Origin of the sequence: Amycolatopsis sp. NPDC057786, from assembly GCF_042797905.1 — a bacterium.
Classification (GTDB): Bacteria; Actinomycetota; Actinomycetes; order Mycobacteriales; family Pseudonocardiaceae; genus Amycolatopsis.
Genome location: NZ_JBHVKW010000003.1, coordinates 1 through 227904 on the forward strand (window position 1 = coordinate 1; position 227904 = coordinate 227904).

The following is a 227904-nucleotide window of genomic DNA, read 5'->3' on the forward strand; positions in this document are numbered from 1 at the left end:
AGCGCAACCTTCAACGTTGCGAAAGTGGCTTTCGCAACCTGCCACCTTTGCCCCTGCCCGCGTTTAGTCCTCTAAATGCGGGCGTCGAGGGTCGCGGCGGCCTCCAGGAGCATCCACGCGCTCACCTGAACGGACAGGTCACGTTCGGGAGCGTCGGCGGCGAGGGGCAGCGAAGGCGCCGGAGTCGCCCAGTCGGCGCTGAAGAGCGGCCCGTGCGGCGTCTCGGTGGCACCGGACCAGCAGGCGTCAGCCGACCGGATGACCAGCTCGCGCGCGATCCCGCTCGGCAGCAGCGGTGCCGCGAGCGCGAGATAGCGCGCCAGGATCCCGCCGAACAGACCGCCGTCACCGCCTTCCTGCCCCCGGATCACCCCGTTCGGGGCGACATGTTCCGAGACCGCGCGGATCGTCCGCTCCACTCTGCCCATTTCGGACAGTTCTAGGCAGGCGCCGAGGTAAACACCTTGGCAGTAGGTAAAAATATGCTTGACGAGTTCACCGCTGCCGACCCGCAGGCCGTCCCACACCAGTCCGGAATCCGGGTCGACGAGCCGCTCGGTCATCCAGTCGGTCAACCCGCGAGCGGGTTGTGCGGCGCCTTCGCGGGCGTGGAAGATCGCGGCCGGACCGTTCGCGGGCGCGTTCTTGAAGTCGTCGCCGACACGCCACCAGATCCCGCCGCCCGCGTCGTCGGTCCAGCCTTCGCGCAGCCGTGAACTGATCGCCTCCAGCCCGCCGCGAACGTCCAGCCCGAGATGCCCGACGCGTTGCAGCGCGAGGCCGAGCCAGGCGATGTCGTCGTAATAGTCGTTGATCCACTTGCCGAAGTTGCGCAGCCGCACGGACACCACGAACCGATCGATCAGCTTCAGCCGATCCGGTGAAGGGTTCCGCAGCTGGGCGTCGACGAGGGTGTCCAGCAGATGCGCCTGCCACCAGTAGTTCCAGTGCCAATGGACGCGCTGACCCGCCGACGGCGGCCAGCCGCTGCGGCCGAGCACGGTCCCGGGCAGCCCCCACACGCGGCGCAGATGCCGGTCGCGGATCGCGCGCTCGGCGATCGCGGCCCGGTCGGCGAGAGCAGTCATCGCGCCATCATCCCTTGCCCGCTGACATACCGCTCAGTATGTTGGGAGGACTCCCGAACCCGCGAGGTGCTTCATGACCACGGCGCATGTGACCTGCCCGCTCTGCGAAGCCACCTGCGGGCTGGAGGTGACGATCGACGACAAGAGCCTGGTCACCCGCGTACAGGGTGACCGCGAGGATGTCTTCTCGCAGGGCTACATCTGCCCGAAGGGCGCCTCGCTCGGCGCGCTGCACCACGACCCGGACAGGCTCACCGCGCCGCTGGTGAAACGCGACGGCGAGTTCGTCGAGGTCACCTGGGACGAGGCGTTCGCCGAGGTCGACCGGCGGCTCCGGCCGATCATCGACGAGCACGGGAAGAACGCCGTCGCCGTCTACTCCGGCAACCCGACGGTGCACAACGCGGCACTGGTGCTTTACGGCCGTGTGTTCTTCAAAGCCTTGGGCACCAGGAACTTCTACACCGCGACAACCGTCGACCAGATGCCGAAGCACTTCTCCTCCGGCTATCTCTTCGGCGACCCGCAGGCCATTCCCGTCGCCGACCTCGACCGCACCGAACACCTGCTCATCCTGGGCGCGAACCCGTTGGTGTCCAACGGAAGCCTGATGACCGCCCCGGATACCCGAGGGAAGCTGCGCGGGATCCGGAAGCGCGGCGGGAAGATCGTCGTCGTCGATCCGCGCCGCACCCGGACCGCGCAGTTCGCCGACGAGCACCACGCGATCCGGCCCGGTACCGACGCGTTGTTCCTGTTCGCGCTGGTCAACGTCCTGTTCGCGGAGAACCGGGTCACTCCGGGAGAGCATGTCGACGGTGTCGACGAGGTCCGCGTGCTCGCGGAGCCGTTCACCCCGGAGGCGGTCGCGCCCGCGACCGGGATCGACGCCGCCGAGATCCGCCGCATCGCGCTCGAACTCGCGGACGCCGATCGCGCCGCGGTGTACGGCCGGATGGGGACGACGACGCAGTCGTTCGGCACCGTCGCGAGCTGGCTGGTCGACGTCGTCAACACGCTGACCGGCAACCTCGATCGCGAAGGCGGCGTGATGTTCCCGCTGCCCGCGCTCTGGCGGCCGCGCCGGTCCTCGCCGTTCACCAGCGGCCGCTGGACGAGCCGGGTGCGCGGGTATCCCGAGGTGCTCGGCGAACTGCCGGTGGCCACGCTCGCCGACGAGATCGAGACACCCGGCGAAGGCCAGGTGCGGGCGCTGGTGACCATCAGCGGCAACCCGGCGCTGAGCACACCCAACTCCGCACGGCTCACGGAAGCGTTGCGGCAGCTGGACTTCATGGTCTCGCTGGACGTGTACCTCAACGAGACCACGCGGCACGCCGACGTCATCCTGCCCGGGCCGTCGCCGCTGGAGCGGCCGCATTACGACGTCGCGCTGTACGCGCTCGCCGTCCGCAACGTCGCGAACTGGACGCCGCAGCCGCTCGAAACCGAGATGCCGCAGGAGTGGGTGACGCTGCTGCGGCTGGCGGGGATCGCCGCCGGCCAGGGCCCGGACGTCGACGTCGCCGCGTTCGACACGATGGTCGCGGGCGAGACGGCGCGGCGCACCGGCGTCGACCTGGCACTCGCCGAAGGCCGCACGGGACCGGAGCGGATGATCGACCTGATGCTGCGCGGCGGACCGTACGACCTGAGCCTGGCCGACCTCGAAGCCGCCCCGCACGGTATCGACCTCGGGGCGCTGAAACCGCGGCTCGCGGAGGCGCTCGCCACCGCGAGCGGGAAGGTCGAGCTGGCGCCGGACGCGATCACGAAGGACGTCCTCCGCCTGCGCGCGGAGCTGGACAAGGCGCCGGACGGCGGTCTGCTGCTGATCGGACGGCGGCACCTGAGCTCGAACAACTCGTGGATGCACAACCTGGCGCCGCTGGTCCGCGGCGGGAACCGGTGCACCGTCCAGGTTCACCCGGACGACGCTTCCCGCCTCGGGCTGACCGACGGCGGGCTCGCGGCGGTGACGTCGCGGGCGGGGAAGCTCGAAGCGCCGGTGGAGGTCACGGCCGACGTCCGGCCCGGCGTGGTGAGCATGCCGCACGGCTGGGGCCACGACCTCGACGGCACGCGCGCGCGGGTCGCTGCCGCGCACCCCGGGGTCAACTCGAACCTGGTCGCCGACGAGACCCTGCTCGACGTCCCGTCTGGGAACGCCGTGCTGAACGGCATCCCCGTCGAGGTCGCTCCCGTCTAGCCGCAGGTCACCAGGCTTGGGACAGGTCGGCGTGCTGCCGGACCCAGGCGTGCATGACGATCCCGGCGGCGACACCGGCGTTGATCGAGCGGGTCGTGCCGAACTGCGCGATCGAGACGACCAGCGCCGCCGTCTTCTGCGCCTCGGCCGACAGGCCCGGCCCTTCCTGGCCGAACAGCAGGACACACTCGCGCGGCAGCTCGGCGGTCTCGACGGGCTGCGATCCGGGAGTGTTGTCGACGGCGACCACGGCGAGCCCTTCCGTGGCGGCGAAGGTCAGCAGCCCGTCGACGTCCTCATGGTGGAGCAGGTGCTGGTAACGGTCGGTCACCATCGCGCCGCGCCGGTTCCAGCGCCGCCGCCCGACGATGTGCACCGCGGCGGCCGCGAAGGCGTTCGCCGTCCGGACCACGGTGCCGATGTTGTGGTCGTGCTGGAAGTTCTCGATCGCCACGTGGAACGGGTGCCGTCGGCTGTCCACATCGGACACGATGGCCTCGCGCCGCCAGTAGCGGTACGGGTCGACGACGTTGCGGCGGTCGCCGTTGGCCAGGAGTTCGGGGTCGTAGCGTTCGTCCGAGGGCCACTCGCCCTCCCACGGACCGACGCCGACCTCTTCCTTCGCCACCCATTCGGTGGGACCGGCTTCATCCGAGTTCACCCGAGGATTGTCACTCAGCCCATGCTGACGCGGTGCGCCGGTGCGTCGCCGTCGTGGTGGCGGTGACGCCAGCGCTGGTACGCGCCGATGTAGGAGATGATCACCGTCGCCATCGCGATCACGACGACGACCGGCAGCGACGAGCGCGGGAACACGGTGTCGTAGAGGTAGTAGGCGTTGAAGCCGCCGGGCAGGTCGCCGAGCCCCTGCTGGTGCCGGAAGTAGTTCTCCGCCGCCGTCAGCGGGCAGGGCCACGGGAAGACGTTGACGAGGACCCCCCATGCGGCGAAGAACACATGCACGAAGATCACCTTCGGCCACCGCCACGCGAGGAAACCACCGAATCCGATGAACAACAGCGCGAAAATATGCACCGCGACTGTCACGTTCGCCAGGAAACCCGCCACCTCAAGCCCCCTTTCACACCCCTACCAGGGACGTTACCCCTCTCGGATTGAGAAACGCTCACGAAAAAAGGGCATCCTCCGTTCGCACACGGAGGATGCCCCCTTGGGGACGCTTTAGTCAGGACAGACCGAGATCGTCCTTGTTCAGAATGTAACGGTATTCGAGGCCTTCCTTCTCGATGGCCTCGCGCGCTCCGGTGTCCCTGTCGACGACGGTCGCGACGCCGACCACGTTCGCTCCGGCCTCGCGCAGCGCCTCGACGGCGGTGAGCACGCTGCCGCCGGTGGTCGAGGTGTCCTCGACGGCCAGCACGCGCTGCCCCAGCACCTCGACGCCTTCGATCCGGCGCTGCATGCCGTGTTCCTTGACGGCCTTCCGGACGACGAACGCGTCGAGCACGACACCGTCGGTCGCCGCGGAGTGCAGCATCGCCAGCGCCACCGGGTCCGCGCCGAGGGTCAGGCCGCCGGCGGCGACGTAGTCCCAGTCGTGCGTGAGCTGGCGGAGCAGCTTCCCGATGAGCGGGGCGGCCGCGTGATGCAGCGTCGCCCGCCGGAGGTCGATGTAGTAGTCGGCTTCCTTGCCCGAGGACAAGGTCACCTTGCCGTGCACGACGGCGAGTTCGCCGACCAGTCTCGCCAGTTCGAGTTTCGCCGCTTGATCAACACCGGGGTACGCCACGGCCGAGAGTCTTACACACGGCCCGGCCGGTCCTTCGACGGTAGCTCTAGTCATTGCCGGCCGTCGCCGCGTCGACGGGCTGGCCTCGGGTCGCCGCCCAGGCCGGGACCAGGGTCGCCGCCAGTGCGAGCGCCGCGGCGAGCCCGATGATGGTCAGGTAGATCAGCGGGGAGCCCATCGGCAGCAGGGAATCGGCCGCCACCAGGCAGAACGGGACGATCGAGCCCGCCGCGACGATGGTGCCGAGCACGATCCCGACCAGCGCGACGAGCCCGCCTTCGAAACCGGCCATCCGCAGCACCTGCGCCCTGGTCGAGCCGGTGAGCCGCTGGAGGCCGAACTCGCGGCGCCGCCGCACGGTCGCCATCACGAGCGTGTTCGCGACCGAAATCACCGTGTACGCGATGATCATCCCGACCAGCAGGTAGTTCACCCACGCGCCGACGGCCTGGTCCTTGTCATGCGCCGCGACGAGCGCCGCGCGGTCGCCGACGGACACCGGCAGCCCGGCGGTCGCCTCGCGAAGCCGGTCGGTGAGCGCCGCCGGATCGAGGTCCGGAGCGGCGCGGACCAGCATCTGCGGGGCGAGCCCGGCGGTGGTGTGCGGGGCCAGCAGACCGGCCGGGAGCAGCAGGCTCTCGAACCCGGGGCGCTGGCTGGTCACCGCGACAACCTTGACGTCGACCGGCGTGCCGTCCCCGAGCCTCAGGCCCACGGTGTCGCCGATACCGCGGCCGAAGTCCTTCGCGAAGACCTCGGGGAGCGCGACGGTCATGCCGGTCAGCGCTTCGAGGTCGCCCTGGACCACCTTGGTGTCGGTCGTCGCGCCCGCGCCGGAGGCCGTGAGGCCGACCGCCGGGCGTCCCTCGTCGGAGGAGTCGTACGGGTTTTCGAGGAACACGCTGCTGGTGACGTATTCGGACGCGCCGGCGACTCCGGGCACACCCTGGATCCGCTGGACGAGGTCCGGGGACAGCCCGCCCGCCGCGGAGGCGATCACGGCGTCGGCGCGGACGTCTTCGGTGAAGGCCTGGTTCGCCAGCTCCTGCTGGGTGGTCTGGAGGTAGATGTTCGCGGTCGCGATCCCGACGGCGAGCATGATCGGGGTGACCGCGCCCGCCGCCCGGACGATGCCCGCCCGGGTGTTGAGCACGGCGAGCCGGGCGTCGATGCCGCCGAGCAGGCGCATCGGCCACTGCAGGATCGCCGTCATCACCTTCGCGACGCCGGGGGTGATCATCGCGACGCCGAGCGCCCAGAGGATCACCGCGGGTCCGGCGGTGCTGGCCGCGATCGGGCCGGTCATCACCGCGACGGTCACGATGGCCAGCGCGGTGCCGCCGCCGAAGCAGAGCGCGGCGACGATGACGCGCGTCGGGGTCAGCCAGCGACGGGTGACCGCCGCTTCGGCAAGCGCCTCGGTCGGCCGGATCTTCCCGGCGCGGCGGCCCGCGAAGAAGGCGGCGATGAACACCGCGAGCATCGCGGCGCCCGCGCCGACGACGGCGGGCAACCAGCCCTGGTAGAACCGCAGTACCGCGGGCACCACACCGTTCTCGACGAGCTGCCCGAACAGCCACTCGCCCAGGAACGGGCCGAGTACCGCGGCGAGCGCGGTGGCGAGCAGGCCGACGGCCAGCGCTTCACCGAGCACCATGCGCCGGAGCTGGCGCGGGGTCGTGCCGATCGCCCGCATCAACGCGAGTTCGCGCGAACGCTGCTGGGTGGACAGGCTCAGTGTGCTGGCGACGACGAACATCGCGACCATCACCGAGAGCCCGCCGGACACCGCGGCGATGACGATCAGGTTGGAGCCGCTCGAATCGGCCTCGGGGAATTCCGCGACACCGCGGTCGATGCCGGTCAGGACGTTCGCCCCGGTCGCGACCTCGGCGACCTTCGCCCGCACCGCTTCGACGTCGGCACCCGGATCGGTGAAGACGCCGATGACGTCGGCCTTGCCGGGGTACCCGGAGAGCCGGGCGGCGTCGGCGGCGGAGAAGAACACGGCGGCCTGCGTGATCGAACGCGGCGCGCCTGCCACGCCGGAGACGCGGAACGTTTCGGTCATGCCGCGCGCGGCGACCTCGACAAGGTCACCGGCCTTCGCTCCCGACGTGGCTTCGACGACCACCTCGCCCACCGCCGGCGGGGAACCCGCGGCCAGCGCGTACGGGGTCAGGACGGCGGAGTCCCAAGCGTGGCCGAGGCCGGGCTCGCCGCCCGCCGCGAGCGGGAAGCTCACTTCACCGACGACGTTCGAGACGCCGGGAACGGAACGCAGCCGGGAGACCAGCCCGTTGTCGAGCCGGACGCGCTCGGGGAGCCGCGCGTCCTCGAACTTGCGCTTGTCGTCGGCTTCGAGGGAGGCCGGATCCTCCTTGGGCAGCGCGAAGGTCTGGCCGCCGGTGACGAGGATCGGCGCGGCGGCGAGGCGCTGGGGTTCCGCGTTGCTGCGGATCCCGGTCTCCATCAGGCCGCCGCAGGAGGCGACGATCAGCGCGCCGAAGAAGACGGCGATGAAGGTGCCGATGAAGCCACCCTTGCGCAGGCGCAAGGTTCGGAAGGCGAGTCGCAGCATCACGCACCCGCCCTGACCGAGCCGCCCCAGGCACCCAGGTGGGTCATGCGCTCGGCTACGACGTCCGCGGTCGGCGCGTGCAGCTCGTCCGCGATCCGGCCGTCGGCCAGGAAGATGACGCGGTCGGCGTACGAGGCGGCCATCGGGTCGTGGGTCACCATGATCACCGTCTGGCCGGTCGTCCGGACGGAATCGCGCAGCAGCGCGAGGACTTCGGCGGCGGTGCGGGTGTCGAGCGCGCCGGTCGGCTCGTCGGCGAAGACCACCGCGGGCCGGGTGACCAGCGCCCGCGCGATCGCGACGCGCTGCGCCTGCCCGCCGGACAGTTCGCCGGGAAGGTGCTTGCGGCGGCCGGAAAGCCCTACGCGGGCGAGCATCTCCTCGACGACACGACGGTCCGGCTTGGCGCCTGCGAGCTGCTGCGGGAGCGTGACGTTCTGCTCGACGGTCAGCGCCGGAAGCAGGTTGAAGGCCTGGAAGATGAAGCCGACCCGGTCGCGGCGCAGCTTCGTCAGCTTCGTCTCGCTCATCCCGGCCAGCTCCTGACCATCGAGCACGACGGACCCCGACGTCGGCCGGTCCAGCCCGGCCGCGCAATGCAGGAAGGTGCTTTTACCCGAGCCCGAAGGACCCATCACCGCGGTGAACCCACCGCGCGGGAACGCCAGCGTCACCCCGTCCAGAGCGACGACGCCCTTGCCGTATTCCTTGCGGACGCCGTCGAGCCGGACCGCGTCACCGTTCCACCCAGTGTTCATGGGGAAAACACTAGGAATCCCAGGTCGGAAGCACCCTGGGGCAAGCGTGCGTCTCCTGGGTAGGGCGGGCCCTACCGCACCGCACCGGTCCTGGCATCGACGTCGACGTCGTGCTCGACGCCCTTGCCGTCGCGGAGCCCGACCTCCCAGACGAGGGTGCCGTCGGCGGCGTAGTCGACCTCCATCTCGTCGAGCGCACCCGGCTGGCGTTGCTGCGCGGACTGGAGTGCCTTCACCGCGTCGACACCCGCCTGCTCGACCTTCGCCAGGTCGTCGCTCGGCTTGGCGGTCTGCTGCTTGCCGAGGACCTGGCCGCCGTCCGGGCTCACGCGCACCTTGTGTTCCTGCCCGTGTGACGCGACCTTGATCTCCCACCCGTCGTTGGCGGGCTCCACGTCGAACACCCGCCCGTCGGGCAAAGCGCCTGCCGCCGTCTGGATCGCCTTCACCGGCTGGGCTTCGATCGGTCCCGGTGCCGCCGGGGCGGGCGCCTGTTCGGTGGAACAGGCGGCCAGCGTCAACGCCACCGCGATGACAAGAAGTGTTGACTTCATGATCCGCGCGTACCCGCCCGGCAGGGGCTCGAACCGTCGTCCGGCCGATGGCACTGTGGGGTGATGGTCTCGAACGGACAGGGCTGGCTCCAGATCGGTGAGCTGACGACGGCGTTCGCGCTGTCGGCGGCGATCGGGCTGGAACGGCAGCTCAGGGGCAAGAGCGCCGGACTGCGGACCCAGACCATCGTGGGCACGGCGTCCGCACTGATCCTTTTGGTCAGTAAGTACGGTTTCGGCGATATCCTCGCGACCGGGCAGGTCGTGCTCGACCCGTCCCGGATCGCGGCACAGATCGTCTCCGGTGTCGGCTTCCTCGGCGCCGGGCTGATCATCACCAGGCAGGGCGCGATCCGCGGGCTCACCACGGCCGCCGCCGTCTGGGAGACCGCGGCCATCGGCATGGCGGCGGGTGCCGGCCTGCTGGTGCTGGCGGTCGTGGTGACGGCCCTGCATTTCGTGGTGGTCCTCGGTTTCACCTGGCTGAGCGCGCATCTGCCCGGCGGCACCGGCACGACCAGGCTTCGCGTGAGTTACGTGGACGGACAAGGCGTCCTGCGCGACCTGCTGACGCTGTGCACGAGCCACCGATGGTCGATCACGTCCCTGCGGATCGCCGACGACCGCGACGGCGAGGTGACGGTGACGCTCGACCTCACCGGTCCCGATGCCACCGCCGCCCCCACCGTGCTCGCCGGGGCCGACGGCGTGCGGTCGATCGAAACCGCCGACTACGACTAGGCCGTGGCCGGTAAGTATCGCCTGGCGTGCTGACCTGCGAAAAGACAGCGGGGGACCTTTGGTGTCGCTGGAGGACCGTCTGGATTTTGGTGCGTTGGATGACCAGAAATCCACACGGTCACCGCGCGGGCGAACATGACTTGCAGGACACGCCCTAGGCGCTGTCGTGTCCGAGCCTCTGCGATAAAGGACTTCTTCGCTGGCGGATGTCCACAAAGGACAGACAGCACCCGGCTTGATGCCCACTTGATGCCTATATATGCGGTTTCACGTGGAGGTCGGGAGTGATAGGGCAAAGGTGGCAGGTTGCGAAAGCCACTTTCGCAACCTTCAACGTTGCGAAAGTGGCTTTCGCAACGTCCGCTTTCTAAGTGCGGCCCTTGCCGCCGAACCCGCCGCCGAGCTTCCGCAGCACCGCCCTCGGCAGCAGCCCGCCGACCGCGACGAGCACCTTGTACTGCAGGCTCGGCACCGAGATCACCTTGCCGCGGCGCAGATCCGCGAGCGCCTCGTCCACGACCTGCTCGACGCCGAGCCAGAAGGCCTTCGGGCCGGGCTTGTCCAGTCCGGCCCGCTCGTGGAACTCCGTGGTGGTGAACCCGGGGCAGAGCGCCATCATGCGGATGTTCTCCGGCAGCGAGGCGGCGATGCCTTCGGTGAACGAGGTGACCCAGTTCTTGCTGGCCGTGTACGTCGAACCGCGGCCGCTGAAGAAGCCCGCGACGGAGCTGACGTTGATGATCGCGCCCTCGCCGCGGTCGATCATCCCCGGCAGCGCCGCGCGGGTCAGCCGCAGGACGGCGGTGACGTTGACGTCCAGCTGACGCTGCAGCGCGTCCGGCGGGATGGTCCAGAAATCGCCGTTGAGCCCGAAGCCCGCGTTGTTCACCAGGAGCTCCACCGGCGCTTCGGCCAGGCGTTCCTCGACCAGTGCCCGTCCGTCCACTTCGGACAGATCGGCGGACAGGACCACGACGTCGACGCCGTGCGCCTCGACCAGCTCCGCGGCGAAGTTCTCCAACCGGTCGACATCGCGGGCGACGAGCACGAGGTCGTACCCCTCGGCGGCGAGCCTGCGCGCGAACTGCGCGCCGATGCCGGCGGTGGCGCCGGTGATCAGGGCGGTCTGTGTCATATCGGGAACCTACTCCTCGGTCGGGTTCCGGGGACACGCTCGGCTGGGGCAGGCGTGGGGGTCACCCACGGTGGGGATTTGACGTGCAACGGCCGGAGTCGGGAAGTATCGTCCGCCCCCATGGGGAAGCACAGCAGGCGCAAGCCGAGCTACCTGCCCAAAGTCGCGGTCGGCGCGGCGCCGCTGGCGCTGTTGCTCGCCGGTCCGGCCACCGCGCTCGCCACCCAGACCGGCCCGTCGATCCCGCTCCCACTCGATCACCAGCGCGAAGGCAGCCTCGATCGCGGAGCCGCCTTCACCAGCGAAGACGACACGACCGTCTTTCGCGGCTTCTTGACCAACACCGAACGGAACGTCTTCAGCAAGGACGTCGGCGACGCGAAGGCCATCGTGGACGTCCGTCGCTCGGTGAGCGAGACCGTCGAGACCCGCGACGGGGTCACGGCCCGTCCGGACAAGGTCGGCGCGCTCGCCGCGGCGAAGACGTCCGAGGCCGTCAAGCAGGGCCAGCGGGAAGCGGTGAAGGTCGATGGCCACGGCAGCGTCGTCGCCGGGAACGAGACCGAACTCGAACGGACCGGCGAACGGCTGACCGAGGTCGCGCTCGACCCGCGCACCGGCGCCCCCACCTTCGTCTCCGAGGACAGCCGCGGGCTCCGCGCCGCCGAGGGGACCTATCACGCCGTCCGCCCGCTGCCCGGGGTCGGCGTCATCAACGAGACGGACCAGCAGGCCGGCGGAACCCTTGACAGGACCCTCCGGCTCGACGGCGGTTTCTCCGGCGACCTCGGCGGCGTGCTGGAGGGCGGGCGGTCGTCCGGGCACGCGGTCGACGTCGGTGACCTCGCCGCCATCGGGGCGACCTCGGGGCAGCACGGCAACGGCCGGTTCAGCGGCGTCCTGCCACTCGACGCCGGCTCGGGCGCGGGTTACGGCCAGGAGCACGTGCTCGGCGGCACCATCGGCCCGTCGACCGGGCTGGTCACCACCGGCCAGGAGGTGAATCTGGCGCAGCCCGGCGCCGGGTTCACCGGATCCGGTTCGCACACGATCAGTGGCGACCTCGGCATCGGGGAGGTCGCGTCCGTCCGCGGCACCTCGACGTCGTCCGTGCGCGGGGTCCTGCCGTCCACCGATCCCGCACAGGCAGGGCGTGTGACGCAGTCCGGGACGCTCGATCTGACCCTGCTCGGTCAGCCGTCGCACACCGGCTTCATCGCCGGGGCGCTCCCACTTGAGCTCGAACCGGCCTAACCCTGCGGCTCGATGTCATCGGCGGCCTCGGCCTGCCAGTGACGGCCAGGGGTCGAGGCGTTGTCGTACTCCTCGTCGAACGGGTCCACGATGTCGGCGATCTCGCCGAGGTCGCGCAGCAGCCGCTCGAGGCGCGACGGCCCGGCGTTCGGGGCGACGCTCGCCAGCACCCACTCGTTTTCCAGCCACGCCACGCCGACGTCGCCGCCGAGCGAGTCCGCCGCGTCGACGAGGTCTTGTGTGATCACCTTGCGGGCGCCCTCCGAGTCGTCCGCGAAGGCGTAGCGCTGGCCGATCGGGCCGAGCATCTCGGGCATGTCCTGGCGCTGGAACGGCACGCTGGACAGCCACATCTCCAGCGGCACCTCGTGCACGCGGTTGCACCGTACGGCGACCACGACCGCCGGGATCTGACCCTCGGTCTCGATGTCGAAGATGAAGACGGGACGCCGCCCGTCGGAGGTGAAGGTGGACCCGGCGACGACGTTGACCGCCAGCTGGGCACCGAAGTACCCGATCGCGCCGTTGGACCACTGCCTCGGCAACCGTTCGTCCTCTTCGACGAACTGCCAGCCGCGCAGCTCGGCCCAGCGCATGCGCTCGCGATTGCGCGAGCCCTCCTTCGCCCGGTCGGCCGCGAGCAGCGCCAGCCCCGCCACCAAGGCGACGGCGGCGATGACGAACCAGATCCACGCCGGAATACCCACGCCGGTCAGGGTATCCCCCTGCCCTCACCGGATGTGACCGCCGGGCGCCGTGTCGCGCCACCCCTTTCGGTGCCGCGCCCTGGAAAGACCACGAAAGACGCGGCGAAAGGTCGACAAATCGCCGTGTCGCCAACGCTGGCAACGGTCCGTTCCTCCCCGCACGCGTGACTGGACGGACGACACGCGTGCGGGGATGGACGACACGCGTGATCGGGCGGACGACTCGCGGCTGGAAACCTGACCGCGGTGTGTCGTCCATCCGTTCTTGCTCACCCGAGTACATGAAGGCCCCCTTCTTTGCGCCTGGCGCAAGGAAGGGGGCCTTCATGTACTGCGGGGTCCTGCTGGGCGACGCGCCCCGGGCCTGGTGATTCCGGGCCCGCCCACGAGGCGTCAGTCCACCCGGGTGACCGTCAGCGCCTCCGACGCCTCCTGGGCCGGGATGTCCACCCGCACCGTGTCGCCGTCCCGGATCTCACCGGCCAGCAGCTGTTTCGCCAGCTTGTCGCCGATCGCCGACTGCACCAGCCGCCGCAGCGGCCGCGCGCCGTAGATCGGGTCGAAGCCGTTCAGCGCGAGCCACTCGCGGGCCCCGTCGGTGACCTCCAGCGTCAAGCGGCGGCGCGACAGCCGCGTGGCGAGCCGCTCGATCTGGATGTCCACAATGGACGTCAGCTCGTCGGTGCCCAGCGCGTGGAAGACCACGATGTCGTCCAGCCGGTTCAGGAACTCCGGTTTGAACTGCCGCTGCACCACCGACATCACCGCGTCGGTGCGCTGACGCTCGTCGAGCGACGGGTCGGCGATGGCCTGCGAGCCGAGGTTCGACGTCAGCACCAGGATCGTGTTGCGGAAGTCCACCGTGCGGCCCTGGCCGTCGGTGAGGCGTCCGTCGTCGAGCACCTGCAGGAGCACGTCGAACACGTCCGGGTGCGCCTTCTCGACCTCGTCGAGCAGCACGACCGAATACGGCCGCCTGCGCACCGACTCGGTCAGCTGGCCGCCCTGGTCGTAGCCGACGTAGCCCGGAGGCGCCCCGACCAGGCGCGCCACCGAATGCTTCTCGGCGTACTCGCTCATGTCGATCCGCAGCATCGCGCGCTCGTCGTCGAACAGGAATTCGGCGAGGGCCTTCGCCAGCTCGGTCTTGCCGACACCGGTCGGGCCGAGGAACAGGAACGAACCGGTCGGCCGGTCGGGGTCGGCGACGCCCGCCCTGGTGCGGCGCACCGCGTCCGAGACGACCTGCACGGCCTCCTTCTGCCCGACGACCCGCTTGCCGAGCTCCTCCTCCATCCGGAGCAGCTTGCCCGTCTCGCCCTCCAGCAGCCGCCCGGCCGGGATACCGGTCCACGCGCTGACCACGTCGGCGACGTCGTCCGCGCTGACCTCTTCCTTGAGCATGACGTTCTGCTGGCTGACCTCACTGGCCGCGGTCGCGGCCTCGAATTCCTTCTCCAGCGCGGGAATCCGGCCGTAGCGGAGCTCGGCGGCCTTGCCGAGGTCGCCGTCGCGTTCGGCGCGTTCGGACTCGCCGCGCAGCTGCTCCAGCTGCTCCTTGAGTTCGCGGACGCGTTCGATCGAGCCCTTCTCGTTCTGCCAGCGCGCGGTCAGCGCGGTCAGCGTCTCCCGCTTCTCGGCCAGTTCCGAGCGCAGCGCGGCGAGCCGTTCCTTGGAGGGGGCGTCGTCCTCTTTGGACAGCGCCATCTCCTCGATCTCCATCCGCCGCACGGCGCGTTCGACCTCGTCGATCTCGACGGGCCGCGAGTCGATCTCCATGCGGAGCTTCGACGCGGCCTCGTCGACCAGGTCGATCGCCTTGTCCGGCAGGAACCGGGCGGTGATGTAGCGGTCGGACAGGGTCGCGGCGGCGACCAGCGCGGCGTCGGTGATGCGCACACCGTGGTGCACCTCGTACCGCTCCTTGAGCCCGCGCAGAATGCCGATGGTGTCCTCAGTGGACGGTTCGCCGACCAGCACCTGCTGGAAGCGCCGCTCCAGCGCGGCGTCCTTCTCGATGTGCTGGCGGTACTCGTCGAGCGTGGTCGCGCCGACCATCCGCAGCTCACCGCGGGCGAGCATCGGCTTGATCATGTTGCCCGCGTCCATCGCGCCCTCGCCGGTCGCGCCGGCGCCGACGATGGTGTGCAGCTCGTCGATGAAGGTGACGACCTCGCCCGCGGAGTCGGTGATCTCCTTGAGCACGGCCTTCAGCCGCTCTTCGAACTCACCGCGGAACTTGGCGCCCGCGACCATCGAGCCGAGGTCCAGCGCCACCACGCGCTTGCCGCGCAGCGACTCCGGCACGTCACCGGCGACGATGCGCTGGGCGAGCCCTTCGACGATGGCCGTCTTGCCGACGCCGGGTTCACCGATCAGCACCGGGTTGTTCTTGGTGCGGCGCGAGAGCACCTGCACCACGCGGCGGATCTCGGTGTCGCGGCCGATCACCGGGTCCAGCTCGCCGGCGCGGGCGCGTTCGGTCAGGTCGACGCCGTACTTCTCCAGCGCCTTGAACGTGCTTTCCGGGTCCGCGCTGGTGATCCGCGCGGAGCCGCGCACCTTGGCGAACGCCTCGCGCAGCGCGTCCGGGGTGGCGCCGTGCCGCTTGAGCAGCTCGGCCACCGGCCCGCCTTCGGTGGCGAGGCCGACGAGGAGGTGCTCGGTCGAGACGTACTCGTCGCCGAGTTCGGTCGCGAGCTTCTGCGCGTGCGTCAGCGCCTTGACCGCGTGCGCGTCGAACTGCGGGCTCGACACGGTGGCACCGGTCGCCGACGGCAGCGCCGCGATCAGCGGCTCCAGCTCCTTGTGCACCTGCGCCGGATCGGCCCCGACCGCGGTCAGCAGCGGTGCGGTGAGCCCCTCACCCTGCGCCAGCAGGGCGCCGAGCAGGTGCGCGGCCGCCACGTGCGGGTTCCCCGCCATCGTGGCCGCCTGCGCCGCCGACGAGATCGCCTGCTGGGTCTTCGTGGTCGGGTTGAAAGCGTCCATCCCTCACCTCGTACTAGGTCCTGCGAAGTTCTTGTCGACAGGTACAACGTCAGCAAAGTTGAGTCTGTTCCGCTCAACTCTGAAAACTTTCAGCTCCTGGTCGGGGAGACGGCCTCCGCGGGCAGACGCGGCCCCACCCGCCCGAGGCCGACGACCGCCGCACAGGCGCACGCGGCCACGAGCACCCACGGGATCCAGACTGCCACGGAGAACAGCGCCACGACGGCCGGAGCGATCACCGCCGCGAGCGTGAACGCGTACTGGAAGGCCGCCAGATACCGGCCCCGCGCCTCCGGCGGCGCCGCGGCTTCGGCCAGCGCACCGGATCGCGGGCCGAACGCGAGATCGCCCGCGGCCAGCACGAGGGTCGCGCCGAGCAGGTAAACCGGCTGGAAGACCTTCGGCACGAACACCACCACGAGGCACGCCAGGCACCACACCGCGAACAGCGCCGAGCCCGCGCGCATGGCGGCGATCCGGGTCAGCTTCCGGGTGAGCCGCAAGCCGACGACTCCACCCAGACTGGTGACGACGGTGAGCAACGCGATGATCGCGCCGGGAAGCCACCGCGGGCCGTGCAAGGTGTTGAAGACGTACACCGGCATCCCGATGAGGAAGAAGTCCATCGTGAGCGCGAACAGCCCGCTGAAGACGATGAGCGCCAGGTAGGGGCGGTTCCGCCAGACCCGCGCGGGCCCCGAGCAGCGCCGCGGGTGCCGCGGGGCTGGGGTGACCAGAGTCGACAGGATCGCCGCGGCGACGACGAAGGTCGCGACGTCGACCATGACGGCGACGTACAGGCCTTCGCGGCCGATCCACACCAGCAGCCCCGCCGCCGCGAGCCCGCCCAGCCCGAAGCCCGCGGAGCGGACCATCGCGGCTTCGGCGAACGGCCGATCCTTGGGCCCTTCGCCCGCGACGTCGGCGATGAGCGAGAACTGCGAGCTGTAGAACAGCTGCTGCCCGGCCGCGAGCATGACGGACGCGCAGACGACGCCGGCGAATCCGTCGGCCAGCAGGAAAGCGCTCGCCCCGGCGGCCTGAAGAACGTGAGAGCAGATCATCACCGTCCGCGGGCCGATCAGGTCGACAAGGCGGCCGGCGAGCGCCGGGACGAGCAGACCGGCGAACGCACCGAGAGTGACCGCACCCCCCGCCTGGGCGAGCGGCAAACCCACCACACGGATGACGAAGACCAGCCCGAGCGGGAGGAAAAGCCCCGAGCCGAAGTTGTCGATTCCCAAGGCGACCAGCAATGCGACCCGGTTACGCACTGATACGACGCTACCGGCGTCACGGCGCTACGAAAGGTCCGTTCAGTCAAGACCGGCGGGTAGGAACGGCCGCCGTCAAACGTCGCACGCGCGGACGGAAAGGGCCGCTCGGACGTCCGCGTTCATCTCCGCGAGCCGCGTGGTCAGCTCGAGGACCTTTTCGTCGTCCCAGTCACCGAGCGCGCGCTCCATGAACTCCAGATACCCGGCCCGCCTGCGGCCCAGTTCCGCCCGCCCGCGCTCGGAGATGCTGATGATCGACGCGCGGCCGTCCTCGGGCGCTGGACGACGGTCCACCATGCCCGCCGCGGACAGCTGGGAGATTTGACGACTTATGACCGAAAGGTCCACAAAGCGTCGTTTGGCCAATTCCGAAGGGCGCGCCTCGCCGTGCTTCGCCAGATCCGACAGCAGCATCGCGGCCGCCGGGTGCAGGCCGGGGTCGTCCTGCCAGGCCTGCATTATCCAGGCGTGCTGCAACTGGGAGGCGGCCTTCAACTCACGCATCAGTTCGACCCTGGCGTCGTCGGCGGAGCTCATCGGTGCCTCCTGGCTACTTGTACAGTACAACTTTATTCGGCGACACTTGCGTAAGACAACTATTTACCTCGTGAGATCCCCCACTGCCGACCGGTTTCGAGTACACCCGTCCGGAGCAACGATGCGGGCAAAAGGCCTCTCGGCAGCTAGTCTCGCGAGCGAGCCGGAACCAGCCGACCGGCCCGACAGCCACTGACCGGAGAGGTGAATGATCCGTGAATTCTTCTCCAGTGGACCCGCGTTCGTGAACCTGGGGAACCGTCTTCCGGCATGCGCTACCCGATCAGCGACTCCCAGCCCGTGACGGCCGACGCGGTCAGCCCGCTCCCGCGGTCCTCGGCGCCGCGCGAAGCCCCGCCCGCGGTCACCGCGATGGTGCGGCTCATCCGGGACACCTGGGCGAAGTCGGAACCCTTCATCCCGGAGATCTCCCAGTTCTTCTACGGGATGCTGTTCACCCTCGCGCCGGCGACCCGTGACTTCTTCCCGATCAACATGGAGGTCCAGCGCGGGAGGCTGGTCCGCGCGCTGGTCCACATCGTGCAGATGGTCGACCGGCCCGACGACCTCGTGCCGTTCCTGACCCAGCTCGGCCGCGACCACCGCAAGTTCGGCGTCATCCCGCGGCATTACGAGGCCGTCGGCACCGCGCTGCTCGCCTCGCTGAAGAACCACCTCGGCCCGGACTGGACACCGGAGGTTGAGCGGGCCTGGGCGGAGGCGTTCACCATCGTCGCCCGCGCGATGCAGGAGGCGGCCGCGGCCGACGTCAACCCGGCGTCGTGGTCGGCCACCGTGCTCGAACACCGGCGGCTGACCTGGGATCTCGCCCTGGTCCGCGTCCAGCCCGAATTCCCGGTGCCGTACCAGCCCGGTCAGTACATGAGCGTCGAAGTACCGCAGCGGCCACGACTCTGGCGCTACCTGTCGCCGGCGAACGCGCCGCGCGAGGACGGCGGCATCGAGTTCCACGTGCGCGCCGTCGACGGCGGCTGGGTGTCGCGCGCCATCGTCAGCCACACGCAGCCCGGCGACGTCTGGCGGCTGGGACCGCCGCTCGGCAGGCTGTCCGTCGACCGGAGCGACGGCCGCGGCGTCCTGATGATCGCCGGTGGTACCGGTATCGCGCCGCTGCGCGCCATCCTGGACGACCTCGCGCAGTGGGGCGAGAACCCGAAGGTCCAGCTGTTCTACGGCGGACCGTCGCGTGAGGACCTTTACGACCTCGACGAGTTGCGCGCCCTCGCGGCCACGAACCCGTGGCTCACCGTGACGCCGGTGGTCGAGCGCGGTGAAGAGGCCCCCGGCTGCGTGCAGGGCACGCTCGCGGAAGCCGTTACACAGCAAGGATCCTGGCCGGGCCACCGGATCCTCGTCGCCGGTTCGCCCGCGATGATCCGTGCGACGGTGTCCCGGATGCTGGTCGCGGGCAGCGCGCTGGACCAGATCGCGTACGACCCCTTCACCATCGACTAGCAATTCGATTCCACAATGGTGGTCAGCCGCGTTACGTGATCTGGTAATCACGGAGAAAAACCCACCCGATCGGCGGATCACGCTTTCCTTTACTTAGTGCCAGACGGTGCTGACGGCGCGTATATCGTTTGCTCCGTTCGAGCGGGAAACAACCATTCATGGATCCTTTCACGACGTTCGGGCATACAGTCGGGAACCTTCGGGGGGAACACGAGCACGATGACATCGGGTCTGGAGAATATGCCCGATCCAACTGGAGAAAATCGTTCACCCATGACTGCCGAAACAGTGAAGTACAAGCATCCACCGAGTCCGTCGAGATCTTCACCGGTTCCCGTTCCGCCCTTGATCGAAACACCGTCGGCGGACAAGACCGTCGAGATGGCCAAGCTCATCAGGAAGAGTTTCGCCGCCGTCGAAACGAAGGCCGAAGAGCTGTCACAGTACTTCTACGGTGTGCTCTTCTCCGTTTCGCCGGACGCCAGGGCGTTGTTCCCGATCAACATGGCCACGCAGCGAAATCGTTTGCTGCGCGCGCTCGTCTACGTCGTCCAGATGGTGGACCGGCCCGACGAACTGGCCACGTTCCTCGGGCAGCTTGGCAGGGACCATCGGAAGTTCGACGTCCTCGGCCGCCATTACGACGCCGTCGGCGTCGCGCTGATCGCCGCGTTGAAAAGGTTCCTGAAGGAGGACTGGACACCGGAACTGGAAGACGCCTGGGTCACCGCGTACGGCGTCATTTCGAAGAACATGCGTGAGGCCGCGGGCAAGGAGATCGGGCCGGCGTGGTGGAAGGCGACCGTCGTCGAACACCGGCTCGCCACCCGCGACGTCGCCGTGATCAAGGTGCGCACCGATCAGCCGCTCCCGTACCGGGCGGGCGGCTACGTCAGCGTCGAAGTCCCGCAGCGGCCGCGGATGTGGCGGTACTTCTCGCCTGCCACCGCGCCGCGCGACGACGGGACGATGGAGTTCCACGTGCACGCCGTGCGCGGCGGCTGGGTCTCGCGCGCGATCGTCCACCACACGCGGCCCGGCGACGTCTGGCGGCTCGGCCCGTCACTCGGCGCGCTTTCGGTGCACCACACGGAAAGCCGTCCGCTGCTGATGATCGGTGGCGGTACCGGCGTCGCGCCGCTCCTCGCCCTGCTCGACGACCTGTCGCGCTGGAAGAACAACCCGCCGGTGCACCTGTTCTTCGGCGGCCGCCGCCCCGAAGACCTCTACGCCCTCGACGAGCTCCGCGGGCTGACCGTCACCTGCCCTTGGCTGACGGTGACCCCGGTGACCGAGGAAGGCACCATCGCCGGCGGCGACCGCGGCACGCTGGCCACGGCCGTCACCCAGCGCGGCGACTGGAAGGAGCGCGACGTGTACGTCGCCGGGTCGCCGTCGATGATCCGGGCGACGATCGCGAAACTGCTCGCGGCGGGCACTGACCTGGCGCGGATCAAGTACGACCCGTTCACGCTGGACTGAGCCGATGCGTCCTTCGTATTAGGCCGATCGGCTGTTCCACCTGGGCTCGACGCAGCAGTAGGTCAGTGAATCATTGACCGGGATCACCGGCGGATTTATGGTCTAGACCACATTGCTCCCCCTCGCGGGAACACCGTCGTTCCATCCCCAGGAGCCGGCATGACCGTCAAACGCAAGCTCGTGGCAGCCGCCGCCGGTGCGATCCTCGCCCCGATCGCCATCGTCGCCGTCCCGCAGGTGGCCAGCGCCCATGGCTACGTGCTGTCCCCGCCCAGCCGCCAGGCGAACTGCGCCCAAGGCAAGGTGTCCGGCTGCGGTGCCATCGTCTACGAACCGCAGAGTGTCGAAGGCCCCAAGGGGCTCCGCAGCTGCAACGGCGGCGTTCCCGGTTTCGCCGAGCTCAACGACGAATCGAAGCCGTGGCCCGCAGCGTCCGTCGGCAACAGCGTGACCTTCAACTGGAAGTTCACCGCCTACCACCGGACCACGAACTACGAGTACTACATCGGCGGCACCAAGATCGCCGACATCAGCGGGAACAACTCCGCGCCGAAGGACCCGACGTCGCACACGGTGAGCCTGAACGGCTTCAGCGGCCGTCAGAAGGTGCTCGCCATCTGGAACATCGCGGATACGCCGATGGCGTTCTACAGCTGCATCGACCTGCAGATCGGCGGCGGCAACCCGCCCACGACCAGCAACCCGCCGACCACGAGCAACCCGCCCACGACGTCGAACCCGCCGACCAGCACCACCAACCCGCCCACCGGCGGCACCTGGGCGGCCGGGACGTCCTACTCGGTCGGCAACACGGTGACCTACGGCGGCGTCACGTACCGGTGCCAGATGGCGCATACGGCGATCCAAGGCTGGGAACCGCCGAACACCCCCGCCCTGTGGACGCGCCAGTGAAGCTGGCCCTCGTTCTCGTCGCCGGTCTCGTGGCCCTCGCGGGCTGCGGGTCCGGCGACGGCTCACCCCCGAACGCCGGCGCCCCGATCTCCCCGGTTCCCCAGTCGGCGGGCGCGTCCGCGGTGTACAACGACGCCGACGTGATGTTCCTGCAGATGATGATCGCCCACAACGACCAGGGCGTGGAGATCGTCAAACTGGTGAAGGCCAAGCAGGGGCAGAAGCAGGAGCTGACGAATCTCGCGGCCGCCATCGAGGCGACGCAGCAGACCGAGACCTCCGACATGCGGAACTGGCTGAGGTCCTGGGGCAAACCCGAGACGGGCTCGGCGGATCCGCACGCGCACCACCATCACGGTGGCGACGGGCTGACCGACAAGGGACTGCTCGAAGCACTGTCCAAAAAGGATGGTGCGGAGTTCAGCCTCGACTTCGCCGACATCTTCGTCGCGCACCAGCACAACGGGGTCGCGCTGGCGAGGACCGAGCTGAAGGACGGCAAGAACCCGGAGGCGAAGGCGCTGGCCCAGCGGATCATGGACTCGCGCACCGGCGAGGTCCAGCAGATCCGGACCCTGGTGCCCGGCCAATAACGCATTCAGTCCGCTGAATGCGTGTGCTCGAAGCCGTAACTCGCGTGTTTGAAGGCGTCACAAGCGTGATTGAGGCCGTAACTCGTGAGTTACGGCCTCAATCACGCGAGTTCCGTGCTCAAGCACGTGAATGACGTGTTCGAGCACGCGAGACTACGTGCGTTTTTTGGGCTTCCAGACCACGAGCGCCGTCTGCTGCCGCAGCGGGACGAGATCCTTGCGGTAGGAGGCGTGCACGGCCGCGGCCGTCTGTTCGGCGGCGACGTACGCCGCGGTGAGCTCTTCGGTCAGTTCGGCGATCCGCGCGCGGAGCGCGTCGACCTGGTTCTCCAGCTCGATGATCCGCTTGATGCCCGCGAGGTTGACACCGTCCTCTTGGGACAGTCGCTGCACTTCGCGCAGCAACGCGATGTCCCGCATCGAGTAACGCCGTCCACCGCCGGACGTCCGGCCCGGCGACACGAGACCCTGGCGGTCGTAGGACCGCAGGGTCTGCGCGTGCAGGCCGGAAAGCTGCGCCGCCACCGAAATGACGAACACCGGGGTGTCCTCGTCCGCACCGTGCGGCAGCCCGCCGAACATCGTGCTCACCTGCCTTCGAGAAGTTCGGTGATCTCCGGTCGCGGATCGTGATCGGCCATGGCCTCCGCGTAGGCCTCCAGCGCTTCACGGGCCTTGTCGTCCAGTTTGGCCGGGATGGCCGCCTGCAGGGTGACCAGCAGATCGCCCTGCGAGCCGTCGCGTTTCGCGATTCCCTTGCCGCGCACCCGAAGGACGCGACCGCTCGCCGTGCCTTGCGGCACCTTCAGCGAGACCTTGCCCTCGAGCGTCGGCACGGTGATCGTGCCGCCGAGGGCCAGTTCCGTGAAGGACACCGGCACGGTGATCGTCAGGTCGAGGTCCTTGCGCCCGAACACGGCGTGCGGAGCGACGTGCACGCGGACGTACAGGTCGCCCGGCTGCGCGCCGCCACGGCCCGGTTCGCCCTGGCCCGCCAGCCGGATCCGCTGGTCGTCGGCGACGCCCGGCGGGATCCGCACGGTCAGCGTGCGGGTGCGGGTACTGATGCCCTCGCCGGCGCATTCCGGGCAGGGGTCGTCGATGATCGTGCCGCGGCCGCGGCAGTCACGGCACGGCTCCGAGAACGCGAACGCGCCCTGGCTCCGGCTGACCAGCCCGCTGCCCTGGCAGGTCGCACACGTCCGCGGGGAGGTCCCCGGTTTCGCGCCGTTGCCGCCGCAGGTGGAACAGGTCGCCGGGCTCGACAGCCGCAGCGGCAGGGTCGCGCCCTTGACCGCCTCGGCGAAGTCGATCCGGACGTCGGTCTCCACGTCCGAGCCGCGCTGCGGCCGGTTCGCCGTGGCACCGGCCGCGCCGCCGCGGCGGCCGAAGAGACCGCCGAGGATGTCGCCGAGGCCGCCGAAACCGCCCTGCTGCTGACCCGCCTGGCCGAAGATGTCGCCGACGTCGAAACCGCCGCCGCCACCGCCGGCCCCCGGGAAGCCGAAGCCGCCGGGACCGCCGGAGCCGAAGAGGCGGCGAGCCTCGTCGTACTCCTTGCGCTTGGACGTGTCGGAAAGAACGCCGTACGCCTCGGAGACCGCCTTGAACTTCTTCTCGGCCTCCGCGTTGCCCGCGTTGGCGTCGGGGTGGTTCTCCTTGGCCAGCTTGCGATAGGCCTTCTTGATCTCGTCCGCGGTGGCGTCGGAGGAGACGCCCAGCTCACGGTAGAAGTCCTTACCGATCCATTCCCGTGCACTCACCGAACGTCTCCTCCTTTCACGCCGTATCGCCGATCAGCGGTCGTTCTCATCGAAAAGTTCGCCCTTGAGCGGCAGTTCGCCACCCACGGGCGGGTCCACCGGCGCGTCCTGCGCCGCCGGAGCGGCGCCGGGCTCGTGGTCGGTGACGCCGACCATCGCCGGGCGCAGCACGCGCTCGCCGAAGCGGTAACCACGGCGCATGACCATGGTGACCGTCGGCTCGCTGACGTCCGGCGACGTGCTGTGCTGCACGGCCTCGTGGACGCTCGGGTCGAAGGGCTCGCCCTCGGCGCCGAACGACTCGAGGCCCGACCGCTGCAGGCTCCCGACCAGCTTCTCGCCGACCGCCTTGAAGGCACCGGTCAGATCGCCGTGCTGCTCCGCGCGCTCGAGGTCGTCGAGCAGCGGGAGCAGGTCGTTGACGACCGACGCCTTCGCGCCGACGACGACCTGCTCGCGGTCGCGATCCACGCGCTTGCGGTAGTTGGCGTACTCGGCCTGGAGCCGCTGGAGGTCGGCGGTGCGTTCCGCCAGCTCCTTCTCCAGTCCGGTGGCCACCGACACCGAGTCGTCCACAATGGACTCCCCGAGGCCGGGGCCCGCGTGGGCCGCGGGCTCCGGCTCGGTCTGCGCGGCGGACTCCGCCGGGGCCACGGTGTCCTCGGCCGGAGCGGCGTGCTTCGGGCCGTCCTTGGGCTCGGTCGCCGGGGCGGCCGATCGGACCTCACCGGTCAGCGGGTCGATCCGCCTACGGTCCCGCACGACCACCGGTTCGTCCGGGCCCCGGCCCTCGGTTTCGTCGTAGCGTCCGGTCACTTCTTGTCCTTCTCGTCCTCTTCGACGATCTCGGCGTCGACGACGTCGTCCGCCTTGGCCTGCGAACCGGCACCCGCGCCGGCCGCACCGGCGGCGCCCTCACCGGCGGCACCTTCGGCGCCAGGGGTGGCGTTCGCGTAGAGCGCGGTGCCCAGCTCCTGCGAAGCGGTGTTCAGCTTCTCGATGGACTCGCGGATCTTCGCCGAGTCGGTGCCCTTGAGCGCCTCGTTGGCCTCGTCGATCGCGGTCTTGACCTTGCCCTTGAGCTCGTCGGGCAGCTTGTCCTCGTTGTCCTTGACGAACTTCTCGGTCTGGTAGACCAGCGTCTCCGCCTGGTTGCGGGTCTCCGCCTCCTCGCGGCGCTGCTTGTCCTCCTCGGCGTGGGCCTCGGCGTCCTTGACCATGCGCTCGATGTCATCCTTCGGCAGCGCGGAGCCACCGGTGATCGTCATCGACTGCTCCTTGTTCGTGCCGAGGTCCTTCGCGAGGACGTGCACGATGCCGTTGGCGTCGATGTCGAAGGTGACCTCGATCTGCGGCACGCCACGCGGGGCGGGCGGGAGACCGGTCAGCTCGAACATGCCGAGCTTCTTGTTGTGCGCCGCGATCTCGCGCTCACCCTGGAACACCTGGATCTGCACCGAGGGCTGGTTGTCGTCCGCGGTGGAGAAGATCTCCGAACGCTTGGTCGGGATCGTGGTGTTGCGCTCGATGAGCTTGGTGAACACGCCGCCCTTGGTCTCGATACCCAGCGAAAGCGGGGTCACGTCGAGCAGGAGGACGTCCTTGACCTCACCCTTGAGCACACCGGCCTGCAGCGCCGCGCCGACGGCGACGACCTCGTCCGGGTTCACGCCCTTGTTCGGCTCGCGGCCGCCGGTCAGCTCCTTGACCAGCTCGGACACGGCGGGCATGCGGGTGGAACCACCCACGAGCACCACGTGGTCGATGTCGCCGACCGCGACACCCGCGTCACGGATGACGTTGTTGAACGGCTTGCGGGTGCGCTCGAGCAGGTCCGAGGTGATCTTCTGGAACTCGGCGCGGGAGAGCTGCTCGTCGAGGAACAGCGGGTTCTTGTCCGCGTCCACCGTGATGTACGGCAGGTTGATGCTGGCCGAGTTCGAGCTGGACAGCTCGATCTTCGCCTTCTCGGCGGCCTCACGGATGCGCTGGAGCGCCATCTTGTCCTTGGTGAGGTCGATGCCGTTGGACGACTTGAACTTGTCGACCAGCCAGGTGACGATGCGCTCGTCCCAGTCGTCACCGCCGAGGTGGTTGTCACCGGAGGTCGCGCGGACCTCGACGACACCCTCGCCGATCTCCAGCAGCGAGACGTCGAACGTACCGCCACCGAGGTCGAAGACCAGGATGGTCTGTTCCTTCTCGCCCTTGTCGAGGCCGTACGCCAGCGCCGCCGCGGTGGGCTCGTTGACGATGCGGAGCACGTTCAGGCCGGCGATCTGCCCGGCCTCCTTGGTGGCCTGCCGCTGCGCGTCCTCGAAGTAGGCGGGGACGGTGATGACCGCGTCGGTGATGGTCTCGCCCAGGTACGCCTCGGCGTCGCGCTTGAGCTTCATCAGCACGCGGGCGCTGATCTCCTGCGAGGTGTAGGCCTTGCCGTCGATCTCGGTCTTCCAGTCGGTACCGATGTGCCGCTTGACCGACCGGATGGTCCGGTCGACGTTCGTCACGGCCTGGTTCTTCGCCGGCTGGCCGGTCAGCACTTCGCCGTTCTTGGCGAAGGCGACGATGGACGGGGTGGTGCGGGAACCTTCCGAGTTGGCGATGACCGTCGGCTCGCCGCCCTCAAGGACAGCGACGACCGAGTTGGTCGTGCCGAGGTCGATGCCGACCGCTCGCGCCATGGTGTGATCCTCCTGCTAGTTCGTGACCTGCACGTATCGGCCCACCTTGAGTGGGCTCAACGCAAGTTGTATCGGGATGGTGGGGCTTCCGTCAAGCCGGACTTGAGTCACCCTCACTCAACCTTGCATCCGGCTCAACGAGCGGCACGATCGTCTTGTTCCCGGACTACCGGCAGACCGTGCCCGGAGCGGGTGTGACACCGCTCACCAGGTATTTCACCTCTTCGGTGCGCACGCAGGCGGAGTTCAGCAGCCCCGTGTGCCCGTACCCGGCGTCGACCAGCAACGTCGAGTTCTCGATGTTCCTCGCGAGCCCCTTCGCCCAAACGAGCGGCGTCGCCGGATCGTGTTCGCCGCCGACCACGAGGATCGGCGCCGCGCCCTGGACCTTCTGCGGGCGTGGGAGGTACGCCGACGGCACCGGCCAGCCCGCGCACCCGCTCGCCATGTCCCAGAACTCCGAGTACCGCCAGCCGTGCGGAGAAAGGGTCTTCACCAGACCCTGCATCGCCCGCATGTCGGCGTAGGAGGTGAACGGCGAGCCGAAGTCGTGACAGCCGATCGCGCGATACGCGCCGTAGGACGGGTCGAGCTGGGAGTACGGAAGCAGTCCGTCCGCGTTGCCCGCCGTCGCGGCCTCGATCGCCTTCGCGAGGTCCGGCCAGAAGGCGGGGAGGATGAGGCTGCCGTAGACGCCGGCCGCCATCTCCTCGGCGGTCGCGTTCCGCCCGAGCTGCTTCGACGGCACGCCGCCGGGCGTCCGCATCAGCGCGTCGTAAGCGGCGAGGACGTCCTTACCGCGAAACGCGCAGTCGGCCGACGTCGAGCACCACCGTGCGAAGTCCTTGAGCGCGCTTTCGGTCGCGACGGCCTCTTCGAGGACCGCCTGCCTGGTAGGCCGCGAGTGGTCGACAGCGCCGTCGAGCACCATCGTCCGGACGCGCTTCGGGTACTTCTCCGCGTACACGGCACCGAGCTCGGAACCGTAGGAGACACCGAGCCAGTTCACCTTCGGCTCACCGAGGGCGACGCGGATCGCTTCGACGTCGTCCGCGGCGCGCCAAGTGTCCACAGAGGACAATCCGGGACCGGTCCTCTTCAGACATTCGCCGCCGGAAGCGCGGTTGTGCGCGAGGAGCTTGTCGTAGTCCGCGCGGCTCCGCGGGAATCGGCTGATCGCCGGATCGTGCAGATCCGGCCCGCAGGTGATTGCGGGCCCGCTGTCGCCGACGCCGCGCGGGTCGAACCCGATGACGTCGAAGCGCTGCCGCACTTCGGCCATTTCCGGCTGGTCCAGCGCGAAACCGCGGCCGCCGTACTTGAGCACGGTGACGCCGGAACCGCCCGGCCCGCCAGGATTGGTCAGCAGCGAACCGACACGGCGCGCGGGATCGGTCGCGGGCAGTTTCGCCAGCGCGATCGAAAAGCCGTCGCTCACCGGCAGGCTCGCACATTCCAGCGTCGGCGCGTACTCCGTCGCGCACGGCTTCCAGTCGATCCCGGACGCGGCGGACGCGGGCAGCGCGGAAAGCGGCAGCAGGGTCAGCGCGGTGATCGCGGCGAGCGTCTTCATACGGGCTTCACCGTGATGGAGCCGGTGCCGGACTGGAGATCCAGGACGTTCGCCGAAGCCTGGTCCTGCCGCACGCCGCCGGTCTCGACCTTGCCCGTCTCCGTTTTGGCACGCACCTGGTACGCGCCGTCGGGGACGGACACGACGACCTTGCCGACCTCCGCGTTCGCGGTGACCGCGCCGGGCTTCGCGAGCCCGACCTCGATGTCACCGGTGCCGGTGCGCAGGTTGACGGGTCCGGACGTGCTGAGCACCTTGAGATCGCCGACGTCACCCTTCAGGTCGACCGAAGCCGCGCGGGCGAGCGTGATCTTGCCGGTGCCGATGGTCCCGGAGATCGCCAGCTCGCGCGGCACCACGACGTCGTAGTCCACGCCGCACTGCTGACAGCCGCCGAGGACCAGCGTGCCGTTCTCGACGCTGTAGGTCTTGCCGGGATTCTTGCCGGTGTACGTCACTTCGCGGCGCAGCGAGACCGGCGCGCCGTCCTCGACCCGCAGCGTGACCGCGCCGACCGGGACGTCCACCCGGATCGAGGTGACCTGCTCGGTGACGGGCGCGCCGTCACTCAGCTTCTCGTGGCTTTCGCCCGTGCAGCCGACGATTCCGAACGCGGTCAGCGCGCCGAAAGCGAGCGCGCCGAGGACGCGCTTCTCCTTGTTCCCCATGAGAAAGTTGTTCCCCCGATAAAGTTCGTCAGGCCGCTTTGACCTTGACGCTTCCGCTGTCGGTGTTGAGATCGAGCTTGTGCTGCGCCGAACCGGACTGGTTCACGCCGATGTCGCGGTGACCGCTGCCGGTGTCGCCGGTGACGTTGTAGTCGCCCGCCGGGACGGTGACCTCGACCGAACCGCTGTCGGTCTGCGCGGTGACGTCGGCGCCCTTGACCAACTGGAGTTCGATGCGGCCGCTGTCGGTGCGGGCCTCGACGTTGCCGGCGAGCCGTTCCCCCTTGATGGCACCGGACGCCGCGTGCACGGTGACCGCCTGCCCGATGTTCGCCAGTTCGACGCGGCCCGCTTCGGACCGCACCTTCACGGTGCCCGGCACGTCGGTGACGGACACGGCGCCGGAATCGACCATGATGTCCACAGTGGACATCCCGGCGATGTCGATCGCCCCCGAGTCGAGCTTGCCCGAGACGGGGACCCCCGCCGGGACCACCACGTCGTAGCGGACCTCGCAGCTGGTGCCGCAATCGGCGAGGACCAGGGTGTCGCCTTCCACGCGGAACGCTTCGCCCGGTTTGTTCCCGCGGTACTGGAACTCCTGGTGGATCCGGACCGGCCCCTCGCCGGCGCGGATCTTGACCCGGCCCTCGTCGTTGTCGATCCGCACGCTGCGGATCGGCTGGGTGACCTCCGAGGTGGCCTCCGCGTCGGACGGCCACCACCAGCCGAGGCCGGTGAGGACACCGACGCCGATCAAGGCGATGCCTCCGATCGCGAGGAGTGGGCGCGCCATGGTGTTGAGTCCCTCCAGAGCAGTTTTCGTGTAGCTCGACGCTAAGGGCAGCGCGGCGGGTTGGACATAGGGGTAACCCCCGGATTCGTCCCTGATCCCGCACCGGGGTCCTCGGGGTCCTAGGCACTGTCCGGCAAGTCTTGTTCGCGGTCTTCGCGCCCAGGCGGCCCCTCACGGCACCGGGCGGACGCGGCCGAGTACGACCCGGTACGAGGCCGATCCGCCCGCACCGCCAGCAACCACCTTCATCACGAAGCCCATCGAACAGACTCACCGGACAGCGCCTAGCCTGGCTCCGTCATCTGTTCGACGATCAGGAGGACGCATGCCGCAGGCACCCGATCCGTACGACTTCCTGCCCGATCTGCCTGCCTTCACCTTGAGCAGCACCGACATCGAGGAAGGCGGCTTCCTGCCGACGCCCCAGCTTTCCGGGATCTTCGGCGCGGGCGGCGAGGACCGTTCCCCGCAACTGTCGTGGGAGGGGTTCCCCGAGGGGACCAAGAGCTTCGCCGTGACCTGCTTCGACCCGGACGCCCCGACGGCGAGCGGGTTCTGGCACTGGGCGGTCTTCAACATCCCCGCGTCGGTGACGGCGCTCGCCGCGAACGCGGGCGACGAAGCGGGCACCGGCCTGCCGGAGGGCGCTGTAACCCTGAAGGGGGACGGCGGCGTGAAGCGGTTCCTCGGCGCCGCACCGCCGCCCGGACACGGGCCGCACCGGTACATCTTCACGGTGCACGCCGTTGACGTCGAAAAGCTGGAAGTCGGCGAAGACGCTACGCCTGCTTTCCTTGGCTTCAACCTCTTCAGCCACGCCATCGCCCGGGCGTCGCTCACGGCCCTGCACGAGAACAAGGGCTGAAGGACGCTTTCCCCGCATGAGACGGGCTGAAAGCGTCCTTCACCGCGCGACATGCGGTGAAGGACGCTTTCAGCCCGCGCTAGACCTGCCCGTTCGCCCGGCTCCGCTCCATGTACTGCCCCTCGGGCGGGTCACCGAAGCCGAACCGCCGGTACAGCCCGTGCGCGTCGGCGGTGTGCAGCATCCACCGGAACTCCGCCCCCGGCCCGTTGTCGATCATCTCCCGGACCAGTTCCTTGCCGAGCCCCGCGCCGCGCGCCTCGTCGACGACGAAGACGTCCGCGAGGTACGCGCTCCCGACGGTGTCCGAGAACGCCCGCGCGAACCCGACCAGCCGTCCGCTCGAAGTCTCGTACGCGCCGACGACCCGCCACGCGTTCCGGAAGACCTTTTCGACCTGCTCGCGGTCTCGCCACTTCCCCCAGTAGACCTCGGTGGACAGGCACTTCCACACCACGTCGAGGTCCACCCGAGCCGGGTCGTCGTCCAGTTCGTATGCGCCGACAGTCCTCATGATCCGAACGCTACCCAGCAGGTCAACGAGGTTTCAGCAGGTAATCCACCACCGGCCGCAGCTCCTCCGCGGACGGCGGTTCGTCGTCGATGAGGCCCTGGATCAGCAGCCCGTCGATCCCGGCGAGGAACACCCGGAACGCGACCTCGTCGTCGTGCCGGACCATCGAGGTGAGCACGTCCAGCCAGCGCCGGGCGGCGGGCCGCAGCTCGGGTTTGCGCGCGGCGAGCAGGTACAGCTCGTACTCCGCCATCGTCCGCCCGCGGCGCGGGCCCAGCGCCTCCGCGAGCAGGCCGGCGACCTCCTCGGCGCCGCGGCTGCCCCGTGAGCGGGCGCGGTCGATCATCCAGTAGACCTCGGTCGCCATATCCCTCGCGCACGAGATGAGGGTGGCGATCAGCAGGTCGTCGAGACTCGAGAAGTGATAGGTGGTCGAAGCCGTCGGCACGCCCGCCTCCGCGGCGACCGTCCGGTGGGTGACGCCGGCGACGCCGTCGCGTTCGATCACCCGCAGCGCGGCCGCGATGATCTCCTCGCGCCGCTTCTCGCCCCTGGCCTTCCGGCCGTCGACCTGGATCTTCACTTAGTGCGCGCCCCCTGCCTCGATCAACACGACACCGCCGATCACCAGTACCAGCCCGGCGATCACGGACAGGTTGACCGGCTCCTTGAAGAACACGATGCCGACGGCCGCCACCAGCGCGACCCCGGCCGCGGCCCAGATCGCGTAGGCGATGCTCACCGGCACGCCCGCCTTCAGCACGTACGCGAGCGCGACGAACGCGACGGCGTATCCGACGACCACGACGATCGACGGACCCACCTTGCTGAAACCCTCGGAAAGTTTCAACGAGACCGTCGCGGATACCTCCGCGGCGATGGCCAAAGCGAGGAGAAGGTACGCACCCATGTCACAAAAACTACCTGGACGATCGTCTTAAAACCAAGAGAGGCGTACACCACATCGGTGGGACTTGGGCGCGGTCAGTGGGTTACCCATCAGTAAGAAGCATTAGTCTGCCCGAACCACCACACGCTTCATTCGGACGAAAGGCACCCGACGATGGGCGCTGTACAGCTGACGCTCGGCGGGATCGCGGTCCTGCTCGGCGTCGTCGCCTGGGGAATGTTCTTCGCGACCATCGCCCGCTTCGTGCGGGTGATCCGCCTCGGTCAGCCGGACGCGACCCGCAACGGCCCGTTCATCCCGCGCATGAAGACCCTGATCAAGGAATTCGCCGCGCATACCCGGATGAACAAGGTCAAGAGCGTCGGCCCGGCGCACTGGCTGGTCATGTGGGGCTTCCTGCTCGGATCCCTCACGGTGTTCGAAGCGTACGGCGAGGTCTTCGTCCCGACCTGGGGCTGGCCCATCCTCGACGACTGGTCGCTGTTCCACCTGCTCATGGAACTGCTCGGGATCGGCACGATCGTCGGCATCCTGGTGCTGATCGGGATCCGCCAGAAGAACCACCCGCGCCGGGCGGACCGGCAGTCCCGCTTCCAGGGCTCGAACTTCAAATGGGCGTACTTCGTCGAGGCCGTCGTGCTCATCGAGGGCATCGGCATCCTCGGCGTCCGCGCCGCGAAGTCCGCGCTGGGCGTCCACGAGATCCCGATCTGGGCCTCGTTCGTCTCACATCCGGTCGGCCTGCTGCTGCCGTCGAGCCTGAACCTCGTCACGGTGTTCGCGTTCGTCAAGCTGATGAGCGCCACCATCTGGCTGATCGTCGTCGCGCGCACGATGACGATGGGCGTCGCCTGGCACCGGTTCAGCGCCTTCTTCAACATCTACTTCAAGCGCGAGGCCGACGGCGGTGTCGCGCTGGGCGCGCTCAAGCCGATGATGAGCAACGGCAAGGTGCTCGACCTCGAAGAGGCGGACCCGGACGAGGACACCTTCGGCGTCGGCAAGATCGAGGACTTCAGCTGGAAGGGCTGGCTGGACTTCTCCACCTGCACCGAATGCGGCCGCTGCCAGTCGCAGTGCCCCGCGTGGAACACCGGCAAGCCGCTTTCGCCGAAGCTGCTCATCACGCAACTTCGCGACCACGCCTACGCGAAGGCGCCGTACCTGCTCGCGGGCGGGAAGCGCGACATGGCGGGCGACGAGGTCGGCCTGTCCGGCGACAACATGTACGCGGGCATCGACGTCCTCGCGATCGCGGAGTCCCAGAAGGCCCTCATCGGTGACGACGGCGGTGTGATCGACCCCGAGGTGCTGTGGTCCTGCACTTCCTGCGGCGCTTGCGTCGAGCAGTGCCCGGTGGACATCGAGCACGTCGACCACATCGTCGACATGCGCCGCTACCAGGTGATGATCGAATCCGCGTTCCCCAGCGAGCTCAACGGGATGTTCAAGAACCTGGAGAACAAGGGCAACCCGTGGGGCCAGAACGCCAAGGACCGGCTCGCCTGGACCGAGGACCTGGACTTCGAGGTGCCGGTGTTCGACGGCGACCTCGGCGACACCGAGTACCTCTTCTGGGTCGGCTGCGCCGGCGCGTTCGAGGACCGCGCGAAGAAGACCACGCGCGCCGTCGCGGAGCTGCTGCACATCGCCGGCGTCAAGTACACGGTGCTCGGCTCGGAGGAGTCCTGCACCGGTGACCCGGCCCGCCGCGCGGGCAACGAGTTCCTGTTCCAGATGCTGGCGCAGCAGAACGTCGAGATCCTGAACTCGGTGTTCGAGGGCCGCGAACGCAAGGCGCGCAAGGTGGTCGTCACCTGTGCCCACTGCTTCAACACCCTCGCGAACGAGTACCCGGAGCTGGGCGGCCAGTTCGACGTCGTGCACCACACGCAGCTGCTCAACCGCCTGGTGCGGGAGAAGCACCTGACCCCGGTGGCCCCGGTCGCCGAGGACGTCACCTACCACGACCCGTGCTACCTGGGCCGCCACAACAAGGTCTACGACGCTCCGCGTGAGCTCGTCGGCGCTTCGGGCGCGCAGCTGCGCGAAATGCCGCGGCACGGCGACCGCTCGATGTGCTGTGGCGCCGGTGGCGCGCGGATGTGGATGGAAGAGAAGATCGGCAAGCGGATCAACGTCGAGCGCGTCGACGAAGCGCTCGGCACCGCCCCGTCGAAGATCGCGACCGGCTGCCCGTTCTGCCGAGTGATGCTCACCGACGGTGTCACGGCGCGACAGAGCGACGGGCAGGCGAGCGAGAAGGTCGAGGTCGTCGACGTCGCCCAGCTGCTGCTGACCGCCGTCAAGCGGAAGCCGGAGCCGCAGCTCGTCCCGGCGGGAGCGCCCTCTTTGGACGCCGTCTCGGACGCCGAACTCGACGGAAAGGCCGACGTGCCCACCGACGAAACGGCCACCGGAACTCCGCTTCCGGAGGAAGACAAGTAGAACGTCACAACCGGAGGGGACATTCTCTCGCACATAATGCGAGAGAATGTCCCCTCTTGTTTTTATGGCGTCCGGACCATTCGGTCCGTTACCCGTTCGGCGGTACACCGTGGCGATAAGCTGCAGCGGATCCGAAAAAAGGGGCGAGGAATCGATGGGCAACCGGCACGAACTCCGCTCGGCCAAGGAACACCGGCTCGCGACGCCGGGATCGCCGACCGTTCGCCCGCCCGCCCGTGTCCCGTCGTCCGCGGCATTCGCCAGGATGGCGCAGGAAGCGACCATCCCCAGCATCCCGGCCGCCCGGCGGCCGCCGCGGCAGGAACGCCGTCGCACACGCGTCCGCCCGTACGTCCGCACGGGCGGACGCACGCAGTCCAAACGAAACTTCGCGATCGAAGCGATGATTTCCGTACGGAACGACGCGCCGTGGAACGCGCCGGGGTTCAGCGTCGAATTCCATTCCGTGAGATCGCTCTGCCGGCGTCCCACTTCCGTCGCCGAAGTAGCCGCGTCACTAAGCGTTCCGCTCGGCGTTGCAAAGGTCCTTTTGGGTGATATGGCCGAACTCGGTTTGGTCACCGTTCATGAAACGCAGGCTGAATTCGACGGTCATCCGGCACTCGCCTTGATGGAACGCGTCCTGCAGGGTTTGCGTCGCCTGTGAGATCACCCCACTCGCACTACGCTACGCGAGGTGAGTGAAGAATCCGGTGACGAAAGCACTCTGACCGTCGTGCTGGCGGGCGGGGTCAACCTCGCCATCGCCGTGCTGAAACTGATCGCCGGGATCATCACCGGATCCGGCGCGATGCTGTCGGAGGCCGCGCACTCGGTGGCCGACACGATCACCGAAGTCCTCCTGCTGACCGCACTGAAACGGTCGGACCGTCCCGCCGACCGCGTCCACCCGTTCGGCTACGGCAAGGAACGATACTTCTGGTCGCTGCTCGCGGCGGTGTCGATCTTCGCGTCGGGCGCGATGTTCGCGCTCTACGAAGGCTTCTCGACCGTCTTCGGTGAAGAGACCGAGCAGACCGATCCGATCGTCGGCTACGTCGTCCTCGCGATCGCGTTCGCGCTCGAATCCGTCTCGTGGTTCCAGGCCGTGCGGCAGGTGCGGCGCGACGCCGCAGAGTCGGGCCAGAAGGTCTCGGTCTATCTGCGGATGATCGACGACCCGGCGCCGAAGACCGTGCTGTTCGAGGACTCGGCCGCGTTGATCGGCCTGCTGCTCGCGTTCGCCGGTATCGGGCTGCACCAGCTCACCGGCTCGCATATCTGGGACGGCGCGGCTTCGATCGCGATCGGTGTCCTGCTCGCGCTGGTCGCCTACCTGCTCGGCCGCACCAACCGCGGCCTGCTGATCGGCAGGCAGGCCGATCCCAGGCTGGTACGCGGGGTGCGGGATCACCTGATGGGCGCACCCGAGATCGAGACCGTCGTCGACCTGCAGACCATGCTGATGGGCACCGATCAGGTGCTCGTCTGCGCCCGCGTCGACTTCGACGACGCGCTCGGCGCCGCGGAGGTCGAACGCGCCTGTGTCCGGATGGCGGCCGAACTCACGCGGGCCTTCGGCGACGTCACCGAGGTGTTCATCGAACCCGTCCCGCGCACGGACGCCGAACTGCGCGCCGCCGTGCTCGCCCGCTACGGCGACTGGGACAAGGGTCAGTAGCCGAAGTTCTGCGTCCAGTACATGCCCTTGGTGTTGACGCCGACACCGATCTTCTTCAGCTTGCAGTTGAGGATGTTCGCGCGGTGGCCCGCGGAGTTCATCCAGGCGTCCATCACCTTGGCGGCGTTCGACTGGCCCTTGGCGATGTTCTCGGCGCCGGGCTTGTCGTACCCGGCGGCGCGGATGCGCTGGTCGAACGTGACGCCTTCCGGTGTCGTGTGCGAGAAGTAGTTGCGGGCCGACATGTCGTCGCTGTGGCCCTGCGCGGCGGCGGCGAGATGCGACTCGTTGCTCACCGGTGCGCAGCCCGCGTCGGCGCGCTCGGCGTTGACCAGGTCGATGACCTGCCCGGCGAGCGAGCTGTCCTGCGAACGGGGCGGTTCCGGCGCCTTGCTCGGAGTGGGCTTGGGGGCCTCGGAGGACTGGGCGGGCGGCTCGGCCGCGGCGGAGGACGAACTCGGCGGGGCGGAGGAAGACGTGGGGGCCGCGGAAGACGACGTCGGCGCGGGCGAGCCGGACGCGGGGCCGTCAGGGGCCGGAGCGGACGTCTGGCCGAAGTAGGCGGGTGGTTTGGCGAGCGCGTCGCCGGGCCTGCCCTTGGTGTCGGGCACGCTCAACGAGAGGTTGCTCAGCGCGGTGCCCTGGAACCGATCGGTCACCATCAGGTAGCTCGCGCTGGCGATCACCCCGCCCAGCAGCACACTGAGCGTGACCAGCAGTAACCGGCTTCGTGTTCTATTGGGGGACACGGGGCCGAAATTTATCACGAACCGGTTACGGCAATACCCCCGAAAGTAGTAATACCGGTCAGCGGCTGAGGCGACCTGTGGAGTCGTGCGTGATCGCCGTCGCGTCGGCGAGGAACCTGATCACGGTCTCCAGCTCATCGTCCGTGTAGTTCTCGCAAACCTCGCGGACCGACTTCACCAGGTGGTCCCACAGCGGCGCGGCCGAGGCCATCATCGCGCCGTCGATCTCGATGAGGACCTTTCGGCGGTCCTCGGGATGCGGTTTTCGCACGACGACCCGCTTGCTCTCGAGCCTGTCGATGAGCGCGGTGATCGAGGCCGGCGCGAGCCCCGAGAGCTGCGAAAGCGCCTTCGGCGTCTGCGGCCCGAAGCGGGCGAGGTAGTCGGTCACCTTGCTTTCGACGGCCGAAAGACCGCGCTGCTCGGCGATCGCGGTGTGGAACATGACCGTCTCCGTCGACAACGCTCGCGCTCCACCGAGGACCCGTTCGATCAATTCCGCCCGTTCGCTTGACACGTCGACCAGCCTAGCGGAGTCTTTAGTTCGACAGAACGAATTAGTTTCTAAGATATTCGGTGGGGTGAACGACATGGCGAAGGTACTGGTCGCCGGCGGGGGTATCGCGGGCACGATCACGGCGATCGCACTGCACGAGACGGGTCACGAGCCGGTGATCCACGAGGCGTACGACCGGGCCGCCGAAGGGGTCGGCGCGTTCCTGACCCTTGCGGTGAACGGTCTCGACGCGCTGGGCCCGCTGAGACTGAAAAGCCTGATCAAGGGCCTGGGGTTCGACACACCGCGGATCAAGATGCGGCTGGGTGACGGCCGCGAACTGGCCGACCTCGCGCTCGGCGAACCGCTCGAAGACGGCACCGTGAGCCAGACCGTGCTGCGCTCAGACCTCTACATCGGGCTTCGCGACGAAGCCGTCGGACGCGGCATCGAGATCCGCTACGGCAAGCGTTTGGCTGAAGCGCGCGAGACCCCCTCAGGCGTTCTCGCGACCTTCGAGGACGGCTCGTCGGCCGAAGGCGACCTGCTGATCGGCGCGGACGGGCTCCGCTCGCGGGTACGGACGATCATCGACCCGCGGGCGCCGTCACCGCGCTACGTGCCGCTGCTGAACACCGGTGGGGTGGCCGAGGGCCTGCGGCTGGACGACGAACCCGGCGTCATGCACATGACGTTCGGCAAGCGGCTGTTCTTCGCCCACATCGTCCATCCGGACGGCGCCGTCTGGTGGTTCGCGAACGTGCCCCGGAAGCGTGAGCCGTCTCCGGCCGACCTCGCCGTGCCGCCCACCTGGCGAGAGGACCTGATCCGGCGACTGGCGGTGGACCGCACCCCGGCCGTCGAGATCGTGCGCGCGACGCGGGAGATCTACCGGCCGTGGGCGACGTACGACTTCCCGAGCGTGCCTGTTTGGCGGACGGACCGGATGGTCATCATCGGCGACGCCGCCCACGCGACCTCACCGGCGGCGGGGCAAGGCGCCGCGATGGCCATCGAGGACGCCGTCACGCTGGCGCGTTGCCTGCGCGACGTGCCCTCGATCCCGAAGGCGCTCGCCGTCTACGAAGGACTGCGACGCGAGCGCGTCGAAGCCGTCGTCGAGCGCGGCAAGCGCAACGGTGACGACAAGGCGGTCGGGCCCGTCGGGCGGGTGATCCGGGACTTCTTCCTCACGCGGGCGTTCAAGAACCTGCCAGAGGAGGATCCGAACGCCTTCATGTGGCGGCACCGGATCGATTGGGACACTCCGGTCGCTTCTTAGCGCCAGGTGTCGACGCGGTGGAAGTTCTTGTAGGCGCGGCTCGGGGTCGGCCCTCGCTGGCCCTGGTAGCGCGAACCGGCCTCGTTCGAGCCGTACGGGAACTCCGCCGCGCTGGACAGGCGGAAGATGCAGAGCTGGCCGATCTTCATGCCGGGCCAGAGCGTGATCGGCAGGTTCGCCACGTTCGACAGCTCGAGGGTGATGTGGCCGGAGAAGCCCGGGTCGATGAAGCCCGCCGTCGAGTGCGTGAGCAGGCCGAGGCGGCCGAGGGAGGACTTGCCCTCCAGGCGGCCGGCGAGGTCGTCGGCGAGCGTGACGGTCTCGTAGGTGGAGCCGAGGACGAACTCGCCCGGGTGGAGGACGAAGGGGTCTTCGCCCTCCTTCTCGACCAGCGAGGTCAGCTCGTCCTGCTGGAGCTGCGGGTCGATATGCGTGTACTTGCTGTTGTCGAACACGCGGAAGTAGCGGTCGAGTCGCACGTCGATGCTCGACGGCTGGACCATCGTCGGGTCGAACGGGTCGACGCCGAGACGGCCGGCATCGAGCTCTTTACGGAGGTCACGGTCGCTGAGGAGCACGCGATCAGCGTAGTCAAGCGGCCTTCATGTGCCTGCCGTAGGTCGGGTCGAGCCCGAACACCTTGGTGACCTGCCGCAGGTAGTGGCGCCGCCCGGCGGCCCCGAGCAGCTCCTGGAGCGCCGTCGCGCCGGGCACCACCCGCCGGACCGTCTCGGCGGCGAAGTTGACGCCCGCCACCGCGACCACGGCCGCCTGCGCGAGCGGATCGTCGGGCAGCTCCAGGAAGTCGGCGTTGGTCTTGCCCAGCAAGAGCCTGCTGATCGCTCCGTGCCCGGCGACCGACATCCGCGAAAGGACCTTGCCGACCGCGCCCCGGCCCTCGCCGATCGCGGCGTGGGATTTCATGAGCGCGGCGGCGAGCCGTTTCGAGTCGTCGTCGGGGATGAACTCGGTGGCGGCGAGCAGCCACAGCAGACGCCAGGCGTCGTCCTCGCCGGCGGGCAGGAGTTCCTCGTCGACGCCCATCAGCCAGCCGACGTAACGCCAAAGGTGCAGGATGTCGGCGCGCTCGCGGGCGCTGTAGCGGAGCCCGAGCAGTTGCGTGCCGAAGACGTAGACGAGCGAGAAGAGCAGGAGCGTGCCCGCGGTCTGGACCTGGTTGACCGGCTTGTCCCAAGCGGCGTAATCCCAGTCCTTGCGGCGGTTCATGGCCGCGCGGACGTGCGCGTGCACGATCCGCACCCGCAACGCGGACTCGTACCCGCGCCCGCCGGGCACCAGCGCGCCGGGCGTCGTCACGTGGATCCACCACGTCGCCGTCTCGACGAGCCGCCGCGCCGCCTTGTACTCGATCTCGCCGGTGCCGACGAGCGCCTTCGTGGCGCGCGACGCGAGGTAGCCGCCCATCAGCGAAACGTCGCCGAGCGGGAACAGGCCGAGCAACCCGGCGCGCGTGATCGCCCGCGCTCCGCTGTCGAGGCGGTCCGGGTCGACCCAGTACGGCGTCGCCTCGACGTCGCGGAAGAAGGCTTCGAGCTCCTCCGGCGGTCTCTCGACGCTGTCGATGCCTTGCCGCAGTGCCTGTTCGAACTGGCCTTGAGCGCCCTCACGCAACAGCGGCACCAACACGTCGGCCGCCGGATCCTCCCGCTGCGCGAACCGCCGCAACCGGGCCACCTGGCGCTCGTCGCCCCTGATGTCGCCCTCGATGAACAACCTCGACGCGACCCGGAACCCGCCTTGACGGAACAGTTCGGGATCAGGCAGCCGCTCGCCCATCCGGATCACCTCCGAGGTCGACAACAAGTGTTGTCACTTTGGCGGGCGACGTCAAGGATGGGGTGGGGCTTGGCAGGGGGAGATCCGGACCATGTATGCTGGCGGCGCACTGCGGATGTAGTTCAATGGTAGAACATCAGCTTCCCAAGCTGAATACGCGGGTTCGATTCCCGTCATCCGCTCTCACGCGAAAGCCCCAGGTCAGTGGATGTCCACTTAGGACCTGGGGCCTTCGCTTTGTCTGGCCGCCGATGCTCGCGTGCCATTAACGTGCCATTAGCCGACCGGGGCCGGTTGGCCGTCCTGATCTTCGTCGTCGTCTGGAGTCGTGCCCTTGCGGTGTCGGTCGACGAGCTTGGACAGCCGGTCCGCGATCTGCGCGTCGGCCTCACTCGTCGCCCGCTGGTAGATGAGCGCCGCCCGCATGTCGTCGTGGCCCATCCGCGCCATGAGGTCTTTGGTCGACGTGCCCGCCTTCGACGCCCAGATGTTCCCGGCATGCCGCAGGTCGTGGAAGTGCAGCCCCTTCAAGCCCATCTTCTCCACGACCTCGACCCACTTCGTCCGCTGACTGAAGTTCGGCCGACGCACCGCGTTCCCACCTCGCTCACCGGTGAAGAGGAGCGCGTCTTGCTCTGGCTTGACCCACGTCTCCAGATGACGCAGAAGGTCAGGCCGGACCGCCGCCGGAATGATCAGCGTCCGGACACCCGCCCTCGACTTGGGCGGCCCGACTACGAGCCCGCGCCCGGGAACCTCGACCATCGCGCGCGACACCCGTACCCAGCCCGCGTCCTCAGCGACGTCACATCGGCGCAACGCGGTCACCTCACCCCACCGCAGCGAACCGAACGCGGCGAGGAGCACCAGGGCGCGGAAGCGCTCCGGCATCCGGCTGGCCAGATCGAACACTTGGGCCACAGTGATCACCGGGCGTTCGTCCGGATTCTCGCGATCAGCCCCACGGACCCGACACGGGTTACGAGGCAGGATCTTGTCCTCCTCCACTGCTGTATTCAAGATCGCCCGCAGCAGCCGATAGGACTTGGCCGTCACAGACTCCGAGACACCAACCGTCAGCCGGTCAGCACGCCACTGTCGAATGATCGCCGTGGACAGCTTGCCCAACTCGACTCCGCCAAGGTCCGGCGCAATGTGCTTACGCAGCAACCATTTGTACAGCTCGACCGTACGTGGACGAAGTCCCGGTCGTTGGGTGATCCACTGGTCCGCGTAGTCGCCCAGCTTGCGCTTTGCCCGCTCCGGGTCGATCCACTCGCCTTGTGTGACCTGCGTTTCCGTCAACGACAGCCAGCGTTCAGCGGCCCGCTTCGTATCGAAGGTGTCCGGCGCTGGTCGCATGATTCCGTCAGGTCCGGGATAGCGAGCCTGCCAACGTTTGGACGGAAGTTGACGAACGGTCCCGAAACCACGATGCCCACGCTTGTTTGCCATCTCAGGCCGCCCTTCCCAGGTCACGGCGGACCGATGCGCGCGTGATCGGCTCTACCCGCCCTGCCTGCATGAAGCTCTCCAGATCCCCGAGAGCGACACGGACATGAACCCCCGCCTTGTGAAAGGCGATGCGTCGTTCCGCGATCAGCCGCCGCACGAACCGGACACCTGTGTTCAGGTAGGCAGCCGCCTCTTCGACCGTCAGATACTTGGCTTCCATGTGTCTCCCCCAGTTCCTAAGCAGCTACGCCTTGAGTTGCCGAAAGATCCGGCGGACTCTGCGCGGCGAGTAGCGCTCTGTCGTACTCGGCTTTCCAGGTGATCCGTTCAGAGATCGCGTGCATCACCAGGTGGTCCCGAGGAGGCACGTTCGCGTCGCTGGAGTCGACCTTGCGCCAGACCAGCCGGGCCGGGTCCGGTGCCGGTTTCTCGATCCCGACCGCCGCCGGCGCTTCGATCACGAACGCTTTCCGGTCGGCCTTATGGTCGACGAGCGTCTTCCCGGACCACTTCCGTGACACCAGCACCCGACGCCCCGGCAGGCCGAGGGTGGTTCGTCGATGAGCGCGCCCTTTGCAGTGCCCCGGTGTGGTCTTTCCGTTGGCTCCCTTGGGGTTGATCCCGTAGAGCAGCCACACCGCGCAGCGAGGCGAGCAGGGTGTCACCGCCAGTTCCGCGTGCAACCGGTCGTGGTGATCCTTCTGTCTCGCCGTGTCGGCTTCGACCACCTCACCCGTGGATTTGGTGAGGTACTTGGTCAGGTAGCCGATGTGCCGCCCGGCCTCTTCGGAGCCGCCGAGGATGCCCTTGGAGTGCACCTGACGGCCGAAGGTGACCACGTGCGCCGGGTCCTCCACGGCCTCTACCGCGTCGTCCCAATCGGTCAGCGGTTCGCGGGTGTCCGGGTCGACGAACACCCGGCGGTCGCCGTCCCACAGCGGCATCCGGTCGACGTAGACCACTTCGTCGTGGCGGGGCCACCAGACCTGGTGATAGGTCGCTTCGGTGACTTGCCGGATCACGTCATGGGGCACCGATCCCCGGATAGCCGCGTGCAAGTGAGGAGCCGCCCGCCGCTGGGGCTCGACGGTGGCGAAGTACTGGGCGTCCCAGCCCACGACCCGCCGCAGGTTCTGCCACCACCGATCGACGAGCGCGGAGAAGTGGACCGCGTCCCGAGCGGCCCGTCGGTAGTCGTAGGTCGATGGGTCGACCGGTGCGCCGTCGGAGCGGACGGGGCCGTAGGTGTCGCAGGTGAGCGTGACGAACATCGATGGCCGGAACCGCCCTGCGTACTCGCGGCCCACGGTGGTCTTGGTGACCTTGCGTCGAGGCAGGTTGGGCGCGTCCTGTCGCCGCTTCGTTGACCGCTTCACCGCCTTCTTCGTGGGCAGGTCGATCGAGGGGAGACGGCCCCTCATGCCGAGTTGCCGAAGTTCGTCGTCGACGCCCTGGATCTCCTCCCTCAGCTCCTCCGCTTCGGCCTGATCGCTCACTTCCCGGTAGGCGGCGACGAGATCAGCACGGAACGCCAACAGCTCCGTCTGAACCTCGGACGGTGGCTCAGAGGTGAAGTCGGGTTCTTCGGTCATGTGCCAGCCTTCGCGGCACTGGACTTGCCTGAGCGCCTTGGCCTTACGGGCACAGGGCAGGCAGACCGATTCGACCGTCGAGCCACAGGGGACGGGGACATACCGGAGTTCTCCGGTGTCGGTGTCGCCCACCTCCATCGTGAACGGCCGGACGCACACGCCGTGCTTCTCAGCGGTCGCTTTCACCACGTCGGAGGCCAGGGGTTCCCGCATCCGAGCGGCCCGAGAGTTGGCCGGCGGGGTCACCGCGGCTTCATTCGTACTCATCAGGCCGCCACCTCCCCCGGCGTGCTCCACTGCCGCAGCACGAACACCGGCATCTCCTGCCGCATCCCCGCAAGCAAGTCCGGGAACGCTGCTTCGTCGAACTGGACACCGCCGTAAACCGAGACCGGGATGCCGCAGGGAGTCCGGCCCTGGACTTCCAAGTGCACGCTCCCGCCTTGGGGCACGCGCCAAATCGAGGCGGTCACGTTCTCCAGGGAATCCGCCCAGACGACCAGGCTCCGCGCCACGTCCGTCAAACCATCGGTATCAAGCTGGACAGACACCGGATCCGGGCCGAACCCGACCCGCACGGACGCGACCGGCGGAAAAGCGTAGGAGTCGAGGTGATCGCGGATCGCGTCGAGAAACACCAGAACGCGGTTCACGCCGCCACCTCCTCTCCACCACGGCGGGCAGGAAGGTCGATCACGTGGGCACCGCCGTTGGTGACGTAGTTCTCCAAGGCTTTGACCGTCTCGTCCGGGACCCAGCCCGCGCGGACCCGCAGCGGTTCGCGGATGCCTTCGCCCCAGATGTAGCCGACTCCCGCAGCCGACTCCTCGATCCGGTTCGCCCACGCCCCGCGCTCATAGGCACCGTCACCGAGGACCATCCCGACGTGCGTCTTCGAGGTGACGCGCAGGCACACCCGGCGGGGGAACAGCTCACGAACCGGGACGGTGTCCTTGGTCGGCTCCTGTACGTAGCCGCGCACCGTGTAGCCGAGCGCCCGACCTTGAGTCGTCAGGATCGCGACTCGTTCGACGATGGCTTCGCGGGTCTTGCGGTCGTTGTACTTGGTCAGTGCGCCGATCTCGTCGAACTCCAGAACTTCCAACGGGTAGTCCGTGGAGATCGGGACGTTGCGGGTGCGCCCGGCGAACTCGCGCTTGCGGGACTCAAGCCCGTCAAGGAGGTCGTCCAGGACCTCGATCGCTTCCTTACCCGCAACCCCGTAGCGGGCAAAGATCCCACGCCCGTAGGCGAGTTCCATCCCCTTCGGATCGATCCCCGAGACCCGTACCGTCCCGGCCCGGATCGCCGACGCAGCCGACACCAGCGGACACCACATCACGGAGTTCTTTCCGGCTCCGGTGGCACCGGCGACGAGCATGTGCGCGCCCGGACCGGTCAGCGGCAGCCGCCAGTCCTTCCCGTACTCGGTGCGTCCGGCGAACACCCGCCGCAGATCCACGCCGTCGACGGCCGCCAACTCCGCACAATCCACAGGTGCTTTGAGGAGGTCCCGGCGCTGAAAGTCGAGGGAGACGACGTCGGGTTCCAGCTCCCGAACCTGACACCGCGTGACCTTGCGAGCCACAGCCAGCGCGCGGGCGGCGTCGTCGAAGTCCTCCGGCTTCTGCCCTGGCACGAGCCGGACACGGACCTCATCCCACGACGGCCCCGACCGCACCCCCAGCACCTTCGACACCTGCACCGCAGCACCACCGCCCGCAGTACGAGAGACAGCCTTCCGGCGACGACCGACGAGGTTGACCGTGACTTCCACGGGCATGGTGCCGTCGGAGATAGACAGGCCGCAGGCGTGCAGCCAGCCCGGCAGTTTCCGGGCGTAGGTGAACCAGCGCAGCCACCACGCCCGCAGGAACCGGCCACAGCACCGGTCGAACGACACCAGGTCGAGCAGCCGCCACACCATGAGGACCACCGCGACCGAACCCGTCGTGATCGCGAACGACGGCCAGCCGAGCCACTGCCACCAGGCCATCACGGCTAGGACACCGAGGCTGGTCCGCCAGTGCGTGAAGATCTGCTTTCCCAGCCACACCAACATTTTCACGGCAGACCACAGGGCGATGAAGACCACCGCAGTCGCAGCCAGGACTTCCGCGATCGTGGCGAGCGCGCGACCGAGCTTGTGCAGCAGCCACACCACCACACCCAGCACCCCACCGCCGACGAGGAGAAGACCGATCCCGTTCGCGTTCATCGGCGACCACCGCCGGTCAGATCCAGCGGAAGCATTCCCCGGCAGGGAGCGCATTCCGCCTCACCAGTCAGGAGCTTCGCGAACCGCTTACAGACTGTGCAGCGCGTTCGGGTGACCCCGTCTAGCGGCCGCTCGTTGCCATCGTTTAGCGTTGTCATTGTTCACTTCCAGAGGTTGTGGACAGCGCAGGACCGGCGAGGTTTCCTAGGCCAGTTACCGGTTCTGCGCCTTACGGGACTTGCACAGCGCGTGAGGACGTGTTTGTACGCCGCACGTCCCCACGCGCGTTTTTCGCTCTGTCATTCAGTTTCTAGCTGGCTTGCGACTTCCCCTTTTGGATCTGCGCGGCCACCTCCTCCGCCTTCCGCTCCTCATAGCCCACCCAGTAACGAAGTTCGTGGTGATGTCCTCGGTCCACATCGGATACAGCGCGGTACATGCGCGCGTTGGCCTGGTGGAACTTCAGCCACGCCTCCAGGTTCGACCCCGGCTTCGGCCTGCGGGCCGAGGCGACCGCGTGCGCGTCTCGGAGCGTTTGTGGCTCATTCCGGCCGGGTGTCGTCATCGCGCACCGCCTGGTGCTTGGTGAGGAAGACGGCCAGTTCGTCCGCGCTGTCGCGGATTTGGCGAAGGAGCCGGATGAACTCCGGCCACTCGGCCGGATCCGACGGCGGCAGGATCGCCAGACTGTCCGGATCGAGGTAGATCACTAGGGCCGGGTTCGCCGAACCATTGCCCTGCATCCCCGCGACCGCCTGCCGTCCCGGCTTCCACATCGCGTTGAACGCCACGGACCTGCCCTTCCTCGCTGTAAGCACGGATCTCCCACGACCGCGCGTTCTCCTCGAACCCCTCGGCAGCCGCCGACACCGCAGCCAGCACCCACCACGGCAACTGACCCTGAGTCGCCAGCTCCCGCCAAGCAGACGCCACCGCCCAGGAAGCAACGGCCATGTCATGCGCCGCCAAGGCATCCCCACCTTGTGCGGTCCGTTGCGTCATCCCGCTGTAGTGGCGATACGCCGTCTCCCAGCTCTGGACCAGGTGCGGTGGAACCACGGCCACGCCCTGACTGCCAGGCACCCGGCCCGTCATCACGCCGCCTTGGGGGCGGACTCGGCAGTGTTGGAGGCACGGCCCGACTTGGATGCGCCACCCGATGCGGCAGTCTTGAAACCGGTCGCGCGGAATACGTAGGACTGGTACTTGAACTCGCCCTGACCAGCCACCTTCGGCTCAGCCGTCAGGCCCTCCAGCTCGATCGGCCGCATACCCGGCAGCACCTCCGACGTGGTCGGCACTGGCTGCACATCGGCCAGGAACGTGACGTCGTAAGACGCGCGCTTGGAGTTGGTCTCGCTCGGGTCGGTGACCGTGGCCTTCCACTGCCGCTTGCCCGTCACTTCGTCGACCCGCTGACGAACAGGTCGGCCTGCGGAGCGGTCTTCCCGCGACTGGTACTCGTTGTCCGGCGCGACGTCTCCGACCATCACCAGCCCCAGCGGGAACGCGGCATCAAAGTCGATCTCAAAACGGTGTCCCTTGGCGATCGCCATGTCGTCTGTCTCCTGTCGTCTCTGGAGCCCTACCGGGCTTGCACCTGTTAGAGGTAGTTCTATTAAGCGCTTCGCCGCTCGCGTTGTCAATAGAACTATCTCTATCGGGCTCCGTAGACCATGATGGGGTGATACCGCTAGCGTTATCGACCGACGAAGGAGGACCAGGTGGGCACTGGCTACCGAGAGCTGGCCGCGATCCTGCGAGACGCGATCCAGCGGGGCGACTACGCCCCGGACACCACGCTGCCCAAGCAAGACGAGCTGGCCGACGAGTACGACGTCAACGTCAACACCGTTCGCAAGGCCGTTGGGGTCCTCGAAGCCGAAGGACTGGTCACGCCGATCAGACGACGCGGGACAGTCGTTCGTGCACGCCCGCCCATGAAGCGCCTGGGCAAGGATCGGTACGCGAAGAGCAAGTGGAAGTACGGCGATACCGTCGCCTTCGTCGCAGACCGTGAAGCGTCCGGCCGAGACTGGAAGCCGACCGACCAGACGCAGACCGTCGCCAAGATCGAAGCTGACCGAGAAGTCGCCGACGCCCTCGGGGTCATCGTCGGATCCCCGGTCTACGAGCGGGCACGGCTAGTCAAGGACGCCGGCCAGCCCACCCACATGCTCACTAGCTACTACCGGCCCGCCGACGTCGAAGGCACCCCCATCGTCGATCCGACACCTGGCCCGGCCGGACGAGGTGGCGGGTTCCTGGTCCTCACCTTGCAAGGTCTTGAGCCGGACACCATGACCGAGACCTTCTACGCCAGGATGCCGACGCCCGACGAGGCGGAACAGCTCGAACTCCCCGCAGGCGAGCCCGTCATGGTGCTGCAACGACGCACGTACACCGAGGACGGCCGCGTGGTCGAGTTCGCACGAGGCGTGCACGCCGCAAGCCGGTTCTCCTGGACCTACACTTTCAAGATCCCCGACTGACCCCGGAGACCCAGATGCCCGAGCGTTCGACCACCCTGCCGGACGACCTTCGCGCCGACGTCCAGACGCTCTGGGACTACCACGACATGCACCACGAACTCCGGCCCGCCGACGTCGGGATCGGACTTGGCAGTCACGATCTCGGGGTCGCGACCTTCACCGCGGAACTGTTCCACGCTGGAATGTTCCCGCTCATCGTCTTCACCGGGGCCAACGCGCCGACGACTGTCGAACGGTTTCCGCGCGGCGAGGCGGTGCACTACCGCGAACATGCGCTTGAGCTGGGCGTGCCGGACGAGTCCATCCTGGTTGAGCCCGAGGCGCGGAACACCGGGGACAACATCACGCTCACCCGGAAGCTGCTGGAGTCTCGCGGCATCGAGGTCGGGTCGGTCGTTCTCATCTCTCGGCCGTACCAGCAGCGACGCGCCTTCGCGACCTGCAAGAAGCTGTGGCCCGAGGTCGACGTCATCTGCGCTTCGCGGCCGCTCCCTCTGGACGAGTACATCGAGAGCATCGGCGACGTGGACCGCGTCATCAACATGCTCGTCGGCGACACCCAACGCATCACCGTCTACGCCGAACGCGGCTTCGCCATCCACCAAGAAATCGCGGACAATGTCGCGAGCGCCTACAACCAACTGATCCGAGCCGGGTATACAAATCGATTACTAGCCTGAACTCGATCGCATACGCACATCGCTCCACAGCTATCCATGTAGCATTTCGGCACCCATAGCTGATTGTCACGTAAAGTCGTCATCTAACCTCCACTGGACGCAAGACCAGATTCAATACTTCCTCATGACATCAGCCCAAGTCGTGCGCAACAGTTTCTCATAGTCGGCAGCTCGCAGACGTTCGCCCACATCATTGATAATGAGCTGCCCAATGTCAATTATCGCCTTGACAAACTTCTCTATTTCGGCGATCGAACGCCCCTTTTGCAAGGTTTCCAGTCGCGCACGGACATCTGCCTTTGGCTTAGTAATATCCAACTCATGTGCAATCTCATTTCGAGCCGAAAAAGCGTCCTTAAGCGTTGCGGAGTCTGCCTTGCCGGGCTTAATTCGACTACGCACACTACGATCGGTAACGCCTAACGCAATTGCGATCTCTTCCACCCTTTCGACAGACTGAGCGCTCGACGACTGGAGATGCTGTGACCACCTATTCAAAACGATCCCCTTAGGACTCTTGCCTTCACCCAGCAAGATCCTCACTAGCGACTTAGCATCAATGCCCCCCGAGCCAGAGGAAATATGATCCTCGGCGAACTTATGGAACGACTCAATACTCTTCGGTTCAAACTCTGCCAAGTATGGCATCGTGTCATCGACCAATTGCTTGAGAGATCGGTCGAGGCCGGCGCCAGCAAACAGAAGCGCCGAGCGCAACGAACTCTGCGCCGCATGCGTAAATCGTCCAGTTAACGCTTTCCCTGTTGAGATTTTCTCAACCTTGTTAATAATATGAGCAGACGATATCGCTTCCAGCGCAGTTATGCGAGCCACTCGAAGGGCGTTTTGCGCTTCTCGGCAGACTGGAACAGGCGGCTCCTTTGGCTGAACAAAAGACTTCTCAATCTCTTCTATGGAACCGGACGATACCAATTCCTTAGCCCAGTCACGGACAGTCTTCAATTCATTCTCGGACGTGGTACTCACCAGGCCTCAACCCTTCCATAGGATGACGGGGGCATATCCTCATGAGGAGTCTGGATCAACCTCAACGCTTGTTACGCCTCAGCGATAACGCAACCATCTCGGTACAAAACCGGTACAGGCGGCAACGATCAACGGCGACGAAAGGCCACCGCTGACGAACACAAACCCGCCGCTCGACCTCCTCAGCGCCCCATCCAACGAGGCTAGATGCAGCAAACCCGTAACTGAGACCCACGCCAACGCGACTACAAGCCATGAAGTACCTGAGCGCGTGGGTTGAATACGGTGAACCGCACCGGCCGGCCAGGCGAGTGCCGAGGCGCGTGGACCTTGAGACTCCTGGGCAACTTCATGCGATCACCGTCGATGACTTTGACAAGTTCCGGCACGGCGAGCCTATACACACTCTGTGTAACAGACCTGTCCTAGATAGCTACGGCGTTGAGTGGTCACCTGCGCGAAGCAGCGGGCGATGCGATCGTTGCTGGAATCTGGTCGCCGAGGCTCGCGCAGACAGGTAAGCGCTGCAAACCGAGTTTGCCTGCCGAACTTGGCTCTATGGGATCAAGGCGCCGCCAGCGGCGGCGCGCACGTCACCTCCCGTTCGTCGGCCCACCCGCTCGCGGGACGGACGGCCTGCCGCTCCGCTCCGGCCGCCGCCCGCCGGGTAGGCTCGCCGGACCGATAGACCGCACAGCGCGCCGCCGCTGACGGCGATCAGCTCATCGGCCTAGTTACGCAGCCCAGCGTCGCTGGCAGGGTCAACCTCATGCCAACTTCAGACCGCGCCGCAGCAGAAGCCCACGCCGCCGCAGCACGCGAAGCCCTCGAACAGGGCCGGAACAAAGCGGACCCGATCCAGCTGGCCGGCGTCGAGGGCATCTTGGCGGTGTATCACCAGCTGAAGCACATGCAAGACGACTCGATCACCCTCCGGGGCGCAGCCGACCTAGCTGGCGCCATGGACACACTCAGCCGCAAGCTTCCTGATCGCTAGGACTGCCACCCCGAAGCCGGATCATGACTACGGCCGGTAGCACCGCGTCAAGGCGGGAAAGCGTGCCTTGACCCGGCACCACCGGCCGCGTGCTGGCTTCGTATCGGGATGGCGGGGGAGGTGTGGGCGGAGCCCAGGTCATGCCATTAGCGTGCCATTAAGGCCGGTCAACCAAGGTCAACGGCGGACACGACGAGACAGGCTCCTCCGCAGGTCAGGGGCACTTTCCAGCATGATCACCCTGGTTCCCAAGCTGAATACGCGGGTTCGATTCCCGTCATCCGCTCAGCTGCGAAAGCCCCAGGTCAGTGGATGTCCACTGTGGACCTGGGGCTTTCGCTTTGCTTCGGAGTCCCTGATGCCCGAGACCTTGCCGGACGATCTCCGCGCCGACGTCCAGACGCTCTGGGACTACCACGATATGCGCCACGAACTCCGGCCCGCCGACGTCGGGATCGGACTCGGCAGCCACGACCTCGGCGTCGCGACCCGCGCGGCGAAGCCGTCCACTACCGCGAACACGCGCTGGAGCTGGGCGTTCCGGATGACGCGATCCTGGTCGAGACCGAGGCACTGAACACCGGCGACAACATCACGCTCACTCGCGCACTGCTGAAGTCTCGCGGCGTCGAGGCCGAGTCGGTCGTTCTCATCTCCCGGCCGTACCAGCAGCGGCGCGCCTACGCGACATGCACGAAACTGTGGCCCGAGGTCGACGTCATCTGCGCTTCCCGGTCGTTGCCGCTGGACGACTACGTCGAGAGCATCGGTGACGTCGACCGTGTCATCAACATGCTTGTCGGTGACACACAACGGATCACCGTCTACGCCGAGCGTGGTTTCGCTGTTCGGCAGGACATCCCGAGCCGCGTCGCCGAGGCGTACGGCAACCTGGTGAAGGCGGGGTTCAGGAAACGTCTTCTATGACGGATCGATCGCGACGACCTGGTGCACGGCAGCGGCCAACGCAGATAGGCCGGATACCTCCTCGCCCCTATGGCTTCGTCGGAACATCCGTTCCTCGTGCACACTGCGCATCTTTCCGTAAAGAACACGGCTCAGCGGTGGCAGTTCGCTCCATCGTGCGAGAACGGCCTCGTCACTCAACGACGGATGATTCCCGACCGATTCGGTGATACCCCGACTTTCGACATGTGTGAATCCTTCTTGGAGAAGACCCTTCAAGGCGAAGAAGTAACCTTCCGGCGGCCGGCCTCGTTCGAGGGTGTACCGATCGTGCTCGTGACGCCCGTCGATCCGACGATCGCAGTAGTAGCAGGTCGTCGTGCAGTCACACTTCGATCTTCCAGCGAGCCGACAGGCCTCCGCCGTGTCCATGCGGGCTTTCTCTCTGCTCAGAGAACTTGTTGAGAGATCGGTCGAGCATGATGGTTGTTACCGTGCCAGGTATGGAGATCCGGCAGTTCACCGAAGAGGACTGGGCGCAGGTCTGGTCGATCGTGCGTGAAGTCGTGCGGGCCGCGGACACGTACACCTACGACCCGGACCTCAGCGAGAACGACGCCCGCAAGACATGGATCGAGGCGCCGCCGGGCCGGACGGTGGTCGCGGTGGAGGACGGCCGCGTGTTCGGGACGGCCAAGATGGGGCCGAACCGCGGCGGACCCGGGTCGCATGTGGCGACGGCCAGTTTCATGGTGGACAAGGATGTTCGCGGCAAGGGCATCGGTGGTGCGCTGTGCGCGAACGCTCTGCAGTGGGCCAGGGAGCAGGGTTTCGCGGGGATGCAGTTCAACGCGGTCGCCGAATCGAACGCGGCCGGGATCCGGATCTACGAACGGCTCGGGTTCGAGATCGTCGGCACGGTGCCGGGCGCGTTCGAGCACCCGACGCTGGGGCGAATCGGGTTGCACGTCATGTACTGCGACTTCGGCTGAGGTCAGCCTTCGACGAGTTCCCAGGGGGCGTCGGCGCTCGGCCGGTCGTACACCTGGCCGGGCGCGGCGCTCAGCACCAGGGCGACGTCCGGGTACAGCGTGACGGCGTGCTCCATTTCGAGGGCTTCGACCTCGAAGTCCTCGTTCTCCGGCACCTGGAAGCCGACGAGCAGCCAGCTGCCGTCGGCCTCGCGGACGACCTGGCGCACGGCGCGGGCCGGGGCGGCGGGGTCGGTGGAGATCTCGGCGAGTTCGGTGCTCACCTGGACTTCTTCCAGCGGCGAGCCTGGATGCGTCCACGCGGCGAGGCGGGCGGCGCGCACCAGGAGGTCTTCCTCGTCGTCGTCCGAGTCGGCGACCGAACTCAGCAGCCACGAGCGCCGCTCCGGATCCCAGTCGGCGGCCATGCCGGTGGGGAGGCCGGCGAGCACGGCGAGTTCGGGGATGAGCTCCACCGCTTCCCGCAGCGGCAGCGCGCCGAACGCGTCCTTGTTCTCCTCCATGTCCTCGGAGAACTCGTTGCCGTCGCTGATGAACCAGTCACCGTCGTCGTCGAGTACGACGAACGCGAGGTTCGACGGGTCCTCCACCAGCGACCGGGAGATGATCACCGGAGACTCGGGATCCTGACTCAACGGCCAGTTCTCGCTCGACATGCTGGGCTCCCAACGGGGTTGTCCGGCTGTGGGGCACCATCCCACCATCTTCGGCGTTTCCACCGCGCACCGGACCGGCGGAAGCTCATTCGCTGAGGTCGTACTCGTCGACGTCGAGCGCGGCGGCGGCTTCGGTGAGGAAAGCGAGCACGGCGGGCGAGAGGTGCCAGCCGAACTCCTCGCCGCCGTCACGGTGATGGAAGTAGCGGACCACTTGCAGCACCGCGCTCGCGCCTTCGTCCACCAGCTTCCGGATTTCGGGGCGGACCGGGGCGAGCCTGCCGATCACGCTCTCGATCTGGTCGTCGACCGGCTCCGAACCGCGATGCGTCACCTTCCAGGCGTGCATCCGCGGCAACCGGTGCTCGGCGGACCGCGAACCCAGTACCAGGACCTCGTCGGGCTCCATGCCGAGCCGCGCGGTGATCTCCGCGGCGGACACGGTTTCGCTCTTCAAGGCGAAGTAGCAGTACTGGTGGACCTTCATACGCCCGGCACCCTAGCTTTCGGGCAGGCTGACCAGGTGAAACGTGATCAATCGCTTATCGAACGGCTCGCGCGGGAGCGCAACGCCTGGTTGTGCACGCTCCGAGCGGACGGATCGCCGCACGTCACGCCGGTGTGGTTCGTCTACCTCGACGACGTCTTCTGGATCGGCAGCGGCGAGCGGAACGTGAAGGTGCGCAACATCGGCAACGATCCGCGTGTCAGCATCGCGCTGGAAGACGGCGACGCGCCGGTGGTCGCCGAAGGCCTGGTACGTGTCCACCGCGGAACGCTCCGCGCGGACGTTCTCGAGGCGCTGGCGGCGAAGTACGACGGCTGGGCGGCAGGCGAGGAGATCGAGCCGTTCGGCGCCAGGGTGCTGCTGGAAGTCCCCGTTAAGCGGTGGCTGCTCGCGGGTGTCGCCCAATAGTCTGGAAAGTCCGATACCGATCTTGGGATGGACGATGCTGACCGGTGAACTGATCCGCTTGCGCCCGCTGGAACCCGAGGACGCGGACACGCTGTGGCGCTGGCACAACGACCCGGAGGTCACGCGCTGGCTGCCCGCGGACCACCCGGAATCCCTCGCCCAGACCCGCGAACGCTTCGCCAACCGGAAGCCCAACAGCTTCGGCCACGTGGACTTCGCGATCGAGAGCCTCGCCGTGGGCACGCTGATCGGCACCTGCACCCTGCGCGACGCCACGCCGGAAGGAGGCCGCGCGGAACTCGACATCTATCTCGGCGAGAAGGACCACTGGGGCGGCGGCTACGGCACCGACGCCATGCGCACGCTCTGCCGCTACGGCTTCGACATGATGCGGCTGCACATGATCGCGCTGTGGGTCGTGGTCGACAACGAGGCCGCGATCCACGTCTACAAGAAGCTCGGATTCCAGGTGGACGGCAGGCACCGGCAGTCGTTCCGCGGCCAGAACGGCGAGTGGCACGACGAGTACCTGATGAGCCTGCTCGAAGGGGAACTCCGCTAGTCGTTCAGTCCTTTCGTGAGCCTGGCGGGCGCCTTCATCCGCCAGGCCTCCTCGATGAGTTCGCGCAGCTGCGTCTTCTCGACCTTCTCCAGGTCGACGAGGATCGCGCCGTAGCCGTCGTAATGCGGTGTGGTGAAGTACGCGGGGTCGCCGGAGGCCAGCAGCGCCTCCTTCTCCGCGTGCTCGCACAGCAGCATCAGCCCGCCCTCGGCCTCGGTGCGCAGGCGGGCGAAGCTCTTGCCCGCGACCTTGAGCGACGGCGTGCGGTACGAAGTGGACTCCTCGACCTCGGGCAGCCTGCCCGCCAGTTCCACGACTTCTTCCCAGGTCGTCATGGCGGCCATTGTGCCCTGGGTCACTGACAAAACCACCCCACAGATGCAATGAAAGGTCCTTTCCTCGCAAATTTCGCAAGGAAAGGACCTTTCATGGCGCTCGCGAGGGCTACGGCAGCGCGGTGATCCGGTCCGCGGACGGCGGCGCGATACCCGGGTGCGCCCCGAAGTACGCGATCAGCGCGTCCAGGTCCACCGGACCACCCGACAGGTTGGTCCCCTTCGTGAACTCAGTGAAGCCGTCCCCGCCGGCGGCGAGGAAGTTGTTCACCGAAACGCGGTACGACGCCGCCGGATCGATCGGCGTGCCGTCGAGTGTCAGGTTCGAGACGCGTGACCCCTGGGCCGCCGACGCCGAGTACGAGTACTTCAGCGACTTCGAGATCTGCAGGATCCGCACCACGCCGTTGGCCTGCCACTGCTGTTCGAGCACGTTCTTCAGGTCGGCCCCGGTGAGCGTGATCGTCTGCATGATGTTCGCGAACGGCTGCACGGCGAACGCCTCGCCGTAGGTCACGACACCGTCGCCCTCGCCGGCGGGCGACGACGCGTAGGTGAAGTCCGTGCGGATACCGCCTGGGTTCGTCATGGCGATCTGCGCGCCGTTCGACTTCGTGGCTTCGAGCTGGGCGTCCGCGATGACGTCGCCGAGCGGCGATTCCCCGGAGGGGGCGCCCTTGGCGGTCAGGTCCGCGGTGATGGTGCCGACGGCCTTGTTCGCGATCGGCGCGGCCTTGGTCTTCGCCTCTTCGATCAGCTTGAGCACGTCGGCGTCCGGCGTGACGTCGCGGGTGACGATCTGGTTGTGCGCCTTGGTTTCGCCACGGACGACGTCGAGCGTGCGGCGGTCGATCTTCAGGTCGACGACCGACAGCAGACGCCCGAACGACGCACCCTGGATCACCGGGCGCGGCTTGCCGTCGGGATCGTTGATCACGCAGTTGTACTGCTGGTGGCTGTGCCCGGTGAAGATGGCGTCCACTGTGGACGTCACCTTCTGCGCGATCGCGGTCGCCGCCCCCGGTTTGACCTTGCATTCGTCCGGACCGGCGGTCTCGGAGTTGTCGCCCTGGTGAAGCAGCACGACCTGTGCCTTGACCCCGAACAGGTCGAGCAGCTTGGCGGTGCGGTCGATGGCCTGGACCTCTTCGCCGAACTTCAGGCCCTTGATCGCCTCCGGGGTGACGACCTGCGGCAGATCCTTCAGCGTCGCGCCGATGACGCCGATCGGGACGCCGCCGGAGAACTCGATGCTGAACGGCAGCAGCGCCGGGAAGCCGTTCTCGTAGTACACATTGGACCCGAGGAAGGGGAAGTTCGCGCCCTTGAAGGACTCGCGGAACTGGCAGCCGTCGGTCGGATGGCAGCCGCCGTGCTGCATCCGGCGGAGTTCCTTGAGGCCTTCGTCGAATTCGTGGTTGCCCACCACGGAAGCCTCGACCCCGAGCCGGTTCAGCAGTTCGACGGTCGGCTCGTCGTGGAACAGCGCCGAGATCACCGGCGACGCGCCGATGCTGTCACCTGCCGACAGGACGACAGAGTTACGCACTTCGCCGCGAAGCTTCTTCAGGTGCGTCGCGAGGTAGGCGGCACCGCCCGCATTGACGGTCTTGCCGTCGGGGAGCGTGACACGGCCGCTCGAACCGGACGGCGGTTCGAGGTTGCCGTGCAGGTCGTTGAACGTGATCAGCCGGACGTCGGTGGTCGACGACGTGGCGGACGCGGGCGCGGCGACGGCGGCCAGCGCGGTCAGCGCGGCACCGGCGACCACGGCCAGCCGGGTAGAGAGTTTCATGCTTCCTCCGATTCGCACGGCGGAGGAGTCTGCCTTGCGGATTTGCGCTTCACCAGGGCAGAAAGCAGGACGATAGGCAAACGTCACATGGTGACGGGCAGATAAAGACGTTCGCGCCGCCGGGTGACGTCGTTCGGCATCGGCTCCAGTTCCCCGGTCGCGATGAAGCCGAGTTTCAAATACAGCCGCCGCGCGTGGTCGTTGTCCTCCGCGACGTGCAGCCACACCTCGCGTGCGCCGTCGTCCTCGGCGGCCGATCGCACTTCATCCATCAGCCTGGTGCCCAATCCCCGGCGGCGGGCTTCGGGCGCGACCCACATCGAGTAGAGGATCCAGCCGTCGTCTCGCGCCCGTCCGGCGACGAGACCCACCGGACGCCCGTCGTCGAAGGCGGCGAACCAGACGTCCCCGGCCAGCTTCGCGAGCCACTCCTCGTCGGATTGCGCGCGTTCGGCCGCGGCGATCGAGCCGTAGTTCTCGGGCGTGTCCGTCAGGGCACGCAGGCGGATCTCACGGAAGACGTCGAGATCCGCGGGGACGAGCCGTCGCACGAGCACCATCCGGGCAGAATCCCACGTCCACCGGCGGAGCAGGGAACGAATATCGCCGATCGGCCAAGATCGGGGTCGGCCACTCGGCCGATCCGGCCCCGGCAGCGGCGGCCCTTCGACCGAAGTGGCCGCACCCGCCTGATCCATAACGTCGTGGTCATGACGAACGCACAGGTCACCGCCCTGCAGTACGGCTTGATCGGCTTCTTCGCGCTCTGGGCGACGGTACTGATCCCGCAGCTGATCGTCCTGCACGCGCGGCACGGCCGAGTGCGGCTTCGTCCCGTCCTGACCACGGCCGCCGTGCTGCTCTACGCCACCATGACCCTGGCGGTGACCTTCCTGCCGCTGCCCGGCCCCGGCGCCGGACGACTGAGCCAGACCGTGCAGCTGAACCCGTTCCAGTGGATCACCGACATCCACACCGAACTGCTCAAGCACGGGCTGCCGATGGCCGACTGGTTCACCACCCAGACCTTCCAGCAGGCCACCATGAACGTGCTGCTGTTCGTCCCGCTCGGCTTCTTCGCCAGGACACTGTGGAAGCGCGGCCTCATCGGCACGACGCTGATCGGGCTCGCCGCATCGCTGCTGATCGAGATCACGCAGCTGACCGCGAACTTCGGCACCGCGCCCTACGTCTACCGGATCTTCGACGTCGACGACCTGCTCAACAACACCGGTGGCGCGATGCTCGGCTGGATCGCCGGGGCGCTGCTGCTCAGCCTCGTGCGGAAGCCCGTGCCCTCAACGGTCGAGATGCAGCCGCTGCGTGGCGAGCGGGTCGACCTCGCCCAGGTCCGCTAGCCTCGCCCGCCGTCGCTGGGCCGCGCGCCGCGCGGCCCGCCGGTCTTCCGCGATCACCAGCACGGTGGCCACCACGAAGATCAACGCGACCAGGCCGAGGATGAGCGAGAGCTGCAAAACGCCTCCTCGAATACGACCTTTGTGTGCGAGATCACAAACAGTACGCATATCGTGGTGAGTTGACCACCCCTTGAGACGAAAGTGGGTGTCCCAGATCACGCGGGGGTCGCCGAGAACCAGGTGCGGTCGTCTGTGCACCAGCGCTCGAAGACCAGGCCTGCCCTGGTCAGGGCGGCGTCCAGTGCCGCTGCGTCCAGCCGGCGGCAGGTGAAGGGCTGGTTCCACGACCGGCCCGCCGCCGAGTACCGCACGACGGCCGACAGCAGGTCACCGTCACGGACGACACGGTCGAGCCGGACGTCGACCTCGCCGAGTCTGCCGCCCTGGGCGTCGCGGACCGACTCGAACCACTCCGGCGGATGCCATTCGACGAGCACCCGGCCGCCGGGCGCGACATGCGCGCAGGCGGTGGACAGGAAGGCCTCGCGATCGACCGCGGAGGCGGTGTTGACCAGGTGACTGCCCAGCAGTACCGCGTCGAAGAGCCGTTCGAGCCGCAGTTCCTCGATCTTCGAACACACCTTGTCCGCGCGGACGTGGGCGAGCATCTCCGGCGAGTCGTCCACCGCGACCACCGGATGCCCCAGATCCAGCAGCGCGTGCGTGATCCGCCCGACGCCGCTGCCGAGCTCCAGGATCGACGCGCCTTCCGGGATCGCCGCGTGCACAGTCCCCGGCTCGTCGCCGGGTGGCAGCAGCCGATAGACCTCGACCGGACAGCCGTCGGCCGTGAACGCCCCGTGCTCCATACCCGCCAGCGTGCCGGAAACTGGCGGGGTGAGGACCAAACCGACCAAGGACGAGCTGGCCGCCGCCTACGGCAAGACCATCGACGACGTCATCGCGCCCGACCTGGACGTGCTGTTCTGCGGGATCAACCCTGGCCTCTACTCGGGCGCGCTCGGCCTGCACTTCGCCCGGCCGGGGAACCGGTTCTGGCCCGCGCTCCACCGCGGCGGCTTCACCCCGCGCGTGCTCGACCCCAGCGAGCAGCACGAGCTGCTCGGCCTCGGCCTTGGCATCACGAACGTCGTCGCGCGGACGACGGCGCGGGCCGACGAGCTGACCCCGGACGAATTCCGGGAAGGCGGGCGCCTCCTCGCGGTGAGGGTCGCCGAATACCGGCCACGCTGGCTCGCCGTGGTCGGGATCACGGCCTTCCGGGCGGCGTTCGGCCTGCCGAAGGCGAAGATAGGCCCGCAGGACGGCGAGATCGGCGGGGCACGGGTCTGGGTCCTGCCCAATCCCAGCGGGCTGAACGCGCATTGGACGCCCGCGGCGCTCGGAGACGAGTTCGGCCGTCTTCACACTGAAGTCCACTCTGAGTAGCGAACTTGTCAACTTCCGCCCTCAGCGGGTTCATTTGCGCAAGAGATCCACGACCAGCTGATACGCAGAGTTTGCCGCGACGGGGCGATACATCTATGAGGGGGATATCGCGTCACGTGCTCCGACCTCCTGACTCGTAATAGTTACGAGGTGTCATCTCTGTCCGGTCCCGCAGGGGGGACCGGTTGACGAGGGTGACCACGCCGGGGGGCGGTGGTCACCGAATGGGCTTTCGAGTCCTCTCGTCCGGAGATGGCGGGCAGGAAAACGGAGGGGTCCGTGATGCGAAGCATCGAGCCGAACCGAACTCAGGCCGGCAGGCCTGGTGGACTGTCACCAGGCGGCCGCGGACTCGGCGTGGCCGCCGTCGATCCGATCCCGATCTTCTGCGAGGGCCTGAGCTCGCTGGTCCACCGCACGCCCGGCCTGCAGTGGCTCGGGCACGCGGCCAGCCATCACGCGGCGCTCCAGCTGTGCGAACAGCTCAAACCGGACGTCATCGTGCTGGATTCGGCGCTCGACCCGAACTGCCACCTGTCCCGCCTGCTCAGCGGCGGTGACCCGGCACTGGTCATCATCACGATGATCAGAGACACCAACCGCACTCAGCAGTACCTCGCCGCGGCGATCGCGGCAGGCGTGCACGCGATCGTGCCGCGGGCTACCGACGGGCGGCATCTGACCGAGGCGATCCGGCGCGCGCACAGCGACCGGCGCTACATCGACCCGACGCTGGCGGCGCTGACCGCGCGGCCGAAACGCCAGCCCGTGCTCCCGAAGCCGGGCGACGCCCCCAAGCCGGCGACCGCGCGCGGCCTGATGCCGCTGTCCCGCCGCGAGTACCAGGTCCTGCAGCTGGTGGCGGAGGGGCTGGAGAACTCCGGGATCGCGAAGATCCTGTTCCTCTCCGTGGAAACCGTGCGGACGCACGTCAAGAGCATCCTGCGCAAGCTTTCCGCCCGAGACCGGACACACGCGGTGACGATCGCGTTCCGTTCCGGCATCCTGGTCACGAACCCCGACGACGCGCACACCCCGGTCGAGACACCCACGGCCACTTCGATCGCGCCGTCATCCCGCTGAGACCCCCGTATTGCTGATTTACACATCACAACAGTGGCCATTCACTTGCCGCCGGTTACCCACAGGTAATATCCTGAAGTTACCGGCGAGTAGGGGACGTGTGCCCGGCCGGGGAGCCGAACACATTGGAGTGACGAAATGGGCCACTACAAGAGCAACGTCCGAGACCTGGAGTTCAACCTCTTCGAGGTACTCGGCGTGCAGGACCGCCTCGGCAAGGGCGTCCTCGCGGAATCCGACGAGGAGACCGCCCGCGGCGTGCTGACCGAGCTGAACAAGCTCGCTTCCGGTCCCCTCGCCGACTCGTACGCCGACGCGGACCGCAACCCGCCGGTGTACGACCCGAAGACCTTCTCGGTGAAGATCCCCGAGTCGTTCAAGAAGAGCTACCAGGCGCTGATGGACGGCGAATGGTGGCGGCTGGGCCTGCCGAACGAGCTGGGCGGCTTCGGCCTGCCCCCGACCGTGCAGTGGGCCGCGGCCGAGCTGATCCTCGGTGCCAACGCGCCGCTGTTCATGTACATGGCGGGCCCGAACTTCGCCGGCATCGTCGACAAGAACGGCACCGACGAGCAGAAGCGCTGGGCGCAGATCATGATCGACCGCGGCTGGGGCGCCACCATGGTGCTCACCGAGCCCGACGCCGGTTCCGACGTCGGCGCCGGCCGCGCCAAGGCCGTCAAGCAGGAGGACGGCTCCTGGCACATCGACGGCGTGAAGCGGTTCATCACCTCGGCCGAGAACGACATGGTCGAGAACATCATGCACCTGGTGCTGGCCCGTCCCGAGGGCCCCGGCATCGAGACCAGGCCCGGCACCAAGGGTCTTTCGCTCTTCCTCGTGCCGAAGTTCCACTTCGACGGCGAGACCGGTGAGCTGGGCGAGCGCAACGGCGCCTTCGTCACCAACGTCGAGCACAAGATGGGCATCAAGGCCTCCACCACCTGCGAGCTGACCTTCGGCCAGCACGGCACCCCCGCCAAGGGCTGGCTGCTCGGCGAGGTGCACGACGGCATCGCGCAGATGTTCCAGGTCATCGAGTACGCCCGCATGATGGTCGGCACGAAGGCCATCGCGACGCTGTCGACCGGTTACCTCAACGCGCTCGAGTACGCCAAGGAGCGCGTCCAGGGCGCCGACCTGCCGAACATGCTGAACAAGGCGGCGCCGCGCGTCACCATCACGCACCACCCGGACGTCCGCCGCTCGCTGATGCTGCAGAAGGCGTACGCCGAGGGCCTGCGCGCGGTGTACCTCTACACCGCGACCTTCCAGGACCAGGTGTGGACCGGCGAGGGTGACGAGGCGTCGCAGAAGATCGCGCACGGCGTCAACGACCTGCTGCTGCCGATCGTCAAGGGCGTCGGTTCCGAGCGCGCGACCGAGCAGCTCGTGCAGTCGCTCCAGACCCTCGGCGGGTCGGGCTTCCTGCAGGACTACCCGATCGAGCAGTACATCCGTGACGCGAAGATCGACTCGCTGTACGAAGGCACCACGGCCATCCAGTCGCTGGACTTCTTCTTCCGCAAGATCGTCCGCGACAAGGGTGCTTCGCTGGCCTACGTCGCCGGGGAGATCACGAAGACCATCGAGTCGGAGATCGGCAACGGGCGGCTCAAGAACGAGCGCGCCCTGCTCAAGCAGGCGCTGGAAGACACCCAGGGCATGCTCGGCTCGCTGATCGGCTACCTGACCTCGTCGCAGGAAGACCCGCAGAACATCAACAAGGTCGGCCAGCACACGGTCCGCCTGCTGATGTCGGTCGGCGACCTGCTCATCGGCTGGCAGCTCATCAAGCACGCCGAGGTCGCCATCGGCAAGCTCGACGCGGGCGCGTCCGCGAAGGACGTCCCGTTCTACGAGGGCAAGCTCGCGGTGGCGTCGTTCTTCGCGAAGAACGTGCTGCCGGAGCTGACGTCGCGCCGCGCGATCGTCGAGGCCGCGGACAACAGCCTCATGGACATCCCCGAAGCCGCGTTCTAAACGGTTTCGTGACGAAAGGCCCTCTCCCCCGCGGAGAGGGCCTTTCTGGTTTCGAGGGGGTTCCGGGCGGGCATCACCGTGCTGAGTCCGCCTCCGGGCGGAGACCTCGGCAAAGGAGTCTCAATGACAGTCACCGGCATCATCACGGCGATCGTGGTCGGTTTGATCCTCGGGGTGCTCGGCAGGTTCTTCGCCCCCGGCAAGCAGTCCATTCCGATCTGGCTGACCATCGTCGTCGGTATCGTCGCCGCCTTCATCGGTACGGCGATCGCCCGTGGACTCGGCTACGCGGACACGAAGGGCTTCGACTGGCTCGAACTCATCACCCAGATCGTCATCGCCGGTCTCGGGGTGACCCTGGCCGCGAACCTCTACGGACGCCGCAGTGTCACCCGGTAAGGGGTCTTGAGGCGCGATGAGCCCGAATCGGTGTCACCGTGGGCTCATCGATCTCCAGCGAAGGAGGAACCATGTTGGGTGGCCTTTGGGGCATCATCACCACGATCGTGGTCGGGTTGATCCTCGGCGTCATCGGCCGGATGATCGCGCCCGGCGATCAGAAGATCCCGATGTGGCTGACGATCGTCGTCGGCATCATCGCCGCCTTCATCGGCAACTGGCTTGCCGGTGTGTTCGGCGTCCGTGACACCGCGGGCATCGACTGGATCCGGCACGCCTTCCAGGTCGGCGCGGCCATCGTCGGCGTGATCGGCGCGGCCGCGATCTACGCGAAGGTCAAGGGCGGCGGGCACCGGACAGTCACCTGATCCCGTTACGGTCGGCCCTGTGACCACTCGACTCGATCTCAGTGGCCAGGGGCTGACCTCCCTGTCCGGCACCTCCCTTCCGGCCTCGCTCGAACACCTGGACCTGTACGACAACCGGCTGACGTCCGTTCCCGACGGGCTCTGGTCGCTGTCCGGGCTCCGCGTGCTGAATCTGGCCGCCAACCGGCTGACCACCGTGTCGCCTTCGATCGGCGCCCTGCGGAATCTGCACACCCTGGATCTGGGCCACAACGAGCTTTCCACCCTGCCGGACGAACTCGGCGAGCTCTCCGGGCTGACGGAATACCTCTACGTGAGCGACAACCGGCTCACCGAATTCCCCGCCGCGCTCTGCTCGCTCGGACGGCTGAAATACCTGGGTTGCACGGACAATCGCATCCCCACGCTTCCGAAAGACCTCTCCGGCCTGGCCTCGCTGCGCGAACTTCGCTTGTACGGCAACGGGTTGACCGAACTGCCGGAATCGATCGGAACGCTTTCCGCCTTACGCGAGCTGCATCTGCGGAAGAACCTGCTGACGTCCTTGCCGTCCTCCATCGGTGAGCTGGGCGAGTTGCGTCAGCTGGACCTGCGGGAGAACAAGCTGACCTCGCTGCCGCCGTCCATCGCCCGGCTGTCCAAATTGGACAAGCTGGATCTGCGCTGGAACAAGGAACTGCGGGAGCCGTCGTGGCTCGCGGACTTCGAGGCGCGTGGCTGCATGGTGCTGCGGTGAGCCTCAGGCGCAGATGATCGCGGCTCGCGGCGAGTAGGTCGCGTTGCGGGTCTCCCGGCGGACCTCCGTCCCGGTGACGACGTCGATCAGCACGCGGGTGTCCGACGTGCTGAACCCGGCCGCACCGGGATCGGGGACGCAGCCGGGGCCCGAGCCCATCTGCACCGGCTGGGGAACGTAGGAGTGCCGCTCGCCGCCGACGCTCTGCACCGAAAACCGTTTGGTACCCCAGATCCGCACGGTCACCGAACCATTGGCGGGGAGCACCTGGATCGCGATCCCGGTCGGGGCGTCGTTGACGATCTGCAGCTCGACCGGCGAGCCGTCGTTGTTGATCGCCTTGACGTCGCGCGCGACCGGATAGCGGTCGAGGTAGTGGTCGTGCTCCAGATGCCCGCCGTCCGCCAGCCCCGCCAGGTACGCGGCGTTGTAGAGCGTCGTCGCGAGCTGGGAGACGCCGCCGCCGACCACGACCGGCCCGGTGCCGTCTTCGTTCACCGGCGCGGGGACGTAGCCCGCGTCCGCCGTCCTCGCACCGGACCGCGCGCCGAGGCTGAACGTCTCGTTCGGCTTCACGATGGCGCCGGAAACCCGGCTGGCCAACGCCTGCACGTTCGTCATCGCGGGCCCGCTCAGGCCCGACGTGGTGAATTCGCCGATGATCTCGTTGATGCCGAGGACGTTCGCCGCGTCGGTGCTGACGGCCGGGCTGCTGGCGTCGTAGACCGCCCTCAGCTCCCGCTCCTCGCTCTTCGCGAGCACCGAGGTCAGCGACGAGAACGTGTGGTCCCAGTTGATCTTCCGCGCGTCCTTCGACGGCTGCACCGCCGGCCTGTCGCCGACGAAGACGATCTGCGCGTCCGCCCCGTCGGTCTCGGTCTCCTTGAGCTGTGGCTGCGCGACGGCGCGCAGTTTGCCCTGGTCGATGCGGACTTCGAGGTTGCCGTCGTCGCGTGCGGCGAACTGGAAGGACGCCGCGATCGTGGTCGGTTTCAGTATCGCGTCCTTGCCCTCGCCGCGGATGACGAGCGGTTTCGCGACCGCGGGGACGACGATTTTGACGAGCGCGGCGTGCACACCGGGCGAAGTCGCCTTCACGGGGGCGACGTTGACCTTCAACTCGACACCTTGGTCGCTCAGCCAGTGGTCGGTGACCGCGGTGACCGCCTCCTTGACGTCGGCGAGCGCCTGCCCGTTCCGCGGCTCGACCGCGGTGGCGACGACGCCGTCGGTGCCCGCGACGGGCTGGAACGTGATGTTCCCTTCGACCGGCGGGCGGTTCAGCTGCGTGGCGGCGAGGTCCGACACGGCTTTTTCGAGCTTCGGCGCGTCGGTCCAGGTGACGACGCCGACCTCACGGCTGCTGAAGAACGACATCAGCCGCGTGTACGGGCTCAGCGGCTGGTGACCGGCGCGCCCCAGCGTCTGCGGCCAGTCCAGGCCGAGACCGGACGACGTCGGGTACAGCACCGTCCGGACGTCGCCCGCCCGCACCCGCACCGGCTCGATCAGCCTGGGCTCCAGTTCGCGGCGGAGCTTCGACTCGGCTTCCTTGTGTGTGAGGCCGCCGACGTCGATCCCCGCGACCGTGACCCCGCGCGGGACGTCCCCGGCGCTGACGATGAGGTCGACCGCGTACGCGACCACGAACAGGCCCATGAGCACCCCGGTGACCATGAGGGCCTTGCCGAGTCCCCTGCGGAGCTTCGACGCGGGCGTGGGTGGCGGATGCACCACCCTGTCGCCTTCGAAGAGCTCGTCCACCAGGTCCTGGTCGGAGTCCGGGAGGAGGTCGTCGGTGAACAGGTCCTCTTGCTCATCGCGTGCCAACTCTCCCCACCCCTCCCGCAGCCGAGCTACAAGTACAACCCCGTGCCGTGTTCGGTCCGTTCGGTCGCCACGGCGTGGATGTCGCGCTCCCGCATCACCAGGTGCCCCTCGCCCTGGATCTCGACCTCGTGCTGGTCGTCAGGGTTGAACAGCACACGGTCACCGGTCTTGACGTTCCGCACACTGTTGCCCACGCCCAGTACATCACCCCACGCTAGGCGCCGCGCGACCTGCGCGGTGGCGGGGATGACGATGCCGCCCGAACTCCGGCGCTCGCCGTCCTCGGGGGACAGCTTTACGAGCACCCTGTCCTGCAGCATCTGAATCTCGAGTTTCGGCCGATCTGACACGAGTACGACTCTACTTACCCGGATCGCCCGCCATGACCAGGCTCAGCACGCTTTCTCCACCCTTTTCGAACCGTACCGGGACGCCCCAGTCCTGCCGGGTGATGCGGCAGGCGGGGTGCTCGCCGCCGTCGTCACAGCTGGCGGCCTGCGCGACGACCTGCAGGACGCCGCTGGTGACGCCCTCGGCGAAGCGGAGCTTGCGGAACAGGTCGGTGCCGACCCCGGCGCCGTCGGCGAGCAGTTCCGGCGGCGAGGCGCTGATCTCGAGCCGCGTCGACGGGCCGAACCGGTCGTCGAGCTTCTCCCCGGGCGGCGGCGTGAAGACGACGGAGAACTCCAGCTCACCCGGCGCCAGCACGGTCGGCGGACGGCGGACCGCGTGCGCGTCACCGGCCATCGCCTGCTCATCGAGCGGCACCGGCCCGATGCGGCTTCCCGCCGACTCGACGACCAGCAGTTCGCCGTCGTGCACGAGCAGTCCCGACGGCTCCGCGAGAGCGGTCGCGAGCGTGGTCACCTGCTGGGTAAGCGGGTCGTACCGGCGGATGGCGCCGTTGTAGGTGTCGGCGATCGCGATGGTTTCGCCGGGCAGCACGGCGAGACCGAGCGGATGCTGCAGGAGCGCCTTGTCGGCGGGCCCGTCGACGTGCCCGAAGGAGAACAGGTCGACGCCGACCGCGGTGTGCACGGTGAACGTCTCGCCCTCGGGCTGGATCCAGCGCAGCGCCGACGTCTCCGCGTCCGCGAGCCACAGCTTCCGCCCGTCGGGCGTGAGGCCGGACGTCTGCGCGAAGAACGCTTCGTGGACGTCGCCGTCACGCAGCCCTTCGACGGTCGTTCCTGCGAAGCGGCGGATGGAGCCCGAGACGGGCTCGAACACGCTCAGCGTGTGGTTGCCCGCCATGGCGACCACGACACCGCCCGCGGGCCCCCACCAGGCGACGTCCCAGGGACTGGTGAGGTCGATGTCGAGCGCCTTGCCGGTGTCGACGCCGTCTCGCCACTGGCGGCCCGTGCCGGCGACCGTGGAGACCTCGCCGGTGATCAGGTCGATACCGCGCAGCCGGTGACCGGCCGTGTCGGCGACGACGGCGTGGTAACCCGCGCGCTCGGCGACCTCGTACGGCAACAGGGTGATCCCGGACGGCTCGGTGAAGCTCGCCAGGTCGAACGGCCCGTCCTGCGCGCCACGCTCTCCGCTGCCGAAGCGGCGGATGATCGTCTCGCCGTCGGACGCGAACTCGACGATGGAGTGGTTGCCGGTGTCGGCGACCAGGATGCGGCCTTCGGCGGTGGTGACGGCCTTGCTCGGGAAGCGCAGCTCGGTGCGCTGCTCCTCGACCGGGACGTACGGGCTGCCGCCGCGGCGCAGCGTGCCCTTGGCCTCGTGGGTCGCGACGAGGTCGGCGATCACCCGGCGCAGCGCCTCGGCGTGCCCCTCGCCGGCGGCGACGTGGACGACGTAACCCTCGGGATCGACGACGACCAGCGTCGGCCACGCCTTGACCGCGTACTGCGACCAGGTGGCCATCTTCGGGTCGTTGAGCACCGGGTGGTGTACCTCGTAGCGCCGCACGGCGGCCTCGATCGCGGCCGCCTCGCCCTCGTGGAGGAACTTGGGCGAATGCACGCCGATGGTCACCAGGACGTCGGAGAACTCGGCCTCCAGCGGGCGCAGCTCGTCCAGCACGTGCAGGCAGTTGACGCAGCCACTGGTCCAGAAGTCCAGCAGGACGACGCGGCCGCGCAGCCCGGCGAGCGTGATCCGCTCGCCGCCGGTGTTGAGCCACCCGTCGCCGTCGAGCTCGGGCGCCCGGACGCGGGACTGCGTTCGTGGGGAAGTCACGACATGAGTGAACTACACGCGCGGCCGTGCTGTTCCGAGGTCCATGCGTCGAGAGGGCGAGCTCACCCCGAGGGAGGAGGCCCATGTGGGTGATGAGGGAGTGGTGTTAAAAGAGAAGGCGCCTTCGCGTTGGGCAATTTAGGCTCGAACACATGTCCACTGTTGAGCACGCCTTCACCATCGAGGAGGCACACGACCTCCAGGCGAGCTTGGCCGAACCCGTGCGTCCCGGGTTGAGCGAGGCCGAGCTCGACGACGTCGAAGCCCGCTTCGGCTTCCGGTTCGCCGCCGACCACCGCACCTTCCTGTCCGCCGGGGTGCCGATCGGCGACCGCTGGCCGGACTGGCGCTGCGGCAACCCCGACCAGCTGCGAAAACGCCTGGACTGGCCGGTCGACGGGGTGCTGTACGACGTCGAACACAACGGCTTCTGGCTGCCGGAGTGGGGCATGCGCCCGATAGACCTCGCCGACGCGCTTTCGCGGGCACGCTCGCATCTGGCGCGCGCCCCGCGGCTGGTGCCCGTTTGCGGGCACCGGTACCTGCCGGGGATCGCCGGGAGCACGGGATATCCGGTGCTGTCGGTGTATCAGACCGACATCGTCTACTACGGCTACGACCTGCGGGGATACCTGCGGCACGACTTCTGCGGCGAGCCCTTGGGCCCACCGCCGTCCGGCGGGCCGCGTCAGATCGAGTTCTGGTCGCGGTTCGTGGAGTGAGCGGATTCGGCGGCGTCCTTCAGCCGGGCCAGCGTCGCGGCGATGTTCGCGCGGTTGGCGTCGTCCCGCTTCCAGACCCCGGTGAACAGCGACGTCGGCCCGCGCAGCCAGCCCGGCCGCCGGTCCCACGCGCTTTCGACGGCCACGCAGCCGTCGCCCGAGGCCTCGATGTCGTACTGCCAGCGCGCGACGGGAAGGCCGGCGAACGTGGTCACCTCGAACGCGAACCGCTTGCCCTCGTCGGCGTCGGTGATCGTCGAGAGGGTGCTCCAGCGACGGATCCCGCGGCGGTTGCGGCCACGGAACTTGGCGCCGACGGCGGGCTCCTTCGCCGCACCGACCCAGCGATGCCCTTCGTACTCTTCGGCCATGTCCGCGAGTGCTCCCGGGTCGCTGACCAGGGCGTACACCTTCTCGGGCGGGGCGGCGATCGCGATCTTGCCGGTGGCGCTGGGCTGGGTCATCACATACCTCCGTACTGAGGGTATGTGAAATACCCTCAGTTGTCGCGGCGGAGCATCCGGCTTATGCCCGCCGCGACCGTCGTCGCCAGCACCCAGCCCGAGGCGGTGAACCCGGCGGCGACCCAGTTGTCCATACCGTGCATGTACCAGCGCGACTTGTTGCCGAAGTCGACGATCGGGACCAGCAGGTCGATCGTGTACAGCACCGGGTTCCACTGGAGCCCGGTGTCGTCCTGGTTGACCAGGCACCGCGGCCCGCTCACCGTCAGCTTGGGGTTGGTGACGCAGTCGTCGACGCCGAGCCCGAACCACAGGCTCCCCAGTACGAGCAGCGTCAGCAGCCAGCCGAGCGCGCGTACCGGACGGAAGCCGTAGCCGACCATCGACCGCTGCAACCAGCTCCACACGTGCACGCCGGGCCCGAAGAACTTGAAGCCCTTCGCGAGCGCCTCGTACCGGAACTGCTGTTTCTTCAGCAGCACCGTGGAGGCGTGCTCTTCATTACCGGACGCGCGCAGCGTCGCCGCCAGCTGGTCGTACGGTCCTGGGCGGTAGCCGTCCATCGCCTTGCGCAGCAACGCGATCCGATGGTCGATCGCCCGGTCGTCGTCGAGCGCGATGTCCTCTTGCAGTGCGTCGTAACGGAAATCCTCCAGCTCGATCCCGCTCGCCGACGCCCAGAACGCCTCGTTGTCGCCCAGCGTCCCGCAATGCGCGCGCCGCAACACGATCCGGCCGTCCGGCGGAACACCGGGCGTGAGCAGGAATTCGTCGGCCGAGACATCACTGCCGTCAAGCGCGATCCCGTGCTGTGGCAGGGAACCCAGCCGCGCGCCACGGAAGTCGACGCGCCGCGCGACCTGCGCGCCGTCGAGGTTGACCCCGCCCTGCGCGACGAACGGGCGTTCCTTGTTCTCGGTGAGGATCAGGTCCCGGCCGATCCGCGCCGTGCGGACGTCCAGCGAGTAACTGGTACGAGTGCGGGCGCCGGGCTCGGTCAGGCTCGTGCCGAAGAGGTTCACGCTGCCGCCGATCTCGGCGCCCTGCAGCCGCAGCGTTCCCTGGACCGTCGCGTCGGTGAGCTGGAAGTTGCCCGCGACCTTCGCGCGTCGCGCGGAAAAGACGTCGCGGCGCGGGTGGAGGAACATCGAGTTCCACGCCAGCACGTTGCCGCCGACGGTGATGTCGGCCATGCGCAACTGCCCGGACGGCACCCGCAGGCTCGTCGCCTCCAGATCGCCGCCGATGGTGGTCCCGTCGAGGTGGATCGCGCGGTCGTAGTAGGGAATGGTCTGCCCGCGGACGACCTGGACCTCGGCACCGGCCAGCCGCAGCGAACCGCCGATCCGGGCGTTGACCATCCGCAGCGTCCCGGTCGCCTGCATCCCGTCGCTCAGTTCGAGGTTTCCCTTGACCGTCGAGCGATCCGCGACCAGCGCCGGCCGCGGATCGATGTACGGATCGTTCGATTTCCACGCGTCGACAACGATCGGCCCGGACTGGTTCACCGAAAGCCTTGCCTCGCGGAAAATGATGTCACTGTCCACAGTGGCGCTCGGCAGGAACATGATCCCACTGGCGGAGAAGCGTTTCCGCTGCGCGGCGGGCCCGTAGTTGTCCACCTCGCACAACAGGCTGCCGCCGATGTGGATCCCGTTCCCGTTGAGCGCGAAGCCGTCCCGGTTGTTCAGCGTCGCGCCGGAGAAGTTGACGTTACCGCCGGCGCGCATCCCCGGGATGCGGACTTCCCCGTTGGCCACCAACCGATACGCCAGCAACGCGCCGACGATGTTGACCCGGTCGGCCTGGATCGCCTTGCCACGCGGATGCGTGATCACCGTGCGGGTGAGCACGACCGAGCCCTCGATGACCGCGTCGGTGAGATTGACCGCCGCGTTCGGCATCCCGCGCTCGCGATCGTCACCGCGCTGGACCGTGGTCTCCTCGAGCTCGTGCTCGGCGTCGACGTGCACGACACTGCGGATGAGGCGGACGTCGTTGCGGGTGCGGAGGTTGCGCGCCTTGAGCCCGGGCAGCCAGCACTTGCGGAACACGAGCCCGAGCAGATGCGCCTCGCGGACGTCCGGCGGATGCTCGAACCGGCACCGCTCGAACCGGAACAGATACTTGATGTCGGCCGCGCGCAGATCGAGCGTCCCGGTGATGTACGCGTCCTCGACCTGCACGATCGGCGCGTTGGTCGCCTGGCGACGCCAGCGGAGCAGCCCCGTCGTGCCCGGCTTCATCAGCTCGGACGCCGGGACCTCGTACCGCTTGTCGGGGTTCGGATCGAACGGGTCGAGCGGCGGCAGCGACGTGTCGCCGTTCTGGTCGCCTTCCCCCGGATCGCGCGGCCCGTTGTTGCGCCGAAAACCCGGCATCGTTGCGTTCCCTCCCCCGTCGTTCCTCGGGCACCAGCGAAGCCGATCACCCACGGGATTCGCAAGTGGCCCAGGACATCAGACCGGAAACTGCCATGGGAGCACGACGGCAGAACGGCCGTCCCGGGTTCCGGACCAGGCCGTTTCTCCCGGCGTTGGTGATCTTGGCCGGATTCGCCGCCGGTTCGACAGCTCACCGCCACGGTCACTCACCGCAGTCGGTGATGGACTACGGGTAGGTCGCGCCCTTCGCGGCCCGTGCGGGGAGGCACGACATGAAGAAAAACATTCTGCTCGGTTCGCACTGGCTTCAGTGCTGGCCGGCGGCTGTAGCTCAGAATCTGCGGGCGACGCGGTAGCGGCAGTTCCCTCTTCGAACAGCCTTCCGTTTGCCGGAGGCCCGGTCGTGGCCGAACCGATCACGGACACCGCGACTGTAGAGGTCGAGCCTTGCGGTGCTGTTTCCACAGCCGAGATCGAGGCCATCGGGGGGGTGGAGAGAACCGAGGTCGACGACGGAACTGCCGGCAAGAGGTGGCTTGAGCAGCCTTTACGCAAAGCATGCGCAGGGCGGACTCTCCACCTTCAAGCCGGTCGACTCGATCGAAGGCCACCCGACGTCATCTACGACAACGGCGGTGAAGGAAAGGGCCGGTGTGTGCTCGCGGTCGGCAGTCGGGACGACCTCACTCACACGGTTACGCCACTGCTGACCACAGGGAACCCGATGCTGTCCGATCCCTGCGGAATGGCCGTCAGGGTTGTGAGCGCGGCGATCAAGAACCTCAAGAAGTCCTGACACGAAACCGTCGATCAGGACAAATCGCGCCGACCACCCCACCTTTCGATGGTGATCTTCCTCGAAGTGGCTGATCAACGGTTTACCTGCTGCTATCGTCACCGGTTGGAGTCGGTAGGGAACTACGGGTAGGTCGCGCCCCATCGCGACCCGTGCGGGGAGGCACGTCAATGACAGGACCGGAACGCGGCCCTCAGGGGGTCTACGACCAGATCAACGGGCCAGGGCCGCAGGCACCGCCGCCGAACTCGGGGTTGATTCCGGGTGCCGCTGCTGCGCCGCCACCTCCCGGTCCGCCGCCGAACTACGGCGAGTTGGGCACCGGCCAGGCGAAGGCCGATTTCGCGGCCGCCTCCGCGAACAGTGGTTGGGAGTTCGACCCGGCCGCCATGGACCAGGTGATCAAGCAGCTTCAAGACTGCATTGAGCGCGACTTCAGCCGCGCTCGTGCCGAAGCGAACAACCTCACCGGTATCGACGCTATGGGCGCCGAGGTCGCGAGTGACGGCTACGTCGCCAAAGCAAACGAGTCCGGTGCGGCCTACCAGTCATTTCTCAATGGAGCTGCCGCCTACACGCAGGCATACATGCAGACGCTGATAGACATCAGGACGGCCTACCAGAACCAAGACCAGGCCGCACTCGACGCGATCCGCTCCATCGGAAAGGCTCTCTGAATGCGCTCCCGGTCCATGACGGTCCTTGCCGTCGCTGCTTCCGTCGCCCTGATCGCCGGATGCAACGGCGACAACCCCGGCAAGCCTTCTACAGGTCAGCCTGCGTCGTCTCCCGCGCAATCAGGCCTTCCCCGAGCAGGTGCTCCCAAGGTAGCGACGCCGCTGAAGACGACAGCCCTTGAAACGAACGCATGTGACGCGGCGAGCGAGTCAGAAGTCAACAGCGCCGGCGTCACTCTCAAGACAGCCGAACCGCAAGACATCGCCGGCGGTAAGGGGTGTCTGTGGATCTTCACCAACACTTCGGGAACAGTCACCGGAAATCTCAATGTCAGCCAGCCAGACGGCTTGAGTCACTTGTACGCGCTCAAAGCACAGGGCAGCGGGGTCACGACGTTTCAGCCGGTGGCCGACATCGCCGGTTACCCGGCGGTCGTTTACGCCAACGGCGGAGAAGGCCCAGGCGTGTGCAACCTGGCGGTCGGTGTTCGCGACGACATGATGTACGTCTTGACCACACAGCTTTTCAGTGGCAGCCCGAAGTACAACGATGCCTGTGGACTCCTCACGAAGTTTGGTCAGTTCGCCGTCCAGCATCTGAAGGCGGCCCAATGACGTACAGCGGCTGGGAGATCTTCGAGAAGCTCAACGCCAACCCCAACACGACCAAACGACTCGACGCCGCCCAGGTCTCCTCCCACAAACTTCTGGTCATTCACGAGGACATGAGCAGGACGTTGGAGTCCAGCCAAACCGCGCTGAGTTCCTTCTGGAAGGGCAAAGCCGCCGACAGCGGCGTAGCAGGCCTCGCCCCACTCATCGCGACGTCCAAGATCGCGGGCGAGAACATGGATCGCGCCCGGCAGTCGATGTTCGACCAGAACGCCTCTTTCCATTACACGCGCGGCAATGTGCGTCCGGTCGAGAAGGAGCGCGCGGGGGACAGCGGGCCCGAGGACGTCTTGTCGATCGGCGCGAGCGACGACGAGATCGCGGCGGCGAAGTTCGACGCGGACACCAAGCACAACGTCGAGATCTACGAGCCGTATTACCAGAGCACCCAGCCGCGGCAGCAGTCGCTCGCGCCGGCCTATCCGGCCGCACATGATCCGAACGTCTCGTCCGCGCCGATCACGCCGGATCCGATCGATCCCGGGCAGACCAAGGTCAGCGGGTTCAGTGGCGGGCCCGGCGACTCGGGGCGGCACAGTGGTCCCAGCGGGTACACCGGCGGGCCGAGTTCGTACAGCGCGCCTCCGGGTGCCGAGGGGTATCAGGCGCCGAGGCCGCCGCAAGCTCCGCAGCCGCCGAGGATTCCGCAGGTCCCGCGACCGGTGCCTTCGCCGCAGCCGGACGATCGGACCGATCTGTCCCGATGGGACCGCGGGACGCAGGTGCGGCCGGGCGACCACCGGCCGCCCGCGTTCGGTCCCGGCCCCAGTGGCGGACCTGGTGGCGGCAGCGGATTCGGGCCGGGATCGGGCGGGTTCAGCGGCGGTTTCGGGCCCGGTGGCGGGTTCGGGCCGGGTGGGTCGACCGGCGGGCCGGGGAGCATGGGGCCGGGTCGCGGCGTCGGCGCCGGTATGCCCGGTGAAGGCGCGATGCGCGGCACGCCGGCGGGAGGCCCAGCGGCGACGGGAAGGCCCGGCGCGCCCGGAATGGGTGGCGGCGGGATGGGCGCCGGTGCCGGCAAGGGCAAGGGCGGCGAGGACGAAGAGCACCAGCGCAAGATCACGCTGCAGGAAGAGGACGGCGACTCCCTCTTCGGCGGTTACGACGGGGACAAGCCGGTTCCGCCGGTGATCGGCGCGTAATCGTGCTGCGGAAACCCGTCGAGCTGACCCTCCAGACCTACGAAACCCTGCTGGACCACCACAATCTGGGCGACATCCACCCGACGCTCGTCCGCGGCGCGCAGTGGTATCTGCCCGAGGAACGTCGCGAGCTCGCGGCCGCCGCGCAGTCCGAATTGGACGGACAAGGGCTGCTCACCCGTGGCCGGATCGACGACGAATTCCTCGACACACTGCGTTTTCTGCAGCGGCCCGCGGTGGAGTACTACTCGTGGGTGAAATCCGAAGGGCGTGAGCGAACCGTTCGCGCCGCGGGAAGTGGCCGGGAAGCGGTCACGGTGGTCTTGGTCGACAAGGTCGTCTACCTGACGCCGACGCGGCCGGACACCTTGGCGCAGGATTTCACCGGCCTGCTCCCCGAAGCCCCTGCCGCGCGCACACCGTCCCTGAACTGCTCGGAAGACGATCTGCAGGTCCTGATGAAGGGCGAAATGCTGACCGGCAGCGGCCCCAGCATCCGTGACGCCAAGAAGATCCTCCAGTGGATCCGGTCGCCGCACACCTTCTTCGGCAGGCTGTACGTCGCAATCCGTGACGGTGGCGGCAACCGGAAACGCGTCGAAAGACCGCCGGGCTGGATGGACACCGAACAGGGCCGCGTCGTGTTCGGCCCGGACGCCAAGGGCTGGGTGAGCCTCATGGGCGCCGGGCCGCACGAAATCGTCGCGAAGGTCGTCCAGCTGGAGTCGCAGCTTCGCGGGCGCTAGCCCTGGTGGTTCGGGTTCAGGACCCGTGAGAGGAACGTCTTCGTGCGTTCCTCCTGCGGGTCCCCGATCACCTGGTCCGGCGAACCCTGCTCGACGACGACGCCGCCGTCCATGAACAGCACGATGTCGGCCACCTCGCGGGCGAACTGCATTTCGTGCGTGACGACGAGCATCGTCATGCCCTCCTGCGCGAGCTGCCGCATGACCGCGAGGACGTCGCCGACCAATTCGGGGTCCAGCGCCGATGTCGGCTCGTCGAACAGCATGACGTCGGGGTCCATCGACAGCGCCCTGGCGATCGCGACGCGCTGCTGCTGCCCGCCGGAAAGCTGCGTCGGCAGCGAAGACTCCTTCTCCGCCAGCCCGACCTTCGCGAGATTTTCCCGCGCGATGCGCTCCGCCTCCTCCTTGCCGCGCTTCAACACCTTGCGCTGCGCGACGGTGAGGTTGTCGAGCACGCTCAGGTGCGAGAAGAGATTGAACGACTGGAAGACCATGCCGATTTTCGTGCGGGCGCCGTCGATGTCGACGTCCGGATCGGTGATCTCGCTGCCGTTGACCACGATCTTGCCCTGCTGCGGTTCCTCGAGGAGGTTGACGCAGCGCAGCAGCGTCGACTTGCCAGAGCCCGACGGACCGATGATGCAGACGACCTGGCCGCGCTCGACGTGCAGGTCGATGCCCTTGAGCACTTCGAGTTCGCCGAACGCCTTGTGCAGTCCCGAAACCTCGACGATCGTCTGGGTGCTCATACCGTTCCTCCGCCGGGCACTCCGGCTCCGTATTTCTTCTCTAGCCGCTGCTGCAGGATCGACAGCGGGATGGTGATGACCAGGTAGCACAGACCGGCGACGACGATCGGGGTCAGGCCCTTGGCCTCCAGCAGCGCCTGACGGCTGAACTGCGCGAGTTCCTGCTGCGCCGGGGTGGTGCCGAGCAGGAACGCCAGCGACGAGTCCTTCGTCAGCATGATCAGCTCGTTGGCCAGCGGCGGCAGGATGATCCGGAACGCCTGCGGGATCACGACGGTGATCATCGTGCGGGCCGGCGACATGCCGAGCGAACGCGCCGCCTCGACCTGCCCGCGCGGCACCGCCTGGATACCGGCGCGGATGGTCTCAGCCATGTAGGCGGACGACACGATGCCCAGCGCCAGCATGATCGAAATATTCCGCGGCAGGAACACGTTCGGGAAGGCGATCGGCACCCCGACGCCGACCGCCAGGAAGATCAACAGTGCGGGCAGGCCGCGGAAGAATTCGATGTACCCACGCGCGAACCAGCGGTACGGGGCGACCGAAGACAGCCTCATCAGCGCGAGCAGGAGACCGAGTCCGAGGCCGAGCGCGAAGCCCAGCGCGGTGAAGACGATGGTGTTCTTCAGTGCGACGGTGATGACGTCCGGGAACTGCTTCGCGGCGACGTCGAGGTCGAAGAACGCCTTGCCCAGCCGTCCCCAGTCGGCCAGCAGCGCGAACACCACGACGATCACCAGCAGCAGACCGTACTGCGCCCACCGGAACGCCGATCGTCGCTGGCGGCGGCTCAGTGCCATTTCTCTCCTCAAACAGGTGGTGACAAGCCTGTGGCCGGTGCGCTGGGCACCGGCCACAGAGGACGGATTATCAACCGGCGGCCGGGCTGCCCGGCTGCCAGGTCGGCGCCTTGCCGAACCACTTCTGGTAGATCTGCGCGTACGAGCCGTCGGTGACCGAGGCCTTGAGGACCTCGTTGACCTGGTTGAGGAGGGCGGTGTTGCCCGTCTTCACGCCGATTCCGTAGAACTCGTTGGTCTTGAACTCGGTGACGACGGTGGTGTCCGGGTTCGTCTTCACGAAGTCGTAGAGCACGCCGTTGTCGTTGATCCCCGCGTCGACCTGGCCGCTCTTGACCGCCTGCTCCAGCAGCGCGAGGTCGTCGAAGGTGACGATCTCGGCGCCGGCGGCCTTCTCCTTGGCGTAGTCGGCACCGGTGGTGGCCGACTGGACGCCGATCTTCTTGCCGGCGACGTTGCTCAGGTCCTTGATCGGCGAACCGGTCTTGACCAGCAGCGCCTGCGACGCCTCGAAGTACGGGTCGGAGAAGGCGAACTTCGCCTTGCGCTTGTCGTTGATCGTCATACCGGCGGCGGCGAGGTCACACTGACCGGTGTTCATCGCCTCGCCGGACTCGATGTTCTCGAAGGCGATGTCGACGATGCTCTGCTCGACGCCGAGCTTCTTCGCCACGAGGTCGACCAGGTCGACGTCGAAGCCGACGATCTTGTCGCCCTGCTTGACCTGGAACGGCTGGTAGGGCAGGTGCGTGCAGGTGGTGAGCTTGCCGGAAGCGACGAGCTGGACGCCACCGGCGGCGGTGCCCTGCCCACCTTCTTCGCCACACGCGGTCAGCGCACCCGCGGCTAGGGCGAGCGCCGGGATCAGGGCGAGCGCTTTCAATCGGGCCACGTCGTCACTCCTTGTAGTTCCCATGTGTCGAGAGCACGCATATTGCCACTCATCCGGCGGCAATCACAGCACTGCGACGTTACAGCGCCGTTTCGGCCGTCACGGGCGTTGCATGAGGTATCGCGCCGACATGGCAGGGTGAGCGAGTATGGCGACCATGAACAACAACCCGGCGCCGCGGCTCCCACCTGCGGGCCGCCGCCCACGGACGACGACGTCGGCGCGGCGCGCGGCGAGGCCCGGGGCACAGTTCGACGGCTATCTCTCGCCGTCCCGGCCGCACGCCGGCGCGTACGACGAGATGTTCACCGCCGACGGGACGGTCCGCCAGCCGTACCGGGCGCTGTACGAATCGATCTCCGCGCTGACGTCGGCCGACCTCTCGTCCCGTTCGGCGGCGATCGACCGGGCCATGGTCGACCAGGGCATCACGTTCTCGCTGTCCGGCCAGGAACGCCCGTTCCCGCTCGACCTGGTGCCGCGCGTGATCACCTCTGCCGAATGGAGCAAACTCGAACGCGGTGTGGCACAACGGGTCCGCGCCCTCGAGGCCTTTCTCGCCGATGTGTACGGCGACCGGCAGATCCTGCGCGACGGCGTGCTCCCGCGACGGCTGATCACCTCGTGTGAGCATTTCCAGCGCGAGGCGTTCGGGATCAACCCGCCCAACGGCGTCCGCATCCACGTGTCCGGCGTGGACCTCGTGCGCGACGAGGAGGGCACCTTCCGGGTGCTGGAGGACAACCTCCGCAACCCGTCCGGCGTGTCGTACGTGATGGAGAACCGCCGCACGATGGCGCGCGTGTTCCCGGACCTGTTCGCGCAGCACCGGGTCCGGCCGGTCGGCGACTACGCCTCGCATCTGCTGCGTGCGCTGCGGGCGGCGGCCGCGGCGAACGTCGCCGACCCGATGGTCGTCGTGCTCACTCCCGGCGTGCACAACTCCGCGTACTTCGAGCATTCGCTGCTGGCCAGGCTGATGGGGGTCGAGCTGGTCGAAGGCCGCGACATGTTCTGCCGAGACAACGTCGTCTACCTGCGCACCACCGAGGGTGAGCGGCAGGTCGACGTCATCTACCGGCGGATCGACGACGAATTCCTCGATCCGGTGCACTACCGGCCGGATTCCGTGCTCGGCGTGGCCGGGATCCTGAACGCGGCGCGCGCGGGCAACGTGGTGATCGCGAACGCGGTCGGCAACGGCGTCGGCGACGACAAGCTCGTCTACACCTACGTGCCCGAGATGGTGAAGTACTACCTCAACGAGAAGCCATTGCTGCCCAACGTGGACACCTTCCGGTGCTGGCTGCCGGACGAGTTCGACCACGTCATGCAGCAAATGGACGAGCTGGTGATCAAACCGGTCGAAGGTTCGGGCGGCTACGGCATCGTGTTCGGCCCGGAGGCGACGCAGGCCGAGCTGACCGCGCTGAAGCGGAAGGTCCGGGCGAACAAACGCGGCTGGATCGCGCAGCCGGTGGTGCAGCTGTCCACCGTTCCGTCCAAAGTAGACGACCGGCTGGCACCGCGGCACGTCGACCTCCGCCCGTTCGCGGTCAACGACGGCAAGGAGATCTTCGTGCTGCCGGGCGGGCTGACCAGGGTCGCGCTCCCGGAGGGCAGCCTGGTGGTCAACTCGTCGCAGGGCGGCGGCTCCAAGGACACCTGGGTGCTGGCGACGCGGTCTTCGACGGCGGAGCGGGAACTGGAACGGCCCGCGCTCGGCGCACTGTCCCAAGTGGACGGCCTGGTCGCCGAGCAGGGCCCCGAGCTGACCACCACCCAGCAACAGCAGCAGCAACAGGCATAGGGAGGTTGATGTGCTCGCCCGCAACGCGGAATCGCTGTACTGGATCGGCCGGTACGTCGAACGCGCCGATGACACCTCCCGGATCCTCAACGTCTCCGTGCACCAGCTGCTCGAAGACGCGAGCGTCGACCCGGACCACGCGAGCCGTCAGCTGCTCGCCGTCCTCGGCATCTCGCCGGAGGGCATGGAGACCCTCGACGTGTGGAAGCTGACCGAGCTGGTCGCCTACGCCAAGGACAATCCCGCGTCGATCGTCGGTTCGATCAACTCCGCCCGCGAGAACACGCGCGGCGCCCGCGAGGTCGTTTCGACCGAGCTGTGGGAATGCCTGAACGCGACGTGGAACGCGGTGCCGGACCGGCAGCGGTACGCGCGCCGCGCCGGGCCGCACGCCTTCCTGTCCTTTGTGGAGGAACGGGCGGCGATGTTCGCCGGGCTCGCGGATTCGACGATGAGCCGCGACGACGGCTGGCTGTTCATGGTGCTCGGCCGGTCGGTGGAACGCGCGGACATGGTGGTGCGGCTGCTGCTCTCGCGGGTCCAGGACAGCGCGTCGTCACCCGGCTGGATCACGGTGCTCCGCTCGGCGGGCGCGCAGGACACCTACCTGCGGACCTATCGCGGCGCGCTCGACGCCGGCCGGGTCGTGCAGTTCCTGTTGCGGGACACGCTCTTCCCGCGTTCGGTGTTCCACGCGCTGCGGCAGGCCGAGGAATGCCTGGAGCGGCTGGACCCCGGCGTCAACTCGCGGGCCAACGAGAAGTCCGAGGCGCTGCGGCAGCTCGGCCGCGCGCGCAGCGAGCTGGAGTTCCTGCGGCCGTCGGATCTGCTGGAGGACCTGCCGAAACGGCTCGGCGCCCTGCAGACTTCGATCAAGGACATCGGCGACGCGGTTTCGGTGCAGTACTTCCACTCGTCGCCTTGGGTGGCCTGGAGCGGTGCGGAGGTTTCGCTGTGACCTGGCAGCTTCGGGTGGCCCATCGGACCGGATACCGGTACGCGACGCCGGCCACGCAGTCGTACAACGAGGCCCGGCTGACCCCGCGGTCCGACCGGCGCCAGACCACGGTCGTGAACCGGGTCGAGACGACGCCGGCGACCCGCGCCTACCGGTACACGGACTACTGGGGCACCGTCGTGACCTCGTTCGACCTGCACGCGCCGCATACCGAGTTCACCGTGCTCGCGACGTCGGTGGTCGAGACGGCCGACGAAGGCGAGCCGGTCCGCTCGGCGACGTGGAAGGACCTTCGGAGCGACACCGTCGTCGACCACCGCACCGAGTACCTGACGCCGACGCCGTACACGCCGCGCGATCCGGAGCTGTCGAAGGTCGCGCGCGAACTGCGCAAGGGGCTCGACCCGGCGGAGGCCGTGCTCGCGGTCTGCGAATGGGTCAACCAGCAGCTCAAGTACCAGCCGGGGACGACCGGCGTGCACAGCACGGCGACCGACGCGTGGCGTGCGCGCGAAGGGGTCTGCCAGGACTTCGCGCATGTCACGCTGGTGATGCTGCGCGCGATCGGCGTCCCGGCGCGGTACGTCTCCGGGTACCTGCACACGAAACCGGAGGCGAAACTCGGCGAGACGGTCGAAGGCGAGAGCCACGCCTGGGTCGACGTCTGGACCGGCGGCTGGTGGGCCTACGACCCGACGAACGCCATCCCGGTCGGACCGCGGCACGTCTGGGTCGCGTACGGCCGCGACTACGCCGACGTGCCGCCGCTCAAGGGCATCTTCACCGGCGGCGGTCAGTCCACTTTGGACGTCTCGGTGCAGCTGACGCGGCTGACCTGAGCCCTCGCGTGCAATGAAAGGTCCTTTCCTGGCGAAATTTGCCAGGAAAGGACCTTTCATTGCAGCGTGAGCGAGGGGAATCAGCTCCGCGCGTGCGCGTCCAGGATGTGCGCGACCGCCTCGGTGACCCGCTGCGCGAAGTCGATGTTCAGCCACTCGTCCGGCACGTGGATGTTCGAATCCGGCCCGCAGGCGCCGGTGACCACGAACTGCGCGTCCGGGTACTTCTCGCCGAGCAGCCCCATGAACGGGATCGACCCGCCCATACCGAAGCTCTTGTGCGGCGCGCCGAAGACCTCGCCGCTCACGTGGTGCAGGGCCTCGTCGAGCCACGGCGCGGTGTCCGGCGCGTTCCAGCCGTTCTCGGCCTGGAAGTCGCCGAGCTCCACCGAAGCGTCGTACGGCACGTCGGTGGTGAGCACGCGGCGGACCGCCTCCATCGCGGCCTGCGCATCGGCGGTCGGCGGCAGGCGGAAGCTGAGCGTGAGCGTGGTGCTGTCGCGCAGCACGTTGCCCGCCTCGGCCGGGAGCGGGAAGCCCTCCGCGCCGATCACCGAAAGCGTCGGCCGCCAGGAGTTGTTGAGCAGCAGTTCCAGATCGTCGTCGGACACCGTCCGGCCGACCACCGGGAAGAGCGTCTTCGCCGCGCCGGGGGCGATCTCGACGACACCGCGAGCGTCCTCGACGCGGTTCTCCGGGATGTCGACGCTCAGTTCGGCGAGCTTGATCTCGCCGGTCTCGGCGTTCTCGATCCGGTCGAGCAGGACACGCAGGACGCGGAACGAGCTCGCCACGATGCCGCTGGCCATGCCCGAGTGCTGCGCGGACTCGAGCACCTTCACGGTGACGTTGACGTGCAGCATGCCGCGCAGGCTGGTGGTCAGCCACAGGCGCTTGTAGTCGGTGCCGCCGGCGTCGAGGCAGACGACCAGCGAGACCTCGCCGAGCTTCTCCTTCAGGTGCTCGACGTAGGCGGGCAGGTCCGGGCTGCCGGACTCCTCACCGGTCTCCAGCAGCACGACCGCGCGGGAGTGCTCACCCCCGGCGGCGCGCACGGCCTCGATCGCCGTCGTCGCCGCGTAGCCGGAGTAGCCGTCGTCGACCGCGCCGCGACCGTACAGCCGCCCGTCGCGGATCACCGGCGTCCACGGGTCGAGCCCCTCGGACCAGCCACCGACCGGCGGCTGCTTGTCGAGGTGCCCGTACATGAGCACGGTGCCCTTTTCGGCCGCTTCGGACGTCGCGGGGATGTCGACGACCAGCAACGGGCTGCGACCTTCGAGCTCCACGACCTCGAGCGTCGCGCCGGGGATCTCCCGTGCGGCGATCCAGGAACGGACGTGCTCGACGGCGGCGGCCAGATGGCCGGTCTTCGCCCACTCGGAGTCGAACGCCGGCGACAAGGCGGGGATCGCCACCAGGCCGGACAGGCTGGGAAGGACGTCGTTCGTCCAGTTCGAAACCACGGTTTCGCGTACGGATTTCTGCTCCACGTCCGCCATCCTGCCACGGGCGGCGGGGAGTGGGATGGATCACAGTGGCGGGCACGGATCGTCATCGGTCAAGCCGGGCAGGACACCCGTCCGGACGAGTCGTCCGCTGGTCGGCCCGCGGGTGAATTCCCTACTTTCGGCGGCCCCACACTCGGGCTTCCTAGCATTTTCCCTGATCAGACACCCTTTCTCAGCAACAAATCAGCATCCGCCACTGACCAAAACGGCGTCCGGCATGCCAGGATGTCCGCACGAACCGTCAACGCCGACGGTGACCCAGCGCTTCAGATCCGACGCGCTGGTCCCCGCCGGCGCAGTCACTGTGGCCGCCACAAGTGGCCGCCAGAGGCGCCGACATCAAGGAGAGCAGCGCATGCCGTCCGAACACTGGACGCACCCGGAGCCTGGAGATGGGCCCGCCGCCGTAGCGGCGCAGCCTTCCCCCGAACAGGTGATCGCCGGTTTGCGAGCAACGAGCGAAGGTGGCGCTGAGCTGACTCAGCTGCTCACCCCCGAAGGCGAACGGATCTCTTCGCCGCAATTCGACCGCTACGTCGACGACATCGACGTCGAAGCCCTCAAGGGTCTTTACCGCGACATGGTCCTGGTCCGCCGCGCGGACCGCGAGGCCAACGCGATGCAGCGCCAGGGCCAGCTCGGCATCTGGGTCCCGCTGCTGGGGCAGGAGGCCGCGCAGATCGGCTCCGGCCGCGCGCTGCGGAAGTCGGACATGGCGTTCCCCAGCTACCGCGAGCACGGTGTCGCGTACGCCCGCGGCGTCGACCTCAAAGAGGTGCTCGGCATCTTCCGCTGCACCGACCACAGCGGCTGGGACTACAAGGCCCACGGCTTCCACCCGTACACCATCGTGATCGGCAACCAGGTGCTCAACGCCGCCGGTTACGCGATGGGCCAGAAGTTCGAAGGCAAGGTCGGCGACGACGACGGCGAAGCGACCATCTGTTACTTCGGTGACGGAGCGACTTCGCAGGGCGACGTGCACGAAGGCTTCGTCTGGGCCGCGGTCTACGACGCGCCGCTCGTGTTCTTCTGCCAGAACAACCAGTGGGCGATCTCGGAGCCCACCGAACGCCAGTCGCGGCTGCCGCTGTACCAGCGCGCCCGCGGTTACGGCTTCCCCGGCATCCGCGTCGACGGCAACGACGTCCTCGCCTGCCTCGCGGTCTCCCGCTGGGCGCTGGAAGAGTGCCGCCACGGCAACGGCCCGGTGCTGATCGAGGCGTTCACCTACCGGATGGACGCGCACACCACCACCGACGACCCGACCCGCTACCGGCTCTCCGACGAGCTGGAGGAGTGGAAGCTGAAGGACCCGATCGAGCGCGTCCGGGCGTACCTCGCCCGCGGTGGCGGCGCCGACCAGGCGTTCTTCGACCAGGTGCAGGCCGATTCGGACGCGTTCGCGGCCGAGCTGCGCGACTACTGCTTCAACATGCCCGAACCGCCACCCGAGCGGATCTTCTCCAACGTGTACGCGGAGTCCACTCCGCTGCTGGACGCGCAGCGTGAAGAGTTCCTGTCCTACTTGGACGGTTTCGTCGGGGCGGAGGGACACTGAAATGAGCGACCTCCAGAAACTCACCATCGGCAAGGCGATCAACCTCGGCCTCCGGCGCGCCATGGAAGAGGACCCGAAGGTCCTGGTCATGGGTGAAGACGTCGGCAAGCTCGGCGGCGTCTTCCGCATCACCGACGGCCTGCAGAAGGATTTCGGCGAGCAGCGCGTCCTGGACACGCCGCTGGCCGAATCGGGCATCATCGGCACCGCGGTCGGCCTCGCCGTCCGCGGTTTCCGCCCGGTGTGCGAGATCCAGTTCGAGGGCTTCATCTTCCCTGGCTTCGACCAGATCTCCAGCCAGGTCGCGAAGCTGCACTACCGGACGCAGGGCAAGATCAAGATGCCCATCGTGATCCGGGTGCCGTTCGGTGGCGGCATCGGCGCGGTCGAGCACCACTCGGAGTCGCCGGAATCGCTGTTCGCGCACATCCCCGGCCTGAAGGTCGTGTCGGTTTCGAACGCCGTCGACGCCTACTGGGGCATCCAGCAGGCGATCAAATCCGACGACCCGATCCTGTTCTTCGAGCCGAAGAAGCTGTACCACTCGGGCGCGATGAAGTCCGAGGTCGACACGGAGGGCACGCCGGACGAGCTGTTCAAGTCCCGCGTCGTCCGCGAAGGCACCACGGCCACCGTCGTCGCGTACGGCCCGTCGGTGAAGGTCGCGCTCGACGCGGCGGCCGCCGCCGAAGACGAGGGCAAGTCCCTGGAGGTCATCGACCTTCGGACGCTGTCCCCGCTCGATCTGGAGCCGGTGTTCGAGTCGGTGCGCAAGACCGGGCGGCTCATCGCGCTGAGCGAGGCGCCGTCCGAATCGTCGCTGACCTCGGAGATCGCCGCGCGCGTGCAGCAGGAATGCTTCTACTCGCTGGAAGCCCCCGTGCTGCGGGTGACCGGATTCGACACGCCGTACCCGCCGGCCAAACTCGAGGAGCACTACCTCCCCGACCTGGACCGGGTGCTGCACACCGTCGACCGTTCACTCGCCTGGTAAGGGGGAAGTTCCTGAAATGCCCGAGTACAAACAATTCCCCCTCGCCGACACGGCCGAAGGGCTGACCGAAGCCGACATCATCGCCTGGCAGGTCAAGCCGGGCGACAAGGTCACGGTGAACCAGATCGTCGTCGAGGTCGAGACCGCGAAGGCCGCCGTCGAACTGCCCATCCCGTGGGCGGGCGTGATCACCGAACTGCTCGTCGAACCGGGCCAGACGGTGGAGGTCGGCGCGCCGATCCTCACCATCGACGTCGACCCGGACGGCAAGGCGGCCCCGGCGCCCACCGCCGCGCCCGTGGCGGAGGAACCGGCGGAAGAGGAGATGAAGCCGCTGGTCGGCTACGGCTCCAAGGCCGTCGTCACGCAGCGGCGTGCGCGTAAGGGCGCCACTCCCGCCCCTGCTCCGGCGGCACCTGCTGTGGCTGTCGCGCCTTCGAAGCCGAAGGGCGGGTACGTGCCGCTGGCGAAGCCGCCGGTGCGCAAACTCGCCAAGGACCTCGGCGTCGACCTGCACGCGCTCACCGGCTCCGCCGACGGCGGCGTCATCACCCGTGACGACGTGCAGGCGGCCGCCAACGGTTCCGCCGCTCCGGCCGCTGCTGTGTCCAGTGTGGACAGTGGCTACGACCCCGCGACGCGGGAACGCCGGGTGCCGATCAAGGGCGTCCGCAAGGCCACCGCCGCCGCGATGGTGCAGAGCGCGTACACCGCCCCGCACGTCACGGAATTCCTCACCATCGACGTCACGCCGATGATGGAATTCCGGGAGAAGCTCAAGAAGTCGCGCGAGTTCGCCGGGGTCAAGGTCACCCCGCTGACCTTCGCGGCGAAGGCCGTCTGCCTGGCGGCCAAGCGCACTCCGGACGTCAACGCGGTGTGGGACGAGGCGGCGCAGGAGATCGTCTACAAGGACTACGTGCACCTCGGGATCGCCGCGGCCACCCCGCGCGGGCTCGTCGTGCCCAAGGTCCGCGACGCGGATTCGATGTCCCTCAAGGAACTCGCGATCGCGCTCACCGAGCTGACCGACGTCGCCCGTGAGGGCAAGACCACCCCGGCCGCCATGCTCGGCGGCACGATCACCATCACCAACGTCGGCGTCTTCGGCGTCGACACCGGCACGCCGATCATCAACCCCGGCGAGTCCGCGATCCTGTGCCTCGGCGCGATCAAGGACACCCCGTGGGTGGTCGACGGCGAGATCAAGGTGCGCAAGGTGCTCCAGCTTTCGCTGAGCTTCGACCACCGCGTGGTCGACGGGCAGCAGGGTTCGGAGTTCCTGGCCGACGTCGGCGCTCTGCTGGCCGACCCCGCGGTCGCGATCACCTACTGACGCACGGCGCTGAAGGACGCTTTCCCCGCAGGTGATGCGGGGAAAGCGTCCTTCCTTAACCGCTTGACGGAGTGAGCGCTCACTCCGCAGACTGGACGCATGACAGAAACCACCTCCCGGCGGAGAGCGCCGGGGATGAGCGCCGAAGAGCGGCGCCGGATGATCGTCCAGTCCGTGCTGCCGCTGCTGGTGGAGCACGGCGCCGGTGTCACGTCGAGCCAGATCGCGCGCGCCGCGGGTATCGGCGAGGGCACGGTCTTCCGCGTGTTCAAGGACAAGGACGAACTGTTCGCCACCTGCTTCGCCGAAGCGCTGAAACCCGACCAGGTGCTCGACGCGATCGCGGTCATCGACCTCGACCAATCCCTCGACGACAGGCTCATCGAGGCGGCCGACGCGCTCAGCGCGCACCTCCAGCGCATGGGCGCGCTGATGGCGATCATGCATGGCTCCGGAAAACGACCCGAGCATCGCAGGGACCGGCGCAAGGAGTCGATGAGCGCCATGCGCGACGCCATGGCCGAGCTGTTCGAACCGGAGAAGGACCGGCTCCGCCTGCCGCCGGCGCAGTCCGCGGCGCTTTTCCTGTCGTTGCTGTTCAGCGGCCGGATCCGGTTCAGCGAGACCGGTGACGAGCCCACCACGATGGAGCTCGTCGACGTGTTCCTCAACGGCGCCTTGGCGGCCGCGTGATCGGCCCGCCCGGTGGGAGCCTTGAACTGTTCATGGCTCGCGGTGGCAGGCGACGCCGCCCGCCGTCGACGGTGCCCGACAGCGGCCTGACCGGCCCGGTCGACATCCCGGAGCCCGAACCCGAAGCCCTCCCGAAAGACCTGAAGTCCCGGCTCAACCGCATGTGGGTCAACATCGCGGGCACGGTCCGCGGCCTGCCGAAGGTCGCGAAGCTGACCTGGCAGGCAAGCCCACCGCTGACCATCGTGATCACCCTGGTGACGCTGCTTTCCGGTCTCCTCCCGACGGCGACCGCGTACGTGGCGAAGCTGCTGATCGACTCGGTGGTCGCGGCGATCCAGGGACACGGGACGAAGAACGCGATCGTCGGTGTCGCCCTCTTCCAGTTCGGCATCCTCGTGCTCACCGCGATTTCGCAGGCGCTGACCACCTACGGCCAATCCCTGCTGCAGGAACGGATGACGCTGACCATCCGCCACCAGGTGATGGACCACGCGAGCAAGCTGCACCTCTCGTACTTCGAGGGTTCCGCGTCCTACGACATGCTGCGCCAAGCCGCGCAGGAAGCGCCGACGCGGCCGCTGTCGATGATGAACTCGGCGCTGGGCTTGATCCGGACGCTGATCACCTTCAGCAGCATGATCGCGCTGCTCGTCTCGATCAGTCCGCTGCTGGCGCTCGTCGCGCTCGTGGCGCCGATCCCCGCGTTCATCTCCCAGTCGAAGTACGGCGCCCGCGCGTTCTGGCTGACCCTGATGATGTCCCCGCTGAAACGGCGGATGGATTATCTGTCCTCTTTGGTCACCACGGACACGTACGCCAAGGAGACCAAGCTCTTCGGGCTCGGTCCGTACTTCGTCGACCGGTTCCAGCGCCTCGGCCAGGTCTTCTACGACCGGCAGCGCACACTGACCCGCAAGCGGAGTGTCAGCTCGACGTCATGGGGCTTGCTCAGCACCGCCGCCGGATCCGCGATCGCGCTGTACATCGCGCTGGAGGCCGTCGGCGGCAGGCTCACCCTCGGCGATCTCGCGCTGTACACGGCCGCCGCGGCGTCGGTGCAGACATCCGTCCAAGGGTTGTTCACCGCGTTTTCCGGGATGTACGAGAACAATCTCTACCTCGACACGCTGTACCGATTTCTCGGGACGAAACCGGAGATCGTCGCGCCACCGGAGCCCCGCCCTCTTCCGTCCACTGTGGAGGGTCACATTCGGTTCGAGGAAGTGTCGTTCACCTATCCCGGGGCGGCCGACCCCGCTCTCGACGGCGTGAGCTTCGAAATCCGGCCGGGCGAGACGGTCGCCGTCGTCGGCCGCAACGGCGCCGGGAAGTCGACACTGTTCAAACTGCTGTGCCGGCTGTACGACCCGACGGGCGGGCGGATCCTGCTCGACGACGTCGACATCCGCGAGTACGACCCGGTGGAACTGCGGCGGCGGATCAGCGCGATGTTCCAGGACTACGTGACGTATCAGGGCACCGCGGCCGAGAACATCGGGCTCGGCGACCTGACCCATCTCGTCGACCGGGAACGGATCGAGACGTCGGCGAAACGGGCCGGAGCCGACGAGCGGATCGAGCGCCTGCCCAGCGGCTACGACACCCCGCTCGGCCGCTGGTTCGACCAGGGCGTCAGCCTGTCCGGTGGTGAATGGCAGAAGATCGCGCTGTCCAGGGCGTTCCTGCGGGAAGCGCCGATCCTGATCCTCGACGAGCCCACCTCCGCCCTCGACGCGCAGGCCGAGCACGACCTCTTCTCGAGGCTTCGGGAGCTTTCGGAGGGGCGCACGACGCTGTACATCTCGCACCGGTTCTCCACCGTCCGGCAGGCGGAGCGGATTCTGTTGCTGGAACACGGAAAGGTCGCCGAATACGGGACACACGACGAGCTGATGGCCGCGAAGGCGGGCTATGCCGACCTGTTCACCTTGCAGGCCGCCGCGTATCTCGACGAAGCGTGACCATGCGGCGGATCATGGTCGTCGGGTGCAGCGGCGCCGGGAAGTCGACGTTCTCGCGACGGCTCGGCGCCGCGCTCGGCCTGCCGGTCACCCATCTCGACCGGCTCTACTGGCGGCCGGGATGGACGCCGGCGCCGGACGCCGAGTTCCACGCCGCGCAGCAGGAGATCATCGAATCCGATGCCTGGGTGATCGACGGCAACTACGGAGGGTCGATGCACCTCCGGCTCCCGCGAGCCGACACGATTATCTTTCTCGACTACCCGCGCCGCGTCTGCCTACGGCGAGTGCTCGTGCGGTGCCTGCGCGAATACGGGCAGGACAAGCAGGCTCCCGGCTGCCCCGAAAGGCTGGATCTGGAGTTCTATACCTACGTCTGGCGCTGGCCGAAGCACCATCGCGACCGGACCGTGCGGCGGATCGCGGAGCAGGGGGCGCACGCGCGACGGATCGTGCTGAGCAGTCCACGCGAGGCGGAGGATTTCCTTAGCCGGATCGGTTGACCGGGGGTTGGGAGCAAAACGGGCAAGCCGTACGTTGTCCCAGTATGGCTGTCGCGTTCCTGCTCTATGTCGTCGCCGAGATCGCCGCCGTGTGGGCGGTGGGCTCGGCCGTTGGCGTCCTCGGCACGATCGCGCTGCTCTTCGCCGGCGCGTTCGTCGGGTCCTGGCTCGCACGCCGTGAAGGCGGCCGCGCCTTCCGGGCGTTCGCCGAGTCCGCGCGGCTCGGGCGACCGGCCGACGCGGAGAAGGAACTCACCGACGGGATGCTCATCGGGCTCGGCGGCCTGCTGATCCTGCTGCCCGGGTTCGTCAGCGACGTCATCGGCCTGCTGTTCATCCTGCCGCCGACGCGGAGCGTCGCGCGCAAGGTCTGGCAGAAGCGGATGGCGCGCCGGGCGGTCAAGTTCGCCAACCGCACACGCGGGCCGGTGATGGTCGTGGACAGCGAGGTCGTCGTGGACACACCGCCCGCGGAGGCCGCCAAGAAGCAGCCGCCGGTGATCGAGGGCCGCATCGTCGAGGGCTGAGCCCTCAGCTTCGCCACTACACAGCTAGTGGCGAAGCTAGGACGGCGACATGCTCTACGACGAACCTTGTCGCACGAGGCTTGTCGGTCCCGACCGGCGGTCGCCGGTACGCGCACTACACCCTTGCCGAGGATGTGGCACCCGCTTCCACCGACGCCCCGTCGCCTCCCAGGCGCCGCGCCGATCGACGCGAAGAAATCCTTGACGCGCTGGGCGACGGCGAGGCGACGCGTGCCGATCTGGTGGCGTCGACCGGACTGCAACGATGACAAGATGGCTGAGCGTCCTGCTCCGGCAGGGACTGATCGAAGCGACGGAGAAGAATCTGCGGAGTCCCAACGTCCGCTATCGCCGCACGACTCAGCGAACCTTCGACGACCCGCGGTGGCGGGCGGAGCGAAGGCGTAACTCACGTCCTCACGCACGCGAGTTACGTCTTCAAGCACGCGAGACTCGTGTCTGATCACGCGAGTTACGTGCCGCGTCACCCCAGGGTCACCTCACCTGAACGCGCTACCTTTGCCTTACTCCTCGATAACCGTCCTTACCACTCACGAGGCGGGCTTCGGGATGTCGAAATACCCGCTGAACCGCACGGCCGGCGCGTACTCGCCCTTGACCTTCACCTTGCCCGTCACGAACATCGCCGCCACCGCCGCGTTGCCGGTGGCCATCCGGATGAAGTCGTCGACGGACAGCGTGATGGTGGTGTCCGGAGTACGCGCGAGATCGGTGCTGGAAACGCAGACGCCGTCTTCGATGACCGTTTGAAAACGATCGAAACCGTCTTCTCCGTCACCGTCGGTGAAACGCCACGCGACGACGAAGTCGACATGCCGCGCGCGTTCCGGAACGAAATGATCCGACATTCTGCGGAAAATCTCGTCGAGGAAAGCCGAACGCAGTTCCGGATGATCGGAGATGGCCTTGAGCTGCTCCCGCGACGCTCGTTGCACGACGTCGACGAGCACCTCGGTCTCCAGTGAGCTCAACTCGATGCCCGCGCCGGTTTCACCCAGCATGTGCAGGGTTTCCAGCACCTGGGTGAACTGCTCGGGGGTCAGTTTGGCGAGCTCGAGTTTCTCCGCGAAGGCGTTGACGACATGCTCGCCACCGGTGCGCGTTTTGTGCGGCCTCGACGGACGGGAAAGGCGTACCTTGTCCCGCCAGCGCCGGTTCGGAGAATTTCGGGGCACGGCACGGAAGTGTATCTGCTCGGCCGGGTTCAGGAAGGCTTCGGCAGGTCGAAGAAACCGATCAGACCGGCCGCGAATGCCAGGTCACCTTTTACTTTGATCTTTCCGGTGACGAATAGCACAGCGGGCGTCGCCTGATGGGTGATGAGCCGGAAGAAATCGACGGGCGCTATCGTGATCGTCACCCTCGGTTTCTCCCTCATGTCCCGGCTCACCGTGCATTCGCCGTGCGAGATCACCGTCTCGTAGCGGTCGTACCCGCCGTCGCCGGTGCCGCCGGACAGCCGCCAGTGCACCACGGCGTGCAGGGTCTTCGCGCGGTCCTGCCGGATGTGGGCGCCCATGCGGTCGAAGATCTCGCGCAGCACGCGCTCCCGCAGCGGCCGTTCGGCGACGACGCTCTCGAGTTGGGTTCGCGAGGCGCGCGCGACGAGGTTCGCGAAGCGGGCCGGGTCCACCTTGCGGAGGTCGAACGCGGGCGCGGACTCGGCGAGCCGCCCCAGGGCGCTCAGCAGCCGCCGGACGTCGTCCTTGCCGAGGTCCTTCGGGTCGATGGCGCCCGCGACCTCGTTGACGTCGAGAGAGTGCGCCTCGGCGGAATCCGGCTCGATCCGCTCCAACGCGTCGACCAGCGCGCGGCCGGTCAGCCCCACGATCTCGGTCATCTTCCCTCCAGTTCCGCCTACCCGAGCGTAAGGCTACCCGCGAGTAGGTAGGCGGGCAAGCGTGCCGAAATCACCCTCGCCGGTGGTGGCCCGGTAGCGTCTTACGCGAACTAATGGGAGGTCCTGAGTGTCCGAGGAAGTACCGCGTCCCGCCGAACGCGCCAAACGGCTGCCGAGAGCGGTGCGGGAACGCCAGATCCTGGACGCGGCGGTCTCGGTGTTCTCGCGCTACGGCTATCACTCCGCGTCGATGGACGAGATCTCCGAGGTCGCCGGCGTGTCCAAGCCGATGATCTACACCTATCTCGGCTCGAAGGAAGACCTCTTCGGCGCGTGCATCCGCCGCGAAGCCACCCGCCTGCTGGAGGCGGTGCAGGACGGGATCAAACCCGATCTGCCGCCCGACATGCAGCTTTGGCACGGGCTCCGCGCGTTCTACCGGTTCGTCGCCGACTACCGCGAGTCCTGGACGGTGCTGCACCGCCAGGCCATGACCGTCGGCGGCGCCTTCGCCGCGGAGATCACCGACATGCGCACCCGCGCGATCGAGCTGGTCGCCGCGCTGGTCGTCTCCGCGGGCACCCGCAAGGGCCTCGGCGAACAGGCCGAGTTCTCCGGCGCCGGGCTGTCCGCCGCACTGGTCGGGGCGGCCGAGTCGCTGGCCGACTGGGCACTCGACCACCCCGACGTCTCCGACGGCGTGCTCGCCTCGTGGCTGATGAACCTGGTGTGGCTCGGGTTCAACGACCTCGTCGAGGGCGAGATCTGGAAGCCGTCAGAGAGCGGCGACTGAGCCCTCCAGGTGCGGCTTCGGCTTGCGCGCGTTCCACAGCTCGAACGCCCAGCCGTCGCCCTCACTCCAGGTGGTGAAAGCGGCCTTCGCGGGCAGCAGGACCGGTTGCTTGAACCTGACGTCGACGGTGAACGCCTCCGGGAGCCTGCCCTCGAACGCCGCGAGCGCGTGCGCCTTCGTCCACATGCCGTGCGCGATCGCGGCCGGGAAGCCGAACGCCTTCGCGGTGATCGGGTGCAGGTGGATCGGGTTGCGGTCGCCGGAGACCTCGGCGTAGCGACGACCGATGTCGCCGGGCACGTGCCAGATCGCGTTGGCCGACGGCTGGGAGAGCTGACCGCGCGAGGTCTTCTCGCCGCTGCCGCCACCACGGCGCAGGTACGTGCTGACGTCCGTCCACACAGGACTGTCGCTGACCAGCAGCTCGCTGACGACGTCGAACTGCCTGCCCTTCTCGTGCGGGCGCAGATCCTCGGCGCGCACGCGGAGGGTGAACGATTCGTCGAGCCGTAGCTGCCGGTGCTGGGTGATCCGGTTCGCGACGTGCACCATGCCCAGCAACGGGAACGGGAAGTCGGCCTCGGTCATCAGCGCCATCTGCAACGGGAACGCGAGGATATGCGGATACGTCGCCGGGAGCACGTCGTCGAGCCGGAATCCGCACACCTGGTTGTACGCGGCGAGGTGCGCCGGGTCGACGACGACGCCCTCGCGGACGAACTCGGTGCCCGGCAGCGTGTTCCCACCGCTCTTGCGCAGCGAGCCGAGCAACGCCTTGGGGTACAGCGAAGACAGGCTCGGCGACTCGTGGAGTTCCTTGACGGCCATGCTCACGCCCCCAGCAGTGCCTGGCCGCAGACGCGGACCACGTTGCCGTTGACCGCCGCCGAAGCCGGGTTGGCGTACCAGGCGATCGTCTCGGCGACGTCGACCGGGAGCCCGCCCTGGCCGAGGCTGGACAGCCGCCGCCCGGCCTCGCGGATGAACAGCGGGACGGCGGCGGTCATCTTGGTCTCGATGAAACCGGGCGCGACGGCGTTGATCGTGCCGCCATACTCCGCGAGCTTCGGCGCACCGTCGTTCACCATCCCGATGACGCCCGCCTTGCTGGTGGCGTAGTTGGTCTGGCCGACGTTGCCCGCGATGCCGGCGATCGAGGAGACACCGATGATGCGGCCGTTGTCGTGCAACACCTTGTCGGCGATGAGCTTCTCGTTCACCGCGAGCTGCGACGCGAGGTTGACCGCGATGACCGAGTCCCAGCCGCCTTCGGTCATGTTGCCGAGCGTCTTGTCCCGCGTGATACCCGCGTTGTGCACGACGATGTCGACGCCGCCGTGGCGCGTGGTCAGGTACTCGGCGAGCTTCTCCGGCGCGTCGGCGGCGGTGATGTCCAGCTGCAGCGACGAGCCGCCGACCTTGTTGGCCACCTTGGACAGGTCCGCGCCCTGCGCGGGGATGTCGAGCGCGACGACGTGGGCGCCGTCGCGGCCCAGCACCTCGGCGATGGCGGCGCCGATACCGCGGGAAGCGCCGGTGACCAGGGCGACCTTGCCTTCGAGGGGTTTCGTCCAGTCGGCCGGGGCGGAGGCGGTCTTGGCCTCGGTGCCGACGCGGATGACCTGGGCGTCGACGAAGGCGGACTTCGCCGACAGCAGGAACCGGAGCGTGGACTCAGTGGCCTCTTCGGCTCCTTCGGCGACGTATACGAGCTGGGCGGTCGCGCCGCGCTTCAGTTCCTTACCGACGGAGCGCACAAAGCCTTCGAGCGCGCGCTGCGCGATCCGCTCGTGCCCTTCGACCAGCTCCGGCGGCGTTCCGAGGACCACGACGCGGCCCGACGGCCCGACGCTCCGGATCACCGGGTGGAAGAAGTTGTAGACCTCGCGAAGCTGCTTCGGGTCCTTCACGCCTGTCGCGTCGAAGACGAGCGCGGCGTGCTTGTCGGCCGCCGTCGAGAGGACCTCGATGCCCGCGCGGTGCAGCTGCGCCTCGATCACCTTTTCGAGACGACCGCCCGGCGCGGCGCCCAGAAGTGCGGGACCCTCGAGAGGGGGCTGACCGGGCTTGTACCGGCGGAGCGTGGCGGGATTCGGCAGGCCGAGCTTCGGCACCACGAATTTCCCTACCGGGCTCTTCGTGAACTGCTGGTACCTGTCAGCCATTACGTGCCTCCCGTGCAGTTTGCGTCACGTCGCATTCTAACCTACTCGCTAGTAGGTTACAGTGTGAGAGAGCCTACGGAGGAGTGGAAAAAATGGCCACGAAAAGGACGGCACCCGTGCGCAAGGTCGCGATCATCGGCGGTAACCGGATCCCCTTCGCCCGCTCGAACGGCCCGTACGCGAAAGCGTCGAACCAGGACATGTTCACGGCCGCCCTCGACGGCCTGGTCAGCCGCTTCTCCCTGCAGGACGAGGTGATCGGCGAGGTCGCCGCCGGCGCCGTGCTCAAGCACGCCCGCGACTTCAACCTCGCCCGCGAAAGCGTCCTCGGCAGCAGGCTGAACCCCGCCACCCCGGCCTCCGACGTGCAGATGGCCTGCGGCACCGGCCTCCAGGCGATCATCAACGTCGCCAACAAGATCGCCCTCGGCCAGATCGACTCGGCCATCGCGGGCGGCGTCGACACCACGTCCGACGCGCCGCTGGCGGTCAACGACGATCTGCGCCAGATCCTCGTGCAGCTCAACGCCGCGAAGACGCTGCCCGAGCGGTTGAAGCTCGCCGCGAAGCTGCGCCCCGGCCACATCGTCCCCGAGATCCCGCGTAACTCCGAGCCGCGCACCGGCCTGTCCATGGGCGAGCACGCGGCGCTGACCGCGAAGGTCTGGGAGATCACCCGCGAGGCGCAGGACGAGCTCGCCGCGACCAGCCACCAGCGCCTCGGCGCCGCGTACGACAAGGGCTTCTTCGACGACCTGGTGACGCCGTACCTGAAGCTGGCGCGCGACCAGAACCTGCGGCCGGACTCCAGCGTCGAGAAGCTCGCGAAACTGAAGCCCGCTTTCGGTGGTCCCGAGGGCACGATGACCGCGGGCAACTCGACGCCGCTGTCCGACGGCGCGTCGACGGTCCTGCTCGCGACCGAGCAGTGGGCGAAGGCGCGGAAGCTGCCGGTGCTGGCGTACCTGACGTTCTCGCAGACCGCGGCCGTCGACTACGTCCACGGCGACGAGGGCCTGCTGATGGCGCCCGCGTACGCCGTCCCGCAGATGCTCACGCGCGCCGGGCTCACCTTGCAGGACTTCGACTTCTACGAGATCCACGAGGCCTTCGCGTCGCAGGTGCTCGCCACCCTCAAGGCGTGGGAGGACCCGGCGTTCGCCAAGGAGAAGCTGGGCCTCGACGAGCCGCTCGGCTCCATCGATCGGGCGAAGCTGAACGTCAACGGTTCTTCGCTGGCGGCCGGGCACCCGTTCGCGGCGACCGGTGGCCGTATCGTCGCCACGCTCGCGAAGCTGTTGAACGAGAAGGGATCCGGCCGCGGACTCATCTCGATCTGCGCCGCGGGCGGCCAGGGCGTCACCGCGATCCTGGAGAAATAGCCCGTTCGCCTGGAGCGGATCCGGGAAAAACCCCGGTGCCTTTGTCGGTGCCGGGGTCTAGTTTGACCGCATGTTCGCAGTTCAGGCGAAAGCGCTGGTCAAGACCTACGGATCCACCCGAGCGCTCGACGGGGTCGATCTGTCGATCCCGAAGGGCAAGGTGCTGGGCCTCCTGGGGCCCAACGGTGCCGGCAAGACGACGACGGTCCGCATCCTGACCACGCTGCTCCGCCCGGATTCGGGCGAGGCGGAGGTGGCCGGGCACGACGTGCTGGCCCATCCCGACGCCGTCCGGCGGTCGATCGGGCTTTCCGGGCAGTACGCCGCCGTGGACGAGAACCTCACCGGGTTCGAGAACCTGTACATGGTCGGCAGGCTGTACGGGAGCAAGAAGGCCGCGGCGAAATCCCGCGCGCGCGAGCTGCTCGCCCGGTTCCGGCTGGAGGACGCGGCGGATCGTCCCGCCAAGACGTACTCCGGCGGTATGCGGCGACGGCTCGACCTCGCGGGCGCGCTGGTCGCCGAACCGACCGTGGTGATCCTCGACGAGCCGACCACCGGGCTCGATCCGCGCGGCCGGATCGACACCTGGGAGGTCATCAAGGAGCTCGTCGCCGACGGCACGACGGTGCTGCTGACCACGCAGTATCTGGAGGAGGCCGATCAGCTCGCCGACTCGATCGTGGTGATCGACAAGGGGAAGGTCATCGCGCGCGGCACCGCCGACGAGCTCAAGCAGGAGATCGGCGGCGAGCGGCTGGAACTCGTCGTGGCGAACGCGAGCGACCTCGCCATGACCACCCAGGTGCTGACCGAGGTCGGCTCGGGGACACCGTCGGTCGACGAGCACACCCGCAAGGTCGACGTCCTGGTCGAGGGCGGGCCGAAGGCGTTGATCGAGGCACTGCGGCGGCTGGACGGCCACGGCGTCGCCATTCAGGACGTCGCGCTGCACCGGCCGACGCTCGACGACGTCTTCCTTTCGCTGACAGGACACGCCACGGACGAGGGGGAGAAAAAGTGAGCGCGGTCGCGAAGGCCTTTTCCGACGGTGGCGTGATCACCTGGCGGAACCTGAAGAACGTCCAGCGCAACCCGGACTGGCTGATGGCGGCCACCCTGCAGCCGATCATGTTCGTGCTGCTGTTCGCGTACGTCTTCGGCGACGCGATCGGCGGGGAAGCGGGCGGGCTCGCGTATCGCGAGTTCCTGATCGCGGGCATCTTCGCGCAGACGGTCGCGTTCAACTCGGCCTTCACCGTGATCGGGTTCGCGAACGACCTGCAGAAGGGCATCATCGACCGGTTCCGTTCGCTGCCGATCTCCCGGCTCGCGGTGATCTTCGGCCGGACGACGTCGGATCTGGTGATCAGCGTGGTCGCCCTCATCGTCATGTCGCTCTGCGGCCTGCTCGTCGGCTGGCGGATCCGCGGCAGCTTCCTCGACGCGGTGCTCGGCTACCTGGTGATGCTGATGTTCGCGTGGGCGCTGTCCTGGGTCGGCGCGTGGATCGGGCTCGTCGCGCGCAGCGTCGAGGTCGCGCAGAGCGCCGGGCTGATGTGGATGTTCCCGCTGAGCTTCATCTCGACGGCGTTCGTCCCGGCGGACAAGCTGCCGGGCGTGCTGAAGGCCATCGCCGACTGGAACCCGTTCACCGCGGTGATCAACTCGGCTCGTGACCTGTTCGGGAACCGCTTCGGTGCGGCGCCGACGGGCTGGCCCGCCGAGCACGCTTCGCTGTACGCGATCCTGTGCTGCGTCGCCATCATCGCGATCTTCGCGCCGCTCGCGACGGCCCAGTACAAGAAGGTCGCGAGCCGCTAGAAAAACTTCTGAACGAAATGTCGAACCGCCGTCGAGCCGCTCGACGCGTCGGTGAAGGCGGGGTAGAAACAGCCCCGCCAAGACACTGAGGAGCAGCGATGCGGTTTCTGATGATGCACCGGCTCGACGAGAGCGCCCCGGAAGCCTGGAACCCGAGCAAGGAGTTCATCGAGAAGATGGGCGCCTTCATCGAGGACTCGTTCGAGAAGGGCATCCTGATCACGGCGGAGGGCGTGCACCCTTCGGAGAAGGGCGCGAAGGTCCGCAAGGCGCGCGGCGGCAAGATCACCGCGACCGACGGCCCGTTCACCGAGGCCAAGGAGGTCATCGGCGGGTTCGCGCTGATCAACGCCAAGGACCTGGCCGAGGCCGTCTCGTTCGCCGAGTCCTACGCCGCGTTGTTCGACGAGATCGAGGTCGAGGTGCGGACGGTCGTCGAGGAAGAGGACATCGCCGCCCTCACCTCGTGACCCCGCGCGTTTAGTCCTCTGGATGCGAGGCGCATCCAGAGGACTAAATGCGGGACTTCAGCTGGTGAGACGCTTCTCGGCCTTCTTCGCCAGCTTCTCGGCGCGCTTCTCCGTCTTGACGGCGGCCCGCTTCGCGCGCCAGCCGAGCGACGGCTTGCCGGCGGTGTCGGCGGCGGCGAGCAGCAGTCCACCGGCGAGACCGGCGTTCTTGATGAACTGGATCTGCTGCTGCTGGCGCTCGGCCGGTTCGTTGATCTCCCAGAACCGGTGCGCGGCCAGCGTCGTCGGCACGAGGCTGCCGAGCAGCAGCAGCGAGGCCAGGCGCGGCGCCTTGCCCGCGGCGAGCGCGACCCCGGCCCCGACCTTCACCGCGGCGTCGATCCGGACGAGGGTGGCGGGGTCGCGCGGCACCGACTCCGGCACCACGCCCTCCAGCTTGTCGAAGGACTGGGTGAGGAACGGCTCCGCGGCTTTGGCGTGCCCCTGGGTGTCCCTCAGCGCGCCGATCCCACCGGAGATGAAGATCGCGGCGAGAAGCGGACGTGCGACGCGACGGAGAATCACGGTCGTAACCTTTCTGATCCGGACCCGGGAAACAAACCTAACCCCAGTCTTCCCGCCCGCCACGTCGCCGAACCGCGCTAACGGTGTATGCCGGAATATTTCTCTGATACTAGATAGAGCTAGATTCCCCTAGCGGGCTCGATACGCCTTGGGCAGCTTGAACCCGCGGGCCGCCGCGACCTCCCGCAGCCGGTCCGGGTAGTCGGTGATGATGCCGTCGACGCCGTCGTCGATGAGCTTGTGCATGGTGGCCGGGTCGTTGATCGTCCAGGGCACGACCTTGATCCCGGCCCGGTGCGCCTCGGTGACCAGGGCCTTCGTGGTGAACGGCCGGTAGTCGGGGTCGCCGACCTTGCCGCCCTGCGGGTTGCCGTGCACCGGCGATAGCGCCTTCGCGCCGAACGACTTCACCGCGCGGACAGGGCTGCCGCCGAAGTCGTCGATGTCGATCCCGCCGAGCCACGGCGACTTGCCCGGCTGCCCGACCTGCAGGAACTCGGGCTGGGTCAGCGCGACCGTCGGGAGCCAGGGCGCGACCTCGCGGAAGCGCATCAGCGCGCCCCAGTCGAAGCTCTGGATCGAGACGTTGTGCGCGAACCCGCCGCGCACGATCTCGCGCACCGCCCGCTGGACGAACTGCTCACGCGGCGCCGTCTCGTGCGGCGCGGCGGCCTCGACCTTGGTCTCGATGTTGAACTTGATGCCCCAGGCGCGGTGGTCCCTTGCCAGCTGGAACAGCTCGGCGAGCGTCGGCATCTTGGCCCCGGGGGAGAGCGTCTGGCCGGGATGCGCGGGCTGCCGGATCGAACCGCAGTCCAGCGTGCGGACCTGCGCGAACGTCAGGTCCTTCACGTACTTGCCGACGTACGGGTACGCCGGGTCACCGGGCGTCGCCGGCGCGGTGTCGCGGCATTTCGCGGGTGTCGTCTTGCGGTCGTGGGTGATCACCTCGCGACCGTCCTTGGTGATCTGGAGGTCGAGTTCGAGCGTGGTCACCCCCAGCTCCATCGCCTTGCCGAACGACGCGAGCGTGCTCTCGACCGTGAGGCCGAGCCCGCCGCGGTGGGCCTGGATGTCGAAGGCGCGACGCGGATGCGCGTCGGCGACCCCGGCCGTCGTCAAGGTCAGCGCAGCGGCGATGACCAGCGCGAATGTCTTCATTCGTGAACCATGCCACGGTCGGGTGAACTTCGATTGACTTTGACGCAACGTCAACCTCTACCTTCGTGGACATGCCGAACGAGAAGGAGTGGTCGATCCAGGACATCGCCCGCTCGGCCGGGACCACGAGCCGCACGTTGCGCCACTACGGCGACATCGGGCTGCTCGAACCGAGCCGGGTGGGGAGCAACGGATACCGCTACTACGACCAGGACGCGCTGGTGCGGCTGCAACGGATCCTGCTGCTTCGCGAACTCGGGCTGAGCCTGCCCGCGATCGCCGAAGTCCTCGAAGGGGAGCAGGACACGACAGCGGCGCTGCGCACGCACCTGAAGTGGCTGGAGCAGGAGCGACAGCGGCTCGGACGGCAGATCGAATCGGTCAGGACGACCTTGAAGAAGACAGAAAGAGGTGAACAGCTGATGGCAACGGAAGTGTTCGACGGCTTCGACCACACGAAGTACGAGAAGGAGGTCACCGAACGCTGGGGCGCCGACGCCTACAAGCAGGGCGACCAGTGGTGGAAGTCGCTGAGCGCCGAGGACAAGAAGGCGCACCAGCAGGAGCAGAAGGACATCGCCGCCGCTTTCGGTGAGGCCCGCGCCAAGGGTCTGCCCGCCGACGGCGACGAGGCCCAGGCGATCACGCAGCGGCTGTACGAGTGGCTCCGGCCGGCCGTGCGGGCCGTGTCGAAGGGCTACTTCGCCGGACTCGGGCAGTTGTACGTCGACGACCCGCGCTACGGGCAGTACGACGAGAAGCACGGCGCGGGCACCGCGGAGTACATCCGTGACGCAATGGCGGTCTACGCCGAGCGCAACCTGCGCGACTAGGAACGAGGGACGGGGCTGCAGACCCGTCCACTCGGCGTAACCCGTCGCGACACGCCTATCCCTCTATGGCGGAATATCGGGTCCACGCTAGAAACGCCGATAGCGTGTGAGAGTGGATCCCATCCGCAACCCCTTCGCCCCGGGCGCCGGTCAACGGCCGCCCGAGCTGGCAGGCCGCGTGCGCGAGCTCCAGGCCTTCGAGGTCGTGCTCGAACGGGTCGCCCGCGGGAGACCTGAACGCAGCCTGATGCTGACCGGACTGCGTGGCGTGGGGAAGACCGTGCTGCTGGGCGAACTGCGCTCGCGGGCCATCAAGCACGGCTGGGGCGCGGGCAAGATCGAGGCCCGTCCGGACACCGAACTCAGGCGGCCGCTGTCGGCCGCGCTGCACCGCGCGATCCGCGACCTCGCCGTGCGCCATCGCGCGCCGGACCGGGTCGAGCAGGTGCTCGGCGTGCTCAAGGCGTTCGCGCTGCGCGCCAACAAACCGGACGCGAAGCTCCGTGACCGCTGGCAACCGGGTATCGACGTGCCCGCCGCTCAGGGCCGTGCGGATTCGGGCGACATCGAGATCGACCTGGTCGAGCTGTTCACGGAGGTCGCGGAGCTGGCGGCCGACGTCGGCACCGGGGTCGCGCTGCTGATCGACGAAATCCAGGATCTGCTGCCGGAGGACGTTTCCGCGCTCTGCGCCGCCTGCCACGAACTCTCGCAGTCCGGGGCGCCGTTGGTCGTGGTCGGCGCGGGGCTGCCGCACGTGCCCGCCGTCCTTTCGGCGTCGAAGTCGTACTCGGAACGCCTCTTCCGCTACGCGCGGATCGACAGGCTGGAGCGCGAAGACGCCGACCTCGCGGTCATGGCGCCCATCGAGCGCGAAGACGCGGGCATCGAGCCGGAGGCGCTGGACGCCCTGTTCGACGCGTCGGGCGGATATCCGTACTTCATCCAGGCCTACGGCAAGGCCGCCTGGGATGCCGCGCCGGCGGATCCGATCACCGTGAAGGACGTGCAGGTCGCGGCACCGGAGGCCGAATCGGAGCTCGCGGTCGGCTTCTTCGGCTCCCGCTACGAGCGGGCGACGCCGGCCGAACGCGAGTACCTGCTCGCGATGGCCGAGCTGACCCAGGGCCGGGACGAGTCCGCCGGTACCGCCGATGTGGCCGTCTACCTGGGGCGGAAGCCTTCGTCACTGTCTCCGGCGCGGGACAGCCTGATGAAGAAGGGCCTGGTGTACTCCGCCGAACGCGGGCACATCGCCTTCACCGTCCCGCACTTCGGCCACTACCTGCTCGGCCGGGACTAAGCCTCTCTCAGGCTTTATGGCGTAAATCCTAGAAAGCGGTAGAGACTTCTATCGAGGCTTTGTCATGCCCTCGGCGTTACCAAGAAGTGACCGGCGCCACCAAATCTCTCCGGTTTTACGCTCTTGTTGCCGATGATTCATCGGCAGGTGTGCCAAGTCACCGGATAATCGTTGGCGTCCTTGTGAAAAAGGGTGCATACTAGAAGCACAGCCACGAAGACGCAAGATCTACTCCCAAGGGGATGACAAAAACCGATGAACAACATCGCCGCCAAGCTCCGTGCCCGTCGCGCCGAGGCTCGCACTCGCCGGGCCCTGAACCGGGCGATCGACACCGCGGCCACCGCGACCGTTCGTCAGGAGCTCATCGCTATCTCCCAGGCGCGTCACACGCACATGCGCTGACCCGACTACAACCGTTGTGGGTGTCGCTCGTTCGAGTGACCTACGACACATAGTGCGTGAGGTGTAACGCCGCGGAACGTGGCGTCGATACCCACTACGACCCCGTGATGCTGGCGGACCCCCGACCTGGCAGCATCACGGGGTTTCCATATGTCCACCCCCCCCCGGAAAGTTTCTTGCCTTCACCGCTTCGCGGGGTAACACTTGACCCAGTCAACGAATCTGTTGAGGTGGTCAAATGAATCGATCCGCGGACCGGGTGGCGACCGTCCGGGCCTTCAACCGCCTGTACACCGGCGTGATCGGCGTCCTCGACGAAGGACCGGCCGACGCCGAGTACTCCCTGAGCGAAGCCAGGGTCATCTTCGAACTCGCGCAGCAGGATTCGACCCAGGTCGCCGACCTGCGCAAACGTCTCGACCTCGACGCCGGGTACGCGAGCAGGCTGCTCGCGAGGCTCGAAGGGCGAGGTCTCCTCACCCGCGAACGCAGCGACGAGGACGCACGCCGTCAGATCGTCCGGCTGACCGAGGACGGCCGCAAGGCCTTCACCGTCCTCGACCAACGGTCGGTGGGCCGGATCGGCTCGCTGCTCGGCAAGTTTGGCGAAGACGAGCAGAAACGGCTGCTCGGCGCCATGGACACGATCACCTCGCTGGTCGGTGAGCGCGCCTCGGATGCCGCGCTGGTCCTGCGCCCACCCCGGCCGGGTGACTTCGGCTGGGTCGTCCATCGCCACGGTGCCCTCTACTCCCGCGAGTACGGCTGGGACGAACGCTTCGAAGCACTCGTCGCCCGCGTCGTCGCGGAGTACGTCGACAGGCGCGGGGACCCGCGCCAAGCGGGCTGGATCGCCGAACTCGACGGCGAGCGCGTCGGCAGCGTCTTCTGCATGCCCGCCGAAGACGGCACCACCGCGAAGCTGCGGATGCTGCTCCTGGAACCGGCCGCGCGAGGGCGTGGCGTCGGGAAACGCCTGGTCGCCGAATGCGTCGAGTTCGCGAGGGCCTCCGGTTACCAGGCGATGGAACTCTGGACGGTCTCGTTGCTGGAGGCGGCGCGGGCGATCTACCGGAAGGCCGGCTTCCAGCTGGTGAGCGAGGAGACGATCACGGGCTTCGGTTACGAGCTGACCGGGCAGACCTGGCGGCTGGAGCTGTGAGGTGTTCGTCGTCTACTGCCCCACCTGCGACCGCCGGTCCGTGGTCGGGGTCGGCTCGATCGATTTCGTCGACGACCTGACGCCGGGCATGATCTCCGTTTCCGGTCGCTGCCCGGACGGCCACTACGCCGTCCTCCTGACCGGGAAGGCCTTCGCACCCCACGAACCCTGCGTGCGCGAGGTCCGGCAAGTGTTGAAGCGCCGACGTCGCCGGACCAGGCTGAGTGTCTGGTTCGCGCGTCAACGGGAGCTGCACGACCGGCTCTTCCGCTACTGATGTCGATTTGCCGCGGGCTCGTTCGTCTAGGGACCATCGATTCCCCAGGGAGGACACCATGCCCCCCTACATCGGATTCATCCGCTCGACGACCGACTCGCACGACCACCTCGGCCCCGACGAAGCGCAACGCGTGCTCGAGAGCTACCTGGCCTGGGCTGACGAACGCACCAAGGAGGGCCGCTTCATCGGCGGAGGCGGGCTGTCGAGGAGCGGCCGCGTGCTGCGCGGGTCTGGCGGTGAGGTCGGCGCGACGGACGGGCCGCACACCGAGGCCACCGAGATCGTCGGCGGCTACCAGGTGATCGAAGCCGCGGACCTCGATCAGGCGGAGAAGATCTTCGCGACGCATCCGCATCTGGCGTTCGGGCCGATCGAGGTGCGCAAGGTCGGCGAACGCGGTTGTGAGGACTGATGCGCCCGGCCGGCGTGGTGGAGCATTTGTTCCGGCACAGTGCCGGGCGGATCGTCGCCACGCTGGCCAGGGCGCTCGGCCCCGAACGGCTGGACCTGGCCGAAGAGGCCGTCGCCGACGCGCTGGAACAGGCGCTGCGCACTTGGCCTCAGTGCGGCGTTCCGGACAATCCGCAGGGCTGGTTGTTCCGAGCCGCACGTAATCGGGCGATGGACGTCGTCCGGCGCGAACAGACCCTGCGCACCCTGCTGCCGCGGCTCGTGGAGCTCGACGGGCACGGAGCCGGCGGGGGCACGGACGACGAACTCGTGCTGATGTTGCTGTGTTGCCATCCCGCGCTGCCGACGGTCTCGCAGGTGGCGCTGACGTTGAAGACCGTCGGCGGGCTCGGGGTGAACGAGATCGCGGCGGCCCTGCTGACGAAACCGGCGACGGTGGCGCAGCGGCTCGTGCGGGCGAAGAAGTGGTTGCGGGAGTCGGGGAAGCCGCTTTCCCTGCCGGTGCCGGAAGCGCTGGAGTCCAGAGTGGACAGTGTGCTGGCCGTGCTCTACCTGCTGTTCAACGAGGGATACGACGCGACGACCGGAGAGGTCGCGGTGCGCGGCGAACTGTGCGGGGAGGCGATTCGGCTGGGGCGGCTGCTGCTGGCCGAGCCGAAGACGGATCTGCCGAGGGTGCGGGCGCTGGTCGCGCTGATGCTGTTGCAGGGGAGCAGGCTGCCCGCGCGGGTCGACTCCGACGGTGACCTGCTGCTGCTCGATCAGCAGGACCGGGACCGCTGGGACCACGCGATGATCGCCGAAGGGACGCGGCTGTTCGAACGGGCGTGCACCGGGCCTGAGATGTCGGCGTACCACGTCGAGGCGGCGATCGCGCTGTGCCACAGCACGGCTTCGCCGCCGGACTGGCGCCGGATCGTCGGCCTGTACGACGATCTGCTGCCGCTGCGGCCGTCCCCGGTGGCGCGGCTGAACCGCGCGATCGCGCTTTCGATGGTGGACGGCGCCGTCGCCGGGATCGCCGAACTCGAAGCCATCGAGGCCGACCTGCCGGACTACACGCTGCTGCCCGCCGTCCTCGGCGCCCTGTGGCTGCGGGCAGGCGACCCGGCGCGAGCCGCGGAGCACTACCGACGAGCGCTCGCGCTGCCCTGCTCGGAACCGCGACGCCGCTTCCTCACCCGGCGCCTGAGGGCCTGCACGGCAACTCGCTGACCAGCACTTTTTCTTTGCCCAGCGCGTACCCCACCCCCCACCACTCCCAGGGGGGCGCGCCCCGCACCAGCGTATCGGGAGGGGGTGTCGCGGGGCTGGGTTCGGAGGGATTCGGGGGCGAGTTGTCCACAATGGCGAGTGGGTGTGGACAACTCGGCGCAAGGGGTGCGCGGGGCGGCGGTGGGCGTGTTGCGAAAGCCACTTTCGCAACGTTGAAGGTTGCGAAAGTGGCTTTCGCAACGCGTCGGCGCCCCGAAAGCGAAGGCAGCGACATCGAAGACATCCGCAGTTCACGCGGGCAGGGTTACCTGGGGGAGTGAACTGGACGGCGTACGTCGACGGCTACTGCGAACGCCTCGCCCCCGGCCTCTGGGGCGAGCCGCTCAACAGCCTCAGCAACCTCGCGTTCCTGATCGCGGCGATCGCCGTCTGGCGGCGACCGAAAGGCCGCGTGTTCGCCGTCCTGATCGGACTGGTGTTCCTCGGCAGCACGACGTTCCACCTACTCGCCACCCGCTGGTCCGCGGCGGCCGACACCGGCTTCATCCTGGTGTTCGTCCTGTACTACGCCGCCGTGTTCCCGCGCGTGTTCTTCGGCATCAGCCGACGGCTGGCCTGGCTCGGGATCCCCGTTTTTCTCGCCTTCACGGCCGTCGTCGCGTCGCTGGGCGGCGGGCTGTACCTCTCGGCGTTGATCGGGCTCGTGATCTTCGCGATCGTCCTCCGGGGCGAAGACCGGCGCAGATTCGCCGTGGCCGCCGGTGTCTTCGGGGTGTCCCTGTCGTTCCGCACGGCCGATCACACGGTCTGCGGGAACTTCCCCGCCGGAACGCATTTCCTCTGGCATCTGCTGAACGGCCTCGTCCTCTACCTGGCGGCGACCGCGGCCACGAGAAAGGCCGCGTCCCGGCAGGACGCGGCCCCTTCCGTCACCAGTGACTAGTGGACGCCGATTTCGCGGAGCCCCTTGTCGTGCTCGTCGGCGTGGTAGTCCTCGGCCTCGGTGTCGTCCGTGCCGTTGAAGACCTTCAGCTGCCGCGCGATCACCGTGAAGATCACGGCGATCAACAGGTTCGCGATCAGTGCCACGAAACCGACGTAGATCTGCAGCTGCGAACCGCTGAGCGGGTGCCAGCCGAAGATCGACAGATCGCCGAGCTTCAGCGCCGAGCCACCGAAATGCGCCTTGCCGGTCGCCGGGTTGGGGATGTTGTAGAGCATGACCAGACCCCAGCCGATACCGACCACCCAGCCGGCGATCAGGCCCCAGCGGTGGAACCACCGCGTGTAGAGCGAGATCGCGACCGCGGGCAACGTCTGCAGGATCAGCACGCCACCGATGAGCTGCAGGTCGATCGAGAACTGCGGGTCGATGAACAGGATGAACGCCACCGCGCCGAACTTCACGATCAGCGAAGCGAGCTTGGCCTGCTTCGCTTCCTCGCCCGGTGTCGCGTTCTTCTTGATGTACTCCTTGTAGATGTTGCGCGTCCACAGGTTGGCCGCCGCGATCGACATGATCGCCGCGGGCACCAGCGCGCCGATGCCGATCGCGGCGAACGCGATCCCGGCGAACCAGGACGAGAACTGCGTGTCGAACAGCACCGGGACGACGGTGTTCGTGTCGGGCTTGCCGGTCGCGTTGTTGGTGATCGGCGAGACCGACGCGCTGATCGCGACGTAGCCGAGCAGCGCCAGCAGGCCGAGGACCAGCGAGTACGCCGGGAGCGCGACCATGTTCCGCTTGATCACGCTGCGGCCGCGCGAGGCGAGCACGCTGGTGAGCGAGTGCGGGTACAGGAACAGCGCGAGCGCCGAACCGAGCGCCAGCGTGGCGTACTGCAACTGGTTGTTGGCGTTGAGCAGGATGCCGTCCGCCTGCGACGGCGTCTTGTCGAACTTCGCGTCGGCCGCGTCGAAGATCGCCGACCAGCCGCCGAGCTTCGAGGGCAGGTAGATGATCGCCACGATGATCACGAGGTAGATCAGGATGTCCTTGACGAACGCGATCAGCGCGGGCGCGCGAAGACCCGACTGGTAGGTGTAGACCGCCAGGATGATGAAGGCGACCAGCAGCGGCAGGTGACCGACGATGCCGGAGCCGTTGATGCCCATGGTCCGCAGCACCGCTTCGAGGCCGACGAGCTGCAGCGCGATGTACGGCATCGTCGCGACGATGCCGGTGATCGCGATCAGCAGCGCCAGCGTCGGCGAACCGAACCGGCCACGGACGAAGTCGGCGGGCGTGACGTAGCCGCGGACGCGCGAGACCGACCACATGCGCAGCGCCGGCATCAACACGATCGGGTAGACGATGATCGTGTACGGCAGCGCGAACAGGCCCATCGCGCCGGCGCTGAACATCAGCGCGGGGACGGCGACGAACGTGTAGGCCGTGTAGAGGTCACCGCCGAGCAGGAACCAGGTGATCCACGAGCCGAACTTGCGGCCGCCGAGACCCCATTCGTCCAGGTGGTCGAGGGTGTTGCCGGCCTTCCAGCGCGACGCGACGAAGCCGAGCACGGTGACCACCGCGAAGAGGATCGTGAAGATGATCAGCTCTGGCCATTGGATAGTGGTCACTTGACGTCCCCCTCGTCGAGCTCGTCCACGGACAGCCGGTCGGGACGCTCACTGGTCGGCTTGTCCTTGGTCATCACGAAGACGATCCAGGTGCACAGGACGCCGACCGCCACGAACACGAATTGGAACCAGTAGAAGAACGGCATCCCGAACAGCCGGGGACCGTCCGAATTGAACAAGGACGTGATCAGCACCAGCAACGGGATGATCAACAGGAGGTTCCAGGGGCTGAACTGGAAACCCCTCACCTTCCCGTCTGCCTTACCTGACGCCATCGGACCTCACCTAACGTTCCCGTACCCCCGGATGGTCCCGATGACCCTAGAACCTCTCCCCCGCCCGGGTCACGCCTGCCCGATATCGATTTGATCAGCGACGCCCCATACGACGAAGGGCGGTTGCCGTCGGAGTCGTCGCCGGATATCAATAGCCGCAGTCGCGAACAGGAACTTCGCACGCAAGATCAAAGGGGCATCGGATGAAGAAACTCCGCTATGCGGTGGTGATCCCGGCTGTCGCCGGCACCATGCTGGCCGGGTTCACGCCTGCGTTCGCAGGACCGGAGGCTGCCGGGCAGCAGCCGCTGAACTCCACCAACATTCCGGCGAAGTACGCGGACCAGAAGCTGGACTGGCACAAATGCACCGCCAGTGAGCTGCCGTCCGCGCCGCCTCCGGGGGCCGAGAACATCGAGTGTGCGACGTACCGCGCGCCGCGTAACTGGTACAAGACGAACGAGAACATCGACCTGACGATCGCCGTCAGCCGCCTCGCCGCCACCAGTGGCAAGGCGACGGCCAGCGTCATCACGAACCCGGGCGGCCCCGGCGCTCCGGGCCGTAACTTCCCGGCTCGCCTGCGTAACCAGACGAAGCTCCGCGCGAACCAGGAGATCATCGGTCTCGACCCGCGCGGCACCGGCAAGAGCACGAACATCACCTGCGGCAACGCGATCGGTACCGGCTCGGACCTCGACCCGCGCGACCGCAGCCGGGCGAACCTCAACCTGATCCTGGACGCCACCAAGTACGCGGCGGACTCCTGCCAGGTGAAGTCCGGCGAGCTGGGCCCGCTCATCAACACCGCGCAGACCATCCGGGACATCGACCTGCTGCGGGTCCTGCTGGGCCGCGACAAGATCAACTGGGTCGGCTACTCGGCGGGCACCTGGATGGGCGCGCACTACGCGCAGCAGTTCCCCACCCGGACCGGCCGCTTCCTGCTCGACTCCGCGACCGAGTTCACCACCACCTGGCAGAACTCGTTCGACTGGCAGCCGCTCGGCTTCGAGCGCCGCTGGCGTCAGGACTTCCTGCCGTGGATCGGCAAGTACGACAAGGTCTACGGCTTCGGCAAGACCGGTGAAGCCGCGCGCCAGACCTACGAGAAGGTCCGCTTCGCGCTGACCCAGAACCCGGTCGAGGTGGACGGCGTCCCGGTTTCGGCCAACGCCCTCGACTCGACCATCGCGTCGTACCTCTACTCGAAGCGCAACTTCACCGCGCTGGCCGACTACCTGGTCAACCTGAAGACCCTGACCGAGGGCACCTCGACGCAGCAGCAGAAGGCCGCGGCCGCGCAGAAGGTCAAGGCGGAGACGGTGGACGGTGACGGCGTCATCGGCCCGCAGCCGCTGTTCGTCCCGACCGACGGCGACTCCTACAACGCCAGCTTCTGGTCCATCCCCTGCAACGAGGGCCCGTGGTACGGCAACCGGAACAGCGTGATCCGGCAGTCGCAGAAGCTGATCGACCGTGATCTGCCGCTGCTCGGCGCCGGCTGGCTGATCCAGCCGTGCATCTTCTGGAAGAACAAGCCGGTCGACCTGCCGAAGCTCGACGGCCGCGGTGTCCCGCCGGTGCTGATCGTCCAGTCGGTGAACGACCCGGCGACCCCGCTCGAGGGCGCGACCCGTGCGCACCGCGCGTTCGCCGGCTCCCGGATGATCACCGTGACCGGTGAGGGTGACCACGGTATCTACGCCGGCGGCAACGCGGGTGTGGACAAGGTCGTGGAGGACTACCTCGTCGACGGCAAGGTGCCGAACGACCAGAGCCTCCCCGGACTCCCACTTCCGGTGCCCGCGGGCGCCTGAAGCCACTAGGGATTGTGGCCCCGTCGAGTTCCGGCTCGGCGGGGCCCTTTCTTTGGAGTTGTCCACGACCTGTGCACAGAGTTGTCCACAGGCTGGGGGTAACTCGGTGGGGACAACTCCGCGGCCGCATGTGGCTGGGTGGACGGCACGCGTGACTGGAGGGACAGCACACGCGAGTCGGCCATCTGGACACGCAACCGGCGTGCGCCGGGACGGAACTCGCGTGATCGGAGCCGTAACTCGCGTGATTGAAGGCGTAACTCGCGTGCGCCTGGCCGGACCGGTATTAGTATTGGCGCCATGGTGCGAGTGCCGTTGACGGACGAGGAACGCGAACGCGGCGAGCGGCTGGGGCTGGCGCTCCGGGACGCGCGCGCGGCGTCGTCGCGGAGCATGGTCGAGGTCGCGGCCGAGGCCGGGATCTCGGTCGAGACGCTCCGGAAGATCGAGACGGGCCGGATCCCGACGCCCGCCTTCTTCACGGTGATGGCGATCGCGGACGCCGTCGGGCTGCCGCTGGACGCGCTGCGGGCGGCCGCCGAGGGCGGCGGCGAACAAGTCGCGGAAGCGAGCTAGGGGCGCAGGACGGCCAGGGCGTGTGCCCGGTCGTTCAAGTAGAGGAAGCCGTCGATCGGCAGGTCGAAGCTGTTCAGCAGGCTTTCGAGCGTGGCGTATTCGTCCACGCCGAGACGCAGGTTCTCGTTCAGCGCGTGCGCGACGAGGACGTCGGCCAGTTCCTCCCACTCACCCGACCAGTGCAAGGTGCGGTAGAACGCCAGGACATCCGGCGTGATCCGGCCGGCGATCTGGTCGAGCAGGCTGTCGCCGAAGAAGCTGATCCGGCCGGCGGCCAGGTCGGCGACGGTCGGGTTCGCCGGGTCGGCGGCGGTGTCGGGATTGCGGACCACTCCGGGGCCCGCCACCGGATAGCCCGTCTTGACGTTGCCGTTGTCCTCCACCAGCACGATGAGGTGCACGCCGTAGCGCTCGCCGGCGCAGCGCCAGCGGCCGTTGTGCAGTCTGACGCGGGGTTCGCTCGGGTCGTTCGCGACGTCCTTGATCACCGCGATGATCTGCTCGTCGGTCCAGCCCGCGGGGAACTCGCTGGTCGCCCGCCATCCCTTTCCCGGTGCGTGCCCGCCGCCCACTCGTGCTCCTTTCGTCGCATCGAGGGTAACCCGCGTTCGGAGTATCCGAATGATCCGAACGCGGAAACGGGTGACCTCAGGCGATCACGCTGAGCAAGACGGCGCCGACGACGAGCACGTCGACACCGCGCAGTGCCTGCAGCCCGGCCGCCCCGCCGCTGACGTCGTAGTTCATCGGCGACCTGGTCGCCGTCCGCGCCGTGGCGACGACGGCGAGCGGGATCGCGAGCCACACCGGCCAGGCCGGGGAGACTCCGAGCGTCAGCGTCACCAGGCCGAGCAGGATCCCCCAGACGAGGCCGAGTAGCGCGATCACCAGGCCGTTGACCAGACGCAACTCCCAGTCGGACGCGCCAAGCCACCGCCGGCGGCCGGGGTTGCGCCACAGTTCACCGAGCCCGCCGACGAATGGCACGAGCGCCGCGTACGCGCCGAGCGCGAACAGCGGCACGACCGGGATGGCCGGAAAGGCCAGGTGCGCGACGCCGACCAGGCACGCGATCACCACGCCGGCCGCCGCATAGCGCATCCGGCCGAGCACCCCGGCCCATGCGAGCCGCAGCGTCGTCGGACGCCGCAGCGACAACCACGGCACCGGCTTCGAATCCGGGATCAGCAGCATGGGGTCCATGAAGACCGCGGCCATCGCGCGCAGGAGCCGCGCGTTCCAGCCGTCGACGAGTTCCTGGCGTCCGGCCCCGGACATCGGCTCGCCACCGAAGGCCACCGCGACCGCCACCACGAACAGCGCGCCGGCCAGCACCTCGACGGCGATCGGGCCCCATCCCGCGGCGGCGAACGCCAGACCGGCCATGGCGAGCACGACCGGAGCGAGCGTTTCCCCGCGGATCGCCGTCCGCCGCGCGGTTACGGCGGCCAGGATCGCCCCGGACGCGGTCAGCGCCGACATCGCGATCCACACGTCCTTCGAGCCGCCGCCGATCGCGGTGACCAACGCTCCGGTGTAGCCGACCACCAGGACCAGCCCGGACCAGCCCGTCCACATCCGCTTGACGACGACGCGGCGCCGATCGACGCGGGCGAAGTCCATCCAGGTCAGCGCCGCCGGCTCGGCCCAGACGAAGCCACGGCGCAGCAGGGCACGCCAGAACATCGCGCACAGCACGATCAGCAGCCCGAACACCGCCGGGAAGTCCACAACGGACTGTCCAAAAAGGAAATCGCGAAGTTTCGGCAGGTTCTGGAAGGCGGTGAACAGCGCGCCGAAACCGAACAGTGCCAGGAAGGTCTGGTAGTCGCCGTTGAACAGGCCGCCGAATCGCTGTCTTCCCGGGACGTGCGTCGGCGCTTTCGTCGTCACCACAGCTCGAGAGTGGAGTCGGCCGCTTCGAGCAGCGGAGGATGGTGCGTGGCCACGACGACGGCCGCCCCGGCATCGGTCGACCGTTTGATCAACGACGTCAGCCATTCCTTTCCGGCGGCGTCGAGTGCCCGCTCCGGCTCGTCGAGCAGCAGGACGTCGTGCGGGCGCGCGGTCGCGCCGAGGAGCAGCAGGCGACGGCGTTGCCCGGCCGAGAATTTGCCAGCGGTGACCTTCGCGCGTTCGGAAAGCCCCGCGTCGGCCAGGAGCGCGTCGAAATCGCCGAGATCGGTACCGAACGAGCCTTCCAGCAGTTCGAGATGCTGCAGCGGGGTCAGCTCGGCGAAGAAGTCGGAATCGTCGAACAGTACGGAAACCTTGCGGCGGAAGGAAACGTCGCGTTCGTCGGGATTACCGCCCGCGACTACGACGCGTCCCCGCTGTGGGGTCTGCGTTCCGTAAAGGCACCTCAACAGCGTCGATTTCCCGACCCCGTTGGGGCCGACGATGACCGCGCATTCGCCGGACTCGACCTCGAAGTCGAGTCCGTCGAACAGCCAGTGCTCCCCGGCCTGGACGCCGAGCCCTCGTACGTCGATCATTTGCCGCGCAACGCCTCGATCACCGGCGCGAGCGCCTCCATGTTGTGCTCCAGTACGGTGAAGTACGTGAAACCGAACCGCTCGCGGTGCGCCAGGATCTGTTCGGCGATCTGTTCGTGGGTGCCGACCAGAGCCGTCGGAAGTTCGGCGAGCCGGTCGACGGTGACCTTGCCGTCGAGCAGTTCTTCCAGGCTCTCCAAACCTTTTCGCCGGTCTTCGACCACGGCGACGAAATGCGAGAGGATATTGAATTCGGCGGCGCGGCCGTTCAGTTTCCCGCGGACGAAGTTCACCCGCTCTTCGATTCCGGCCGCGTCGTCGACGGCGAGCGCGCCGCCGTCGGGAACGGCCGCCGTACCGGTGAATCCGATGATGTCGGCGTGCTCGGCGGCGAGCGTGAGCAGCCTGTCGCCGCGTCCGGCGATCATCAGCGGCGGGCCCGGCTTCTGCACCGTCGGCGGTTTGTGGCTTTCGTCGGCATAGAGCCGGTTGAGCACCTTGATGGTGTTTTCGAGATGGTCGACGCGCTTTCCGGCGCGGGGGAACTCCATTCCCGCCGCTTCGAATTCGGCTTTCACGTAACCGGCCCCCAGGCCGAGCTCCAGCCTGCCCTCGGTGAACTGGTCCGTGCCGGTGACGTCGCGGGCCAGCAGCACCGGGTTGTAGAAGGCGGTGTTGATGACGAACGTGTTGAGCCGCGGACGGGTCGTCACCTCGGCGGCGAGCACGAGGGCCGGGAACGGCGGCGCCATACCGAGATGGTCGGCCGCGCCGATCACGTCGAATCCGAGGTCCTCGGCCTTGCGGCACTTCTCGACCCACGCCGCACGGGTCTCGGGGACGACCATGTTGACGCCGAATTTGACCATGCGGCCACGGTACCGAGAGCGCGAGAAGAAGGCCTCATCCTCGGGAATGACTCCGAGGATGAGGCCTTCTCCGACGATCAGCCGAGGCGCTGCTTCAGCGCTTCCAGTTCGTCACGCAGCGACGACGGGACCTTGTCGCCGATCTTCTCGAACCACTCCTCGATGAGCGGCAGTTCCTGGCGCCACTCCTCGGCGGAGACGTCGAGCGCGGCCTGGATGTCGGCCAGCGGCTCCTTGAGGCCGTCGGTGTCGAGGTCCTCGGCGTTCGGCACGAAACCGACCGGGGTCTCGTTCGCGTTGCCCTTGCCCTCGACGCGGTCGATGACCCACTTCAGGATCCGCGAGTTCTCGCCGAAGCCCGGCCACAGGAAGCGGCCGTCGTCACCACGGCGGAACCAGTTGACGTAGAAGATCTTCGGCAGCTTGTCCGCGTCGGCGTTCTTGCCGAGGTCCAGCCAGTGCTTGAAGTAGTCACCGGCGTGGTAGCCGAGGAACGGCAGCATCGCCATCGGGTCGCGGCGCACGTTGCCGACCGCGCCGGCGGCGGCCGCGGTGGTCTCCGACGACATGGTGGCGCCCATGAACACGCCGTGCTGCCAGTCGCGGGCCTCGTTCACCAGCGGGACCGTGGTCTTGCGGCGGCCGCCGAACAGGATCGCCGAGATCGGCACGCCCTGCGGGTCGTCCCACTCGGGCGCGAGGATCGGGCACTGCGACATCGGCGTGCAGTAGCGCGAGTTCGGGTGCGCGGCCTTCTCTTCCGACTCCGGCGTCCAATCCTGCTTCTTCCAGGAGGTGGCGTGCGCGGGCTTCTCGCCCATGCCCTCCCACCAGACGTCGCCGTCGTCGGTGAGCGCGACGTTCGTGTAGACCGTGTTGCCCTTTTCGATGGTGCGCATCGCGTTGGGGTTGGTGTGCCAGTCGGTGCCCGGCGCGACGCCGAAGAAGCCGAACTCGGGGTTCACCGCGTACAGGCGGCCGTCCTCGCCGAACCGCATCCACGCGATGTCGTCACCGAGGGTCTCGGCGCGCCAGCCGGGGATGGTCGGCTGCAGCATGGCGAGGTTCGTCTTGCCGCAGGCGCTCGGGAACGCCGCCGCGACGTAGTGGACCTTGTCCTCGGGCGAGATCAGCTTGAGGATCAGCATGTGCTCGGCCAGCCAGCCCTCGTCGCGGGCGATGACCGAGCCGATGCGCAGCGAGTAGCATTTCTTGCCGAGCAGCGAGTTGCCGCCGTAGCCGGAGCCGTAGCTCCAGATCTCGCGGGTCTCGGGGAAGTGCGAGATGTACTTGGTGGTGTTGCACGGCCACGAGACGTCCTCCTGGCCCGGCTCCAGCGGCGCGCCGACGGAGTGCAGGGCGGGGACGAACTCGCGCTCGGTGCCGTCCTCGGTGACGAACTTGTCCAGCGCGGCCTTGCCGGCGCGGGTCATCACGCGCATGGAGGCGACCACGTAGGCGAAGTCGGTGATCTCGATGCCGAGCTTGGGGTCCTCGGCTCCGAGGGGGCCCATGCAGAAGGGGATCACGTACATCGTGCGACCGCGCATGCAGCCGCGGTACAGCTCGGTCATCGTGGCCTTCATCTCGGCCGGGTCCATCCAGTTGTTGGTGGGACCCGCGTCCTCTTCGTTCTCCGAACAGATGAAGGTGCGCTCTTCGACCCTGGCGACGTCATTCGGGTCGGAAGCGGCCCAGTACGAGTTGGGCTTCGCGTCGAGCTGCACGAACGTGCCGGCGGAGACCAGCTCGGCGTTGATGCGCGCGGCCTCTTCGTCGGACCCGTCGACCCACACCACACGGTCCGGAGTGGTCAGTTCGGCGACCTCCCGGACCCAGGACAGCACGCCACTGTGCGTCGTCGGCGCATTTTCCAGTCCAGGGATGGCGACTGCGGTCATCTCTACTCCTGACTTCCGACGGCAGAAGCCCACACCGGGAACGACGCTGTTCCGATGCGGGCTTCGATGCCGGCGACCGAATGGCTTCGCACACCGGCGGGAAAGCCGGTGTGCAGGTTTTGGGATTCCCCGAGAGTAGCCGGATGACCGGCAGGTAACCGAGAGCTGACCTGTCGGTTCTCTCACAAGAACGATAAGGGAATCGATTCAGTATCACCGGAATGGGCCATACGCAGAAATTCTTCCGGTGACCGATGGCACAGCGGCCGGACGAATCGGACATGAGAAAGCCCGGTACGACGTCGCGTACCGGGCTGTTCTGTGACCAGGATTACAGGAATTACCTCTTCGAAATGGACTAAACCATTCTTGTAATGGTCCAGTCCATTTCGGGAATCAGTTGGGGCTGATCCACTGACCGGTGGCGGAATCGATCTTCGCCACACCTTCGAGTGTTTCGGTGCCCGCGCCACCCCACGCCGCGTCGCCCGCCGGGTCGCCTTCGGTCGCCGGGACGGACGCGAAGGCCGCGCCGATGTCGTTGTTGACCACACCGCTGCCGACCTCGCTCCACTGACCGGGGCCGGTGTGCTCGTAGGTCTTGGAGTTGCCGGAGGCGTCGGTCTCCACCGCGATGTCGGCGCTGCCGTCGCCGTCCTTGTCGGTGAAGGCGATGGTGCGGCCGTCCTCCGTCTGGACGACGGCGGTGTCGGGGGTTCCGTCACCGTCGGTGTCGATGGTCGGCGGGCCGACCTCGACGTCGCCACTGGGCATGTCGGCGTGCATGGTGCCGCTGGTGCCCGCGTCGGAACCGTCGTCGTTGCCGCCGCCACCCGCTTCGACCCAGGAGCCGGAGGCCTCGTCGTAGACGGCCTCCTGGACGACCTTGCCGTTCTCGTCGAGCACCGCGTACTGGTCGGCGTCGCCGTCGCCGTCGGTGTCGACGAAAGCCTGGCCGGTGCCGTCCTCGTGCTGGATGACCGCGGCGTCGTTGACGCCGTCCTTGTCGAGGTCGTAGTTGAGCTCGGCCTGGTACTCCTCGCCGTCAACGTGGACCGTGACCGCCTCCGTGGAGCCAGTCTCGGTGTCCGTGCCGCCGCTCTCGTCGACCCACATGGGATAACCCCCTCGTTGACCTGCTGGTGTGTCGAAGCTTATGACTCACCGTAGGCCGGTTCGGTTCCGGTCCACAACAGGACCACCCCGGTCAGGCGTCGCGCAGTGACCGAATGCGACCGAGCAGTGCCTCAGCGCGGTCTCGGCCGTCCGAGACGTCCTTCAGGCGCTTCGCGACGATCGAGATCTTCTTGGCCCGTTCCTGCGCGCCCATCTTGATCGTCTTGTCGACTTCCTTCAGCTCCGCCTCGATCGCGTCGATGCGGCGGCCGAGTGCTTCGTCGAGCGCCATCGACAGCTGCTGTTCGGCCTCGATCAGCTGCTCCGCGACGAGCTGGTCCAGCGTGGACCGCGCGTCGGCGATCGCCTCGACCAGCCACTGCTTCATATGCTGCTTGTCCGACGCGTGTTTGCGGGTCCGCGCCATCCACCAGCCGGCGCCGAGGCCGATGATGATCGTGGCCGGCAGGATCACCGGGTTCAGGATCGCGACCCCCGCCAGCGGCAGCGCGGCGACCTTCCCGGCGCCGAGGCCACCGGAAACCCCCATGAAGATGAGCAGTTTGTCCTCGGCCGTCGGCGGTTTCTTGTCCGGCGGGCGCAGTACGACCGGCGGGCCGCCCGCCCTGGCGAACTGGCCGCGGATGATTTCGAGCTCTTCGGGCGAGAACAGCTCCGAAAGCGCGACGTTGGTGACCTGGTTGAGCCGCTGCGAGAGCAGCATCGAGATCCGCTGCGACGTCGTCTGCAGCGCGATGTCGACCTGCTGGGGCAGCGCGGCGAGGGCGTCGCGTTTCGCGCCGTCGATCAACTGCCGGAAATGCGTCGACGCGTCGCGCATCTGCCTGCTGGTCTCGTGCCCGACCTCGACGCGGGTCCGCTGGATCTCCGCGCGCAGCTTCAGCTGCCAGCCCCGCGTCGAAGACCGGCGTTCGGTGGTCAGGTCGTCGCGGCGCTGGCGCAACTGCTCGGCCTCGGCCTCACCGGCGGACAGCGCGCGGCTTTCCGCCTGGAGCTTCGCCTTGAGCTCGCCGAGCGCGCTCGACAGCGCGCGCAGGGTGTTGGCCTCACCCAGCATCGCCGACCGGCCGACCAGCATCTCCTGCAACGCGCCCTGCAACCCGGCGATCCCGGCCTTCTCGCGCAGCATCGTGGCCATCTGCTCGTTCGGGGCCTTGGCCGCCGTCTCGAACATGCGCGCGGAAACCGGGTGGAACACCGCGTCGGCGAACCGGGGGGCGTGCTCGGCGAGCAGCCGCCGGTCGGCTTCGAGGACCTCGCGCCAGCCGCGGAACTGGTCGGTCTTGGTCAGCGCGAACAGCACGGTCTCGACCCGTTCGCCCATGTCCTGCAGGAATTGCAGCTCCTGCGAGGTGAACGGCGAAGACGAGTCCACGACGAACAGCAGCGCGGTGGCGCCGGCGGCGGCCTCCTTCGCCAGTTCACCGTGCATCGAGTCGAGCCCGCCGACGCCAGGGGTATCCACAATGGACACTCGTTCGAGCAGCGGGACCGGGCCGGAGACCTCGACGTAACGCGGCGGGATCTGCCCTTCCGGCAGTTCGTGCGCGGCCGAAACCCAGTGGATCAGGTCGTTGAGGTTGATCGGCACCGGCGCCAGCTGACCCGGATAGCAGGCCTGCGCGGACCACTGCTCGGCGTGCTCGAAGACGAGATACGTCGCCGTGGCGACGTCGGCGTCCACAGGGGACAGTCCCGGCATGGACAGGAGCGCGTTCACGAGCGAGCTCTTGCCGCGGTTGGTCTCGCCGACCACCACGACCGACGGCTTCTTCGGCCGCGCCTTCCGGATGTCCTCGACCCATTTCGCGGCCTGGGGGTCGGCTTCGCGGACGACGGTGAGCAGTTGTTCGCGCGTGCTCTTCACGACCGCCGGAAGATTCGCCGCCGCGCTCGGAGCGGTCACAAGGCCTTCTTCGCGTAGACGATGACGATCGGCGCGCGCAGGACCCGCTCGTGATCGGCGAACCCGACCACCTCGGTCTCCGCGACGAGCCCTTCGAGCGCCGGGTCCTCGGTCGCGACCGCGCCGCCCGCCTCGTGCACGGCGGGATCGAACCGCTCACCGTCCGGGCGCAGGGCACGGACGCCGATCCCGGCGAGCCCGTGTTCGAGCCGCTCGACGACGCCGCCGCTGCGGGCGCGATCGAGGGCGTACAGGCACAGCTGGATCAGCGCCTGCCTGTCGGCGAGAGCCTGTTCGAGGTCGGCCGGACCCGTGGTCGTGGACTCCACATCGGTCTTCGACGCGGCTTCGACGGCCTCGGTTCCCTCGGACGGCGAAGTCTCGCCGTCCGCTTCGGCGATGATCGCCGCCGGGATCTGGCCGGTCGGCACGTCGTCCGGATTCACGTCTTCGACCGCCTTCTTGCGCAGCCAGGCACCCACCCGAATCGACCCCCGTAACTGGTGTCCCGGGCCTACCGATCAGCCCGGGGAGATTTCACCAGTGTCGGGTACACGTCCGCCAGCCGGGGGCGGAATCGGCAGAACGGGACGGAGGAATCTGGTGACCAGCTCCTTCATCACCGCGAGTTCCGCCGCCGGATCGAGGTCCGGCTCCAGAATCACGCGGGAAAGCGGCGCGTCGACCAAGGCGACGAGCCAGCTGGCCACCGTCTTCGGAGCGAAGCCGGGATCGATCCTGCCCGCGTCCACCGCCCGCGTCACCAGGCCGACGAGACCGTCGCGCAACGCGCGGTCGTTGCGCTGGATGAGCCTGGCCAGCTCGGCGTCGCGGGAACACTGCGCGGCGACCTCGAGGACGAGCTTGGCGATGACAGGGTGCAGAAGCTGCTCCGACACGTGGGTGATGACCTGGAGGATGGCTTTCCCGGGATCCTCGATCTCTTCGGCGGCCGCGAGCAGGGCCGCGGTCTCGTCGGCGTCCTGCTCGAAGATGCCGACGAACACCGCGCGCTTGTTCGGGAAGTAGTGGAAGAGGCTGCCGGTGCTGATCCCCGCGGCACGGCAGATCTCCGCCGTCGTCGTCTTCTCGAAGCCCTTCATCGCGAAGCAGCCCGCGGCGGCGTCGAGGATGGCGCGGCGTTTCGCCTCGTGCTTGGCCGGGTCGACCGTCCTCATTTCACCGCCGGCGGCTCGTCAAGCCACGGGTAGCCGTGGTCGAGGAAGGCTTTGGCGACGGCTTTGCGGTCGGTGTCGCCCTTCTGCCGCGCCAGTTCCCGGCCGTCCGCGGCGAGCAGTACGAGCTCCTTGCCGTCGAAGAAGACGGCCTCCAGCCGTGCCTCGTACGCGCGGCTGCGGCCCTTGGTGGTCAGCGTGATGCGGGTCGGCGTCACCTTGACGATCAGCCGCTCGTGCGCCCAGACCGCGGCGAAGAGCAGGCCCGCGACGAGACCGACACCGATCCCGGTGACCGTGCCCCAGGGCTGGGGGATCTCCGAGACGAGCTTGAAGGGGCCCTTGAACGGGACCCAGCTCAGGGACGCCACCCACCCCGAAATCGAGTGGAGGAACCAGCCGAGCGCGGCGCCTGCCAGCGGACAGCCGAGCCAGGAGGCCGTGCGCAGCCACTGGGGCTCGTCGACGATCGTTTCCATGCGCTCATTATTAGACCGAGCGCTCGGTTTATCAATCTCAGGGCGCGGGGGGTCAGTCGCGGATCTGCTGCCAGATGAGGAAGTACGCCCGGTGCACGACGTGCGCGACCCGGCTCTGGGCGGGCGTCGCGCCGAAGGACGCGAAGGAGCGCCACCAGCCGGCGCGTTCCAGGGCGTGGGCCGCCAGCTCGGCGCGCGGGGCGCCCGGCTTGCCCAGCTGGGCGCCGATGTCGGCGTTGCTGCCGACCCGCAGGACCTCCTCGGCCAGGTCCTCGGGCATGTCGACGGCGCCGGACGCGACCAGCGTGAGCGCTTCGAGCAGCCGCAGCTGGTGCGCCTCCGGCTTGGCGAGCAGGACCTCGATCGCGTCGTGGACGCGCTGCCGTTCGGCCGGGTCGCCGGACGCGTGGGCCAGCGCGGTGACCGAGGCCAGCGCGGCCGCCGCCTTGATGCCGTCGGCGCGGGCGGCGAAGACGATGCTCAGCCGCTGGCGGACGGCTTCGAGCCCGGAGGCGTCGAGCAGCTTCCGCCGCAGCGAGCCCGCGGTGATCTCGGGTTCCTTGCGGATCGCCTCGACGGCGTACCGGACGCCGAACAGGTCCAGCTTCTCCAGCAGCCGCAGCCGGGTGCCCGCCGCGACGTCGCATTCCCAGCTGGTGAAGATATCCGCCGAGATCAGCATGGTCTCGAGGATGTCGTCGTCCATCTCGGCCAGCTGACGCAGCGCTTCGGCGTCGGGCGACGTGAACCCGCCGGACTCGGCCGACTCCGCGATCAGCCCGATCACCGGAAGCACGTCCGCGACGCGGGGCTTCAGCGTCGCGGCCTGCTTCTCCGACAGCAGCGTCGCGGCCTTCCACACGTCGCCGCCCGAGCCTTCGACCGACTCGGGCGCGATGGTGTCCGCCTTGTTGAGCACCGCGATCGCGTTGACCGGGCCCGCCTCGCGGCTCGCGGTCGCGGCGGTGAACGCGGCGAGCGCCTGCTGGTCGTCGGCGCGCACGCCCTGGGTGACCACGTAGAGGACGGCTTCGGCACCCGCGACGGCGTTGCGCGAAGTGTCGTCCAGCTCGTCGGAGCCCTCTTCGTCGTCCTCGTCACCGTCTTCGGGCTTACGGTGCTTCGCCGCGCCCAAAAGCTCCTCGGTCCGCGACACCGAAGCGGCGTCGAGCGAGCCGAGGCCCGGGGTGTCGATGACGGTCATGCCCTGCAGGACCGCGTTGGTGAGGTACGCCTCGATATGCGAGACCTTGTCGATGTCGATGCCCAGCTCGGCCGGGATCATCCCGTCGGCGGAGAAGGGCAGCACCTGTTTGCGGCCGTCGTTGAAGACGATCTCGACCCGGTCGACCGTGCCGTACTGGAACCTGGTCACCAGCCGGGTGCACTCGCCGACGTCGGTCGGCGCGACCCGGCGCCCGATCAGCGCGTTGACCAGGGTGGACTTCCCCGATTTGATCCGGCCCGCGACGGCGACCTGCAGCGGACCGCCCAACCGCCGCAGCACCTCGGCGAAACCGGCCGCGGTCCGCGCGGACACCTGGGGCTGAAGACGGTGGCAGAGGTTCGCCACCGACATCGACAGCGGGCCGGCGAGACGGCCCTGCTCCGTCGCTGAGGTCACGGTGCCCACCCCTCCCAGTCGTCGAGCACACCGAGGGGAATCGTGCCATGCCGCTCATCCTCGGGTCGCACCGAAGGTGGTACCGGCGACCGACGCGCGAGCGGTACCGGCCGACATAGTGTTACCAGGTGCGACGGTTGAGCCTCTGGATGCGTGCCCACCCCATGGCGGGGGACAGTGTCATCGCCGTCGTACTCCTGCTGACCGACCTGCTGCTCTACGTGGCCGCGGCCGAGACGCCGGAAGTCCCGATGCCGCCCTGGTACGTGACGGTTCCGCTGGACATCGCGATGGTCGCCCCGCTGGTCTTCCGGCGGAAGGCGACGCTGTGGTCGGCGTACCTGGTGCTGCTGATCGGCATCCCGCACAGCGCGCTGGAACTCGGCGCGGCGAGCGGGCTGGCGATGATGATCGGCATCTACTCGGTGCTGGTCTACGTCGGGCGCAAACAGGGCCTGCTGTACCTGGTGATCACGCTGGTCACCTCGGCGATCCAGCTGTGGGCCGACCCGCCGGAGGACGTCTGGGTGCTGGCGATCATCGGCGTCTTCTCCAGCGCGCTGTGCTGGACGCTCGGCGAGTTCGCCGGCGCGAGGCGCGCCTATCACGAGGAGGTGGAAGCCAGGTTGCATCTACTTGAGACGGAACGGGACCAGGCGACCAGGATCGCCGTCGGCGAGGAACGCGGGCGTATCGCCCGTGAACTGCACGACGTCGTCGCGCACGCGGTGAGCGTGATGGTCGTGCAGGCCGACGGCGCGTCCTACGCGGTCGACGGGAACCCCGAGATGGCGAAACGGGCCTTGCAGACGATTTCGGAGACCGGCCGCGGCGCGCTCGCCGAGCTGCGGCGGCTGCTGGACGTGCTCCGCAGCGACGGCGACGACGAGCCGCGCGTGCCGCAGCCGGACGCCAGCGCGCTGACCGACCTCGCGGACCGGATCCGCCAGGCCGGGGTGCCGGTGACGCTGGCGATCGGTTCGGACGCGCTCGCCGGGCTGCCCGCCGGGGTGTCCCTCGGCGTGTACCGGATCGTGCAGGAATCGCTGACGAACACGCTGAAACACGCCGGTCAGGGCGCGCAAGCCGAGGTGGTGGTGCGCCGGGAGGCGGACGTGATCGACGTCAAGGTCACCGACGACGGCGCCGGCCGCGCGAAACAGCTGGTGCCCGCGGCGGCCAAGCACGCCGCGCCGCCGCGAAGACTCACCGTCCCCGGTGGGAACGGATTGATCGGAATGAGGGAACGGGCGAACGTCTTCGGCGGCACGCTGGAGGTCGGGCCCGCCCCCGGTGGAGGGTGGCAGGTGCACGCGAGGCTCCCGGTTAGGTTGGCGACGTGATACGGGTGGTGGTCGTCGACGACCAGGAATTGATGCGCGTCGGGTTCCGGATGGTCCTGGGCGCACAGGCCGACATCGATGTCGTCGGCGAGGCGGGTGACGGCGCGCAGGCCATCCGCCTGGCGGAGGAACTGCGGCCCGACGTCGTGCTGATGGACGTCCGGATGCCGGTGCTGGACGGGGTCGAGGCGACGAAGCGGATCGTCGAGGCCGGGACGGCGCGGGTGCTCGTGATGACGACGTTCGACCTGGACGAGTACGTCTATTCGGCGTTGCAGGGCGGGGCGAGCGGGTTCCTGCTGAAGGACACCCAGCCGGATCACCTGGTGTCGGCGCTGCGGGCGGTCGCTTCGGGCGACGCCGTGGTCTCGCCGTCGGTGACCCGGCGGCTGCTCGACCGGTTCGTCGGCGGCGGCGGGAAACCCCTGCGGGACGCGGCCGAGCTCGACGTCCTGACCGAACGGGAACGGGAGGTGCTCGTGCTGATCGCGAAGGGCCTCTCGAACCTGGAGATCGCCGAGACACTGTTCCTTTCCGAGGCGACGGTGAAGACGCACGTCGGGCGGATCCTGTCGAAGCTGGATCTGCGTGACCGGGTGCAGGCCGTCGTGCTCGCCTACGAGACCGGGCTGGCGCGTCCAGGGGTCACCTGAGAAGTCCTCGGAAAAGTGGTCATTCGGTGAGCACTTTGCGGCGGATCCTTGTCTTCGGAGCCACTACCTGAGGAGAAGGAAATGCTGCGAGGTCTCACCACCACCACGTTCTACGCCGACGACATGACCGCCGCGATCGAGTGGTACTCCGATCTCTTCGGGATCGAGCCGTACTTCGTCCGCAACGGTCCCGACGGGACGCCGGCGTACGTCGAGTTCCGCATCGGCGACTACCAGCACGAGTTCGGCCTGGTCCGGGGCGACTTCCGGCCGCCGCTGGCCCAGCCCGGCCCGGGCGGTGCCATCGCGAACTGGGCGGTCGACAACGTCGAGGACGCCTTCGCGAAGCTGCTCGAGAAGGGCGCGAACGAGTACGAGCCGATCATCGAGCGCGGGCCGGGCTTCGTGACCGCGGCCGTCGTCGACCCGTTCGGCAACGTCCTCGGCGTCATGTTCAACCAGCATTACCTGGACGTGCTGGCCGGGAAGAAGTAGTGAGGGCAAGGCAGACGTGGCGTGTCCTGGCCACGGCTGACCCGGCAGTACCGGAAGAGACACCGGTACCGAATGGGTCAGGTCTCGTGACCGGATCGGACGACACGCGTGATCAGACGGACGACACGCGTGACTGGACGGACGACACGACCGCGGCCGGGGCTCCGCCTCGAACCCGGAACGCCACTCACGACTCCCGTATCCGACGACGCTGAAGGCTCCTTTCACCGCATCAGACGCGGCGAAGGGAGCCTTCAGCCCAGCACCGGCCCCCGCCCACGAAAGTAGCTCCCGGCCAGCACCGGTCTCAGCGGTACAGGGCGTGCTCCGCCGTCTCCGGATCCTTGCCCGCGTCCCGCACTTCGGCCATCCACTTGCCGAAGTCGGGGCGTGAGCCGTCGACGTCGGTCAGGCCGTACTCGTTCATCAACGTCCACGACGCGAGCGTCTTGCCCGCGAACCGCGCGACCTCCGGGTCGGTCGCCAGCTTCGCGACGCCCCGCCCGAGCAGCGCCGGGGTCTCCGAGATGGCGAAGTCGACCGGAGCGGACTTGCCGACCGCGTCCCGCCACGTCTCCTCGGTGACCCCGAAGTGGTCGAGCATGGCTTCCGAACGCAGGAAGCCCGGCGTGACGGTCATGCCGACGCAGTCGTACTTCTTCAACTCGGCGCCGAGCGCCCTGCCGATCGCGCGGATCCCGCACTTCGCGAGGAAGTAGGGGATCCCCGCGCCGACGTACTCGTCGTGGTCGCCGTCGGTGACCTCGATGACGAGCCCGCCTTTCCGCTTGACCACCAGCGGAAGCAGCCGGTGCAACGCGATCAGATGTGTGTCGATCGCGTTGTGCACCAGTGTGAGCGCGTCGTCGAGGCTGGAGTCCCAGTACGCCCCGTCGAAGTCCGCGAACGGGTCACCACCCCAGACGTCGTCGACCAGGATGTCGATCCGGCCGTCCACTTCGGACTCGATTCGCTCCTTCAACGCGTCCACATCGGACACCACGGTGAAGTCGGTCCGGACGGGGATGCCCCGCCCGCCGGCCGCGTCGACGAGTTCCGCGGTGTCTTCGATCGTCTCCGCCCGCTTCATCGGCGACTGCCGGTCCCGTGTCGTGCGGCCGGTGACGAACACCGTCCAGCCGAGCCTGCCGAGCTCCACCGCGATCGCCCGGCCACATCCTCGCGTCGCCCCCGTGACGACGGCCACTTTCCGGTCCATTCAGGACACTCCTTTCCACGCGGTCAGCACCGCGTCCACGTCTTGCCCCACCCGGTCGACGATCCGGCCCTGCGGCCGTATCGACCAGTCCAGCGCGGCCCCGTTCGCCACCCCCAGCAGTACCCGTGCGGCGCGGACGACCCCCGGCGCGCCCGGCAGGTCACCCGCCGCGACCCGCGTCAGCCGCCGTAGTTCCGCTTCCACGGCGGCGAAATGCTCACCCAGCAGGGCACGAAGGTCCGGATCACCGATGTCCACGCCCAGCTGCCCGAGGTGGTTCGCCGCGGTTTCCGCCGTGCCCAAGCCCTCGTAGATCACGACGACCGCCGCGCGCAGCGCCTCCACCGGATCGGCCAGCTCGCCGCAGTCCCGCATCAACCCCACGACGGATCGCGTGTTCAACCGGCTCAACGCCTGCAGGAGGCCGTTTTTCGAACCGAACCGCTGGGCGACGGTGCCGACCGCCACCTCGGCTTCCGCCGCCACCTGGGCCAGCGTGAAACCCGGGCCGACCATGCCGATCACGGTCCCCGCCGCTTCCAGCAGTCGCTCGTCGGTGATGGTGCGGGGTCTCGCCATGTGATTATTGAACCACGATTCATTAACCCCGGCGAATCAGGGTCACTCTCAGGGGTATCACCGATCGCGTACGCCGCCGGAAGACGGCAAGCTACGTCTCAGGTCGGGTATCAGGTTGGCACCTCAGGATGACGCGCTCGACCACCCACATGGACGACGATTGTTCTCGCAGTCGCCGAGGGGAGCAGACATGATCGAGGCAGCGGGCCTCACCAAGCGGTACGGCAAGACACTGGCGGTGAACGACCTGTCCTTCTCCGTCGCGGCCGGGGAGGTCACCGGATTCCTCGGCCCCAACGGGGCCGGCAAGTCGACGACCATGCGGATGATCCTCGGCCTGGACAATCCGACCTCGGGCCAGGTGCGCATCGGGGGCAAGCTCTACCGCGAACTGAAGGACCCGCTGCGGACGGTCGGCGCGCTGCTGGACGCCAAATGGGTGCACCCCAACCGGTCGGCCCGGGCGCATCTGCAGTGGATGGCGCGGTCCAACAAGATCCCGGCGGGCCGGGTCGACGAGGTGCTCGACATCGTCGGGCTCACTAGCGTCGCCGGGAAGCGCGCCGGCGGGTTCTCCCTCGGCATGTCGCAGCGACTGGGGATCGCGGCGGCCCTGCTGGGCGACCCGGAGGTCCTCCTCTTCGACGAGCCCGTCAACGGCCTCGACCCCGAGGGCATCCTCTGGATCCGCAAGTTCATGCACCGGCTGGCCGACGAAGGCCGCACGGTGTTCGTTTCCTCGCACCTCCTTTCGGAGATGGCGCTGACCGCGAGCCACCTGGTCGTGATCGGCAAGGGGCGGCTGATCTCCCAGTCCTCCACCGAGGACTTCGTGGCGCGGGCCGCCGAGAACACGGTCAAGGTGCGGTCGCCGCAACTGCCCGCGCTGCGCGCCGCGCTGACGCAGGCGAGCGCCCAGGTGACCGACGCCGACCGAGCGCTCGTCGTGTCCGGTTTGGACAGTGAGAAGATCGGCGAGATCGCCGCGGCCAATCAGATCGTGCTGCACGAGCTCAGCCCGCAGACCGGCTCCCTGGAGCAGGCCTTCATGCAGATCACCGGCGATTCGGTCGAGTACCACACCGGTCTCGAAGCCGAAGCCGCCGAAGTGGTCACCGCCGCCCAGTAGCCGCCACTCTTCTGAGGGAAAGAAAAGCCATGACTCTGCTCGCCGTGGAACGCATCAAGCTGTTCACCACACGCTCACCCTGGTGGTGCGCGCTGATCACCCTCTCGGTCGTGATCGGCTTCGCCGCCATCTTCGCCGGCGCCGCGCCGTCGGGGGAATTCACCGACGTCGGCATGTCCCAGTTCGGCTACGTCTTCGGGATGACCGTGGTCATGGTGCTGGCCGCGCTTTCGGTGACCACCGAGTACCGGTTCGGCACCATCCGCACCACGTTCCAGGCGGTGCCGAACCGCCGCGCCGCGCTGCTGGCGAAGACCGGCGTCGTCGCGATGCTCTCGCTGGTGATCGGCGAGATCGCCGCCTTCGGCGCCTGGGCACTCGCGTCGATCATGCGGCCGGAGGACCTCGCGCTGAACACCGGCGCGGAGTGGATCAGCGTCGCCGGGGTCGGCCTGGTGTTCGCCCTCGCGTCGGTGATCGCGATCGCCGTCGGCATCCTGATCCGGCAGAGCGCCGGCGCCATCTCGCTCCTGCTGATCTACACCCTCGCGGTCGAGAACCTGATCCAGCTCATCCCGAAGATCGGCAGGGACATCTACGACTGGATGCCGTTCCACGTCGCGGACCGGTTCCTCAACGGCTCGGGTCCCGCGGCGGCGAACGCGCCGTTGAGCCAGGCCGGGTCGCTCGCCTACTTCGCCGGTTTCGCGCTGGTGCTGCTGGTCATCTCGCTGCTCGTCGCGGACAAGCGCGACGCGTAAGGACTTCCACAGGGGAGAAAGCCGGATGCCTCGCTCGGGGGAGCGAGACATCCGGACGGGGAGAAAAGGGAACAAGGACCGGGCCGCCTATCGGGGGGCAGCCCGGTCCTTTCCCGCGTAATGTCGGAATCCACTGGAGGGAGGCTGATGATCGAGGCCACGGGACTCACGAAACGCTACGGCGACAAGCTCGCCGTCGACGGACTTTCCTTCACCGCCGAAGCGGGAAGGGTGACGGGCTTCCTCGGCCCCAACGGGGCGGGGAAGTCCACCACCATGCGGATGATGCTCGGGCTCGACAACCCGACTTCGGGCTCGGTGACGATCGACGGCATGGCCTACCGCGAGCTTCGTGATCCACTTCGGACGGTCGGCGGCATGATCGACGCCACCTGGCGGCATCCCGGCCGCACCGCCCGCGAGCACCTCCGGTGGATCGCCGCGACCAACGGCCTGCCGGACAAGCGCGTCGACGAGGTACTCCGGCTGGTCGGGCTCGACTCGGTCGCCCGCAAACGGGCCGGGCAGTTCTCGCTCGGGATGTCGCAGCGGCTCGGGATCGCCACGGCGCTGCTCGGCGACCCACGGGTGCTGCTGTTCGACGAGCCGGTCAACGGGCTCGACCCCGAAGGCATCGTGTGGATCAGGAAGCTGATGCACGCGCTCGCCGCCGAGGGGCGCACCGTGTTCGTGTCCAGCCACCTGCTGCCGGAGATGGCGCAGACCGCGCAGGACCTCGTCGTGATCGGCCGGGGGAAGCTGATCTACCAGGGCACGATGGAGGAATTCGTCGGACGGGCGAAGGGCCTCGGCGTGCGGGTCCGCAGCCCGCATCTGCCGGAGCTGCGCACGGCGCTGACCGACAAGGGCGCGGAGTTCCGCGAGGAGGACGGCGCGCTCGTCGTGTCCGAAATGGACAGTGACACCATCGGCGAACTCGCGTTCGCCGCCGGCGCGACCCTCCACGAGCTGAAGCCGCTCGCCGGCTCGCTCGAACAGGCGTACATGCAACTCACCGCCGAGGCCGTCGAGTACGGCGCCGGCGTACCGGAGGTGGCCCGATGACCGCGGCGAACATGCTCCGCGCGGAGCGGATCAAGCTGCTGAGCACGCGCGCTCCCTGGTGGTGCGCGGCCATCGCGGTGGTGGTCGCACTGGGCTACACCGCGCTCTTCTTCGGCTTCGTGCCGCTCGAAGGCCAGTCAGGCGTCACCTCGACACAGGTCGCCAGCGCGCTCGGCCGCACCGTGGTGCTGGTCCTCGCCATCCTCGCGGCGGCGACGGAGTTCAACTGGGGCACGATGAAGCTCACCTTCCAGGCGGTGCCGTCGCGCGTACCCGCCCTGCTGGCTAAGGGCGCCGTCGTCGGGGTGTTCTCCGGGCTGATCGGGCTGCTGGTGGGCTTCGGCTCGTGGGCGGTCGCGTACCTGATCAAACCGGCCGCCGACCTTGGCCTGGCTTCGGGCGCCGACTGGCGTGCGGTGGCGGGCCAGGGCCTGACCTTCTTCCTGACCGGTCTGCTCGGCGTCGGCCTCGGACTGCTGTTCCGCAGCCCCGCGTTCGCGCTCGGGTTCGCGCTGGCCTGGACGCAGGTACTCGAGGGACTCGTCGTGCTGATTCCGAAAGTGGGCAACGACATCTACCAGTGGATGCCGTTCTTCGCGGCGAATCAGTTTTCCGGGCCGGGTCTCACGGTGTCGATGTTGAAACTCGAACCGCCGCTGGGGCCGTGGGGCTATTTGGCTTATTTCGGCGGCATCTGCGTGGTTGTCTATGCGGCCGGGCTGATGATCACCCATCGAAGGGATGCGTGAGCTTTTACCGCGGCCAAAGGAGTTAAGTCCACGTTAAGAGGTTGTGGCTTCTCTCACACGAAGCGGACATACTGTTCCTGACCGGGCGATGCTCGGGATGAGCCTATTTTCGGCTCTCGGCCCCGGAGGTGATCCTTGACGGTGGATTCCGGTCAGGGAGTAGAACGCGCGATCCCGCAAGCCCGCACGGAAAGTATGCAGCCGCGGCTCGAGCCCATGCTCGACCTCGAATGGTCACAGGCGATCGAACTGCCCCGCACGGTCGCGTCCGCGACCCGGCCATCCGATATCCGCCGCGCCTGGGTACACCGCGCGCCCGAAGATCTCGTTGTGGCGCTGTACCGCGCGTCCAGCGGAATGCACGGCGAAATTCCCGCGCCATGGTGGCTTCGCGCCGTCGTGGACGGCAGACTCGAATCGCGGGAACTCGGTTTCCGTATCGAAGATCGAATCGCCGGTCTGCTCGGCAGGCGTCCCGGCTGGGAATTCGTCCCGTGGGCCGCGGACGGAGAATCCGGTTACTGGGAGTTCATGCCCTCTGAACGCGGAGCGTCCGGGCATTCGATCCCGACCACGGTGCTGAACACCAGCCGCCACGACGGCTGGATCGACGTTCTCCCCGCCCATTCCAGCACGACGCCCTCGCCGATCGCGGTCGCCGGATTCGCGGGGCTGCGCTCGCGGCTGGGGGAGTTCGAAGCGGTCCGGTAGCCCGCTGGGCGGAGCTGAAGGCCTGATCTGAAAATCGGCCACAGCCCGAACCCGCCCGGCCGAAGGCCCGCTATCGAGGTGGCAGGGCGCCCGTCGACCGAAGTGACGCGGTCTACCAACGCATCGCCCTGCCGACGTGATCGCGGATGCGGGTTCGCCGATGAACACTGCCGCCGCGTTTAATGGGCTGGTGGAAAACGAGGACCAGCCACGGATGCGCAGCGTGGTCAGCTATGTCAAACGCGGCGGCCGGATGACCGTCGGGCAGCAGCGAGCCTGGAACGAACTCTGGCCGTCGCTCGGCCGTACCGTCGGCGAACTGCCCGAAGGACCGGTGGACTTCGACGACTGGTTCGGCAGGCGGGCGCCGGTGATGGTGGAGATCGGTTCGGGCATGGGCGAGACCACGTCCCAGCTCGCCGCCGCCGCGCCGGAACTCAACTACGTCGCGGTCGAGGTCTACGACCCGGGGCTCGGCCAGCTGATGTTGCGCGCCGAGAAGCTCGGGGTGAAGAACCTGCGGCTCATGCACGGTGACGCCGTCGTGCTGCTGACCTCGCACGTGGAGCCGGGCTCGCTGGCCGGCGTCCGGCTGTTCTTCCCGGACCCGTGGCCGAAGAAGCGGCACCACAAGCGACGGATCGTGCAGCCGGAGTTCGTCTCGCTGGTGGCGTCGCGGCTGGCGCCGGGCGGCACCTTCCACATGGCAACCGACTGGGAGAACTACGCCGAGCAGATGATGGAGGTCTGCTCGGCCGAGCCGCTCCTGCGCAACCGGCACGCCGATGAGCCCGGAGGCTGGGCGCCGCGGCCGGAGTGGCGGCCGATCACGAAGTTCGAGAACCGCGCCGACGTCGAGGGGCGGGTCTCGCACGACCTGATCTTCGAGCGGGTCTGAACGACCTCGCGTCAGAGCCCTGTCCGGTCCACCGCCGATGTTGCGAAAGCCACGTTCGCAACTCCCCAGCCTTCCGCTCACGAGACACAGAAAGGGCCGGCCAGGACGTCCCCACGTCCCTGACCGGCCCTTTCTTCACACCCCCGCGCCTCGGAACGCCCCCTGCGCGTCCCCGGTGCCCGTTCGTCCCTCCCCCGACAGAGAGACGACCGGGCACCCGGCCCGTGGGTGGATCACCACCGACTCCACCCACGAGACCTGCCCGCCCAGGCGCCATGACGCCATTCGGGCGAACTTTTTATTCGTCGGCCAGAGGCTCCGACTGCACCCGTTTGAGCGCCGGGGTCGAGACGGATGCCCCGAGCAACGCCACCCCGATTCCCAGCACCACGGGCGCCAGCAGCCACGGGCTCAGCACGACCGAGTCCTTCTCGACCAGGCTGTAGAGCCCCATGCCGACGCCGATCCCGACCGCCCCCGCGCCGAGGGTGGCCACCATCGCGGGCAGGGCCGCTTCCATTCGCAGCGCCCTCGCCAGCACCCGGACCGGTGTCCCGGCCGCGATGAGCGCCCCGAAGGTGCGGCGGCGGTCCATCACCGAGCCCGCGGTCGCCACGGCCGCGCTGCACCCGGCGAGCACGCCGGCGGCGATCAGGCCGATCACGGTGACCCGGCGCAGGTCTCCGAGCTCCTGCTGCTGACCGATCAGGTGCAGGCCACGGCTGCCGACCTCCTGACCGGGTGCCGCCCCGACCAGCGCGGTCCGCACGACCTCGGCGTTCTCCGCGGTGGTCGGCACGATCACGTCGAAGCGCTCCGGCGTGACCCCCGCGGGGACCAGGGCCGGGTCGATGACGACCGTGCTGGACGTGTCCTCGTCGCCCTTGGGGAAAAGGTGCACGGGAGTCTTCGGATCCAGCTGCGGACCGGCCTTGTCGTACTCCGACAGCACGCGGTACTCCGCAGGGTTGATCTGATAACTGCTGTAGATCGCAGGACCCGGCTGGCAGGAACCGCCGATGTTCACCCGCAGGAGTTTCGTGGCGTCCTCACAGGTCATCACGAAGGCCCGGTTCAAGCTCTGGGAGCGGGTGCCCGGTTCGCCGGTGGACAGGTAGACCTGCCCGACCGAGACGGCCTTCTCGGTGATCCCGTAGCGGGCGAGGGAGGCGTTGGTCTGGTCGGCGACCTGCTGCGCCTGGGCCGCGTCGGCTTGGGCGTAGAGGACGTTGTCCTTGAAGGTCCGGCCGCCGCCCGCCATCGATTCGAACGACGGCAGCAGGGTGAGCGCCATCGAGCCGGTGAAGACGGCCAGCACGACACCCGCGGTGGCGCGGTAGGCGCTCTTCGGGTCGTCGCGCAGCCTGCGGCCGGCAAGCAGTGACGCCGGTTTGCGCCAGACCCGGACGAACGTGCCCCCGACCGCCGACGTGACCCACGGTCCGATGATCGCCGCCGACCCGACCAGCAGGAACAGTCCGAGCATCACCATCGGCAAGCTGGCGTCGTCCTGGGCGACCGCGAAGAGGAAGAAGGCACCGGCCACCGGGACCGCGAGCAGCCGCCACCAGTGCAACGGCTTGCGAGCGTGTGCCGAAGCCGCGAACAGCGGCGTCTTCAGCACCCGGCGGATGCCGAGGACCCCGGCGAGGACGACCAGCAGCGGGATCGCCACGGCGACCGCGATGGTCGAGCCGATCGTCAGGCTGAAGTCCGACGCGAGCCACGTTCCGCCGCCCCACGGGACGAACGTCGAGAGGCCTTGGAGCGCCGGTGCCACGAGGATGCCGAGCAGCGCGCCGACCACGGCGGACAACGCCGTCTCGGCGGCGACGATCTTCGTCACCTGGCCGGGGGTCGCCCCGGCCAGCCGGAGCGCCGCCATCCGCAGCTCACGCCGGGCGGCGGTGAGCCTGGCCGAAGACGCGACGAGCACCAGGCTCGGCACGAGCAGGACGATCACACCGACCCAGGCGAGCAGTTCGAGCAGCGGATCGGGCTTCGCCTCCTTGTTCGGGAAGCCGTCCGCCGCCATCGCCGTCTTAGGCATCGACTCCGGGGTGTGGCCGACGACGGCGACCAGCTGCTCCGGATACATCAGCGATTCGGGTCCGAGCGCGTCGACGAGTTTGCCGAACCGGTCCCCGAGCTGCGCCTGCGGCGTCGACTGGATCAGTTTCCCGAGGGCGGGGGAGACGATCGACTCGCCGGGAGCGGGCAGCCGCGGGATGCCCGGCGGGAGGCTGAGCATCGGCGAAGTGCCGGTCAAGGCGATGTCGACGCGGGTGATCTCACGGTCGCCCGAGAAGTCCTTGTTGGCCGCCATCAGCAGCGGCGCCGGCCCCTGGCTCTCGCCGGACTGGGAGTAGTAGCTGCCGATGTCCTGCCAGATGGCCCGCTGGGAGCGGGCCTGCGTGGCACCCGGAAGGGACGCCAGCAGAAGCACCAGACTGGTCGCGACGGCGACCCCGACCGCGGTGAGGATGGCCGAAGTGCGGGTCCGGCGGTCGACCCGGAGCACCCGCATGGCCAGCTGGAAGCTGTTCATCAGGCGGCCAGCCTCGTCGCGATCAGGCCGTCCCGGATGGAGACGGTGCGTGGCATGGCTTCGGCGAGCTCGCGGTCGTGAGTAACCACGATCACGGCGGCACCGCTGTCGGCGGCCGCGGCTAGCAGGGCGTCCATGGTGGCGCGGCCGGTGCGGGTGTCGAGCGCGCCGGTCGGCTCGTCGGCGAAGATCACCTTCGGCCGGTGGGTCAGCGCCCGTGCGATCGCGACGCGCTGCGCCTCGCCACCGGAAAGCTCACCGGGGCGGCGCTTCTCCTTGCCCGCGAGGCCGAGCTTCGCCAGCCATTCGCGGCCCGCCTCGATGGATTCCTTGCGGCCCTTGCCACCCAGCAGCGACGGCAGTGCGACGTTCTCCTCGGCGCTCAGTTCCGCGACGAGCATGCCGGACTGGAACACGAAGCCGAACTCGGTGCGCCGCAGCTCGCTGCGCTTGCGCTCGTTGAGCTGGTCGACCCGCTGTCCGGCAAGGAAGATCTGCCCGGAGTCGGCGCGGAGGATCCCGGCGAGCACGTGCAGCAGGGAGGTCTTGCCCGAGCCGGAAGGCCCGACGATGGCGACCGCGTCACCCGCCTGGATGTCGATGTCGATCCCGGCCAGCGCGTGCTGCGTGCCGTACCGCTTCACCAGCCCGCGGCCCGAAAGCACCGGCTGCCCTGTCCACTGTGGATCTACCACCGTGATTCTCCCTAGTCAGTCACTTGTGTTCTGCTTCGGGAAAGAGCTTCGCGGTGAACCGCCGGTGTCCACTTCGGGCAGACGGCCAGTGCTGATCACTCGCGCATCGGCCGATCGGCCGACCCGGCTCGGGCCGGTCGGCCAAGGTGCGGACGGCGGCCGATCCTCTACCGTCACGGTGTGACAGCAGGTCCGGCCCAGAACAAGTTCCCCGCGCGGGTGAGTGCGCTCGCGCGACGTATCGGCATGCCCGCCGTCGTCCTGCTGGCCGCGCTCGCGTTCGACCTGGTCTTCGTGACCGACGCCGCCTTCGACGACACAGGCCCGCGCGGGATCGATCTTCTGCTCTTCCCCGGCATCTTCGCGATGGTGTTCTGCGCGCTCTGGGCACAGAAACGGGCCGCCGTCGCCGCCGTCGCGGCCTCGGTCGTGCTGGTGGCGTACACGCTGGTCGTCCGGTATTTCGACATCCCGACCTATTCGAGCGTGCTCGCCCACCTGTCCATCACCGAGGTGGTGGCGGGGGTCGAGGTCCTGTTCTACGCCGCGCGCCGGACGCGGCCGGGTGTCGCGTTCGCCGTGATCACCGGCCTGGTGCTCGCCACCCTGACCGCGGTGTCCGGCCGGTACTACTCCGGCAGCGAGTCGAACGGCACCATGGCGCAGGCGATGCTGTTCGGCGGACTCCTGCTGGGCGGCACACTGCTCTTCGCGATCCCCGGACGCGACCGGACGGCGCATCCGAAGAACTACGAGAAGCTGCAGAAGCTCAACAAGCTGGTGATGGGCCAATGGCCGCTCATCGGCCTGCTGGGCGTCGCGCTGATCCTGGAGTTCGGCTTCACCTACGAGAGCGGGGCACACGGCTTCCCCATCCTGGTCTGCTCGATCGTCGCGGCGATCATCGCGATCGCGGCGCCACGGCGGCCGGCCGACGCGATGGTCGCGCTCACCGCGGTCATGCTGCTTTCGGCGCTGGTGACACCGTTCCTCCGGCTCCGTTACGACTACCCGACCCCCGGCGGCGTGCCGGGCACGCAGGTCGTGGCGGGGATGGGCCTGGTGGTCACGCTGGTCCGGGCGGTCGGGCTGAGCAAGGCCGCGTCCCGGATCGCCGGGCTGTCGATGGTGGTCGCGGTGGCCGCCATCCTGAACACCAAACGGCCGACGCCCCGGCTGATGACCGACCCGGACGACATCGCCGGCCTCGTCGTCGCCGCGCTGCTGCTGCTCGGTATCTCGGTGGCGATCGGCCTGGCGCTGCGGTCACGGGATTCGGAACGCACGCAGGTGATCCAGTCGGCGATCAGCGACGCGCAGACGTCGGAGCGGATGGCGCTGGCGCGGGAACTGCACGACGTCGTCGCCCACCACGTCACCGGGATCGTCGTGCAGGCGCAGGCGGCGAAGATGATGGGCGAGAAGAATCCGCAGGTCGCGGTCGAGGCGATGGGCCGGATCGAGGACGCCGGGGTGGAGGCGCTCGCGGCGATGCGGCGGCTCGTGCGAAGTATGCGCGGTGACGCCCCGGCCGGGAGCAGCGAGTTCAGCGAACAGGCCACCACCGATCTCGCCGCCGATCTGCGGACGCTGATCGAACGGTCCAACCACGGCGTGAAGACGTCGATGAAGCTCGAACTGCCGCCGAACGTGCCGCACGAGGTCGGGCGATCGGCGTTGCGGCTGGTGCAGGAGTCGCTGACGAACATCGGCAAGCACGCGTCCGGCGCGAAGGAGGCGCTGGTCATCGCCGAGGTGAAGGAGAACGAACTGCACCTCCAGGTGACCGACGACGGGCGAGAGACACAGGGCCGTCCGGCCGGCGGGTCGGGCGGCTACGGTCTGATCGGCATGCGCGAACGGGTCGCCCTGTTGCACGGCCGGCTCTCCGCCGGACGGGCGCCGGGCGGCGGATGGCGCGTCGAAGCGTGGCTACCACTTGAAGGAGAAGAGTGATCCGGGTACTGATCGCCGACGACCAGGACATGGTGCGGATCGGCTTCCGGATGATCCTGGACGCGCAGGACGACATCGAGGTGGTCGCCGACGTACCGGACGGCGTCTCGGCGGTCGCGAAGGCGCGCGAACTGCGGCCGGACGTCTGCCTGCTGGACATCCGCATGCCGGGGATCGACGGTCTCGAGGTCACCAAGCAGCTGGCGGGCCCGGACGTCGCCGATCCGCTGAAGGTCGTGGTGGTCACGACGTTCGACCTCGACGAGTACGTGCACACCGCGCTGCGGAACGGCGCGAGCGGGTTCCTGCTGAAGGACGCCGGGCCCGCGCTGCTGATCGAAGCCGTGCGGGCGGCCGCGCGCGGGGACGCGCTGGTGTCGCCGCAGATCACCGTCCGGCTGCTGAAGCATTTCGACGGCGGAGCGGTGAAACGCGACGTCACCCCGCCTTCGGAGCCGTTGACCGCGCGAGAGCTGGATGTGGTCAAGGCGGCCGCGAAGGGGCTGACGAACACCGAGATCGGGGCCGAGCTGTTCCTGTCGCTGTCCACGGTGAAGACGCATCTGGCGTCCGTGCAGGGCAAGGTCGGCGCGCGGAACCGGGTGGAGATCGCGGCTTGGGCGTGGCGGAGCGGCGTCGTGGACTGAAAGTAAGCTCCCTTCATGCAACGCCGTTTCCACGCTCCTGTCGTTCTCCCCGCCGACCCCGCTTGCTCGTTGCTGCGTGACGCCGTGGTCGACGTGGACGAGACGGGCCGCGTCACCCATGTCGGTCCCCTGACCGGGGCCCCCGAAACGTCCGCTCCCGTGACCCGGTTGAGCGGCATCCTCCTGCCCGGTCTGATCAACGCGCACGCGCACAGCCCGATGACGCTGCTGCGCGGGATGGGCGGCGACCTGCCGCTGCTGCCGTGGCTGACAGAGATCATCTGGCCTGCCGAGGCGAAGCTGGAGCCCGCCGACATCCGCACCGGCATGACGCTGGGTTCGATCGAGATGCTGCGGCACGGCGTCACGACCAGCGCGGAGATGTACTTCGAAGGCGAGCAGCTCGCCGACGCGGTGCTCGCCACCGGTGGCCGGGTGGTGCTGGGTCCGCCGATCATGGAACTGCCGGGGATGGATTGGCGCGCGATGCTGAAGAGCATCGAACGCTGGATCGACACCGACGGTCTCCGGTTCGGGCCCGGCGACCGGATCGAGGTCGGCTACGGGCCGCACTCGGCGTACATGCTGAACGAGGAAGCGCTGCGGGCGACCGCGGAATCGGCGGCCGAGCGTGGCGCGCTGGTGCAGATCCACGTGGCCGAGGCGGCGCTCGAAGACGTCAAGCAGCGTGAAGCGCACGGTTCGGTGCCCGCGCTGCTGGAGAAGGTCGGGATGCTGCGGGGCCGGACGCTGGCCGCGCACGCGATCCACCTGTCCGACGAGGACATCGCGTTGTTCGCCGCGCGCGGCGTCGGGATGGCGCACTGTCCCGGATCGAACGCGAAGCTCGCCTCGGGCATCGCCCGGGTGACGGAGCTGCGGAAGGCGGGCGTCGCCGTCGGGCTCGGCACCGACGGCCCGGCGTCGAACGACGACATCGATCTGTGGGAGGAATTGCAGCTCTCGGCGATGTTCGCGCGGCTCGCGACCGGTGACTCGACCGTGCTGACCGCGGCGGACGCGTTCCTGCTCGGCACCCGCGGCGGCGCGGACGCGCTGGGCCGGACCGACATCGGCGCGCTGGAAACCGGCCGGTGGGCGGACATGGTGCACGTCGACCTCGACGACCCGGCCTTCGCGACCGGCATCGACGTGCCCGACACGCAACTGCTCGCGAACCTGGTGTGGGCCGCGGGCTCGCGCCGCGTTCGTGACGTGTGGGTGGCGGGCGAGCAGGTCGTCGGCGACGGCGAACCCCTGCGGGTGGACCGCGCGAAGGTGCAGGCGGAAGTCGCCCACACCTCCGCGCGCCTGCGCTCTTAACTCACTTACGCAGCCCCCCACCCGTCCCAGGGGGCGGCCCCGAGGCCAGTCTATCGGGGGTGGCCGGGCAGGCCCCGGGAAAAGTGCTGGTCAGGGGCTGGTTGTCCACAACGGTGAGGGGCTGTGGACAACTGGGGCGCGCGGCCAATGTGGCATGGGGGACGTTGAGTGGCCCCGGTGCCACATTGGGCGCAAGGCACGGGCCGGCGGCGAAGAGAGCGGGTTCCCAATGTCGCATTTGGGGCGCTGAGCGTCTCGAATGCGACATTGGGAACCTCCGGGAACGCGAGGGTCAGACCAGGCCGCGCGGCCGGAGGATCACCTCGGTCGGGTGCGCGTCACCGGTGGCGGAGACCGCGGCGAGGACGGCGGCCGCGACGGATTCGGGGCGCAGGAAGCGTTCCGGTTCGTACGCGCGGCCCTCGTCGGCGACGATCGCCTGCTGCATTTCGGTGTCCGTACGGCCGGGGTAGATCGACGTCACCCGGAGCGCGGACTCCTCCTCGCGCAGCGAGTCGGCGAAAGCCCGGACGGCGAACTTGCTCGCGGCGTACGGGCCCCAGCCCGGCCGCGCGTTCTGCCCGGCGCCCGAGTTGATCACGACGACGTGCCCCTTCGAAGCACGCAGCGCGGGCAGCAACAGCCTGGTCAGCGTGACGACGCCGAGGACGTTGACCTCGAAGTTCGCCCGCCAGTCGGCGTCGGTCGCGGTCTCGACGGTGCCGAGCCGCGCCACGCCCGCCGAGTGCACCAGCACGTCCAGCTCGCCGATTTCGGCCGTCGCCGTCTCCAGTGTCTCCGTGTCGGTCAGGTCGATCGGCCACGGCTTCGCCTCGGGCAGTGTGCCCGCCAGTTCGCCGAGCGCGTCGGCGTCGCGGCCGCCGAGCAGCAACCGGTGGGTCGGGGCGAGCGCGCGGGCGGCCGCGGCACCGATACCGCGGGTGGCGCCGGTGACGAGAGCCAAGGGGAGATCAGCCATGACGCCACGCTAGTACGGCGGTCTCGCGGGCTCGAAAGCGTATCTCGCGTGATTGGAAGGCGAACTCGCGTGATTGGAGGCGTAACTCGCGTGATCAGGGGGCGCACACGACGGGAGGCGTCGCCACCCTCGGGAAACGCACGGAACCGCGGGTGAAGGAACCGGTGAGGTTGTCCGCGAAGCGGCCGAACGTCAGGGGAGCCCGCACCGACGCGTCGATCGCCACGAGAGCCGGGCAGTCGAGGGCCGCTCGGGCGGCGGCGACGTCCTCGCCGCGGACCGGGCCGCCCTCGGCGATCGGGAGCCGCGCCGAATTCGCCAGCTCCCACACCGGGGGCAGCCATTTCTGGTGGCCGGGGCGGCCGCCGGGGAGCGACGTCGAATGCGCGGCGAACGGGTTGGCGAGGCCGTAACCGTCGCGCAGCCGCATGTCGAGCGGGATCAGCAGGCCGAGCGCGCCCATGCTGTCCGCCGCTACGGTCACGTACGGCCGGTCCGACGGGTACGCGTACCAGCGCCTGGTCGCGTAGTCCTGGATCAGCACCGCCGGACCTTCCACGCCCCGGACGGCCGCCAGCGCCGACGGCATCAGCGGGTGACCGGCGTAGTCCTCCGCCAGGATCGGATGTTCGTGCCCGGTCGACCGCGACCAGAACGCTCGCTCGTCCGTGACACCCACGGCGCGCGGAGACGCCGAGTACGCCGGACGAAGCGACGCGGCGGCCACGAACGCCCAGATCCCGATGGCGACCAGAAGCGACACGGTCACCCTCGTCACCGGCAGGGCCAGCACCGGCAGGAGCAGGCAGAACAGCGCCGGGAGCAGCATGCGCCCGTGCATGAAATCCCCGCCGACCCGGATCACGTACCCCGCGAGCAGCACCGCTCCGGCCACCGGAACCGCGGTGAGCACCACGAAGGTCTTGTCCATAGTGGACGAGACCGTGACGACCGCGGCGGCGAGCAGCAGCAGCGGGAGCCACAGCCAGTACGGCTGGACAAGGTCGGCGAGGTACGCCCATCCACGGGCCCAGTTCGCCTCCGAAGCCTCCTTGACCAGCGCGGTGTTCGGCGTCAGCAGACCGTAGTAGCCCATCCGGAACACCTGATACGCCAACGGAAGCGCGGCAGCCACGGCCATCAGGCCCACGATGCGGCGACGTTTCGGCCGCGCGAGGACGAGCAACGCCACCAGGGCGACGGCACTGAACAGCGCGAGATCGGGCCGCACCAACGGCCCCAGGCCGGCGACGAGCGCGACCGGCCAGGTGCGCAGATCGTCCATTGTGGACGTTCGGCGGACGAGCAGCCACCAGGTGCCGCCCAGCCACAAGGTGATCAGCCCGGTTTCGAGCCCGGACGTCGCGAAGTCGCGGAACGGCGGCAGCGCGCAGATCACCAGCGCCCCGGCGGGCGCGAGTCCATGGAACGCCAGCGGCTGATAGAGCCGCCGCGCGCCGTCCAGGCCGAAGAACAACCCGGCGACCGAGAAGACCAGCCCGGTGACCACGGAGACCCACTCCAGCGGCACCCCCGGGATCAGCCCGAGCACACTCAGCACGGCCGTCCACAAAGGACTCGTGTTGGTCTCGACCCGCTCGCCGACGTTGAACACCGGCCCGTTGCCCGCGAGGATCTGCCGGACCGTCCGCAGCACGATCAGCCCGTCGTCGCTCATCCAGCGGCGGCGCCAGGCCAGGTCGGCGTAGACCATCAACACCAGGCCGAACCCGAACCAAGTCCAGGTCGACGGCCTCAGGTACCAGGCGCGCGAAGGCCAGTCGGGCGTGTTCTCACCCGTCGTCGTGTTCGTCTGCGTCATGGCCCCGCCCGCCTCGGTTGCGTGCGCAGGAGATCAGGTCCGCGACCCGCGAGTCAAACCGCGCGGCCGGACAGGCAGGACTGTGGCCATTTCCTCCCTTCCATGGCCAGCCGCGCGGTGACCGCGAAGCCCGCCTGCCCCAGCAACTCCGCGACGCGGCCGGGATCCAGCAGGTAGGCGTCGTAGGTGACCGGGTGGCCGTACGCCGTCTCCGGGCTCAGCCGCTCGTCTCCGACATGGAACCCGAGCAGCACCTGCCCACCGGGCACGAGCGTGCGGCGGAACTCCGCGAACACCGCCGGGAGCTCCTCCGGTGGCAGGTGGAAGATCGACCACCAGGCGACGAGACCGCCCAGCTCGCCGTCCGGGAAATCCAACGCGGTCATCGAGCCGACCGAAAACCGCTGGTCGGGATACTGACGACGAGCGATCTCGACCATCTTCGGCGACAAGTCGACACCGACGACGTCGAGGCCGAGCGACGCCAGGTGCGCGGTGACGTGGCCGGGACCGCAGCCGACGTCGGCGACCGGGCCGCGCACCTGTTCGGCGAACGCGGCGAGCATCGCGCGGCTGATCGGCTCCTGGTCGAAGAGCGGTCCGATCCGCGCCGCGTAGTCCTCGGCGACGGTGTCGTAGGACTCGCGGGTGGCGTCGAGATGGGAAGTCACGGTGAGCGACGTTAGCGGCAACCACCGACAATTCACGGATCGATCAGCCCGGCGTCCCTGGTCAGATCCTCCGGTGCCGACGGCGAGGCCACCGGCGTGCAGCCGGTCGCGGGGTCCGCCGCCGAGTCGGTGCCGTCGTGATGCGCGGCGCCGGACTTCGTCAGCCGACGCGAGCCGACGTCGAAGCACACCTGATACGAGCCCGGAACCACCCGTTCGAAGGCGTACCGCCCGTCCGGCCCCGTCACGGTCGAGCCCGCCTCCTTGCCGGAAGCGTCCTTCAGCGTCACCTTCACATCCGGGACGCCGAGCTCGTCGCGGCTCTGGAGGCCGTCCTTGTCCTTGTCCAGCCACACGAAGTCGCCCAGCCTGCTCCCCGGCGCGACGAGACCTGCGGCGAGTGTCAGGTCGATCCGTTTGCGAGGGCCGACGGTAGTGGTCGCGGTGCAGCCGGTCGCCGGGTCGGCGTCCGAATCCTTCGCGTCGTCGCCCGCGTCCTTCGCCGTGTACGTGAAGGGAAGCCCGGCGATGTCGAAGCAGACCTGGTAGATGCCGTCTTTCAGCTTGGTGAAGCGGTATTTGCCGTCGGCGCCGGTGCTGAGCGTCCCGAGCGCCGTGCCCGACGCGTCCTTCAAAGTCACCTTCACGCCTTGAACGCCCGGCTCCCCCGAGTCCTGCAGGCCGTCGCGGTCGAGGTCGTTCCAGACGAACTCGCCGATCTCGTCGATCGCGGGCGGCGGGGTGACCTTGATGGTCGTGGTCGCGGTCTTCTTCGGCAACGTTCCGCTGGAGACGGTCGCGGTGCTGACGTGGCCGTTGTCCGCTTCGGTGACGTTCTTGTGGTCACACGTGACGGTCGCGGACTTGCCGGCTTCCAGGGTCGCGATCGGGACGGGTTGGACGTCGCAGTACGGGTCTTCGACCTTGATGGCGGTCAGCGTCGTGGTGCCGTCGTTGGTGACCGTGAAGCGGTAGTTCGCGGTGGTGCCCGCCTCGAGGGTGGCCGTGGCGCCCCAGGCGCCGCTCGCCGGATCCCGCACCTCCGCCTTCGCCGAGAACGAGTCGACCCGCAGGTGGACGCAGTCCCACATGATCCAGTTGCGGTCGGTGGCGGCGAAGAACTTCACCGAACCGGCCGACGGCGGGGCGATCGACGGCGGGAAGTCCTGCCGGGCCAGTTTGCCATCGGCCTCGACCGCGTGCACGACCTTGAGTTTGTTCTCCAGGACGACCTTGCCGGACCCGTCGTAGAACCGCAGCCCGGTCTCCTGGACGGCGTCCCCGCGCCGGAGGTTGACGTCGTTCGTGCCGGTCCAGTCGGTCAGGGTGTAGACGGCGCCGGGCACGAACTTCATCGCCGCGTAGGCGGTGCTGACCATGTTGTCCGGCGTCGAGATCAGGGCGTATTTGCCGCCGTCGGGCTGGTAGCCGCCGGCCGTCGACAGGCGGGGCTGCTTGCTCCTCGGCGTTCCGGGAGGCACCGGGGCGGCCGGGTTGAACGTGTAGCCGACGGGCGGGCTGCCCTGCTCGACGCTCGGGTTCGGCGCGGCGCCGCCGGTGCAGCCGGACGGGACGGTCGCGGCCCGCGCGGACGCGGGCAGGAGACCCGCCACGAGTGCGCCTGCCGTCATGAACACCAGTGCCCTTTTCACAGGGCTGAAGCTAATGAGCGCGGCAGGGTTCCGTAATCACCGAACGGTGTCGTCCGGCGCCCCGATCAGGCAGAACAAGTCTCGCCGAGAGTGATCGGGGCGCCGGAGGCGGCTACTTGACGCCGATGCGGCCGACCTGGCCCCAGCGACCCTTCTTCCACACCGAAACGATCGACGGCCGCGGCTGCGAAGTGCCGCCGTCCGGCCAGTGCGACACCGGGCTGCCGGAGTTCGGCGCGTCCTCACCGGGGTGCTGGACCGCGACGAGCACCAGGTGATCGGTCACGACCGGGCCACAGGCCTCACCGCCGTTCGGCACGGTGAGGAACTGCTTGACCTGACCGCGCTGGGGCCCGGTTACCGGGACCGAGAACAGGCCGTCGTTCGAGCCGAGCGCGTTGCCGTCGGTGGAGATCCACAGGTTCCCGTGCCGGTCGAACGCGACGTTGTCCGGGCAGGAGATCGGGCTGACCTGGTCCTTCGGGAAGCCGCCGAAGTAGGTGTCCGCCGTCTTCGGGTCACCGCAGACGAGCAGCAGCCGCCAGGAGAACTTCGTCGACGCGGCGTCACCGCCGTCCTCTTCCCACTCCAGGATGTGGCCGTTGCGGTTGTTCGGCCGCGGGTTCGCCTCGTCGACGTTCGCCTTGCCGGCGGGGCCACGCTGGCTGTTGTTGGTCAGCGCCGCGTAGATCCGGCCGTTGACCGGGTTCGGCTCGATGTCCTCGGGACGGTCCATCTTGGTCGGCTGGACCTTGTCCGCGGCTTCGCGGGTGAAGACGTAGACCTCTTCGGCGGTGAAACCGTCCACAAAGGACTTGTCACCGGCGGCCAGCGGGATCCACTCGCCGACACCGTCGAATTCGCCGTCGGAAGGCAGCTTGCCGGTGCCGTCGATTTCGGCGGCCGGGCTGTCGCCGGTGAACCGGCCGACGTACAGCGTGCCGTCGTCGAGCAGCGCCGAGTTGTGGCGACGCGCGTGCGCGCTCTTGCCCGGCTTGTACTTGCCCTTGGAAACGAACTTGTAGATGTACTCGAAGCGCTCGTCGTCACCCGAGTAGACGGCGACGCGGCCGTCCTTGGTGATCTTGACGTTCGCGGCCTCGTGCTTGAACCGGCCGAGCGCGGTGTGCTTGATCGGCGTCGAGTTCGGGTCGTTCGGGTCGATCTCGACGACCCAGCCGAAGCGGTTGGCCTCGTTGGGCTCCTGCGCGAGGTCCCAGCGCTTGTCGAACCGCTCCCACTTGCGGGTGCTTTCGGTGCCGGAGAAGCCGTAACGCTTCAGGCGGGCCGCCGCGACCGGGTCGGTGACCTTGGCCGCGTTGGCGAAGTACTGGTTGACGTTCTCCTCGCCGGAAAGCACGGTGCCCCACGGGGTCACGCCGCCGGCGCAGTTGTTCTGCGTGCCGAAGACCTTGCGGCCGGTCGGGTCCGCGGAGGTCTTGAGGTACTTCGAACCGGCGGCCGGGCCGCGCACCTCGAACGGGGTGTTCAGCGTGATGCGGCGGTTGAACGGGCTCGGCGTCACGCGCAGGGCGCCACCGATCGGGTCACGGAAGGCCTGGACGACCGAAAGGCCGTGCGCGGCCCACGCGATCTTGACCTGCTCCTCGGTCGGGTTCTTCGGGTCGTACTGGTCGACCGGGAACATGTGGACCTCGGTGGTGTACTCGTGGTTCACCACCATGAGGTTGCGGATGCCCAGCGGATCCTGCGGGATCAGGCCGACGAAGTCGCAGTTGTAGCCGAACTGCTTCGCCTGCGCGGCCGCGGTCTGCTTGTGGAAGTCGAACTTCGGCGCGCCCCACTCGACGGCGTCGCCCCAGCCGATGACGACGCGCTGCTCGTACCCCTCGGGGATGGTGACCGCGTCGAGCGTGTTCGGCGGCACCGCTTCGAAGTCGGTGCCGGGCACCGGACGTCCGGGGCGGCCCGGCTTGCCGTGACCCGCGGCGGAAACATCAGCCGGGGTCTCGGCGGCGGCCGTGCCGGACAGCGCGGCGAAACCGCCGGCGGCCGCGGCCATCACGGCGCTCGCCTTCAGCGCGCCACGGCGGGACACCATGTTCTTGACGACGTCGCCGAAGTACTCGTTGTCCGACGTGTTCGGCTCGGGGTGGGCGCACGCGTTGCCGCAGCGGTACTCGCAGGTGACCGCGGAGCGGCCACCGGGGTGGGAGGTGATCAACGGCAGCAGCCGCTGAGGCTCGAAGGACACAGGGCCTCCATGGTCGCGGTGGGTACACGTAGTCCAGTCGGGGGAACGTCGTGACGGTAAGCGACCAAAACGATCCAGCTCTGGCCAGAAGATGAACAGCGCGCGAACGAGCGATGGCGCGCTGCCGAGCCGGACAGCGCGCCATCGACCAAAAGTACTGCTAGATCGTTGCTTTTCGACTAAGAACCGATGTCCGCCAGGCCATGCCTGCCGGGTTTCCACACCGTCACCACCGAGGGGCGTGGCTGGGTTTCGCCGCCGTCCGGCCAATGGGAGGCCGGTTTGTCGGCGTTCGCGCCGTCCACTTCACCCGGATGCTGGACACAGACCGTGACGATCTTCCGGTCGACGATCGGGCCGCAGGTCTCCGCGCCGCGGGGCACGGTGAGGAACAGCTTGAGCTCCCCGCGGTTGCGGCCTTCGAGCGGTACGGAGTAGAGGCCGTCGTTGATGCCGAGGGCGCCCGCCGAGTCGGTGGAGATCCAGAGGTTGCCGTGCCGGTCGAAGGCGACGTTGTCCGGGCTGGAGATCGGTGAGACCTGATCCTTGGGGAAGCCGGCGAAGTAGGTGTCCGGGAAGGCCGGGTCGCCGCACACGAGGAACAGCCGCCAACTGAAGGTCAGCGCGAGCGCGTCCCCGCGACGCTCTTCGAGCTCCAGCACTTGACCGTGCTTGTTGTTCAGCCGCGGGTTGGGCTCGGTCGCGCCTTCCTTGCCGGGGTTGCCGCGCTCGACGTTGTTGCTGAGCGCGCAGTAGATCCGGCCGGTGTGCGGATGCGCCTGGATGTCCTCCGGGCGGTCCATCTTGGTGGCACCCACCTTGTCGGCGGCCTCGCGCGTGAAGACGTAGACCTCTTCGGCGGTCATTCCGTCCACAAAGGACTTGTTACCCGAAGCCAGCGGGATCCACTCGCCGCCGCCGTCGAATTCGCCGTCGCTCGGCAGTTTCCCGGTGCCGTCGATCTCGGACGGCGGGCTGTCACCGGTGAACCGGCCGACGTACAGGGTGCCGTCGTCGAGCAGGGTCATGTTGTGCCGCCGGGCGTGCGCGCTGTCGCCCGGCTTCATCCGGCCCTTCGAGATGAACTTGTAGATGTACTCGAAGCGCTCGTCGTCACCGGAGTAGGCGACCACCCGGCCGTCCTTGGCGACGCGGATGTTCGCCGTCTCGTGCTTGAACCGGCCCAGATGCGTGTGCTTGACCGGGGTGCTGTCCGGATCGTTCGGGTCCAGCTCGATCACCCAGCCGAAGCGGTGGGCCTCGTTCGGTTCCCTGGCGATGTCCCAGCGCGCGTCGAACCGCTCCCACTTGCGGGTGGTCGCGGTGCCCCTGATGCCGTAGCGCGCGTAGCGCTTGCGCTTGACGGGGTCGGCCACCGTGTCCGCGTTGCCGAAGTACTGGTTGATGTTCTCCTCGCCGGACAGGATCGTGCCCCACGGCGTGACGCCGCCCGCGCAGTTGTTCATCGTGCCCAGCACGACCGTGCCGGTGGGATCGGCGGCCGTCTTGAGCAGGTCGCTTCCCGCCGCGGGTCCCGTCACCTTGAACGGCGTGTGCAGGGTGATCCGCCGGTTGTAGCGGGACATCTTCGGCCGCAGGTGCCCGGTGTCGCGTCCGCGCGACACCTGGACGACGGTCAGCCCGTGGGCCGCCCACGCGATCTTGACCTGTTCCTCGGTCGGGTTGTCCCGGTCGTAACCGCGGAACATGAACTCTTCCGAGGTGTACTCGTGGTTCGTGACCAGGAGCGCGGAGAGCCCCCAGTGGTCGAGCGGCAGCAGCGCGGCGAAGTCGCAGTTGTAGCCGAACTGTTTCGCCTGCGCCTCGGCGGTCTGGTGGTCGAAGTCGAACTCCGGCGCGCCGGGCAGCACCGCGTCACCCCAGCGGATCACGATGCCCTGCTCATAACCCTCCGGCACCACGACGGCGTCGAGCGTGTTCGGCTGGACCCGCTCGTAGTCGGTGCCGGGTGGCGGTTTCGGACGGCCCTCGGGGGCCGCGGAGGCGGGCCCGGCGAGCGCGAGCGGCGTACCAGCGGCCAGCGCGACGACGGCGGTCGCCTTCAACGCGCCGCGGCGGCTCACCGCGCCGAGCACGTCGGCGAAGGTGTGGTTGTCCGAGGTGTTCGGCGCGTCGTGGAAGCACGCGTCGCCACAGCGGTAGGTACAGGTCACTGACGCCCGGCTTGGTGAGTGGCCGGCCAGCAACGGAAGGAACTTCACGCGGACCTCCGGTCAGGCAGTTCGGGAGGTCGACGCTAAGGCACCGGACCGGCGAGAGGAAACCCCTCGTTGGTCCGGCGTTCACCCTTTGTTCCGATTTACATCTCTTCGCCCACGAGGACCGCCTCGGCCGGAATCGTGTGCGAGTCGGCGGACTTCTCGCGGATCGTCAGGAGGGCACCGGCCAGCACGCACAGGATCGCGGCGATCACGAACGGAGCCTGCTTGGCGCCGAACCACTCGGCCAGGTGACCGACGACGGTGGCCGCGACCGCGCCACCGAGCCAGCGGCAGAAGTTGTACCCGGCGCTCGCGACCGGACGCGGAGCGCCGCTGATCGACATCGCCGTACCCGTGAAGAGCGTGTTGAGCAGGCCCGACACCAGACCGGACAGGATGATGCCGACGACCAGCACCGGCTTGCTCGGGATCGCCATGACCAGCAGCAAGACGGCGTAACCGAAGACGGCGACCACGGTCGCGTGCCGCTCACCGAGCTTCGCGGCGAGCTTCGGCGCCAGCACCACGCCCGCGACGGCGACCGAAAGGCCCCAGCCGCAGAAGATCAGGCCGACGGCGACGGCGCTCCACTCCAGCACGAACGGCGACCAGGCCAGCACCACGAAGAACGCGGCGGTGTAGAGCGCGGAACCGATCGACGTGCGCAGCAGCCCACCGTGCTTGAGCGCGCGGAACGGGTCGAGCAGGCGGATCTTGGGCCGCTTCTCCTTCGCGTCGCCGGTCAGGAAGATCGAGCAGAGCACGAGACCGCACAGCATCAGCACCGAAGTGCCGAGGAACGGGCCGCGCCACGAGATGCTGCCGAGCAGGGCGCCCAGCAGCGGGCCGACCGCGAGGCCGACGCCGAGCGCGGCCTCGTACAGCAGGATCGCGCCCGCCTGGCCGCCGGTCGCGGCGCCGACGATGACCGAAAGCGCGGTCGCGATGAAGAAGGCGTTGCCGAGCCCCCAGACCGCGCGCAGCCCGATGAGCTGCTCGATCGACCCGGACGCGGCACACAGCGCGGTGGCGACGACGACCAGCGTCAGCCCGACGACCACGGTCCGCTTGGCCCCGAACCGGGCACTCATCGCACCGGTCACCAGCATCGCGACCGCCTGGACGCCGAGGTAGCTGGAGAACAGCAGGGTCACTTCGGACGGCGTCGCCTTCAGGCCTTCGGCGATCGACAGCAGGATCGGGTCGACGAGCCCGATGCCCATGAACGCGATGACCGCGGCGAACGCGGTGATCCATACCTGTTTGGGCTGCCCCTTGACGGCGTCCAACAGGCTCGAGTGGTGCTCAGCGCTCATCGCGGATCAGTGCCTCCTTCTCGTCTTCGCGCGGCGACCTGGTGAGGGCGAGGTCCGGACCCTCGTGGTCACTTAGCCATGCTAACTAAAATTACTGAGCATGGCTAAGTAATCTGCCGCACAGGATTCCACCGCCTAGGGTTGAGGGTGTGGAAGCGGTGATCTTCGATCTCGACGGTGTCCTGGTGGATTCGGAAACGATGTGGGACGAGGTCCGCCGGGCGGTCGTCCATGAGTTCCACGGCACCTGGCGGGAGGAATCGACCAGGGCGATGCAGGGGATGAGCACCCCGGAATGGGCCGCTTACCTGGCGCACGACCTCGGTGTCCAGCTGCGGCCCGCCGACGTCGCGCAGGTGGTGATCGACCGGATGGCGCGGCGCTACGCGGAGAAGCCGCCGATCATCCCTGGCGCGCCGGGTGTCGTGCGCGAAGTCGCGAAACACTGGCCGGTGGCGATCGCGAGCTCGTCGCCGCCGCTGCTGATCAAGGCGTTCCTCGACATCACGCGGCTGCCGGTGCCGACGGCGGTTTCGTCGGAGCAGGTCGGCGCCGGGAAGCCGGCGCCCGACGTGTACCTGAAGGCCGCCGAGCTACTGGGCGCGGAGCCGAAGAACTGCGCGGCCGTGGAAGACACGACCAACGGGCTGCGCGCGGCGCTGGCCGCGGGGATGACGGTGTACGCGGTGCCGAATCCGCACTTTCCGCCGGATCCGGCGGTGCTGGAGCAGACGACGGTGGTCGGGAAGATCACCGACCTGCCGGCAGCGCTCCTCAAAGAGGGCTGAAAGCGTCCTTCACCGCGTGTGATGCGACGAAAGCTCCCTTCACCGCGTCACATGCGGTGAAGGGAGCTTTCAGCCCTCGTCAGGGGAGGGTCACGCCTCGCCGGCGATGAACTTCTCGACCTCGTCGCGCGCGGTGGCGTCGTCGTACTGCTCCGGCGGCGACTTCATGAAGTACGAGGAAGCCGACAGGATCGGGCCGCCGATGCCGCGGTCCTTCGCGATCTTCGCGGCGCGCACGGCGTCGATGATGATGCCCGCCGAGTTCGGCGAGTCCCACACCTCGAGCTTGTACTCCAGGTTCAGCGGCACGTCGCCGAAGGCACGGCCTTCGAGCCGGACGTAGGCCCACTTGCGGTCATCGAGCCATTGCACGTAGTCGGACGGCCCGATGTGGACGTTGCCCTTGCCGAGCTCGCGGTCGACCTGCGAAGTGACCGACTGGGTCTTCGAGATCTTCTTCGACTCGAGCCGCTCCAGCTCCTTCATGTTCAGGAAGTCCATGTTCCCGCCCACGTTGAGCTGCATCGTCCGGTCGAGCTGGACGCCGCGGTCTTCGAACAGCTTCGCCAGCACGCGGTGCGTGATGGTGGCGCCGACCTGGGACTTGATGTCGTCACCGACGATCGGGACACCGGCCGCGCGGAACTTCTCCGCCCACTCGGGGTCGGAGGCGATGAACACCGGCAGCGCGTTGACGAACGCCACCCCGGCGTCGATGCAGGCCTGCGCGTAGAACTTGTCGGCCTCTTCGGAGCCCACGGGTAGGTAGGAGACGAGCACGTCGACCTCGGCCTCGCGCAGCGCGGCGACGACGTCGACCGGGGTCTCGTCGGACTCCTCGATGGTCTCGCGGTAGAAGCGGCCGAGCCCGTCGTAGGTGTGCCCGCGCTGCACGGTGACACCCAGCGGCGGCACGTCGGCGATCTTGATCGTGTTGTTCTCCGAGGCGAAGATCGCCTCGGACAGGTCACGGCTGACCTTCTTGGCGTCCACGTCGAACGCGGCGACGAACTCGATGTCGCGGACGTGGTACTCGCCGAACACGACGTGCATCAAACCGGGCACGCGAGTGCCGGCATCTGCGTCACGGTAGTACTGAACGCCCTGGACCAGCGAGGCCGCACAGTTGCCGACGCCCACGATGGCCACCCGAACGCGGCGGTTCTCGCCCATGCCGGTTTCTCCTTCATTAGTCCAACAGTTGTAGGTAATGCGCAGCGCGCTCGGAGAGCGCCTCAGGTCTCCGGTCCACGCTGCTCGGCCTGTTCGTGCGCGATCAGCTCGTTGAGCCAGCGCACCTCCCGCTCACTGGACTCCAGCCCGAGCCGGTGCAGCTCACGGGTGTAGCGGTCGATCTTCTCCTCGGCCCGCGCCATTGCCGTCCGAAGTCCTTCACGGCGTTCCTCGACCCGACGACGGCGGCCTTCCAGGATTCGCATCCTGACGTCGGCCGGTGTCCTCGAAAAGAACGCCAGGTGGACGCCGAAGCCTTCGTCGTCCCACGTCTGCGGCCCGGCGTCGCCGAGCAGTTCGGCGAACCGTTCCTTGCCCTCGGCGGTGAGCTTGTACACCCGCTTGCCCCGGCGTGCCCACGCCCGGTCTTCGACCTCTTCGAGCTCCTCGACGAGGTAACCGGCACGAAGCAGCCGACGCAGGGTCGGGTACAGCGAGCCGTACGAGAACGTCCGGAACATCCCGAGCGTCTCGTGCAAACGTTTGCGCAGCACGTAGCCGTGCATGGGGGTCTCGTGCAGCAGCCCCAAGATCGCGAGCTCGAGCACACCGCACCCCCTTCCGGGAACAAACCGCGACCGGTCGCGTTGGCCACCGTGACCGGCTCGGTCAACCTACCGGCCCACTATATCGCGCCGATACATCGAAGTGGTGTAGCTAACCCCGAACGAGTACCCGGGAAATCCGCCGAAATTCATCGGAGAGTTATCGAATCGTCGGCGTGTCCGACCGCGTACGGACGGTCCCGCCGGCAACGGGGCGTGGACCACACAGCAAGAGCCCGTACTCTGTTGGCGTGCGAAACCAGCGGCAGGTCGTGGACTACGCCTTACAGCGGCGCGCGCTGCTCAAGGGCGTCCACTCCGGACGGGTCGGCACATACGACGTCTGCGACGCGGGCCCGTACCTCCTCCGTGCCGCGAAATTCCACGGCCGACCAGGCGATCAGGACTGCCCGGTCTGTCATCGGGAGGAACTGACCCTGGTGTCGTGGGTGTACGGCGACGAGCTCAAGCACGCCGCCGGATCGGCCAAGACGCCGGACGAACTGGTACGGATGGACGGGCACTTCGCGGAGTTCACCGTCTACGAGGTCGAGGTCTGCGGGGGCTGTCACTGGAACCACCTGGTGCGGTCCTACGTCCTCGGAACAGGAGATCCGGGAACCACCCGGCCACGGACCCGGTCGCAGAGGACAGCGGGTCAGTGACAGGTATCGAAAACGCAGTTGACCACAGAGCGGCGTCCCCCGAAGCGCCGGTCTGGGAGGCCCCTTCGTGAACGACGATCGCAATCGCTCCTGGCCTGGCCAGGAGCCTGATGCACCTCGCCGTGCCCAATGGCCGGGCGAAGACGACGAACCCGGCTGGCCGGGCGAAGAACCGCCGCGCCGCCCCCAGCGCCGGACTCCCCCGAACGGCGCCCCCCGCTCGGCGAACCCGCGCGCCGCCACCCCCCGCGCCGCCAACCCCCAGTGGCCGGGCGGTGACGCGGGTGGCCCGGAGTGGCCCTCCGATGACGAACCCCGCCGTCCCGCGGCCCCGCGCCGCCCCAACGGCATGCCCCCGCGCAGGCAGGGTCCCCCGCCGCCCGGTGGGCGTCCCGCCGGTGACCAGCGTGCCCGCAACGGTGCCGCCGGTCACCGCCCGCCGCCGCCTCCGGCAGGCGACCGCCGTCCTCCCGCCCCGGCCGATCAGCCGACCGCGATGGTCCGGCCGGTCGAGCCGGAGCCGTACGAGCGTGAGCCGGAGCTCATCACGCACCACGCGCACAACGGCACCGAAGACCCGTACGGCTACGACCCGTACGACGATCGCTATGACGATCGTCACCCGAGCGCGGCGTTCGGCGCCGAGGGCGAAGACCCGTATGACGACGAGCCCGCCGAAGACGAGCAGGACGGCAAGAAGAAGGTCCTCACGCCGAAGCAGCGCAAGAAGCGCCGGTGGCGGATCGTCCGCCGGGCGCTCTACGCGATGTTCGGCCTGTTCGTCGTGGTGCCCGCGATCGCGTTCGTCATCACCTACTTCCTGGTGGACGTCCCGTCGCAGGAAAGCGTCGCGAGCCTGCAGAGCCAGCCGATCACGCTGATGTACGCCGACGGCAGCCCGATGGGCAAGATCGCGCCCGCCAGCGGCGGAAGCCGGTATCTGCTTCAGCCAGGGGAAGTCCCGGAAGTGGTCAAGAAGGCCGTGTACGCGGCCGAGGACTCGTCGTTCGAGACCAACTCCGGTTTCGACGTCGGCGGCATCCTGCGCGCGGTCTACAACAACGTCACCGGCGGCCAGGGCGGCGGTTCGACGATCTCCCAGCAGTACATCAAGAAGGCCACGGCCAACGAGGCGCCGACGCTCACCCGTAAATGGACCGAGCTGGCCAAATCCTTCAAGATGAACAACCAGATGTCCAAAGAGGAGATCATCACCGCCTACCTCAACACCATCTACTTCGGCCGCGGCGCGAACGGCATCGAAGCGGCCGCGCAGGCCTACTTCAAGAAGCCCGCCAAGGAGCTCGGCGCGTCCGAAGCCGCCCTGCTCGCCGGGCTGATCCAGGGCCCGAGCCGGTCCGAGAACGACGCGTACGCGCAGCGACGCTGGAACTTCGTGATGGACCAGATGGTGGCGAACAAGTGGCTCGACCAGGGTGAGCGCGCCGCCGCGCAGTTCCCGAAGCCCATCCCGAAGGCGCAGGCGAAGGCCGACGACGCCGGGACGCTGAGCCTGCACATCCGCAACCGGGTGATCGACGAACTCGAAGCCCGCGGCTACGACCAGGACCGGCTGCACCAGGGCGGCTTCAAGATCACCACGACGATCGACCCCAAGGCGCAGAAGATGGCCGAGGAGGCCGTCGCCGAGGGGATGAAGGGCCAGACGGACGAGAACATCCTGAACGCGCTGGTCGCGATAGACCCCAAGACCGGCGGCGTCGTCGCGTACTGGGGCGGCCCGGACTGGACGAAGAACGCGCAGGGCCAGGACGTCCAGGCCATGGACTGGGCGAACGTGCCGCACAACCCCGGTTCGGCGTTCAAGGCCTTCGACCTGACCGCGTTCCTCAAGATGGGCCGTGGTCTCGGGGAGACCTTCGACGGCTCCAACAACCGGAAGTTCGACGGCCGCACGATCCGGAACGCGGGCGAGAGCTCCAACTGCGGCACGCAGTGCACCGTCGCCGAGGCGATGAAGGTCTCCGCGAACACCGTGTTCTACGACATGGTCCGCAATGAGACGAAGGTCGACCCGGTGGCGAAGGCCGCGAAGGAAGCCGGCGTGATGGTGGAGGCCGAAGGCGGCAAGGCGAAGCTGAGCCCCGACATCAACATCGCGCTCGGCGGTGGTGGCACGGTCACCACCGCGGAGGACATGGCGGCCGGTTTCGCCACCTTCGCCGGTGAAGGCGTCCGCCAGAAGCAGCACTTCGTCGCCAAGCTGACCAACTCGCAGGACGAGGTCGAGTTCGACGAAACGACGCCGAAGGGTTCTCCTGCCTTCAGCGACGACGCGGACAAGAGCAAGCAGATCGCGGGCAACGTCACCGACGCGCTCGAAGAGGTCATCCCGTACTCGAAGCTCAAGTGCCCGAAGGGTCACGAGTGCGCGGGCAAGACCGGGACGCAGCAGTACGACTTCAAGGACAGCGACCCGGCGAGCTACCGCGACCGCAACGCGCAGACCTGGATGGTGGGCTACACGCCGAGCATCTCGACCGCGGTGTGGGTCGGCGGCGACGGCAACAAGCCGCTGCACGACAAGAACAACAAGCCGATCTACGGCCGGACCATCGCCGGCCCGATCTGGGAAGACTTCATGTCCCGGTACATGACCGGCAAGCCTTCCGAGAAGTTCGACAGCGTCAAGCCGATCGGCAAGGACGCGCGGTACGTGCCGACGACGACGGCCCAGAAGCCGCCGGAGACGTCGACGCCGCCGCAGACGCCGACGACCACCCCGACGCCGACGACGCCCACCTCGCCGACCGAGACCACCGAGACGGGTGGCTGGCCGACGAAGCCGACCAAGCCCACCAAGCCGACGAGGCCTGGCCCGGGGACTTCGGATCCGTTGTTCCCGAACGCCGAAGATCCGTGACGATCGGGCTGAACAGGTGCTGAAAGGTGTGCCGGGCGAGTGCCCGGCACACCTTTTTTCTTCCCGGCGATGAACCTGAACCGCTCCGATACGTCTTAACTAGAAGGAGACCTGCGACCGCAGGCCCGCGCTCACCACGGAAGGTTCGGAGGACGTCCCCAGTGAACGACGATCCCCACGGCGGATGGCCAGGTCAGGACCCTGACCCCGCACGTCGTCCGCAACGCCCGGCCGGACCGCCCCGCCGCCCCGCCGGCCCGCCCCCTGGACACGGGCAGCGGCAGGGTCCCCCGGGACAGGCGCCGTGGCAACGCCAGGGGCCCTCCCAGCAGCAGCCGCCACCGCGTCGTCCGCAGCGGCCACCGGTCGCGCCGCAGCACGAGCCGGACCTCATCACGCACCACGAGCACAACGGCACCACCGACCGCGGCTACGACGAGCCGTACGACGATGAGCCGTACGCCCCGGAGACCGACGAGAACGGGAAGCCGATCCTCACCCCCGCGCAGCGCAAGAAGCGCCGGTGGAGACGGATCCGGCGAGTGCTGCTCGCGCTGTTCTGCCTCTTCGTCGTCATCCCGGCGATCGCGTTCGTGATCACCTACTTCGCCGTCGACGTGCCGTCGCCGCAGTCCGTCGCGGCCACCCAGGGCCAGGCGGTGACGTACTACTACGCCGACAACACCGAGATGGGCAAGGACGTCCCCAAGGGCGGCAACCGGCAGATCCTGACGCCGGAGCAGATCCCGGACATCGTCAAGAAAGCGGTCATCGCCACCGAGGACGCCTCCTTCGAGACCAACTCCGGTTTCGACATCGGCGGCATCCTGCGCGCGGTCTACAACCAGGTGACCGCGGGCAAGGGCGGTGGCTCGACCATCTCCCAGCAGTACATCAAGGTCGCCAGCGGGGACGACGAATCGTCGCTCGCCCGCAAATGGACCGAGCTCGCCAAGTCCTTCAAGATGAACCAGACGTACGAGAAGAAGGACATCATCTCGGCGTACCTGAACATCATCTACTTCGGGCGTGGCGCGTACGGGATCGAGTCGGCCGCGCAGGCCTTCTTCGGCAAACCCGCCAGCGAACTGAACGCCTCCGAGGCGGCGCTCCTCGCGGGCCTCATCCAGCAGCCGGGCCGCTCGGAGAACCCGAAGGTCGCGAACGATCGCTGGAACGTCGCGCTGAACCGGATGGTGCAGAACGGTTTCCTCTCCGCCGCGGATCGCGCGAACCTGCAGTTCCCGACGCCGATCCCGCAGGAGGACAAGCAGCAGGCCGGCGTGGTCAACCCGTTCATCCGCGACAAGGTCAAGGAAGAGCTCGCCGCGAACGGCATCACCGACGACGTCTACTACCGGGGCGGCTACAAGGTCTACACGACCATCGACCCGAAGGCGCAGGCCGCGGCCGAGCAGGCGGTGGCCGACGGGATGAAGGGCCAGACCGACGAGAACCTGCTCAACGCGCTCGTCGCCATCGACCCGAAGACCGGTGGCGTGAAGGCGTACTACGGTGGCCCGTCCATCGTGAAGGGGCCCGACGGCAAGGACCAGAAGGGCCGTGACTGGGCGAACACCCCGCAGAACCCCGGATCGTCGATGAAGCCGTTCGACCTCACCGCGTACATGCAGCTCGGCAAGGGCGGCATCAACTCGACGTTCGACGGCTCCAACAACCGGCAGTTCGGGAAGCAGACGATCCGGAACGCCGGTCCCGGTAGCTCGTGTTCGGCGCAGTGCACGGTGTCCGAGGCGATGCAGCGCTCCGCGAACACGGTGTTCTACGACATGGTCGTGAACGTGACCAAGCCGGGGCCGGTGGCACAGGCCGCCAAGGACGCCGGGATCAAACCCGCCCCCGAGGGCGTCTCCGAACTGTACGCCGACAACAACATCGCGCTCGGCGGTGGCAAGACGGCCGTCACCCCGGAGGACATGGCCGCCGCGTACGCGACCTTCGCGGGCGAAGGCCAGCGGCGGGACAAGCACTTCGTCGTCAAGGTGACCAACTCGCAGGACGAAGCCGCGTACTCGGCTCCCGAAGAGGCGAAACCGGCGTTCGCCGACGACGCCGACAAGAGCAAGCAGATCGCCGGGAACGTCACCGAGTCACTCAAGGGTGTCATCCCGTTCTCGAAGCTCAAGTGCCCCAACAACCACGAGTGCGCGGGCAAGACCGGAACCCAGCAGCACACCTACCGACCGGGTGAGCCCGCGTCGGCGAAGGACGCCAACTCGCAGACCTGGATGGTCGGCTACACGCCGTCGATCTCGGCCGCGGTGTGGGTCGGTGGCGACGGTGACAAGGCGCTGAAGGGCAAGAACGGCAAGTCGATCTTCGGTTCGACGATCGCCGGGCCGATCTGGCAGAAGTTCCTTTCCCTGTACCTGAACGGGAAACCGGGGGAGCGCTTCGAGAAGGTCAAGATCATCGGCGGGGACGACAGCAACACCGTCCCGTCGACGCAGACCCCGCCGGACGAGGACGAGGGCTCGACCGAGACCGGCACGCCGTCGACCGGCCCGTCCACCGGATCGTCGTCTTCGCGGAACGAGGAAGAAGAGACGTCCAGCTCGCGGAACCCGCCTACGTCGAGTGAGAACAACGGCGGCGAAGAAGGCGGTAACGGGCCCGGCCGAGGTGGCGGCAGAGGCGACGACAACGAGTAGCGCTAGAGGGTGACGACGCGCCGTTCGGCACCCGACAGGTGAGCGGCTTCGATGACCCGGAGCGCCTCGACGGCGGAGGCGGGATCGACCGGGAAGTCGCCCTTGCCGAGCAACGTGTCGCGCACCCGCGCGTAGAACTCCTCGTACCGGCCGACCTCGGTGGGCACGGTTTCGACGTCGTCGTTCACGCCGAGCAGGCCCGCGTCCGACAGCGGTTCGACGCCCCAGCCGGGGTCGCCGGGCCGCAGCCCGTCCTTGATCTGCGGCTCCTGGACGTCGAGGCCGTACTTCGTGAAGGTCGCCTTGTCGCCGAGCACACGGAAGCGCGGGTTCCTGGTGCCCGCGAGCGCGGACGCCCACAGGTGCGAGCGCACCCCGTTGGTGTGCCGGAGGGCGACGAAGGCGTCGTCGTCGACGGATACCCCGGCGCGGCGCCTGTCGACCTCCGCGTAGACCTCGGCGACCGGGCCGAACAACTGCAGCGCCTGGTCGACGATATGCGCGCCGAGGTCGTAGAGGAGGCCGCCCGCCTCGGCGGGGTCGCCGAACTCGCGCCAGTTGTCCCGCGGCTTCGGCACCCAGCGGTCATAGCGCGACTCGAAGCGGAAGACGTCGCCGAGCCTGCCGGTCTCGAGGACCTTCCGGACGGTGAGGAAGTCCGAGTCGAAACGGCGGTTCTGGAACACCGTCAGCCCGACGCCCTTGGCCTTCGCCGCTTCGACGACCTTCGCGGCTTCGGTCGCTGTCGGCGCGAAGGGCTTGTCGACGACGACAGGCAAGCCGACCTCGATCGCCCGAAGCGCGAGCGGAACGTGCGTGCGGTTCGGCGTGCTGATGACGACCAAGTCCAGCTCGCCGGCCTTCGCGAACAACGCGTCCGCGTCGGGCAGGACGTCGGCGGCCGGATAGTCGGCGCTCGCCTGCCCGACCCGGTCCGGATTCGAGGTGACGATGGCGGCCGGGGTCAGCCCCGGTGTCGCGTCGACCAGCGGCGCGTGGAAGACGCGTCCGCCGGTGCCGTATCCGAAGATCCCCACTCGCAAGTCAGCCATGCCCCCATTAAACAACAGTGTTGCGTAATCAGCCAGTCATGGCAGGATGCGCGCTATGCCGGAGACCGGGGTCAATCTGCGCGGCCTGCGCCAGCACAATCGGACACTGCTGCTCACGCATATCCTGCGCGCGGGCGGCCTCAGCCGCGTCGAACTCGCCGAACGCACCCGGCTCACCCAGCAGGCCGTCTCGAAGATCGTCCCCGAACTGCTCGAAGCCGGCCTGCTGGACGAGGAACGCCAGCCCGCGTCCGGCGTCGGCAAGCCGCGCACCCTCCTGCGCGTCCGCGCGGACGCCCGGTACGCGCTCGGCGCCCAGCTCGACCGGGACTCGTTCCGGGTGCTCAGGACCGACCTGACCGGGAAGATCATCGCGTCACGCGGTGGGCCACTGTCGCCCGGATTCACCCCTGACCAGGCCGTTTCCGCCCTCGTCGAAGCGACCGAAGCGCTACTCGACGGCGTCGAACGCGAACGGGTCCTCGGCCTCGGCGTCGGCAGCGTCGGACCGCTCGACCACCACGAAGGAGTCGTCCGGGACGCCACGAACATGCCGGGCTGGCACCACGTCCCCCTGCGCGACCTGCTCGCGAAACGCACCGGGCTGCCCGTGCGGCTCGACAAGAACACCAACGCCGCCGCCTTCGCCCAGCAGTGGCCGGAGGGCGACCAGGCCGCGACCGCCGTCGTGCTCGTCGGCACCGGGATCGGCGTCGGCCTGCTGATCGACGGCAGGCTGTATCGCGGGCCGCGGACCAACGCGGGCGAATTCGGGCACACCACGCTCGCCTTCGACGGACCGCGGTGCGCGTGCGGCCGCCGCGGCTGCGTCGAGGTGCTGCACAACGCGGCGGCGACCACGGAAGAGGCGGCGGGCCTGCTCGGGATCGGTCTCGCCGACCTCGTCCAGGTGCTCGACCTCGAACGGGTCGTGCTGACCGGGCGTTCGGTCCGCGCGGCACCCGAGGTCTACCGCGACACCGTCGCGGCGCGGCTGCGGGAACTGCTGCCTTTGCCGCACTGGCAACGGATCCAGGTCGATCTCGACGAGATGGGCGACGACGTCGTCGCGTTCGGCGCGGCGGCGGAGGTGCTGGCCGGGTTCTACGACAGCGGTGACATCACCGGGTGAGCCCGGTAACGGACAAAGCTGACACCGCGGCCAAGGCGTACGGCGACGCCACCTGGAAATGGGCTTGTGGACACCAGTAGACCGCCGACCGGGTTCTATTGAGGAGGTGGGCTGAAGGCTCCTTCACCGCGTCTAATGCGATGAAAGGAGCCTTCAGCTCCGGTAAGTCGCCAGAAACTGTCGTCTGCAGACGATCAGTGCACGCCAGTCCTCATCAGCGCCCGCACCTTGCCCCGAAGGCCTCCTTGCTCCGTGGTCCCGCCACGACACCTTTGACTTTCGGCTCAATAAGACAGCGCGACGGCGTTTTCGCGTGATCAGGTGGACGACACGCGTGTCCGGACGGACGACACGGCAGGTCCGCGGTGGCCCAGCGGCGACATCACCGGGTGGTCACCCGGATAGGCGCTAACATCCGCCAGGTGTCCGACCAGACGACCCAGCCCGAGGCTCCGCTCTCCCTCACCCCCGGCGAGCGGGTCATCCCGAGCTGGAACGAACCGCTCGTGGCCGCGGCCACCCGGCCGATCGGCGGCCCGCTCGGCGAACACGCGGCCGTGGGACGGCACTGGTTCTGGTCACCGCAGCGGGTCGGGCTGCTGCTGGCCTGTCTCGCGCTGGTGCTTTCGTGGTTCGGCAAGGCGTCGTGCATCCAGCAGTACACCGACGATTCCGGGACACATCAGCTCGATTGGCGGGCGGGCCGTCCGTTCGTCGCGATGTGTTATTCGGACATCATCCCGCTCTACAGTTCCGAACGCCTGAACGATCCGGACACCTTCCCGTACGTGACTTCGTGGACCGAAGACGCGGGAACGGCGAAGGAGACCACGCGGTACATGGAGTATCCGGTCGCGACCGGGCTGTTCCAGTGGATCAACGCGAAGCTCACCGAAGCGTGGCTTTCGGTCGCGGAATCGGGCTGGTTGCCGGGCGCGCTCCCGGTGGCCGTGTACTTCAACATCTCGGCGCTCTGGCTCGCGCTGGCCTGGCTCGTCACGGTGTGGGCGACCGGCCGATCGCTGAAACGCCGCCCGTGGGACGCCGTGCTGGTCGCGATCTCCCCGCTGGTGCTCGTGCATGTCTTCACCAACTTCGACGCCATCGCGACCGCGTTCACCGCGACCGCGCTGCTCGCGTGGGCCCGGCGCCGTCCCGAGGTCGCGGGCTTCCTGCTCGGGCTCGGCGCGGCGGCGAAGCTGTATCCGCTGCTGCTGCTCATCCCGTTGTTCTTCCTGTGCCTGCGCGCGGGCAAGGTCAAACACTGGGCGCTCACCGCCGGGCTCGCCGCGGCGACGTTCGTGGTGGTCAACGTCCCGTTCGCGCTCACCGCGCCGACCGGATGGTGGGAATTCTTCCGGCTCAACACGGCGCGCCCGATGGATCCCGACTCGCTCTACAACGTGGTCTCCCACCTTTCCGGTTGGGCCGGTTTCGACGGGAAACTCGCCACGGGGCAGACGCCGGTCGTGCTCAACACCGTCGTCGCGGTGCTGTTCCTCGCCGCCTGCGCCGGCATCGGGTACGTCGCGATGAAGGCGCCGCGCCGCCCGCGGCTCGGCCAGCTGGCCTTCCTCGTGGTGGCCGCGTTCCTGCTGACCAACAAGGTGTGGAGCCCGCAGTATTCGCTGTGGCTGGTGCCGCTGGCGGTGCTCGCGATCCCGCGCTGGCGGCTGCTGCTCGGCTGGATGGTCCTCGACGCGCTGGTCTGGGCGCCGCGGATGATGTACTACCTCGGCGTCGACAACAAAGGCCTGCCAGAAGACTGGTTCCTCGGCACCGTCGTCGTCCGCGACCTCGCGGTGGTCGGCCTCTGCGCGCTGGTGATCCGGGAGATCTACCAGCCGCGCAAAGACCCCGTCCGCGCCGCCGGGGACGACGATCCGATCGGCGGTTTCCTCGACGGCGCCCCCGATCCGCGCACCGTCAAACGCGCTTCAACACCTCAGGCCCAGGACGTTCCAGCCTGACGTGCTTGCCGAAGTCCTCGGCCCCGAAGTCGTCGATCCGCACCACGACGGCTTCGGGCGACGTCTCGACCAGACGGCAGCTGAACCAGTCGTCGCCCTGCTTGACCGACCAGCGCTCGGCGAGGACGGCCAGCCCCTCCGCCTCCAGCAGCGCGACGGAGTCGTCGAAGGCGGCGGGCCCGCCGAGCGGGTAGCCGAAAACGGTCAGTGCCTGCCAACGGGTTTCCGGCGCGGGGACGACGTAGCCGACGTGCTCGCCGTCCTCCGCCCGGTACACGGTCCGGTTCTTCATGTGGCACAGGTTCGACCCTCCCGTGGGGTGAGGGTCAAGCCGATTCAGCGCACGACGTAGCCGCCCGTGCTCGTTTCGAAGAACGGGATCGGCCCGGTGCACGGCAGGACGTCCTGTTCGAACCCGCCGTACCCCCAGCTCCAGCCGATCCGGTCGTGGCCGCGCGGTACGTCCCGCACCGAGAAGCCGACGCGGCGGCCGACCAGGTTCACCGGGAACCCGGGGATGTCGGCGCGTTCGATCACGCCGGTCAGGATCGCGAGGTCGCCGTCACGCGAGACACAGTCGACCTTGCCCTCGAAATCGGCGAACGGCTTTCCGTCCTTGGTCAGATGATTCACGTGGAACCGGCCCGACGACTTGCCGGGTTCCCCGAACGCGGCGAAGTCGAACCGGACCGGATCCCCTTCGAAACCGGGGAACGTCAGCGGCCCGCCCGCCGATCCGAGCACGACCGAACCGGACGACGGAGCCGCCGTCGCCTGCGTCGCCCCCAGCGTTCCCGCCGCGGCGGCGAGTACGGCGACCGCGGCGATCTTCGACCTGATGTTCATGGCTTCCCCTCCAGCACCGGGTGTTTCCCGGTCGAGGTCGAGCCTTTCGTGTTCGGCGTGCCCGGCCCTCCCGCCGGAGAGGGAACGCCCTCCCGCTCGAGTAGCACGGGACCTCAGGCGGAGGCGACGCGCTCCCGGACGTACGCGATGTCCGCGGCCTGCCCGTCGGGCGGGGTCTCGACGACCACCGGAGCGCCCGCCTCGGCCGCGACCGCGACCAGCACCTCGGGATCGATCGTGCCGTCACCGCCGACGACGTTGGCGTGCCGGTCACGGGTGGAACCGAACTCGTCACGCGAGTTGTTGAGGTGCACCAGGTCGATCCGGCCCGTGATGGCCTTGACCTTCTTGACCGCCTCGGTCAGGTCCCAGCCCGCCGCGTACGCGTGGCAGGTGTCGAAACAGAAGCCCGCGCCGAAGTCGCCGACCTTGTCCCAGAGCCGGGCGATCGTGTCGAGGTCACGGGTCATCGCGTTGTCACCGCCCGCGGTGTTCTCGATCAGGATCGGCACGGCGAAACCGCCCTTTTCCTGTTCACGCTCGAAAAGCTTGCGCCAGTTGACGAGGCCTTCCTCCACGTCCTCCCCGGCACCGACGTGGCCGCCGTGCACCACGAGCCCTTTCGCGCCGATCGCGGCGGCGCCGTTCGCGTGCTGGGTGACGTTCTTCCGCGACGGGATGCGGATGCGGTTGTTCAACGACGCCACATTGATCAGGTACGGCGAATGGATGAACACCTCGATCGGCGATTCCTTGATCGCCTCGCCGTGCGGGTGGGGTTTGGGAGCTTTCCAGCCCTGCGGGTCGGAAAGGAAGAATTGGAGGACTTCGGCTTCGCGCTCGGCGACCGCGGCCAGCGGGTCGTCGTCGCGGACATGGGCACCGATTTTCATGGTGGCAAACTACCCTTGGGCAGTTCTCGGCGGCGCGGGCCAGGTCGTCACGCTCGTGGGGTAGCGTGAGCGCGTTCCGTTAAACCGCGTTGGGTCCTGAGGGGCGGAGGACGAACTCGATGGGGAAGACTGCCGGGCGGATCACGGCTTGGGGATTCGCGCTTTCGGTCACGGCCGGATTAGCGTTCCCGATGACCGCGACGGCCGCCGAGGAACCGAATCCGACCCTTTCCGGCGACTGCGCCGCCACGCTGCAGAACGGGAAGCCCGCCGACGGACTGGTTCTCGACGCCGGTGCTCCGCTCAATTCGCCCGAGGCGCTGACGGTCGGACTGGACTCGAAGGCCAAGACCGCCGAAGGACGAAAGCCGCTGGTTTCGCTGCCGGTCGGCGATCTGGTCAAGACCACCGGTCTCACCGACAACGCGGTGGGCGACCTCGCCGCGCAGGGCGTCTGCGAGCCCGCGCAGGGCACGGTGAACGCGGTCGGCAACCTGACGCAGGGTGTCACCAAGGACGTGCCGCCGGTTATCGAGCCGCCGACTCCGCGACCGCCGGAAGACCCCAAGCCGCCGCAACCCCCGACGCCGGGGCCGGGCCGGCCCGGTGGTCCGGGCAGCGAACTCCCGGTGCAGACCGGTCCGGGTTCCTCCACCGGTATCGGCGGCGATTCGATCGCCGGCCTGATCAGCAACGCGGCGCTGCTCCCCGGCAGCTTCGTCCAGGCGCCGGTGATCACCGAGATCGTCCCCGGCGAGGTGCCGCCGCCGACCGTCGACGAGAAGGACGCGGGCAACGCGCAGGCCATCCAGGCGCCGGTCGCCCCGCCCAAGCTGCCGCTGCTGCTCGCGGTGCTGGCGCTGGCCGTCGTCGCCGCGGCTCTGGTCCGCGCTTGGCTGCGGGGTAAGCCCGCCTGATTCACCGAAAGTGACGCCCGCTTCCACTCGAATGCCTGACTTCTTCGAGTGAGCGGGCGTTACTCGTCTCCATTAGCGTCGTTGTGCAGGTAGGTGACCCCGACGACGGAGGAGTCGAAGGCATGCGCGAACGGACACGGAGGGCGACGGCCCTGGGTGCGTCGGCCTTCATTCTCGCGGGCTCGGCCGCCCTCGCCATGCCCGGCACGGCCGCCGCCGCCGAGACCAAGACCGCGCCCTGCGGGGGATCGGTGACCGCCAAGACCGGCGACACGATCCTCGGCAAGACCCCGTTGCTCGGCATTCCGCTCAACCTCGGCCAGGCCGGTCCGGTCTCCGGGGTGCTCACGGGCACGATCGACGCGCTGCTCGGCACTCTCTGCAAGGTGACGGTGACCGTGGTGAACACCGTCGTCGCACCGGTCCCGGTCGTCGGCGCCCCCGCCGCGGAAGCACTGAACGGCGCCGTCGACGGCACCCACCAAGCCCTGACCGGTGGCGGCAAGCCCGCTCCCGGAACCCAGCCCCAGCCAGGAAAACCCGCTCCCGGCTCCCCCGGCAGCGGTGGTCCCCAGACGGGCGGACCGGGCGCTCCCGCGCAGGGCGGCGCTCCGGCGGGCGGCATCCCGGCGGCGAACAGCCCGCTGCTGCCCGGCACCTTCACCCCGAACTTCGGCAACCTGCCGTGGGGGATCAGCACGGGCTACGCCCCGATGCGCGACTACAGCTCCATCCCGATGGCGACGGCCGGTCTCTTCAGCCCTTCGCCCGGCCTCCGGTACGGCGGCCAGATCCCGGGCTACACGCCGCAATTCGGCGTCACGACCGAGAACCAGAACGGCAACCCGGACGTCCAAACAGCGGGACAGGCCGAGGCGCTACCGAACGTGAGCGACGGATTCACCCAGGACGGGAAACTGCCGCTGCTGATCGCCGTTTTGGCACTCTCCGGAGTCAGCGCGGGCCTAGTCCGCACCTGGGTCCTCCGCCGAATGGCCGCTACAAGTTAGTCCTACCGCCTAGTATCTTTCGGGTCACTCCCTCGTTATCCCCGTTGCAGTGATTCCTCATGCACTGCCACACGCCCCCACCGACCCGGAGGATCGCGCCCGTGCGGAAGACCACCATCTGGCAGACCACCCGCAAGGCGCTCACCGTCACCGCACTCGCGACCATGGTCACCGGTGGCGCGCTCCTGACGGCGGGCACCGCGTCGGCCGCGGGCACCACGCTGGCGAGCGCGTGCAGCGGCACCGTGAACGGCGGGATGGGCGACACCGTCGCGATCACCGGCACCTCGGTCAAGGAACTGGTGCGGGCGGGCGCGCGGGAAGCGGGCACGCTGGCCCTCTACGACGTCGCCGCGAACGACATCGCCAAGGTCAACAAGATCGACCTCGGCACGGTCCCGAACGCCGCGGGCGGTTCGATCGACGGCAAGACGATCGGCGCGGCCGTGCGCCAGGCGGTCAAGGACACCAAGTCCTGGGGCCTCGGGCTCAACCCCGAAAAGACGCTGAACTCCATCGAACACAAGGTCGCCGGCAGCTGTGGCCTGACGACGGTCGCGACGAACTACGTCGCCCCGGCCCTGCCGACCCCGGGCACCACCGCCCCGCAGCAGGGCGGCACCGGCGGCGGCACCCACGGCGCTCCGTCGAACACGAACCTGCTCCCCGGCGGCAGCAACGGCACCGGCTACGCCCCGCCGCGCGACTACGGCAACCTGCCGGTCGCTCAGCCGGGTGTCGCGGTGGCGCCGGGCGTGCGCTACCCGGCCAACAGCCCGCTCCCGGGCGAGGGTGCCCCGCAGTACGGCACCGACGGCCAGGCCGGACAGGGTGGACCCGACGTCCGCAACGCGGGCAACGCCGAGGCGCTCGCGACCGACGGCCTGCCCGGCGGCGACGTCCAGCTGCCGATGCTGCTCGCGGTGCTCGTGCTCGCCGGCGTGACCGCCGCGCTGGTCCGCACCTGGGTCCTGCGCCGCGTCTCCTGACCGCCAGGTACTCTTACCTGGACAAACCCTCCTGCCACGGACAGTCCGTGGCCGCGAGCCCATAGGAGGTGAGTGGTTGTGTCACGCCATTACGAGGTAATGGTCATCCTGGACCCCACGCTCGACGAGCGTACGGTGGCCCCGACCCTGGACAACTTCCTCAACGTGATCCGCAATTCGGGCGGAAGCGTCGAGAAGGTCGACGTCTGGGGCCGTCGCCGGCTGTCCTACGAGATCAAGAAGCACGCCGAGGGCATCTACGCGCTCCTCGACCTGAACTCGACTTCGGAAGCGGTCAAGGAGCTGGACCGTCAGCTCTCGCTGCAGGAGACCGTGCTCCGCACCAAGGTCATGCGCCGCGAGATCAAGCGCGCCGCGACCGCCGCCGCCAAGGCCTGAGCCGAAGGACTTTCCCGATGGCTGGAGACACCGTCATCACGGTGATCGGCAACCTCACGTCCGACCCGGAGCTTCGCTTCACCCCTTCCGGCGCGGCGGTCGCGAACTTCACGGTCGCGTCCACCCCGCGCACGCTGGACCGTCAGTCCGGTGAGTGGAAGGACGGCGAGGCCCTGTTCCTGCGCTGCAACATCTGGCGTCAGGCGGCCGAGAACGTCGCCGAGTCGCTGACGCGTGGCGCGCGTGTCGTCGTGCAGGGGCGCCTCAAGCAGCGGTCTTTCGAGACCAAGGAAGGCGAGAAGCGCACCGTCGTCGAGCTCGAGGTCGATGAGATCGGCCCGTCGCTGCGTTACGCCACCGCCAAGGTGAACAAGGTCAGCCGTGGCACCGGTGGCGGTGGAGGCGGCGGCTTCGGTGGTGGCGGCGGTGGCGGCCAGTCCGGCCCGCCCGCCGACGACCCGTGGGGTTCCGCCCCGCCCGCCGGTGGCGGCGGTGGCGGCGGCTTCTCCGACGAGCCGCCCTTCTGATCAGGCGCTCCGCCGCGGGCGAAAGCTCCGCGAGACGCCTCGAGACAACCACTACGTAGAAATCCAGGAGAAATACCGTGGCCAAGCCACCCATCCGCAAGCCCAAGAAGAAGGTCTGCGTGTTCTGCAAGGCCGAGAAGAAGGGCCGCCCGGAGAACATCGACTACAAGGACACCAACCTGCTTCGGAAGTACATCTCCGACCGCGGGAAGATCCGTGCCCGTCGCGTGACCGGCAACTGCAGCCAGCACCAGCGTGACATCGCCATCGCGGTCAAGAACTCCCGCGAAATGGCGCTGCTGCCCTACACCTCGACCGCACGCTAAGGAGGCACGTCAATGGCGAAGATCATTCTCACCACCGACGTCGCCAACCTCGGTGGGCCCGGCGACATCGTCGAGGTCAAGGACGGCTACGCACGCAACTACCTGCTCCCCCGCGGCTACGCCATCGTGGCCACCAAGGGCGCGGAGAAGAACGTGCGCACGATCAAGCGGGCGCAGGAGAGCCGTCGCATCCGCGACCTCGACCACGCCAAGGAGATCAAGGCGACCCTGGAAGGCCTCGGCGCCATCCAGCTGAGCGGCAAGGCGGCCGAGGGCTCGAAGAAGCTCTTCGGTTCGATCACCACCGCCGAGATCGTGGACGCGATCAAGGCCGCGGGTGGCCCGCTGCTCGACAAGCGCGTCATCGAGCTGAAGGACCACATCAAGACCGTGGGCAAGCACTCGGTCGGCGCCCGTCTGCACCCCGACGTCCGCGTCGACGTGCGGCTCGAGGTCAAGGCCAAGTAACACCGCTTCGGCACAGGGCGGGACGTCTCCAGCGCGGAGAGGTCCCGCCCTTTGCTTTACGCGGAACCCCATCAGGCCGGGTCACGTCTTAGGATTGACTCGACGTCGAGGCACGGGGACGCAAAAAGGGGATCTGGAACCAATGGCTTACGACAGCAACGCCGAGGAGAACCGGCAGCAGAAGGTCACGGTGTCCGCGCCGGCCAACCCCGACAAACCGGCTGCGTCGGGTGGGGGTGGCGGCGGATTCACCTTCGACAAGGACAAGATCGACGGCATCATCAAGAAGTGGACGGATCTGCAGGCCGAGCTCAAGAAGGACTACCGCGACGCGAACCTGATGGCGAACGTCAAGGCGCCCGGCAAGGAGTTCGCGAGCGGCGACTGGGAGAAGCTGGCGAACCCGTCGGGCAAGGCGTTCCTGGAGCAGAACCAGAAGATGCAGGACTACGTCAAGAACTACATCGACCAGCTGACCGCCGCGAAGCAGAAGATCACCACCAACGAGGCCGAAACGCAGGCTTCGCTCAACAAGCACAAGGCCGTGTGATGCGACGTTCCCTCGTTCTCCTCCTGGCCGCGGGCGCGCTGGTCGCCGGCTGTTCGGGCACCAAGAGCGGCACGGCGTCGTCCGAGCCGTCCTTCACGACCGGAGCCGGTTCCCCGAGCGCGTCGAGCGGTTCGTCCGGCTCCGCGCCCAAGGTGTCGAATCCCCTGAAGACCTCGTCGATCGAGAGCGACGCCTGTTCCGCGCTTTCCGCGGCGAAGCGATCCGAGCTCGGGCTCGGCGAAGGTGAACGCGGGACCACGAGCGTCGGCCAGGGCTGCACGCTCTTCGCCGCCGACGACAAGCTGAACCAGATCGACATCAGCCCGGTGCTCGCGAACAAGAACGGCCTGAGCGACGTCTACGACACGAAGGCCAACAACGAGTACTTCGAGCCGACCGAGGTCGCCGGCTATCCGGCGGTGTACGCCGCGTCGCTCGACGCCCGTAACAAGGGCAAATGCGGCCTCTTCGTCGGCGTGACCGACCAGCTGGCCGTGAACATCCTCGTGCAGTACGACAACGGACCGGGCGCGAGCGATCCGTGCCCCGTCGCGCTCAAAGTGGGGGAAGCGATGATCGAGACGTTGAAGGAGGGCTGACGCGTGTTCCTGCTGCCGATCATCGCCGGGTACTCGGCCTACAACCTGGCGACCACGAAATCCGGCGACTTCGAAGCGTCGGGCGGCGATCGCAAGATCGACTGCTACCACATCTGGGAGAAGATCGTCACCGGTCCCGGCACCGGGTCGATCCAGGAGGGCCAGGCCGCGGCGACCCGGCTCAAGGCCGGTTACCAGGAACGGCTGACCACCATCGACAGCCTGTCGAAGGAGATGGACGCCGCCTGGACCGGCAAGAGCGCCGAAGCCGCGCAGCAGTCCGGCGCGCATCCGCTGCGGGCGTGGATGGAGGACTCCGGCAAGAAGCTGGTGGACTCCGACAAGTACCTCGGCGAGCAGAACACCGCTTTCACCACGGTGAAGGCGAAGGTGCAGCAGGTCCCGAAGGACCCGCCGAAGAACAACCTGCTCAACTCCATCACGCCGTGGACCACCGACACCGACCGCGCGATCCGGGACTACAACGAAAAGGGTCAAGCGAACGTCGACGCGTTCAACGAGTACTTCAAGGCCAGTTCCGAGAACGGCAAGAAGCTGCCCACCTACTCCAAGATGGAGGGGCAGAACACGAACGTCGACGTCAACGGCGGCGGCAAGGGCAAGGACAAGGACAAGGACGGCAACGGGAACGGGAACGGCCAGGGCGACCGGAACGGGAACAACGGCATGCCGGGTATCTCGACGCCGCCCGGTTCGATGCCGAGCATCCCCGGTTCGGGCACGCCGAACATCCCCGGTTCGAACATGCCGGGTATCGGCACGCCCGGCTCGAACCTTCCGGGCAGCAACCTGCCGGGTTCGAACCTTCCCGGGTCCAACCTGCCGGGCTCGAACCTGCCCGGCGGCCAGTACAACCCGAACATCCCCGGCAGCAACTACAAGCCGCCGTCCTGGGACGACGGGACGAACGCGTCCGGCTACACCCCGCCGAAGATCCCCGGTGCGGGCGGTTTCGGCCCGGGTGGCGGCGGAGGCGGTGGCGGTGCCGGCTTCGGCGGCACCGACATCCCTGGTGCGGGCGGCTTCGGCCCGGACGGCGGCTTCGGCCCCGGGTTCGGTCCCGGCGGCGGGAGTGGCGCGGCCCTGCCCGGCAACGCGGGCGCGATGGGTGGCGCCGGCGTGGGTGGCGGCGCGGCCGGCTCCGGTGCCGGAGCGGGCCGTGGCGCCGGCGGGATGATGGGCGGCATGGGCGGTATGGGAGCCGGTGCCGCCAGGGGCAAGGGCGGCGAGGACGAGGAGCGCAGCGCCAAATTCCTCGTCGGCGACGACCCCAACGAGATCTTCGGAACCGACGAACTCACCGCACCGCCGGTGATCGGCGAGTAGTCGTCACGAGCGGGCCGGGCGCGTGCCAAGATTGGGGCGCGCCCGGCTTGTCTTGTTCCGGGCTGGACGAACGAAGAACGACTAGGGGGCAGTTCCGGTGCTGGACAAGCAGGTCACGATCACGACCGGCACCCTCATCACGCTGATCCGCCGCCGCGGCGGCGAACCGCACACGATCCTGTCGGAAACGCCGACCTGGTACGACGAGGACGCGCAGCGAGCCGAGGACGAGCGGACCAACGAGGAGCTGGCGAGCCAGGGCCTCTTCGGCGCGCGGGGGCTGCACCCCGGGTTCAAGGCGACGCTCGAAGCGATCGCCAGGCCGTCGCTGGAGTACTACGGCTGGATCGACGGCGGGTTCGAGGGCAAGGCGCTGAGCTTCACCCTGCTCGCGGGGAGCGCGGGCGGAGAGGGCTTCGTCCTCGCCCGGCACAGCGAGCACGATGGCATCGCGCTCGCGTCGGTGCGGCCGGAAGAGCTGCTCACCGAGTTCCTCGACCAGATCCCGAAACTCGCGCCGGGTCGCGGGCGGCCGGTCGCCGTCCCGAAGAGCCAGGTCGAGGCGCCGCGCTCGTCGTCGACTGCGCAGGACGAAGGCTTCGAGGTGCTTCGCAGCGGACGGCAGAGCGCCGGCAGCCAGGAAGCCGACGAGCTTCGCCGCATCCTCGCGTTACGCCGTTTGGGGAGTGGAAGCCTCTACGTCGCGGCCCGTGGCCGGAGCGGCGCGCGGCAGCGGATCGAACGCCCGGTGAACTACATCGATACGTCCGAGGGCCGGTGGCTGACCGAAGAGGTACCGGGGAGTGGCGAACCGAGGATCGCCTTCACACCCGCCGACCAGCAGATTCTCGGAGAACGACTACGGAGCGCACAGGGCAGGTTGTTCGCGTCCTGAATTCCGTGCCGTTCAGCCGGGCGGCTGGCGCCTCTACTCTCCGTGGCATTCATCCACAGGGCACCCCTGTGCGCCCGCGTGCGACACGCCGAACGACGAGTTTTGCCCGACACGCCGTGGCGAGGTGAATAAAGTTCTCCACAGTGTCTCCACAGGCCCTGACCAGCGCTTTTGTCAGACCATCCCACCGTTGCCCACAAGTTGTACACAGGCTTCGGGCCACCTGTGAAGGGTTGCCCCCAGTCATCCCCAGGTTATCCACAGGGCGGTCCCCAGGCGAAATTGCGCTCGTCCTTTCGGGGGGCCTACCGTGCCCGCCGGGCCGGTACACACCGTGGTGGTCGTCCGGCCGAGAAGGGGAGCACAGGGGAGCGCCGGACGCCGCGGGAGGGGCAGGCGAGCGCGGACGGACCGACCGGGGAAATTCTGGCATAATCGAACGCGTGTTCGATGTCTTGAGGAGGTGGCAGCAGCGGTGGCGCTGACCGACGACCGCAATCCGATGTACGCGGAGTCAGACCCGGGTCCCGGCGACCCCGGTCCGCGTGGCGGCGAGTACGACCGCCAGCCTCCGCAGGACATCGCGGCCGAGCAGTCCGTGCTCGGCGGCATGCTGCTGTCGAAGGACGCCGTCGCCGACGTCATCGAAGCCCTCGGTCCCGACGATTTCTACCGCCCCGCGCACCAGGCGATCTACGACGTCATCCTCGATCTCTACGGTCGCGGCGAACCGGCCGACCCGATCACCGTCTCCGCCGAACTGGAGCGTCGAGGCGAGCTGGGCCGCGTCGGCGGTGCCCCGTATCTGCACACCCTGATCGCGACGGTGCCGACGGCGGCGAACGCCGGGTACTACGCCGAGATCGTCTCCGAGAAGGCGGTGCTGCGGCGCCTGGTCGAGGCGGGCACGCGGATCGTGCAGTACGGCTACGGCGCGGCCGCGGCCGACGGCGCGAACATCGACGAGGTCGTCGACCGCGCGCAGGCCGCGATCTACGACGTCACCGAGCGGCGCACCAGCGAGGACTACGTCGCGCTGGAAGAGCTGCTCCAGCCGACCATGGACGAGATCGACGCGATCGCGTCGCGCGGCGGGCAGTCGCAGGGCATCCCGACCGGGTTCGCGGACTTCGACGATCTGACCAACGGCCTGCACCCCGGCCAGATGATCATCGTCGCGGCGCGGCCCGGTGTCGGCAAATCAACCCTAGGACTGGATTTCGCCCGTTCGGCGTCCATCAAACACGGTCTGACCAGCGTGATCTTCTCGCTGGAAATGAGCAGGACCGAGATCGTCATGCGCATGCTCTCGGCCGAGGCGCGGATCCGCCTGGCGGATATGCGCGGTGGCAAGATGTCCGACGACGACTGGACGCGGCTCGCGCGCCGGATGAGCGAGGTCTCCGAGGCGCCGCTGTTCGTCGACGACTCGCCGAACATGACGATGATGGAGATCCGCGCGAAGGCCCGGCGGCTCAAACAGCGCAACGACCTCAAACTCGTCGTCCTCGACTATCTCCAGCTGATGACCTCGGGCAAGCGCGTCGAGTCACGGCAGCAGGAGGTCTCGGAGTTCTCGCGGCAGATGAAGCTGCTGGCCAAGGAGATCGAGGTCCCGGTGATCGCGATCAGCCAGCTGAACCGTGGTCCCGAACAGCGGACGGACAAACGCCCGATGCTGTCCGACCTTCGTGAGTCCGGCTCGCTGGAGCAGGACGCGGACCTCGTCATCCTGGTCAACCGCCCCGACGCCTGGGAGCGGGACGACCCGCGCGCCGGCGAGGCGGACCTGATCATCGCGAAGCACCGTGCCGGGCCGACGGCGACGATCACCGTCGCGCACCAGCTGCACTACAGCCGTTTCGTCGACCTGTCCCACGACTAGCGGCGAAAGACAAGGGCCCCTACGCGAACGCAGGGACCCTTCGGACCTGGCCCGGCTCGAACGGGCAGCCTCCCCCTCCGGCTACGGACGCGCCCTTACCGGGTAGGCGCGCCTAGGGCAGGTTCGCCTCAAAGGCTAGGCGATAGCGCCTCAGGTCAGAGAAGGAATTCGAAGACGTCCTTGGTGAAGCGGCGATCGCTCATCACGGTGTGGTGCCGTCGTCCCGGATAGACCTTGAGATCACCGCGGCGGGTCTTGTCGGCGACTCGCTCGGCGAGTTCGAGCGGGTAAAGGGCGTCCTCCGAACCGGCGATCACCAAGGTGGGCGCGGTGATCTCGCCCAGTCGGTCTTCGATGTCGAACGCGTCCTCGGCGCGCAGCATGGCCACCATGCCGTCCGGATCCGCCGGGCGACCGGAGGCCATCGCCAGCAGCCCGGCCAGCAAAGCCCGTCCGGGCAGGGAACCCGCGACGGTGGGCGCCAGCGCCATGGCCGCGGCCCGGTGCCGCCCGGCGGCCAGCAGGTCCGCGTACCGGCGCTGGACGCGGCGGCCCTCCTCGCCCAGCCGGGTGCCCGCGGCGCCGACCACCAGCCGTCGCACCAGGCCGGGATGGTCGACGGCGAACTGCAGCGCGAGGCAACCGGCCGTGGAGATGCCGAGCACGTCCACCGGGTGGTCGAACCGCTGCCGCAACTCCTCCGCGTGGTGGGCGGCGAGGTCGGCCATGGTGACGCCGGGCCGGAGCCCCGGCCGCCTGCCGACCGTCAGCACGGTGAACCGTTCGGCCAGCGGTTTGAGGGACCGCACCTCCGTCCAGCGGGCGAACCCGGTGGGGTTGGCCGAGTCCGGCAGCACCGTCCGGAAGACGACGAGCGGGCTTCCCGTCCCGAACTCGAGGTACGGGGCGCCACCTGCCAGTACACCTTCGCGCATGGTCACTCCTTGGTCAGTCCCGCCGCGACGATGTCGATCAGCCGGTCGAGCGCGGCGGGATAGCGCTGCTCGCCGATGTCCTGCCGATGCAGGGTCAGGACCAGCACGGCCCGGAGCACGCCGATCAGCTCGTCGTCGTCGGTGTCGACGAGCCGCCCCTTCGCTCTGGCCGCCGCCAGGAATCCGGACAGCGGGAGCACCTGTTCCGCCCTGGCCGGCTCGCCGGGGCCGATCCGCCGGGCCACCGCCCGCATCTCCTCGGGATGGGTGATCAGCCTGCGGTAGAGCGGGTTCTCCTCGATGATCCGCACGGCGGCGCGGAGGAAACCGCCGAGGACGGCACGCGCGCTGTCGGCCTCGTCCGCGACCGCGGCCAGCCGTTCGTGCAGTAGCGGAGCCTGCCGCAGCATCAGCTCCAGGTACAACGCCTCCTTGGAGTCGAAAAAGGCGTAGAAGCTGCTCTTGGCGATCCCGGCGGGGCCGACGAGGTCGTCCAAGGAGGTCTTGCGCAGGCCCTGTGCGACGAAGAGGTCCCGTCCGGCGGCCAGGAGCCGTTCGGTGATCCGGGCGCGGTCCTCGGCGCTGAACGGGGTCGGCAACCCTGCTCCTTTTCGACTATGAACGAAATGGTTTTCCGTTCATAGCACCTCGGCCTCAGTCAGGTTGGAAGAACGCGAGCAATTTCCGGGCAGCTTCCGGTGCGGTCAGGAGCTCGTGGACCCGCGCGGACATCCGGGCGGCGGCGTCGGCGCGGTCGAACATCTCGCGTTCGTAGTCTTCGACGGCGGCGGAGAAGTCGCCCGGGTGCGCGGCCAGCGCGAGGCCGAGCAGGGCGCCGTCGAGCAGGGCCATGTTGACGCCTTCCCCGACCGGCGGCATCAGGTGCGCGGCGTCGCCGACCAGGGTGACGTCCGGCGCCGACCGCCAGGTCAGACCGACCGGGAGGGCCGCGATCGACCGTGGCACCACCGCGTCGTCACAGGCCGCGATCAGCGCGGTGAACCGGGCGTCCCAGCCGTCGAGTTCCCCGATCAGCCACGCCCGGGCGGCCGCCGGATCGTCGAGCGGCATCCCGGCGGTGGCGAACCAGTCCTCGCCGGTGCCGTAGAAGGTGAGGCCGACGCGCACGGTGCCGTCGCCGTTGCGCTGAGCCGCCAGGGACTTGCCGTCGCCGAGCGCCCAGTAGGTGCCGCGTCCGACCATCGCGGCGAGGTCCGGGTGGGTGCGGTCGATGTCGGGAATGCGGAGCTCGACGAGGTTGTGGCCGAGATGCGCCGGGCGGGCGTCGGTGAGCAGTGGACGGACCCGGGAATTCGCGCCGTCGGCACCGACCAGCAGGTCGTACGTCGCGGTGCGCCCATCGGTGAAGCGCAGCACGCCGTCTCCGGCGGAGTCCAAGGCGTGCCCCCAGCGCACCGTGTGTTCGGGGAGGGAGTCCAGCAGCAGGTCACGCAGGTCGGCCCGGTCGACCTCTGGCCGCTCGAACGGCGCGTCGTCGGGCGTGTCCTCCTGCAGCAACAGGGTGCCGTCCGGCTGGAGGAGCCGCATGTCCTGGCCCTCATTGCGGGCGATCGCGGAGAACCGGTCGAACAGACCCGCTTCGCGCAGCGCCCGCTGGCCGGTGTCGGCGTGGATGTCGAGCATGCCGCCTTGGCCGCGGGCGTCGCGCGACGATTCACGTTCGTACACGACGGCGTCGATGCCGTTGACGTGCAGAACGCGGGCGAGGGCCAGGCCGCCGAGACCCGCTCCGACGATGGCGATGGTCATGATCCCACTCCTTCGATACACCGTATTGATCAATACACTGTATCGAGCGATGCGGTGTATTGTCACCGCATGGTGGTGTGGGAGCGGCCGGAGCCGCCGAGTCGTCCGGCGCTGGCCCCGCTGAGCCGGGAGCTGATCGTGCGGGCGGCGATCCGGCTGGCCGACGCGGACGGCCTGGACGCGGTGTCGCTGCGCAAGATCGCCACCGCGCTGGACGCCGGGCCGATGCGGCTGTACGGCTACATCGAGAACAAGGAAGAGCTGCTCGACCTGATGGTCGACGCCGTCCACGCCGAGATCCGGCCCACCGGGGAAGGCTGGCGGGAAGTGCTTCGATCACTCGCCGGCTCCATGCGGCACGCGGTCCACCGACACGAATGGCTCGCCGACCTGCTCGGCGGCAGGCCCCAGCTCGGCCCGCACGCGCTGGCCACCTCGGAGGCCGTGATGGCGGCGCTGGGCGACGTCGGCATCGACTCCGCGATGCCGGTGGTCTCGGCGGTCAACGCCTACACGATCGGCGCGGTGCGCCGGGAGATCGCCGAGCGCCGGGCGGAACGGGCCACCGGCATGGACGAGAAGAAATGGCAGGCCACGCTCGGCCCCTATCTGACCCGGACCTTCGCCACCGGCAAGCTCCCCGCGCTGGCCACGGTGGTGCGCGACGCGGTCCACCTGGACGCCGACGAGACCTTCCGCGTCGGCCTCGACTTCCTCCTCGACGGCATCGGAGCCCGCGTGTCAGCGCCGTGACCGTCCCGTGTCAGCGCGGTCCGGGAACGTCATCGCCATGACCAAGACACTGAAGACCTTCCGCCGCATCGGCCTCACCGCGCTGGCCGCCGCACTGCTGACGGGCGTCGCCGTGCCGACCGCCTCCGCCGGGCAGGACCGCCCGGAACTGCGTCAGGTCGCCCAGGAATTCGTCGACGCCGGGTTCGGCGGGATGCAGCTGCGCGTCCGCGACGAGCGAGGCGAATGGACCGGCAGCGCCGGGATTCGCGAGCTGGGCAGCACCGCGAAGCCGCCGACCAACGGCCACTTCCGCGTCGGCAGCACGTCGAAGAACTTCACCGCGACCCTGGTGCTGCAGCTCGTGGCCGAGGGCCGGATCGGGCTCGACACCCCGGTCGCCGGTTTCCTTCCCGGCCTCGGGCTGGACTCGCGGATCACCGTGCGAATGCTGCTGCAGCACACCAGCGGCCTGTTCAACCACACCGGCCAGTACCACCCGGACGGCACGGTCACGCCGGGAATCCCGTGGGCGGGCAAGGAATGGGTGGACAAGCGATTCCACACCTACCAGCCGGAGGAGCTGGTCCGGCTGGCAGTGTCCAAGCCGCCGGTCTTCGAGCCGGGCGGTGGCTGGAGCTACTCCAACACCAACTACGTCGTGGCCAGGCTGCTGGTCGAGAAGCTCACCGGACGTCCCTTCGCCGAGGAGCTGGACCGGCGGATCCTGCGGCCGCTCAAGCTGCGCGACACTTTGTCGCCGGGCGCGTGGGCCGGAATGCCCAAGCCGTACGCCCACGCGTACTACCGCTATGAGGACGCAGGGCAGTGGAAGACGATCGACGTCACCCACCAGAACCCGTCCTGGATCTCCAGCGCCGGCGACATGATCTCGACGACCAAGGACCTCCAGACGTACTTTTCCGCGCTGCAGAGCGGAAAGCTGCTCCCTGCCTGGCTGATGGCCGAAATGCGCGAGACGCACCCCGGCAGCGAAAGCCTTTACGGCTTCTACGGTCTCGGGCAGTTCACGCAGGACCTGGGTCCGGGCTGCGGCATCGTCCTCAACCACAACGGCGGCGTCAACGGCTACGGATCGATGATGTACAGCTCGCCCGACGGCAGCAAGACGCTGACCGCGTCGATCACCTCGGGCGATTCCGCGAAGGACCCGCTGCCGTCGTACCCGGCGGCACTGGACAAGCTCGTCCGGACGGTGTTCTGCGGCAAGTGAGCGGTCAGCGCGCCCGCTCGGCCAGCCGGGCCGCCAGCGCGCCGACCAGGTCGCGAAGCTCGGCCGGCCGTTCGATGACGAACGGCCGGTCGAGCGCGGCGAGCCGCGAGGGGATCCAGTCGAGCCGTTCGGCCCGGATCCGGGTGCGGACCCAGTCGCCGTCCGCTTCCAGGGTCGCCACTGACGGCGGTAAGACGGCGCGGATTTCCTCGGTCCGCGCCTGGATCCGCACGGAGACGTCGTGCCGGTACGGCGTCTCGGCCAACGCGGTCAGCACTCGCTCGGCCGGTTCGAAGTCGGTGGGGGCCTCGAAGGTCCCGGGCCGCGGCTCCGCCGACTTGATCCGGTCGACGCGGAAGGTGCGCACCTCGCCGCTGGCCGAGTCGAAGCCCGTCAGGTACCAGCGTCCGGAATGCGCCACGACGCCATACGGATGGACGACGCGTTCGCTGGCACCGCCGTGCCCGGCGAGATACGCGAGCCCGACCGGATGCCGGTCCCGCGCCGCCTCCGCGACGGTGAGCAGCACCTCGGCCTCGGCCGAGAGGGCTTTCCTGGCCGGTGCGGTGAAGTCGGCGGTCTCCAGCAGCGCGTCCAGCCGTCGGCCCAATGGTTCGGGAAGCACCCGGCGGACCTTCGCGACCGCGCTCTCGACGGCCGCGACCGACGTGGTGATCAGCCCGGCACGCCGCCCCGCGACCAGGCCGAGCAGGACGGCCAGCGCCTCCTCGTCGGTGAGCATCAGCGGCGGCATGCGGTAGCCGGGGGCCAGCCGGTAGCCGCCGTACCGGCCGCGTACCGAGCGGACCGGGATGTCCAGGTCCACGAGGTGTTCGGCATAGCGGCGGACGGTGCGTTCGTCCACATCGAGCCGCTCCGCGAGCTCGGCGACGGTGCGCGTGCCGCCGGTCTGGAGGATCTCCAGCAGCGCGAGCACACGGGCGATGGGCCTGGTCACAGCGCCGAGAATACCGGGCGGATCCTGCCCGGTATTGCTCCTAGCGTGGCCGGTGTCCCGCTTTCCGGCACCGAAAGGATCCACCGTGCAGTTCGTTTCCGTCCGCGTGATCACCCATGATGTCGCCCGCCTCGCCGGGTTCTACGAGAAGGCGACCGGCCTCGCCGCGCGATGGCGTTCCGAGCAGTTCGCCGAACTCGTCGGCCCGTCGTGCACCTTGGCGATCGGCAGCGCCGAGACGATGAGGCTGTTCGGCGCGGGCGCCGCGGTGCCCGAGTCGAACCGCACCGCGATCCTCGAGTTCCGCGTCGAGGACGTCGACCGGGAGTACGAGCGGCTGGCCGACCTGGCCGAAATCGTGCAGGAGCCGACCACGATGCCGTGGGGGAACCGGTCGCTGCTGTTCCGCGACCCCGACGGCAACCTGGTCAACTACTTCACGCCGAGTGCCCCGTAGTTCCGGACGAACGCGGTCAGCAGCCGCGCGAACTCGCGGCGGTCGTCGTCCGTCCAGTCCGCCATCGCCTCGGCGAACACCGAGCGGCGGAATTCGTGCATACGCGTCACTTCGGCGCGGCCGGTCTCGGTGAGCACGAGGACGGCGCGGCGGCCGTCGCGCTGATCGGCTTCGCGCCGGAGGAAACCGTCCTCGACGGCGCGGGCGACGAGGCGGCTGGCCCGCGGCTGGTCGATGGTCAGCGCCGCCGCGAGGCTGGTGACGGTCCCGGGTTCGCCGCTCTCCTCGGCCGCCTCGACGGCGTCGAGAAGCCCCTGGATCGCTTGGTCCGGCATCGTTTCGGCGCGGTCGCGGGCGAGTTTCGACAGCGATCGCCTCGCCTGGCTCCGCCGGATGGCGATCATCGCGCGTTCCACGTCGGCCACGGCGTCCGTCATTACCCATCCCCATCAAGTGCATGTATTTTTACATGTAGTTGTCGTCTACCTGAGGGAGTATCCATGAAACCCATCGGATTCTGGTTCGCCCACCTTCATCAGGCGCTCGAATCCTCCTTTGAGCGGATCCTCGACGACGAAGGACTGACCCGCCGTCACTGGCAGGTCCTGAACACCGCCGACAGCGAAGCACTGAAGCCGTTTGGAGACCTTCAGAAAACCATCTCCGACCTGCGCGTTCGCGGCTGGATCGACGAGGGCGGCCTGACCGAAGCCGGCCGGGCGGCACAGCTCCGGCTGAAAGCCACGGTCGACGCGTTCCGTTCGCGCGTGACGGAGGGCATCAGCGACGACGACTACCGGACAACGGTCACCGTGCTCGAGCGGATGGCGGCCAACCTCGCGCGGGAATAAGGCGAAGCGGGGCGACGTCGTCTATCCTGGTAGTTGAAAGTTCAAACACCTGGAGCTGACATGACGCCGGTGCTCTATCTCAGCCACGGCGCGCCGCCGCTCGCCGACGACGCCACCTGGACCCGCCAGCTCGCCGGCTGGTCCGCGGACCTCGAGAAGCCGAAGGCGATCCTCGTCGTCTCGGCGCACTGGGAAGAGGCACCGCTGACCCTCGGCACCACCACCACGGTGCCGCTGGTCTACGACTTCTGGGGTTTCCCGGATCGCTACTACCAGGTGGACTACGCCGCGCCCGGCGCTCCCGAGCTGGCGGACAAGGTGCGGAAACTCCTGCGCTCGTCCCAGACGCCGGTGCACGACGCGCCCGATCGCGGCCTCGACCATGGCGCGTACGTCCCGCTCGTGGAGATGTACCCGGACGCCGACATCCCGGTGCTGCAGGTGTCCATGCCGTCGCTGGACCCGCGAGAGCTGTTCGACCTCGGCCGGAAGCTCGCGCCGCTGCGCGACGAAGGCGTGCTGATCATCGGCAGCGGCTTCTTCACCCACAACCTGAGCGCGATGAGCCAGACCGACGGCACCGACGGGACGCCACCGTCGTGGTCGAGCGAATTCGACCACTGGGGTGCGGAAACCCTGCGCCAGGGCGACCTCGACGCACTGCTGGACTTCCAGCACAAGGCACCCGCCGCGGCCATCGCGCACCCCAGGATCGAACACTTCGCACCACTGTTCGTTTCGCTCGGCGCAAGCTCTTCGGAGGGGAAAGGCGAGACCGTCATCGACGGCTACTGGCACGGTCTCGCCAAGCGTTCCCTCCAATTCGGCTAACGGGATCGAAGGACGCCGGCGCCGGCCACCAGACCGAGCGCCAGCACCGTGACCACCGCGAACGACACGGTCAGCGACGTCAGGTCGGCGATCCCGCCGATCAGCGACGGCGCCACGAGACCCGACGAATAGGTGATGGTCGCGACGCCCGCGATCGACTGGCTCGGCGTCGGCCCGCTGCGTCCTGCCGCCGCGAAGGCGAGTGGCACGACGACGGAGACGCCGAGCCCGATCAGCGCGAAACCGGCCATCGCCATCACCGGATGGGCGGCGAAGACGACCAGCAGCCCGCCCGCGGTCGCGAAGGCACCACCCGCGCGGACGGTGCTGACCGAGCCGAAGCGCCGCACCAGCGCGTCGCCGGAGAGGCGGGCGATCGCCATCGTGCAGGTGAACGCGGTGGTCGACGCCGCCGCGATCCCCGGCGAGGTGCCGAGGACGTCACGCAGGTAGACGGCGGACCAGTCAAGGCTCGCCCCTTCGGCGAAGACTGCGCAGAACGCGACCGCACCGATGATCACAGCCGACTTCGGCGGCAGCGCGAACCTCGGCGGCGGGTGCTCGTCCGGTGCGCTGCGGACGTCGAAGACGCCCTGGCAGATCAGCGCGCCGGCGACGGTGAGCACGGCCGACGCGATCGCGAAGTGGAGCCGGGCGTCCATCCCGGCGTGCGCGGCGAGCGTGCCCGCGGCGGAGCCGACGAGCGCGCCCGTGGTCCACATGCCGTGCAGCCCCGACATGACCGACTTGCCCATCTTCTCCTCGACGTCGACGCCGAGGGCGTTCATCAGCACGTCCGACGTGCCGGCCGCGGTGCCCATGACGAACAGCGCGAGGCACAGCGTGAAGAGGTTTCCCGCCAGTGACGGGAGGATCAGCGCCAGCGTCCAGTACGCGAGCAGCAGCCGGAGCCCCAGCCTGCCCCCGAGCCGGTGCCCGATCCGCGCGGCGAGCGGCATGGTGAGCGAGGCGCCGATGGCGGGGAAGGCGAGCGCGAGACCGAGCTGGCCCGCGCTGATCCCCGCGTGCTCCTGGATCCACGGGATCCGGGTGGCGAAACTGCCGGTCACCGCGCCGTGCACGGCGAAGACGGCGGCGATGGCGATCCGCGCCTGCCGCACCCGCCGCGTCGGCCCGCCGACGGTTTCCACTGTGTTGGTCACTGGGCCCCCAAGGTCCATGAGACGACTCGACGGGCGTCAGCGTAAACTATCAGGAAGGGAACCTGATAATTAATTCTGGGAGGATCTGCCGGTGAGTGTCATCCGGATGCCGTCCGCCTCCCCGAGCACGGCGCGTGCCATCAACGACCGCCTCGCCCTCGACCTGCTTCACCGCGAAGGCTCACTGACGGCCGCCCAGCTCAAGACGTTGACCGGGCTGTCGCGGCCGACGGTGGCGGACCTCGTCGAACGCCTGCAGGACGCCGGGCTGATCGAGGTCGTCGGCGAGGCGGGCGCGGAACGCCGCGGCCCGAACGCGAAGTTGTACGGCATCGTCGCCGAACGCGCGTACCTCGCCGGCCTCGACGTTCGCACCCACGGCGTGGCCGTCTCGGTCGCGGACCTGCTCGGCCGGACCCGAGCGGAGGCCTCGCTGCCGTTCGACCTGGACGTCGACACCGACGTGGCCGTCGAGCGGGCGATCGCGCTGCTGGAGAACACCACCGCGGCGGCGGGCGCGACCGAGCTGCACACGATCGCCGTCGGCGCTCCTGGGCTCGTCGACCCGGCGACCGGCGGCCTGCGGCACGCCGGGGGATTGCCCGCGTGGCACGGGAAACTCGTCGACGAACTCAGGCGACGGCTCGGTGTCCCGGTGCTGCTGGAAAACGAGGTCAACCTCGCGGCCGCCGCCGAACAGCGGCTCGGCGCCGCCCGCGACCGGGACACGTTCGTCCTGCTGTGGCTGGGTTTCGGAGTCGGCGCGGCCGTCGTCCTCGACGGTTCGCTGCGGCGGGGCGCGTCGGGCGGCGCGGGGGAGATCGGGTTCCTGCCGATGCTGGGCCCCGGACGGCTGCCGACGGCGACCGACTGCGACGGCGGCTTCCACACTTTGGCGGGCAGCGCCGCGATCTGCGAACTCGCCCGCGCGCACGGCATCCCGGCTTGGCCGGCCGACAACGCCGAAGCGGCCGAAGCGGCTGTCGGATACGCGATCGACGCGAACGCCGAGGCGTTCCTGGAGGTCGTCGCGGAGCGGATCGCGATCGGCGCCGCCGCGGTCACCGCGGTCCTGGACCCGGGCTTTCTCGTGCTGGGCGGGGAGATCGGGCGCGCCGGCGGTGAAGCGCTGGCGGCCAGGGTGAGCCGTCGGCTCTCGGAGATCTCGCCGCTGCGGACCGAGGTCCGGGCGGGCACCGTCGGCGGGAGCGCGGTGCTGGAAGGTGCGGTGCTGACGGCGATGGGCGCGGCACAGGACGCGCTGTTCACCCCGGGATCCGACTAGCGCGGCGAACTCGCGTGATCGGGGGCATAACACAAAAAAGGAAGCGGGCCCGGGAGTGTCTCCCGGGCCCGCTTCGGTTCATTCAGTGGCGTTAGCCGACTGGCAGGTTCACATGGTGTGGAACTTCTTGCCGGTCAGGGTGCCGATGAAACGCTGGAACATGCTCAGCGGCGACGAGTCGACGCCGGCCAGAGCCGGGACCTGCGCGGTCGGCATCGCCGGGGTGCTGTTCACGGCGGGCAGGGTGCCCGTCGTGGGCAGCTGCACCGGCAGCGCGCCCGCGGTCGGCAGCGCGCCCGCGGTGGGCAGGTTGCCGGCGGCCGGGAGCTGCACCGGCAGCTTGCCCGTGGTGGGCAGGCCGTTGGTCAGCGCCGGGAGGGTCGGCAGCTGGGCGACCTTGGGCGCGTCCGCACGAGCGGCGTCACCGGGCAGACCCGGGGTCTTCGGCAGAGCCGGGAGACCGGGCAGGCCGGGGGTGCCGGGCAGCTCGGGCAGTTCCGACTTCGGCAGCGTCGCCGGGACGGTCTGCAGCTGCTTCAGCGCGGTCAGGCCGGCCACCTGCACGGGCAGGGTGGCCACCTGGGGACCGTCGGCGCGGGCGCCACCGATCGCCGGGGTGGTCGGCAGGGTGCCGGCACCGTTCAGCGACGGAACCGCGGGAGCCGCGGGCAGAGCCGCCGCACCGAAGGGCAGCGTCGGCAGCGCGTCGATCGGCATCTCCGAACCGACCGCGTCGGTGAAGGCGCGGCTGTGGTCCTCGCCGTTGATCTCGGTCAGGTCCGTGGTGGTCGACTCCGCGATGGCCAGCACCGGGATCTCGTGGCTGTCCAGCGGGATCACGAAGATGAACGGGTGGTGGAAGTTGAACCCGGAAAGGGCCTCTCCGCTGCCGTCCGTGACGCTGTCGCCGCCGACCTGGCCGAGGGTGACGTTGTCCGACGTGGTCTTCGAAACGCCACCGAGCGCGGCGATCGCGTTGCCGAACAGCTTGGTGTCGACGGCGGTCGGCAGGTCGAGGATGTTGCCCGAGAGCGATCCGTCGAGGCCCGAGGTCTCGACGTCCCCGCCCGAAGCAGCGTCGATGGTGTCGGTGCCCTGAGCGGTGCCGATACCCGCGACCGAAACCGCGTCGTGCGCGAACGGCACCAGCGGCAGGAGCTGCGGGCCGACGATGTTGCCCGCGACCGCGCCGTTGTCACCGTTGGTGGTGGCGTCGCCACCGGCGGACGACACGACGTCGTTGACGCTGGTGCCCTCGGCGATACCCGCACCGGCCACGCCGTGACCCGTGATCGGGACGGCGCCACCGATCGGCGACTGGACGATGTTGCCCGCCAGCGCGCCGTTCTCACCGGTGGCGGTGGCGTCGCCACCCGCGTTGGAGTCGGTCAGGTTCGAGCCGGTGCCCGAAGCGATACCGCCGAGCACGGCGCCGAAGTTGTGCGCCTGGACCGGCAGGGAGACCGGGCCGTAGACCAGGTTGCCCGAGCCCGCGCCACCGTCACCGGTCGCGTGGACGTCGCCGCCCGCGTTGGAGGTGGTGTCACCGTCGGCGGCACCGTGGCCCTGCCCGATGAACGCGCCACCGATCCCGAACGCCTGCACCGGCAGCGAAACCGGCACGGTGCCCAGGTTGGAGCTGAGGAAGCCGTTGTCGTCGGCGGTGTTCCCGCCGCCGCCACCGGAGACGACCTTGGTCTCCTCGGCCGAGGCGGTGCTCTGCCCGATGAACGAGCCACCGACGCCGAAGATCTCGGCCGGAACGGCGGCCGGGACCTGGATGATGTTGCCAGAGCCGGACGAGTCGTTGCCGGTGGTGCCGTCGTACGCACCCGCGGTCACGGTCTTCGTCTCGGACGCCTCGGCGGTCGCCTGTCCGATGTGCGAGCCGGCGACGCCGAACACCTCGGGGGCCAGCGCGGCCTGGGTGTTGACGATGTTGCCCGCCAGGGTGGAGTCGTCACCCGTGGTGTGGCTGCCGTTGCCGGCGTTCGCGTCGACGGTGTTCTCGCACGAGGCGACGTTGGCGCCGCCGATGTAGGTGCCCGCGACGCAGGTCACCTCGACGGGAGCGGCCACGGCCGGGTCGACGATGTTGCCGCCACCGGCGGAGCCTTCGCCCTCGGTGCTGACGAAGCCACCGGCGTCGACGGTGCTGGACTGGCTGGTCCCGCCCTCCGTGCCGGTGTTCGCGAGGCCGATCCAGCTGGCGGCCACGCCGCCGACGTTCGCGACGTCCGCGGTCTGCGGCACGATCGCGTTACCACCGACGGCCGAGTTCTCGCCCTCGGTCTGCACGTAGCTGGGGACGTCGCTCCAGCCGGGGGTGGTGTCACCGGCGGTGGCGTCCGCCGACGAGCTGCTGTTGGAGTTCGCGAGCGAACCCCACGCGGCGGCCGCGTTGTCGTTGAACTTCACCGGGAGGGCGATCGGCACCGCGCCGACGTTGCCGCCGAGGGCGGAGTCGTCACCGTCGGTCTCGACCCAGCCGCCGGAGGTGGCCTCGGTCTCGGCCTCGTAGCCGGAGCTGTTGGCGTTGCCGATGATCCAGGACGCGGCGTTGCCGGTGACCTGGACCGGGGTGGCGAACTGGCCTGCCACCACGTTGCCGGACAGGGCGGAGCCCTCGCCGTCGGTGGTGATGTTGCCGGTCTCGGTGGTGCTCTGGCTGGCGGAACCGCCGACCACGCGGCCGGTGCCGCCGGCGAGCCCGCCGCCGTTGCCGGCGATCTGCACGGGCAGCGCCCAGTCGAGGGACACGACGTTCCCGGCGAGGCTGGAGTCCTCACCGGTGGTCTCGACGTCCTGGTTGTGCGACCAGGTCTGGTCGTGGGTGCCACCCTCGACCTCGGCGTCGCCGATCACGCCGATGGCGTTGTCGACGATCTGGATCGGGACGACGACGTCACCGACCACCTTGTTGCCCTTGAGGATGTCGTCCGTGGTGGTGAAGCCACCCTCGGTCATCCCACCGCTGACCTGACGGGCCGAGTCCTTGGCGGCCAGCGGCGCGGGGACGGCGCCGGTGGACGGGAGGGACGGAAGCCCTCCGCCGATGCCGTCCGTGCCGCTGCCCGGCGAGGAAGCCGAGTCCAGCGCGTCCGAGACGGGCTTGGTGACGGCCTTGGTGCTGATCTCGCCCTCGTAGCCGGGGAGGTCGGCCTGGCCGAGGGGCGTGCCAACGGCGTTGTTGTCGATCTGGACGGGAACGGTGACGTTCGCGTCGAGCGGCGAGGCCGGGGTGTCGGGGTTGACGTGTTCGTCAGCCGAGGCGATGCCGGTGCCCAGCATCAACAACCCACCCGTGACCAACGCGGTCTGGAGTCCGCGCTTTGCCCAGGATTGCATGGGGTTTTTCTCCTTCATTTCGGGTTCCCTTTCGGGTTCGAGGAGGTGCCTTCGAACAGGCACCAGAGGGGGGTGGAGCGATCGCGGGCGCACAAAAGCGCACCGCCGTTTCGCGGGGGGATCAGGAGCGGACGCGAAGCCAAGCCCGGAATCGGGAGGCGTGAGGCGCGTCGGCTACCCCGCGGAGGGAGGTGTTCAGTCGGGAGTGACGCCGGGCTGCGAGCCCGGGGTGAGCGGCATGTACCGCGTGCCTGCCAGCGCGTAGCCGGTCAGGGAACGCTCGACGGCGGCGGCGACCCAGGCGGGAACGCCGTGGGTCAGGCCGTCGAGGTGACCACCGGGGGCGGTGCCGCCGCCGGGGACAGTCGGGAAGGAAGGCGCGGCGGGAAGCGGCGCCGGGGTGAGCGGACGCGGGAAGTCACCGCGGTGACCGTCACGCGACGGGGCGTCCTCGACCTGATCGAAGGCACCGTGCTGCTGCACGACGGCCGGCATCGGGAGGACGGTTTCGAGGGAAGCGGGGAACTGGGTCGTCGCCAGCTGCGCGAAGTCGGTGATCTGCTCACCGGCGCCGACGGTGTCCAGCGGTGACTCGGGGTTCACCGGGGTTTCGCCGACCGGCAGCTCCGGGACGAGGTCGCCGTGTCCGTTCGGGTCGAGGAGATCCCAGACCTTGCGGCCGAAGTCCGGCGACGGGGCGATGGTCTCGTCCAGCACCTGGCGGGTGTCCTGGGGCTTGCGCACGATGTGCTCGACGGCGCCGAGGGTGCGCTTGACCGGGGTGACCACCGAGTCGTCCGCGAAGTCGGTGACCGCGTCGCTGACGCGCGTCGAGACCTCGTGCCGGTCGGCGCGGAGGTCGCCGCAGTGGTGCTTCGCGGAAGCGGACTCGTTCTCGGTGGGCATCGACCACGTGGTGGCGTCCTGCTGGCCGCCGCCGCACATCGCACCGGCGACGTCACCCGCGAACTTCGACGCGCCATGGGAGACGTCGGTCAAACCGGCCGCGGTGGCGTCGGTGACCGGGGTGACGCTGGTTTCGGGAGTGGAGACCACCGGGGCGATGTCCGCGGAAGCGGAAGCGCCCGAAGCGGCCCACGCGACGGCGGAACCGGCGACGGCGCCGCCGAGCACGAACAGCGCACGCGAAGCGAGACGGCCGAAGCGCGCCGCGCCCCGCCCCTCGTTCTTCGCCGCGTTCGTCACTCGGTCTCCTGTCGCGTCGGTATGCCGTTCGTGGTTGCGGGACCGAGGTAAGCAAAGTGCGGAAGGCCCGCGCGACTTTGAACCACCTTGATGGCACGATCGTGTGAAGAACACACGGTGTAGCCCGAAATCACGATGCGTGATCAAGGCTGGCGGAGCCCGGTTACTCCAGAGTTGATCCGCAGGTGGTGTGTCAAGCGTCGCATCGGGCGAATTCGCCCCGTGCGCGTCGCCCGGAATGGCCGGGAAACGTCGCCTCGGACCGATACGGTGGGCGCGTGAGCGAGCCCCAGCGCAAACAGCCGGAATTCGACCCGGCGAATCCGTTCCTCTCCGAGTCCACCGAAGACGTGACCAACCTGGTGCCCCGCGGGCTGCGGATCGGCGCGGCGTTGTCGTGGCGTTTCATCGTGGTGATCGCCGCGCTCTACGTCATCGTGTTCCTGATCGGCTATCTGTCGGTCGTCGTGATCCCGTTGTCGATCGCGCTGCTGCTCGCCGCGCTGCTCGCGCCGGCGGTCTCCAAGCTGACGACGCTGAGATTCCCTCGCGGGCTCGCGGCCGGGATAGTGCTGATCGCCGGGCTCGCCGTCCTCGGCGGGCTGCTGACGTTCGTCGTCGCGCAGTTCTCCTCCGGCCTGCCCGAACTGCAGAAGCAGCTGACGGAGAGCCTCAACCAGATCAAGGTCTGGCTCATCGACGGGCCGCTGCACCTTCGCCAGGAGCAGATCCAGGAGTTCATCAACCAGGCGATCAGCTTCCTGCAGAACAACCAGGCGTCGATCACCACGACCGCGCTCACCACCGCGGGCACGGTCGGCGAGATCGTCACCGGTTTCATCCTGACGCTGTTCATCCTCATCTTCTTCCTCTCCGGCGGCGATCAGATCTGGAAGTTCCTGGTCCGCGGTGTGCCTGGCCGCGTGCGGAACCGGGTCGACGTCGCCGGGCGGCGCGGTTTCGCGTCGCTGGTCAGCTACGTGCGCGCGACCGCGGCGGTGGCCGTGGTCGACGCGGTCGGCATCGGCATCGGGCTGGCGATCGTCGGCGTCCCGCTGGTGATCCCGCTGGCGACGCTGGTGTTCCTCGGCGCCTTCATCCCGATCATCGGCGCCGTGATCGCGGGCGCGGTCGCGGTGCTGATCGCGCTGGTGACGAAGGGCATCGTCGGCGCGCTGATCGTGCTGGCCATCGTCATCGGCGTCATGCAGCTGGAAAGCCACGTGCTGCAGCCGATCCTGCTCGGCCGCGCGGTGAAGCTGCACCCGCTCGCCGTCGTGCTCGCGATCACCGCCGGTCTCGTCACCGCCGGGATCGCCGGCGCGCTGCTCTCGGTGCCGCTGCTCGCGGTGCTCAACGCGGGGATCCGGTCGCTGCTCCACGAACACGATCCCGATCCGGCCGAGATCGACGTCCTGCGGGATCAGGCGGCACAACCGAACGATGCCGGGGAAGAGTCCGAAGCCAAGTCATGACCGAGACCCCGCTCTGGCGCGCCGTCTCGGCGCTCGGCACGCGGGACCCGGCCACTCCGCTGTGGCGCGGGGTGATCGTGCTTCGCGTGACGACGCTGCTCTTCGCGCTCGGCTCGTTCGTCGTCCATTACGACGGCTACGCGAACAAGTGGCTGGCGTGGACGTCGTTCGGCGCGATGACGGTGTGGACGATCGTCAGCAGCGTGTTGTACGCGCGGCCGTCGAGCCGCTGGCCGTGGCTGGTGGGCGTCGATCTCGCGCTCACCGTCGCCGTCATGTTCACGTCGGCGTGGATCCTGACCCCCGCGCAGTTCGACGCCAACATCCCGCTCATCACGACGGTGTGGGCGGCGGTCCCGCCCGCGGCCGCCGGCACGCGGTTCGGCGCGGTCGGCGGGGTGCTCGCCGGACTGGTGGTCTCGGTGGTCACCGGCCTGGTGCGCTGGCGGTTCGACGTCGACGTCGCGCGGGACGGCTTCCTGCTGACCGCGAGCGGGTTCGTGATCGGTCTGGCCGCCACGATGGCGCGCCGGTCGGCGGACGCGCTGACCAGGGCGTTGCGGATGGAAGCCGCGACGGCCGAACGGGAGCGGCTCGCCCGTTCGATCCACGACAGCGTCCTCCAGGTGCTCGCCAGGGTGCGCAAACGCGGCGCCGAATTCGGCGGGGAGGCCGCCGAGCTGGCGAAACTGGCCGGTGAGCAGGAGATCGCGCTGCGCGCGCTGGTCACCACCGAGCCGACACATCCGAGCGAGAACGGGACCACCGACCTCCGTGCCGCGCTGCAGCTGCTCGCGACGCCGTCGGTGCAGGTCTCGACGCCCGCGGGCGAGGTCCAGCTGCCCGAACACGTGACGTCGGAGCTGGTGGCCGTGGCGCGCGAGGCGCTGTCGAACGTCGAGAAACACGCGGGCGAAGAGGCGCACGCCTGGGTGCTGCTGGAGGACCTCGGCACCGAGGTCGTCGTCAGCGTTCGCGACGACGGGCCGGGAATCGCGCCCGGCGTTTTGGAACGCGCGGCGGCCGAGGGACATCTAGGTATCGCGGAGTCCATCAAGGGGCGCGTGCGGGATCTGGGCGGAAGTGCCGCCCTGGACACCGCGCCCGGCCAGGGCACGGAATGGGAAATCAAGGTTCCAGTCGCGGCGAGGGGAAAGCGATGACCGATGAGGCTCAGGTCTCGGTGATGGTGGTCGACGATCATCCGATGTGGCGGGACGGGGTCGCGCGCGACCTGGCCGAGCACGGTTTCGACGTGCGGGCCACCGCGCCGGACGCGCCCGCCGCGGTGCGGATCGCGCGCACGGTCCGGCCCGACGTCGTGCTGATGGACCTCAACCTCGGCGAGACCTCTGGCGTCGACGCCACCCGCGAGATCACCTCGGAACTGCCGTCGACCAAGGTGCTGGTGCTGTCCGCGAGCGGCGAGCACAGCGACGTCCTCGAGGCGGTCAAGGCCGGGGCGTCCGGCTACCTGGTGAAATCGGCCTCGGCGAGCGAACTGGTGGACGCGGTCAAGCGGACCGCGGCGGGCGACCCGGTGTTCACCGCCGGACTAGCGGGGCTCGTGCTCGGCGAGTACCGCCGCATGGCCGACGCGCCGGACGACGGGCCGGCGCCGCCGCGGCTGACCGAACGCGAGACCGACGTCCTGCGCCTGGTCGCGAAGGGGATGACGGCGCGGCAGATCGCCGAGAAGCTGGTGCTCTCGCATCGGACGGTGGAGAACCACGTCCAGTCGACGCTGCGGAAACTCCAGCTGCACAACCGTGTCGAACTCGCTCGTTACGCCATCGAGCACGGGCTGGACGAGGAGTAGCTCAGCCCTGGGCGACGGCGACCACCCGCTGGTTCCGCTCGGCGGGCAACGGGGTCTTGACGACCGTCCAGCGCGGCCGGTCGAGCCGCCAGTTCGCGACGACGTCGGTCGCGATCACCAGGTCGTCGTTCTCGGTCCACTCGATCGCGACCCGTTTGAGGTCGGCCGCGATCGGCATCGCGGGCGCGTGTGTCCAGGTCAGCGTGTCGAGGGCGAGCACCCAGACGTCGGCCGTCTGCGTCGCCGTCCCCGCCCACGCGGGGTCGCCGAACAGCACGGCGACCCGGTAGCCGTCGCGGCTCGGCACCACCATGCCGGGCGTGCCGTCGGCCACCGGGCGGGAGACCCGGGTCCGTTGATCGTTGCGCAGGTCCAGGACGGAGAACTCGGTCAGTTCGGCCAGCAGCAGCCGCTCCTTGGTGATCGCCAGCACCCGGGGGAACTGGTGCACGGCGCGGCCGGTGGCGGGATCGATCAGCACGTCCTCGGCGCTCGCCGTCCCGCTGTTCACTGTGATCAGCAGCCCCTTCGGCACCTCTTGGCGCACGGCCGTCGTGCAGCTCGCCGGACGTCCGCGATCGCGTTCCGCGCCGAGCAGGGAGACGTACTGGAGGCGGCAGAGGTCGTTGCCGTCGTCGCGGATCAGCCAGACGCCGCTCTCGTCGGCCGACGGGGCGACGCTGCGGGCCTTGCCCAGCTTCCACGGCTGGTTCTCGGGGTCGCCGTAGACGAGCACTTCGGACGGCTCCAGGCACGACGGCCCGCAGCGCGCGGCCGACAACACGACCGGGAACTTGCCGACGCGGAGGACGTCGTTGACCCGGTCTCCGCCCGGAGCGCCGGGAAGCGGCGTGGTGGCGCCGGTGGCGGGATCGAGCACCGATGGCGGCGACGTCGACATGATCAGGCGGAACCCCGCGTAGTCCACCGATTCGCCTTCGAGTTTCGACGCAGGTGGGGGCGTCGGCACCGGGACGGCTTCCGGCGGATCTGCTTCGACGGTGCAACCGGCCAGCAGCAGGACAGCAGCCAGCAGGGCGGCACAGGGGAGAAATGCGGGTCTGTTCAGGGTATTTCCCCGATCTCGCGCGTGAGATCCGGTTCTACCATTCCAGGCATGGGCGAGGAAGAGCAGCCGACGACCGAGACCAAGCCGTTGAGCGGACGGGACATCCGGGTCTCCGACGCGGAGCGGGAACACGTCGTCGAGGTCCTGCAGAAGGCGATCGGCCTCGGGATGCTGAACCTCGACGAGTTCACCGAACGGACCGACCGCGCCCTCGCCTCGAAGACCCGCGGTGAGCTGAACGCGGTGCTCACGGATCTGCCCGGCCTGGTGCACCCCGAGGCGGGGATGGTGCCGCGGCAGCAGCAGAACCCGTGGGCGCCGCCGGGGCAGCACGCCTACGCGCAGCCGTCCGGGCAGGTCATGGAGCTGAACGGCAAGTACTCGGCGTTGCAGCGCAACGGGAACTGGCTGGTCCCCGAGTCGATGGTGATCCGGAACAAGTACGGCGCCACGAAACTGGACTTCTCCCAGGCCGAGATCCGGCATCCGGTGGTGCATATCGAGCTGCAGGCCAAATGGGGTCCGGTGGAGATCACCATCCCGGAGAACGGCGCCGTCGACACCAATTCGATCACCGACATCAAGTTCGGCAACCTCGACGACCGGACGCGGTCGAACGGCCGCCCCGGCACGCCCCGGTTCGTCATCACCGGGCGCGTGCACGGGGGGTCGCTGATCATCAAGTACCCGCGGCGGGGCTTCTTCGGTTAGGCACCCACGGGGCGCACGTGGCGCAGGTGCCGGAGCACGAAGTACGCGACCGCGGCCAGCACCAGCGCGGCCAGCCCGGACACCGCGTGCATCCCGCTGGCGAACGCGTCGTGCGCGGGGACGGCGTCGGCGAGCCGGGACTGGGTGACCGCGTTGCCCAGCGTCCCGACGGTCGCGATGCCCAGCGCGTACCCGAACTCGTTGCCGGTCTGTGAGAGCGAGGCCGCCGAACCGGCCTTCTCCGGCGGCACCGAACTGACGACCAGATCCGTGCCCAGGGTGATCAGCGGACCGCCGCACAGGCAGGTGATGGCGAAGGCGATCGACGGCACCAGCGGTCCGGCTCCCGCCTCGACCTGCGTCAGCAGCAGGAATCCGGCGATCGCGCCCGCCAGGCCGGTGGCGATCAGCGTCGCGGGGCGGACGCGGCGGGCGAGAACCGGCGCGACCAGGAAGCTGACGGTCGACGCGAGCATGCCCGGCAGCAACGCCAGCGCGGCGCCGACCGGCGACAGCTCCAGCACGATCTGGAAGAACTGCGCGACGAAGAGCATGGTCGTCCCGCCCAGCATGGAGAACGCGCACATCCCGCCCAGCGCCGTCGAGAACGCACGGCCGCGGAACAGCGTCAGGTCGATGAGGGGGTCGCTGAGGGTTCGCTGGCGCCGCACGAACACCGCGCCGAAGCCAAGGCCGATCAGCAGCGAGGCCACCGGGACCACGTGCACACCCTCGCGAGCGAGCTCCTTGATGCCGTAGACCGCGGGCAGGATCGTGACCAGCGAAAGCGCGACGCTCGCCAGGTCGAGGCGGCCGGCGTTCTCGTTGCGGTACTCGGGCAGGAGCTTCGGGCCGACGACGAGCAGCAGGACCATCGCGGGGACGCCGAGCAGGAACACCGACCCCCACCAGAAGTGCTCCAGCAGCACGCCACCGACCATCGGCCCGACGATCGCGCCGACGGTGAAGCAGCCCGCCCAGATGCCGATCGCGAGCGAACGCTGGCGGCTGTCGGAGAACAGGTTGCTGATCAGGGCGAGCGTCGACGGCGCCAGCGTCGCACCGGCGATCCCGAGGAGCGCGCGGGCGGCGATGAGCATCAGCGCGGTGGTCGAGAACGCGGCCAGCACGGAGGCGAGCCCGAACGCCGTGGCGCCGATGAGCAGCAGTTTCCGGCGGCCGATGCGGTCGCCGAGGGTACCCATGGTGACCATGAAGCCGGCGATCATGAAGCCGTAGACGTCCATGATCCACAGCTGCTGGACGCTGTCCGCGCCGAGGCTCTGGCTGAGCTTCGGCAGCGCGAGGATCAGCACGAAGACGTCGAGGGAGACCAGGAAGGTGGGGAGGGCCAGCACGGCCAGCCCGACCCATTCCCGGCGTCCAGCCCGCGTCGGGGTCATGGTGGTCGTCATGGTCCGGTCCTTTCGTCGCTTCGGTGACTTCACCTGTGCGTCGAAGTGGTGGACCGGATTTCGACATGCTCCCTGATCCAGTTTGGGGAGCAAGGGACCTTTGCTACCGCTTCGCGTCTCCCCTAGGGCGCCCTCTTTTGGGCCGAAGGCCCACGAGAACACGATGAAGGGGCGCCTTCGCACTCACGTGAGGTGTGTACGAAACGGCGCCCCTTCGGCGGGTTTTCGTCAGCGCCCGACAGAATCCACTGCCTGCCTGGCGGCGACCGGGTCCGACGTGGCCAAGACCGCGTCGGCGAGTGACTCGCATTCGGCCAGCGTCGTGGCCGCCAGGCTCGCGCCGACCGCGCGCACGGCGGGCGCGTTCATCGAAAGGCTGGTCAGGCCGAGCCCGGCGAGCACCAGCGCGAGCCTTGGGTCGGCGGCGGCCTCACCGCAGACACCGGCGGGCTTGCCGGTGTCCTTCGCGGCCTGGCCGATGACCTTCAGCAGGCGCAGCAGCCCGGGCTGCCACGGGTCGTTGAGCTTGGCGACCGCGCCGAGCTGGCGATCCGCGGCGAAGGTGTACTGCGCGAGGTCGTTGGTGCCGACCGAGACGAAGTCGACCGCGTCGAGGATCTCGCGGGCGGTCAGCGCGGCGGCCGGGATCTCGATCATCACGCCCACGCGGGCGATTCCGGCGGCGCGGGCGCGCTCGGCGAACCAGGCGGCCTCGTCGGCGGTGGCGACCATCGGCGCCATCACCGAAACGTCGGCTCCGGAGTCCTGCGCGGCACCCGCGATGGCCTCGAGCTGACGGTCGAGGATCTCAGGCCGGTCGAATGCGACGCGAAGCCCGCGTACGCCGAGCGCCGGGTTGGGCTCGTCCTCGGGCTCCAGGAACGCGAGAGGCTTGTCGGCGCCCGCGTCGAGAGTGCGGACGACGACCGGCTTGCCGCGGAACGGCGTGAGCACGTCGGTGTAAGCCTTGCGCTGCTCTTCGACGCTCGGCTCGGCGGACGCGTCGAGGTAGCAGAACTCGGTGCGGAACAGGCCGACACCTTCCGCACCCGCCTCGGCGGCCGCCTGGGCGTCGGTGGCGGAACCGACGTTGCCGAGCACCTTCACCCGGTGGCCGTCGGCGGTCGCACCGGTGCCGTCCCACTCGATCGCGCCGGTCTTGGTGGCTGTGACGATCTCGGCGTCCGGGTCCGCGACCTCGACGACGCCGGTGTCGCCGTCCACCGCAAGCGCTTGCGCGTCGAGCGCGAGGACGCCGCGGACCGCGACGACGGCGGGAATGCCGAGCGCGCGGGCGAGGATCGCGGTGTGGCTGGTCGGACCGCCCTCTTCGGTGACGAGCGCGAGCACCTTGTCCGGGTCGAGGCCCGCGGTGTCGGCGGGCGCGAGGTCGCGGGCGACGAGCACGCTCGGCGAGTCGAGGTCGGGAACGCCGGGAGGCGCGATGCCGAGCAGCTCGGCGATGAGCCGGTCTCGCACATCGAGGACGTCGCGGGCCCGCTCGGCCATGTAGCCGCCCGCGGCCGCGAGCGCGTCGGCGAACTTGCCCGCCGCCTGGTGCACCGCACGCGGTGCGGGCAGGTTCTGGTCCTTGACGAGCTGCTCCGCCGAGGAGACGAGCGCCGGGTCAGCTGCCATCGCCGCGGTCGTGATGAGGATCGTCGCGGCCTCACCCGTCGCCGTCTCGGCGAGCTTCTCGAGCCTGCCCGCCACGATCTGCGCGGCCGGGGCGATCCGGGCGGCCTCGGCGGCGGGATCGGCCGGTGCCGGCGTGCTCGCGGGTTCGCCGAGCGGCTCGGCGACCCGGACGACAGGACCGCTCGCGCGGCCGGGACTGACGGCGACCCCGGACAGTGACTCAGACGGCATGGTCTAGACCATATCTCATAGGCGGCGTGACCTGGCTCATAGCCACCAGCAGAACACAGAAGCAGGCATCATTCCAGTTCGGACGCCGTCGGATACGAGGGCTGCGCGCCCTGGCGGGTCACGGTGATCGCCGCCACCTTCACCGCCTTGCGCGCCGCGTCGGCCAGCTCGTCGCCCTTCGCGAGCGAGGTGGCGAGTGCCCCGGCGAAGGCGTCACCGGCGCCCGTCGTGTCGATGGCCTCGACCTTCGGCGACGGCACCTCCGTCACCCCGTCCGCGGTCACCACCGCCGCCCCCTTCGCGCCGAGCGTCACGACAGCGGCCTTCGGACCGAGGTCGAGCAGCTTGGGGAAATCTGCGTCGCCACCGAGAAGGAAGGCAGCCTCGTGCTCGTTGACCAGCAGCACGTCGAGCCCCTGAAGCGTCTTCGCGGAAAGCTCGGCCGCCGGTGACAGGTTCAGCAGCGTCTTCACTTGGTGTTCAACGGCCTGCACGACGGCGTGCTCGACGGTTTCGAGCGGGATCTCCAGCGACAACACCACGATCTCGGCGCCGTCGAGGTCGACGTCCTCGGGCCGCAGGCTGGAATTCGCGCCGGGCGAGACGAGAATGGAGTTCTCTCCGTCGGGCGTGACCGTGATGTACGCGATCCCCGTCGGACGCTCGCTCGTGCGCAGCGAGTCCGTGTTCACCCCGGACTCGGCCAGCGACCGCTTGAGCAGCTCGCCGTACGGGTCGTCGCCGACCGCCCCGAGCAACGCGACGTCGGCGCCGAGCCTCGCCGCGGCGACCGCGGTGTTGGCGCCCTTGCCACCCGGCGACAGGACCGTATCGCCGCCCAGTACGGTTTCGCCACCACCTGGCCGCCGGTCGACCGGGACGACGAGATCGGCATTGGCGGACCCGATGACCAGCACCTGAGAAGTCATGGAGGAAACGATGCCATGACCAGCAGTTGTCCGAGCATGGCCCTTCTCCGGGCGAAGATGTGAAGAACTTTGTAACTTTCTCGCCGCGTAGTGCGACAATCAGGCGAGCAGCGGAACGCCGTCACTCTTTCGGGGGATAACCTTCCCCCGGGCGTCACTTCGGCGATCACGCCCGCTCTTGAGATGCGTTGCCGCTTCCGAGCGGTGACGTTGCCCCGATCCCGGCCGGTGCCGGGAAGAGGGCATCGGGTCGCCGGCGTCGATCACGTAGCCCCCCGAGTGATCGGCGCCGGCGGCGCCCCGGCTTCGGCGGCGCCGAAGCTGTCAGACCATGAAGACAGTGAGGCGATGAACCCGGGGAACTGGTCTGCACTTCCCGGCCCGGAGTGGTACCGGCCAGCAGAAGCGGCCGGCGCGGTCGCAACGCTGGAAACACCCGCATCGAAGGACAGTTCTGCTGCCTTGGCGGTCGGCCGCTTGGCAGGCGCGGTGAGCAACGATCACGCGGGAACGCTTTATCCGGCCGCTGTCCCCGCCGTGACAGTCCTGCTGCGAGTCGTCCGGGATCGACCGGGAAAGCCGCGCGCCGAGGCTTTGACGGTGTTGCTGGACTGGTGGGGTTGTTTCGCGCCTGAACCCGGATATGCGAGCTACCGGGATGAAGACGACCAGCCGGTGGACTTGGTCGAGGCGATCGAGCACAGGATCCGGGCCGCGGCGGATGTGTTGCGGACCATCGCCGACGACCGGTCGGACAGCGGTCCAGCCAGGAAAATGGCCAAAGAGCTGTTATCCATGCTGGCCGCGAGCAGTTGGCTGGATTCGCTGGGCTAGCCGCTTTCCGCTCGAACATCGACGCTCTCGGCCTTCCGCATATTCCTCTCACGTCCTACCGGCGTTCGGTCCGACGGAATCGATCGACGAGTCCGAACAGCCCGAAGCCCCACCGCCGGATCTCGCGCCGAGGCCACCGGGTGAGACCAGGACGATGTTGCTCGATCAGGTCCGAGAACGTCGCGGCCGCCGCCCGAGGCACTCCGGGTGACAACTCGTATCCGAAGCTTGTGCCCACTCCTCGAAAATACGTTCGGATCCAGCCATGAAGACCATCCCGCTTCGAAGGAACCGGAACGAGGAGGACCGAAACGACACTCCGGAACCGCATAGCACGAGGCTGATCGAAGACGATCCGCTCCAGGGTCGACCAGGCCAACAAGGCCCCCCGGCCATCGCTGGTCTCTACCGTCAGCCCGTCAGGCTCCACGAAGAACGTCGCCTCCTTCAGCGGCTCCTTCCTTCTGAGACCGTAGAACACGATTGTCGCACCGACCGCGAAGATCGTTCCCGCGACCAGATAGGCCGGGTCCCAAAAGCCGCCGATTCGCACGTCGAAGACCAGCCAACCGATGAAGATCCCCAGTGCTGCCAATAGCAATCCCAGGATGGCACCGACCTTCACCCAGCTCGGGTTGCTCTCATGCGCCTCATGATGTCTGACCGGCAGATCCACCGAAGTCGTCGCCGCTTCCGCAGCACTCCCGTCAGGGTCTTCCTTCTTGAACTCTGAATAGACAGCACCGGCCACAACCACCGCGATGAACATGAAGATGAAAAGATAAGCGCCGAAAACGTACTCCAAGAACCAGTACGGATGAGCGACGTTACGTTTCCATTTTCCGTCGTCGTCCATGACGGCGACCGGTTTCCCTTGATCGCCCGGCGTTAATTCGCCTTCGAACTCCATGCCGGTCCGCGTTCCGGCGTCGGTGGCGACGTCCGCCGTGCAAACCCAGTAGTACCCGACACCGCCGAGGCCGATCGGGCCACGAGCAACACAGGAGGTCACCGAAGCCGTGCCGTCCTTGTCCTCGTCCGACCAGCTTGTCAGGCTTACCGGCGCCGCGGCCAGCCGGTGGATCGTGAGAGCCGGGAGCAGCGCCAGCCCCAAGGCCAGAATGAGTACGGCGAGTGAGGCGGACAGTCCCTTCGCGAACGAATTCAAAGCCGCCTCACCAGCAATCGTCGAACGGTGTTGCCACTACAGCGACCCCGAGATCCTCTGTCCACCCTGCTGCCCGAAGATGGGCTTCTCCTCTTGCCGCACTCCGGATGACGCGGGAGCAGCACCACTGCCGACCACCCCGGATTTCCTCGGGTCGATCGTGGTCTTCTCCTCATCTTCTTTTTCGTCGTCCGCACTTTCACTGTTCTCGGTCGACGCGCCGTAATCCAGCGCACCCTTGACCACTTCTTTGACAGCTGCTTTACCGACGCCGCCCAACGTGTCCAGACCGGCTTGCATCGCAACGCCACCGACGTGGCTGACGACGTCAGCCACGTACTTGCCGCCATCTTTGGCCCACTTCTTCACCAAGTCGACGAATACGACGTCCAGTTTTTTCAGCAGTGCGATGGCGTTGGCGAACGCTCGTTGAAGCTTTTGAACCCACGTAAGGGATTCCCCCGCCTTCTTGATGGCGAAAGGGACCCCCTCGGCCGCCAGGGCGGCGGGGTACCCAGGCGGGGGATAGCGCATAAGAATGAATATGATCTTCGCCAAAGTGTCCGTGATGAGGTCACGGATCACCGTCCGAACGACATCGAGGATGATCTTGCAGACCTCGACGACGGCGCCGGCATCACGTGCGGCGTCGGACAGTGCTCGGTACGAATGCAACTGTTCCTGAACGTATTCGAGGTAGCGGTCGGCCACCGCACCGGTCCAGCCCACGGTGTTCTTCCGAACCTCGGCTGTCAGCTGTTCAGCCGTCTCCTGGACCTTCTTGCTGATGGCCGTCCACTTCTGGGCCTCGAGATCGAGCGCGTCCTGGTTGCCTGTGAGCCAGTCGAGAGGCTCCTTCAGGAAGTCGACGTGCTCGATGACCCACCCCAGGCCCCAACTCAAGAGAGTCTCGAGCGGATTTCCACCACTGGTGATCATCGACGCGGCGTCGAATCCGGCCGAACCCAAGCTCAGCAGGCCTTCGGTCCAGTCACCTTGAGCCAGCTTTTCGATGCCGCCATAGGTATCCTGAATCGCACCCGCGCCTTCGAGGAAGCTATCGACGGGCCTCTTCTCGGAATCGGTCTCCTCCTTGGCGGCATGGAGGATGCTGTTCTCTCCGTCAGCCATGCCGCACCTGACCCGAGCGGTTGATCAGCTCAGTCGCCGACTCCTCGTCGACCCGACGCGCTTGAGCCCATTTTCGCACTGTCGTGACGTGATGCTCGCCCGCATCGACAGCGCTCTTAAGCGCTTCTGCCGCCTTGTCAGCGGTGCTGCTGCACCAGACGTCGAGAGCTACGAGCTGCCCGATCAAACCGAAATCTCCAGCCTGGATCCGACTTTGCTGATCGGCTGCCAGCGCCGATTGAATGGTTTCCAGCGTCGTCGCGACCTGCTTGGCGTGCTCGTCGATCTGGTCCGGATTTACATTGAAGCCCTGGTCGCCTTGTGGCTGGACCATGTTTCCCCTCCCTCAAGAACCCGCTCAGCGCAGGAAGTCGCCGCCGGTGAAGTAGTCGTCCTCGTGGTCCGTCTGCTGCCGCCGCGCGGCGCGCGGTGGCGCGGGTGGAGCCGGAGGAGCGGGCGGCTTCGGCGCGGGAGGGGGCGGCGGAGCGTCGAGTTCGTCTTCGGCGACGAAGCGGTCGTCCTCGTCCATCTCCTGGTGGCCGCCCTCGACGAAGCCCGTCGGTTCGGGTTCCGGGTATTCGTTGTGCAACTGGCTGACCAGCTCGTTCATGGTCTCGGTGCCCGCGATCGACGGCACGCCGGTCTGCATCGCGCCCGCGAGTTTGCTCTGCGCGCTCTGGACGACGCGGAGGATCTCCTGTGCGAGCGCGGGGTTGTCCCGCACGGACGGGCCGATCTCCAGGCCGACGAGATTCCCCGCGTGGTTGACCTTGACCGAGATCTGGCCGTCCTTGCTGCGTTCGGACACCGAGACGCTTTCGATCTCGGTGCGCATCTGATTCGCCTTTCGCTGGGCGTCGGCCAGTTTGGCCTCGAAATCAGCGAAGAGCTGCTCAGGGTTCGACACGCGAACCTCCCCTGTTCACGTCGTAGCCGTTCGGCGACCGAGTGTGGCATACCCGTCTGACATCGGGGAACGTTTGGCGGAGATCCGCACCCCGGTCGTGTGGATCACCACAGCGACCCTCCGGTTTTCCCCACCCGATCCGACGGTTTACCCGATGTTCCCGCAGGTCAGCTGCGCCTAGCGTGTCCGTTATGACGATTTCGGACTGGAAACGAGCGGTCTACGCGCTTCTCGTGCTGCCGGGGTACCTCGGTGGCGCGAAGGTCCAGCGCGGGCTCGCGCGGCGCTGGCTCGGGTGGGAGGGCGGGTCCCGGCCGCGGTTCGTGGTGGCCTTCGGTCCGAGCGCGGTCGCGTTCCTGCTCGCGTTGCTGCTCTTCTACCTCGTCGGGCGCATCGCGACCTACGGGCTCTTCTGGACAGGGAGCGACCCCGAGGGCACGTGGGGCGGGCCGACGCTGGCGGGCGCGTGGATCGTGCATCTGCTCATCGCCGCCGGGATGGCCGTTCCGATCTTCCTCGCGCTCCGGCCACTCACCAGGCTCCAGGCTCGCCTTCTGGGGTAATCCCCGCACTGACCACCTAGAATGCCCGGATGACCAACCCCAGCCGCAGGGGCCGCGAGCGGGCGGCGACCGATCAGGACATCCGCCGGACGGCGCGGGCGCTCCTGGTCGAGCGGGGCCCGGAGGCCGTGACCCTGCGGGCGATCGCGCGCGAGCTCGGCATCACGGCGCCGGCGCTGTACCGCTACTACGGTTCCCGTGACGATCTGGTCGAGCATCTTCGCGCGGACGTCGTGGCGGATCTGGCGGCCGGGCTCGCCGAGGACATCGCTCAGTTGCCGGACGAGGGCGCGTTGCAGCTTTTCGCCATCTGCAAGGGATTCCGGCGGTGGGCGCTCACGCACACCAAGGAGTTCACGCTGGTCTTCGCGTCGCCCGCGGGCGACGACACGTTGAGCAGGCTGGACGAGCCGTTCGGGCGGATCTTCCTCGCGGCGGCGGGGCAGGTGCTCGCGACGCACGATCTGGTGACGCCGTCGAACGACGTGGTCCCCGTCGAACTGCGCGACGACCTCACGGCCTTCCAAGAGGAACTGCTCGCCGTGCTGAAGGAGTCCGGGGCGACGTTCCCGCTCGAAAAGCTCGACCTCGGCGTGACGTACCTGATGATCCAGTTCTGGGCCCGGCTCTACGGGCACGTCACGCTCGAGGTCTTCGGCAACTATCCGATCCCGTTCTCGAAACCGGACGTCCTCTTCGAGGCGATGCTGGCCGATCTCGCGCGGGAGATCGGCCTGTCCACCGACTAGGCCGCGTGCCCGCCGTCGACCGAAACGGTCGCCGCGGTCACGTACTTGCTTTCCTGCCGCGCCAGGAACGACACGGTCGCGGCGACCTCCGACGGGGAGCCGTAGCGGTCGAACACCGTCATGCTCCGCTGGTCGGCGGCGTACGGGCCGTCGGCCGGGTTCATGTCGGTGTCGGTCGGGCCGGGGTGGACGATGTTCACGGTGATACCGCGCGGTCCCAGTTCCCTGGCCAGCCCCTTGGTCATGCCCAGCAGGGCGGTCTTGCTCACCGCGTACAGCGACATCCCTGGCCCGGGCACGCGGTCCGAGACACAGCTGCCGATGGTGATCACGCGCCCGCCGTCGCCGAGGTGCCTGGCCGCGGCCTGGGTGGCCACGTAGACACCACGGACGTTGATCGCGAGCACGCGGTCGATGTCCTCCAGGCTCGTCTGGTCGAGCGGGCCGACGAAGCCGATGCCTCCGTTGTTGACCAGCACGTCGAGCCTGCCGAACTCGGCGACCGCCGTGTCGACCGCGGAAACCACGGCCGCGGCGTCGGCGCTGTCGGCCTGGATCGCCAGCGCGCGGCGGCCGAGCGCCTTGATCCGGTCCACGACACCGGCCGCGAGTTCGGCGTTGCTCTGGTAGGTGAGCGCGACGTCGGCGCCGTCCTCGGCGAGCCGGATCGCCGTGGCGGCACCGATTCCGCGGCTGCCGCCGGTCACCAAAGCCACCTTGCCGTCGAGGGTCATGGGGTGTTCTCCGTTCGATTTCGTTGTCCTTGAACAACTCCATCGAATCGCCTCACGACCCTCGACGCTGGCGGCTTTCAGCCACGGCGTTACAGCACGATGTTGACCAACCGTCCCGGCACGACGATCACCTTGCGCGGCGTGCCGTCGCCGACCAGCGCGGCGACCTTCTCGTCGGCCAGCGCGGCCGCCTGCACGGCGTCCTTGCCCGCGTCGGCGGGCACGGTGACCCGCGAGCGCACCTTGCCGTTGACCTGGATCGGGTACTCCACGGAGTCCTCGACCAGGTACTTCTCGTCGACGACCGGGAACGGCCCGTGCACCAGGGAATCCGCGTGCCCCAGCCGCTTCCACAGCTCCTCGGCCAGGTGCGGGGCCAGCGGCGCCAGCATCAGCACCAGCGGCTCCACCAGTTCCCGCGGCGTGGCCTCGGCCGAACCATAGGTCTTGGTGACGTAGTTGTTCAGCTCGATCAGCTTCGCGCCGGCCGTGTTGAATCGCATCTCCGCGTAGTCCTCGCGAACGCCGGCGACCGTCTTGTGCAGCTGCTTGCGATCCTCGTCCGTGGCGTCCACAGTGGACACACGCAGTTCGCCGGTCTCCTCGTTGACGACCAGGCGCCACAGCCGCTGCAGGAACCGTTGCGCGCCAACGACGTCCTTGGTCGCCCATGGCCGCGAGACATCCAGCGGACCCATCGACATCTCGTAGAAGCGGAAGGTGTCGGCGCCGTAGTCGGTGGACATCTGGTCAGGCGTCACGACATTCTTCAGGCTCTTGCCCATCTTGCCGTATTCCTGCTTGACCTCTTCGTCGCCGAAGAAGAACTTGCCGTCCCGCTCCTCGACCTGGTCGGCCTGGACGTAGACGCCGCGCGCGTCCGTGTAGGCGTACGCCTGGACGTAGCCCTGGTTGAACAGCTTCCGGTACGGCTCCCTGGACGACACGTGGCCCAGGTCGAACAGCACCTTGTGCCAGAACCGCGAGTACAGCAGGTGCAGCACCGCGTGCTCGACACCGCCGACGTACAGGTCCGTGCCGCCGGGGTCGTCGACGCCGTGTTCGGCGGGACGCGGGCCGACCCAGTAGGACTCGTTCTCCGGCGCGACGAACACGTCCGGGTTGGTCGGGTCCAGGTACCGCAGCTGGTACCAGCAGGAGCCCGCCCAGTTCGGCATGGTGTTGATGTCGCGGCGGTAGGTCTTCTTGCCGTCGCCCAGGTCCAGCTCGACCTCGACCCACTCGGTGGCGCGCGCCAGCGGCGAGGACGGCGTGCTGTCCCTGTCCTCCGGGTCGAAGGTCACCGGCGAGTAGTCGGCGACCTCGGGCAGTTCGACCGGCAGCATGCTGTCCGGCAGCGGGTGGACCTGGCCGTCCTCGTCGTAGACGACCGGGAACGGCTCGCCCCAGTAACGCTGACGCGAGAACAGCCAGTCGCGCAGCTTGTACTGGACGGTGCCGCGGCCGTGGCCGTTCTCCTCCAGCCAGCCGATCATCGTCTTCTTGGCCTCGTCGACGCCCATGCCGTCCAGGAACCCGGAGTTGATCGCGGGCCCGTCGCCGGTGAACGCCTTGCCGTCGAAGCCTTCCGTCGGCTGAACCGTGCGGATGATCTCCAGGCCGAACTTCTCGGCGAACTCCCAGTCACGGGTGTCCTGGCCGGGGACCGCCATGATCGCGCCGGTGCCGTAGCCCATCAGGACGTAGTCGGCGACGAAGACCGGGATCTCCTTGCCGTCGGCCGGATTCACCGCGTAGGAGCCGGTGAAGACGCCGGTCTTCTCCTTGTTCTCCTGACGGTCCAATTCGGACTTCCGCGCCGCCGCCGCACGGTAGGCGGCGATCGCTTCGGCGGGCGTCGCCGCGTCACCGGTCCAGCGGGCGTCGACGCCTTCCGGCCAGGTGGCGGCGGTCAGTTCGTCGACCAGCGGATGTTCGGGCGCGACCACCAGATACGTGGCGCCGAACAGGGTGTCGGGGCGGGTGGTGAAGACCTCGATCTTCTGCTCGCCCGCTTCGAACGACACACGCGCACCGTGCGAGCGGCCGATCCAGTTGCGCTGCATGGACTTGACCTTTTCGGGCCAGTCCAGCAGGTCCAGGTCGTCGACCAGCCGGTCGGCGTACGCGGTGATCCGCATCATCCACTGGCGCAGGTTGCGGCGGAAGACCGGGAAGTTGCCGCGCTCACTGCGGCCCTCGGAGGTGACCTCTTCGTTCGACAGCACCGTGCCCAGGCCGGGGCACCAGTTCACCGGCGCCTCGGACAGGTAGACCAGGCGATGCGAGTCGATGATCTTCAGCTGCTCGGCGCGGGTCAGTTCGCACCAGTTGCGGCCATCGGGCGTACGCCGCTTGTCCTGCGCGTACTCGGTCTCCAGCTCGACGATCGGCCGGGCCTTGCCCGCCTTCTCGTCGTACCAGGAGTTGTAGATCTGCAGGAAGATCCACTGGGTCCACTTGTAGTAGTCCGGATCGATCGTCGAAATCCGGCGACGTTCGTCGTGACCCAGGCCCAGGCGCCGGATCTGGCGCAGGTAGGTCTCCATGTTCTCTTCGGTCGTCTTGCGCGGGTGCTGCCCCGTCTGCACCGCGTACTGCTCGGCGGGCAGGCCGAAGGCGTCGAAGCCCATCGTGTGCAGCACGTTGCGGCCGATCATGCGGTGATACCGCGCGAAGACGTCGGTCGCGATGAAGCCCAGCGGGTGCCCGACGTGCAGGCCCGCGCCCGACGGGTACGGGAACATGTCCTGGACGAACAGCTTGTCCGACGGGACCTCTCCGCTCTCGTCCGCGAGCGGGCCCACCGGGTTCGGTGCGTGGTAGGTGCCGTGGTCGGACCAGTAGTCCTGCCAGCGCTGCTCGATCTGGCCCGCCAGCTCCGCCGTGTAGCGGTGCTGAGGTGCCGCGTCGGCGCCTTCGCTCGCCTGGTTCATCGCCGAAATCCTCCGTGCTCATCCACGTCAAGCCACTCCAGAAACAACTCGACCCCTCAGCCCGGAGGGCATGAGGGGTCGCCGCGCTGGTCCCGGCCGTGGGGCCGAGTTCAGCGCGGCAGGCTAAGGAGCAGCCGAGCCGTGTTCATGGGTCCAGTCTAACCCGCTGGTCAAAGGCGTTCCGAGGGGACCGCCAGAGCGATGAACTGGGTCACCTGCGTCGCGGAGAAGTTGTTGTCGCTGACCAGCACCAGGCTGCGCTCGCCATTCGGGAGGCGCGGCCCCCAGGTCATCCCCTCGATGTTGTCCACAGTGGACAATTTGAAGTCCGCGAGGTCCGCGAGCAGGCGCTTCTTCACCGGCTTGACCTTCTTCGCGTCGGCCAACGAGGGCGTTTTCAGGATGTTCGTGGCGCCCTTGGTGTCGATCTCGTAGATGCGGACCTTGTTGCCGACGCCGGTGACGAACGAACGCTCCATCACCAGGTAGCGCGTCGGGTCGGCCTGGTCGACGGCCAGCAGCGACGAGATGCCCGTGGTCGCGAACGCGCCGGGCGGGTTCGGCGACGCGAAGACCTTCTCCTGCGGGTACGCGTACTGCGCGAGGACCGGCCCGAACCGCGACTGGAGCGTGATGCGCGAAAGGGCGCCCGACGTGGTGGTCGCTTCCGGGCCGTCCTGCAGCAGCGGGCCCTCGGCCGAGCTGGCGACCAACGACCCGAAGCCCGCGTACGTGAGGCCTTCGAGAGCCAGGTTCTGCCGCGGCCCCGTCGTCTCGGTCATCTTCTCGTTGGCGGGAATGGGCAGGTCACGGACGTAGGAGCCGTCGCGCTCCGCCTCGCGGATCGACGGGTCGATCCGCGCCGCCGCCGACCGCTCGCCCTCCTGGGACCAGACGTACCGGCCGGTCCAGGGGTCGACACGCAGCTCTTCGGGGTCGATGGTCTGCATGTTCGGCGGCTGCGCGGGGTCGTTCTTCGCGAGCGGCGGGTACGGCGTGCCGTCGGGACGCAGGAGCGGCTTGGTGCCGGTGAAGGTGACCGGGCCGAGTCCCTTGGCGTCGAGGGAGAACTTCGCCGTGTAGAACCGCGCCGGGTTGAGGGCGGAGCGGTCGTCGCAGATCAGCGCGTATTCGCCGGTGCGGGGGTCGAAATCGATGCTGGACAGGCCGCCGACGACCGTGCCTTCGTAGGGCAGGGCGTTCGGGACGATTTGTTCCCCGATCAGGCGAAGCGGACGGTGACCCGCTTCGGCGGCGGGTGCGGCCATCAGGGTGAGGGGGACGGCCCCGATCAGGGCAGTGGCTAGAACTCGGCGTGACATGGCCTGTAGCACAGTCGATCAGGGTATCCGGCAGGTTGCCGGAACGTCACGCTTATCCTCGTGGAGTGTTCGTCATAGCGCTGGTCCCGATCGTGCTGGGTGTCCTCGTCGGCTGGGGTGGGTTCCTCGGCCTGCGCGAGAAGCTGCCGCGTGACCGCGGCGCCGGCGTGCGCACCGCCGCCACGATGCGCAGTGAGGACGCCTTCCGGCTCGGCAACAAGGTCGCCGGGGTCCCGACGCTGGCCGGCGGCGTGATCGCCGTGCTCGCGGGGATCGCCGCGCTGGTCATGCCGACGACGTTCGGGCTGCTGCTCGCCTCGTTCGTGGGCGTGATCGCGATGATCGCGCTGGTCGCGGCCGGGGGAGTGCTCGGCAACCGCGCGGCCGCGACGGTGCCGGAACCCGAGCCGGAGCGGCCCGCCGGCTGCAGTGGCTGCGCGTGCGGCACCTGCGGCGTCTTCAAGAAGGCCGACACCGCCACCGCCTAGTTGCGCTGAAGATCTCCCGGGTGGGTGGCCAGCAGCGCCAGCGGAATGCCCTGACGCCTCAGCACCTGACCCCACAGGTCGTGGTGCGGCGAAGCGAGGACGTCGCTGGGCAGCGCCGGGACGATCACCCAGTCGTCGCGTTCGATCTCGTTCGCCAGCTGGCCGGAGTCCCAGCCCGCGTATCCGGCGAAGACCCGCACACCGCGGACCTTCGGCACCAGGATCTCGGGATCGGTGTCGAGGTCGACCAGCGCGACCGGGCCGCGGACGGCGATCACGCCGGGCACGCTGGACGCCGTCTCACCGGTCCGCAGCGCGGCCAGGCACAACGCCGTCTTCTTCTCCACCGGACCGCCGACGAACACCGACTGCGGTTCGGCGACGTGCCCGCCCCAGTTGGGGAGCACGTCGTACACCGGGACGTCACTCGGCCGGTTGAGCACGACGCCGAGCGTTCCCTCGTCCCGGTGATCGATGACGAACACGACGGTCCGCCTGAAGTTGGGATCGAACATCGTGGGGGCGGCGACCAGGAGCGTTCCCGGTTCGACCTCGGCGTCCGCTGGCACATCCGCCATGATCCCACTTCGAGCGGAGACAAATCGTCCGGCTCTGGGAACAACAGCATCACGAGCACCGTTGGACACAACGGTCGGTGCGCTTTCCGTGTCCCCCGGGCTCACTGAAGAACCGCCTTTGTGGAATACCGTCCGGCTGGAGCCACACTGCGCATAGCCGCCGAGAGGCGACCTCAAAGCGCATCGACCACCTTCTCTAAGCTGCGGATCCGTGACGATCAGCGCCCCGGCGCCTCCTCGAAACTTCGTTCGCGACCGTGATTTCCGCCGTCTGCTGTTCACGCGGTTCTCCGCGCACTGGGGCAACGGCATGTACCAGGCCGGACTGGCCGGAGCCGTCCTCTTCAACCCCGAACGCGCCGCCGACGCGCTCGCCATGGCGGGCGGGTTCGCGGCGTTGCTGCTGCCCTATTCGCTCGTCGGACCGTTCGCGGGTGCGCTGCTCGACCGGTGGGACCGCCGGAAGGTCCTGATCTTCGCGAGCCTTCTGCGCTCGTTCACCATCCTCGCGACGGCCGTCGCCGTTGGCTCGGGAACGGCCGGGGTCGGCCTGTTCTCCCTGGCACTGGCGTCCGAAGGCATCTCGCGGTTCATCGGCTCGGGGCTGTCCGCGTCGCTTCCGCACGTCGTCGAAGAGAAGTCCGTGGTCGCCGCGAACGCCTTCGCCGCGACCTGGGGTTCGGTGCTCGCCGTCGTCGGTGGCGGTTGCGCGATCGGCCTCCGGGCACTGACCGGCGCCGACGACGCGGGTTCCGCGTGGGTCACCGCCGTCGCCGCGCTGGGCGGGATCGGCGCCGCTGTCCTCGCCGCCGGATTCACGCGCGGGCTGCTCGGGCCGTCGACGGTCGACGAGCCTTCGAACCCGGCCCTCGCCGTCGCCCGAGGCCTGGCTGACGGTGCGAAGGCGGCCTGGCGGACGCCCAGCGTGACAGCCGGGTTCGTCGCGCTGTTCGCCCATCGGGCGGCGTACGGCATCTCGCTGCTGGTGACCGTGCTGCTGATGCGCAACCACTTCACCGCCGGGATGACGGGACTGGGGCAGATGGCGGCCTTCGCCGGTGCCGGGATCCTCGTCGCCGGACTGCTGACCGCCCGGCTGATCAAGCTGCTGGGCAGGATCCGGTCGGTGGTGGGCGCGCTGGTGCTGGCGGCGGTCGCGCAGCTCGCGCTCGGCCTGCCGATGGTGGTCCCGGCCGCGGTGCTCGCGGCGTTCCTGGTGACCGGTGCCGGGCAGGTACTGAAACTCTGCGTCGATTCCTCGGTCCAGCTCGACGTCGCCGACGAAGCGAGAGGGCGGGTCTTCGCGCTCTACGACACGCTGTTCAACGTCACCCAGGTCGCCGCCGTTTCCCTGGCCGCGACGGTGATCCCGGACGACGGCCGTTCACCGGGACTCCTGATCACGGCGGCCGTCCTCTACCTCCTCGGCGCCGCCGGATACCTGCTCGCGGTGCGAAAAGGGAGAACGGCTGATAAGGCTCCGCCCTTGGCATTAGGGTGACGCCTACCGACACCGGGTGACGTATGCCCGGATCAAGCACTCGCGGGGGCTCAAGTGACGACGGCCGGCGACGACAGCGCACGCCTCGAAGCGCGCAATGCCGCCATGAAGGACCAGGTCGACACGCTGCTCGAACAGTTCGAGCGCCAGACGGCCCAGCTCCGGGACGCGCAGGAAGCCGCTTCCCAGACCTCGGCGACGGTGGTCTCGCAGGACGGCCTCGTCCGCGCCACCATCGACGCGACCGGCACGCTCGCCAAGCTCGAAATCCAGCCGAACGCCTTCGAGCGCACCAATCCCGCGCAGCTGGCCAACACCGTGCTGACCCTGGTTCGCCAGGGATCGCTGCAGGTCAAGCAGCAGGTCGCGGACCTGATGGCCCCGATCACCGAAGGGCTGCCGGATCTGTCGGACCTCATCGAGGGCGCGCCTTCGCTCCAGGGGCTGATGCCGGCGATCCCCGACTTCCTCGCCGAAGAGGAGGAGACGGCCGCGCCCGCGAAGTCCGACGAAGACTTCGACGCCCCGCTGATGATCAAGGACGACGCCCCGCCGCCGCCTCCGCCCGCCCCTCCCGCGCCGCCGACGCCGAAACCGGTCCCGAAACGGGTGCGTCAGCAGGACGACGATGAGGAAGAGCCGCCCTCGAGCTGGCTGACCAGGGGGGTCTGATGCCGAACGGTGGGGGCGGAGCCGGGTTCACCGCGGATCCGGAAGCGGTGAAGACGGCCGCGGCGAAACTGGGGATCGCGGCGGACCAGCTCGACGAAGCGGGCAAGGAACTGCTGGCCGCGATGAACTCGCTGGGACAGTGCTGGGGCAACGACGACGCGGGCAAGGAGTTCGCGAAGGACTACGAGCCCGGCGCGCAGGGCTCGTCCGAAGGGTTCGCGAACGTCGTCGAAGCGCTGCGGGGCATGCAGCACAACGTCGAACGGTCGATGACCGCGTTCACGAACGCCGAGGAAGAGATCAAGTCGACGCTGGACAAGAAGGTCTAGCGCCGTGGGTATGGAGATGCCCGACGCGGTCAAGTGGCTCTTGCCGATCGTCGTCGGGGAAAGCTGGCCCGAAGGCGACGAGGACAAGCTCCGCGAACTGCGCGACGCCTGGCACAACGCTTCGAAGGCGATTCAGCCGATCGCCGACACCGCGACCAAGGGCGCCACCGAGGTCCTCGGCGGCTGGAGCGGACAGGGCGCGGAGAAGTTCGCCGAGGCCTGGAAGAAGTTCGTCGAGGGCGACGAGGCGTACTTCAAATCGCTGGCCGATTCCTCGAAGGCGCTCGGCGACTCGTGCAACGCGACCGCGCTGGACGTCGAGTACACGAAGTACATGATCATCATCTCGCTGGTGATCCTGGCCGCGCAGATCGTCGCGATGATCGCGGCCGCGGCGGTGACGTTCGGCGGGTCGACGGCCGGGATCGCGCCGGCGCAGATCGCCACGCGCATGACCGTCCAGATGATCTTCCGGCAGCTGATGCAGAAGCTCGCGCAGGAAGGCTTCAAGAAGGTCGCGAAGGAACTCCTGGAGAAACTGCTCAAGGAGGGCCTGAAGAAGATCGGCAAGGAGGTCCTGCAGAACACGGCGATGAACCTCGCCATGGACGCGGGCATCCAGGGTCTCCAGATGGCCAAGGGTGACCGCGAGAGCTGGGATTTCAGCAAGACCAAGGATTCCGCGATCAGCGGCGCCGTCGACGGCGTGGTCGGCGCGGGCAGCAGCAGTATCGGCAAGGGCGCCACCAAGGGACTTTCCGACAGCGTCGGCGGCCAGATCGTCGACAGCGCGGCGCGAGGTGCCGTGCGCGGCGCGGCCGAAGGGGTCGCCAGCACGGTCGGGCAGGCCGCTGTCACCGGTGACCTGGACAAGCTTTCGGCCAAGGACGTCCTGATGGGCGCTTCCGGCGGAGCGGTCGGCGGCGGAGTCGACGGGGCGAAGAGCCAGATCGGCGACATCAAGGCCGCGAACACGCCCGGCGCCTCGGCCGGCGACGGTCCTTCCACGCCGGATGTGGATACCGGGGATTCCGGGACGCCTTCGCGTACTCCGGGCTCTTCGGATTCCGGTTCTTCGTCGGACTCGCGCTCTTCTTCGGACTCGCGCTCTTCGTCGGACCCGGGCAGTTCGTCGGACTCGGGCTCTTCTTCGGACTCGCGTTCTTCTTCGGATTCCGGTTCCTCTTCTGATCCGGCGCCACGGTCCACTTCGGACGGTGATTCGTCGCCGCGGAGTTCGGCCGGGTCCGCTGATCCGCAGCCGCGTTCCGAGAGCGGCCCGCAACGGACGGCGGACAGCGACCAGGTCGACCAGTCGTCGACGCAGGCGCCGGAACGTCCGGCCGATGCCCCGCCGAACACCGGGGACGGTCAGCGTGCGGCGCAGACCCACCAGAACGCTCCGGCGGCCGCCGCCGACAACGGTTCCGGCCAGCAGGCCGCGGCGGGTAATCAGCAGCAGGCACCCGGCGCGCAGTCGCAGACACCGGCGGCGAGCCCTGCCCAGACACCGGCGGGCGGTCCGGCGCAGACACCGGCGGCGAGTTCCGCGCCGACGCCCGCTTCGAGCCCCGCGCCGAGCCCGTCCCAGGGGCCGGCACCGGGCCCGGCGTCCAACCCTTCGCCGGGCCCCTCGCACAGTCCTTCGCAGTCCAGCGCGATGCCGCCCGCCGCTTCCACTGGTGCGCCGTCGAGTTCGGGCGGGTACGGCATGGCGTCGAACCCGGGTTCGGGCGCGCCCGCTCCGTCGGGTGGCTACGGCATGGCACCCGGCGGCAACGGGCCCACTCCCGGCGGCGGTTTCCCGCCTCCCGGGCATGATCCGTCTCGGCCGGTCCGCCCGAACGACAGCGTCCAGGCCGCGGGTTTCGCGGGCAACGGCGGGCCCCAGCAGCCGCGGTTCGACCAGCCGCCGGCCCCGATGCCCTTCCAGGGCCAGCAGCCGATGCAGCCGCCACCTCCGGGTGGTTTCGCGCCGCCGCCTCCGCCGCCTCCCGGTGGTGGTGGCCCCATGCCACCGCGAGGACCGCAGGGTCAGCCCGGTCCGATGGGCCCTCGCCCGCCGCAGCAGTACCCCGGTCAGGGTGGGTATCCGCAGGACCGCGGGCCGCGTCAGCGTCCTCAGCAACCGCCGCAGCCGCCCGGACCTCAGGGTCCGCCGAGGCCGCCTCAGGGCTATCAGGGCAGGCCTGGACCTGGTCCGGGCCCGAACGGCGGGGTCCCGCCGCGTCCGCAGACGCCTCCGCCCGGTCCGCCTCCGGGCAACCGCGGTCCGGCAGGCTATCCGCCGCCTCCGCCGCGGCCCCAGCACCCGGGCAACGGTCCGTTCCCGGGCAACCGCGGCCCCATGCCGCCGCCACCCGGTCACCACCCCGGACAGCCGGGGCATCCGGGACAGCCCGGCAGGCCGATGCCGCCTGGTGCCGAGCCGCCGCGGTTCGGTGGCCCGCAGCGTCCGCCGCAGGTGCCGGCACCGCGTCCTGGCCACGACCCGAACGCGGGCCCTCAGCAACCGCAGCGTCCGCCGGTGGAGCACGCGCCGCAGCAGGCACCTCAGGACCGCGGCCAGAGCAACCTGCCCAAGGACACCGAGCTGCTGAAGGACGTCGAGGCTCCGAAGGACACGAACGTCCCCAAGGACACCGAGGCGCCGAAGGACGTCGAGGCTCCGAAGGACACCGAGACGCCCCAGGACGTCACGCCCGACGACAAGACCACCGACGACCTCGGTTCCGCCGTCGACGAGCCGTACCTGACGGATCCGGACTTCCACACGGACGATCCGGCCGCCTACCGCGCGCTCGCCGAGACGCAGATCGACAAGCGCGGGTTCGACAAGGACACCGGGGAAGCGCGGAGCGAACAGGTCCGCCGCGAGGGTCTCGCCAAACGCGACGCCCACGAGGATCCGCGCGTCAAGGAGATGTCGGATCAGGGTGCCTACGCGGTGCACAGCTACACGCGCACCGACATGGCCGAGCGGATCACCCACGCCCAGCGGCACGGTGGCGCGGAGCTGGAAGCGCTCCGCCCGCATATCGAGGCGATCACCTCCGGCCTCAACGAGATGCCCGCCTACGAGGGGCTCGTCTCGCGGCGGGTGAACTTCGGCGGCAACGAGAGCGCGATCCGGGCCTTCCTCGAAGCGCACGCCAAGGGTCAGGTCATCGTCGACCCGCAGATGCTGAGCACGTCGCGGGTCACCCCCGAACATCCGCGCAGCAACTTCCCCGGCGAAGTCGAGATGCGCATCCAGTCGAAGACCGGGCGCCATATCGAAGACCTCGCCTCGAAGAAGGAAGAACGCGAAGTCCTGATGAAGTCGGCGACGCAGCTGCGCGTCACCGACGTCAAGATGGGCCCGGGGCATCCCGAGCACCCGGACTACAAGAAGCGCCTCGACGACGGATCGCCCAACGACCTGCCGAAGTGGATCGTCGAATGCGAGGAGGTCGTCGCCGGTGACGACGGCCATCTGAGCCCGGACGAGGTCCACCAGAAGGTCGCCGAGCGGCGCGACTACAACAACGCCGTGCAGGAGCGGCTGGCGCAGGAAGCGGCCGAGCAAGAGGCCCAGCTGCGCCGCGATCACCCGGAGCTGTTCCAGAACCAGGGTCTCGGCGGGCTCGAGACCAAGCTGGCCGACGGCAAGGGCGGCTGGATCGACGCCACCGACGCTCCGGTCCGGGACACCCCCGAGCCCCCGAAGGAGCACGCTCCCGACGGCGGTTGGTCCGACCTGGCGAAGCCGCTCGAAGAGGGCGGGACGCCGGTCATCCACGCCGGTTCGACCGAGACGCCGCACCAGCAGGTCCGGCTGGTCATGGACGAGATCCCCGCGATCGGCGAGGCCAACACCCGGAACTACTACGCGCCGGAGTCGTGGAAGGACGGCTACCAGACGAACTCGGCCGAGGCGCTGGTCGCGTTCGAGGACCGGATGAACGGCGGCGACTCGGTCGCGGCGCCGTCGACGGACGGTTCGCCGCTGCAACACGTCAGCGACCGGCTCGGCGGACAATGGTCTGATCGGAACGGTTTCGCCGATATCGCCCGTGAGCTGGGCGAACGTCCAGTCGGCGCGCGGACCGCGGTGGCGTTCGAACATCACGCCGCGGGCGATCCGAACGCGCCGGAAGGCTCGCCACGGTCCAAGGACCGGATAGAGACCAGGATCGTCGCCGCGGTGAACACGCCGCACGGCGTGGTCTTCGCCGACCCGATGACCGGGCGGCTCGCGACGTTGCCCGACGATCCGACGTCGATCAAGGCGATGCCGATGGGCGGCGGCGACGCTCCGCACACGCCGGAAGCACCGGAGCGCACGCACACCGAAACCCCGGTCCAGGAGCAGGCGCCCAAGACCGAACCCGACATCGCCGAACGCCTCAAGGGCCCGGAAGAAACCCCCACGCGGGTCGACGAGAGCTACCTCTCCGACGACGGATTCCGTGGCACGCCGGAGGATCACAAGAGCCTCCGGGACCGCTACGACAGCACCGAACTCGCCGAGCAGGCTCGCGAGAAGGCGCTCAAGCGGCTCGAAGCCAGCCCGCTGAAGGACCGCGTCTCGCCCGAGGCCGCCGAAGCGATCTACTCGTACTCGCGCGAACACGCGTACGCGATCAACGAAGCCAACCGAAAGGGTGAGGCGCACCCCGACTTCGAGAACGCCCAGCGCAGCACCCGCGCGATCGTCGGCGCGCTCAACGAGCTGCCGGACTTCCACGGCGAGGCCATCCGCGGCATCGACACCAAGGGCGACATGCGCGCCGCCGAGATCATGGCGGCGCACTACGAGCCGGGTCAGACCGTCCCCGAGCCGACGATGACCAGCTCGACCATCAAGACTTCGCCCGACACGAAGTCGAAGTTCGGCGAAGACGTCGAGATCCACATCGTCTCGAAGACGGGCAAGGACGTCTCGTCGCTCGCCGAGAATCCGCGCGAGAACGAGGCCATCAACAAGCCGGCCACGCAGCTTTACGTGCACAGCAAGGAGTTCAAGACTCCGCCGCTGGTCGACCGGCCGAAGTGGGTCATCCACGCCGAAGAGGTCACTCCCGGCGACCCGCGCTACCTCGACCCCGAGACCGCCAAGCAGAAGATGGACGAGCGGCGGGCCCGGCACGCCGCGGAGGCGCCGGAACTCGCACGTCTCGCCCAGGCGCAGTCGATGGCGCGCCTCGGCGGATTCGACGAGCCGCAAACGCCGCACGTCACCACGGAGAACCCGGCACAGCACAGCGTCGCGGACGCCGGCAAGGGACCCGAGTACGGCGACCAGCCCGCTCAGGACCACTCGGCCACCGACGACACCCTGGAACTGCCGGTCGCCGAGCGGGACTACTCGTCGCTGGCGGTCGCGACGAACCCGCCGAGCGAACCGGCGATCCACGCCGGATCGGCGAGCCCCGCACAACAGGCCGCGTACATCGCCGACCGGCACCCGCGGCTCGGCGAGGTCAACCCGCATTTCAACGACCCCGACGCGCTCGCGAACGGTTACCGCTCCAACTGCACCCGCACGCCGGGCGCGTACATGGACCGGTTGAACGGCATCGACTCGACCGCCGATCCGCTGCTCGTCCACGAGATGGACAGCCGCGGCACGCTGGAACACGTCGAAGAGCGGTTCGGCGGGGAGTTCTCCGACCGCGCCGACTACGACACCGTCATCCGCGAGATGCGGGGGATGCCGACCGATCACCACGCGGTCGTGGCGGTGAAGTACCTCGACGAGAACGGTGTCGAACGCGGGCACGTCGCCATGGTGGCGAACACGCGGGACGGCGTGGCGTTCATCGACCCGCAGTCGGGTGCGCTGATGAACCTGCCGCATCCGCCGCTGGGCGTGAAACTGATGCACGTCGGCGTCCCGGAGGGACCGGCCGCGCAGCCCGTCGACCCGCGGATCGCCTACGCCAGGGAAGACACCCCCGACGTGCCGCCGTCGCGGATCGGGCCGGACGGCCGTCCGATCGTGGACGCGGGCTACGGCATGGCGCACGACGACCCGGCTCAGGGTGACCGGGCCGATGGTGAGCGGTTCCTCAACGACCCCGAGGTCGCGGCCGCGGTGGACGGACTGGACCCGGACAAGAAACGGGCCGTCCACGAGGACGAGAACGGCGTCAAGCACGACGTCGGGCCGATGCGGGACTTCATCCGCGAGCATCTGCCCGCGCATCCGGAACTCGTCCGGCTGATGGAGCATCCGGACAACGCGTACCTGCGGGCCTCGCTCCTGAACAACCCGATGACCATCGGCAGCCTGCTGCTGCACCCGGAGGCCATCCCGATCCTCGAAGACGCCCTGCGCGACGTCGAGGAACGCGGTCACCAGATGATCGACGACGTCCGTCAGGACGGTCCCGGCGACACTCCGCTGACCCAGGAGCAGCGGGACCTCGCGAACGCGGCGGCGGAGATCGCCGCCGACGTGGAGCCCGGCGATCAGTACCACGCCGGCTTCGACCGCGCGGACAAGGGCGATGCCGCGAAGATCCAGGAGTTCCTGGACGCCGAGCGGGAGGCGTGGCCGCGGAACCAGGGCGACCTCAACCGGATCGCCGAACGGATCGCGGAGGAGAACAACGGCGACGCGTCGGGCAGGCCCGGTCCGAAGGACGACGACCGCGCGAAGGCGAAGATCGCGGGCTACGACGGTGACGCGTCGAAACTCACCGACCTGGTGGGCGTGAAGATCCAGTTCGACACGCTGGCCGACGTCTACAACGCGCTGAACGCGGTGATGAACGATCCGGACCTCCGGATCGTCAGCTTCGACGACCGGTTCGCGAATCCGCAGGACAGCGGGTACCGCGATCTGCAGATGAACGTCCGGCTGCCGAACGGGCACGTCGCCGAACTGCGGCTGCACCTGAAGCACATCGACACCGTGTCGGCCTACGAGCACGCCCTGTACGAGGTCCGCCGCGACTTCCCGACGTACAACCGGACACTGGACGAGAACAACAAGAAGAGGTTGTCGCCGGAACAGGCCCTGCTGGAAGCCGCCTTGATGGACCGGGTCCGGGAGAAGTTCATGGCCGGTCTCCGCAAGGGCCTGCCTCCTGAGGAGAACACGTGATCCAGACGCCGTCGTTCTACACGTACTTCGGAAAGACCTACCGCGTCGAGTCGACGCCGGACGGGGGCCTGACCGGTTTCCTCCTCAACCCCTCCACGGGGGAGTTCGACGAAAAGCCGGAGCACGTGCGCGAGGTCCTGCGGGCGATGGCGAGTTCGGACATCAGCAAGGTGTCCGAAGAGAAGTTCGTCCAGGAGACCGAGCGCGCCCGTGCGTACGAGCTCAAGGGCAGCGGACCGATCTTCGCGCTGTACGAGACCATCGACGGCCTCTATCAGCAGGCCAAGCGCGAAAACCGTCGCGTGGAACCGCAGGAATCCGCCTTGATCCAGTCGCTGCGCAAGCGCACCTTCAAGATGTGGGAGGACGAGCTGGCCCGCCGCGCCGCCGGGGAGCCGCCGTCGTTCCGGGCGGAACCACGTTTCCCGAACCGGGCGCGATGATTCACGTGGAACAACTCACTGCCGAACAGCAACGCGGGCTGCTGATCGAGATCGGCAAGCTCATCCGCTCGGGTGTCGCCGACGCGGCACATCCGGCCGTCGCCGATTTCCGTCAGGCCGGGGAGCACACCGAACTCGAGGGCCACAACTGCACGCCCGCGCCCGAGCTGACCGAACTCTTCGGCAGGCTTCGCACCGGCATGTACACGACCGGCCGGGGGACCTGGTTGCAGTCGCGGTTCACGCTGAAACCCGACGGCACCTTCGATTTCGACTTCACCCTCGACGACGAACCGGCGTGGACCGAGCAACCGGGGACTTCGGCGTACCCGGACGAGCTGGCCGCGTTCCCGCGCGAGGACGAGCACGTCCCGGACTGGTGGCGGCTGCGCGCGCAGCTGCCGTTGCGCGTCGAGTTCCGGCACGCCCGGATCGTCGACGCGTACACCGAGGGCGAACCGCCCGTGGTGGACAGACCGGAGCTCGACGAGTCCGAAGCGCCGCTGATCGCGCAGTATCTCGAGCGTGAGCCGGCGATCCTCTCCGGCAGCGGGCTCGGCAAGGACATCTTCGATCCCGAGGCCGACGACGACGTCCCGGAGAGCTACCACACCGACGGCACCTGGATCTGGCACGCGTCCGTGCCGCACTACCTGCGGAAATACGGGATCCCGCCGGAGCAGGACCTCGTCGAGCACATCCGCGGCCAGCGGTTCCAGCCGCCGTACGTCGAGCATCTCGTGCGGCGGACCGCGGAAGCGGATCTGCTCGGCAAACCGCGGCCGAGGCCGGGCCGCTCCGACGTCAAGAAGACCGAAGGTGACATCGCCGCGGAGCTGGAGACGTCGCCGAACCCGGCGCTGACCGACGAAGAACTCCTGGTCGTGCTGGTCAGCAGGCTCGGCGAGCACGCCGTCTGGCCCGAGGCCTACCGCATCGGCGACCGCGCGGACGGCGCCTGGTGCCTCAACTTCACCGAGAAGGGCTGGGAGGTCGCGGCCTATTCGGACGGCGCCCCGGTGTCGCCGAAGTACTTCGACGAGCTCGAAGACGCGTCGCATCAGCTTCTCGGCGCGCTTCTTCTGCATCCGGCGAGGATGACCGCCGGGCACGAGACGCCACTGGAGACGGCGAAGGAACTCGCCGACTGGCCGGTGCAGGCGGCGCCGGGTGAGCCTCCCCTCACCTTGCTCCGCAACAAGCGCGTGAGCCGGATGGTCGCCGGTACGGTCGTACTGCGGTTCGGCGAGGAGACCGGCAATCTGGTTCACCACGGAGGGGTACGGTTCGCCACGACGTCCCTGCCGCTGGAACGGGAGCGCGTCGGTGGGACCTACCGGCTGCGACGCCCGCTCCACGTGATCATCGGTGTCACCGTCCCGTGGGCGAACATGCCCGGCGGGGCGGTGGCCTACGTGCTCCCGAGGACCATCGCCGAGCACGTGTCCGACGGCAGCCTGGAGAGGATCGAGTAGGTGGAATCGGCGGAAGCGGTAGCCAAGGTCGAAGAGTGGCTGCGCGCGGTCCACGGTCCGGACGTGTCCGAACCGGGCGGCGCCGGCCTGCGCGTGAACCACGAAAAGGTCCTGCGCATCCCCGAGGGCTGGTCTGTCCCCTACAACACGATCGCCTTCCTCGACGAGGGTCATGCCGAGAAGGAGATCTTCCCGCCGCCGTCGGTGATCGTCCGCGAGCCGGACGGCGAGCTGCGCCAGGCGCATCCGCAGCCCGGCGGGCTCAGCGTCCCGGTCGCGTTCCCCGGCCAGGAGGCCTGGCGCGAGGTCGTAGACCCGGAGTACGCCAAGGCCGGGCTCGGTGACCTCGGTGTCCCGCCGCCGGTCGTCGCGGGCTGGGTCAAGGTCAACGCGGAAGGCGTGCAGACCGGGGAGGAACGGGAGAACCCGGAGTACAAGGCCGGTCCGATCCGCCGCGGCTACCCGAAGCCGGAGAACAAGCTCGAAACGCTCCTGTCGTTCGCCAGCGTCGGCTGGCTGACCAGGGAACAGCTGCTCGTCGGGCTGCTGCGCTGCGAGGTCTATGTCCCGCTCGACCTGGCGTCGGGCAAGACGGAGCGGTTCTATTTCAACGAGGAACGCGCCGAGCTGAGGGTGTTCAGCTCGTCCAGGAACCTCCCGTCCCGCGAACACGGGTACTGGAAGGTCGACATCGCCACCCTCGCCGGTTACGAGAGCCCGCCGAATCTGGTGATCAACGGCGGTCCCGCGACGTTCGAGGACGTCAGCGGCGCCGAACTGGCCGAGACCGCGCTCCGGTTCCCGCGCCGGGGCCCCGGCGTCGACGTCAACGAGCGCTGCCCGGAGGCGGACCCGGAGCTGGAGGCGCTCGCCGCCGACACCGCCGCGAAGATGGGCCTGACCGAACCGGTGAAACCGCCGCTGGCCGCCGCCGAACGGGCACGCCGCCGCGGGTTCGAGCTGAGCGCCGAGGAATGCCAGAAGACCGTCCTCGGGCAGTCGTGGCTGGCGCGGCTGAGGCAGCCGGAACCACCCCGGAGCCGTCCGAACGACCTGCGGGCCAACGGGCTGGCGCCCGCCTATGACAACGAGGGGCAGATCCAGCCGCGTCTGGACACCTTCGGCAAGTACTTCGAACGAGACCGCTCCAGCTCGCGTTACGGCTGGCAGCGCGTCACGGGCGCGTACGTCGGCTTCGCGCTCGGCGAGGCGCTCGGCGCGGCCGTCGACCGGATGCGGCTCGACGAGATCCACAACACCTACGGTCCCGACGGGGTCACCGATCTGCCGGTCGCGTTCGACCTGCCCGGCCGGATCGGGCCGCTCACCCAGCGGCTGCTGTTCTACACCGAGGCCGTGATCCGCAGCCCGCATCGCGAGCAGCCGGAGAACCGCGACGCCGAAAAGGCGCTCGGGACGGTCGCGCGCAACTCGCTGATGCGCTGGCTGCACACCCAGGGCGCGCCGCTGGACAACGCGGACGGCTGGCTCGTGAAGGTGCCGGAACTCCGCGTCCGCCGCACCCCCGACGACGCCGAACTGAACGCCTATCACGCGCTGGCGACCATCTCGCCGACGGCGATGCCGATGAGCGGGCCGGACGCGCTGGTCGCGGCGCTGCCGGCGGCGATGACCGCGGCCGGGCCGGGCAGCGCGATGAGCGGCGGCGTCCGCCAGGCGGTGCGCGACCTCGTCGCCGTGACCCATCCGGGTGAGGTCGACGTCGAAGCGGCGACCTACCTCACCTGGCTGTTCGAACCCGCGCTGACCTCGGAAGCGTTCAGCTACCCGGTCTGGAACACCTCCCGTGAGATCTTCAGCGACCAGAACCCGCACCAGCGAGGGCCGGTCTGGGCGGATCTCAAGGCGATGGTCGCGGAATCGGTACCGTTCTTCGGCAAGCACGGCCTGCCCGATCTGCGGGTCCCCGAGCTGATCGGCGACGGCAAGGGCACGCTTTCGGTGCTGGGCCGCGCCTTCGCGGCGCTGTCCGGCTTCGAGAACTACCCGGAGCAGGCGCTGCTGCGGGCGGTCAACCACTCGGGCCGCAGCGCGATCACCGGCGCCATCGCCGGTGCCCTGCTCGGCGCCCGCACCGGCATCCCCGGTCTGCCACAGAAGTGGGTCGAGCAGCTGGAGCTGCGCTACCTGGTGGAGAACATCGCCACGGACGCGTTCTGGCATTTCGACCGCCACTCGGCGCTGCACGAGGTCGACGGCTGGGCCCAGCGGTATCCGCGCTGGTGAATCTGGAATGGGGACGATGAACGAAGAGGAAGCCGTCAGCCGCGTCGAGGAATGGCTGGCGGGCCGAGGCGGGGAGGGCACCGGCGCGTTGCGGGTCCGCCGCGACTACGTCGTGCGCGCGACCGACGGCTGGAACGTCACCTACAACACCGTTGGCTGGCTCGACGGGACCGACCCCGGCACCGGCCTGTTCCCCAGCCCGGTCGCCTTCGTCCCGGACGACGGCGGCGAAATCCGGCTCGACCTGGAGCTGATGGCCGTCTCGGCGGCCGGTGGCGACAGTGACGCCTTCACCCGATGGACCGAGGTCGTCGATCCCGAATTCGATCCGGACGCGGTCCCCGGTCTGCCCGTGCCGAAGGCGGCGATCCTGCGCTGGGAGCAGCACACGCTGTTCGGCGAGCCGACCGGCGCGGTCCGCGCGAACCCGGAGCACCGGCCAGGGCCGCGGTTCTCCGGCCGCCCGGCACCGGAAAGCCCGGTCGAGACGCTGCTCGGCTACCTCCGCGTCGAGTGGATCACGCCGGAGGAGTTCGTCCACTGGATGCTCGACCTCGACGTCCTGGCCCCGGCGAAGGACGGCCACCTCCAGGTCCGCGACTTCGGTGACGCGGGTGTGCGGTTCGTCGTCTACACCTCCGAGGCGCAGGTGCCGTCGGAGTACACGATGTGGCAGCGAGTCCAGCCCCGCGTGCTGCTGCGGCGGGCGAAGGACAACCCCGGAGTCGGCCTGCTGGTCAACCCCGGCCGTCCGGAGACCTTCAACGTCTACCCGGAGACGCTGCGGCAGGTCGCCGACCTGGACCTCCCGGCAGGTACCGAGCGCCCCGAGTCCGTCGGCCGCCCCGCGTACTTCAGCGGGGTGTACGAAGGCCCCGGCGTCGCGAACCTGCGGAGCCTCGTCGACCAGGCCAGGGACAACGGCTACCCCCTGAGCAGCGAAGAGCTCAACCGCTACGTCCGCGCCGCGACGCTCTCGTTCGAGCGCTCCCGAGCGAAGTACGACGGCCGCCCGCTGCCTGAACTGCCCGAAGACCTGTTCGCCAACGGGCTCGTGACGCACTTCTACGACAACGGCGAACCGCGCCCGAGCGCCTGGACGTTCGGGAAGTTCTACGACCCGACGCTCCCTGTCGGCAGCTTCGCGTACCCGCGGCTTCTCGGCGCGTACGTCGGCTTCGCGCTCGGAGACGCGCTGGGCTCGGGCGCGGATCCCGCCGACGGTTTGCCGCTCGGCGGGCTGACCCGGCAACTGCTGTTCCACACCGAATCGGTGATCCGTGGCCTGGACCCGACCCCGGACAAACCCGAGATCCCGGCGTCGCTGCCCGCGGGCGGTCGGCCGGACGGCTGGGTCGCCAAGGCCACCGAAGGCGCGGGTCCGCCCCCCGCGGAGTTCTCGGCCATGCTGGCGACCGCGCTCGCCGCGACGGTGACCGGTGGGGTGCAAGGGCCCGCCGACAGCACGTTCTACGCGATGAAGGTCGTCCGCGAACTGGTCGGGTCGGCGGCGGGGCACGAGGTCGTCCACGGCGCCGAGCTGCTGGTGAACGTGTTCCGCGCCCAGCTCGCCGCCCGGAACGGCGAACCGGCGGTCGCGAACTTCCTCGAAGGCTTCGACGAGTACAGCGGCGAGGTCGGCGAGCTGGTCAAGACCGTGCTCGAACTCCGGAACGACATCGGCGGGGACGACGTCGAGCAGTTCGACAGCATCGGCGACGGCAGGACGCCGCTTTCGGTGCTCGGCCGGACGCTGTTCGCCGCCGCGAAACGCGGTTACGACGCCGAGGCGGCGCTGGCGCTGGCCGCGCGCGGCGGCCCGGTGACCGCGGCGCTCACCGGGGCGATGGTGGGCGCCAGGCTCACCGTGCCCGGTCTGCCGGAGTCGTGGCTCGCCGCGTACGCCGACCTCGGCGTCGTCGACGCCATGGCGGGCGACGCGTATTACTACTTCAACCGCTTCGGCCTGCCCCGCGAGCCCGAAGAGCGGCGGCGCTGGGACGCGAACCGGTATCCACGAGGAGATCAGTAAAGAAATGCGCGAGTGGCTTCAGGACCCGGCGACCAAGTCGCGGCTGCGCGGCAGCCTGTACGCCGGGGCGCTCGGTGACGCGCTCGGCGCGAAGACCGAGTTCGATTCGATCGACCGCATCCGCGAGATCGCCGGACCGGCCGGGATCACCGGCCTGATCCCGGCGTACGGCGGCCTCGGGCGGATCACCGACGACACCCAGATGACGCTGTTCACCCTGGAAGGCCTGATCAGAGCCCACCACGGCACCGAACCTGTCGAGCAGTCTCTCCAGCTGGCCTACCAGCGCTGGCTGCACACCCAGGGCGTCTCGTGGGAGCGCGCACGCGGCCCGCAGGACACGAGCCCGGAACCGGACGGCTGGCTGATCACGAACCGTGAGCTGTTCAGCCGCCGCGCGCCCGGCCTCACCTGCTTCAGCGAGCTGGAGGCGTACGGCAGGACCGGCGTCCGCGCCGGCATGGCCAAGCCGGTGAACAACTCGAAGGGCTGCGGCGGGATCATGCGCGCGGCACCGGTCGCGCTGTGGTCGGACGATCTCGCGGAGGTCTTCCGGCTCGGCGCGGAGAGCGCCGCGCTGACGCACGGTCACCCGAGCGGGTATCTCTCGTCGGGCGCTTTCGCGGTGATCGTGCACGAACTGTTGCGTGGGAAGCCGTTGCTCGACGCCATCGCGACCGCCCGCGGCGAACTGGAGAAGTACCCGGGACACGAGGAGCAGAGCGTCGCGCTGG

The 227904-nt window shown here is 68.5% G+C and carries 216 protein-coding genes, 1 tRNA gene and 1 pseudogene (1 of these 218 only partly in view); 111 read left to right on the forward strand and 107 right to left on the reverse strand.

The window, feature by feature from the left end:
* Positions 1-71: 71 nt before the first annotated feature.
* Positions 72-1088: a glycoside hydrolase family 76 protein gene (locus ACFVM3_RS02925; protein ID WP_378434989.1), complete on the reverse strand. Its 1017-nt coding sequence runs from the start codon at positions 1086-1088 to the stop codon at positions 72-74.
* A gap of 73 nt (positions 1089-1161) precedes the next feature.
* Between ACFVM3_RS02925 and ACFVM3_RS02930 the strand changes: the two genes are divergently transcribed.
* Entirely contained in the window at positions 1162-3297 is a 2136-nt protein-coding gene (locus ACFVM3_RS02930) for a molybdopterin-dependent oxidoreductase (RefSeq protein ID WP_378434991.1), read from the forward strand.
* A gap of 7 nt (positions 3298-3304) precedes the next feature.
* Here the strand turns inward: ACFVM3_RS02930 and ACFVM3_RS02935 are convergent, their stop codons facing one another.
* The 6 genes from ACFVM3_RS02935 to ACFVM3_RS02960 form a co-directional block, all read right to left on the reverse strand.
* A complete protein-coding gene (locus tag ACFVM3_RS02935; protein WP_378434993.1) occupies positions 3305-3958 on the reverse strand; it encodes a TrmH family RNA methyltransferase in 654 nt (217 codons plus the stop codon).
* Between the two features lie 14 nt (positions 3959-3972).
* Positions 3973-4365, reverse strand: a complete 393-nt coding sequence (locus ACFVM3_RS02940; protein WP_016338129.1) for a DUF2784 domain-containing protein — start codon at positions 4363-4365, stop codon at positions 3973-3975.
* 118 nt (positions 4366-4483) lie between these two features.
* Entirely contained in the window at positions 4484-5047 is a 564-nt protein-coding gene (pyrE, locus tag ACFVM3_RS02945; RefSeq protein WP_016338130.1) for an orotate phosphoribosyltransferase, read from the reverse strand.
* Between the two features lie 46 nt (positions 5048-5093).
* Entirely contained in the window at positions 5094-7628 is a 2535-nt protein-coding gene (locus ACFVM3_RS02950) for an FtsX-like permease family protein (RefSeq protein ID WP_378434995.1), read from the reverse strand.
* The gene (locus ACFVM3_RS02955) at positions 7628-8386 is read right to left on the reverse strand and encodes an ABC transporter ATP-binding protein (RefSeq protein ID WP_378434997.1); all 759 of its coding nucleotides are present in this window, start codon (positions 8384-8386) and stop codon (positions 7628-7630) included. The genes ACFVM3_RS02950 and ACFVM3_RS02955 overlap by 1 nt, the downstream gene beginning before the upstream one ends.
* A gap of 71 nt (positions 8387-8457) precedes the next feature.
* A complete protein-coding gene (locus ACFVM3_RS02960; RefSeq protein WP_378434999.1) occupies positions 8458-8940 on the reverse strand; it encodes a PepSY domain-containing protein in 483 nt (160 codons plus the stop codon).
* 60 nt (positions 8941-9000) lie between these two features.
* Between ACFVM3_RS02960 and ACFVM3_RS02965 the strand changes: the two genes are divergently transcribed.
* Positions 9001-9681 (forward strand): MgtC/SapB family protein, encoded by a 681-nt coding sequence (locus ACFVM3_RS02965; protein WP_378435001.1) that lies wholly within the window; start codon positions 9001-9003, stop codon positions 9679-9681.
* A gap of 367 nt (positions 9682-10048) precedes the next feature.
* Here the strand turns inward: ACFVM3_RS02965 and ACFVM3_RS02970 are convergent, their stop codons facing one another.
* A complete protein-coding gene (locus ACFVM3_RS02970; protein WP_378435003.1) occupies positions 10049-10816 on the reverse strand; it encodes an SDR family NAD(P)-dependent oxidoreductase in 768 nt (255 codons plus the stop codon).
* Between the two features lie 120 nt (positions 10817-10936).
* Between ACFVM3_RS02970 and ACFVM3_RS02975 the strand changes: the two genes are divergently transcribed.
* On the forward strand, positions 10937-12070 hold the full coding sequence (locus ACFVM3_RS02975; protein ID WP_378435005.1) for a hypothetical protein: 1134 nt from the start codon (positions 10937-10939) through the stop codon (positions 12068-12070).
* Here the strand turns inward: ACFVM3_RS02975 and ACFVM3_RS02980 are convergent.
* The 4 genes from ACFVM3_RS02980 to ACFVM3_RS02995 all read right to left on the reverse strand — a co-directional run bounded on the left by ACFVM3_RS02980 (position 12067) and on the right by ACFVM3_RS02995 (position 17582).
* Positions 12067-12777 carry a hypothetical protein gene (locus ACFVM3_RS02980; RefSeq protein WP_125797721.1) on the reverse strand — a complete coding sequence of 237 codons (711 nt, stop codon included), beginning with the start codon at positions 12775-12777 and terminating at the stop codon, positions 12067-12069. The two genes, ACFVM3_RS02975 and ACFVM3_RS02980, sit on opposite strands and share 4 nt — an antisense overlap.
* A 393-nt stretch (positions 12778-13170) precedes the next feature.
* Positions 13171-15768 (reverse strand): ATP-dependent chaperone ClpB, encoded by a 2598-nt coding sequence (clpB, locus tag ACFVM3_RS02985; RefSeq protein WP_378435007.1) that lies wholly within the window; start codon positions 15766-15768, stop codon positions 13171-13173.
* Between the two features lie 89 nt (positions 15769-15857).
* Positions 15858-17042, reverse strand: a complete 1185-nt coding sequence (locus ACFVM3_RS02990; protein WP_378435009.1) for an MFS transporter — start codon at positions 17040-17042, stop codon at positions 15858-15860.
* 75 nt (positions 17043-17117) lie between these two features.
* On the reverse strand, positions 17118-17582 hold the full coding sequence (locus ACFVM3_RS02995; RefSeq protein ID WP_378435011.1) for a MarR family winged helix-turn-helix transcriptional regulator: 465 nt from the start codon (positions 17580-17582) through the stop codon (positions 17118-17120).
* Positions 17583-17852: 270 nt separating this feature from the next.
* Here ACFVM3_RS02995 and ACFVM3_RS03000 point away from each other — a divergent pair, with 270 nt between their 5' ends.
* From ACFVM3_RS03000 to ACFVM3_RS03015, 4 genes are all read left to right on the forward strand, one after another.
* Positions 17853-19058, forward strand: a complete 1206-nt coding sequence (locus ACFVM3_RS03000) for a globin domain-containing protein (protein WP_378435012.1) — start codon at positions 17853-17855, stop codon at positions 19056-19058.
* Positions 19059-19439: 381 nt separating this feature from the next.
* Positions 19440-20540, forward strand: coding sequence for a globin domain-containing protein (locus ACFVM3_RS03005; protein WP_378435356.1), 1101 nt, complete (start codon positions 19440-19442; stop codon positions 20538-20540).
* Between the two features lie 159 nt (positions 20541-20699).
* Positions 20700-21452, forward strand: coding sequence for a lytic polysaccharide monooxygenase (locus ACFVM3_RS03010; RefSeq protein ID WP_378435014.1), 753 nt, complete (start codon positions 20700-20702; stop codon positions 21450-21452).
* Entirely contained in the window at positions 21449-22045 is a 597-nt protein-coding gene (locus tag ACFVM3_RS03015) for a DUF305 domain-containing protein (protein WP_378435016.1), read from the forward strand. The genes ACFVM3_RS03010 and ACFVM3_RS03015 overlap by 4 nt, the downstream gene beginning before the upstream one ends.
* Positions 22046-22198: 153 nt before the next feature.
* Here the strand turns inward: ACFVM3_RS03015 and ACFVM3_RS03020 are convergent, their stop codons facing one another.
* The 7 genes from ACFVM3_RS03020 to ACFVM3_RS03050 form a co-directional block, all read right to left on the reverse strand.
* Positions 22199-22627 carry a heat shock protein transcriptional repressor HspR gene (locus ACFVM3_RS03020; protein ID WP_034312642.1) on the reverse strand — a complete coding sequence of 143 codons (429 nt, stop codon included), beginning with the start codon at positions 22625-22627 and terminating at the stop codon, positions 22199-22201.
* Between the two features lie 5 nt (positions 22628-22632).
* Positions 22633-23808, reverse strand: coding sequence for a molecular chaperone DnaJ (gene dnaJ, locus ACFVM3_RS03025; protein WP_378435017.1), 1176 nt, complete (start codon positions 23806-23808; stop codon positions 22633-22635).
* Between the two features lie 33 nt (positions 23809-23841).
* The gene (gene grpE, locus ACFVM3_RS03030) at positions 23842-24624 is read right to left on the reverse strand and encodes a nucleotide exchange factor GrpE (protein ID WP_378435019.1); all 783 of its coding nucleotides are present in this window, start codon (positions 24622-24624) and stop codon (positions 23842-23844) included.
* A complete protein-coding gene (dnaK, locus tag ACFVM3_RS03035) occupies positions 24621-26492 on the reverse strand; it encodes a molecular chaperone DnaK (protein WP_378435021.1) in 1872 nt (623 codons plus the stop codon). Before dnaK ends, grpE (ACFVM3_RS03030) begins: the two co-directional genes overlap by 4 nt.
* Positions 26493-26658: 166 nt before the next feature.
* A complete protein-coding gene (locus ACFVM3_RS03040) occupies positions 26659-28065 on the reverse strand; it encodes an alpha/beta hydrolase (protein WP_378435023.1) in 1407 nt (468 codons plus the stop codon).
* The gene (locus tag ACFVM3_RS03045; RefSeq protein WP_378435025.1) at positions 28062-28733 is read right to left on the reverse strand and encodes a DUF4097 family beta strand repeat-containing protein; all 672 of its coding nucleotides are present in this window, start codon (positions 28731-28733) and stop codon (positions 28062-28064) included. Before ACFVM3_RS03045 ends, ACFVM3_RS03040 begins: the two co-directional genes overlap by 4 nt.
* A 28-nt stretch (positions 28734-28761) precedes the next feature.
* Positions 28762-29529 (reverse strand): DUF4097 family beta strand repeat-containing protein, encoded by a 768-nt coding sequence (locus ACFVM3_RS03050; protein ID WP_378435027.1) that lies wholly within the window; start codon positions 29527-29529, stop codon positions 28762-28764.
* A gap of 325 nt (positions 29530-29854) precedes the next feature.
* Between ACFVM3_RS03050 and ACFVM3_RS03055 the strand changes: the two genes are divergently transcribed.
* A complete protein-coding gene (locus ACFVM3_RS03055) occupies positions 29855-30394 on the forward strand; it encodes a YbhB/YbcL family Raf kinase inhibitor-like protein (protein WP_378435029.1) in 540 nt (179 codons plus the stop codon).
* A 79-nt stretch (positions 30395-30473) separates the two neighbouring features.
* Here ACFVM3_RS03055 and ACFVM3_RS03060 read toward each other — a convergent pair whose 3' ends face one another.
* The 3 genes from ACFVM3_RS03060 to ACFVM3_RS03070 are packed head-to-tail and all read right to left on the reverse strand — an operon-like array spanning position 30474 to position 31818.
* Entirely contained in the window at positions 30474-30908 is a 435-nt protein-coding gene (locus ACFVM3_RS03060) for a GNAT family N-acetyltransferase (protein ID WP_378435031.1), read from the reverse strand.
* A gap of 22 nt (positions 30909-30930) precedes the next feature.
* Complete coding sequence (locus ACFVM3_RS03065; RefSeq protein ID WP_016338154.1) at positions 30931-31491, reverse strand: TetR/AcrR family transcriptional regulator; 561 nt, start codon at positions 31489-31491, stop codon at positions 30931-30933.
* Positions 31492-31818 carry a multidrug efflux SMR transporter gene (locus ACFVM3_RS03070; protein ID WP_125679527.1) on the reverse strand — a complete coding sequence of 109 codons (327 nt, stop codon included), beginning with the start codon at positions 31816-31818 and terminating at the stop codon, positions 31492-31494.
* Positions 31819-31971: 153 nt separating this feature from the next.
* Here ACFVM3_RS03070 and ACFVM3_RS03075 point away from each other — a divergent pair, with 153 nt between their 5' ends.
* From ACFVM3_RS03075 to ACFVM3_RS03085, 3 genes are all read left to right on the forward strand, one after another.
* The gene (locus tag ACFVM3_RS03075; RefSeq protein ID WP_378435034.1) at positions 31972-34266 is read left to right on the forward strand and encodes a (Fe-S)-binding protein; all 2295 of its coding nucleotides are present in this window, start codon (positions 31972-31974) and stop codon (positions 34264-34266) included.
* Positions 34267-34531: 265 nt separating this feature from the next.
* Complete coding sequence (locus ACFVM3_RS03080; RefSeq protein WP_378435036.1) at positions 34532-34933, forward strand: DUF742 domain-containing protein; 402 nt, start codon at positions 34532-34534, stop codon at positions 34931-34933.
* A gap of 30 nt (positions 34934-34963) precedes the next feature.
* A complete protein-coding gene (locus ACFVM3_RS03085; protein ID WP_378435038.1) occupies positions 34964-35947 on the forward strand; it encodes a cation diffusion facilitator family transporter in 984 nt (327 codons plus the stop codon).
* Here ACFVM3_RS03085 and ACFVM3_RS03090 read toward each other — a convergent pair.
* Together ACFVM3_RS03090 and ACFVM3_RS03095 are read right to left on the reverse strand one after the other, a co-directional pair.
* The gene (locus ACFVM3_RS03090) at positions 35941-36633 is read right to left on the reverse strand and encodes a CAP domain-containing protein (protein ID WP_378435358.1); all 693 of its coding nucleotides are present in this window, start codon (positions 36631-36633) and stop codon (positions 35941-35943) included. The two genes, ACFVM3_RS03085 and ACFVM3_RS03090, sit on opposite strands and share 7 nt — an antisense overlap.
* Positions 36634-36754: 121 nt before the next feature.
* Entirely contained in the window at positions 36755-37213 is a 459-nt protein-coding gene (locus tag ACFVM3_RS03095) for a MarR family winged helix-turn-helix transcriptional regulator (protein WP_378435040.1), read from the reverse strand.
* A gap of 73 nt (positions 37214-37286) precedes the next feature.
* On the opposite strand from ACFVM3_RS03095, the gene ACFVM3_RS03100 reads away from it, so the two are divergent.
* Positions 37287-38474 (forward strand): FAD-dependent oxidoreductase, encoded by a 1188-nt coding sequence (locus ACFVM3_RS03100; RefSeq protein ID WP_378435042.1) that lies wholly within the window; start codon positions 37287-37289, stop codon positions 38472-38474.
* On the opposite strand, the gene dcd is transcribed toward ACFVM3_RS03100, so the two are convergent.
* Positions 38471-39052 (reverse strand): dCTP deaminase, encoded by a 582-nt coding sequence (gene dcd, locus ACFVM3_RS03105; RefSeq protein ID WP_125679521.1) that lies wholly within the window; start codon positions 39050-39052, stop codon positions 38471-38473. The two genes, ACFVM3_RS03100 and dcd, sit on opposite strands and share 4 nt — an antisense overlap.
* A gap of 13 nt (positions 39053-39065) precedes the next feature.
* Entirely contained in the window at positions 39066-40271 is a 1206-nt protein-coding gene (locus tag ACFVM3_RS03110; RefSeq protein ID WP_378435044.1) for an oxygenase MpaB family protein, read from the reverse strand.
* 111 nt (positions 40272-40382) lie between these two features.
* Here ACFVM3_RS03110 and ACFVM3_RS03115 point away from each other — a divergent pair.
* Positions 40383-40453: transfer RNA gene (locus ACFVM3_RS03115), tRNA-Gly, on the forward strand.
* A 94-nt stretch (positions 40454-40547) separates the two neighbouring features.
* On the opposite strand, the gene ACFVM3_RS03120 is transcribed toward ACFVM3_RS03115, so the two are convergent.
* The 8 genes from ACFVM3_RS03120 to ACFVM3_RS03155 all read right to left on the reverse strand — a co-directional run bounded on the left by ACFVM3_RS03120 (position 40548) and on the right by ACFVM3_RS03155 (position 47092).
* Complete coding sequence (locus ACFVM3_RS03120) at positions 40548-41726, reverse strand: tyrosine-type recombinase/integrase (protein ID WP_378435046.1); 1179 nt, start codon at positions 41724-41726, stop codon at positions 40548-40550.
* 1 nt (position 41727) lies between these two features.
* Entirely contained in the window at positions 41728-41946 is a 219-nt protein-coding gene (locus ACFVM3_RS03125) for a helix-turn-helix domain-containing protein (protein ID WP_360120716.1), read from the reverse strand.
* A 16-nt stretch (positions 41947-41962) separates the two neighbouring features.
* Positions 41963-43585, reverse strand: a complete 1623-nt coding sequence (locus tag ACFVM3_RS03130) for a replication initiator (protein WP_378435048.1) — start codon at positions 43583-43585, stop codon at positions 41963-41965.
* The gene (locus tag ACFVM3_RS03135; protein WP_378435050.1) at positions 43585-43971 is read right to left on the reverse strand and encodes a hypothetical protein; all 387 of its coding nucleotides are present in this window, start codon (positions 43969-43971) and stop codon (positions 43585-43587) included. The genes ACFVM3_RS03130 and ACFVM3_RS03135 overlap by 1 nt, the downstream gene beginning before the upstream one ends.
* Positions 43968-45536, reverse strand: a complete 1569-nt coding sequence (locus tag ACFVM3_RS03140; protein WP_378435052.1) for an FtsK/SpoIIIE domain-containing protein — start codon at positions 45534-45536, stop codon at positions 43968-43970. The genes ACFVM3_RS03135 and ACFVM3_RS03140 overlap by 4 nt, the downstream gene beginning before the upstream one ends.
* Positions 45537-45846: 310 nt before the next feature.
* Positions 45847-46101: an AMED_5909 family protein gene (locus ACFVM3_RS03145; protein ID WP_378435054.1), complete on the reverse strand. Its 255-nt coding sequence runs from the start codon at positions 46099-46101 to the stop codon at positions 45847-45849.
* Entirely contained in the window at positions 46079-46327 is a 249-nt protein-coding gene (locus ACFVM3_RS03150; RefSeq protein ID WP_276368011.1) for a hypothetical protein, read from the reverse strand. Before ACFVM3_RS03150 ends, ACFVM3_RS03145 begins: the two co-directional genes overlap by 23 nt.
* 303 nt (positions 46328-46630) lie before the next feature.
* On the reverse strand, positions 46631-47092 hold the full coding sequence (locus ACFVM3_RS03155) for a hypothetical protein (RefSeq protein ID WP_378435056.1): 462 nt from the start codon (positions 47090-47092) through the stop codon (positions 46631-46633).
* 168 nt (positions 47093-47260) lie between these two features.
* Between ACFVM3_RS03155 and ACFVM3_RS03160 the strand changes: the two genes are divergently transcribed.
* Both ACFVM3_RS03160 and ACFVM3_RS03165 read left to right on the forward strand, forming a co-directional pair.
* On the forward strand, positions 47261-48028 hold the full coding sequence (locus tag ACFVM3_RS03160; RefSeq protein WP_378435057.1) for a GntR family transcriptional regulator: 768 nt from the start codon (positions 47261-47263) through the stop codon (positions 48026-48028).
* A gap of 14 nt (positions 48029-48042) precedes the next feature.
* Positions 48043-48708, forward strand: a complete 666-nt coding sequence (locus ACFVM3_RS03165; RefSeq protein ID WP_378435059.1) for a YdcF family protein — start codon at positions 48043-48045, stop codon at positions 48706-48708.
* Positions 48709-48819: 111 nt separating this feature from the next.
* Here ACFVM3_RS03165 and ACFVM3_RS03170 read toward each other — a convergent pair whose 3' ends face one another.
* On the reverse strand, positions 48820-49695 hold the full coding sequence (locus ACFVM3_RS03170) for a hypothetical protein (protein ID WP_378435061.1): 876 nt from the start codon (positions 49693-49695) through the stop codon (positions 48820-48822).
* Between the two features lie 769 nt (positions 49696-50464).
* Here ACFVM3_RS03170 and ACFVM3_RS03175 point away from each other — a divergent pair.
* From ACFVM3_RS03175 to ACFVM3_RS03185, 3 genes and pseudogenes are all read left to right on the forward strand, one after another.
* Positions 50465-50692, forward strand: coding sequence for a hypothetical protein (locus tag ACFVM3_RS03175; RefSeq protein ID WP_378435063.1), 228 nt, complete (start codon positions 50465-50467; stop codon positions 50690-50692).
* A gap of 358 nt (positions 50693-51050) precedes the next feature.
* Positions 51051-51619 (forward strand): annotated as a pseudogene (locus ACFVM3_RS03180) (YdcF family protein).
* A gap of 482 nt (positions 51620-52101) precedes the next feature.
* A complete protein-coding gene (locus tag ACFVM3_RS03185; RefSeq protein WP_378435065.1) occupies positions 52102-52590 on the forward strand; it encodes a GNAT family N-acetyltransferase in 489 nt (162 codons plus the stop codon).
* Between the two features lie 2 nt (positions 52591-52592).
* On the opposite strand, the gene ACFVM3_RS03190 is transcribed toward ACFVM3_RS03185, so the two are convergent.
* The gene (locus ACFVM3_RS03190) at positions 52593-53246 is read right to left on the reverse strand and encodes a hypothetical protein (protein ID WP_378435066.1); all 654 of its coding nucleotides are present in this window, start codon (positions 53244-53246) and stop codon (positions 52593-52595) included.
* Positions 53247-53331: 85 nt separating this feature from the next.
* Positions 53332-53733: a DUF4279 domain-containing protein gene (locus ACFVM3_RS03195; RefSeq protein WP_378435068.1), complete on the reverse strand. Its 402-nt coding sequence runs from the start codon at positions 53731-53733 to the stop codon at positions 53332-53334.
* Positions 53734-53769: 36 nt separating this feature from the next.
* On the opposite strand from ACFVM3_RS03195, the gene ACFVM3_RS03200 reads away from it, so the two are divergent.
* Positions 53770-54162, forward strand: a complete 393-nt coding sequence (locus ACFVM3_RS03200) for a pyridoxamine 5'-phosphate oxidase family protein (RefSeq protein WP_378435070.1) — start codon at positions 53770-53772, stop codon at positions 54160-54162.
* A gap of 34 nt (positions 54163-54196) precedes the next feature.
* The gene (locus ACFVM3_RS03205; RefSeq protein ID WP_378435072.1) at positions 54197-54724 is read left to right on the forward strand and encodes a GNAT family N-acetyltransferase; all 528 of its coding nucleotides are present in this window, start codon (positions 54197-54199) and stop codon (positions 54722-54724) included.
* Here the strand turns inward: ACFVM3_RS03205 and ACFVM3_RS03210 are convergent.
* The 3 genes from ACFVM3_RS03210 to ACFVM3_RS03220 form a co-directional block, all read right to left on the reverse strand.
* Positions 54721-55059, reverse strand: a complete 339-nt coding sequence (locus ACFVM3_RS03210) for an MmcQ/YjbR family DNA-binding protein (RefSeq protein ID WP_340686142.1) — start codon at positions 55057-55059, stop codon at positions 54721-54723. The two genes, ACFVM3_RS03205 and ACFVM3_RS03210, sit on opposite strands and share 4 nt — an antisense overlap.
* 109 nt (positions 55060-55168) lie before the next feature.
* Positions 55169-56854 (reverse strand): bifunctional metallophosphatase/5'-nucleotidase, encoded by a 1686-nt coding sequence (locus tag ACFVM3_RS03215; RefSeq protein WP_378435074.1) that lies wholly within the window; start codon positions 56852-56854, stop codon positions 55169-55171.
* Between the two features lie 83 nt (positions 56855-56937).
* Complete coding sequence (locus tag ACFVM3_RS03220) at positions 56938-57414, reverse strand: GNAT family N-acetyltransferase (RefSeq protein WP_378435076.1); 477 nt, start codon at positions 57412-57414, stop codon at positions 56938-56940.
* A gap of 150 nt (positions 57415-57564) precedes the next feature.
* On the opposite strand from ACFVM3_RS03220, the gene ACFVM3_RS03225 reads away from it, so the two are divergent.
* Positions 57565-58212, forward strand: a complete 648-nt coding sequence (locus tag ACFVM3_RS03225) for a VanZ family protein (RefSeq protein ID WP_378435078.1) — start codon at positions 57565-57567, stop codon at positions 58210-58212.
* Here the strand turns inward: ACFVM3_RS03225 and ACFVM3_RS03230 are convergent.
* Together ACFVM3_RS03230 and ACFVM3_RS03235 are read right to left on the reverse strand one after the other, a co-directional pair.
* Positions 58153-58329: a hypothetical protein gene (locus ACFVM3_RS03230; protein ID WP_378435079.1), complete on the reverse strand. Its 177-nt coding sequence runs from the start codon at positions 58327-58329 to the stop codon at positions 58153-58155. The genes ACFVM3_RS03225 and ACFVM3_RS03230 overlap by 60 nt on opposite strands.
* Positions 58330-58427: 98 nt before the next feature.
* Positions 58428-59081: a class I SAM-dependent methyltransferase gene (locus ACFVM3_RS03235; RefSeq protein WP_378435081.1), complete on the reverse strand. Its 654-nt coding sequence runs from the start codon at positions 59079-59081 to the stop codon at positions 58428-58430.
* Positions 59082-59109: 28 nt separating this feature from the next.
* On the opposite strand from ACFVM3_RS03235, the gene mug reads away from it, so the two are divergent.
* The 6 genes from mug (at position 59110) to ACFVM3_RS03265 (ending at position 64230) form a co-directional block, all read left to right on the forward strand.
* Positions 59110-59661 carry a G/U mismatch-specific DNA glycosylase gene (mug, locus tag ACFVM3_RS03240; protein ID WP_378435083.1) on the forward strand — a complete coding sequence of 184 codons (552 nt, stop codon included), beginning with the start codon at positions 59110-59112 and terminating at the stop codon, positions 59659-59661.
* A gap of 282 nt (positions 59662-59943) precedes the next feature.
* A complete protein-coding gene (locus ACFVM3_RS03245; RefSeq protein WP_378435085.1) occupies positions 59944-60744 on the forward strand; it encodes a response regulator transcription factor in 801 nt (266 codons plus the stop codon).
* Between the two features lie 138 nt (positions 60745-60882).
* Entirely contained in the window at positions 60883-62727 is a 1845-nt protein-coding gene (locus tag ACFVM3_RS03250) for an acyl-CoA dehydrogenase (protein ID WP_378435087.1), read from the forward strand.
* A 123-nt stretch (positions 62728-62850) separates the two neighbouring features.
* Positions 62851-63126 (forward strand): GlsB/YeaQ/YmgE family stress response membrane protein, encoded by a 276-nt coding sequence (locus tag ACFVM3_RS03255; RefSeq protein WP_378435089.1) that lies wholly within the window; start codon positions 62851-62853, stop codon positions 63124-63126.
* 71 nt (positions 63127-63197) lie between these two features.
* Positions 63198-63494, forward strand: a complete 297-nt coding sequence (locus tag ACFVM3_RS03260) for a GlsB/YeaQ/YmgE family stress response membrane protein (protein ID WP_126736158.1) — start codon at positions 63198-63200, stop codon at positions 63492-63494.
* 19 nt (positions 63495-63513) lie between these two features.
* A complete protein-coding gene (locus tag ACFVM3_RS03265; protein WP_378435091.1) occupies positions 63514-64230 on the forward strand; it encodes a leucine-rich repeat domain-containing protein in 717 nt (238 codons plus the stop codon).
* A gap of 3 nt (positions 64231-64233) precedes the next feature.
* Here the strand turns inward: ACFVM3_RS03265 and ACFVM3_RS03270 are convergent, their stop codons facing one another.
* From ACFVM3_RS03270 to ACFVM3_RS03280, 3 genes are read right to left on the reverse strand one after another with little or no spacing between them, the layout of a single operon-like run.
* A complete protein-coding gene (locus ACFVM3_RS03270; protein WP_378435093.1) occupies positions 64234-66060 on the reverse strand; it encodes a VanW family protein in 1827 nt (608 codons plus the stop codon).
* A 26-nt stretch (positions 66061-66086) separates the two neighbouring features.
* Positions 66087-66380 (reverse strand): co-chaperone GroES, encoded by a 294-nt coding sequence (locus ACFVM3_RS03275; RefSeq protein ID WP_007032412.1) that lies wholly within the window; start codon positions 66378-66380, stop codon positions 66087-66089.
* A 40-nt stretch (positions 66381-66420) separates the two neighbouring features.
* Complete coding sequence (locus tag ACFVM3_RS03280; RefSeq protein ID WP_378435095.1) at positions 66421-68256, reverse strand: NHL domain-containing thioredoxin family protein; 1836 nt, start codon at positions 68254-68256, stop codon at positions 66421-66423.
* 152 nt (positions 68257-68408) lie between these two features.
* On the opposite strand from ACFVM3_RS03280, the gene ACFVM3_RS03285 reads away from it, so the two are divergent.
* Entirely contained in the window at positions 68409-68978 is a 570-nt protein-coding gene (locus tag ACFVM3_RS03285; protein ID WP_378435096.1) for a hypothetical protein, read from the forward strand.
* Here the strand turns inward: ACFVM3_RS03285 and ACFVM3_RS03290 are convergent.
* Positions 68945-69442, reverse strand: coding sequence for an SRPBCC family protein (locus ACFVM3_RS03290; RefSeq protein WP_378435098.1), 498 nt, complete (start codon positions 69440-69442; stop codon positions 68945-68947). The two genes, ACFVM3_RS03285 and ACFVM3_RS03290, sit on opposite strands and share 34 nt — an antisense overlap.
* A gap of 35 nt (positions 69443-69477) precedes the next feature.
* Positions 69478-71823 carry an oxidoreductase gene (locus ACFVM3_RS03295; RefSeq protein WP_378435100.1) on the reverse strand — a complete coding sequence of 782 codons (2346 nt, stop codon included), beginning with the start codon at positions 71821-71823 and terminating at the stop codon, positions 69478-69480.
* A gap of 406 nt (positions 71824-72229) precedes the next feature.
* On the opposite strand from ACFVM3_RS03295, the gene ACFVM3_RS03300 reads away from it, so the two are divergent.
* The 5 genes from ACFVM3_RS03300 (at position 72230) to ACFVM3_RS03320 (ending at position 75859) form a co-directional block, all read left to right on the forward strand.
* On the forward strand, positions 72230-72622 hold the full coding sequence (locus ACFVM3_RS03300) for a DUF3558 domain-containing protein (protein WP_378435102.1): 393 nt from the start codon (positions 72230-72232) through the stop codon (positions 72620-72622).
* A 170-nt stretch (positions 72623-72792) separates the two neighbouring features.
* Positions 72793-73299, forward strand: a complete 507-nt coding sequence (locus tag ACFVM3_RS03305) for a hypothetical protein (RefSeq protein ID WP_378435104.1) — start codon at positions 72793-72795, stop codon at positions 73297-73299.
* Positions 73300-73314: 15 nt separating this feature from the next.
* Positions 73315-73914 carry a DUF3558 domain-containing protein gene (locus tag ACFVM3_RS03310; RefSeq protein ID WP_378435106.1) on the forward strand — a complete coding sequence of 200 codons (600 nt, stop codon included), beginning with the start codon at positions 73315-73317 and terminating at the stop codon, positions 73912-73914.
* The gene (locus ACFVM3_RS03315) at positions 73911-75113 is read left to right on the forward strand and encodes a hypothetical protein (RefSeq protein ID WP_378435107.1); all 1203 of its coding nucleotides are present in this window, start codon (positions 73911-73913) and stop codon (positions 75111-75113) included. The genes ACFVM3_RS03310 and ACFVM3_RS03315 overlap by 4 nt, the downstream gene beginning before the upstream one ends.
* 2 nt (positions 75114-75115) lie before the next feature.
* A complete protein-coding gene (locus ACFVM3_RS03320; RefSeq protein WP_378435109.1) occupies positions 75116-75859 on the forward strand; it encodes an ESX secretion-associated protein EspG in 744 nt (247 codons plus the stop codon).
* On the opposite strand, the gene ACFVM3_RS03325 is transcribed toward ACFVM3_RS03320, so the two are convergent.
* From ACFVM3_RS03325 to ACFVM3_RS03335, 3 genes are all read right to left on the reverse strand, one after another.
* The gene (locus ACFVM3_RS03325) at positions 75856-76611 is read right to left on the reverse strand and encodes an amino acid ABC transporter ATP-binding protein (protein ID WP_378435111.1); all 756 of its coding nucleotides are present in this window, start codon (positions 76609-76611) and stop codon (positions 75856-75858) included. The genes ACFVM3_RS03320 and ACFVM3_RS03325 overlap by 4 nt on opposite strands.
* Positions 76608-77414: an amino acid ABC transporter permease gene (locus tag ACFVM3_RS03330; RefSeq protein WP_378435113.1), complete on the reverse strand. Its 807-nt coding sequence runs from the start codon at positions 77412-77414 to the stop codon at positions 76608-76610. The genes ACFVM3_RS03325 and ACFVM3_RS03330 overlap by 4 nt, the downstream gene beginning before the upstream one ends.
* 70 nt (positions 77415-77484) lie before the next feature.
* Positions 77485-78306, reverse strand: a complete 822-nt coding sequence (locus ACFVM3_RS03335; protein ID WP_378435115.1) for a transporter substrate-binding domain-containing protein — start codon at positions 78304-78306, stop codon at positions 77485-77487.
* 148 nt (positions 78307-78454) lie between these two features.
* Here ACFVM3_RS03335 and ACFVM3_RS03340 point away from each other — a divergent pair, with 148 nt between their 5' ends.
* From ACFVM3_RS03340 to ACFVM3_RS03350, 3 genes are read left to right on the forward strand one after another with little or no spacing between them, the layout of a single operon-like run.
* The gene (locus ACFVM3_RS03340) at positions 78455-80116 is read left to right on the forward strand and encodes a circularly permuted type 2 ATP-grasp protein (RefSeq protein WP_378435117.1); all 1662 of its coding nucleotides are present in this window, start codon (positions 78455-78457) and stop codon (positions 80114-80116) included.
* A 10-nt stretch (positions 80117-80126) separates the two neighbouring features.
* Complete coding sequence (locus ACFVM3_RS03345) at positions 80127-81074, forward strand: alpha-E domain-containing protein (protein ID WP_378435119.1); 948 nt, start codon at positions 80127-80129, stop codon at positions 81072-81074.
* Positions 81071-81913: a transglutaminase family protein gene (locus ACFVM3_RS03350; RefSeq protein WP_340686119.1), complete on the forward strand. Its 843-nt coding sequence runs from the start codon at positions 81071-81073 to the stop codon at positions 81911-81913. Before ACFVM3_RS03345 ends, ACFVM3_RS03350 begins: the two co-directional genes overlap by 4 nt.
* Before the next feature lie 80 nt (positions 81914-81993).
* Here the strand turns inward: ACFVM3_RS03350 and ACFVM3_RS03355 are convergent, their stop codons facing one another.
* Positions 81994-83406, reverse strand: a complete 1413-nt coding sequence (locus tag ACFVM3_RS03355) for a M20/M25/M40 family metallo-hydrolase (protein ID WP_378435121.1) — start codon at positions 83404-83406, stop codon at positions 81994-81996.
* A gap of 373 nt (positions 83407-83779) precedes the next feature.
* Between ACFVM3_RS03355 and pdhA the strand changes: the two genes are divergently transcribed.
* The 7 genes from pdhA to ACFVM3_RS03390 all read left to right on the forward strand — a co-directional run bounded on the left by pdhA (position 83780) and on the right by ACFVM3_RS03390 (position 91002).
* Positions 83780-84985, forward strand: coding sequence for a pyruvate dehydrogenase (acetyl-transferring) E1 component subunit alpha (pdhA, locus tag ACFVM3_RS03360; RefSeq protein ID WP_378435123.1), 1206 nt, complete (start codon positions 83780-83782; stop codon positions 84983-84985).
* Between the two features lies 1 nt (position 84986).
* Positions 84987-85979, forward strand: a complete 993-nt coding sequence (locus tag ACFVM3_RS03365) for an alpha-ketoacid dehydrogenase subunit beta (protein WP_378435125.1) — start codon at positions 84987-84989, stop codon at positions 85977-85979.
* 16 nt (positions 85980-85995) lie between these two features.
* Positions 85996-87315 (forward strand): dihydrolipoamide acetyltransferase family protein, encoded by a 1320-nt coding sequence (locus ACFVM3_RS03370; protein ID WP_378435127.1) that lies wholly within the window; start codon positions 85996-85998, stop codon positions 87313-87315.
* 135 nt (positions 87316-87450) lie between these two features.
* A complete protein-coding gene (locus tag ACFVM3_RS03375; protein WP_378435360.1) occupies positions 87451-88008 on the forward strand; it encodes a TetR/AcrR family transcriptional regulator in 558 nt (185 codons plus the stop codon).
* Positions 88009-88040: 32 nt separating this feature from the next.
* Positions 88041-89972 carry an ABC transporter ATP-binding protein gene (locus ACFVM3_RS03380; RefSeq protein ID WP_378435129.1) on the forward strand — a complete coding sequence of 644 codons (1932 nt, stop codon included), beginning with the start codon at positions 88041-88043 and terminating at the stop codon, positions 89970-89972.
* Between the two features lie 2 nt (positions 89973-89974).
* A complete protein-coding gene (locus tag ACFVM3_RS03385) occupies positions 89975-90475 on the forward strand; it encodes a DNA topology modulation protein FlaR (protein ID WP_378435131.1) in 501 nt (166 codons plus the stop codon).
* 44 nt (positions 90476-90519) lie between these two features.
* Positions 90520-91002 (forward strand): FxsA family protein, encoded by a 483-nt coding sequence (locus ACFVM3_RS03390; RefSeq protein WP_340687195.1) that lies wholly within the window; start codon positions 90520-90522, stop codon positions 91000-91002.
* A gap of 551 nt (positions 91003-91553) precedes the next feature.
* Here ACFVM3_RS03390 and ACFVM3_RS03395 read toward each other — a convergent pair.
* Positions 91554-92198, reverse strand: coding sequence for an SCP2 sterol-binding domain-containing protein (locus tag ACFVM3_RS03395; RefSeq protein WP_378435133.1), 645 nt, complete (start codon positions 92196-92198; stop codon positions 91554-91556).
* A gap of 29 nt (positions 92199-92227) precedes the next feature.
* Positions 92228-92863 (reverse strand): SCP2 sterol-binding domain-containing protein, encoded by a 636-nt coding sequence (locus ACFVM3_RS03400; protein WP_378435135.1) that lies wholly within the window; start codon positions 92861-92863, stop codon positions 92228-92230.
* A gap of 127 nt (positions 92864-92990) precedes the next feature.
* Between ACFVM3_RS03400 and ACFVM3_RS03405 the strand changes: the two genes are divergently transcribed.
* Entirely contained in the window at positions 92991-93656 is a 666-nt protein-coding gene (locus ACFVM3_RS03405) for a TetR/AcrR family transcriptional regulator (RefSeq protein WP_378435136.1), read from the forward strand.
* Here the strand turns inward: ACFVM3_RS03405 and ACFVM3_RS03410 are convergent.
* Positions 93639-94484 carry a MaoC family dehydratase gene (locus ACFVM3_RS03410; RefSeq protein ID WP_378435138.1) on the reverse strand — a complete coding sequence of 282 codons (846 nt, stop codon included), beginning with the start codon at positions 94482-94484 and terminating at the stop codon, positions 93639-93641. The two genes, ACFVM3_RS03405 and ACFVM3_RS03410, sit on opposite strands and share 18 nt — an antisense overlap.
* A gap of 2 nt (positions 94485-94486) precedes the next feature.
* A complete protein-coding gene (locus tag ACFVM3_RS03415) occupies positions 94487-95821 on the reverse strand; it encodes a 3-oxoacyl-ACP reductase (protein ID WP_378435139.1) in 1335 nt (444 codons plus the stop codon).
* A 92-nt stretch (positions 95822-95913) separates the two neighbouring features.
* Between ACFVM3_RS03415 and ACFVM3_RS03420 the strand changes: the two genes are divergently transcribed.
* The 4 genes from ACFVM3_RS03420 (at position 95914) to ACFVM3_RS03435 (ending at position 99497) form a co-directional block, all read left to right on the forward strand.
* The gene (locus tag ACFVM3_RS03420) at positions 95914-97203 is read left to right on the forward strand and encodes an acetyl-CoA C-acetyltransferase (RefSeq protein WP_378435141.1); all 1290 of its coding nucleotides are present in this window, start codon (positions 95914-95916) and stop codon (positions 97201-97203) included.
* Between the two features lie 70 nt (positions 97204-97273).
* On the forward strand, positions 97274-98227 hold the full coding sequence (locus ACFVM3_RS03425; RefSeq protein ID WP_378435143.1) for an ATP-binding cassette domain-containing protein: 954 nt from the start codon (positions 97274-97276) through the stop codon (positions 98225-98227).
* The gene (locus tag ACFVM3_RS03430; RefSeq protein WP_034314193.1) at positions 98224-99027 is read left to right on the forward strand and encodes an ABC transporter permease; all 804 of its coding nucleotides are present in this window, start codon (positions 98224-98226) and stop codon (positions 99025-99027) included. The genes ACFVM3_RS03425 and ACFVM3_RS03430 overlap by 4 nt, the downstream gene beginning before the upstream one ends.
* Before the next feature lie 98 nt (positions 99028-99125).
* Positions 99126-99497, forward strand: coding sequence for a YciI family protein (locus ACFVM3_RS03435; protein ID WP_378435145.1), 372 nt, complete (start codon positions 99126-99128; stop codon positions 99495-99497).
* Positions 99498-99554: 57 nt separating this feature from the next.
* On the opposite strand, the gene ACFVM3_RS03440 is transcribed toward ACFVM3_RS03435, so the two are convergent.
* Both ACFVM3_RS03440 and ACFVM3_RS03445 read right to left on the reverse strand, forming a co-directional pair.
* Complete coding sequence (locus ACFVM3_RS03440) at positions 99555-100061, reverse strand: DoxX family membrane protein (protein ID WP_378435147.1); 507 nt, start codon at positions 100059-100061, stop codon at positions 99555-99557.
* 129 nt (positions 100062-100190) lie between these two features.
* On the reverse strand, positions 100191-101222 hold the full coding sequence (locus tag ACFVM3_RS03445; RefSeq protein ID WP_378435149.1) for a glycerophosphodiester phosphodiesterase family protein: 1032 nt from the start codon (positions 101220-101222) through the stop codon (positions 100191-100193).
* A gap of 71 nt (positions 101223-101293) precedes the next feature.
* On the opposite strand from ACFVM3_RS03445, the gene ACFVM3_RS03450 reads away from it, so the two are divergent.
* The 8 genes from ACFVM3_RS03450 (at position 101294) to ACFVM3_RS03485 (ending at position 107774) form a co-directional block, all read left to right on the forward strand.
* Entirely contained in the window at positions 101294-102055 is a 762-nt protein-coding gene (locus tag ACFVM3_RS03450) for a MerR family transcriptional regulator (protein WP_378435151.1), read from the forward strand.
* 112 nt (positions 102056-102167) lie between these two features.
* Positions 102168-103358, forward strand: a complete 1191-nt coding sequence (locus ACFVM3_RS03455; protein ID WP_007032375.1) for an ATP-binding protein — start codon at positions 102168-102170, stop codon at positions 103356-103358.
* Positions 103359-103613: 255 nt separating this feature from the next.
* Entirely contained in the window at positions 103614-103763 is a 150-nt protein-coding gene (locus ACFVM3_RS03460; protein ID WP_007032374.1) for a hypothetical protein, read from the forward strand.
* A 238-nt stretch (positions 103764-104001) separates the two neighbouring features.
* Positions 104002-104925, forward strand: coding sequence for a GNAT family N-acetyltransferase (locus ACFVM3_RS03465; protein WP_378435152.1), 924 nt, complete (start codon positions 104002-104004; stop codon positions 104923-104925).
* A gap of 1 nt (position 104926) precedes the next feature.
* Positions 104927-105202 carry a hypothetical protein gene (locus ACFVM3_RS03470; RefSeq protein WP_378435153.1) on the forward strand — a complete coding sequence of 92 codons (276 nt, stop codon included), beginning with the start codon at positions 104927-104929 and terminating at the stop codon, positions 105200-105202.
* A 58-nt stretch (positions 105203-105260) separates the two neighbouring features.
* Positions 105261-105617: a YciI family protein gene (locus ACFVM3_RS03475; RefSeq protein ID WP_378435155.1), complete on the forward strand. Its 357-nt coding sequence runs from the start codon at positions 105261-105263 to the stop codon at positions 105615-105617.
* Entirely contained in the window at positions 105617-106831 is a 1215-nt protein-coding gene (locus ACFVM3_RS03480) for an RNA polymerase sigma factor (RefSeq protein ID WP_378435157.1), read from the forward strand. The genes ACFVM3_RS03475 and ACFVM3_RS03480 overlap by 1 nt, the downstream gene beginning before the upstream one ends.
* Positions 106832-107147: 316 nt before the next feature.
* Positions 107148-107774 carry a hypothetical protein gene (locus tag ACFVM3_RS03485; protein ID WP_378435159.1) on the forward strand — a complete coding sequence of 209 codons (627 nt, stop codon included), beginning with the start codon at positions 107148-107150 and terminating at the stop codon, positions 107772-107774.
* Here ACFVM3_RS03485 and mctP read toward each other — a convergent pair.
* Positions 107771-109414: a monocarboxylate uptake permease MctP gene (gene mctP / locus ACFVM3_RS03490; RefSeq protein WP_378435161.1), complete on the reverse strand. Its 1644-nt coding sequence runs from the start codon at positions 109412-109414 to the stop codon at positions 107771-107773. The genes ACFVM3_RS03485 and mctP overlap by 4 nt on opposite strands.
* Positions 109411-109689, reverse strand: a complete 279-nt coding sequence (locus ACFVM3_RS03495; protein ID WP_378435163.1) for a DUF3311 domain-containing protein — start codon at positions 109687-109689, stop codon at positions 109411-109413. Before ACFVM3_RS03495 ends, mctP begins: the two co-directional genes overlap by 4 nt.
* Positions 109690-109892: 203 nt before the next feature.
* Here ACFVM3_RS03495 and ACFVM3_RS03500 point away from each other — a divergent pair, with 203 nt between their 5' ends.
* Together ACFVM3_RS03500 and ACFVM3_RS03505 are read left to right on the forward strand one after the other, a co-directional pair.
* Positions 109893-111509 carry an alpha/beta hydrolase gene (locus ACFVM3_RS03500; RefSeq protein WP_378435165.1) on the forward strand — a complete coding sequence of 539 codons (1617 nt, stop codon included), beginning with the start codon at positions 109893-109895 and terminating at the stop codon, positions 111507-111509.
* Positions 111510-111809: 300 nt separating this feature from the next.
* Positions 111810-112085 (forward strand): helix-turn-helix domain-containing protein, encoded by a 276-nt coding sequence (locus ACFVM3_RS03505; RefSeq protein WP_126737409.1) that lies wholly within the window; start codon positions 111810-111812, stop codon positions 112083-112085.
* On the opposite strand, the gene ACFVM3_RS03510 is transcribed toward ACFVM3_RS03505, so the two are convergent.
* The 11 genes from ACFVM3_RS03510 to ACFVM3_RS03560 all read right to left on the reverse strand — a co-directional run bounded on the left by ACFVM3_RS03510 (position 112082) and on the right by ACFVM3_RS03560 (position 123626).
* The gene (locus ACFVM3_RS03510; RefSeq protein ID WP_378435167.1) at positions 112082-112657 is read right to left on the reverse strand and encodes an EndoU domain-containing protein; all 576 of its coding nucleotides are present in this window, start codon (positions 112655-112657) and stop codon (positions 112082-112084) included. The genes ACFVM3_RS03505 and ACFVM3_RS03510 overlap by 4 nt on opposite strands.
* A 76-nt stretch (positions 112658-112733) precedes the next feature.
* Entirely contained in the window at positions 112734-113981 is a 1248-nt protein-coding gene (locus ACFVM3_RS03515; protein WP_378435169.1) for a hypothetical protein, read from the reverse strand.
* Entirely contained in the window at positions 113975-114580 is a 606-nt protein-coding gene (locus ACFVM3_RS03520; protein WP_378435171.1) for an ATP-binding cassette domain-containing protein, read from the reverse strand. Before ACFVM3_RS03520 ends, ACFVM3_RS03515 begins: the two co-directional genes overlap by 7 nt.
* On the reverse strand, positions 114577-115449 hold the full coding sequence (locus tag ACFVM3_RS03525; RefSeq protein ID WP_378435173.1) for an LLM class F420-dependent oxidoreductase: 873 nt from the start codon (positions 115447-115449) through the stop codon (positions 114577-114579). Before ACFVM3_RS03525 ends, ACFVM3_RS03520 begins: the two co-directional genes overlap by 4 nt.
* Before the next feature lie 77 nt (positions 115450-115526).
* A complete protein-coding gene (locus ACFVM3_RS03530) occupies positions 115527-117350 on the reverse strand; it encodes a phosphoenolpyruvate carboxykinase (GTP) (protein WP_378435175.1) in 1824 nt (607 codons plus the stop codon).
* 396 nt (positions 117351-117746) lie between these two features.
* Positions 117747-118466, reverse strand: coding sequence for a DUF6802 family protein (locus ACFVM3_RS03535; protein WP_378435177.1), 720 nt, complete (start codon positions 118464-118466; stop codon positions 117747-117749).
* Between the two features lie 91 nt (positions 118467-118557).
* Positions 118558-120393 carry a dynamin family protein gene (locus ACFVM3_RS03540; RefSeq protein WP_378435179.1) on the reverse strand — a complete coding sequence of 612 codons (1836 nt, stop codon included), beginning with the start codon at positions 120391-120393 and terminating at the stop codon, positions 118558-118560.
* Positions 120390-120875, reverse strand: a complete 486-nt coding sequence (gene grpE, locus ACFVM3_RS03545) for a nucleotide exchange factor GrpE (RefSeq protein ID WP_378435181.1) — start codon at positions 120873-120875, stop codon at positions 120390-120392. Before grpE (ACFVM3_RS03545) ends, ACFVM3_RS03540 begins: the two co-directional genes overlap by 4 nt.
* Before the next feature lie 39 nt (positions 120876-120914).
* Positions 120915-121571 carry a TetR/AcrR family transcriptional regulator gene (locus ACFVM3_RS03550; RefSeq protein WP_378435183.1) on the reverse strand — a complete coding sequence of 219 codons (657 nt, stop codon included), beginning with the start codon at positions 121569-121571 and terminating at the stop codon, positions 120915-120917.
* A complete protein-coding gene (locus ACFVM3_RS03555) occupies positions 121568-122047 on the reverse strand; it encodes a hypothetical protein (RefSeq protein WP_378435185.1) in 480 nt (159 codons plus the stop codon). Before ACFVM3_RS03555 ends, ACFVM3_RS03550 begins: the two co-directional genes overlap by 4 nt.
* Positions 122048-122099: 52 nt before the next feature.
* The gene (locus ACFVM3_RS03560) at positions 122100-123626 is read right to left on the reverse strand and encodes a dynamin family protein (RefSeq protein WP_378435362.1); all 1527 of its coding nucleotides are present in this window, start codon (positions 123624-123626) and stop codon (positions 122100-122102) included.
* 209 nt (positions 123627-123835) lie between these two features.
* Here ACFVM3_RS03560 and ACFVM3_RS03565 point away from each other — a divergent pair, with 209 nt between their 5' ends.
* The 3 genes from ACFVM3_RS03565 to ACFVM3_RS03575 all read left to right on the forward strand — a co-directional run bounded on the left by ACFVM3_RS03565 (position 123836) and on the right by ACFVM3_RS03575 (position 126162).
* On the forward strand, positions 123836-125014 hold the full coding sequence (locus ACFVM3_RS03565) for a sensor histidine kinase (protein WP_378435364.1): 1179 nt from the start codon (positions 123836-123838) through the stop codon (positions 125012-125014).
* Positions 125011-125667, forward strand: a complete 657-nt coding sequence (locus ACFVM3_RS03570; protein ID WP_034314242.1) for a response regulator transcription factor — start codon at positions 125011-125013, stop codon at positions 125665-125667. Before ACFVM3_RS03565 ends, ACFVM3_RS03570 begins: the two co-directional genes overlap by 4 nt.
* Positions 125668-125748: 81 nt before the next feature.
* The gene (locus ACFVM3_RS03575) at positions 125749-126162 is read left to right on the forward strand and encodes a VOC family protein (RefSeq protein WP_378435187.1); all 414 of its coding nucleotides are present in this window, start codon (positions 125749-125751) and stop codon (positions 126160-126162) included.
* Between the two features lie 307 nt (positions 126163-126469).
* On the opposite strand, the gene ACFVM3_RS03580 is transcribed toward ACFVM3_RS03575, so the two are convergent.
* Positions 126470-127381, reverse strand: a complete 912-nt coding sequence (locus ACFVM3_RS03580; RefSeq protein ID WP_378435189.1) for an SDR family NAD(P)-dependent oxidoreductase — start codon at positions 127379-127381, stop codon at positions 126470-126472.
* The gene (locus ACFVM3_RS03585; RefSeq protein ID WP_378435191.1) at positions 127382-127960 is read right to left on the reverse strand and encodes a TetR/AcrR family transcriptional regulator; all 579 of its coding nucleotides are present in this window, start codon (positions 127958-127960) and stop codon (positions 127382-127384) included.
* A 190-nt stretch (positions 127961-128150) separates the two neighbouring features.
* On the opposite strand from ACFVM3_RS03585, the gene ACFVM3_RS03590 reads away from it, so the two are divergent.
* From ACFVM3_RS03590 to trmB, 6 genes are all read left to right on the forward strand, one after another.
* Positions 128151-129089, forward strand: a complete 939-nt coding sequence (locus tag ACFVM3_RS03590; RefSeq protein ID WP_378435193.1) for an ABC transporter ATP-binding protein — start codon at positions 128151-128153, stop codon at positions 129087-129089.
* Between the two features lie 29 nt (positions 129090-129118).
* Positions 129119-129850: an ABC transporter permease gene (locus tag ACFVM3_RS03595; protein WP_378435194.1), complete on the forward strand. Its 732-nt coding sequence runs from the start codon at positions 129119-129121 to the stop codon at positions 129848-129850.
* A 147-nt stretch (positions 129851-129997) separates the two neighbouring features.
* Complete coding sequence (locus ACFVM3_RS03600; protein WP_340687229.1) at positions 129998-130915, forward strand: ATP-binding cassette domain-containing protein; 918 nt, start codon at positions 129998-130000, stop codon at positions 130913-130915.
* The gene (locus ACFVM3_RS03605; RefSeq protein ID WP_378435196.1) at positions 130912-131664 is read left to right on the forward strand and encodes a hypothetical protein; all 753 of its coding nucleotides are present in this window, start codon (positions 130912-130914) and stop codon (positions 131662-131664) included. Before ACFVM3_RS03600 ends, ACFVM3_RS03605 begins: the two co-directional genes overlap by 4 nt.
* A 195-nt stretch (positions 131665-131859) precedes the next feature.
* On the forward strand, positions 131860-132375 hold the full coding sequence (locus tag ACFVM3_RS03610) for a hypothetical protein (RefSeq protein ID WP_125679432.1): 516 nt from the start codon (positions 131860-131862) through the stop codon (positions 132373-132375).
* Positions 132376-132589: 214 nt separating this feature from the next.
* A complete protein-coding gene (gene trmB / locus ACFVM3_RS03615; RefSeq protein WP_378435366.1) occupies positions 132590-133273 on the forward strand; it encodes a tRNA (guanosine(46)-N7)-methyltransferase TrmB in 684 nt (227 codons plus the stop codon).
* A 298-nt stretch (positions 133274-133571) separates the two neighbouring features.
* On the opposite strand, the gene ACFVM3_RS03620 is transcribed toward trmB, so the two are convergent.
* Together ACFVM3_RS03620 and ACFVM3_RS03625 are read right to left on the reverse strand one after the other, a co-directional pair.
* A complete protein-coding gene (locus tag ACFVM3_RS03620) occupies positions 133572-135821 on the reverse strand; it encodes an FtsX-like permease family protein (protein WP_378435198.1) in 2250 nt (749 codons plus the stop codon).
* Positions 135821-136516, reverse strand: coding sequence for an ABC transporter ATP-binding protein (locus ACFVM3_RS03625; protein ID WP_016338261.1), 696 nt, complete (start codon positions 136514-136516; stop codon positions 135821-135823). The genes ACFVM3_RS03620 and ACFVM3_RS03625 overlap by 1 nt, the downstream gene beginning before the upstream one ends.
* 180 nt (positions 136517-136696) lie before the next feature.
* Here ACFVM3_RS03625 and ACFVM3_RS03630 point away from each other — a divergent pair, with 180 nt between their 5' ends.
* The 3 genes from ACFVM3_RS03630 to ACFVM3_RS03640 are packed head-to-tail and all read left to right on the forward strand — an operon-like array spanning position 136697 to position 140442.
* The gene (locus tag ACFVM3_RS03630; RefSeq protein ID WP_378435200.1) at positions 136697-138472 is read left to right on the forward strand and encodes a sensor histidine kinase; all 1776 of its coding nucleotides are present in this window, start codon (positions 136697-136699) and stop codon (positions 138470-138472) included.
* Positions 138469-139119 carry a response regulator transcription factor gene (locus tag ACFVM3_RS03635; RefSeq protein ID WP_034314268.1) on the forward strand — a complete coding sequence of 217 codons (651 nt, stop codon included), beginning with the start codon at positions 138469-138471 and terminating at the stop codon, positions 139117-139119. The genes ACFVM3_RS03630 and ACFVM3_RS03635 overlap by 4 nt, the downstream gene beginning before the upstream one ends.
* A 15-nt stretch (positions 139120-139134) precedes the next feature.
* The gene (locus tag ACFVM3_RS03640; RefSeq protein ID WP_378435202.1) at positions 139135-140442 is read left to right on the forward strand and encodes an amidohydrolase family protein; all 1308 of its coding nucleotides are present in this window, start codon (positions 139135-139137) and stop codon (positions 140440-140442) included.
* Between the two features lie 292 nt (positions 140443-140734).
* Here the strand turns inward: ACFVM3_RS03640 and ACFVM3_RS03645 are convergent, their stop codons facing one another.
* From ACFVM3_RS03645 to ACFVM3_RS03675, 7 genes are all read right to left on the reverse strand, one after another.
* Entirely contained in the window at positions 140735-141421 is a 687-nt protein-coding gene (locus ACFVM3_RS03645) for an SDR family oxidoreductase (RefSeq protein WP_378435204.1), read from the reverse strand.
* 94 nt (positions 141422-141515) lie between these two features.
* On the reverse strand, positions 141516-143243 hold the full coding sequence (locus tag ACFVM3_RS03650) for a hypothetical protein (protein WP_378435206.1): 1728 nt from the start codon (positions 143241-143243) through the stop codon (positions 141516-141518).
* 53 nt (positions 143244-143296) lie between these two features.
* Positions 143297-143914, reverse strand: a complete 618-nt coding sequence (locus ACFVM3_RS03655) for a class I SAM-dependent methyltransferase (RefSeq protein ID WP_378435208.1) — start codon at positions 143912-143914, stop codon at positions 143297-143299.
* 32 nt (positions 143915-143946) lie between these two features.
* The gene (locus tag ACFVM3_RS03660; RefSeq protein WP_378435368.1) at positions 143947-145551 is read right to left on the reverse strand and encodes an SdrD B-like domain-containing protein; all 1605 of its coding nucleotides are present in this window, start codon (positions 145549-145551) and stop codon (positions 143947-143949) included.
* A gap of 127 nt (positions 145552-145678) precedes the next feature.
* Positions 145679-147781: a PhoX family protein gene (locus ACFVM3_RS03665; RefSeq protein WP_378435210.1), complete on the reverse strand. Its 2103-nt coding sequence runs from the start codon at positions 147779-147781 to the stop codon at positions 145679-145681.
* Between the two features lie 179 nt (positions 147782-147960).
* The gene (locus ACFVM3_RS03670) at positions 147961-150003 is read right to left on the reverse strand and encodes a PhoX family protein (protein ID WP_378435212.1); all 2043 of its coding nucleotides are present in this window, start codon (positions 150001-150003) and stop codon (positions 147961-147963) included.
* 98 nt (positions 150004-150101) lie between these two features.
* Positions 150102-151319, reverse strand: coding sequence for an MFS transporter (locus ACFVM3_RS03675; protein ID WP_378435213.1), 1218 nt, complete (start codon positions 151317-151319; stop codon positions 150102-150104).
* Positions 151320-151468: 149 nt separating this feature from the next.
* On the opposite strand from ACFVM3_RS03675, the gene ACFVM3_RS03680 reads away from it, so the two are divergent.
* A complete protein-coding gene (locus ACFVM3_RS03680; RefSeq protein WP_378435215.1) occupies positions 151469-152107 on the forward strand; it encodes an HAD family hydrolase in 639 nt (212 codons plus the stop codon).
* 90 nt (positions 152108-152197) lie between these two features.
* Here ACFVM3_RS03680 and ACFVM3_RS03685 read toward each other — a convergent pair whose 3' ends face one another.
* Positions 152198-153280 carry an inositol-3-phosphate synthase gene (locus ACFVM3_RS03685; protein WP_034314293.1) on the reverse strand — a complete coding sequence of 361 codons (1083 nt, stop codon included), beginning with the start codon at positions 153278-153280 and terminating at the stop codon, positions 152198-152200.
* A 62-nt stretch (positions 153281-153342) separates the two neighbouring features.
* Positions 153343-153888: a PadR family transcriptional regulator gene (locus ACFVM3_RS03690; RefSeq protein ID WP_005168208.1), complete on the reverse strand. Its 546-nt coding sequence runs from the start codon at positions 153886-153888 to the stop codon at positions 153343-153345.
* A 248-nt stretch (positions 153889-154136) separates the two neighbouring features.
* Here ACFVM3_RS03690 and ACFVM3_RS03695 point away from each other — a divergent pair, with 248 nt between their 5' ends.
* From ACFVM3_RS03695 to ACFVM3_RS03705, 3 genes are all read left to right on the forward strand, one after another.
* Positions 154137-154550, forward strand: a complete 414-nt coding sequence (locus ACFVM3_RS03695) for a DUF5318 domain-containing protein (RefSeq protein ID WP_378435218.1) — start codon at positions 154137-154139, stop codon at positions 154548-154550.
* Between the two features lie 496 nt (positions 154551-155046).
* Positions 155047-157434, forward strand: a complete 2388-nt coding sequence (locus tag ACFVM3_RS03700) for a transglycosylase domain-containing protein (RefSeq protein ID WP_378435370.1) — start codon at positions 155047-155049, stop codon at positions 157432-157434.
* 161 nt (positions 157435-157595) lie between these two features.
* Positions 157596-160106: a transglycosylase domain-containing protein gene (locus ACFVM3_RS03705; protein WP_378435220.1), complete on the forward strand. Its 2511-nt coding sequence runs from the start codon at positions 157596-157598 to the stop codon at positions 160104-160106.
* A gap of 2 nt (positions 160107-160108) precedes the next feature.
* On the opposite strand, the gene ACFVM3_RS03710 is transcribed toward ACFVM3_RS03705, so the two are convergent.
* Positions 160109-161158 carry a Gfo/Idh/MocA family oxidoreductase gene (locus ACFVM3_RS03710; RefSeq protein WP_378435222.1) on the reverse strand — a complete coding sequence of 350 codons (1050 nt, stop codon included), beginning with the start codon at positions 161156-161158 and terminating at the stop codon, positions 160109-160111.
* Between the two features lie 55 nt (positions 161159-161213).
* Between ACFVM3_RS03710 and ACFVM3_RS03715 the strand changes: the two genes are divergently transcribed.
* A complete protein-coding gene (locus tag ACFVM3_RS03715) occupies positions 161214-162290 on the forward strand; it encodes an ROK family transcriptional regulator (RefSeq protein ID WP_378435224.1) in 1077 nt (358 codons plus the stop codon).
* Positions 162291-162712: 422 nt separating this feature from the next.
* A complete protein-coding gene (locus ACFVM3_RS03720) occupies positions 162713-164260 on the forward strand; it encodes a glycosyltransferase family 87 protein (RefSeq protein ID WP_378435226.1) in 1548 nt (515 codons plus the stop codon).
* Here the strand turns inward: ACFVM3_RS03720 and ACFVM3_RS03725 are convergent.
* The 3 genes from ACFVM3_RS03725 to ACFVM3_RS03735 form a co-directional block, all read right to left on the reverse strand.
* Positions 164217-164552: a hypothetical protein gene (locus ACFVM3_RS03725; RefSeq protein ID WP_378435228.1), complete on the reverse strand. Its 336-nt coding sequence runs from the start codon at positions 164550-164552 to the stop codon at positions 164217-164219. The two genes, ACFVM3_RS03720 and ACFVM3_RS03725, sit on opposite strands and share 44 nt — an antisense overlap.
* 44 nt (positions 164553-164596) lie before the next feature.
* Positions 164597-165106: a hypothetical protein gene (locus tag ACFVM3_RS03730; protein WP_378435230.1), complete on the reverse strand. Its 510-nt coding sequence runs from the start codon at positions 165104-165106 to the stop codon at positions 164597-164599.
* A gap of 113 nt (positions 165107-165219) precedes the next feature.
* On the reverse strand, positions 165220-165999 hold the full coding sequence (locus ACFVM3_RS03735; RefSeq protein WP_378435232.1) for a deoxyribonuclease IV: 780 nt from the start codon (positions 165997-165999) through the stop codon (positions 165220-165222).
* Positions 166000-166118: 119 nt separating this feature from the next.
* On the opposite strand from ACFVM3_RS03735, the gene ACFVM3_RS03740 reads away from it, so the two are divergent.
* The 12 genes from ACFVM3_RS03740 to dnaB all read left to right on the forward strand — a co-directional run bounded on the left by ACFVM3_RS03740 (position 166119) and on the right by dnaB (position 175911).
* Entirely contained in the window at positions 166119-166916 is a 798-nt protein-coding gene (locus ACFVM3_RS03740) for a hypothetical protein (protein ID WP_378435234.1), read from the forward strand.
* Between the two features lie 122 nt (positions 166917-167038).
* Complete coding sequence (locus tag ACFVM3_RS03745) at positions 167039-167926, forward strand: hypothetical protein (protein WP_378435236.1); 888 nt, start codon at positions 167039-167041, stop codon at positions 167924-167926.
* Positions 167927-168027: 101 nt separating this feature from the next.
* A complete protein-coding gene (locus ACFVM3_RS03750; protein WP_378435238.1) occupies positions 168028-168915 on the forward strand; it encodes a hypothetical protein in 888 nt (295 codons plus the stop codon).
* Between the two features lie 78 nt (positions 168916-168993).
* Complete coding sequence (rpsF, locus tag ACFVM3_RS03755; RefSeq protein ID WP_378435240.1) at positions 168994-169314, forward strand: 30S ribosomal protein S6; 321 nt, start codon at positions 168994-168996, stop codon at positions 169312-169314.
* Positions 169315-169331: 17 nt separating this feature from the next.
* Complete coding sequence (locus ACFVM3_RS03760; protein ID WP_020632569.1) at positions 169332-169841, forward strand: single-stranded DNA-binding protein; 510 nt, start codon at positions 169332-169334, stop codon at positions 169839-169841.
* A gap of 77 nt (positions 169842-169918) precedes the next feature.
* Positions 169919-170167, forward strand: coding sequence for a 30S ribosomal protein S18 (gene rpsR, locus ACFVM3_RS03765; protein ID WP_005168122.1), 249 nt, complete (start codon positions 169919-169921; stop codon positions 170165-170167).
* 12 nt (positions 170168-170179) lie between these two features.
* Positions 170180-170635, forward strand: a complete 456-nt coding sequence (gene rplI, locus ACFVM3_RS03770) for a 50S ribosomal protein L9 (protein WP_005168124.1) — start codon at positions 170180-170182, stop codon at positions 170633-170635.
* Positions 170636-170777: 142 nt separating this feature from the next.
* Entirely contained in the window at positions 170778-171185 is a 408-nt protein-coding gene (locus ACFVM3_RS03775; RefSeq protein WP_378435242.1) for a hypothetical protein, read from the forward strand.
* A complete protein-coding gene (locus ACFVM3_RS03780) occupies positions 171185-171784 on the forward strand; it encodes a DUF3558 domain-containing protein (RefSeq protein ID WP_378435244.1) in 600 nt (199 codons plus the stop codon). Before ACFVM3_RS03775 ends, ACFVM3_RS03780 begins: the two co-directional genes overlap by 1 nt.
* 3 nt (positions 171785-171787) lie before the next feature.
* Entirely contained in the window at positions 171788-173131 is a 1344-nt protein-coding gene (locus ACFVM3_RS03785) for a PPE domain-containing protein (protein ID WP_378435246.1), read from the forward strand.
* A 97-nt stretch (positions 173132-173228) separates the two neighbouring features.
* Positions 173229-174026, forward strand: coding sequence for an ESX secretion-associated protein EspG (locus tag ACFVM3_RS03790; protein WP_378435248.1), 798 nt, complete (start codon positions 173229-173231; stop codon positions 174024-174026).
* A 475-nt stretch (positions 174027-174501) separates the two neighbouring features.
* Positions 174502-175911 (forward strand): replicative DNA helicase, encoded by a 1410-nt coding sequence (dnaB, locus tag ACFVM3_RS03795; RefSeq protein ID WP_007032313.1) that lies wholly within the window; start codon positions 174502-174504, stop codon positions 175909-175911.
* A 155-nt stretch (positions 175912-176066) separates the two neighbouring features.
* Here the strand turns inward: dnaB and ACFVM3_RS03800 are convergent, their stop codons facing one another.
* Genes ACFVM3_RS03800 through ACFVM3_RS03810 form a run of 3 tightly spaced genes read right to left on the reverse strand, consistent with a single transcriptional unit; the run spans position 176067 to position 178616 of the window.
* Positions 176067-176846: an alpha/beta fold hydrolase gene (locus tag ACFVM3_RS03800; RefSeq protein ID WP_378435250.1), complete on the reverse strand. Its 780-nt coding sequence runs from the start codon at positions 176844-176846 to the stop codon at positions 176067-176069.
* 2 nt (positions 176847-176848) lie between these two features.
* Positions 176849-177445, reverse strand: coding sequence for a TetR/AcrR family transcriptional regulator (locus ACFVM3_RS03805; RefSeq protein WP_378435252.1), 597 nt, complete (start codon positions 177443-177445; stop codon positions 176849-176851).
* Positions 177446-177500: 55 nt separating this feature from the next.
* Positions 177501-178616, reverse strand: coding sequence for an FAD-dependent oxidoreductase (locus ACFVM3_RS03810; RefSeq protein ID WP_378435254.1), 1116 nt, complete (start codon positions 178614-178616; stop codon positions 177501-177503).
* Between the two features lie 69 nt (positions 178617-178685).
* Between ACFVM3_RS03810 and ACFVM3_RS03815 the strand changes: the two genes are divergently transcribed.
* Entirely contained in the window at positions 178686-179369 is a 684-nt protein-coding gene (locus tag ACFVM3_RS03815) for a TetR/AcrR family transcriptional regulator (protein ID WP_378435255.1), read from the forward strand.
* 37 nt (positions 179370-179406) lie between these two features.
* Entirely contained in the window at positions 179407-180582 is a 1176-nt protein-coding gene (locus tag ACFVM3_RS03820) for a serine hydrolase domain-containing protein (protein ID WP_378435257.1), read from the forward strand.
* A 4-nt stretch (positions 180583-180586) separates the two neighbouring features.
* On the opposite strand, the gene ACFVM3_RS03825 is transcribed toward ACFVM3_RS03820, so the two are convergent.
* On the reverse strand, positions 180587-181540 hold the full coding sequence (locus tag ACFVM3_RS03825) for a helix-turn-helix transcriptional regulator (RefSeq protein ID WP_378435259.1): 954 nt from the start codon (positions 181538-181540) through the stop codon (positions 180587-180589).
* 85 nt (positions 181541-181625) lie between these two features.
* On the opposite strand from ACFVM3_RS03825, the gene ACFVM3_RS03830 reads away from it, so the two are divergent.
* Entirely contained in the window at positions 181626-181997 is a 372-nt protein-coding gene (locus tag ACFVM3_RS03830; protein WP_378435261.1) for a VOC family protein, read from the forward strand.
* Here the strand turns inward: ACFVM3_RS03830 and ACFVM3_RS03835 are convergent.
* The gene (locus ACFVM3_RS03835) at positions 181973-182434 is read right to left on the reverse strand and encodes a MarR family winged helix-turn-helix transcriptional regulator (protein ID WP_378435263.1); all 462 of its coding nucleotides are present in this window, start codon (positions 182432-182434) and stop codon (positions 181973-181975) included. The two genes, ACFVM3_RS03830 and ACFVM3_RS03835, sit on opposite strands and share 25 nt — an antisense overlap.
* A gap of 63 nt (positions 182435-182497) precedes the next feature.
* Between ACFVM3_RS03835 and ACFVM3_RS03840 the strand changes: the two genes are divergently transcribed.
* Together ACFVM3_RS03840 and ACFVM3_RS03845 are read left to right on the forward strand one after the other, a co-directional pair.
* Complete coding sequence (locus ACFVM3_RS03840) at positions 182498-182848, forward strand: MarR family transcriptional regulator (protein WP_378435265.1); 351 nt, start codon at positions 182498-182500, stop codon at positions 182846-182848.
* Between the two features lie 60 nt (positions 182849-182908).
* A complete protein-coding gene (locus ACFVM3_RS03845; RefSeq protein WP_378435267.1) occupies positions 182909-183679 on the forward strand; it encodes a dioxygenase in 771 nt (256 codons plus the stop codon).
* Here ACFVM3_RS03845 and ACFVM3_RS03850 read toward each other — a convergent pair.
* Positions 183676-184842 carry an MFS transporter gene (locus ACFVM3_RS03850; RefSeq protein ID WP_378435269.1) on the reverse strand — a complete coding sequence of 389 codons (1167 nt, stop codon included), beginning with the start codon at positions 184840-184842 and terminating at the stop codon, positions 183676-183678. The genes ACFVM3_RS03845 and ACFVM3_RS03850 overlap by 4 nt on opposite strands.
* A gap of 91 nt (positions 184843-184933) precedes the next feature.
* Here ACFVM3_RS03850 and ACFVM3_RS03855 point away from each other — a divergent pair, with 91 nt between their 5' ends.
* A complete protein-coding gene (locus ACFVM3_RS03855; protein WP_378435271.1) occupies positions 184934-186127 on the forward strand; it encodes an ROK family transcriptional regulator in 1194 nt (397 codons plus the stop codon).
* A gap of 108 nt (positions 186128-186235) precedes the next feature.
* Here the strand turns inward: ACFVM3_RS03855 and ACFVM3_RS03860 are convergent, their stop codons facing one another.
* Both ACFVM3_RS03860 and ACFVM3_RS03865 read right to left on the reverse strand, forming a co-directional pair.
* Positions 186236-189475: a PE-PGRS family protein gene (locus ACFVM3_RS03860; protein ID WP_378435273.1), complete on the reverse strand. Its 3240-nt coding sequence runs from the start codon at positions 189473-189475 to the stop codon at positions 186236-186238.
* A gap of 195 nt (positions 189476-189670) precedes the next feature.
* Positions 189671-190681, reverse strand: a complete 1011-nt coding sequence (locus tag ACFVM3_RS03865) for a hypothetical protein (RefSeq protein WP_378435275.1) — start codon at positions 190679-190681, stop codon at positions 189671-189673.
* A 278-nt stretch (positions 190682-190959) separates the two neighbouring features.
* Between ACFVM3_RS03865 and ACFVM3_RS03870 the strand changes: the two genes are divergently transcribed.
* From ACFVM3_RS03870 to ACFVM3_RS03880, 3 genes are read left to right on the forward strand one after another with little or no spacing between them, the layout of a single operon-like run.
* Positions 190960-192156 (forward strand): AI-2E family transporter, encoded by a 1197-nt coding sequence (locus ACFVM3_RS03870; RefSeq protein WP_378435277.1) that lies wholly within the window; start codon positions 190960-190962, stop codon positions 192154-192156.
* Positions 192153-193319 carry a MacS family sensor histidine kinase gene (macS, locus tag ACFVM3_RS03875; RefSeq protein WP_378435279.1) on the forward strand — a complete coding sequence of 389 codons (1167 nt, stop codon included), beginning with the start codon at positions 192153-192155 and terminating at the stop codon, positions 193317-193319. Before ACFVM3_RS03870 ends, macS begins: the two co-directional genes overlap by 4 nt.
* Positions 193316-193975: a response regulator gene (locus ACFVM3_RS03880; protein WP_378435281.1), complete on the forward strand. Its 660-nt coding sequence runs from the start codon at positions 193316-193318 to the stop codon at positions 193973-193975. The genes macS and ACFVM3_RS03880 overlap by 4 nt, the downstream gene beginning before the upstream one ends.
* A gap of 1 nt (position 193976) precedes the next feature.
* On the opposite strand, the gene ACFVM3_RS03885 is transcribed toward ACFVM3_RS03880, so the two are convergent.
* Positions 193977-194903, reverse strand: coding sequence for a hypothetical protein (locus ACFVM3_RS03885; protein ID WP_378435283.1), 927 nt, complete (start codon positions 194901-194903; stop codon positions 193977-193979).
* A gap of 189 nt (positions 194904-195092) precedes the next feature.
* Here ACFVM3_RS03885 and ACFVM3_RS03890 point away from each other — a divergent pair, with 189 nt between their 5' ends.
* The gene (locus tag ACFVM3_RS03890) at positions 195093-195755 is read left to right on the forward strand and encodes a DUF1707 domain-containing protein (RefSeq protein WP_378435284.1); all 663 of its coding nucleotides are present in this window, start codon (positions 195093-195095) and stop codon (positions 195753-195755) included.
* Here the strand turns inward: ACFVM3_RS03890 and ACFVM3_RS03895 are convergent.
* From ACFVM3_RS03895 to ACFVM3_RS03905, 3 genes are all read right to left on the reverse strand, one after another.
* Positions 195752-197170, reverse strand: a complete 1419-nt coding sequence (locus ACFVM3_RS03895; protein WP_378435286.1) for an MFS transporter — start codon at positions 197168-197170, stop codon at positions 195752-195754. The genes ACFVM3_RS03890 and ACFVM3_RS03895 overlap by 4 nt on opposite strands.
* Before the next feature lie 228 nt (positions 197171-197398).
* Positions 197399-199039 (reverse strand): phosphoenolpyruvate--protein phosphotransferase, encoded by a 1641-nt coding sequence (gene ptsP / locus ACFVM3_RS03900; protein WP_378435288.1) that lies wholly within the window; start codon positions 199037-199039, stop codon positions 197399-197401.
* 68 nt (positions 199040-199107) lie between these two features.
* Entirely contained in the window at positions 199108-199968 is an 861-nt protein-coding gene (locus ACFVM3_RS03905) for a ribokinase (protein WP_378435290.1), read from the reverse strand.
* Positions 199969-200247: 279 nt separating this feature from the next.
* Here ACFVM3_RS03905 and ACFVM3_RS03910 point away from each other — a divergent pair, with 279 nt between their 5' ends.
* Positions 200248-200802, forward strand: a complete 555-nt coding sequence (locus tag ACFVM3_RS03910) for a hypothetical protein (protein ID WP_378435292.1) — start codon at positions 200248-200250, stop codon at positions 200800-200802.
* Between the two features lie 55 nt (positions 200803-200857).
* On the opposite strand, the gene ACFVM3_RS03915 is transcribed toward ACFVM3_RS03910, so the two are convergent.
* From ACFVM3_RS03915 to ACFVM3_RS03930, 4 genes are read right to left on the reverse strand one after another with little or no spacing between them, the layout of a single operon-like run.
* On the reverse strand, positions 200858-201970 hold the full coding sequence (locus ACFVM3_RS03915) for a DUF6346 domain-containing protein (protein ID WP_378435294.1): 1113 nt from the start codon (positions 201968-201970) through the stop codon (positions 200858-200860).
* 36 nt (positions 201971-202006) lie between these two features.
* Positions 202007-203101 (reverse strand): WXG100 family type VII secretion target, encoded by a 1095-nt coding sequence (locus ACFVM3_RS03920; RefSeq protein ID WP_378435296.1) that lies wholly within the window; start codon positions 203099-203101, stop codon positions 202007-202009.
* Positions 203094-203435 carry a hypothetical protein gene (locus tag ACFVM3_RS03925; protein ID WP_378435297.1) on the reverse strand — a complete coding sequence of 114 codons (342 nt, stop codon included), beginning with the start codon at positions 203433-203435 and terminating at the stop codon, positions 203094-203096. The genes ACFVM3_RS03920 and ACFVM3_RS03925 overlap by 8 nt, the downstream gene beginning before the upstream one ends.
* Before the next feature lie 24 nt (positions 203436-203459).
* Positions 203460-204008 (reverse strand): YbaB/EbfC family nucleoid-associated protein, encoded by a 549-nt coding sequence (locus ACFVM3_RS03930; RefSeq protein ID WP_378435299.1) that lies wholly within the window; start codon positions 204006-204008, stop codon positions 203460-203462.
* Between the two features lie 191 nt (positions 204009-204199).
* Here ACFVM3_RS03930 and ACFVM3_RS03935 point away from each other — a divergent pair, with 191 nt between their 5' ends.
* The gene (locus tag ACFVM3_RS03935; RefSeq protein WP_378435301.1) at positions 204200-204571 is read left to right on the forward strand and encodes a hypothetical protein; all 372 of its coding nucleotides are present in this window, start codon (positions 204200-204202) and stop codon (positions 204569-204571) included.
* Positions 204572-204600: 29 nt separating this feature from the next.
* The gene (locus ACFVM3_RS03940; RefSeq protein WP_378435303.1) at positions 204601-205320 is read left to right on the forward strand and encodes a TetR/AcrR family transcriptional regulator; all 720 of its coding nucleotides are present in this window, start codon (positions 204601-204603) and stop codon (positions 205318-205320) included.
* On the opposite strand, the gene ACFVM3_RS03945 is transcribed toward ACFVM3_RS03940, so the two are convergent.
* The 3 genes from ACFVM3_RS03945 to ACFVM3_RS03955 form a co-directional block, all read right to left on the reverse strand.
* Positions 205317-206054 (reverse strand): SDR family oxidoreductase, encoded by a 738-nt coding sequence (locus ACFVM3_RS03945; RefSeq protein WP_378435305.1) that lies wholly within the window; start codon positions 206052-206054, stop codon positions 205317-205319. The genes ACFVM3_RS03940 and ACFVM3_RS03945 overlap by 4 nt on opposite strands.
* Positions 206055-206143: 89 nt before the next feature.
* Positions 206144-208990: a leucine--tRNA ligase gene (leuS, locus tag ACFVM3_RS03950; protein WP_378435306.1), complete on the reverse strand. Its 2847-nt coding sequence runs from the start codon at positions 208988-208990 to the stop codon at positions 206144-206146.
* A 170-nt stretch (positions 208991-209160) separates the two neighbouring features.
* Positions 209161-210312 carry an esterase-like activity of phytase family protein gene (locus ACFVM3_RS03955; protein ID WP_378435308.1) on the reverse strand — a complete coding sequence of 384 codons (1152 nt, stop codon included), beginning with the start codon at positions 210310-210312 and terminating at the stop codon, positions 209161-209163.
* Between the two features lie 65 nt (positions 210313-210377).
* Here ACFVM3_RS03955 and ACFVM3_RS03960 point away from each other — a divergent pair, with 65 nt between their 5' ends.
* Positions 210378-210800 carry an SdpI family protein gene (locus ACFVM3_RS03960; RefSeq protein WP_378435310.1) on the forward strand — a complete coding sequence of 141 codons (423 nt, stop codon included), beginning with the start codon at positions 210378-210380 and terminating at the stop codon, positions 210798-210800.
* On the opposite strand, the gene ACFVM3_RS03965 is transcribed toward ACFVM3_RS03960, so the two are convergent.
* The gene (locus ACFVM3_RS03965) at positions 210797-211378 is read right to left on the reverse strand and encodes a YqgE/AlgH family protein (protein ID WP_007032276.1); all 582 of its coding nucleotides are present in this window, start codon (positions 211376-211378) and stop codon (positions 210797-210799) included. The two genes, ACFVM3_RS03960 and ACFVM3_RS03965, sit on opposite strands and share 4 nt — an antisense overlap.
* A 211-nt stretch (positions 211379-211589) precedes the next feature.
* Here ACFVM3_RS03965 and ACFVM3_RS03970 point away from each other — a divergent pair, with 211 nt between their 5' ends.
* The 9 genes in view from ACFVM3_RS03970 to ACFVM3_RS04010 are tightly spaced (at most 54 nt apart) and all read left to right on the forward strand, a layout consistent with a single transcriptional unit that may run on beyond the window.
* Positions 211590-212879, forward strand: coding sequence for an MFS transporter (locus ACFVM3_RS03970; RefSeq protein WP_378435312.1), 1290 nt, complete (start codon positions 211590-211592; stop codon positions 212877-212879).
* Positions 212880-212933: 54 nt separating this feature from the next.
* Positions 212934-213551: a YbaB/EbfC family nucleoid-associated protein gene (locus ACFVM3_RS03975; RefSeq protein ID WP_378435314.1), complete on the forward strand. Its 618-nt coding sequence runs from the start codon at positions 212934-212936 to the stop codon at positions 213549-213551.
* The gene (locus ACFVM3_RS03980; protein WP_340685748.1) at positions 213551-213880 is read left to right on the forward strand and encodes a WXG100 family type VII secretion target; all 330 of its coding nucleotides are present in this window, start codon (positions 213551-213553) and stop codon (positions 213878-213880) included. The genes ACFVM3_RS03975 and ACFVM3_RS03980 overlap by 1 nt, the downstream gene beginning before the upstream one ends.
* A gap of 10 nt (positions 213881-213890) precedes the next feature.
* On the forward strand, positions 213891-220973 hold the full coding sequence (locus tag ACFVM3_RS03985) for a toxin glutamine deamidase domain-containing protein (protein ID WP_378435317.1): 7083 nt from the start codon (positions 213891-213893) through the stop codon (positions 220971-220973).
* On the forward strand, positions 220970-221416 hold the full coding sequence (locus ACFVM3_RS03990; protein ID WP_378435319.1) for a hypothetical protein: 447 nt from the start codon (positions 220970-220972) through the stop codon (positions 221414-221416). Before ACFVM3_RS03985 ends, ACFVM3_RS03990 begins: the two co-directional genes overlap by 4 nt.
* Before the next feature lie 5 nt (positions 221417-221421).
* A complete protein-coding gene (locus ACFVM3_RS03995) occupies positions 221422-222891 on the forward strand; it encodes a TNT domain-containing protein (protein WP_378435320.1) in 1470 nt (489 codons plus the stop codon).
* Positions 222892-225138, forward strand: coding sequence for an ADP-ribosylglycohydrolase family protein (locus ACFVM3_RS04000; protein ID WP_378435322.1), 2247 nt, complete (start codon positions 222892-222894; stop codon positions 225136-225138).
* 16 nt (positions 225139-225154) lie between these two features.
* Positions 225155-227170: a YrhB domain-containing protein gene (locus ACFVM3_RS04005; protein ID WP_378435324.1), complete on the forward strand. Its 2016-nt coding sequence runs from the start codon at positions 225155-225157 to the stop codon at positions 227168-227170.
* A 4-nt stretch (positions 227171-227174) separates the two neighbouring features.
* A protein-coding gene (locus tag ACFVM3_RS04010; RefSeq protein ID WP_378435326.1) for an ADP-ribosylglycohydrolase family protein crosses the window boundary here: on the forward strand, positions 227175-227904 show its 5' portion. It continues 359 nt past the right edge of the window; the window shows 730 of its 1089 coding nt (coding positions 1-730); the start codon lies at positions 227175-227177; its stop codon lies beyond the right edge, outside the window.

Excerpts from the sequence above, each read along its gene's own strand:
- ACFVM3_RS02925 (WP_378434989.1), bottom strand. The coding sequence starts at position 1,088 with ATGACTGCTCTCGCCGACCGGGCCGCGATCGCCGAGCGCGCGATCCGC.
- ACFVM3_RS02930 (WP_378434991.1), top strand. The coding sequence starts at position 1,162 with ATGACCACGGCGCATGTGACCTGCCCGCTCTGCGAAGCCACCTGCGGG.
- ACFVM3_RS02950 (WP_378434995.1), bottom strand. The coding sequence starts at position 7,628 with ATGCTGCGACTCGCCTTCCGAACCTTGCGCCTGCGCAAGGGTGGCTTC.
- ACFVM3_RS02955 (WP_378434997.1), bottom strand. The coding sequence starts at position 8,386 with ATGAACACTGGGTGGAACGGTGACGCGGTCCGGCTCGACGGCGTCCGC.
- ACFVM3_RS02960 (WP_378434999.1), bottom strand. The coding sequence starts at position 8,940 with ATGAAGTCAACACTTCTTGTCATCGCGGTGGCGTTGACGCTGGCCGCC.
- ACFVM3_RS02970 (WP_378435003.1), bottom strand. The coding sequence starts at position 10,816 with ATGACACAGACCGCCCTGATCACCGGCGCCACCGCCGGCATCGGCGCG.
- ACFVM3_RS02975 (WP_378435005.1), top strand. The coding sequence starts at position 10,937 with ATGGGGAAGCACAGCAGGCGCAAGCCGAGCTACCTGCCCAAAGTCGCG.
- clpB (WP_378435007.1), bottom strand. The coding sequence starts at position 15,768 with ATGGACGCTTTCAACCCGACCACGAAGACCCAGCAGGCGATCTCGTCG.
- ACFVM3_RS02995 (WP_378435011.1), bottom strand. The coding sequence starts at position 17,582 with ATGAGCTCCGCCGACGACGCCAGGGTCGAACTGATGCGTGAGTTGAAG.
- ACFVM3_RS03000 (WP_378435012.1), top strand. The coding sequence starts at position 17,853 with ATGCGCTACCCGATCAGCGACTCCCAGCCCGTGACGGCCGACGCGGTC.
- ACFVM3_RS03005 (WP_378435356.1), top strand. The coding sequence starts at position 19,440 with ATGGCCAAGCTCATCAGGAAGAGTTTCGCCGCCGTCGAAACGAAGGCC.
- ACFVM3_RS03010 (WP_378435014.1), top strand. The coding sequence starts at position 20,700 with ATGACCGTCAAACGCAAGCTCGTGGCAGCCGCCGCCGGTGCGATCCTC.
- ACFVM3_RS03020 (WP_034312642.1), bottom strand. The coding sequence starts at position 22,627 with ATGTTCGGCGGGCTGCCGCACGGTGCGGACGAGGACACCCCGGTGTTC.
- dnaK (WP_378435021.1), bottom strand. The coding sequence starts at position 26,492 with ATGGCGCGAGCGGTCGGCATCGACCTCGGCACGACCAACTCGGTCGTC.
- ACFVM3_RS03040 (WP_378435023.1), bottom strand. The coding sequence starts at position 28,065 with ATGAAGACGCTCGCCGCGATCACCGCGCTGACCCTGCTGCCGCTTTCC.
- ACFVM3_RS03045 (WP_378435025.1), bottom strand. The coding sequence starts at position 28,733 with ATGGGGAACAAGGAGAAGCGCGTCCTCGGCGCGCTCGCTTTCGGCGCG.
- ACFVM3_RS03050 (WP_378435027.1), bottom strand. The coding sequence starts at position 29,529 with ATGGCGCGCCCACTCCTCGCGATCGGAGGCATCGCCTTGATCGGCGTC.
- ACFVM3_RS03055 (WP_378435029.1), top strand. The coding sequence starts at position 29,855 with ATGCCGCAGGCACCCGATCCGTACGACTTCCTGCCCGATCTGCCTGCC.
- ACFVM3_RS03060 (WP_378435031.1), bottom strand. The coding sequence starts at position 30,908 with ATGAGGACTGTCGGCGCATACGAACTGGACGACGACCCGGCTCGGGTG.
- ACFVM3_RS03070 (WP_125679527.1), bottom strand. The coding sequence starts at position 31,818 with ATGGGTGCGTACCTTCTCCTCGCTTTGGCCATCGCCGCGGAGGTATCC.
- ACFVM3_RS03075 (WP_378435034.1), top strand. The coding sequence starts at position 31,972 with ATGGGCGCTGTACAGCTGACGCTCGGCGGGATCGCGGTCCTGCTCGGC.
- ACFVM3_RS03080 (WP_378435036.1), top strand. The coding sequence starts at position 34,532 with ATGGCGCAGGAAGCGACCATCCCCAGCATCCCGGCCGCCCGGCGGCCG.
- ACFVM3_RS03100 (WP_378435042.1), top strand. The coding sequence starts at position 37,287 with ATGGCGAAGGTACTGGTCGCCGGCGGGGGTATCGCGGGCACGATCACG.
- ACFVM3_RS03110 (WP_378435044.1), bottom strand. The coding sequence starts at position 40,271 with ATGGGCGAGCGGCTGCCTGATCCCGAACTGTTCCGTCAAGGCGGGTTC.
- ACFVM3_RS03120 (WP_378435046.1), bottom strand. The coding sequence starts at position 41,726 with ATGGCAAACAAGCGTGGGCATCGTGGTTTCGGGACCGTTCGTCAACTT.
- ACFVM3_RS03125 (WP_360120716.1), bottom strand. The coding sequence starts at position 41,946 with ATGGAAGCCAAGTATCTGACGGTCGAAGAGGCGGCTGCCTACCTGAAC.
- ACFVM3_RS03130 (WP_378435048.1), bottom strand. The coding sequence starts at position 43,585 with ATGAGTACGAATGAAGCCGCGGTGACCCCGCCGGCCAACTCTCGGGCC.
- ACFVM3_RS03140 (WP_378435052.1), bottom strand. The coding sequence starts at position 45,536 with ATGAACGCGAACGGGATCGGTCTTCTCCTCGTCGGCGGTGGGGTGCTG.
- ACFVM3_RS03145 (WP_378435054.1), bottom strand. The coding sequence starts at position 46,101 with ATGACGACACCCGGCCGGAATGAGCCACAAACGCTCCGAGACGCGCAC.
- ACFVM3_RS03155 (WP_378435056.1), bottom strand. The coding sequence starts at position 47,092 with ATGGCGATCGCCAAGGGACACCGTTTTGAGATCGACTTTGATGCCGCG.
- ACFVM3_RS03165 (WP_378435059.1), top strand. The coding sequence starts at position 48,043 with ATGCCCGAGCGTTCGACCACCCTGCCGGACGACCTTCGCGCCGACGTC.
- ACFVM3_RS03175 (WP_378435063.1), top strand. The coding sequence starts at position 50,465 with ATGCCAACTTCAGACCGCGCCGCAGCAGAAGCCCACGCCGCCGCAGCA.
- ACFVM3_RS03185 (WP_378435065.1), top strand. The coding sequence starts at position 52,102 with ATGGAGATCCGGCAGTTCACCGAAGAGGACTGGGCGCAGGTCTGGTCG.
- ACFVM3_RS03190 (WP_378435066.1), bottom strand. The coding sequence starts at position 53,246 with ATGTCGAGCGAGAACTGGCCGTTGAGTCAGGATCCCGAGTCTCCGGTG.
- ACFVM3_RS03195 (WP_378435068.1), bottom strand. The coding sequence starts at position 53,733 with ATGAAGGTCCACCAGTACTGCTACTTCGCCTTGAAGAGCGAAACCGTG.
- ACFVM3_RS03205 (WP_378435072.1), top strand. The coding sequence starts at position 54,197 with ATGCTGACCGGTGAACTGATCCGCTTGCGCCCGCTGGAACCCGAGGAC.
- ACFVM3_RS03210 (WP_340686142.1), bottom strand. The coding sequence starts at position 55,059 with ATGACGACCTGGGAAGAAGTCGTGGAACTGGCGGGCAGGCTGCCCGAG.
- ACFVM3_RS03215 (WP_378435074.1), bottom strand. The coding sequence starts at position 56,854 with ATGAAACTCTCTACCCGGCTGGCCGTGGTCGCCGGTGCCGCGCTGACC.
- ACFVM3_RS03220 (WP_378435076.1), bottom strand. The coding sequence starts at position 57,414 with ATGGTGCTCGTGCGACGGCTCGTCCCCGCGGATCTCGACGTCTTCCGT.
- ACFVM3_RS03225 (WP_378435078.1), top strand. The coding sequence starts at position 57,565 with ATGACGAACGCACAGGTCACCGCCCTGCAGTACGGCTTGATCGGCTTC.
- ACFVM3_RS03235 (WP_378435081.1), bottom strand. The coding sequence starts at position 59,081 with ATGGAGCACGGGGCGTTCACGGCCGACGGCTGTCCGGTCGAGGTCTAT.
- ACFVM3_RS03245 (WP_378435085.1), top strand. The coding sequence starts at position 59,944 with ATGCGAAGCATCGAGCCGAACCGAACTCAGGCCGGCAGGCCTGGTGGA.
- ACFVM3_RS03250 (WP_378435087.1), top strand. The coding sequence starts at position 60,883 with ATGGGCCACTACAAGAGCAACGTCCGAGACCTGGAGTTCAACCTCTTC.
- ACFVM3_RS03255 (WP_378435089.1), top strand. The coding sequence starts at position 62,851 with ATGACAGTCACCGGCATCATCACGGCGATCGTGGTCGGTTTGATCCTC.
- ACFVM3_RS03260 (WP_126736158.1), top strand. The coding sequence starts at position 63,198 with ATGTTGGGTGGCCTTTGGGGCATCATCACCACGATCGTGGTCGGGTTG.
- ACFVM3_RS03275 (WP_007032412.1), bottom strand. The coding sequence starts at position 66,380 with ATGCTGCAGGACAGGGTGCTCGTAAAGCTGTCCCCCGAGGACGGCGAG.
- ACFVM3_RS03285 (WP_378435096.1), top strand. The coding sequence starts at position 68,409 with ATGTCCACTGTTGAGCACGCCTTCACCATCGAGGAGGCACACGACCTC.
- ACFVM3_RS03290 (WP_378435098.1), bottom strand. The coding sequence starts at position 69,442 with ATGACCCAGCCCAGCGCCACCGGCAAGATCGCGATCGCCGCCCCGCCC.
- ACFVM3_RS03295 (WP_378435100.1), bottom strand. The coding sequence starts at position 71,823 with ATGCCGGGTTTTCGGCGCAACAACGGGCCGCGCGATCCGGGGGAAGGC.
- ACFVM3_RS03305 (WP_378435104.1), top strand. The coding sequence starts at position 72,793 with ATGACAGGACCGGAACGCGGCCCTCAGGGGGTCTACGACCAGATCAAC.
- ACFVM3_RS03310 (WP_378435106.1), top strand. The coding sequence starts at position 73,315 with ATGACGGTCCTTGCCGTCGCTGCTTCCGTCGCCCTGATCGCCGGATGC.
- ACFVM3_RS03315 (WP_378435107.1), top strand. The coding sequence starts at position 73,911 with ATGACGTACAGCGGCTGGGAGATCTTCGAGAAGCTCAACGCCAACCCC.
- ACFVM3_RS03325 (WP_378435111.1), bottom strand. The coding sequence starts at position 76,611 with ATGAGCACCCAGACGATCGTCGAGGTTTCGGGACTGCACAAGGCGTTC.
- ACFVM3_RS03330 (WP_378435113.1), bottom strand. The coding sequence starts at position 77,414 with ATGGCACTGAGCCGCCGCCAGCGACGATCGGCGTTCCGGTGGGCGCAG.
- ACFVM3_RS03340 (WP_378435117.1), top strand. The coding sequence starts at position 78,455 with ATGGCGACCATGAACAACAACCCGGCGCCGCGGCTCCCACCTGCGGGC.
- pdhA (WP_378435123.1), top strand. The coding sequence starts at position 83,780 with ATGCCGTCCGAACACTGGACGCACCCGGAGCCTGGAGATGGGCCCGCC.
- ACFVM3_RS03365 (WP_378435125.1), top strand. The coding sequence starts at position 84,987 with ATGAGCGACCTCCAGAAACTCACCATCGGCAAGGCGATCAACCTCGGC.
- ACFVM3_RS03370 (WP_378435127.1), top strand. The coding sequence starts at position 85,996 with ATGCCCGAGTACAAACAATTCCCCCTCGCCGACACGGCCGAAGGGCTG.
- ACFVM3_RS03375 (WP_378435360.1), top strand. The coding sequence starts at position 87,451 with ATGAGCGCCGAAGAGCGGCGCCGGATGATCGTCCAGTCCGTGCTGCCG.
- ACFVM3_RS03380 (WP_378435129.1), top strand. The coding sequence starts at position 88,041 with ATGGCTCGCGGTGGCAGGCGACGCCGCCCGCCGTCGACGGTGCCCGAC.
- ACFVM3_RS03385 (WP_378435131.1), top strand. The coding sequence starts at position 89,975 with ATGCGGCGGATCATGGTCGTCGGGTGCAGCGGCGCCGGGAAGTCGACG.
- ACFVM3_RS03390 (WP_340687195.1), top strand. The coding sequence starts at position 90,520 with ATGGCTGTCGCGTTCCTGCTCTATGTCGTCGCCGAGATCGCCGCCGTG.
- ACFVM3_RS03400 (WP_378435135.1), bottom strand. The coding sequence starts at position 92,863 with ATGACCGAGATCGTGGGGCTGACCGGCCGCGCGCTGGTCGACGCGTTG.
- ACFVM3_RS03410 (WP_378435138.1), bottom strand. The coding sequence starts at position 94,484 with ATGGCCGTCAAGGAACTCCACGAGTCGCCGAGCCTGTCTTCGCTGTAC.
- ACFVM3_RS03415 (WP_378435139.1), bottom strand. The coding sequence starts at position 95,821 with ATGGCTGACAGGTACCAGCAGTTCACGAAGAGCCCGGTAGGGAAATTC.
- ACFVM3_RS03420 (WP_378435141.1), top strand. The coding sequence starts at position 95,914 with ATGGCCACGAAAAGGACGGCACCCGTGCGCAAGGTCGCGATCATCGGC.
- ACFVM3_RS03425 (WP_378435143.1), top strand. The coding sequence starts at position 97,274 with ATGTTCGCAGTTCAGGCGAAAGCGCTGGTCAAGACCTACGGATCCACC.
- ACFVM3_RS03435 (WP_378435145.1), top strand. The coding sequence starts at position 99,126 with ATGCGGTTTCTGATGATGCACCGGCTCGACGAGAGCGCCCCGGAAGCC.
- ACFVM3_RS03445 (WP_378435149.1), bottom strand. The coding sequence starts at position 101,222 with ATGAAGACATTCGCGCTGGTCATCGCCGCTGCGCTGACCTTGACGACG.
- ACFVM3_RS03450 (WP_378435151.1), top strand. The coding sequence starts at position 101,294 with ATGCCGAACGAGAAGGAGTGGTCGATCCAGGACATCGCCCGCTCGGCC.
- ACFVM3_RS03460 (WP_007032374.1), top strand. The coding sequence starts at position 103,614 with ATGAACAACATCGCCGCCAAGCTCCGTGCCCGTCGCGCCGAGGCTCGC.
- ACFVM3_RS03465 (WP_378435152.1), top strand. The coding sequence starts at position 104,002 with ATGAATCGATCCGCGGACCGGGTGGCGACCGTCCGGGCCTTCAACCGC.
- ACFVM3_RS03475 (WP_378435155.1), top strand. The coding sequence starts at position 105,261 with ATGCCCCCCTACATCGGATTCATCCGCTCGACGACCGACTCGCACGAC.
- ACFVM3_RS03480 (WP_378435157.1), top strand. The coding sequence starts at position 105,617 with ATGCGCCCGGCCGGCGTGGTGGAGCATTTGTTCCGGCACAGTGCCGGG.
- ACFVM3_RS03495 (WP_378435163.1), bottom strand. The coding sequence starts at position 109,689 with ATGGCGTCAGGTAAGGCAGACGGGAAGGTGAGGGGTTTCCAGTTCAGC.
- ACFVM3_RS03500 (WP_378435165.1), top strand. The coding sequence starts at position 109,893 with ATGAAGAAACTCCGCTATGCGGTGGTGATCCCGGCTGTCGCCGGCACC.
- ACFVM3_RS03505 (WP_126737409.1), top strand. The coding sequence starts at position 111,810 with ATGGTGCGAGTGCCGTTGACGGACGAGGAACGCGAACGCGGCGAGCGG.
- ACFVM3_RS03520 (WP_378435171.1), bottom strand. The coding sequence starts at position 114,580 with ATGATCGACGTACGAGGGCTCGGCGTCCAGGCCGGGGAGCACTGGCTG.
- ACFVM3_RS03525 (WP_378435173.1), bottom strand. The coding sequence starts at position 115,449 with ATGGTCAAATTCGGCGTCAACATGGTCGTCCCCGAGACCCGTGCGGCG.
- ACFVM3_RS03530 (WP_378435175.1), bottom strand. The coding sequence starts at position 117,350 with ATGACCGCAGTCGCCATCCCTGGACTGGAAAATGCGCCGACGACGCAC.
- ACFVM3_RS03535 (WP_378435177.1), bottom strand. The coding sequence starts at position 118,466 with ATGTGGGTCGACGAGAGCGGCGGCACGGACACCGAGACTGGCTCCACG.
- ACFVM3_RS03550 (WP_378435183.1), bottom strand. The coding sequence starts at position 121,571 with ATGAGGACGGTCGACCCGGCCAAGCACGAGGCGAAACGCCGCGCCATC.
- ACFVM3_RS03555 (WP_378435185.1), bottom strand. The coding sequence starts at position 122,047 with ATGGAAACGATCGTCGACGAGCCCCAGTGGCTGCGCACGGCCTCCTGG.
- ACFVM3_RS03560 (WP_378435362.1), bottom strand. The coding sequence starts at position 123,626 with ATGTCGGTGGCGAACCTCTGCCACCGTCTTCAGCCCCAGGTGTCCGCG.
- ACFVM3_RS03565 (WP_378435364.1), top strand. The coding sequence starts at position 123,836 with ATGGCGGGGGACAGTGTCATCGCCGTCGTACTCCTGCTGACCGACCTG.
- ACFVM3_RS03575 (WP_378435187.1), top strand. The coding sequence starts at position 125,749 with ATGCTGCGAGGTCTCACCACCACCACGTTCTACGCCGACGACATGACC.
- ACFVM3_RS03580 (WP_378435189.1), bottom strand. The coding sequence starts at position 127,381 with ATGGACCGGAAAGTGGCCGTCGTCACGGGGGCGACGCGAGGATGTGGC.
- ACFVM3_RS03585 (WP_378435191.1), bottom strand. The coding sequence starts at position 127,960 with ATGGCGAGACCCCGCACCATCACCGACGAGCGACTGCTGGAAGCGGCG.
- ACFVM3_RS03590 (WP_378435193.1), top strand. The coding sequence starts at position 128,151 with ATGATCGAGGCAGCGGGCCTCACCAAGCGGTACGGCAAGACACTGGCG.
- ACFVM3_RS03595 (WP_378435194.1), top strand. The coding sequence starts at position 129,119 with ATGACTCTGCTCGCCGTGGAACGCATCAAGCTGTTCACCACACGCTCA.
- ACFVM3_RS03600 (WP_340687229.1), top strand. The coding sequence starts at position 129,998 with ATGATCGAGGCCACGGGACTCACGAAACGCTACGGCGACAAGCTCGCC.
- ACFVM3_RS03605 (WP_378435196.1), top strand. The coding sequence starts at position 130,912 with ATGACCGCGGCGAACATGCTCCGCGCGGAGCGGATCAAGCTGCTGAGC.
- ACFVM3_RS03610 (WP_125679432.1), top strand. The coding sequence starts at position 131,860 with ATGCAGCCGCGGCTCGAGCCCATGCTCGACCTCGAATGGTCACAGGCG.
- trmB (WP_378435366.1), top strand. The coding sequence starts at position 132,590 with ATGCGCAGCGTGGTCAGCTATGTCAAACGCGGCGGCCGGATGACCGTC.
- ACFVM3_RS03620 (WP_378435198.1), bottom strand. The coding sequence starts at position 135,821 with ATGAACAGCTTCCAGCTGGCCATGCGGGTGCTCCGGGTCGACCGCCGG.
- ACFVM3_RS03640 (WP_378435202.1), top strand. The coding sequence starts at position 139,135 with ATGCAACGCCGTTTCCACGCTCCTGTCGTTCTCCCCGCCGACCCCGCT.
- ACFVM3_RS03645 (WP_378435204.1), bottom strand. The coding sequence starts at position 141,421 with ATGGCTGATCTCCCCTTGGCTCTCGTCACCGGCGCCACCCGCGGTATC.
- ACFVM3_RS03650 (WP_378435206.1), bottom strand. The coding sequence starts at position 143,243 with ATGACGCAGACGAACACGACGACGGGTGAGAACACGCCCGACTGGCCT.
- ACFVM3_RS03675 (WP_378435213.1), bottom strand. The coding sequence starts at position 151,319 with ATGAGCGCTGAGCACCACTCGAGCCTGTTGGACGCCGTCAAGGGGCAG.
- ACFVM3_RS03685 (WP_034314293.1), bottom strand. The coding sequence starts at position 153,280 with ATGGGCGAGAACCGCCGCGTTCGGGTGGCCATCGTGGGCGTCGGCAAC.
- ACFVM3_RS03700 (WP_378435370.1), top strand. The coding sequence starts at position 155,047 with ATGGTCCGGCCGGTCGAGCCGGAGCCGTACGAGCGTGAGCCGGAGCTC.
- ACFVM3_RS03710 (WP_378435222.1), bottom strand. The coding sequence starts at position 161,158 with ATGGCTGACTTGCGAGTGGGGATCTTCGGATACGGCACCGGCGGACGC.
- ACFVM3_RS03715 (WP_378435224.1), top strand. The coding sequence starts at position 161,214 with ATGCCGGAGACCGGGGTCAATCTGCGCGGCCTGCGCCAGCACAATCGG.
- ACFVM3_RS03725 (WP_378435228.1), bottom strand. The coding sequence starts at position 164,552 with ATGAAGAACCGGACCGTGTACCGGGCGGAGGACGGCGAGCACGTCGGC.
- ACFVM3_RS03730 (WP_378435230.1), bottom strand. The coding sequence starts at position 165,106 with ATGAACATCAGGTCGAAGATCGCCGCGGTCGCCGTACTCGCCGCCGCG.
- ACFVM3_RS03735 (WP_378435232.1), bottom strand. The coding sequence starts at position 165,999 with ATGAAAATCGGTGCCCATGTCCGCGACGACGACCCGCTGGCCGCGGTC.
- ACFVM3_RS03740 (WP_378435234.1), top strand. The coding sequence starts at position 166,119 with ATGGGGAAGACTGCCGGGCGGATCACGGCTTGGGGATTCGCGCTTTCG.
- ACFVM3_RS03745 (WP_378435236.1), top strand. The coding sequence starts at position 167,039 with ATGCGCGAACGGACACGGAGGGCGACGGCCCTGGGTGCGTCGGCCTTC.
- ACFVM3_RS03760 (WP_020632569.1), top strand. The coding sequence starts at position 169,332 with ATGGCTGGAGACACCGTCATCACGGTGATCGGCAACCTCACGTCCGAC.
- rplI (WP_005168124.1), top strand. The coding sequence starts at position 170,180 with ATGGCGAAGATCATTCTCACCACCGACGTCGCCAACCTCGGTGGGCCC.
- ACFVM3_RS03775 (WP_378435242.1), top strand. The coding sequence starts at position 170,778 with ATGGCTTACGACAGCAACGCCGAGGAGAACCGGCAGCAGAAGGTCACG.
- ACFVM3_RS03780 (WP_378435244.1), top strand. The coding sequence starts at position 171,185 with ATGCGACGTTCCCTCGTTCTCCTCCTGGCCGCGGGCGCGCTGGTCGCC.
- ACFVM3_RS03800 (WP_378435250.1), bottom strand. The coding sequence starts at position 176,846 with ATGCGCGAAGGTGTACTGGCAGGTGGCGCCCCGTACCTCGAGTTCGGG.
- ACFVM3_RS03810 (WP_378435254.1), bottom strand. The coding sequence starts at position 178,616 with ATGACCATCGCCATCGTCGGAGCGGGTCTCGGCGGCCTGGCCCTCGCC.
- ACFVM3_RS03815 (WP_378435255.1), top strand. The coding sequence starts at position 178,686 with ATGGTGGTGTGGGAGCGGCCGGAGCCGCCGAGTCGTCCGGCGCTGGCC.
- ACFVM3_RS03820 (WP_378435257.1), top strand. The coding sequence starts at position 179,407 with ATGACCAAGACACTGAAGACCTTCCGCCGCATCGGCCTCACCGCGCTG.
- ACFVM3_RS03835 (WP_378435263.1), bottom strand. The coding sequence starts at position 182,434 with ATGACGGACGCCGTGGCCGACGTGGAACGCGCGATGATCGCCATCCGG.
- ACFVM3_RS03840 (WP_378435265.1), top strand. The coding sequence starts at position 182,498 with ATGAAACCCATCGGATTCTGGTTCGCCCACCTTCATCAGGCGCTCGAA.
- ACFVM3_RS03845 (WP_378435267.1), top strand. The coding sequence starts at position 182,909 with ATGACGCCGGTGCTCTATCTCAGCCACGGCGCGCCGCCGCTCGCCGAC.
- ACFVM3_RS03860 (WP_378435273.1), bottom strand. The coding sequence starts at position 189,475 with ATGCAATCCTGGGCAAAGCGCGGACTCCAGACCGCGTTGGTCACGGGT.
- macS (WP_378435279.1), top strand. The coding sequence starts at position 192,153 with ATGACCGAGACCCCGCTCTGGCGCGCCGTCTCGGCGCTCGGCACGCGG.
- ACFVM3_RS03880 (WP_378435281.1), top strand. The coding sequence starts at position 193,316 with ATGACCGATGAGGCTCAGGTCTCGGTGATGGTGGTCGACGATCATCCG.
- ACFVM3_RS03890 (WP_378435284.1), top strand. The coding sequence starts at position 195,093 with ATGGGCGAGGAAGAGCAGCCGACGACCGAGACCAAGCCGTTGAGCGGA.
- ACFVM3_RS03895 (WP_378435286.1), bottom strand. The coding sequence starts at position 197,170 with ATGACGACCACCATGACCCCGACGCGGGCTGGACGCCGGGAATGGGTC.
- ptsP (WP_378435288.1), bottom strand. The coding sequence starts at position 199,039 with ATGCCGTCTGAGTCACTGTCCGGGGTCGCCGTCAGTCCCGGCCGCGCG.
- ACFVM3_RS03905 (WP_378435290.1), bottom strand. The coding sequence starts at position 199,968 with ATGACTTCTCAGGTGCTGGTCATCGGGTCCGCCAATGCCGATCTCGTC.
- ACFVM3_RS03920 (WP_378435296.1), bottom strand. The coding sequence starts at position 203,101 with ATGGCTGACGGAGAGAACAGCATCCTCCATGCCGCCAAGGAGGAGACC.
- ACFVM3_RS03925 (WP_378435297.1), bottom strand. The coding sequence starts at position 203,435 with ATGGTCCAGCCACAAGGCGACCAGGGCTTCAATGTAAATCCGGACCAG.
- ACFVM3_RS03935 (WP_378435301.1), top strand. The coding sequence starts at position 204,200 with ATGACGATTTCGGACTGGAAACGAGCGGTCTACGCGCTTCTCGTGCTG.
- ACFVM3_RS03940 (WP_378435303.1), top strand. The coding sequence starts at position 204,601 with ATGACCAACCCCAGCCGCAGGGGCCGCGAGCGGGCGGCGACCGATCAG.
- ACFVM3_RS03945 (WP_378435305.1), bottom strand. The coding sequence starts at position 206,054 with ATGACCCTCGACGGCAAGGTGGCTTTGGTGACCGGCGGCAGCCGCGGA.
- leuS (WP_378435306.1), bottom strand. The coding sequence starts at position 208,990 with ATGAACCAGGCGAGCGAAGGCGCCGACGCGGCACCTCAGCACCGCTAC.
- ACFVM3_RS03955 (WP_378435308.1), bottom strand. The coding sequence starts at position 210,312 with ATGTCACGCCGAGTTCTAGCCACTGCCCTGATCGGGGCCGTCCCCCTC.
- ACFVM3_RS03965 (WP_007032276.1), bottom strand. The coding sequence starts at position 211,378 with ATGGCGGATGTGCCAGCGGACGCCGAGGTCGAACCGGGAACGCTCCTG.
- ACFVM3_RS03980 (WP_340685748.1), top strand. The coding sequence starts at position 213,551 with ATGCCGAACGGTGGGGGCGGAGCCGGGTTCACCGCGGATCCGGAAGCG.
- ACFVM3_RS03985 (WP_378435317.1), top strand. The coding sequence starts at position 213,891 with ATGGAGATGCCCGACGCGGTCAAGTGGCTCTTGCCGATCGTCGTCGGG.
- ACFVM3_RS04005 (WP_378435324.1), top strand. The coding sequence starts at position 225,155 with ATGAACGAAGAGGAAGCCGTCAGCCGCGTCGAGGAATGGCTGGCGGGC.